A 228,484-nucleotide genomic window follows, 5' to 3' on the forward strand; every position below is an offset into this window, starting at 1 on the left:
CCCCTCGCCGCCCTGGTCGGGAAAGATGCCGAACTGGATTTCGCGCGCCTTCTCGGGCAACCGCGCGAACATGCCGGCCAGTGTGCGCAAAGCAGCCGCCGTGTGCGCGTCCAGGATGCGGCGCAGCGCGTCTTGATAGTCGTGTTTCGTCATCGCGCCAGGATAGCGCATCGCGGCACGGCATCACGCGTCGAACGGCATCTGCGCCAACAGCTTGTCCAGCGTCACCGGATAATCCCGCACACGCACGCCGGTCGCGTTGTAGACGGCATTGGCAATCGCCGCCGCCACGCCGCACAGGCCGAGTTCACCGACGCCCTTGGCTTTCATGGGCGACGACACAGGATCGTCTTCGTCAAGAAAGATCACCTCCTGACGCGGAATGTCGGCATGGACGGGGACCTCGTAGCTCGCCAGGTCGTGATTGACGAAGAACCCCGCGCGATGGTCAACCGCCAACTCCTCCATCAACGCCGCGCCCACGCCCATGGTCATGGCGCCGATGACCTGGCTGCGCGCCGTCTTGGGGTTGAGGATGCGGCCCGCGGCGCAGACGGCCAGCATGCGGCGCACGCGGGTCTCGCCGGTGGCGGCGTCCACGGCCACTTCCACGAAGTGCGCGCCGAACGTCGACTGCTGGAATTTCTTATCCAGGTCGCCGAACTCGATCGCATCCTCACCGATGAGCTCGCCGCCCGACACCGCACGTGTCAGCGGCGCGCTACGTCCGCTGGCGTCCGACACCGAGCCATTGGCAAACACCGCGCCCTGCGCGTCGAATCCCAATCGCTCCACGACCAGCGCCCGGAGCTTTTCACAGGCGGCATACACGCCCGCCGTGGAACTGTTCGCGCCCCACTGCCCCCCCGAGCCCGCGGACACGGGAAAGGCCGAGTCGCCCAGGCGCACCACCACGCGGGACAGCGGCACGCCCAGCATCTCGGCGGCCGTCTGCGCAATGACCGTGTAGGTGCCCGTGCCGATGTCGGTCATGTCGGTCTCGACAATGACGCGCCCCGCCGCGTCCAGCCGCACGCGTGCGGCAGACTTCATCACCAGGTTGTTGCGAAACGCGCTGGCCACGCCCAGCCCAATAAGCCAACGCCCATCGCGCCGAGCGCCGGGCTTGGAATCGCGCTGGTCCCAGTTGAAATGCCGGGCGCCCGTCTGCAGGCATTCGACGAAACGCCGCTGGGAGAACGGCCGCGACGGATCGGTGGGATCGACCTGCGTATCGTTGAGCACGCGAAACTGCACGGGATCCATGTCCAGCGCCTGCGCCATCTCGTCAATTGCGATCTCCAGCGCCATCATCCCGGGCGCCTCGCCAGGCGCGCGCATCGCATTGCCTTCGGGCAGATCCAGCGTCATCAGGTTCAGCGCGGTGCGCTGGTTGGCGCCCGCGTACAGCAGCTTGGTCTGCTGCACGGCCTCTTCGGGCTGGCCATCCGGCAGGTCGCCGGACCAGCTCTCGTGCGAAATCGCCGTCAGCTTGCCGTCGCGCGCCGCGCCCAGCCGGATGCGCTGGATGGTGGCCGGCCGGTGCGTCGTGTTGTTGATGATCAGCGGGCGCGGCAACGCCACCTTGACTGGCCTGCCGGCCGCGCGAGCGCCCAGCGCCGCCAGCAAGGCGTCCGCCCGCACGAACAGCTTGCCGCCAAAGCCGCCGCCGATGTAGGGCGAAATCAGCCTAACGTTCTCCTTCGGAATGCCCAACGTCCGGGCCACGTCGGACCGCCCCCACGCGATCATCTGATTGGAGGTCCACAGCGTGAGCTTGTCCCCCTTCCAGACCGCAAGCGATGCGTGCGGCTCCATCATGGCGTGCGATTGGTCGGGCGTGGTGTAGATGTGATCGACCGTAACCGGTGCCGCCGCAAACGCAGCGTCGAAATCGCCCGCATCCGTCTTCGGGATGTGCTTGCCGGACTCGCCGTGGTCCCGCTTCTGCGCTGCCAGATCGAACGCGCCGTGCTTGCGGGCATATTGCACGCGAATCAGCTTGGCGGCCGCGCGCGCCTGCTCGAACGTATTCGCCACCACCAGCGCAATCGCCTGGTGATAGTGCTGGATTTCCGGGCCGCCAAGCAGCGTGGCCGTGTTCATCTTGCCCTTGCCCAGCTTGCCGGCATTCTGCGCGGTGACGATGGCCAGGACGCCCGGGGCGATGCGCGCCGTTTCCGTATCAATGGCCGTGATGGCGCCCTTGGCAATCGCCGCGCCCACGATGTAGCCCACGGCGGGATTCGGCGCGACATCGTGGTGTTCATAGGCGTAGGCGGCCTGCCCGCTGGTCTTGAGCGGACCGTCGATGCGATCGACGGGCTGGCCGACGACCTTGAGCTGGTCGATGGGGTTCTGTGTCGCGGGAGTATCGAATTTCATGGGTTCACGTCCTCGCTTCCGTCAAGACGGAGCCCAGCGCGCGCCGGGCCAGCGTCAGCTTGAAGCCGTTGTCCGGCGTGGGCTTGGCGTCGGCCAGCAGCGCGTCGGTCACGCGCGCCGCGCCGTCCGGCAGATGCGCTTCCGCCGCCTCCACGCGCCACGGCTTTGGCGCCACGCCGCCCAGCGCCACGCGGCCGGTGCCGTCGTCCTGCACCACGGCGGCCACCGCCACCAGCGCAAAAGCGAACGACGCGCGGTCCCGCACCTTGCGGTAGATATGCTTGCCGCCCAGGGGTTTGGGCAACACCACCCCGGTGATCAACTCTCCGGCTTCCAGATTGGTCTCGATGTGCGGCGTATTGCCAGGCAACCGGTGGAAGTCGGCAATGGGAATCACGCGCCGAGTGGCATCGGGACGTACGGTCTCGACCTTGGCGTCCAGCAGACGCATGGCCACGGCCATGTCGCTGGGGTGCGTGGCGATGCAGGCGTCGCTGGCGCCGATCACCGCCAGTTGGCGCGACACCCCGCCGATCGCGGAACAGCCGCTGCCGGGCACGCGCTTGTTGCAGGGCTGATTGGTGTCGTAGAAATACGGGCAGCGCGTGCGTTGCAGCAGATTGCCCGCCGTCGTCGCGCGATTGCGGATCTGCGCCGATGCCCCGGCCAGCAGGGCGCGCGCCAGCACCTCGTAATCGCGGCGCACGGCTTCGTTGGCGGCAAGGTCCGCATTGCGCACCAGCGCGCCGATGCGCAGGCCGCCGTCGCCGGACGGTTCGATCCGATCCAATTCCAGGCCGTTGACGTCAACCAGATGGGCGGGCGTTTCGACCTCGATCTTCATCAGGTCCAGCAGGTTGGTGCCGCCCGCGATGAACCGCGTGCGCGGCTCGCGCGCGGCGCTGGCGGCCGCCTCGGCGTCGGTGCGGGGACGCTCGTAGGTGAAGGGTCTCATGCCTTGCCCTCCGCAACGTCTTCGATGGCATCGAGGATGTTGGAATACGCCCCGCAGCGGCAGATGTTGCCGCTCATGCGTTCGCGGATTTCCTCGGGGGTCAGCAGCGGGCGTTCGTTCAGTGACGCGGTGACATGGCTGGGCATCCCGCTTGCAGCCTCGTCCAGCATGCCGACGGCCGAGCAGATCTGCCCCGGCGTGCAGTAGCCGCACTGATAACCGTCATGTTTGACGAACGCGGCCTGCAGCGGATGCAGCGCGCCCGGCGTGCCCAGCCCCTCGATCGTGGTGATCTGCTGGCCATCGTGCATGATGGCCAGCGTCAGACAGGCGTTGATCCGTCTGCCGTCCAGCAGCACCGTACAGGCGCCGCATTGGCCATGATCGCAACCCTTCTTGGTGCCGGTCATGTGCAGGTGCTCGCGCAGCGCATCCAGCAGGCTGGTGCGCGGGTCCACGGACATCTCGTGGGACTTGCCGTTCACATTCAGCGTGAACGATGCGGTCATGCCTTGCGCCGGAGTGGCGTTCTGGGTGGCGGACATGGCGGTTGTCCCGATGGCGGTGGCGGAAGCGGCGCCCGCCTTCAGCAGATTGCGCCGGGATATCTTGATGTCGATGGAATTTTCCAAGGGTGGAACTCCTTTGAACGTCTGGCGGGCCGCGGCCTGCCATTCAGCGCCCGTTGCCAGCAAATGGTGTGCCTGGCCAGCGTGGCCCGAGGGCAAGGTTTCCCGATAAGATCGTCTTCGTCATCCGATGATAGTCACCCGGCTCGCCCGGCCGCCATGTCTTCCTGACAAGAAAATGTTCGATCTCGAAACCAATCCGGACAACGCCGCCCGCGCGCGCTGCATGGGCATCCTGCTTGCTGCCGGACGCGGCCGGCGCTATGCGGGCGCAGCCGCGGGGCAGGACAAGCTGCTTGCCCCGCTGCCTGACGGCACGCCCGTGGTGGTGGCCGCCGTGGCATCGCTGCGGGCCGTTGTGTCGCGCATCGTGGCGGTCACCCGCCCCGGCAACGAACGCGTCGCGGCGCTGCTGGCGCAGGCAGGGTGCGACGTGGTGGTGGCCGATCCCGATGCCGACGGCATGGGCGACAGCCTGGCCGCCGCCATGCGCCACGTCATGCAGACGGCGGATCACGGCATCGAAGCTTGCCTGGTGGCGTTGGGAGACATGCCCTGGATTCGCCCGGACACGTGCCTTCGGGTAGCCGCGGCGTCGCGCCAGCATGCAATTGTGGCGCCATTATGGAATGGCCAGCGCGGCCATCCGGTGGCCTTTCAGCGGACGATCTGGCCGGCGCTGGCGGTGCTGGCGGGCGATGTGGGCGCGCGGGCCGTGGTGGCCCGATACGGTGCGACCGAGCTCGCGGTTGATGACGCCGGGGTGTGCGCCGATGTGGATACGCCCGAAGACCTGATGACCGCCGGGCGTCGCGGCGAACCGGACTGAGCGCCCGGCCGAGCGCAAAGGGCGCCCGGCGTCAGCGGGGCGCCTGCTATGCGGGCGAGGCGTTGCCGATGGAGCGTCCGATCACCGGCGCGTCAGCCGCCGCCGTCTGCCGCGGCAAGACCACGCGGAAACGCGTCACGTCGTCGCGCGAGTCCGCGCTGATGCAGCCGCCATGCGACGCCACGATCTGCTGCGCAATGAAAAGTCCCAGGCCCAGCCCGTGATGCCCGCCGGGCCGCCGGGCGCCACTGCGGAACGGGTTGAACAGGTGGGGCAGCAGCTCTGGCGGGATCGAGCCGCCATTGGAAACGGTGACGACCACCTCGCCGGCGTCTTCGCCATTGACCTCGACCCGAACCGGGGCGGTCTTGCTGCCATGATGCAAGGCGTTGCCGACCAGATTGGCGATCACCTGCGAAATGCGCTGGCCGTCCCATGAACCGGCCGCGTCGCCACGGCAGTCCGATTCCACCTGGCGCTCGGGAAAGCCGGTGCGCACCTCGTCAAGCGTCCGCTCGACCAGCGCCCCCATGTCCAGTTCGGTGGGGGCCAGCGTCAGACCGCCCGCCTGGCGGATGCGCGTCACATCCAGCAGGTCTTCGATCAGGCACGACATGCGCTCACTGCTTTGCAGCATTCGCCGCGCCAGGTTCGACACGCGTTCGTCGTCGCCCTGGCGCTGCAACACGGTAGCGCCCATGATGATGGCCTGCAGGGGCGTGCGCAGATCGTGGCTCAGCACCGCCATGAACATCTCGTTGACCCGCAGCGCTTCGGTGCGCTCTTCCAGCTGCTGCGCCAGCGCGCGCTTGCGCTCGTGCAGCTCGAAGAACACGTTTGCCTTCGTGCGCAGCATGTACGGGTCGACGGGCTTGTACAGAAAATCCACCGCGCCGGTTTCGTAGCCGCGAAACTGCCAGTTCTGTTCCCGCGAGCCGGCGGTGATGAAGATCAGCGGAATGTGGCGCGTGCGCTCACTGCCGCGGATCAGTTCGGCCAGTTCAAAGCCGTTCATGTCGGGCATCTGCACGTCCAACAGCGCCAGCGCGACGTCGCCGTGGCGCAGCAGCAGTTCCAGCGCCTGCGGGCCGGATTGGGCCTTCAGCACCTCGACACGGTCGCTGGCCAGCAGCGCCTCGAGCGCAATCAGATTTTCCGGAACGTCGTCAACCAGCAGGCACTTGATGCGGTCGTCGTGGGAAGGGGCTGATGTCGAAATCATGGTGTCAATGCGTTTGGGTTTCAGGGCAGCCGCCTTGTGGGCAACTGCGCGAAGACGGCGGCAATTTCGTCGGGCGTCAGCGCCCTTGCCGCCGGAACCAGGGCCAGGGCGGCGTCGGGCATCGCGGGTACCGCGGCCGACGCCGGCGCCTGCACCAGCGCGTGGCCGCCGGCGGCATGGATGGCGGCCAGGCCTTCGGCCCCATCCTCGTTCGCCCCGGACAGCAGCACGCCAAGCAGCCGCTCGCCATAGCAATCGGCGGCGGACTGGAACAGCACATCAATGGATGGCCGCGAAAAATGCACTGGTGGGTCGATCGACAACGCCAGGCGCGGCCCCCGGTCCACCAGCAGGTGGTAGCCGGGCGGCCCGAAATACACGTGTCCCGGCTGTATCGTTTGCTGGTCCTGCGCTTCCTGCACCGGCAATGCGCAGCGATAGCTGAAGATGTCGCTCAGCAGGCTGCGGCGGTCGGCGGGCAAATGCAGCACCACGATCACGCTGGCCCGCAGGCCTGCGGGAAGCGCGGGCAGCAGAATGCTCAAGGCGTCGATGGCGCCCGACGAACCGCCGATGACGATCGCGTCCCAGGCGCAGTCCACGGCGGCGGCCCCCAGTGCTTCGGCCCCCGGCACATCACCCGGCAGATCTGGCCCGCGCGGCGTCACAGGTCGGCCTTTTTACGGTAGATGCGATCGGCCATCACGAATTCGTCGAAGCCGTCGGCCTGCGCCGTGAATCGCACCGATTCCTTGGACCCCAGGCCCAGAAATCCGCGATGGACCAGTGCCTCGTGAAAGAGGCCCAGCGCCCGGTCTTGCAGAGCGCGCTCGAAGTAGATGAGCACGTTGCGGCACGACACCAGATGCACTTCCGCAAACACGCTGTCGGTCGACAGGCTGTGGTCGGAGAACACCATGTGCTCGCGCAGCGTCTTGTCGAAAACCACGCGGCCATACCGCGCCGTGTAATAGTGCGACAGCGAATTGCGGCCCCCGGCCTGCGCATGATTGGCCGTGAAGGCCGCCGCGCGGTCCAGGTCGAAAACGCCCTGCTCGGCCGCGCGCAGCGCATGCGGATTGATGTCGGTGGCGTAGATCAGCGCGCGGTCCAGCAGCCCTTCCTCGTGCAGCAGGATCGCCATTGAATAGACTTCCTCGCCCGTGCTGCACCCGGCCACCCACACCTTGATCGAGGGATAGGTGCGCAGGATCGGCACCACCTCGTTGCGCAGCGCCAGGAAGTAGCTGGGATCGCGGAACATGTCGCTGACCTGCACCGTCAGGTACTGCAACAGGCCCGTGAACACGGCGGGTTCGTGCAGCACGCGGTCCTGAAGCTGCGACAGCGTCTTGCAGTGGAATTCGCCCAGCGCGGTGCGCAGGCGGCGTTTCAGCGAGGCCTGCGCATACTCCCGAAAGTCGTAGTGGTACCGGTGATAGATCGCATCGAGCAGCAACCGCTGCTCGATGTCTTCGATGTGCGCCTTGTTCTGAGTGGGCATGGGCGTGATCGCTGTGTCTTGATCCGGTCGGGCCTATTTGCGCATCCAGACGCGCACGAGCGACAGCAGGCGCTCGACGTCCAGCGGCTTGGCGATGTAGTCGTTGGCGCCCGCGGCCAGGCACTTTTCCTGATCGTCCTTCATGGCCTTGGCCGTCAGGGCGATGATGGGCAGGCGGCGCCACTCGGGCCGCGCGCGGATCTCGCGCATGGCCGTGTAGCCATCCATCTCCGGCATCATGATGTCCATCAGCACCAGGTCGACGGCGCGGTTGCCATTGACGCCGGCGCGGCCCAGGGCCTCCAGCGCCTCGCGTCCGTTGCGCGCAATCTCCACGTGCAGGCCGGTGGGCTCCAGGATGCTGGACAGCGCAAACACGTTGCGCACGTCGTCTTCCACCACCAGCACCGTGCGGCCCTCCAGCGTGGTGTCGCGGCTGCGCGCCAGCTCCAGCATCTGGCGCTGCTGAGGCGGCAGCTCGGCTTCCACCTGGTGCAGGAAGAGCGTTACCTCATCCAGCAGGCGCTCCGGCGAGCGTGCGTCCTTGATGATGATCGACTTGGAGAAGCGGCGAAGCTGCTGCTCCTCGTCGCGCGACAGCGCGCGGCCGGTGTACACAATCACGGGCGGGAACGACACGCTGTCCTGATCGGCCATTTCGCGCAAGAGTTCGTAGCCGCTCATGTCGGGCAGGTTCAGGTCCATCACCACGCAGTCATAGGTGGTGTCGCGCAGCAGCGCCAGGGCGTCGCCGGCATTGGCCGCGGGCACGATCTCGACGTCGTCGCGCGCCAGCAGTTCGCGCACGCTGTCGCGTTGGCGGTCGTCGTCCTCGACGACCAGCACGCGCCGCACGTTCTGCGTGAATTTGGCTTCCAGGCGCTGCAGCGCGTGAACCAGTTCCTCGCGCTTGACCGGCTTGAGCGCATAGCCCACCGCCCCCCGCACCAGCGCCTCTTGCGCGTAGTCGGCCACCGACACGATGTGCACCGGGATGTGGCGGGTGTTCGGATTGCGCTTGAGCTGATCGAGCACGCCCAGGCCGGAGAAGTCTGGCAGGTTCACGTCCAGCACGATGGCATCGGGCCGCCGCTGGGCCGCCAGCGCCAGGCCATCGGTCGCGGTGTGCGCGGCCAGGCAGCCAAAGCCCATCTCATGCGCCAGATCGGCCAGGATGGCGGCAAAGCGTTCGTCGTCCTCGATGACGAGGATGGTTCGGGCAAACGTCTCGCCCTGTTCCTGTTCGGCCGGCTCGGCTGGCTTGGACAGCGTGGCCGGTTCTGCACGCGCGACGGGCGGCGCGGCAATCGCGCCGCCCGGGCCCGCCAGCGTGACAGGGACATCGGTGCGCTCGCGCGGAGCCGGCGTGGTGGACACGACCAGCAGGTTCATCGGCAGCAGCAGTGTGAACACGCTGCCCTGCCCCGGCGTGCTGACCAGCGACAGCGTGCCGCCCAGCAGCTTGGCCAGGTCGCGCGAAATCGACAGGCCCAGCCCGGTGCCGCCGTGCTTGCGGTGCGAGCTGCCGTCGGCCTGGCGGAATGCCTCGAAAATCAGTTCGTGCTGGTCGGCGGCCACGCCGATGCCGGTGTCGTGCACCGCAAACGACAGCATGCGGCCCGGCGCGCGCGTCACGCGCAGCGCCACGAAACCCTGCTCGGTGAACTTGATCGCGTTGGACAGCAGGTTCTTGAGCACCTGGCCCAGCCGCTGCGGATCGGTCCGCAGGGAATCGGGCACGTCGCGCGCGATGTCCAGCTCCAGCGCCAGGCCCTTTTCCTGGGCCAGCGGCCGCAGCGGTTCCAGCAGACGCTGCAGCGCCGGGATCACGGCCACGTCGTCGACTTCGACCGTCGTCTGGCCTGCCTCGATCTTGGCCAGGTCCAGGATGTCGTTGATCAGCGCCAGCAGGTCGCGTCCGGCCGCATGAATGGTCTGCGCGTACTTCACCTGCTCGACGGACAGGTTGCCCGGCTTGTTGTCGGACAGCAGCTTGGCCAGGATCAGCGTGGAATTGAGCGGCGTGCGCAGCTCGTGGCTCATGTTGGCCAGGAATTCGCTCTTGTATTGGCTGGCTTGCGTCAGCAGACGCGCCTTGTCGGTCAGCGCGCTTTGCACCCGCAGCAACTGTTCGGTCTGCGATTCCAGATTGACGTTGGTCTGCTCCAGCTCGGTCTGCTGCAGTTCCATGCGCGCCTGCGATTCCTGCAGGATACGGCTCTGCTGCTCCAGTTCCTCGTTGCTGACGCGCAGCTCTTCCTGCTGGGTCTGCAGCTCTTCGGACTGGCGCTGCGTTTCCGCCAGCAGCGACTCCAGCCGCGTGCGGTCCATGCCGGCCCGGATCGCGGACGCAAGCATTTCCGATGCGCCTTCGAGCAGGCTGCGTTCGCCCTCGCTGACCGGATGGTTGAAGCCCAGCTCGATCACGGCGTACACGCGCTCGTATTGCATGGCGGGCGCGACCACCAGTTCGACCGGATTCGAGCGGCCCGTGGCGGACGAGACTTCCAGGTGGCCGGCGGGTACGTTGCGCACGTGCAGCAGCTTGCGCGACACGGCCGCCTGGCCGACGAGGCCTTGCGCCGTGGGAATCTTCTGGGGCAGCCTTTCGGGCGGCACCGCATAGCCGCCGAACAGCTCGAGTTCTTCGCCATTGACCACGTAGCCCGCGCCGACGCTGGCATTCAGGTATTCGGCCAGGTAGTCCAGGGCGCGCCTGCCAATCTCGTCCAAGCGATGGTCGCCCCGCAGCCGCAGGCTCAGGCCCGACAGGCCCGTCGTCACCCAGGCCTGCCGCGCCTTGGCGCGGTACTCGCGGATGTTCATCAGGGCCGACGCAAAGATCAGGACCAGCAACACCAGAGCGCCGCCCCAGGAATAGTAGGTCGAGGTCGTGGCCGCATCGCTCCAGGCGTCGCGCTCCTGCTCGACCCGGCTCATCTGCGACGTATAGAGTTCGCCGACCAGATCGCGCAGGCGGTCCATCGCCTCCTTGCCCGAATCGGTCCTCACCACCGCCAGCGCGCCTTCGACGTCTCCCGCCCGGCGCATCTCGACGGTGTTGTTCAACTCCGTAAGCTTTTGCTTCGTGATGCCCGCAATGTCATTGGCAATCCGGCGTTGCGTGGCGTCCTGCTGCGCGAATTCCTGCACCACGGCCAGGCGCTGCTCGATAAGCGGCACCGAACGCACGTAGGGTTCCAGATAGGCGGTGTCGCCCGTCAGCAGGTAACCCCTTTGCCCGATCTCGGCATCTTTCAGGGCCGAATTGAACAGGCTGAGCTGGCGCAGCGACTCGGTCGCGCGGTCCATGGACTGGACGGCACGCGTGCGCGTGTCCGCGGAGCGAACGTTGACAAAGGCGATGACCAGCGTGGCCACCGCGGCCAGGATGAATCCGGCCATCAGAGTGCGGGGAAAGGCCAGACGACTGGCCGCCTGCGGCGATTTCAGCATGAGATCGTTTACCAATTCAGGGAAAGCGCGCGGATTGCGCTAAGGCAGAGTGCGAAGAATTATAGGGACGGAGAAGCCTGCGGACCATCCTTCGCACGGGCGAACTATACAGGTATGCACGGTCCGGAGTTGCGTCTGGATACAACTACTACACCAACGCGGCGGCGGCATGCCCTAGGATTCGGCTTCCCGATCTGCAGACCGCCTTTCCGCGCGCCGCCCTTGGCCGGCGCGCCCTCCACCCAGCTTGAAGCGGCGGACAGCCGGCGGCGCAGACAACCGAATTCCCGCCGACAGTGGCACCCTATAAAAATGACGAAAATTCTTTTGGTGGACGACCAGCCCACGCTGGTTGCCCTGATGTGCGAGTTCCTGAGCAGCGAAGGCTATGACGTCACGACGCATACCGACGGACTCACCGCGCTGCAGCAGATGATCGACCTGCGCCCCGACCTCGTGATCACCGATCTGTCCATGCCCGGCATGGACGGCGCCGCCCTCCTGACCGCCATGCGGGATAACGCCTATCTGCACGAAACGCCTGTGCTGGTGCTGAGCGGCCGTCCCGAACATGAAATCCTGGAAGCCTGCGCGGGCCGCGCGATGCTGATGCGCAAACCGGCCAGCCCGGACGACGTGCTCAAAGCCGTGCGCGGCCTGATCCACGAACCCCAGCCGCAGTCCCGCCCGCGCACCGGCCCGTTTTCCGGCTCCCTGAGCCGCATCGGCGCCGCACCGCTCGCCCGCGCGGCATGAACGTCGCGCGCCCCCGCCGCAGGGCGGCCGCAAACAGAAAAGGCCGCTGCCATCAGGTAGCGGCCTTTCGTTTTGCGTCAACGGGTGTCTGACACCCCTCGTCTCCTCACCCCACATGCCCCCCCGCCACATACATCACTTGCCCCGTGATGTATGACGCCTCCGGCGCCGCCATAAAGCAGATGGCCGACGCCACCTCTTCCATGCTGCCCATGCGATGCATGGGCGTGCCGGCCAGGCAGTCCGTGTACATCTCGCCTTGCCAGATGCGGTCCTGGTCGGAGGGGGCTTCGGTGTTGCGCGGGATGGCGCGCACGCCGTTGTCCAGGGCGCCCGGCGCCACGCAATTGACGCGCACGCCGGATTCGGCCAGTTCCAGCGCCATGCAGACGGTGGCCGCGTGGACGCCGCCCTTGGAGGCGGAGTACGGCACGCGGTAGATGCCTCGCGTGGCGTTTGAGCCCACGTTGACGATGGCGCCGCGGCCTTGCTTTCTCATCACCGGGATCACCTCGCGGCACGACCACAGCGTCGGCCAGAGCGACCGGTTCACCTCGCGCTGCATCTCGTCCGGCGTGTATTCCCAGAATGGCTTCATCCAGATCGTGCCGCCCACGTTGTGCACGGACACGTCGATACGGCCGTGCGTGTCCAGCGTGTACTGCACCATCCGCTGCGCGCCCGCATGGGTTTCGAGATCGGCGTCGATGAACGACGCCTGCCCGCCCGCCTCGCGAATCTCGCGGGCCACGGCCTCGCCCAGTTCCGCGGCGCGATCGACCAGCACGACCGCAGCGCCTTCGGCGGCCAGGCGTTTGGCGGTGGCGCGGCCGACGCCCTGGGCGGCGCCGGTGACCAGCGCGATCTGATTGTCAAAGCGATTCATGCAACCTCCCGATCAATGTGCGCGCGACAGCTCGCCCGGCGCGGGTTGCGACGACTTGTTGTCCACAGCCAGCACGGCAAGCAGCGCCCCCGCCAGCGGCACGGCCAGCACCATGAAGAAGCCCGACGGGCCGAACCAGCCGAGGAAGCTGCCGCCGATGGCCGAGCCGATGATGGCGCCCGCGCGGCCAACGCCGATGGACCAGCCCGTCGCCGTGGCGCGCAGCGCCGTCGGATACGCGCCGATGACCAGGTAGTTCAGCGCCAGCTGCTGGCCACCGATGCCCAGGCCCGCAGCGCCAATCAGAATGAACACGAGCGTCCAGTCCGTTCCCGCGTACCCCAACCCCAGCGACACCGCGATGCCCAGCGCGAACATCGCGATCAGCAGCGTCCGCGTCGACACGCGCGGCATCAGGTACGACAACGGGAAGGCGCACACGATGAACACGAGATTCACGGTGAACGTGCCCATCGGCGCCTGGTCGGCCGGCAGGCCCGCGGCCTTCAGCACCGTGGGCAGCCACGACAGCAGCATGAACCACGCCACCCAGTTCAGCAGGTACACCGACCAGATCGCCAGCGTCTTGCGCGCATAGCCGTCGGTAAAAAGCGCTTTGACGCTGGCGCGGATGGTCGCGTCTTCCGGCACCGTGAAGCGTATGCCGGCCGGCAGCGGCTGGCGCGAGATCTTCGCGAGGATGCGGGCGACATACCCCTGCCCCGCCGCGTCGCCGCGCATGGCCTTGAACTGCAGCGACTCGGGCAGCAGCACCACCAGCGCCGCCAGCAGCAACAGCGGCGCCACCCCGCCCACGATGAAGATGCCTTGCCATCCGATCACGGGCAGCATTTTCGCGGCCAGCAGGCCACCCAGCATGGCGCCCGCCGGCAGGCCCAGCAGCACGCCGGTGATCACCGCGCCTCGATGGCGCGCCGGCGCGTATTCCGCCGCCAGCGCCAGCACGATCGGCGTGCAGCCGCCCATGCCCAGCCCCGCGATGAACCGCAGCGCCAGGATCTGCCACGTCTCCGTCGCGGCGGCCGTCAACAGCGTCGCCAGCCCGAAGACGGCCACGCCGATCAGCGCGGCGGGACGGCGGCCGATACGGTCGCCAACCAGGCCCAACGACATGGCGCCCACCGTCATGCCGACGATGCCGGCCGTCAAGATCGGCGCAAGGTCGCCGGCCTGCAGCTTGAATGCCGTCAGGATCGCGGGCCCGGTGAACGCCATTGCCTGCGTGTCGAAGCCATCAAACAGCGCGATCAGAAAACACAGGATCAGGACGCGCCATTGAAAGGCGCCCATCCGTTCCTGATCGATCAGGCTCGGGATGGAGATTGTTGAGGCCATGAGAGTCTCCCCGGGCTCGCGCGGAGCCCGTTATCGGTATGGGTATCGGGTGGCGGCATCGCGCGGTGGCGATGCCTGCCGGGTTCAGGCCTGGGCGGAAGCGCGCAGGCGATTGACGACCTGGTTGTCCTTGCCTTGCAGCAGGCCGGTCAGCACGACGTCGAATTCGATTTCCTTGTACGCGTCGGTCTTCAAGCCCAGCTCGGCGCCGCCCGTCTTGTCGGTCACCGGCGGGATCAGCGCTTCGCGGGTGGCGTAAGCGAAATCGTCCCAGATGAGGGGATCGCCCTCGATGTTGAATTGCGTCGTCAGCTTGCGGTGCTGGTCCGCGCTGACAAAAAGGTGCACGTGCGCCGGGCGGTTGCCATGACGGCCCAGCGCGTCCAGCAGCTGCTGCGTGGCGCCCTGCGGCGGACAGCCATAACCGACGGGCATCAGCGTGCGGAACTCATACTTGCCTTCCGAGTCGGTGCGGACCGCGCCGCGCAGGTTGAAGTCGGTCTGCGCGCCCGTCGGGTCGAAGTGCGAATAGAAGCCCTTGGAGTTGGCATGCCAGCACTCCACCACCGCATTGGCCAGCGGCGCGCCGCTCGTATCGCGCACAACGCCGCGGATCACCAGCGGGCCGGCGTCCGCGTCCGGATCGAGATCGATGCGGGCAACGCCGTCCAGGACGGGCGCGCCTGCGACATACAGCGGGCCTTCGATGGTGCGCGGCGTGCCGCCGTCCAGGCCGGCCAGCTTGTCCTCGTGGTCCATGCGCACGTCCAGAAATTTCTCCAGCCCCAACCCGGCGGCCAGCAGCGCGGCCTCGCCGTCGCGGCCAAGCTGGTTGAGGTAGTTGACGCCGGCCCACACCTCGTCGGGCGTGATGTCCAGGTCGTCGATGGCATTGAAAAGATCGCTCAACAGGCGGTTCAGGATCTGCTTGAAGCGCGGGTTGCCCTCGCTGCCTGCAATGTTGGTCGCGGCCTTCAGCAGGTCTTGCACTTCCGGGGTGTTGAATACGTCGAGGCTCATGTCTGTCTCCAGGGGTTGTCTATTTGTATGGGTACGGTGTGTGGGTACGGGCAATGCGGCGTTGCCTGCCGCCGCATCGCCTCTTTTTCAGTGTCTCTTGTCCGTGACCTTGATCAGCCCGTCGCGCGTAAAGCGCTTGACGCGGGCATCGTCGAGCTCGATACCGAGCCCCGGGCCGACGGGCACGGTCAATTCGAAGTCGCTGTAGTCCAGCGGCTGCGCAAGGATTTCCTCGGTGATCAGCAAGGGACCGAACAGCTCCGTGCCCCATTGCAGATGCGCAAAGCTGGCAAACAGGTGAGCCGACGCGACCGTGCTGACCGCGCCCTCCAGCATCGTGCCGCCATAGAGTTCGATGCCCGCCGCATCGGCAATCGCCGCCACGCGCTGCGCGGCAAAAAGGCCGCCATTCTGCTCGATCTTGATGGCAAAGACATCCGCGCCGTGCTGCCGCGCGATCTCGAACGCCGTGTCCGGACCTTGCAACACCTCATCGGCCATCAACGCCACCGAAAACCGGCGCATCAGCCGCGCCAGCGCCGCGGCGCTGGCCACCGGCTGCTCCACCAGCTCGCAACCGGCTTCTGCCAACGCCGGAATCGCCCACGCCGCCTGCGTCTCGCTCCACGCCATGTTCACGTCCACGCGCACCGCCCCGCGGTCGCCCAGCGCGCGCTTGATCGCAGCCACGTGCGCGATATCGACCTTCGGGTCCCGGGCGCCGATCTTCAGCTTGAAGATGCGATGGCGGCGCTCTTGCAGCATCTGCTCGGCCTCGGCAATGTCGCGATCCGTGTCGCCCGACGCCAGTGTCCAGGCCACCGGCACGCGATCCCGGCGCCGGCCGCCCAGCAGTTCGCTGACGGGCACACCCAGACGCTTGCCGTGCGCATCCAGCAGCGCAGTTTCCAGCGCGCTTTTGGCAAAGTGGTTCACCTTGACCAGCTTGCCCAGATGCGCCATCAACGCCTGCACGCGCGTCGCGTCCTGGCCGATCATCGCGGGCGCGAAATAAGCGTCGATAGACAGCTTCATGGCCTCGGGGCTTTCCGGCCCATACGCCATGCCGGCGATGGTGGTGCCCTCGCCGATCCCCACCACGCCGTCGCTGCAATACACCTTCACCAGCATCAGCGTCTGGCCATACATCGTGGCCACCGACAGCTTGTGCGGACGGATGGTGGGAAGGTCGACGAGACAGGTTTCGATGCGTTGGATGGTGGCTGCGGACATGGACGGCGTTGCGTAAAGGATGGTCACGAGGCGTTTATAAGACCCCGCGACTTTTCGCGTCCAATACTTTGGGAATCCGAATTGATACCTTTAAAGCATAAATGTTTTCGCCTTGCCCCAACAAGCGGCGCTCGTTTTTCGATACTTTCCGGGTCTGTCCGCAGGATTAGACGTTGAAAGCGTGCACGCGCGCGCTACCGCAGGTGCGCTTCGTGCAGGTCCAGCAGCCGCAACCGCAAAGCGAAACGCCACCAGGCCACTGGCGTCGTGGAACAGCGCCTCGCCTTCCAGGATGGCCATCATGCGGCGCGGGATGTGGACGCGCCGCGAGATCGCTTCGACCGCCACCGGGTCCGTCGGCGACACGATGGCGGCGATGGCGAACGCCACGAGCAACGGGACGCGAATGCCCGCGGATCGACGTGACCTTGGCTCAAAGGGGCGCGCAATCAATTCGCCGTGATCTTGCCCACTTCGATCACCTTCTTCCAGCGGGCAAATTCCTCGGCCTGGAATTTGGTGAATTCTGCCGGCGTGTTGCCGACGACCTCAAAGCCCAGTTCCAGCAGGCGCGGTTTCACCGACGGGTCATTCAGCGCGTCGGCGATGCCGGCGCGCAGCTTGTCGCGGATGTCGGCAGGCATGCCCTTCGGCCCGGCAAACGCCTGCCACGACGTCACGGTCACGCCCTTCAGACCCAGCTCTTCCATGGTGGGCACGTCGGGCAGCAGGGGCGAACGCTTTGCGCTCGTCACCGCGATGGCGCGCAGCTTGCCCGACTGGATGTGCGTGAGGCACGTGTTGATGTTGCTGAAACTGGCGTCGACCTGGCCGCCCAGCAGATCCACGATGGCCGGTGCGCCGCCCTTGTATGGCACATGAGTGGCCTGCGTGCCGGTCTCCTGCCAGAAGAGTTCCGCGGTCAGGTGATCCGAAGTGCCGTTGCCCGCCGAGGAAAACGTCATGCGGCCCGGGTTGGACTTCAGGTAATCCAGCACGCCCTTCATGTCGCGAAGCTGCGAATTCGCGTTGACCACCAGCACGTTCGGCGCCTGCACGGCCACCGTGATGTATTCGAAGTCCTTGAGCGCGTCGTAGCCCGGCTCTTTGACGAGGTGCGGGCCGATCACGAAGGGGCCCAGCGACGACACCAGCACCGTGTAGCCGTCGGGCGCGGCGCGCTTGGCTTGTCCCGCGCCCAGCGTGCCGCCCGCACCGGGCTTGTTCTCGATCACGAAGGTGCCGCCAAACTTGTCCTGCAGCTTGGGCGCAACCGTCCGGGCGATCAGGTCGGTCGAACCGCCCGGCGGAAACGGCACCAGCATCGTGACGGGTTTGGCGGGCCAGTTCTGCGCCTGGGCCGATGCCGTGACGGCCAGGCCGAGCGCAAGCGTGGTGAACCATTTTTTCATGCGAGTCTCCTTTGGATTGGCGTCTGTCGCGCCGTTGGTGGTGCATGTGGTCCCGCCGCAAGACGGCGGGACCGGAATGGGTCAGTTCCGCTTGCCGACCTCGACCGTGTCGCGCGTCCACGCGCGCGCCTGATCGCTGAGCGAGATGCCCAGGCCCGGGCGGTTCGGCACCAGCATGCGGCCGTCGCGGATCTCGAGCCGCTCATTGAAAAGCGGTTCCAGCCAGTCGAAATGCTCGACCCACGGTTCGGTCGGATAGGCGGCGGCCAAGTGCACGTGCAGTTCCATCGCAAAGTGCGGCGCCAGCATCGCGCCAGCCTGCTCCGCTTGCGAAAGGATCTTCAGGAACGGCGTGATGCCGCCCACGCGCGGCGCGTCGGGCTGCACGTAATCGGCGGCGCGGTGGCGGATCAGCTCGCTGTGCTCGGCCGCGCTGGTCAGCATTTCGCCGGTGGCGATCGGCGTGTCGAACTGGGCGGCAAGCGCGGCGTGGCCTTCGTGGTCGTAGGCGTCCAGCGGCTCCTCGATCCACACCAGATTGAACTGTTCAAAGATGCGGCACATGCGCTGCGCAGTCGGGCGGTCCCACTGCTGATTGGCATCGACCATCAGCGGCACGTCGTCGCCCAGGTGTTTGCGCACGGCTTCGACACGCCGGATGTCCAGTTGCCGGTCGGGCTGGCCGACCTTCAGCTTGATGCCGCCAATGCCGCGTTCGCGCGACGCGCTGGCGTTGACCAGCAGTTGCTCGAGCGGCGTGTGCAAAAAGCCGCCGGACGTGTTGTAGCAAGCGACCGAATCGCGATAGGCGCCCAGCAGCTTGGCAAGCGGCAGGTTGGCGCGGCGGGCCTTCAGGTCGTACAGCGCCACGTCGAAGGCGGCGATGGCCTGGGTCGACAAGCCGCTGCGGCCCACGGACGCGCCGGCCCAGCACAGCTTGGTCCAGAGCCGGCCGATGTCGCTGGGGTCTTCGCCGATCAGGACGGGCGCGATTTCCTTGGCGTGGGCAAATTGCCCCGGGCCGCCGGCGCGCTTGGAGTAGCTAAGGCCGATGCCCTCGTCGCCGTTTTCCGTCTGCACCTCGACAAACAGCATCGCGACCTCGGTCATCGGCTTTTGCCGGCCCGTCAGCACCTTGGCGTCGCTGATCGGGGTGGCCAGCGGCAGATAGCACGACGAGATGCGCAACCAGGCGATGCGGTCGGCGTGGGAAGTGGCGGTCATGGAAGTCTCCGGGTATTTAGGCGGTCCTGCATGGACCAAGCGAAAGAATCGTCACGTCATGAAGGGTCACGCCGACGAATGGACAACGTTGTCATTTGCGACCAAATAAAAAGCGCCGGTTATGCGGAGCCTGGCTGGCGGCGTGAGGAAAACGTTGCAGCTGAGGTTCATGATAACGTTGTCCACAACGCGCGGCAAGCCAGCACGCGATCCGTACAAACCCGCACTTTCCGGTTCCATGAAGCCCAAATCCATCACCTTGCATGACGTCGCCCGCGCGGCCGGCGTGTCGCTCATCACTGCGTCGCGCGCCCTCGGCAACCCGGGCCGCGTTTCCGAGGCCACCATCGCGCGCGTCCAGCAGGCCGTTGCGGAAACGGGGTACATCCCCAATTTGCTGGCGGGCGGTCTGAAGTCGCGGCGCAGCCGCACCGTGGCGGCGCTGGTGCCCATCATCTCGGTCCCGCAGTTCCTGCCCACCATCGAAGCGCTGACTGCCGAACTCGACCGCGAGGGCTACCAGCTCATCCTCGGGCAGATGGGCTATGACCGCGGCCGCGAGGAAGCCTTGCTCAACGCCATGGCGGGACGGCGCGTGGACGGCGTGGTCGTTGCCGGTCTGTTGAGCGACATCCCCGCCGCGCACCGCCTGCGGGAGATCGGCATCCCGGTTGTCGAGACTTGGGACCTGACCGAGCGCCCCCTCGACATGTTGGTCGGCTTCTCGCATCGGCAGGTGGGCAGCGCCGTCGCCGAATTCTTCCTGTCCAAGGGGTGGCGCAACGTGGGCCTGGCCACCGGCGACGACCAGCGCGCCGCGGTGCGCCGGGCGGCCTTCCTGGAAACCCTGGGCCATGACGTGCCCACGGCGGTCGTCCCGGCGCCCAGCAACGTGGCGTCCGGCCGGCGCGCCGCCGCCGAACTGTTCGATAGGTCGCCCGGCCTGCAGGCGATTTTCTGTAGCGCCGACGCGCTGGCCGAAGGCGTGCTGACCGAGGCACGCGTGCGCGGCCTGCGCGTGCCGCAAGACCTGGCGGTCTGTGGATTCGGCGGGGCCGACTTCGCCGCGCACCTGGCGCCGTCGCTGACCACCGTGCAGATCGACGGCGCAGACATCGGCACCCAGGCCGCGCACGTGCTGATGGCGCGTTGCCGCGGCGAGGCTCCACCAGAGCCCGTCATCGACGTGGGATTCCGGATCGTCGAACGCGAATCGACGGGCACGTCCGCTGCAACTTGAAAAGGTGTCTGACACCTGTTGAGACGGTGCGGCACGCTGACGATCCTCCCCAGAGGGTGTCAGACACCTAGCGGCGGATCGTCGAACGCGAACCGACGGGCACGTCCGCTGCAACTTGAAAAGGTGTCTGACACTCGTTGAGACGGTGCGGCACGCTGACGATCCTCTCCGGAGGGTGTCAGACACCTGGCGGCGGATCGTCGAACGCGAACCGACGGGCACGTCCGCTGCAACTTGAAAAGGTGTCTGACACCCGTTGAGACGGTGCCGCAAGCTGACGATCCTCTTCGGAGGGTGTCAGACACCTGGCGGCGGATCGTCGAACGCGAATCGACGGGCACGTCCGCTGCAACTTGAAAAGGTGTCTGACACCCGTTGAGACGGTGCGGCACGCTGACGATCGTCTCCGGAGGGTGTCAGACACCTAGCGGCGGATCGTCGGACGCGAACCGACGGGCACGTCCGCTGCAACTTGAAAAGGTGTCTGACACCCGTTGAGACGGTGCGGCACGCTGACGATCGTCTCCGGAGGGTGTCAGACACCTGGCGNCGACGGGCACGTCCGCTGCAACTTGAAAAGGTGTCTGACACCCGTTGAGACGGTGCGGCACGCTGACGATCGTCTCCGGAGGGTGTCAGACACCTGGCGGCGGATCGTCGAACGCGAACCGACGCACACGTCCGCTGCAACATGAAAAGGTGTCTGACACCCGTTGAGACGGTGCCGCAAGCTGACTATCGTCTCCGGAGGGTGTCAGACACCTGGCTGGCCGCCTATCGCAACAGGCGGTTGTCAGACCGCGCCGCCGGTAGGAAAATCCCGCCGAGCCGCGCGCGTTCGACAGCGCGTCCCGAAGCGCCCTGCCGCCTCAGAAGGAACCGCCCGTGAAGGATGATGTTGGCCAGTACCAGACTCACCCCGTCACCCTGCTCAACCCCAACCCGACGTCGGACTGGCTCTATCACTGCGCGATGAGCCTGCTCAAGCTGCCCGCGGACGATGCGATCTCGGCGCAGCTTGCGTACATGGGCGAAACCTCGGACATCGACCGGGCGTGGATGATCGAATACCGCCCCGACATGCTGCGGCTGCGCAATACCCACGAGTGGTGCCGCGGCCAGACCGAACCGTTCGTCGCCGAACTGCAGGACGTGCCGACCACGCTGATCGCCTGGCTGCACCGGTTCATGGTCAAAGGCCAGGCGGTCGCCATCCACGACGTCAACGACCTGCCGCGCACCGCGCGCGCCATCCAGGCCGAATTCCAGCGCCAGGGCAACAAGAGCGTGCTCAGCGTGCCGGTCTGCCATGACGGCAAGCTGCAAGGCATCATCGGTTTCGACACTACCGCGCGGCACCGGCGCTGGTCCGCCAGCGAGGTCGGCGCGCTGTACCAATGCGCCAACCTGATCGGACAAGCCAAATACGGAAGCGGCCGCACGCGGGCGCCGCTGGGCAACCCCGCTGCATCGGTCGTCTACCTGAGCATGCGCGGCGTGGTCCGGGGCGTTCAGCCGGAAGCCATCGTGGGCGTGCGCTCGGCGGGAAACTATAGCGAAATCTGGCTGGACGACGGCTCGATGGTGCTGGACTCGCGCGCGCTCGGCGTCTGGTCGACGCTATTGCCCGAGAAGACGTTCTTCCGCGTTCACCGCACCGCCATTGCCAACGCGTTGCATGTCATGGACGTGGACCGCAGAAGCGTCGACCGGTGGCAGATCCGGATGCGGGCCGTGGACGACGCGTGGCCGGTGTCCCGCGCGTACCGCAAGCCGCTGCGCGAACGCATGGGAATCTGAGCCCGGACCGCCGGCAGAAACGCCAGCAGAAACGCCAGCCAATATGCCATTCATCACGCCGGGATGTTGTTTCGTCCTGACGCTGGTGGCTACGCACCGGGATTTTGGGATCATCGCGGCATGCGGAGGGACACCCGTTCCTCGCCGTCTTCAGAGAGATCCGCATGCTGACGTCCCGCCTTCTCCCGCGCATCCCCGTTCTTGCCCTGAGCGCCGCCTGCGCACTGGGCGCAGGCCAGGCCCAGGCCGCCGACCTGGCCTTGCAGGATGCCGTGTCCATGGCCGGCATGCAGATGTATCTGAACGGCGGCGCGCCGGGCCTCATCATCGCGGCGGTCCGCGGCAATGAGGTGGTGGTCCAGGGTTACGGCGAAACCGCGCCGGGCAGCGGCATCGAACCCGACGGCCAGTCCATCTTCCGGATTGCGTCGGTGTCCAAGGTGTTCGCGGGCGACGTGCTGGCGTCGCTGGCAGCCAAGGGCAAGCTCAAGCTGACCGATCCCCTGTCGAAGTACGCACCCGACAACGCCAAGGTCGACGCCAACGGCCGCCCGATCACGCTGCTGGACCTGGCGACGCATTCCGCAGGCCTGCCGCGCGAACTGCCCAACCCCGACGCCAAGCCCTCCGACAATCCGTTTGCCGCCTTCGACCGCGCCTATTACTGGAAGTGGATGGGCAGCCACAAGCCCGCCTACGCGCCCGGCACCACGACACTGTATTCCAACCTGGGCTATGGCCTGCTGGGCGACGCGCTGGCCAAGGCCGGCGGCGCGGACTACTCGACCGTGCTTGCCAACGAGGTCTTCAAGCCCGCCGGCATGACCGATGCCACCAACGTGCTGAACGAAGCACAGAAAAAGCGCCTGATGACGGGCCTCGATCCCTTCGACAAGCCCGACCCCAATGCCGTGGCGCCCGACATCATGTATGCCAGCGCCGGCGTGTACGCCACGGCCGACGACATGGTGCACTGGATGCGCTGGCATCTGGATGGCGCCCAGCAGGCCCGCGAGAACGCCCTGCTGGCGCACACGATGTGGCTGCCGTACGACGGGCTTAAATCCGTTGTGGGCACCGAGGTCACGGACGCCGACGGCATGGGACTGGGATGGGTGGTCACCCTGCCGCGCAACGGCACGCCACTGCTGCTGGGCAAGAGCGGCGGCATTGGCGGCTTCATGTCGTACGTGGTGCTGTCACCCAACCGCGACCTGGGCGTGTTCGTCGTCGCCAGCCGCGTGAATTTCGGGATGTTCAACAACATCCATGCGCAGGTGCGCGAACTGGCAGCTGAGCTGGCGCGGTGAGGCGTCTGCATCGTGCGCGGCGCCAGGCCGCGGCGGCGCTGCTTGCCGCGGCCGCGCACGGCGCGTCGGCGCAAGAGGCAAGAGACATCTTCAAGACCGAGATCTTCCTCACGCCCTACAGCGATCTGGCCGACGGCGATGAGTCGTATCCGCGCCTGAACGGCAGGTTTCTGCTGATGACCGGCTACACCGGCTTTTTCGGCGTGCACGACGACAACGGCCAGCTTCCGCGCTCGCACTGGAGCAGCGTGCAGCCCACCGCCGAGGCCGCGCTGGTGCTGCAACTGACGCGCGAGTTCTCGATCCGCACCAAGGCCACGTTCAACTCGTCCACCAACGACACCAAGGACAACGCGTTCTCCGATCTGGGCGTGAACCTGGACAACCTGTTCGCGGCCTACACCGCCGACAACTACGCGCTGTACGGCGGCAAGATGGACCTGGGCTTTGGCGACGCCTGGCACGTGGTGGACGGCCTGTACTCGGGCTTTAACGAGAACTCGGAATTTCGCGGATCGATCGGCGTGGGCGGACGCTACACCCTGGGCACGTCGGGCCGCGGCACGCATTCCGTGGCCGCCCTGCTATTCAAGCGCGACAACACCGCCATGAACCGCAGGTTCAGCCTGGACGGCGGCCTGCTCGGTCCCGACGAGCCGCCAAGATTCAGCGACCAGTTCAAGTCGTTCATCCTTTCGTACGACTTCCGCGACCTGCCCGGCTTGCCCGGCATATCGGGCGGGGTGGACGCGGGCCGGCTGCACCTGGATCCGGATCAGGGCAAAAGCGCCAACACGATGTCGGCCCGCCTCAGTTACGACACGCCGCTGGGCAACGCATGGAACCTGAACTGGTTCAACGAGGCTACGTATTCCAGCGCCTTTCGTGGCGCGCCGGTTTCCAACGGCAATGGCGTAACCTCGGTGTCGTTGTCTCGAGACCGCTGGCAGATCACCGCAACGGCCGCCGTGCGCAAGCTGACCGGCGGCGGCCAGACGCTGGCCCGGCATGGCCTGCTGGACAGTACGGATTGGGGAGTATCGGGCGCAGTCACCTACGTCACGCCCGTGGGGTTGATCGTGCAGGCCGGGATCACGCACCAGCGCGACCAGGCCCTGCGCCTCAACCAGGGCGTCTTTCGCATCGCTTACCAAGCAGGATTCTGAGGCCAACATGCACAGCACAACCACGCGCATCACCGCAACGATCGTTCTTGCCCTGGGCGGCGTCACGTCAGCCTGGTCGCAGCCCGTGCCGATTACCCCCGCCGACTACCCGCCGGCTGACGCGGTCGCCATACCGGCCGGCAGCCGCGAGCGCGCCGTCGCGGAACTGCCCGGCGTCATCAAGGACATCATGGAACGCAGCCAGGTGCCGGGCCTGGCCGTGGCGGTTGTCATCGATGGCAAGACGGTGCTGACGCAAGGCTACGGCACGCGCGAAGTGGGCAAACAGGCGCCGGTGGATGCCAACACCGTGTTCCAGATCGCGTCCATTTCCAAGTCGCTGTCGGCAACGGTCGCCGCCATCGAGATCACCCAGCGCAAGGCCACGTGGGACGACCCCGCATCGCGTCATCTGCCCGGCTTTGCGCTCAGCAACGCCTATGTGTCCGAGCACGCCACCATCGGCGATTTCTTTGCGCACCGCACCGGGCTGCCGCCCACGGCGGGCGACGATCTGGAAGATCTGGGCTTTTCCCGCAATGACGTCATCGCGCGCCTGCGCCTCTTGCCGCTCACCCCCTTCCGCACCTCCTACCACTACGCCAACTTCAGCACCACGATCGGCGCCGAGGCCATCGCCCGTGCAGCAGGACGCCCGTGGGAGCAGCTGGCCGACGAACAGCTCTTCAAGCCGCTGGGCATGGCGTCGACCAGTTACCGCTATGCGGACTTCGAATCGCACGCCAACCGCGCCTTGTTGCACGCCTACCAGAATGGCCACTTCGTGCAGGCGGGCAAGCGCAACGCCGATGCGCAGGCGCCCGCGGGCGGCGTGTCCTCCACGGTGGTGGATCTGGCGCAGTGGCTGAAACTGCTGCTGGCTGATGGCCAACATCAGGGCAAACCGCTGGCCGCGCCCGGCGCGCTGCTGCCCGCGCTGTCGCCGCAGGCCTTCAGCGCCCCCGCGCCCGATCTGAAGTCGCGTTCCGGCTTCTACGGCTATGGCTTCAACGTCAACACCGAAACCGGCGGACGCCCTGCGATGGGGCATTCCGGCGCCTTCCTGGTGGGCACGGGAACCACCTTCCGCATCGTGCCCTCCGCAGGCATCGGCATCGTCGTGCTGACCAATGGCGCCCCGGTCGGCGCGGCGGAAGCCGTGGTGGCCACGTTCACCGACACGGCGTTGTACGGCAAGTCCACGCGCGACTGGTATGCGGCGTACCACGGCGCCATGAAGAAGCTGTTCGAACCGCAGGCGGACCTGACCGGAAAGCCCGATCCCGCCAAGCCCGCGGCACCCAAGGCGTTGTCGCAGTACACCGGCACGTTCGACAACCCTTACTACGGCCCCGCCCGGATCGAAGAAGCCTACGGCGCGCTGACGCTGGTGCTGGGCCCCAGGGACATGCGCTTTCCCGTGCGCCACTGGGACGGCGACACGTTCGCGTTTTCGCCGGCCGGCGAAGCCGAAATGATCGCGTCGCGGGCATCCATCGTCTTCAAGATGGACAAAGGGCAGGCCCAGGGCTTTGACATCAAGTACTACAACGACAGCGGGCTGGGGCACTGGGTCCGGAAATAGCGCCCCCCTGCCCGCGAGGCGCGCCGGACGCATCTACGACTAAAGGCGGATTTGCGGCGATTCGGGGTCCTTGAAGCTGGCGGTGCCGTTCTAGTCAACCTGACCGCAAACTGTCGTCGAGCAGGTTCCCGTCGCCCCCGCTTCGGGCTACAGTGCTCGTTCCTCGGGATCCCGAAAGGATTGAGCATGGCCGACGACAGTACGCTTCTCAACGACAACGCGGTGTACAGGACTTTGCTGGAATCGACCAAGGCGATTCCCTGGAAGATCGACTGGGCCACGATGAAGTTCGCCTATATCGGCCCCCAGATCGAGGCGCTGCTGGGCTGGCGCACGGATAGCTGGGTCACCGTCGAAGACTGGGCCATGCGCATGCACCCCGAGGACCGCGAGTACGTCGTGAACTTCTGCGTCTCGCAATCCCAGGCCGGCGTCGACCACGAAGCGGACTACCGCGCGCTGACCAAGGACAACGGCTACGTGTGGATCCGCGATGTGGTTCACGTCGTGCGCACGGAAAGCGGCGAACCCGAGGCCCTGATCGGCTTCATGTTCGACATCACCGAGCGCAAAAAGACCGAAGAAAAACTGCTCAGCCTACAGAAAGAACTGGAGGTGCTGTCCTTCAAGGACGGCCTGACCAATATCGCCAACCGGCGGCGCTTCGACAGCAGTTTCGAACTGGAATGGGAGCGCGCCCGCAGCGAGCGCCAGCCCTTGTCGGTCTTGCTCTTCGACGTCGACTTCTTCAAGCAATACAACGACCTGTATGGCCACACCCAGGGCGACAAGTGCCTGATCGAGATCGCCGAGACGCTGAGCCTGGCGCTCGATGGCCCGCGCGATCTGGTTGCCCGCTACGGCGGCGAAGAATTCGTCGTGCTCCTGCCCGAGGCCGATGCCGAGGTGGCCCGCAAAGTCGCCGAACGATGCCAGCGACAGCTCCAGAAGAAATCCATCGTGCACGCGCTGTCGCCGCACGGCCGGCGCGTCACGGTCAGTGTGGGTGCGAGCACGGTGGTGCCGGATGACCAGCATGCGCGCGGCAGCCTCATCAAGGCGGCGGATCAGCAGTTGTACCTGGCCAAGAACAACGGGCGCAACCGCGTGGAGCATGTGCAGTTGGGCGCGTAGCGTCCTCCTGGGAACGCGGCCGCGTCCGGTCACCCGCCGCGAAAAATCCCGCATATCGGAACAGGCAGCCGGCCAACACCGCCGACCCGCCTTTTTCGCCCGCAGTTCCCCGTATTGCACCGCAACATAATGTGCTGTAGTGCCCGGGTGGAGGGCGCATTCCGCGCCCCCGTCGCGTGCCCATCATGTCCAAACTCAGAAATCTCTCTCTCCGGAGCAGCCTGACCGCACTGGTACTGTTCTTCATCGTGATGCTGGTGGCCGTTGGCGCCATCGCCATGCAGCAGCTCTGGAGCATCAGCCAGAAGCAGCGCGCCATGTACACGGAAACCGTCATGCCGCTGCGCGTCGTCGTCGACGCCGCCCGCCAAGGCGCCACGCACTTCCGGCGCATGTATGTCTATATCTGGAACACCGACCCGCAAGGCCGCCAGAACGAGCTGCGTCTGAACGAAGAATCCGAAAAATCCGTGTTGCAGGCGCGTGACCGTCTGCAGCAGGAGCAGGACCCCGCCCTGCGCGCGCTCGGCGGCAAGCTGGCCGACACCTGGACCCGCTACAAGGCGGCCGTCAACGACGTGAAGGGTCTGGCCGACCGCAACGATCCGACCGCGATGACCGTGCTGCACAAGGACTCGGCCGAGCTGCATGTCGCCGCGCGCAACATCCTGATGGAAGCGGCCAAGCGCCAGGAAGAACTGGCCCGCCTCGACACCGAAGACGCGGCCGCGGCGGTCGAACGCACGTTCTGGACGCTGACCGCGCTGATCGTGCTGTGCGCGCTGATCGGCAGCATCCTGGGTCTGGGCCTCGTGCGCTCCGTCATGCGCCGCCTGGGTGGCGAACCCGCCTACGCCGCGCAGATCGCCCAGGAAGTCGCAAAGGGCAATCTGGCCGTGCGCGTGCAACGCCGTGAAGGCGATCAGACCAGCGTGCTGGCCAACATGGACGCCATGCGCGCGAACCTGGCGCAACTGGTGAGCCAGGTGCGCCAGTCCAGCGAGTCCATCGCCACGGGCGCCACGCAGATCTCGTCCGGCAACGCCGACCTCAGCCAGCGCACCGAAGAACAGGCCGCCAACGTCGAAGAGACGGCGGCCTCGATGGAAGAGATGAACTCGGCGGTAAAGCAGAACCTGGAATCCGTGCAGATGGCCGGCAGCCTGGCCGGCTCGGCCAGCGAAGCCGCCGCGCGCGGCGGCGAAGTGGTCGGCAACGTGGTCAGCACCATGGATGCCATCTCGGCCAGCTCACGCAAGATCGTCGACATCATCGCCGTCATCGACTCCATCGCGTTCCAGACCAACATCCTCGCCCTGAACGCCGCCGTCGAAGCGGCCCGTGCGGGCGAACAGGGCCGCGGCTTTGCGGTCGTGGCGAGCGAAGTGCGCGCGCTGGCCCAACGCAGCGCCAGCGCCGCCAAGGAAATCAAGCAGCTGATCAGCGACAGCGTGGGCAACGTCGAAGCCGGTTCGAACCTGGTCGGCGAAGCCGGCAGCACCATGAACGACATCGTGACGCAGGTGCGCCGTGTTGCCGACCTGATCGCCGAAATCGGCGCCGCCGCGCACGAGCAGGGACAAGGCATCTCGCAAGTGGGCGACGCCATCAACCAGCTCGACCAGACCACGCAGCAAAACGCCGCGCTGGTGGAGGAATCGGCCGCCGCCGCGCACAGCTTGAATTCGCAGGCTGCCACGCTGGTGAAGCTGGTCAGCGTCTTCCGTCTTGCTGAAGACGACGCGCCGCGTTTCGTGGCGCAGCCGCAGGTTGCTCAGGTGCGCGAGGTGCAGCCGGCAGCGCCACAGCCCGCAAAGCCGCAACGCGCGCTGGCCAAGCCGGCGTCTACCCGGCCGGCAGCCGCCAAGCCGGCGGACACTCGCCGCGCCCAAGCCAAGCCCGCCCCGCAATCCAAGAGCCCGCTGCGCGTGCCCGGCGACCACAAGCCCGCGCAGTCGAATGATGATTGGGAAAGCTTCTGATCGCCGTGGCGCGCCGGGGGTCGAACTGATGGTTGGTACGTCATTGACGCACCCTCAGTAGCGCTTCGCTACCGATTGGCGGCGTGCCGCGCTTAGCGCCCAACCGCGTATCGCCACGTTGCAAATCGAAGCGACCTCGCCCTGCCCGCTCACCTATGCTGGTCCTTCCGGCCCACGCGGCCGCCTTTCCGAGGAGCAGCGTATGTTGGACCACATCGAGATTCACGTCAGTGACTTCGCGCGCAGCCGGGCGTTCTACCTGAGTGCGCTGGCGGCGATGGGTTATGTGCCGCGCAAGGTGCTGGCGACGGGCATGGGCTTTGGCATCGGGGAGCCCGACGACGCGGGCGACCCGGGCGGCGAGTTCTGGATTCATCAGGGCACGCCCAGCACCCCGCGCGTGCATATGGCGTTCCGCGCGCGCAGCCGCGCCGAAGTCGATGCCTTCCACAGTGCGGCGCTGGCGGCCGGCGGCCGCGACAACGGCGCGCCCGGTTTACGCCCGCAATATCATCCGCACTACTACGGCGCCTTCATCCTGGACCCCGACGGCTACAACGTCGAGGCGGTGTACCATCGCCCCGCCTGATGCGCCTGACACGCCATACCCGCGCCGCCCCCGGGTTCAGGGCTGACCGGGCGGGCGCACACCCAGCGCGCGCATCCACGGGTTGTCCGCCATGCCTGGAATGGGCGCCATGCCCGGCATCGGAAAGCCGACGGGATTGAGCGCGGCGTCTTGCAGCACCTTGGCCCACTCGCGCGGATCGATCGGTTCGCCCATGCGCGCGCGGACGTCCAGCAGATCCAGCGCCGCGCGCCGGTGCCCCGCCTCGGCTGCATCGCGGAACAGTCGTTCGGCCACGGCGTAATTCTTGGGCACGCCCCGGCCCATGCCGGTCAGCTCGCCCAGATAGGTTTGCGCGGGCGCGAACCCCTGATCGGCGGCGCGCTGATACCAGCGGGCGGCCACGGGGTAGTTCTGCTGCACGTGCTCGCCATTTTCGGCGATCAGCCCCAAGGTGGTCATGGCGACCACATCGCCCGCCTTGGCGCGCGCCTGCAACGACGCCAGCCGGGGCTCGTCCACATACTGCGCGCCCCGCTCAATCTCGTATTCCCAGGCGCTCATGCGCGCCTTGATCAGATCGCGTCCCAGCGTGGGCGACGGGCCTCGGCCTTGAGCCGTCTGACCGGCGGATGCCCCCGGCGTCGCGGGCGTCTGGGCGTCCGCCAGCGTGGTGAAGGTGACGGTGCCGACCAGGCTGCTGGCGTAGTGCGGTATCTGCCGGTAGGCGGTGGCCACCTGCACGTCGGCGGTCAATTGCTTGAAGAAGGTCTCCACCGGCGCGGAGCCGGGCAGCGCGCGCAGCCCTTGCGCGAAGTAGTACGCGTAGGGGCTGTGGCGGGGGCCGTCGTTGCCGAAACCGTCCTCGGCGGTGGCTCCGGGCTGCGTGGAGAAGGCGATGAGCTCGCCGCCCGCGGGCACCGCGTGCACGAGCCCCGAGGCGGGCGCACCCCGCGTCAGGTTGGTGCGGCAGGCGTCCAGCACCATCAGGCGGGCGCGCACGTTGGCGCGCCGGAGCGCCTGCGACACGCGCTTGAGGCTCAGCGAGCTTTGCTGCGCCGTGCGGATGCGCACTTCACTCAGCGGCAGCGGCAGGTCCACGCCGAACAGATAGTTCACGTCGTCCACCGCGACGGCGTGTCCGGCGAAGTACATCAGCGCCAGGTCCCCGCCCGTGGCGCGAAGGGCAAAGTCGTCGACGGCGGCTTCCATCTGCGCCGTGGTCAGGTCCGTGAGCAGGGTCACGTCGATCTGGCGCTGGCGTAGCGAGTCGGCGATCAGGCGCGCGTCGTTGACCGGGTTGACCAGCGCGTTGGCCGGGACGGCGTAGCGCGCGTTGCCGATCACCAGCGCGTAACGGCGCTTGGCGGGTTCGGCTTGCGGGTCGGCCTTGGATTTGGTGTCCGATGCGGTCTTGGGATCCGACACATTGGCGGAGGGACCGTCCTCGGGCGCGGGCGCCGCCGTGGTCGGCTGGGGAGCCGGCGCGCCCGAGCGGGCTGGCTCCTCATCCATCATGTTCCGGTTGTTCAGCCCCCGCGCATTGGCGCCCGCCGCAAACACGGCGCCAGCATGCCCCCCGCACAGCCCCGCGCCGATCAGCGCGGCCAGCAAGCGCCGCCGCAGGAGGGGTTGCGCGGGCGCGTCCGCCACGTTGGCGTCTGCGAGTTCGTTGATGGGCTTCATAGGAAACTTTGGGTCTGACGTGGTGGTGGGCTTTGCGTTGGGATTGACGGCGGGCTTGCGCCAGCGCCTCACGGCTTGGGACACGCGCCGGCCGGCGCACCGGTGGCAGACAGCGCGCCCAGCGCCGTCGCGGCATCGCGCAGCGACGACTCACGCGCAGCAGCCAGGACGTATCGCCCGTCCGCATCGGGTCCATCGACGATGGACACGGCGTACTGGGACAAGGTATTGCGCAACTGCCGCGCCGTCAGGGCGTCGGGAAGATCCACCACCAGCCGCGGACATGACGCACCGCCGCGCGACAACACATCGTCGGACATGACTACCTCGGGTCCTTCCACCGGCGCCTGCTGCACCACCACGACGGACAGCATGATCGCCAGCGCCCAGCCCAGCGGCATCAAGGGGCTGGCGGGCGTGGGCCACAGCCACTGCCACAAGCGCCGCAGGCGCGACACCGGCGCAGGCACAGGCGCAGGTGCAGGTGCAGGTGCAGGCACAGGTTCGGAAGCAGGCGCGGGTGCCGACTCGTGCGCCGGCGCGGCCTCCACGCGCTGCCCCAGCGCACGCAAGAACGCAGCCTCGCGCTCGCCCCGCCCGATCTCGTTATGCGCAAGCTGCCGCGCCTCGGCCAGGTTGCGCCACGCCTCCAGCTCCTCCCGCAATGCGGGATCGCGCGCGAGATCGGCTTCAAAGGCCCGGCGGGCATCGGCGTCCAGCTCGCCGGACAGATAGGACAGCACTCGGTCTTCAGCCATCATCAGTCCATCCCCTTGCGGGTGCATTCCGTCACCAGCTTGCGCGCGGCATGCAGGCGGCTCTTCACGGTTGGCACGTGCAGGTCCTGCTGCCGGGCGATCTGTTCCATCGGCATGTCGTCCAGATACAGGAACATGGTGGTTTTCAGCGTATCGCTGAGTTTGTTGAGGCAGTCGCGCATGCGCTTGACCACCGACAGGTGCTCGTACGCATGCGCGGGGTCGGCAAAGGGCGAGGCATCCGCCACCTCCCGGGCGTCGTCAAACGCCACGTCGTCCAGATCCCCGCCATCCTCGGAACCCGACCACTGCACCTCATGCCGCGTGCGGCGGTGAAACTGGATCAGCTCGTGCAGCGATCCGCGGTACAGGTAGCCGCCCAGCTTGCTGACGGCCAGTTCATGCGCCGTCCATCCGCCCTCGGGCTGGCCGTGCAGAAAGCCCTCGTCCTTGAACGTGCGCGTCTGCAGAAACTTCATGAGCGCGTTGTTGAACGCGTCCACCACGCCTTCGGGCGGGACATTGAAGAATTTTCTGCGCAGTTTCAGCGTGATGTGCTGCTCGGCCTTGTTCCGAAACTCCAGCGCATAGCGCGGGTCGGTGTGCATGATGCGCAGCAGCGCGTCGACGTTGTTGATGACGTAGCGCTTGGATTCGAGCGTGTTCATGGTTCAGGTTCTTGGGGCTGCGGCACCTTAGCTGCGCAGACGCGGAAAATCAAGCGCGGCGGCGCAACGCGGCGACCCCGCGGACAGTGAAGGCCAGCGCGATGGCGGCAGACAGATAGAAACCGAATCCGAACGACAGACCGCTCCACAGGTTGGATGCCATGTCGCCCGCCAGGCTGCGGCCGGCGCGCGAATTGCCCATGATGCCCGCAAACTGCCGCGTCGCATTCATGAACTCCTGCACCTGCGAGACCACGCCCGCCAACGCAATGACCCACAACACCAGCGGCGCGAAATAACCCAGGCGCGCCGCGCGATGGTCCAGCAGCGAAGGCAGCAGCGGCCCCACGACGGCCAGCAGCCAGAGCAAGGCATAAAAGCCCGCGCCGGACCCCTGCCCTGCCATCGCGCCCTGCACGCTGCCGCCGTTCTGCAGGCGCAAGAGGTCGTAGAAGCTCAGGCTGGCGCTCGATCCCATCATGCGCACGGACACCACCGCGAACAGCGTGGTGCCCAGAAGGAACAGCAACGCGCCCGCCGCGTCGCCCCGGTTGACGCGCTGAACCGCGATGGCCCCCAGCCGTGCCGCGTGGGTCTTGGCCTGCGTCAATACGTCTTGTGCTTTGTCCTGCATGGTGTGTTTCCTTATTTGGGTGAGGCGGGTGCCAATATGGTCGGCCGGTATGGACGCCGATACTGAGCCCTACGCGCAGCGGCGCAAAAGGTTCGATTTTTTTTCTGCCCTTTCTTCGGCCGATTGATTTGCCGGGTTCGGTTTATCCTTCGTCGCTAAATTTTTTCCGAACCTTTTTCAAGACGGCGCGTAGCAAGGAGCAAGGGCTCGCCATTTCAGCCCCGCACGCTGGAATGCCCCCCGCGTCTTCCACGTGCCGATATTTCCCACTTATCAAGAACGGAGCGTTGAATCATGTCCACCCCCACCCCGCTGTCCGCCCTGTACCAGACCGTGGTGCAAGAAGAACTGGGCCTGGTCGCCAGCTTTGACGAGCAAGGCGATGTGGTCTTCAAGCATCCCGACATGGGCATCATGTACTTCAGCCTGAGCGATTCGGACCCGGAATTCCTGCGCCTCGTCTACCCCAGCTTCGTGCAGGCCGACGAACTGGAACTGACCCGCGAGCAATTCCTTGAAGTCATCAACGTCGTGAACAACCGCTGCAAAGCCATCAAGCTGACGCTGCCGCAAGAGGACGCCGGTCGCCCCGCGCGCGTGTCGGCGTCGGTGGAGAGCTTCGTGGCTGCTCCCGACACCCTGCCCGACCTTGCGCTGCTGCGCGCCATCGTGGCCCGCTGCGTGTCCGCCGTCCGTCACGGGGCGCACGAGCTGGTGAAACAGTCGATGGAACTGAAGCAGGGCAATTGAAACAAGTCTGGCCCTGCGTTGTAACTGTGAGATACATTGCAGGGCTTTGACAAAAATGGCGCCCGCGAGGCGCCAGGTTTTTAGCCTTCCCATGATGTCATTGCGCCTGCACGTCTCTCGTTCGTTGATCCTTCGCCTTGGGGCCAGTTTCCTGTTGCTGGCGGGCTTGTCCGCCTGCGCGGTCAAGACCAATTCGAGGGGCAACCTCGTGTACGGCGTGGACACCGCCGCCCTCTTCGGCACCGAGATCGGCCAGTTTCCGCTGCAAGACGGCGGACAGGGCACGCTGCGCCGCGAAGGCAAGAACTTCTCGGTGAAGCTGTCGGGCAACCAGCGCGTGGTGCCCCTGAACAACGTGGAATCCGCGCGCATCGCGCGTACCGAGAACATCGGCCCACGCACCGTGGTCGTCATCGAGACCCAGCGCCGCAACTGCGATTACCGCTATACCGTGCTGGCCATCCAGGGGTCCGACGTGCTGTCGTGGGACGTGGGAAATTGCCGCGACCGGCCAGTCGTGCTGGTCCAAAATGACGGCAGCGCCCTGACTTTCGACTTTCCCAAGGGCTCGGCGATCGAGCGCTTTGTCTACACGCAGGATGGCCGGATGCGCCGCGGCGACGTGAAGAGCGTCGCCGGCTTGAATCCGCGCGCCAAGCCGTTTGCCGACGAGTCGCTGTATCCGCCCGGGTATATGGATTCGATCCGGCTGCATGGCGTCTATCCGCCGCCCTCGGCGCCGGCAGCTCGATCGGGCAAGGCGGCAAAGCCCGCCAACAGCGGCCGCCGTGCCGCCCCCAATGCCCCCGCTGCGGTTCAGACGCAAGCGGCGGGCAGCTCCGCTGGGCGCGTCGCGCCACCACAGCAGCAGCGCGTGCCCGCCGGCGATGCGCCGGCCGCACCACGCTCGGGCGCGGCCTCGCGCGTGCCGGCCAAGCTGGATCTGCCCGACGAGGAAATCACGTCGACCCGTCTGGATCTGAGGGATTGATCGTGCGCCAAGCCCAGATTCGCCAGATTCTCTTCCTGATCGTCCTGACGGTCATCTACCTCAGTTTTGAACTGGGCTTTAACGCCCGGCTGCTCGATGTCATTGGCAGCCGCGCGACGCCCCACGATATCGAGGAACTGGAGTTCTTCGGCCGCACCCTGTCCGGCATCGCCGCCGCGCTGGTGGTGCTGCAGTTCATGCTGGCCCGGCGGCTCGCCACCGGCGGCCGGCCGTCGTACCTGAAGATCGCCGTTGCCTGCGCCGTGACCGCGCTGCTCGTTTTCAGCGCCATCAAGATGATGGTGAACGTGCTGGTCGACTCGCGCGACGGCGAGTTCCGCCGCATTGCCACCAACGCCGGCCTGCTGCAACGCTCGCTGGTGCAGGGCGACCTGCATCTGGATGGACTGGTCGACGACGGCGTCTACGCGCGTCCCGAGGGCAAGGCATTCCTGGCGGTATTCCAGGTGCTGCTGTCCAACATCGACAATCTGGACGACAAGGTCGAACCCAAGAAGCGCCAGGTCATCCGCACCGACCTGCAGCGCCAGATGAAGACCTTCACCTTCGATGACCGCGAAGTGCGCATGACGTCGCCGGGCATCCGTGGCTATCACCAGGTCTACACGAGCGTGATGCAGTCCGTGGCCGAGCGCTGGAAGCAGTACGCCGGCGTGCCGGTCGCGTCGGATATCGGCCTGGCGCGCGAACAGGATCGTGCGTGGGGCGACTACCGCCGCAACCTGTCGCGCCGCGGCTGGACCCCGGAAAGCGTGCCCGCGCGCTATCAAGGCCGCGTGGTGCAGGACGTGCGCAAGCGCATCCCCGTGCCGGCTGGCTGGCAGCCACACGACCGCGCCACCTTCAATGAGGCGGTCGCGCAGCAATACTGGAAGACCATGCGCAGCCGCACCGTGCATGTCGAGGGCGACGCCATCCCGCCCGGCCTGTCGTACGAAGACTTCGTGGCGCGCCCCGGCGTCCAACGGCTGCTGCGCCAGACCTTGATGGTGCCGGCCACCATGAACGTCGCGCCCAACTACACCGACGCCGCCGGCTTCAAGCGCCTGTACGACGGCATGCTGGACCGGGCGGTGGACGAAGCCATGCCGCGCTTTTCCGCCAGCAGCGCGGACTTTGCGCGCGGCGGGCAGCATCACAAGCTGGGAGAGGACGCCGCGCGCGCGGCCATCGTGCCGCCGGTCGCGCTGCTGTTTTCGCTGCTGGGCGCGGTGGGCCACTTCGGCAAGCTGCTTTACCTCATCGTCAAACTTGTCGTCTGGCTGCGCACGCCGGCCGGCCAGCGGCCGGGGCGCACCGCCACGCGCGCGGCGGGCCTGGCGCTGGTGTTGACGCTGGCCTGCGTCTGGACCGCATTCTCTTTCATGCAGAACGGCGTAACGCAAAGCGAACTCTTCCAGCAGATGTCGCGCGTGGAAGCCGGCCGCCATGACGAATCGATAGGCCAGGCGCTGCGCCGCCGCGTGCTGGCCAACGTGGCGCACGTGATCGTGGTGGGCCAGGCCTATACCTACCCCTTCAACGAAGCCGTGCGCACATATTTGCTGGGCGGCTTCCGATTCGGATACCACGGCAATGCGGGCTAGCCGTCAATAGGCGGGCGGCTTCGCCTCGCGTCCGGCAGAAGCGGCGTGCGCCAGCGCGCGGGTGATGATGCTGGTCGACACGTTGGCAAAATAGCGCGCGCCCATTGCCCCGTACTTCTCCTCGTCCTGCGGCGTCAGCGCGATGATCCCTGAGCACTTGCCTGCCCCGGCGATCGCGCGCAGCCCGGCCTCGATGGCGCGTTGCACGGGTTCGGCGTTCCAGTCGCTGCCGTGACCCATTGCGTGCGCCAGGTCGTTGGGGCCGATGAACACCGCATCCACGCCGTCCACCGCCGCAATCTCGCCCGCCGCCGCAATGGCCTCGGGCGTTTCGATCATGGCGATGAAGCCGATGCCGTCGTTGCTGCGCTGCGTATGCCCAGCGCCGCCGAAGGCCCCGTAACCCGCCGCGCGCGTGCTGAACGCGCTGCCGCGTCGGCCCAGCGGCGGATAGTGGATCATGCCGGCGAGGCGCCGCGCCTGCTCGGCGCTTTCGACCATGGGCACCTGCACGGCGCTCGCGCCCATGTCCAGGATGCGCGGCAAGTCCTGCTCGAAACAGCGCACGATGGGCACGATGCCCGTGGCCCGCGCGGCGCGCAGCATGTGTTCGGTCATGCCGAAGTCCGCGCTGCCGTGCTCGTTGTCCAGAATGATGAAATCGAAGCCGGCATACGCGCACATCTCGACGATGGCTGGGCTGGGCAATCCGTTGAACAGGCCGCGCAGCGGCTTGCCGCTGCGCAACATGTCCGGCAGGCGGCCGTCCAGCGGGAGGCGGGGATCGGTCATGAAAGTCTCCTGTGTCGGGGCGGGATCAGTCGGCCTGGATGCCGGCGTCCTTGATCACCTTGCCCCATTTTTCTATTTCACTGCGTTGGAACTTCGAGAATTCTGCCGACCCGCGGCCGTCGGGCGCCACGCCCAGCGTCAACAGCTTGGCGCGCACGTCGGGGGTGTTGACGATGGCCGCAATCTCGCGCTCCAAGCGCTCCACCACCGGCGCGGGCGTGCCCGCCGGCGCAAAGATGCCTTGCCACGATTGCATCGCAAAGCCCGGCAATCCCAGCTCGGCAAGCGGTTTGACGCCCGGCAGGTCCGCCAGCGGCGCACTTGATGTGACGCCCAGCACCTTGACCCGCTTGGCATCGATCATCGGCCGCGCGGCCGCGACCGTTTCAAACACCATGTCGATCTGTCCGCCGATCAAATCCACCATCGACTGGGATCCACCCTTGTAAACGATCTGGCGCAACCGCGTGTCCGAAATCGACTGGAAGAGCTGTCCCGACAAATGCTGCGACGTGCCCGCGCCGGCCGTGCCGTACGTCAGCCCGTCCGGGTCGGCGCGCGCGGCGTCGATCACCTGCTGCACCGTATCGAAGCGGCTGTCGGCGCGCACCACCAACGCGTTGCTGACCATGCCCACCAGCCCGACGGGCGTGAAGTCCTTGACCGGGTCATAGCCCAGCGACTTGATGAAGAACGGGTTGACGGCATGCGTGGTGATGGTGCCGCCCACGATGGTGTAGCCATCGGGCTCGGCGCGCGCCACCTGCTGCGTGCCAACAATGCCGGAAACGCCCGGCTTGTTCTCGACGATGACCGATTGCCCGAGACGAGCGCTCAATTGCTCGGCCATCAACCGTGCCACGCCGTCGGACACGCCGCCCGGCGAAAACGGCACGATGTACCGGATATTTTTGGTCGGCCAGGCGGGCGCGCCGCCTTGGGCGTGGGCCATGCTGGCGGTCAGTCCGATGGCCGCTACGGCGGTCAGGGTGCGTACAAAAATGCTGCGCATGCGTTTGTCTCCTGGTGTCAATGAGCGCGGTCTGCGCGCGCTTTTTTTGGTAATGCCGGAAAAAAAGAAAAGCGTGTCGTCAGGGCCCCGCCCGGACCGTCGCGCGTTCGACGAGACCGCAGGGCACGACGATGTCGCGCGGCCGCAGTTCGGCCTGCATCTGTTCGCGCAACAGCGCGACGGTGGCGTCCACCATGGGCTCGACCTGCTGACGCACGGTGGTCAGGCGATACGCGCCCCAGGCTGCTTGCGGCACGTCGTCAAAGCCCACGACGGCCACGTCCTCGGGCACGCGTACGCCCAGCTCCTGACGCAGCACGTCCAGCGCCGCAATCGCCATGTGATCGTTGCCGGCAAACAGCGCGTCCGGCGGCTCCGTGGCAAACATCTTCCGCACGGCGGCCTGCGCCAGATCGAAGTCGTAGTGGCCCACTTCGCGGCAGGAGACGTCGTGGCCGAGTTCCCGCAAGGCATCGCGGTAACCGCGTTCGCGTTCGATGCTGGTGGAAGAATCCTCCAGCCCCGCCAGGTAGCCAAAGCGCCGGTAGCCGCGTGCCGCCAGCAGGCGCGCCACCAGTTGGCCGCCCGCATAGTTGTCGGACGTGACCGAGCTGCTGGCGTGACGCGCCAGCCCGCCCAGAATGGACACCCGATTGAATTGCACGACCGGTACGCCGACTTCGGCACAACTGCGCGCCACGTTGGACGACAGCATGGCGGACGCCATGACGATGCCATCGACCTGATACTGCAGGATCTCGGCCAGCACGCCGTCGGCCGCCTCGTCCACCTCGGCGATGAACATCAGCACGTGGTATCCCTCTTTCTGCAGCTTCTGTGATAGCTGCTCGATCACCAGCGGGTAGAACTGGTTTTCAAGATAGCTCATCACCAGCGCCACGATGCGGCTGCGTCGAGTGATCAGGCTGCGTGCCAGCGCATTGGGCCGATAGCCCAGCTTTTGCGCGGCCGCCAGCACCTTGCGCCGCGTCTCTTCCGACACGCTGGCGCCGGGGGTGAACGTTCGGCTGACGGCCGACTGCGACACCTGCGCCAGATCCGCCACGTCCTGCGCGCGGGGCGCGGTCCTCATGCCGCGGTCCATCCTGCATCCAGCATCAGGGCGCTGCCCGTCATCAGACTGGACGCGTCACTGGCCAGGAAGACGATGGCGCCCATCACCTCGTCCAGACGGCCGACGCGGCCCAGCGCGTTGCGCGCACAGACCCAGTCCCGGAACCCAGGCTGCGCCAGCATGCCCGCCGTCATGGGCGTTTCGATGAAGGTCGGGCACACGGTGTTCACGCGGATGTTGGCGGCGCCCAGCTCCCACGCCAGCGCGCGCGTCATGCCTTCCAGCGCGTGCTTGCTGGCGCAATACAGCGTGCGCCGGGGACTGCCCACGTGCCCCATCTGCGACGACACATTCACGATGGATCCGGCGCGGCCTTCCATGATCAGACGGCGCGCCACGGCCCGGCAGGTGTAGAAGGCTGCCTTTACATTCAGGTCCAGCACGGCGTCGATGTCCTCGTCGGACTGATCGACGAGCGGCTTGGGGCGATTCATGCCCGCGTTATTGACCAGAATGTCAAAGGGCTCCGCGCGTGCGACCGCCTGGTCCACGGCCGCGGAATCCGTCACGTCCAGCACCAGCGGCACACAGCCGATGCCCTCAAAGCGCAAGGCTTCGCACACTTGCAAAAGCTCAGCCTCGCGCCGGGCCGCCACCGTGACATGCGCGCCCGCACGGCCCAGCGCGGCGGCCGCCGCCAGCCCGATGCCGCCGCTGCCGCCCGTCACCAGGGCGCGGCGACCGTCCAGGCGGAAGTCCGGTCCTTTGGGCAGCGCCATCATGCCTGGGCCTTTACCGGCTGATACCACGGCAGGTCGGGGCGATTGCCATAACGGCGCACGCGGATGTTGGCCTGCTCGCCATGGCCCGCAAAATTCTCCATGTGGCACAGGCGCGAGCAATACTCGCCCATCGCCGCGCTGGCTTCGTCCGTCAGCACGCGCTGATACGTGCAGGTCTTGAGGAATTTGCCCACCCACAGGCCGCCGGTATAGCGGGCGTTGCGGTTCGTCGGCAGCGTGTGATTGGTGCCGATCACCTTGTCCCCAAAGCTGACGTTGGTGCGCGGCCCCAGGAACAGCGCGCCGTAGTTCGTCATCCGGTTCAGGAAGTAGTCGGGATCGCGCGTCATCACCTGCACGTGCTCGAACGCCAGCTCGTCGGCCACCTGCAGCATTTCCTCGTCGCTGTCGCAGACGATAACCTCGCCGCAATCGGCCCAGGCCTTGGCCGCGATGCCGGCCGTCGGCAGGATCGAAAGCTGGCGCTCGACTTCGGCCAGCGTGTCGCGCGCCAGTTGTTCGCTGGTGGTCAGCAGCACTGCGGGGGACGTGGGGCCGTGTTCCGCCTGGCCCAGCAGATCGACGGCGCACAGCTCGCCGTCCACGCTGTCGTCCGCGATCACCAGCGTCTCGGTGGGTCCTGCAAACAGGTCGATGCCCACCCGGCCGTACAACTGCCGCTTCGCTTCGGCCACAAACATGTTGCCCGGGCCGACCAGCATGTCCACGGGCGCAACGCTGGGCGTACCCACCGCCATCGCCACCACGGCCTGCACGCCGCCCAGCACCAGGATCTCGTCCGCGCCCGCCATGTCCATGGCGGTCACGATGGCCGGATGCGGCTTGCCCTGATACGGCGGCGCCGTGGACACGATGCGTTTCACGCCCGCCACCTTGGCGGTCAGGACGCTCATGTGCGCCGAGGCCAGCAGCGGATATTTGCCGCCCGGGATGTAGCAGCCCACCGCATTCATCGGCACGTGCTTGTGGCCCAGGACCACACCCGGATACGTTTCCACTTCGACGTCGCGCATCGAATCGCGCTGGATCTGCGCAAAGTTGCGGACCTGGCTCTGAGCGAATGCGATGTCCTCGATCTCGCGCGCCGACAACTGCTTGCGCGCCGCCTCGATCTCGGCGCGCGACAGGCGGAAATCCGCCGGGTCCCAGTTGTCGAACTTGCGGCTGTAATCGCGCACGGCGTCGTCGCCACGGGTTTCGATGTCGCGGATGATGTCTTCGACGGTGGCGCGCACCTTGGCGTCGTCGTCGGTCTTGACGGCGGCGGTCCGGCCGCGCTTCAGATATCGGATCATGGTCTCGGGTCCTGCAAGCGTTGAAAGTTCTTCGATGGAGGGCACTTTCAAAGCCTTGCATACGTATGCAAATAGGGAGAAACCCGGAGAAACGCCAGCATTGCCGGGATGGCCGTATCGCCTCGATTGGCCAACTGGGCTGTCAGGCTGCCGACAGCCAGGCGCGAAGGGCTTTCGATACACTCTCGGGATCCCGCATCGATGACCGCCGCGCCGTCCGGCGCCCCACGTTCCCCTCATGTCGCATCCCGAATCGTTCAATCTGAAGCAGATCGCCGTGCCGGCGTTCGGCCCGTCGCTGCTTTACGGCATCAGCAACGGCGCCATCCTTCCCGTGATCGCGCTCACTGCGCGGGAACAAGGCGCGTCATTCGCGGCAGCCGGCCTCATCGCGGCCCTCATCGGCGTCGGCTCGCTGCTGTCGAACATTCCGTCCGCACTGATCACCGAGCGCTTCGGCGAGAAGCGCGCCATGGCCGGCGCCGCCTTGTTGAGCGTGGCGGGGCTGCTGCTCGTGATCGGCGTGCCGCATCTCTGGGTGCTCGCACTGGCCATGCTGATGCAGGGCTGCGCGCAATCGGTGTTCCAGCTGGCGCGCCAAAGCTACATGATCGAGGTCGTGCCGCTGACGTACCGCGCGCGCGCCCTGTCGACGCTGGGCGGGACGACGCGGATCGGCACCTTCATCGGCCCCTTCGCGGGCGCGGCACTGATTCATTTCATGGGGCTCGACGGCGCGTACTGGATTGCCGTCTGCGCCATGCTCGGCGCGGGATTCATCGCCATCAAGGCGCCGGACATCGAACCCTCGCACGCCAAGGCCTCAGGCGCGCCGCGCGCACGCATCGGCGAGGTCGCGCGCGACCATCGCGGCGTGTACGCCACGCTGGGCGTCGGCGTGATGCTGATCAGCGCGCTGCGCGCGTCGCGCCAGGTGGTGATTCCGCTGTGGGCAGACCATCTCGGTCTGGACGCCACCACCACGTCCCTCGTCTACGGCCTGGTCGCGGCGGTCGACATGTCGGTGTTCTATCCCGCGGGCAAGGTGATGGACCAGCGCGGCCGGTTGTGGGTGGCGCTGCCGTGCACGCTGCTGATGGGCTTGAGCCTGATGGCGATCCCGCTGACAGGCGGCGTGACGAGCTTCATCCTGGTGTCGCTGCTGCTGGGCTTTGGCAACGGCATCGGGTCGGGCATTGTGATGACGCTGGGCGCGGATGCCGCACCGCCCGGCGCGCGCACGCAGTTTCTGGGCATCTGGCGCTTCATGGCCGATCTGGGTGCAAGCGGCGGGCCGGTGGCGCTATCGGCGCTGACGGCACTGTTGTCGCTGGGCGGGGCATCGTTTGGCGTGGGGACGTTGGGCCTGGTCGCGGCTGGGGTGTTCTGGCGGTGGCTGCCGCGCCGGGCGTAGGCAGAACAGGCCGCGGCGAGCGGCATTGCCGCACTGCGTCATCGCAAAGCGCTGAACCTACCGCGTCGCGGCATCTCTGCTGCGGCACGCGGCACCCCTCAAAGGGTCCAAAATAAGTTCAAAAAATATCAACCAAATCTGTATTGCTTCAAGGATTCGCAAGTTCCAGAATTCTGTTCATGGGCGCAGCATGCCGCTTGAGGACGGAAAATGGATACGACGCATTCCACAAACCAGAGACAGCTAACGGTTCGCATCTCACGCGGCACGGAGGAAGGAAAGTTCTCCACCTACCTGGTCCCGTGGCGCGACAACCAGACCGTTCTGGACGTGGTGACGGAAGTCCAGCGAACGCAAGAGCCCGGCCTGTCGTACCGCTACGCCTGTCGCGTCGGCGTGTGCGGGTCCTGTGCGATGACCGTCAACGGCAAACCGCGTTGGACGTGCCGCACGCACGTGAGCCGCGTCGAAGAAGCGGGCGTGATCGTGATCGAGCCCTTGCGCAACATGCCGCGGATCAAGGATCTGGTCGTCGACATGCGCGAGTTCTTCCAGAAGTGGGCGCGCGCCGGCAATACCTTTGTCGGCACTGCCACGCGCAATGATCCGCCGGCGCTGGTGTCGCCCCAAAGCAAGCAACGCAAGCTCGCTGACGCGGCCATCGAATGCATCAACTGCGGCGTGTGCTACGCCGCCTGTGACGTGGTGTCGTGGGACAAGGACTACCTGGGTCCGGCGGCGCTGAATCGCGCGTGGACGCTCTATAACGACGAGCGGCACGCCGACCCCAAGGATGTTCTGCACAAGGCCACCTCCGGCAGCGGCTGCAATTCCTGTCACACGCAGGGCAGTTGCATGAAGCACTGTCCCGTCAGCCTGAGCCCGACCGGCAGCATCGCAGGCCTGAAACGCAGCGCCATCTTCAGCCTGCTCAAGGGAGGCTGACATGGAGGCCCGTCTGTTTGCACTCCAGCGCCTGACGGCAATGGTGATGGCGCCCTTCGTCCTGGTGCACGTCGGCCTCGTCATCTATGCGGTCCGCGGCGGCCTGACCGCCGGCGAAATCCTCTCGCGCACCGAGGGGAACTGGCTATGGATCGTCTTCTACGGCCTGTTCGTGCTCAGCGTATCGGTCCACGTTCCCATCGGCCTGCGCAACATCCTCATCGAGTGGCTGAAACTCGGCCGCGCGGCGGCGTCCGTCATCGGCCTGATGTTCGGCGCGGCGCTGCTCGTTCTGGGCATCCGCGCGGTCGCCGCGGTAGGCGGACTGGCATGAGAAAGTCCGCACGCAATCACCAGGCGTACTGGGCCTTTCTGGGACATCGGCTTTCCGGCCTGGCGCTGGCGCTGTTCCTTCCCGTCCATTTCTATGTGCTGGCCATGGCGCTGGACCAGGCCAGGCTTGACGCATTCCTGAAGCTGGCGGAGCTGCCGTGGATGAAAGCCGGTGAATGGGGGCTGGTGCTGCTTCTGACGCTGCATATGTTCTTCGGACTGCGCCTGCTTGCGCTTGAACTCCTGCCCTGGCGCACGCCGCGCGACGCGCGCGTCGCGTGGATCGGCTGGGGCTTTGCGATCTCGATGGCCACCGGACTGGCGTTCATCGCCGGAGTGATCTGACATGCGTATTGAAAACCACAAGACGGACATTCTGGTGCTGGGTACTGGCGGCGCGGGCCTCTTCGCGGCGCTGCACGCGAAGAAGGCAAACCCGTCGCTGCAGGTCACGGTGACCGTCAAAGGCCTGCTCGGCAAGTGCGGCTGTACCCGCATGGTCCAGGGCGGCTACAACGTCGCGCTGGCCGCGGGTGACTCGGTCGAGCGCCACTTCATGGACACGATCGAGGGCGGCAAATGGCTGCCGCGCCAGGATCTGGCCTGGCGGCTGGTCGAAGGCGCGGTCGAACGGGTTCGGGAGCTGGAAAACGAGATCGGCTGCTTCTTCGACCGCAATCCCGATGGATCGCTGCATTCCAAGGCGTTTGCCGGCCAAAGCTTTGACCGGACCGTGCACAAGGCGGACCTGACCGGCATCGAGATCATCAATCGGCTGATGGAGCAGGTTCGCGCGCTGGATGTGGAAGAACTTGAGGAGCACCGCGCCATCGAACTCATCCCGGCCGCCGACGGCTCGGGCATCTCGGGCGTACTGTTCATCGACATGCGGGCGGGTACCTATCGGTTCATCCAGGCCAAGGCAGTTCTTTTGGCCACCGGCGCCGGCCCGACGATGTACCGCTACCACACGCCTTCCGGCGACAAGACCTGCGACGGCCTGGCCATGGCATTGCGATACGGCCTGAAGCTCAGAGACATGGAGATGGTCCAGTTTCATCCGACAGGTCTGTTGGGCGGACCGGATACGCGGATGACCGGCACGGTGCTGGAAGAAGGCTTGCGCGGCGCCGGCGGTTACCTGCTCAACGGCGAAGGCGAGCGCTTCATGACGAACTACGACAAGCGCGGCGAACGGGCCACGCGCGACGTGGTCAGCCGCGGGATCTACGCCGAAATGCGCGCGGGGCGCACAGGTCCGATGGGCGGCGTCTACATCCAGATGAGCCATCTTGGTCCGGAGAAAGTGGCCAAGACCTTCCCCGGCATGGTCAACCGATGCAAGGACTGCGGATTCGACCTGGCCGGCGGAAAAGTCGAAGTGGTGCCGACCGCGCATTACCTGATGGGCGGCGTCGAATTCAATGTGGACGGGTCGACCGCCTCGCCCGGCCTGTATGCCGCGGGAGAGGACTGCGGCGGGGTGCACGGCGCGAACCGCCTGGGCGGAAACGGCGTCGCCAACTCCACGGTGTTCGGCGGCATCGCGGGCGACGCGATGGCCGCCTATGTCGCCAAGTCAGGCCAGTGGCGCGATCCGGACCAGCAGGTCATGGCGCGCGGTGTCGAACGCGCCGAGTTTCCGTTTTCGCGGCGTGCCGGACGCATCCACGAGCTGCGCGATGCGCTGTCGCAGACGATGTGGGACGACGTCGGCGTGCTGCGCAATCGGGACGCCATGGAACACGGCCTTGGGGCCATTTCCGGCCATCGCGCGGCCCTGCGCAACATCGGTGTCGCGGACGGCGACCGGCGTTTCAACCTGACCTGGCACGACTGGCTCAACCTTGAAAGCCTGGTCGACATCTCGAAGGTCATCACGGTGTCGGCGCTGGCACGCGAGAACAGCCGCGGCGCGCACTATCGCGAAGACTTCTCCGAACCCGGCGACCTGCACACCAGCTGCTACACCCGCGTCAGCGCGCAGGACGGCGAATTGCAGCTGGAGATGGTTCCGGTTTCCTTTGACATCGTCAAGCCGGGCGAATCGCTGATCGAAGGCGAAGCAGGCATCCCCCAAAGCTGAAGGCAACCCACCATGAGAATTCCCGTCCAGAAAATTGAAGAAGCCGCGCTGGAAATCATGCGCCGCGCTGCCATCGAGATACCCAAGGACTACAAGGAAGGCATTCAGGCCCTGCAGAAAAAGGAAACCGGCAAGCTGCCGCGATTCGTCATCCACGCCATGGTCGACAACTGGGAGGCCGCCGACCAGGACCGGCGCCCGATGTGCGCCGATACCGGATTGCCGCGGTATTACGTCAAGGTGGGCAACGAGGCCTGCGTGGACGCCGGTTTCGTCGCGGTGGAGCGCGCGCTGCGACACGCCACGGCCGAAGCCACCGTGACCATCCCGCTGCGGCCGAACCGCGTGCATCCGCTCTGGCGCACCGACCACAACAACAACGTCGGGATCAACGCGCCGGAAGTCGAATGGTCTTTCGAACCGGACGCCGACTGGATCGAAATCACCACCGTGCACAAGGGCGGCCTGTTCGGCACCGACTACCGGATGCTGTTTCCCGGCGATGGCATCGACGGCATCAAGCGCTTCGTGCTCGACACCCTGATCGCGTTCGGCAAGCGCGGCCTGGCGTGCCAGCCCGCCATCGTCGGCATCGGCCTGGGCGGGTCCAAGGACACGTGCATGCAGCTCGGCAAGCAGGCGGCCTGTCTGCGCACGGTTGGCGACCGGAATCCCGATCCCAAGGTGGCCGAACTGGAGCTTGAACTGATGAAGCTCGGCAACTCGATCGGCATGGGCGCCATGGGCTTCGTCGGCTCCGGCATGGTGGTCGATTGCCATATCGAATGCGGCTACACGCACACCGGCGGCATGCCCATCAGCCTGCATACGTTCTGCCTGTCTTCGCGCCGCGCCACCGCGCGGATCCACGCCAATGGGGAAATCCAGTACCGCACCGATCCTCAATGGTTCACGCCCTACCTGCGCCGGGAGACGGTCGAATGGTGAACAACGACGACGACATCAAGGTCTTTCATCTTGACCTGCCCGCCAAGACGGAAGACATCGCCAAGCTCGAACTCGGTTCGGCCGTGTACCTGAATGGACTGGTGTACACGGCCCGCGAGGGTGTCTACAAGAAGGTGCTGGATGAGGGCCTGCCGCTGCCGGTGGATCTGCGGTCCGTCAGCAACGTCAATTTCCATTGCTCGCCGGCCGCCGCCCCCGACGGCCACGGCGGCTACAACGTGGGCGCCGTCACCGCCACCGCGTCATTCCGGTTCTCCAAATGGATTCCCCGGTGGCTCAGCGAGACGGGCTGCCGCATCCTGATCGGCAAGGGCGGCATGCCCGCCGACGACTACAAGCAGGTGCTGGCGCCGGGCGGCGCCATCTACCTGACCACGGTCGGCTACGGCACGGGCGCCTTGCTGGGACGGGGCATCAAGCAGGTGCGCGAGGTGCATTGGCTGGATGAGCTGGGCATCGCGCAGGCGATGTGGCTGTTCGAGGTCAAGGATTTCGGCCCATTCATCGTCGAGAGCGACCTGGACGGCAACTCGCTTTTCGCGCAGCACGCGGAAGCGATCAACGCCGGCATCGAAAAGCTGTATGCCGGACTGAAGCCGCCCGCGCTGCACCGCTACGGCGAGACGGACGACCGCAAGGACGAAGTGATGTAGGCGCTGCGTCGCCACGCCCCGCAATCGGATTCCATTCAGAGAGACTGCGATGATCATCGACTTTCGGCTTCGGCCGCCCGTTGGCGGCTTCTTGAACACACTGATGTATTCAGCGGGAGAACGGCGCGACGGCTTCACGCGGACGGTGGGATTCGAACCATCCAAAGCGGCGCAGCAGCAGTCGATGGACCTGCTTCTGCAGGAGATGGACGCGGCCCGCATCGACCGCGGCGTGGTGGTGGGCAGACTGGCCGGCGTGCTGGGCAGCGTGTCCAACGACGATGTGCGCGGCATCGTGGCCGGGCACCCGGACCGGTTCATCGGTGCGGCCTCGATCGATCCCACCGACCGCCGCAAGGCATGTCAGACCATCAACCAGGCCATCGAAAACGGCTTCCGGCTGATCAACATCGAACCGGGTTCCTATCCCGTGCCCATGCACGCCGACGACCGGCGTCTCTATCCCATCTATGGCCATTGCGAGGACGTCGGCGTTCCCGTGATCATGATGGTCGGTGGCACGGCGGGGCCCGACCTGAGCTATTCCGATCCGATACGAACCGATCGCGTCCTGACGGATTTTCCCAACCTTAATGTCGTGGTCGCCCACGGCGGTTGGCCGTGGGTCAACGAAATCCTGCACCTGGGGCTCCGGCGGCCGAATCTGTGGCTGTCGCCCGACATGTACTTTTCCCGCATGCCCGGCTGGGAGGAATACGTAAAGGCGGCCGACAGCTTTCTGTCCGACCGGATGCTGTACGCCAGCTCGTTTCCCTTCTGTCCGGTGCAAGGGTACAAAGAATGGTTTGAGCGCTTGCCGATCCGTGAGGAAAACCTGAAGAAGGTCATGGGAGGCAACGCCCGGCGGCTGCTCGGGCTGTAGCGCCCGCATCCCGCGCGTTTCGCGACGCCCACCGACCAGGACGAATACTGCATGGACATCCGGACCCTCTACACGCTGATTGCGATCGCAGACCACGGCAGCTTCGCCGAGGCCGGGAACACCATCGGCCTGTCGTTGTCAGCCGTGAGCATGCAGGTCCGCGCGCTGGAGGATGAGCTGGGCATCACGATCTTCGATCGCAGCCGCCGCCCGCCGATCCTGACGGACACGGGCCTGGCGCTGGTCCACCGGGCGCGCGACCTGATCACGCATTGGGAAAGCATGAGCGCTTCGCTCAAGAAGGGGACGTCGGCCGGCCTGCTCAAACTGGGCAGCGTGCATACCTGTGTGTCGGGCGTGCTGCCGCTGGCCTTGCGCCACCTGCAAAAGCAGGGGCACGGGCTGGAGGTTCACGTCACCACGGGGCTGACGCACGACCTGGAGCGGGCCATCTATCACCGCCAGCTCGATGTCGCCATCGTGACCGAGCCGGACGCGCCGCGCTCGGGGCTGGACTTTCTGCCCTTCGTCGAGGAGGAGCTGGTCGTCATTGCGCACCGGTCGGTGCAAGGCGCCAGCGACCAGGAAATTCTGGAGCAGACACCCTATGTCCGATTCAACCGCTCAGCCCGCGTCGGCCATCTGGTGCAGGAAGAAATGGTGCGCAGGCGCATCACGGTGCGATCGACCATGGAGATCGACAACCTTGAAGGCGTCATCGCGATGGTGGCCAACGGCCTGGGCGCGTCCGTGGTGCCGGCCAGGCGCGGCCGCAACGAGTTCCCGCCGGGCATCCGAGTCATTCCGTTCGGCGCGCCGACGATCACCCGCCGCCTGGGCATCCTGGCGCCGCAGGAGAATCCCAGATCCCATCTTTCGCAGTTGCTGCTCGATGCGTTGAAGTCGGTTTGCGCCAGCCAGACCCGATGACGGCGCAGGCGCGTCCCAATCCCTGATCCGCAGTAAGTAGTCCAGCAGTCCCGCAGTCCGCAGCCCAGTAGTTCAGTAGTCCGCCAACAATCACCGCGACGTCCCAAAAAAATCGAGCCAATCGGCTTGAGGGGCAGTTGCTGCCTGGCGAAACCCGCCCTGCCCGCAGATCGGCGGGTCGCGCCTACCGCGAGCGAAAGGAGACAAACCCGTGAAAGACGACAATCAACTTGTGCATGGACGCCGCCGGCTCATCAAGGCCATGGGATACGGGCTGGCCCTATCACCGTTTCTTGCGACACCTGCCCGCGCGAATTGGCCATCGGACAAGGCCATCCGCATGGTCATCCCATTCTCGGCGGGCGGCGCCACCGACCTGCTCGGGCGCGCGCTGGCCTCCGAAATGGGCAAAGGCCTGAACCAGAGCATCGTCGTCGAAAACCGTGCGGGCGCCGGCGGCAGCGTCGGCGCGCAGGCCGTGGCCGGATCCCCCGCGGACGGCTATACGCTGATGCTCGCATCGGGCAGCATGTTCACCGTCAATCAGTTCATCTACAGCAAGCTGCCCTACTCGCTGAATGACTTCAGCCTCATCGCCAAGGTCGCCAGCGGACCGATGGTCATCACCGTCAATGCCGAACTGCCTGTCAACAACACGCGGGAACTCATCGCCTACGCGAAGGCCCGGCCCGGCAAACTCAGCTTTTCGTCCGCCGGTGTCGGGAGCCAGACACATATGGCTGGCGAAGCCTTTACCGACGCTGCCGGGATCGACCTCATGCATGTCCCGTACAAGGGCGAAGGGCCCGGCTACACGGACCTGATGGCCGGAATCATCCAGGTGGCCGTCGGCAACATCAATGCGATCGCGCCGCTGCTCAAGGGCGGCCGCCTGCGCGCGCTTTCCGTCACGGGCAAGGAGCGCGCGGCCTTGCTGCCCGGCGTGCCGACCACGGCCGAGGACGGCGTGCCCGGATTCGAGTTCACCGGCTGGTTCGCGCTGATGGCGCCTGCCGGCACGCCGCAAGGCGCGATAGACCGGCTGCTCGCCGTTGCCAAACAGGCCGTTGAACAACCGGGCTTGAAGCGCTACCTTCAGGACCAGGGCATGGCCCCCACCATCGTGCCTGCCGCGGCGCTGCAAAAGGAGATCGCCGCGGAGTCCGCCAAATGGCAGGCCCTCGTGCAAAAGAAGGGAATCACCGCCACCTGACCACCCGCCGGGCGCCGGCACGCCCCAGCCCTGTTTCACCCATCGAGGTCCCTTCCCGCCTATGCCCGCCGAATCGCTCGCGCTTGTCATCCCCGTCATATTCCTTGCCTACACGGTCTTCGGGATGACGGGATTCGGCGCGGCCATGGTCGCCGTGCCGGTCCTGGTGCAGTTCATTCCCCTGCAACTGGCCGTGCCGCTGGTGGTGCTGTTTGACCTGACCTGCACCGCCCTTGTCGGCGGACGGAACTGGAGACGCGTCAGCCTGGCCGAATTCAAGCGCCTGCTGCCCTGGATGCTGCTGGGCATCGCGCTGGGCGTCACGCTGTTGCGCGACGCCGGCGCCCGCTGGCCATTGATCCTTCTGGGCGCGTTTGTGCTGGTCGTGTGCATCCAGGGCCTGCGCGGCGCACGGGGTGGCGCCAAGGCGCCGCTCAAGCCCTTCTGGGCGTTTCCGTTCGGCATCGTTGGCGGCGTCTTCAGCGCGCTGTTCGGCACCGGCGGCCCCATCTACACGATCTATCTGTCGCGCCGGTTGGATGCGCTGGAGCAGTTCCGGGCAACCATTTCGGTCGTGATCCTGCTGAGCGGGATCGTGCGGGCGGCAGCCTTCGCGACCGCAGGGCTGTACTCCAACCCGGACATCCTGCGCGCCGCCGCGGTGCTCCTGCCCGTTGCGCTCATCGGCCTGTACGCGGGGTCGCGCGCCCGGACCCGGGTGTCTCCCGAACTGCTGAAGCGGTCCATCTTCGTGCTGCTCGCGATCGCGGGCGCGGGCGCGATCTACCGCGGGTGGATGTCTCCGGCATGAGCGGCATTGCGCCGCCCGCGCCAGTGAAACGCGGCGCGGGCTGGCGGCCGCCTTCCTGCCACCAGCCGCAACGGTCACTTCGCCGTTGGCATCGCAAACTCGGCGCCCTTGCCGATGCTCTCGGGCCAGCGCTGCATGATCGACTTCTGGCGGGTGTAGAAGCGCACGCCTTCTTCGCCGTAGGCGTGCATGTCGCCAAACAGGCTGCGCTTCCAGCCGCCAAAGCCGTGCCAGGCCATCGGGACCGGAATGGGCACATTGATGCCCACCATGCCCACTTCGATGCGCCGGCCAAATTCGCGCGCCACATTGCCATCCCGCGTAAAGCACGCGACGCCATTGCCGAACTCATGCGCGTTGATGAGGTCCACGGCCGCCTTCAGGTCCTTGACCCGCACGCAGCCCAGAACCGGGCCGAATATCTCTTCCTTGTAGATGCGCATGTCGGGCGTGACATGGTCGAACAACGTGCCGCCCATCCAGAAGCCGTCACCGCATCCCTCGCCCGCTTGCGTACCCCGGAATCCCCGGCCGTCGACCAGCAGCGTCGCACCCTCTGCCTCGCCCTGCGCGATGTAGCCGGTGATGCGCTCGTGCGCGGCGCGGGTCACGATCGGTCCCATTTCGGCGGCCGGGTTCTCGCCGTCCAGCACCTTCAATGCCTTCGTGCGCTCGATCAGCTTGGGCAGGAGGCGGTCGGCCACGTCGCCGACCAGCACGGCCACGCTGATCGCCATGCACCGCTCGCCCGCCGAACCGTAGCCGGCCCCGATCAAGGCGTCCACAGCCTGGTCGATATCGGCATCGGGCATCACCACCATATGGTTCTTGGCGCCGCCCAGCGCCTGCACACGCTTGCCAAGGCGGGCGCCCGTCTCATAGATGTAGTTGGCGATCGGCGTGGACCCGACAAAGCTCACCGCCTTCACGCCGGGATGCGTGAGCAGCGCGTCCACGGCGACCTTGTCGCCCTGCACCACGTTGAACACGCCATCCGGCAGCCCCGCCTCGCGCAGCAGTTCGGCGATGCGCAGCGACGGACTGGGATCCGTCGGGCTGGGCTTGAGCACAAAGGTATTGCCCGCGGCGATCGCCACCGGGAACATCCACATGGGCACCATCACCGGAAAATTGAACGGCGTGATGCCGGCCACGACACCCAGCGGCTGGCGCAGCGTCCAGTTGTCGATGCCCGTGGAGACCTGTTCGGTGTGCGCGCCCTTCAGCAGTTGCGGAATGCCGCAGGCGAACTCCACAATGTCGATGCCGCGCGCGACTTCGCCCTGCGCATCGCTGAACACCTTGCCGTGCTCGGCGGTGATCAAATGAGCGAGCTCGTCGCGGTGGCGGTTCAGCAATTCAAGAAACCTGAACAACACACGTGCACGTCGGATCGGCGGCGTGTCGGCCCACGCCGGAAAGGCGGCCTGCGCGCTGGCCACCGCGCGCTGCACCTCGTCGGGCGTGGCCAGCGTGACGTGCCGGGTGACGGCGCCCGTGGCCGGATTGAAGATGGGCTGGCGGGCGCCTGTCCCATCGACACGGGATCCGGCGATAAAGTGTCCGGCGATGGAATCGCTGGCGCTGCGCGTGGTGGCGTTCATGGGTTTCTCCTGTGCTCAAGCGTGATGTGCGGGTGCTGGCACTATGTCGCGCCGCCGGCCGCCCGTCGAGACCAGAAGGCTGGAATCAGTGTTTGCAGTTTTGAACAATGGGAAATGGCATGACAAAGACGAGACGCCTGGAAGACTTGTGGTCGCACATTCACTGCCTGGGCGTGCTGGCCGACACGGGTAGCTTCACGGCGGCCGCCCGCCGGCTGCAGATCAGCAAGGCATCGGTCAGCCAGCGCATCGTGGAACTGGAGCAGGCGGCCGGCGTTCCCCTCGTGCGGCGCACGACTCGCAGCGTCAGCCTGACCGAAGCCGGTGCAAGCCTGGTCGACCAGACGGCGTCGGCCTATCTGCGCATCGAGGAAGGTTTCTCCGCCGTCCGGGATCTTTCCGAAGGCCCGCGCGGCGTACTGTCCGTGACGGCTCCCGTCGCGTTGGGCCGCCAGGTCATTGCGCCGCTGATATCGGGCTTTCTTGCGCGCTTTCCGGACGTTCGGATTCAGCTTGAGCTCAGCGACCACCTGGCCTCGTTGGCGACCGAAGGATTCGACCTGGCGATCCGGCACGTCGCGGGCGTGCCCGACACCCATGTCGCCACGTTGATCTGCGAGACGCGCTCGGTGCTCGTGGCCACCCCGGAATACCTGTCGACACACGGCACGCCGCGAACGCCGGCGGACCTCGAGGGCCACAATTGCCTGCACTATCTGCGGCGCAGCGGCGGCGCCACCTGGTCATTCGAGTCTCAGGCGCGGGATAAACACGTGGCCGTGCCGGTGCGCGGGACCTTCACGGCCAACAACAGCGAAGTCTTGCGGGAAGCGGCCGCGGGCTCTGTCGGCATCGCGCTGCTTCCCGATTTCAGCGCTGGCGAGGCCCTGCGGCGCGGAACGCTGGTCGAGGTCCTGCCAGGGTGGCGCGTTGTCGGCGACTATGCCGAACGCCTCTACGCGGTGCGGCCCTATACGCCGCGCGTACCTCTTACCGTCACATCGTTCGTCCAGTATCTGCGCGACGCCATTCCGGCCGCCGAGGGCCTCGGCGGCCCGTCGGCCCCGCTTGCGAGCGGCTAGTTGACCTGCAACCCCGCCTTGGCCACCAACTCGGCATAGATCCTGGAACCCTGATCGACGTACTTTGCCGTATCGGCGGGCGACAACACGTGGGGGATGCCACCGAAATTGGCGTTCCCCTCGATCCACTTCGGGTCCTTTGATATCTGCTGGAGAGCAGAAGCCCACTTATCAACCGCTTCCGCGCTCATGCCCGGCGGCCCGAAGAGCCCGCTCCAGCCGATCACCGCCTCAAGCTGCGGGAGTTTGGATTCCCGTGCGGTCGGGATATCCGGAAACTGCGCAAGGCGCTCCGGCGTCGTCGTCAGCAATGCGCGCAACTTGCCGCCCGCAAGAATGCCCGTCATCGAACTGAGGTTGTTGCAGGCAAAATCCACATCGCGGCTCAGGACCGCCATCGCCACCTCGCTACCGCCCTTGTACGGAACACTGACGGCCGCATCCGGCTTCAATCCCAGGCTGCTCAGCAACAGTTGCGGCGCCAGATTCTGCACGGTCGCGGGGCCGGAATGGCTGTAGTTCAGTTTCCCGGGCCGGGCCTTCAACGCCTGGGACAGGTCGCCGATGGTCCGGTAGGCGCTGTCCGGATGGACCACACAGACAACGGGATTCAGCTCCAGCAATCCGATGAACGTGAAGTCCTTCGAGGTATACGGCGTCGTCTTGGGCTGCAAGGCGGGCAAGAGGACCTGGGAACCGATGCGGCCCATCAGCAGGGTGTACCCGTCGGGCGCCGCATTCTTGACCGCGGCAGATCCGATCGCGCCGTTCGCGCCCGCCTTGTTGACCACGACGACCGGCTGCCCCAGGACACCCTGCGCGGCGGCAGACAGATTGCGCGCCGCCATGTCGGCGTCGCCGCCCACGCTGAACGGCACGATGAGCTGGATGGGTTTCGCGGGGTAAGCCTGGGCAGCGGCCAGGCCGGGAAAGGTGAGAAGCAGGCAAAACGCGGCGCGAGCGGACCCGCCCGGGCGGATGCCGGTGAGGCTGATCATGGGATGTCTCCTGTTCGTTCTACGGGACGAAACCGGACTGCGGCGACGCTCGATGCCTTGAGGTCAATGACCGGTCGTGGACTGCGTGGATGCTGCGTGGAAAACCGGGGCGGCCTCGCCCGCGAGGGATACATTGATGCAGGCCGGCAGGCCGCTGTCGGCTGCCTGTCTCAACGCGGCGGTCAGCCCCGCGGCGTCGTGCGCCGCAAAACCCGCGCCCCCCAGCGCAGACGCAACGTCGTGATAGCGAGCCGTCGGTGCAAGCTCGCACCCGATCAGCCGCTGCGGTCCATAGGTGCGCATCTGGATCAGATGTTCGGCGTTCCAGCGCAAGTCGTTGCCGATCACCGCCGTCACCGCCGCACCTTCGCGCACCGCCGTATCCAGCTCCATCATGTGGAATCCGGCAGTGCCGTCTCCCATCATGACGACCACCGTCGCGCCGGGCCGCGCGATCTTCGCGGCGATCGCATAGCAGACCCCCGCCCCGATCGCGCCGGACATGCCATTGATGATGCGTACCGGCGCCTGGCAGAACGCCTGCGCCCACTGACCGAACTCGCCGCCGTCGCAGATCAGGATCGGGTCGGGCGCGGACGCCAGGAATGCCTGCACGGTCTCGCACAGCGCGCGCGGACCCATAGCGCCTTGCGCCGGCGCGGACGGCGTCTTCACCGTCCGGCTTTGCAGCGCTTCATCGACCTGGGCGCGCCACGCAAGGCGTTCGGCCGGCGGATGCGCCGCCGCCACCGCCGCCATCGCCGCCACCGCGTCGGCCTGGAACGTCAGGACCAGACGCGCGCCAAGAAGCCGGCCCGCGCGTTCCAGCATCGCGGGGTCCGGGTCGATGACCGCAACACGGGCGTTTTCCCCGAGCGCGCCCGTGCCGCCGAATCCCAGCGTGAAGTCCAGGCACTTTCCCGCCAGCACGATCAGATCGGCGCTTGGCATGATGCTGGCCAACGCGCCCAGCGACGGATCCTTCAGCCCGCGGGGGCTTTCCATCGGAATGATGCGCACCCCCAGCGCTTCTTCGGCTGCCGCGCGCGCGGAACGTCCCTGCGGCCGCGCGCTCGTCGGCCCGGCCAGCACCAGCGGGCGCTGAGCCGAATGCAACAGGTCAGCCAGTTGGCTCAGGCGCGTGGCATCCAGCGCGGCGACCGGCGGGGCCGCGGGCACGTCGGGTAGGTCTGCGATGCCCGATTCGGCTATCAGCAGGTCAAAGGGCAACGCGACGTGGACAGGGCCCCGCCGAGGCGCAAGCGCCTGCGTGATCGCGTTTTCAAGCGCGGGGCAAAGCTCGGCTGCGGATTGCGGACGGACCGACAACTTGGTCAACGGACGGGTGATGGCGACCTGATCCAGCTCCTGGAACGCACCAGTGCCATCTTCCGACACCGAGGAGTCGCCCGAAATCAGCAGAACCGGGCTTTCCGCCTGCGAGGCAGAATACAGCGGCGCGAGTCCATTGGTCAGGCCCGGCGCCGCGGTGATCATCGCCACCCCGAGTTCGCCAGTGATCTGCGACCACGCATCTGCCATGAAGACGGCGGCCGCTTCATGCCGCACGTGGATGATGCGGATGCCTGCGTCGATACAGGCATCGTAAAGCGGCATGATCTGGTTGCCCGAAAGGCTGAAAATGGTCTTGACGCCCCGCCGACGCAGCGAGCGAATGATCAACTCAGAACCAAGCACGTTTGTCTCCCCCAGAGGTTGCGCTTGGCTGTGCCGTGCAACCTTTTATTGATCCGACATGTTTCTTTGACCCATTTGCGGCTCAGTGTATCGGGTAACAGTGGCATTTAGGTTGATGTTTTTTGAACCAAGGATCACGCCCTCCGAGGCGTGGCGGCCTGCCCTCAGACACCGAAAGCGGAGACCTCTATGCAGATCGGCGCGCCTGTAGTTTCATACCGTCTTGGGGGTCCATGACATTGCGCGGCGGTCGCGCGGCCCACCTCGAAGGCGACACCATGGCAAAAAGACACCTTGGCGCGGCAGTTGGCCTCATGACCTGGATGATGACGATGACCCCCAGTTTTGCCGGTTCCATTGGTTACCTGGGGCCCGCGGGCTCCTGGACCCATCAGGCGTGCCTGGACCTGTTCGGGCCCCAGGAGCTTGTCCCGCTCTCGCGCGACGAACTCTTTTCCGGCTACGCATCGGGCAAGCTGACCCAGGCGTGCGTCCCCGTGACGACGTCGGTCGTTGGCGTCACACCGTATCTGGACGCGGTGCTGGATCTGCCCAATGCCGTGGTGGTCGGCGAATACCCAAAGATGCTGGGCTACAGCCTGCTGGCTCGGCCGGGCGCGAAGCTGCAAGACATCAAGGAAGTGTTCGCCCACCCGGTGGCATTTGAGGAAGTGAAACCCTGGCTGGACCGGGAAATGCCCGCCGTGAAGCGCACAGAGTCCGCAAGTGGCGGCGCCGCGGCCAAGACCGTCGCCGAAAGCGCCACCCTCGACAAGGCCTCGTTCGGTCCGAAGGTGGGCGCAAGCGTGTATTCGCTGGGCGCGCTGGTCGATGGGATCGAGGAAGGACCGCACAATGTGACGCGCTGGTGGGTGCTGGGCCGCGACGTGCCGGCGCCCACGGGGCATGACAAGACCTCGCTGGTCCTCTCGACCGCGGACGACAACTTGAATGATTCACTGCGCGCCCTCGTGCAGGCCAACGTTGCCGTGCTGACGATCTATGAGCGTCCCAGCAAAAAGACCCTGGACACGCATCGGTATGTCGTCGAGGTCGCGGGCCATGCCACGCAGGAACCCCTGGCCGGGCTTTTGAAGGCGCGTCCCGAATTCCGGTTGCTGGGTTCCTATCCGCGCAAGTGAGCCGGTGTTGATTCCCCATGCGGTGTTGCGCGCGCGCCGCGCCCCCGCCATCCGACAACTCTAATTAATAGTATTTCTTATTCGCATTCGGTAGACTGCTGGGCATCTTGCAATCTCCCGACTCCCTTTCTCTCCCCGTGGTCGAGCAGCTTTATCGCCATCACCATGGCTGGCTGCAAGGCTGGCTCCATCGCAAGCTGGGCGACAGCGGCGACGCGGCCGATCTGGCGCAGGACACGTTCGTGCGGCTGATGGCCGCGCGCCGGCCGCCCGTGCTGCGCGAAGAGCCGCGCGCGCTGATCACGCATATTGCCAAGGGCCTGCTGGTCGACCATTGGCGACGGCGCGCAGTGCAGCAGGCCTATCTGGATGCGATCGCGCACCTGCCCGAGCCGCAGGTGCCGTCTCCGGAAACAGGCCTCATGATCGTGCAGACGCTGGTCGCGATCGACGCCATGCTGCAGCGCCTGCCCGCCGCCACGCGCGACATGTTCCTGCTGGCGCAATTGGACGGGCTGACGCTCCAGGAAATCTCCCAGCAGACGGGCAAACCCGTGATCACGGTGCGGCGCCATCTGCGCAAGGCCTTGATGGCTTGCATGACGGCCGCCGCATGAGCGCGCCGGGCGACCTGTTGCTGGAGGAAGCGGCCGACTGGGTCATCCGGCTGCGCTACGAGCCCGCCGACGCGGCCACGCAACGGACATTTGAACGTTGGCTGGCGCAGGGCGAGGCCCACGCGCAGGCCTGGGCTCGTGCCGAGCAGGTGCTGGGCGCGTTCGACGGCCTGCCCGCCCCCATCGGACATCGTGTGCTTCGCGACACCCGCAAGCGCCAAGGCCGCCGCGCCGTGCTGCGCGCGGCGCTGGGACTGGGCGTGCTGGCGCCGGCCGGCTGGATGGCCTGGCGCGAGGCGCCGTCCTGGCGCGCCGACCTGCGCTCCGCGGCGGGCGAACAACTGACCCGCCGTCTCGACGATGGCACGCAACTGGTGTTGAACAGCGGCAGCGCCGTCGACCTGCGCTACGGCGCCGGCGAACGCCGTCTGGTGCTGGTGGCCGGCGAGGTGCTGGTCACCACCGGCCAGGAATCGCAGGCCGCGTACCGGCCCTTCGTGGTGCAGACCCCGCAGGGCGAGGTGCAGGCGCTGGGCACGCGCTTCTCGGTGCGTCTGATCGACGACCGCACCGAGGTCATGGTGTTCGAGCATGCGGTGCTGGCGCGCCCCGCCAGTGGCCCGCCCCTGCGCATCGACGCCGGGCAACGTGGCAGCTTCACGCTCGGCCAGACCGGCGCGCTGGCGCCCGTGGACGACAGCGCGGCACTCTGGGAGCAAGGCATGCTGGTCGTGCGCGATCAGCGCCTGGCCGACGTGGTGGCCGAGCTGGCGCGCCATCGCCCGGGTTTTCTGCGCTGCGCACCCGAGGTTGCCGACCTGCGGGTCTCGGGCGCCCTGTCGCTGCGCGACACTGATGCAGCGCTGCAGGCCTTGGCCGAACGCCTGCCGATCGCCGTGCAACGCGTCACTCGCTATTGGGTATCGGTCGGCCCGGCCGGCGCTTGAACCACCGCCCAGATAAATATTTTGCGTCGAGGTGATCACTTTTTCGTTGTCGTGCGGAGTAGGAAGTAAGACCGCATCAAGGGGATGCGGGCGCTTCTTGCTTGACGATGAAAGGATGAAAGAGTGATGGCACGTGTACGCGCAGCGCGGGGCAGAGGATCCCGCAAGGCAATGATCTGGACGGCGCTCTGGTGCACGGCCATGGCAAGCGCCACCGCGGGCGCACAGTCCGCGGCCCAGACCGGCGCGGCGCCGGCCGCCCAGGTGCGCTCCGTCGCAATCGGCGCGGGCTCGCTCGACGCCGTGCTGGCGCGCTACGCGGCCGCCGCCGGCGTACAGATCGTCTACGACCCCGCGTGGCTCGCCGGCCGCCAGAGCCCTGGCATCTCGGGCGAGATGAACGTGCAGCAAGGCTTTGACCGCCTGCTCGCGGGCACCGGTTACCGCGCCGTGCCAAGCGCGGCCGGCACCTACGCGCTGCAGGCCATGCCGCAAGGCGGCATCACGCAACTGGCGCCCGTCACCGTCACCGGCGCGGCCGAGCGCGCCACCAGCGAAGGCACGGGCTCGTACACCAGCAATGCCGTCACCATCGGCAAGGGCACGCAGACGCTCAAGGAAATTCCGCAATCGGTGTCCGTCGTCACGCGCCAGCAGCTCGACGACCAGAACCTGAACAGCCTGTCGGACGCGATGCGCAACGTCACCGGCATGACCGTCGAAACGCTGTCCAGCGGCGGCAATATTTCCGGGTTCATCTCCCGCGGCTATTCTCTCGATTCGATCCAGGTGGACGGCATGCGCGCCCCGGCCGGCGCGGGCAACCTGTCGGCGGGCTTCGACCTCGCCATCTACGATCGCATTGAAGTGCTGCGCGGGCCGTCCGGGCTTTACCAAGGGACCGGCGAGCCCGGCGGCAGCGTGAATCTGGTGCGCAAGCGCCCCATGCAGGAATTCGCCTTTGGCGCACAGGCCAGCGTCGGGTCGTGGGATTACTACCGCGCCGTGGCCGACCTGAGCACGCCGTTCGATAGCGAAGGCAAGGTCCGCGGCCGCTTCATCGCCGCCTACGAAGACCGCGGGTCCTTCGTCGACCGCGTCAGTTCCGAGCGGCCCACACTCTACGGCATCGTCGAGGCCGACCTGACATCGAGCACGACGCTGGCGGCGGGCATCACGCACCAACGCTCCCGCGTCACGCCGGCATTCGGCCTGCCCGCGTACGCCGACGGCTCGCTGCTCGACGTGCGCCGCGGCACCAATCTCAGCGCCGAATGGAACCGCATCGAAGAAGAAACCACCGAGGTCTTTGCCGACCTGGAACACCGGCTGGATGGCGGCGGCTCCATGAAGGCAAGCGTCTTTCATCGCGACACCGACACGCCGACGCGCGTGACCACCTGGCCCAACCGCGCCGTCGATCCGGTCACCGGCGACACCAACCTCATCGCCTGGTCGTACCGCAACCACTGGAAGACCACCGGCGCGGACGCGCACGTGAACCTGCCGTTCGAGGCCTTTGGCCGCGAGCACAGCGTGCTCGTGGGGGCCGACTACAGCTACACGCGCAAGCAATTCAACTACGGCGGCGGCACGATCTTCCCGACCAACGTGAATGACCCGGTCATCAACATGCCGCAGCCCGAGATGGAACAGGTCAACGGCAACGACGGCCGCACCAGCGAATTCGGTCTGTACACGCGCGCGAACATCCAGGCGACCGATCACTTGAAGGTCATTGCGGGCGCGCGCCTGTCCTGGTGGAAGAACGATGCACGCAACGCCAATCAGTACTTCGGCGACTTCAGCCAGGCGACCACGCGCATCGACGCACGCCCCTCGCCCTATGCCGGACTGGTATACGAACTGACGCCGCAGTTGTCCGCCTATGCCAGCTACACCAGCATCTTCCAGCCGCAAACCGAGATCGATGCGCAAGGCAGCACGCTGTCGCCGCGCGTGGGACGCCAGATCGAAACGGGCCTGAAAGGCGCGTTCATGGATGGCGCGCTCAACGCGCACGCCGCCCTGTTCCAGATCGTGGACCGCAACCGGGCGATGAGCGACCTGAACAATCCGATGTATTCGGTGGCCGCGGGCAAGGTGCGCAGCCAGGGCTTCGAGACCGAGATCAGCGGATCGCCGTTGCCGAACTGGGACATCGTGGCCGGCTACGCCTACACACAGACCAAGTATCTGGAAGCGAGCCAAGCCCAGGAGGGACTTTCGTACAGCACCATCACCCCGCGTCACGCCATCAACCTCTGGACCCGCTACCGCTTCACCCAGCCGGCGCTGGAAGGATTCAGCGTGGGCACGGGCGTTCGCTGGAACAGCGGCAACTATCTGCAAAGCGGCAACGTGCGTTGGGATCAGGGCAGCTACGCGCTCGTCTCGGCCCAGATCGGCTACCGCTACAACCGCCACGTCGAAGGCACGCTCACCGTCGACAACCTGTTTGACCGCAAGTATTACGAAAAGCTTGGCGGCGCCTCGCGGCAGAACTACTACGGCCAGCCGCGCAGCGTGATGCTGACGCTGCGCTATCAGTATTGAGGCAGGGCGGCGGGCGGACGTGCTGAACATCCCCCCTGCCGCACCTCGCTAACCTTCGGCGACCGCCGTCTCCCGCGCCTGTGCTTCGGGCGCGTCGTCGCTGGCGGGCAGCGCCAGGATGCGGTAGCAGACCGACATCGTCGTCACGGAGATCACAGTGGTTACCAGCACCATCAAAGCGCCGTAGAGATAGGAGCCAACACCCGGTTCAAGCGGCATCCGCAGCAAAAAACTCCTGACCGCTTCCATCAGGAGCAGTAGCGGAATGGGCAGCAACGACACAGCCACGAATCGCCACTTGTTGCCGCGGGTCAACGCAGTGATGCGCCGAACGTCCACAGTACCCGTCAACGCAGCTTGCGGCAGAGCCAGAAAGAAATGGCCCACAAAGTACGCCGGCAACAGCACCAGGACCAGCTGCAGCGCGTTGCCCAGCGGGGACACCCCCTCCGGACCAGACATCAACGCGGCGACCACGATGCGCGCGATCGTCAGGACGAAAACAGAGGCTGAAAGGATCACCGCAACGATGAAGTACATCCGTTCAGGTTTGCCCGCGGCAATGCCCGCGCGCGCGTACTCGTTCAGCAGGATGCGGCGATGCCATGCGACTGCCAGCATCACCGGACACGCCGTGGTCACGAGCCACCCCGCCAGTTGCAGCAGCATGCTATGCCGCGCAACCGCCATCTGGTCCAGGTAAACGCCCAGCCAAACGCCGAAGATCAGGATGGCCACCAGTTGCGGCGCCATCGCAAGCGTGCGCCCGCCATGGTCTCCCAAGTAGTCGAAGGTTTCGCGGATGACCCGCCATACCGGTAGTTTCTGCTGCACGCGACGCTCCCGTTTCTATTTGCTGTCCGGCGCGATGCCGGAACCGCCGCGCCGTGGGCGCGCAGCGGTCTGTGGATGTGTATATACCGGCTAAGTAACGGCCATCTTGACCCACATCTAAAATGCCATGCGCCGGGCATGCCCCGGCGAGGCACTAGAATCTCCGCTTCACGTTCCTCTCCTGCCCGGCCTTGGCGCCGGCCGCTGGTATCTCCATGGCCCACGAGCCCGCAACGCCAACGCCGAAGGCAGACAAGCTGCTTTCCCTTTCCCAGGCCATGCATCAGGCCCACGCCCATTGGAATGCCGGCCAGGCAAACCAGGCCGAAATCCTGTGCCGCCGCATACTCGACGCATCGCCCGGACAGGCCGATGCGTCGCACCTTCTGGGCCTGATCGCGCACGCCTACGGCCAGCCGGCGCTCGCGCTGGATCTGCTGCGTCAGGCATGCCGGACCGACGCCGCGCCTGCGGTCTACCTCGGCAACCTGGCCGAGGTCTGCCGGCAGCAGGGCCTGCTCGCTGACGGCGAGGCCGCCGCGCGGCGAGCCACGAAGCAGGACCCCGGGCTGGTCATGGCGTGGAACAACCTGGGGATCATCCTGCAGGAAGCGGGGCGCTCGGCCGAAAGCGTCAATTGTCTTGAACGGGTGGTGGAACTTCAGCCGCACAGCCCGGAAGCGCTCAACAACCTCGGCAACGCGTATGTGGGCGTGAATCGCCTGGAAGAGGCGCGCCGGCTGTATGTCCAGGCGCTCGCATTGCGAAGCGACTACGCCGAAGGACACAGCAACCTCGCCTTCGTGCTGGGAGAGCTGGGTGACTACGATGCGGCGGCAGATGCGGCGCATCGCGCCATCGCGTGCAACCCACGCCTGGCGAACGCGTACATCAATCTCGCGGGCATCGAAGCGGCGCGGTTGCGGCCTCGCGAGGCGCTGCAGTGGACCGAAGCGCTGCTGGCCTTCGCGCCCACCCACCCAGAGGCGCTTGAATTGCGCACGCGATTGCGGACCGCGTGCAGCTCGCAGGCTGCCACAGCCGAAGCGCCAGCGACGTCAACGGACACGGCATCAGTCGGGGCGCACCCGGCCGCAGCAACAGCCCCAGCCGCAGCGCAGGCGCAAGACGTTCACGACTTGGCGCAACGCGTCCGCGCGCTGCTGACTGAGCGACAAAACGCCGAAGCCGAGCGGCTGCTGCGCGATAACATGGACCCACGCGGCGCGCCCGCCGCACTATGGCGGCTTCTCGGCTTGACGATGAAGTTTCAAGGGCGCGTCCAGGAAGCCGCCGACATTCAGACCATGCTCGCCACAGCCATGCCGGGCAACCTGTCCGCCCGATTCGACCTGGCCGAAACGCTCTTGCTGCAAGGGGATTTCGAGCGCGGCTGGCTGGAATACCGTTGGCGCTACAGCCTGTCCCATACCGCGGCGATGGACCGCAAGGTGCAGCGGCCGCGCTGGGACGGCAGCCGCATCACGGGTCAGACGCTGCTCATTCATGACGAACAGGGGTACGGCGACACGCTGCAATTCATGCGCCTGATCGACGCGGCCCGTGCCCGCAGCGGCGCGCGCGTCGTGCTGGAAGTCCATCCCGACCTGCTGCCCTTCGCCCGGCGCCTCCTCGGCCCGGACGCCTTCCCGCGCGGCCAGATCCCCCCGCCGTTCGACCAGCACTGCGAACTGATGTCCCTGCCCATGGCGATCGGCCTGCGCGTGGCCGACCTGCCGGGCCAGGTCGGCTACCTGTCGGCCGATGCTGCCCGCGTCGAGAAATGGCGCAAGCGGCTGGCCGGCTTGCCACGGCCGTGGGTGGCGCTGGCCTGGGCGGGCAGACCCACGCATTCCAACGATGCCAACCGGTCTCTTGCCTTGGCGGACATGGCGCCGCTGGCCTTGACCGGGATCACGTATCTCGCCATTCAGAAAGGGCCGGCCGCCGCTCAGGCCACCGCAGCACCGCACGGCATGAACATCGTGCCGCTGGACGCAGAGATCGCTGATTTCGACGACACGGCTGCCATCCTGTCGCTGGCCGACCTGCTCATCTCCGTGGATTCCTCGCCGGTGCATCTGGCGGGCGGCCTGAATCGCCCCGCCTGGGTGATGCTGCCCTTCCTGCCCGACTGGCGCTGGTTGCTGCACCGGTCCGACACACCCTGGTATCCGTCGCTGCGCCTGTTCCGCCAGCCCGCTCCGGGCGATTGGAAGGCGGTCCTGCACGACGTCGGGCAGGCGCTGGCAAAGCGCTTTCCGGGGTCTCAGGCCTGACCAGCAGGGTTCAGCGGCTGGCCGAGCCGACGCGCCGACCGCGCAAAGCGAAATAAAGGCCTGTATTTCCCCCTTGTTGCACGCTTTGAGGATGCGCCTTCGCCGGTAGTGTTCGGGGTGAGATCGTGCGCCTACCGAACGGCCGCCAGTCCGAATCCATAATCTGGCGCCTACCGCGTGGATTGCCGCTGCTCCCCCGGTTGCCGCCTGATATCCCATGACATCGCCCCTGCCGGGAGCTTGCCTTGAAGCTGAAACACCAAAAAAAGCGTACCAACTTCGTTCCCGTGGCATCCGCGCGGGCCGGCTCGACGGCGGCCTTTGCCCGGTCGACGCAAATTCTGTCGGGTGTTTCTCTCGTGGCCGCAGGCCTGCTTCCCGGCATGGTCCATGCAGCGCCGTGCATCAGCGTTGGGAGCAACACGACGCTCTTCGGCTCCACCGACTGCATCGAATGGACGGGCGGTAACTTTTTGGCCAACGGGACCGGCACGCTCTCCGGCGCCGACATCGGTCTGCACGCCTCCGGCACCGGTCCCGGCCGCACGCTGACGAACCTCGGCACCATCGTTGGCACACTGGCGGGCCTGCAGAACGACGCCATTTTGTATGAAGTGACCAACAACGGCTTGATCTCCTCCACCGGAACGGGTGTCACCGTAGCGGGCATCGTGAACGCCAGCGGCGCAAGCATCACCCGCGTGGTCAACAACGCCGGCGCCACCGTCGCCGGCGCACGTGCCGGGATATTCAATGAAAGCAGCATCGGCACGATCAGCAATGCCGGGATGATCAGCAGCAACAGTTCCTTCGGCGGGACGATTGCAGCCATCTGGAACAATGGCGGAACGATCACCAACCTGACCAACACCGGCACCTTGCAAAGCGCCAACATTGGCGGTGTCCTTGCGGGGTTCGGTGTGGTCACCGAAAACGGCGCCATCGAAACGCTGGAGAACACCGGGGCCATCGTGGGCCAGCTCGGCTTGCTTGCGCAGGGCAACGGGCGGGTGGGCACGCTCACCAATTCCGGGACCATCTCTGGCGACATCGCAGGCATCTTCATGGATGCCAGCACGGCCGGCACCATCACGAACACGGGCCTGATAGTGGGTGCGCCCAGCAGCGCCATGGGCGGATCGTACGATACCGGCATCTACCTGTCCGGCGCCAGCACCGTGGGCCTGCTCGCCAACAGCGGCACCATCACTGGCCGGAATGCGGCGATCCAGCTCGACGGCAACAGCTATATCAGTACGATCACCAACAGCGGTCTCATCGCGGGCGACCTGACCTCCGCCAGCACCATCCCCCTCGCCATCGCAGGCGGCAGCGGCAACGTCGTCGGCACCCTTACCGGCGCGAGCGGCGGCCTGGGCGTGGCCGACAAAGGCCTCATCAAGGTGACGGGCGCAAACCTGGTGTTTTCGCGCGGAAACCTGCTGCTGAACGACGACATCGCTGCGGTGGGCCGTTCCGTCATCAACCACGGGGCGACCCTTCAGATCAACAACCCCATCACTGTCACAGGCAACTACTCGCAGACCGGCGGCGGACTGGCCTTCAATGTCGTCGACCCCAGCAGCTACGGCTACCTGGACGTGAACGGCACGGCGGCCATCAGCGGCGCCGCGATCAGCCTTGCCGGCACCGGTTTGGCGAACGGTCAATCCTATACCGTCGTGCGCCCCACTGGGTTGGGCACGTACGGCAACAACACGGCCTTCGTCTCCGTCAACAATGGCCTGCTCGCACGACTGAGCAATGTGAACGGTGCGCTGACCGTGACACTCGCCCCCGACGCCAGCACCCACTACTGGGACGGCGCCAACACCGTGGCCGACGGCACAATTGCTGGCGGCTCCGGCACCTGGACGGCCAACGGCACAAACTGGACCACGACCAACGGCGCCACCAACTACCAGCTCGACCAGACCGATGTGCGCCCCGTGTTCGGCGGGACGGCGGGTACGGTGACGGTCGATAGCAGCCAAGGCGCAATCGCTGTAAACGGCATGCAGTTCTCCACCGACGGCTACCGCGTCACCGGCGACGACATCGGGCTGGCGGCGGCCTCCTCGGCCATTGAAGTCGATGGCAATGCCACCGCCATCATCGATTCCAGACTGACCGGGACCGGCGCGCTGGCCAAGACCGGCAGCGGCATGCTGATCCTGAACGGCGTGAACACCTACTCGGGCGGCACCTCGGTGTCGGCGGGCACGCTGGAAATCGGCGATGCCGCCCATCCCACCGCCAGCATTCTGGGTGACGTTGCCGTCGGCAGCGCCGGGACGCTGCGCGGACACGGTTCGATCGGTGGCAATGTGACCAACGACGGCGTCGTGCGTCCCGGCGGCTCCATCGGCACGCTGACGATCCTCGGCAACTACACGCAGTCCCCCACCGGCACGCTGTTCATCGACGTCAGCCCCACCGCCGCTTCGCAACTGAAGGTCGGCGGCACCGCCACCCTCGCCGGCACGCTGAACGTGCTGTACGGCCCCGGCACCTACAGCGCGACGTCGTTCCGCATCGTCGACGCAGCAAGTGTCACGGGCCGGTTCGCTTCCGTCACGAGCAACGCGCCGGCCGACCTGGCGCAGAGCGTGCAGAACCTGGCCGACGGCAGCACCCTCACCCTGGCCCCCGGCAGCAGTGCCGGCGCCGGGCCGGTCGTTATCGCCCCCACCAACGCCACGATCTTCGGCGCGGTCGCCTCGGCCGCCATTCGCGAAGGGCAGCGTGTGAACGACACGCTGCTCGCACGGCTGGGCCAGGAGTGCGCCGACGCCGCGACGGACGCCAATTGCGCGCGCCCGGGCCGCCAGGCGTGGGCCCAGATCGTCTCCAATACCGCGAACGTGCGGGGCAACGATGACGCCCCCAGCTACAAGGATCGCCATTACGGCTTTCTGGCCGGCCTGGATCAGCAGGTTGGCGCGTGGACGGTGGGCGTCGCGGGCGGCTACAGCCACGTCGATGTGACCGAAGACGAGGCCACCGGCAAGATCGACACCCTGCGCATCGCGGGCTACGGCAGCCGCCGCGTGGGCGCGGTCACCATCGCCGCGACGGTCGGCGCCGCCTACGACTTCCTCCAGACGCGCCGCTCCTTCCCCGGCCCGGGCAAGGCCCGGGACGACTCGGATGGACAGGAGATCACTGCCGGCCTGCAAGCCAGTCTGCCGCTGGCTGCGGGACCCGTCACGATCACGCCGCGTCTCGGCCTGCGCTATCAGTACCTGCATACCGAACGCTTCAGCGAAACGGGCCCGACCAGCCAGAACCTGGATGTCGGCGCACAGGACTTCAACAGCTTGCAGCCCTATGCGCAACTCGTCGTGGGCCTTCCCTTCAGCATGAAGTCGGACAAGCCTGCCATCGTTGAGGCCCGCGTGGGTTACGCCTACGAAACCCTCGACACCAACCGCCAATACCGCGCAACGGCGGGCGATGGCACCGGCTTCACGCTGCCCGGCGTGGCGCCGTCGCGCGGCATGTTCTCGGCGGGCCTGGGTTTGACGCTGCCCGTCAGCAAGGCGATGGATCTGACCGCCAGCTACGACCGCCTGTTCGACACCGGCAACGTGTCGGGGCAGACGTTCCAGCTGCAAGCGGCGTACCGGTTCTAAAGCGCGGCAGCATTCGCGCTTTCAGCCGCGGTAAGAAACAAGGCCCACGCAATGGCGTGGGCCTTTTCTTTGAACTCAGGCAAACGGCTGCTTCGCCGTCCGCCGCCCCCAGCGGCGATACCACCACGTCAGCCCCGCCCATACCAATACCCACGCGCCCAGCAGCGCGGCATAGAAGGGCCAGAAAATAAACGCGGAAACGTCCTGCCACCCTGGCGCCGTACGCTTCAACCCGATGGGCGCGCTGACTTCCAGTTCGATCTGCTCGCCCTGAAGCGCCGGCCCCGCCTCTTCCACCGTGAAGGTCAGATTCGACGACCCCTTAGCCAGCATCGGAAAGCCCAGCGCGGTCTCCAGCTGCGCGTCGTCGGCAGGGCTTTCAGGCCAGAGCTTGCGATAGAAATGCGTGGCGCTGGCGCCGCTGCGCGGCGCCGCGCTCACCACGACGTCCAGCTCCTTGCCATCGCGCACACGGATTCGCACTGGATCTCCGGGGTTGATGATGCGCGGCTTCGCGTCCGGCGCGTCGATTCGCGTTGCGGAGTCTCCCAGTTCAGGCCGCTCCCGGCCCATCGGACCGCCAAAACGCGCCTCCATCCACAACGGCGCTTCGCGGATGCGGTAAACCTCGGCCCGCGCCGTTTGGCCGGGTGTCAGCGTAATGGGCGTCAGCGTCGCGTCGGCCGACGGTATGTACCGCGCCATGCCCACCGCAAACCACGCCATGGCGGCCAGCCAAAGCACCCAACCCACCGTCAACGACATCTTGAAGAACGTGCGCCACATATCGAGTCTTCCCGGATTTGCGAGCGTCAGAGCGTACCCGATTTACAGGGAACCGTTTGACGCGCAAATCGGACGATGCATGCGCTGCCCCCCCGCCACTTCGCTGGTCACGCCCGGCGTGTACCGCAGCGCCTGCGTCACGGTCTTGGGTTGCTGGGCCTCGATCTGCTCGCTGGTCACGATCGACACCGACGCGGGATCTTCAATCAGTGGCGTGTCCGTTTTGGTCGCCGTCGCGCTGCGATACGGAGGACGGGAAAGGCCGCAATTGTAAATGACAATGATTTCAGTTTCCAAAACTCGCCCATCGAGTCGTTCTGCCGCCACAGACGCCCGCCGATGCACGATCGCGCCCGCCATCCGGTGTCACCGCTCGCAGCGTTGCGGCACCTTGCGCGGCGCTTCCGTATAACCCAACGCGGTCACCCTGCTCAGCAGATCGGCATAGACGGCGTCGTCCAGGCACGGCGTCCTTGCCATGATCCACACGTAATCGCGCTTGGAGCGGCCGATGATGGTGGTCTGGTACGACTCGTCCAGATAAGCGATGACGTACTCGGCCTTGATGGGCCAGATGAACTGCATGCCCCACACCGCGTTGCCGGTGCCTGGCCGCACGGTGGCCACCGGGTGCATGGTGTCGATGGGCGCCTCGAAGCTGCCATCGCGGTAGCGGAAATCGGTCTGCACGCGGCCGTCCGGCAACAGCCGGTAGCCTTCCACTGCGTCATAGGCATTGCGCTCGGGCCAGCTGGGAATATGCGCGATCACAAACCAGTCGCCCATGAAACGGTCCAGGTCCACGTGGGCCACCGGCGGCATGGCCGGCGGCGACGCGCAACCGGCCAGTAGGGCCGTCACGCCGATGCACAGGGTTCGAAACATGATCGTTCTCCTCAGGGCCGCGTGTAGCGGTAGTGCGCCACGCCCCACTGCTGGCCGTCCTCGTAGCCGAAGAGCTCGGCGCATGCCATCCAGAACATGCGCCAGCGCTGGTGCCACAAGCGGGCCAAGGACGGGCCGTAAGCCTCTGCCAACGCCGCGCGCGCCGGTTCCCGGCGGGCGTCCTGGTTGGCGAGCCAATGATTGGCGGTGCGGGCGTAATGCGTGCCGTCGAGAAACCAGCGCTCCTCAAGCCTCAGGTCTCGCTGAAAGTGCAGCAACGTCTGAGCCGACGGCATGATGCCGCCGGTGAAGAAGTGCCGTCCCATCCAGTTGCCGGCACCGTCCGTCTCGAACGGGTAGGCGCGTTCGCGGTGCGCGAAGATGTGCACGAACAGCTTGCCGCCGGGCCGCAGCCACTGCGCGATGCGCGCCATCAGGTCCTGGTAGTTGCGCATGTGCTCGAACATTTCCACCGACACGCAGCGGTCGAAAGCGGCGGCGGGCAACGCCAGCACATTGACGTCGCAGGTCACGACGCGCACGTGCGACCAGCCGCGCTCGCGGCAGCGCGCCTCGATGTGCTGGCGCTGGGTGGCTGAGTTCGACACCGCGGTGATGCGGGCGTTGGGAAAGCGTTCGGCCATCCACAGCGTTAACGACCCCCAGCCGCAACCCAGCTCCAGGATGTCCTGGCCGTCAGCCAGCTCGGCGCGCTCGCCGTACAGGCGCAGCATGGCGGTTTCGGCCTGGTCCAGGGTTTCACCGCCAGTCGGGTAATAGCAGCTTGAATACTTCATGCGCGCGCCCAGGCAAAGCTGGAAGAACGCGGTCGGCAACTCGTAGTGCTGGGTGTTCGCGGCGTCGGTATGGATGGCAACCGCGCTGGTGCGCAGGCCGGCGATAAGCTGGCGGTCGCGCTCGGTCCATGCCTCGATGCCGCCCGCGTATTCCTGCGCCAGACGCTCGGCGCAGAGGCGCCGCATGCCCAGGCGCAGCAACGCATCGGGCAGCAGGCCACGCTCAGCCAGGCCGAGCAGGCCGGGCGCGGGGCGGTCGGCAGGCAACGAAGTGTCGTGCAGAATGGCGGTCGTCATGGCATGCCTCGTCAGGATTTCGGAAACCAGGGAAAGAAGGCCGGTGTGCGGCGTTGGTAGTCGCGATAGTCGTCGCCGCGCGTGCGCAGCGCCTGTTGCTCGGTAAACGGAATGCCGCTGATCCAGCGCAGGAACACATACATCAGCACCGGCCCCAGCCAGGCCATCCACGCCAGTGGTGATCCCCACGCCAGGGCGACGTAGGCGAACCAATGGCACCACTCAAAGAAATAGTTAGGATGCCGCGAATAGCGCCACACGCCGTGCCGGCAGGTCAGGCCACGATGATTGGGGTTGTCGCGGAAGCGGTCGAGCTGGCGGTCGGCAATCACCTCGCCCGACAGGGCGGCCAGCCAGATCAGCAGGCCCAGCGCCACGGGCCAGCCTTGCGCCGGGCTGGCGCCCGCCGCAAGGAAGGGCAGGCAGAACAGCATCACCAGCCCGGCCTGGAGCATGAACAGGCCGAAGAACTTTCCCTGGTGGCCCTGCCAGTGTTCGCGCAGCGCGTGATAACGGCCGTCCTCGCCGGCGCGCACGCGGCGCCACAGATGACATGCAAGCCGCAGCGACCAGACACCCGCCATCACCGCAAGGGCGAGCCTGACGGCCAGGCTGCCCTCGCCGGTGGCGGCGATCAGCCAGGCGGCCCCGCCCATGCCCAGCGCCCACACCACGTCGACAATGCCCGCGTTGGCGTGGCGCCGCTGCCAGCGCCAGGCCAGCGCCATCGCGGCGATCATGACGACCGCGATGCAAACCCATTGCTGCCAGATCGTCATGATCCCTCCCCTACCCAGCGAGCGCCCTCGGCGCGCGCCTGCGGATGCGTCAGCAGCAGGTGCGCGACACCGATGGAGCGCTCACGAAAACCGCCTTCGCAGTACGCCAGGTAGAACTCCCACAAGCGGCAGAAGCGCGCATCGAATCCTTGGGCCCGCACCTCGGGCTGCCGCGCCAGGAAACGCTCACGCCAGACGTGCAGCGTGCGCGCGTACGACAGGCCGAAGTCCTCCAGGTGCACCAGCGCCAGATCGCAGGCGCGGGTCTTGGCGCGCAGCATGGCCTCGATGGACGGAATGAAGCTGCCCGGAAAGATGTGGCGTTTGATGAAATCGACCGATGCCAACGCCTGCGCATAGCGGTGGTCTTCAATGGTGATCGCCTGGATCAGCGCACGGCCATGTGGGCTTAGCAGACTGGCGACCTTGGCGAAATACGCCTCCAGGAAATTCGCGCCGACGGCTTCGATCATTTCCACCGACACCACCTTGTCGTACTGGCCCTGCAGGTCGCGATAGTCGCGCAGCACGACGCTGACGCGGTCCTGCAGGCCGGCGGCGCGCACCCGTTCGACCGCCAGGTCGTGCTGCTCGCGCGACAGCGTCGCGGTTGTGACGTGGCAGCCGTGATGACGCGCCGCGTGGATGGCCAAACCGCCCCAGCCGCTGCCGATCTCCACCACGCGGTCCGCGGGACGCAGTGCCAGCTTGCGGCAGATCGTCTCCAGCTTGCGATGGGACGCCGCCTCCAGCGTGTCATCGCCGTCGGCCCACAGCGCCGACGAATACATCAGGTCGTCCGATAAAAACAGCGCAAAAAAGGGATTGCCGAGGTCGTAGTGGGCGGCGATGTTGCGGCGGCTGCCATCGCGGGTATTGCGGTTGCCGGCATGCCAGCGCCGCAGCGCCCAGCCGGCCAGCCGCGCCAACCCCGACTCCATGGCGTCCAGCGTCTCGCGGTTGCGCACGAGCAGGCGCACCAGCCCGACCAGGTCGTCGCAGCGCCAAAGACCGTCGCCGTAGGCCTCGCCCGCGCCAACGCTGCCTTGCGCGGCCACCAGCCGGTAGAAGCCAAGATCGCTGACGCTCAGGCGCACGCACGGCTCGCCGCGGCCCAGCGTGGCGCTGCCCAGGCAATCCTCGATCAGCAGCCGGCCGTGATCCAGCGCCGCCAGGCTGGCAAACAGGCGCTGGCGCAGCAGCCGGTCTAGCGCCGTAGTGCGGCGGCTGGCCGCGACCGAGGCGTGTTCCGAGGGCGTCATGGGTTTCATCGCGGTTCTCCGTTGGGCGTGCGGGGATGGTCGTAGACGGGATTGCGCTTGAGCCACAGCCGCAGCGCCTGCCAATGAATGGCGCCGATGACTTGCAGCGTCATCAACGGATAGCGCCACAGCAGGCGCGCCAGCGCCGCGCCGTCCAGGGCGCGGCGCTGCAGATCCAGGCGCGCGTCAAACTGCGCCACGCCCTCCCGGCTGACCCGCATATGCACCCGCAGGTCGTCGGCGGGCAGGTTGAAGCGCCAGTCGTACGCGCAGTCCATGGGCATGAAGGGCGATACGTGAAAGCGCTTGTCGAAACGCCACGCCATCGCGTCGCCCTTGCGCTCGGCGGCGGCGGCCGGCAGCACCACGCAATGGCGCTGCTTCCAAGGCGTATTGGTGATCTCCGCCACGATCGCCGCCAGCGTCCGGCCGTCGGCCTCAAAGCAGTAATAGAAGCTCACGGGATTGAAGACATAGCCGGCGTAGCGGGGGTGCGCCAGCAGGCGGATGGGACCGTCCGGCACGTCTCCCAACTGCGCCCGCAGGCGTTGCCGCACCGCCTGCGCCAGCGGCAGCCCTTCACCGGCGTCGAGATAATCCGCGCGACGCCACTGCGCCAGGTTGGGCCGGTCCACCGACCACAGCCAGCGGCCCTGGAATACCGAGTCGATCTCGTCGAGGTCCAGGTAAAGTTGCGCCATGCGGTAGCCGAAGCCATGCGGGTGCGGGTGGTGGCGCCGATGCGTCACTCGGCCCTCGTAGACGGCGCTTTGCACGTTCATGCCGCCTCCCTCGCCCAGACCCGCGGCTGTTCCAGGATGCCGCGCACCACGTCCAGCGCGCTGGCCACGCCGTCTTCATGAAAGCCCCAGCCCCAGTAGGCGCCGGCGAACCAGCTGCGCCGGCGACCGGATATCTCGGTGCGGCGCGCCTGCGCGGCCACGGATTCGTGGGTGTACACGGGGTGGTGATAACGCATGCGCGCCAACACCTTGCCCGGCTCGATGGCATCGCTGCGATTCAGCGTCACGATGAAGGGCTGCGGCGACCTGATGCCCTGCAGCAGGTTCATGCAATAACTGACCGAACACGGCGCGTAGGGATCGGCCGGCACGTAGGCGTTCCAGGCGGCCCAGGCCTTGCGCTGGCGCGGCAACAGGCGTGCGTCGGTATGCAACACCACGTCGTTGTCCTGGTAGGCGATGGCGCCCAGGACCTCCCGTTCCTGCGGCGACGGGTCGGCCAGTAGCGCCAGCGCCTGATCGCTGTGGCAGGCGAAGATCACTTCGTCATGGTGGTCCTGGCCATCGCGCGTCATCACCTGCACGCTGCCCGGCAGGCGCCTGACGGCGCGCACGGCGCAGTTCAGCCGCTCGCGCACCGTCCATTGCCGGCGCATGGCGTCGATGTAGCGGCTCGATCCACCCTGCACCACACGCCACTGCGGCCGACCGCCAAGGCGCAGCATCTGGTGGTTCGCCATGAACCGCACCAGGTATCGCGCAGGAAACTCCAGGATACGCGAGGCCGGCGACGACCACAGCGCCGACGCCATCGGAATCAGGTGGTCGGTGCGGAACGCCTCGCCGTAACGGTGTTGCGCCAGATATTCGCCCAGCGTGGGGCCTGGTTCCGGCGCGCGCAACAGCGCGGGCGCCTCCCGGTAAAAGCGCATCAGGTCGCGCACCATGCCCAGGAATCGCGGCGACAGCAGATTGCGCCGCTGGCAGAACAGCGTGTCCAGCGAGGTGGCGTTATAGGCAAGATCGTCCGCCTGCTTGTGCACCGAAAAGCTCATGGTGGTGGGCTGCGACGACACGCCCAGCTCCGCCAGCAATGCCGTGAAATGCGGGTAATTGAGCGGGTTGTGGACGATGAATCCGCTGTCCACCGTATAGCGCCGGCCACCCTGCTCGACCCTGTGCGTATGGGTATGCCCGCCCAGGTAATCGTTGGCCTCGTACAGCGTGACGTCGTGATCGCGGCTTAGCTTCCAGGCACAGACCAGCCCCGCGATGCCCGAACCGATGATGGCGATGCGCATGTTCACTCCTTGGCAGCGGCCAGCGCCCAGGCCGGCACCGCCTTGAGGTCCCAGATGAGGCCGGTGGCAGCCAGCAGGCGCAGGCCGTACCAGGTGATGTCGATCTCGTGCGCACGAAAACCTTGGCGCGCCGATCCCGGATAGAAGTGATGGTTGTTGTGCCAGCCCTCGCCGAACGTCATCAGCGCCAGCCAGGCGTTGTTGCGGCTATCGTCGGCGGTGTCGTAGCGCCGCTTGCCGTAGCGGTGCGCCAGCGAGTTGATCGTCACAGTGGCGTGGAACAGGGCCACGGTTGAGATGAAGAAGCCCCACACCAGCATCTGCGGCCCGTCGGTGCCCAGGCCGGGCGCCACGCGTGCCAACAGCGCGCCCAGCCCGTAGCACCCCAACGCCAGCGCCAGCGGCACCGCCGCGTCGAAGCGGTCGAGCCACCGCAGTTCGGCGTAGCCGCGCAGGTCCGGCACCCGAGTGAGGTCGGTGGCGAAGGCGCGGCGCGTCAGGAACCAGCCCATGTGGCTCCACCAGAAGCCGTGACGGCGCGGCGAGTGCAGATCAAGCGCATCGTCGGCATGGCGATGGTGGTGACGATGATGGGCTGCCCACCACAGCGGACCGCGCTGCGCGCACGATGCCCCCAGCACGGCAAACACCAACTGCGCGCCGCGCGAGGTGCGGAACGTGCGATGCGAGAAGTAGCGGTGATAGAAGCCGGTCAAAGCGAACATGCGCACCGCGTAGAGCGCCCCCGCCAGCGCCAGTGCAACCGGCGACACGCCGGTCCACAGCACACCCAGGCAGCCGGCGTGCAGCAAGGCGAAAGGCAAGGCGCGAGTCCAGTCGATGTGATCGGAGTCGATGCGATCGGAGTCGAAGCGCGGCGCGTCCTGCGCCTGCGTATCGACCCAGCGCCGAATCGAAGCGGTCCAGCCGGTAAGAACGGAGCGCATCATGCTGTCCTGTGGGAAACGTGTAGGGATATACGGGCGCGGCGTTGCATCGGATGCGTAAGTGAATACCCTTACTTTTCCTATGGGGATGCGCAGGGGCGAGCGACGAACGCGCTGACGTCGTCGAGCACCGGTGCGCGCCAGCGCAGCGGCCGCGACAGCGCTCCCACCAGCAGCTTGTGGCCCAGATCGGGGTACTGCACCAAGTGCGCACACGCGCCCGCATCCTGCAGGGCGTGCGCCAGGCTGACGCTGTTGCGGCGCGGATCGACCGTCGTGTCAGCGGTGCCTGTCAGCAGCAGACCGGGTGGCGCGTGGCTACTGACATGGTGCATGGGTTGGGAGTCGGCCGGCGTGTCCGGATAGCCGAACACCGGCCGCACGCCGCGAGCCACGATGGGAAGGAAGTCATAGGGGCCGGCCAGCCCGATCCATCCGGCCAGGGTCGCGGGGCTGGAACCGGCGCCGCCCAGCCAGCGCCCATCCAGCGCCAGCATGGCCGCGATGTACCCGCCGGCACTGTGGCCTGCGACGAATACGCGCTCAGGATCTCCGCCATAGGCCCCAATATGGCGCTGGGTCCACGCGACCGCCATGGCGGCATCATGCAGGAATGCGGGAAAGCCGGCTTCGGGATAGAGGCGGTAGTCGGCGACCACGGCCACCATGCCGCGTGCCGCCAGCGCGTCGCCCACGAACCGGTAGTCCGCGCGTTCACCGCTGCGCCAGCCACCGCCGTAGAAGAAAACCACCACGGGCGCGCCCGTCGCGCCGGGTGGCCGGTAGACGTCCAGGCGCTGACGCGGCAATGTGCCGTAGGCAATGTCCGCGGTGACGCCGCTGGCGTCCTCAGGTACAGCGCCGTTGAGCAGCGTCAACGGTGAACAGGCGGCCAGCAGGCCCAGGGCCAGCGCTGCCACGGCCATGATGGCGAGCAACCCACGCGGGCTGGCGTCGATCCAGGAAGACATGGGGGGACTCCGCAACGGAACACCCCTCTATACGCGGCCCGCCCCGATTTGGATGCGGCTCAGATCTTGAGCACGTCACCCTTCATGATGACCGGTCCGGTGGGCTTGCCCGTCGGTGACCCTCCCGGCGGTTCGAGCGTGATGGCCAGGGTCTGCCCCCCTTCCAGGCCTTGGGCGCGGGGCGGCAACGCCGTCAAGCCCTCGGGCGCCACCACCCCGACGGATATCGGCGCCTGTCCCGGCGGAATCACCCAGAGCTCCAGCGCTTTGCCGTCGGCGCGCGAGGCCAGATCCTGCAAGGCGTGCACGTGCAGGCCGCCGCGCTCGTCGGCGCGCACCACCAGCATGGCCTGCGCCTCGGGGCTTTGCAGCACCGCCATCAATTGCGAGCGCGCAGCACGGTCAACCTGCATCGGGTAGATCACCACCCCTGCCACCAGCAAGGCCGCCAGCGCGCCGCTCACCACGCGCCAAAATGCCAGGCCCTGCCAGCCGCGGCCGCCGCCTGGCTTCAGGCGCGCCTCGATGGCGCGCCACACGCGGCGCGGCGGCACCCGGGCCGGCAGCGACCACAACAGGGGGTAGATGTCGTTCTCCCACTCGCGCACCTGGCGGCGCAGGTTGGCGTCGGCGGCCATCAAGCCCTCGAAACGGCGGCGTGCGCCCCCGCGCATGGCGCCGGCCACGTAATCCGCGGCAAGCCGCTCGCGCAGTTGAGGATTGGTGTAGTTCATGACAGACACCTCTTGAGCCGGTCCATGCCGCGCCGCACCCAGCTCTTGATCGTGCCCAGCGGGGCCTGCAGGCGGCGGGCGATCTCGCTGTGACTGAGGTCGTCGAAAAAGGACAGCGCGATGGCAGCGCGTTGCTGCCCCTCGAGCTGTTTCAGGCAGTCCGCCAGGCGCTGGCCGTCCTGGTCGCGTTGCAAGCGTTCGAACGGGCCGGGCGCGTCATCGGCCCAGGCCTGCGTCAATGCGCCGTCGGCATCGGGACGTTCCAGGTCCGGCCGGCGGAGCAGGTCGATGCAGCGGTTGCGCACGATGCGCGTCATCCAGGTCATGACTTGGCTCTGCTCCGATGAATAACGGGCGGCGTTGCGCCAGATATTGATGAAGCTGTCCTGGAGGACTTCCTCGGCCCAGTCGCTTCGCCGCAATATACGTACCGCGAGGGCAAACAGATGCGGGGAAGTCTGACGATAGAGTTCCGCCAGCGCGGACTCCTGGCCGCGAGCGCATTCCTGTATCAAAGCCTGCAGACGAAGCGGATCGGGCATGGCGGCTATCCGGGGTCACTGCGATCAGGCCGCGCGACAGAAATAAGCCGCTCGGAGGACGGATGTCTTGCAGCGGATGATACAGGCAAGTCCAAGCCGCGAAATATTTCCCGCGGCCTGCATCCGATCACGGCTCGCGCGTGTAGTACCTGCAACGGCGCACATTCCGTGCGCCGTATCCGCAGCGTTTTACTGCGCAGGAGACCGCTCATGATGATTCGCCACACCCCCGCCAACGGCCTTTTCGCGGCCGCTCTGCTGGCCGCTTGCGGCATGCTGCACACCTCCCCGGCTCTGGCCGCCTCGCAGGACACCCTGCCCGCTTCTGTTCAGGTACCCGCCGGCCACAAAGTGGCCTGGGAAACCGTGGGCACGGGCGACATCACCTATGAATGCCGCGCCAAGGCCGACGCCAAGGACCAGATGGAATGGGTATTCGCCGGTCCGAAGGCGGTGCTGAAAGACCGCCAGGGCAAGCAGGTCGGCACCTATTACGGCCCGCCCGCCACCTGGGAAGCCGCGGACGGCTCCAAGCTGACCGGCACGCAGGTCGCCGTGGCGCCGGCTGGCGCGGGCAACTTGCCCTATCAACTGGTCAAGGCCAATCCCGCCATGGGCGCCGGCGCCCTGACCGGCGTCACGTACATCCAGCGCACGGCGCTCAAGGGCGGCGTGGCGCCGCAGACGCCTTGCACCAAGGCCGGCGAACGCAGCCAGGTGTCGTACCAGGCCGACTACCTCTTCTGGAAGGCGGACTGACACCGGGCGGGCCGCGGCGGCGGGAGTCCGGTAACATGCCTGGATCCGCCGCCGCCCGGGGCTTGTCAGCCCGGTCCGTGCCCACCCCTTCCTGCTCTGCGCGCATGCCGAACCGACCTGATCCGGATTTCGATTACAACGCCGCCCTCGAGCAGTGCGCCGCGGGGCGCCGCTCGGCGCTGGAAGCCCTGTACCGCCACGAAGGCCCCCGCCTGCTGGGCGTCGCGCAGCGCATCGTGCGCGACCGCGCCCGGGCCGAAGACATCGTGCACGACGCCTTCGTCAATATCTGGCACCGTGCCGGCAGCTTCGACGCCACGCGCGGCTCGGCCCGCGGCTGGCTCTACAGCGTCGCGCGCAACCTGGCGCTGAACGCCGTGCGGGACGGCCGCCACGAAACCGCCGTCGACGACGACACCGCCGCCGCGCTCGACGCCCGCGACGCGATCGACGCCTGGCACGACACGCGCGACGCGTTCGACTGGCGCGACAGCGCCGGCCGCATCGGCCCGTGCCTCGAGCAACTGGAACCCGTGCGCCGCAACTGCGTGCTGCATGCCTATGTGGAAGGCCTGTCGCACAGTGAGATTGCGCAGCGCCTGGGCGCACCGCTGGGCACCGTCAAAGCCTGGATCAAGCGCAGCCTGAAAGCGCTGAAGGAATGCCTGGCATGAGCGCCCCATCCCCTTCCCCCGACAACCTGGACGAACTGGCCGGCGAATACGTGCTGGGCACCTTGTCCGCCGCGCGCCGGCGCGACGTCAACGCCCGCCTGCCGCATGATGCCGCCCTGCGCGCCGCCGTCGACCGCTGGGAAGAACGCCTGCTGCCGCTCAGCAGCCTGGCCACTCCCGTGGAGCCGTCGCCCGCCCTGTGGCCTCGCATCGCGGAAACGCTGGATCGCCAGAGCGCGGCCCGCCAAGCCGCGCAGCCGACGCGCCCGGGTTGGTGGGACAGCCTGTTTTTCTGGCGCGGCGCGGCCGCCAGCGGTCTGGCCGCCGCCCTGGTGCTGGCCGGAACGCTTACGCTGCGGCCCACGCCAGCGCCGGGTCCCGTGCAGTACATGGTGGTCCTGGTCGCGCCGCAGTCGCAAACGCCGGGCTGGGTCGTGCAGGCCAGTGCCGGTCAGCGCGAGGTGCAACTGGTGCCCATCGCGGCCATGCAGGTCCCGGCCGATCGTGCGCTGGAATTCTGGACCAAGGCCGACGGCTGGGCCGGCCCGGTCTCGCTGGGTCTGATCAAACCCGGAGAGCCCGTGCGCATCGCGCTGGACAAGCTGCCCCCGTTGGAGCCGAACCAGTTGTTTGAACTGACGCTGGAACCGGCCACCGGCTCGCCCACCGGCAAGCCGACCGGACCGATCCAGTTCATCGGGCGGGCGGTAAAGGTGATGTAGCGCAGATTCAAATACAGCGGAGGTTTTTCATGCGCCATGCAGAAGCCGTTCGTCGTTTCATCCACCCGTTGCGGCACGTCGCCCCGTGGCTGGCGTTGGGACTGTTGGGTTTGACGTTGTATGGCTGTGCCGCGACGACGCCGCCCAAGGGCGTGAGACCCGTTGGCTCCTTCGACGTGCATCGTTATGAAGGACGCTGGTTTGAAATCGCGCGGCTGGACCACAGCTTCGAACGCGGCATGACGGACGTCACCGCCCACTACACGCTGCAGGATGACGGCACCGTCCGTGTCGTCAACCGCGGGTTCGACCCGGCCAAGGGTTCGCAAGGCGATTGGCGTTCGGCGCAGGGGCGAGCCCGCTTCACGGGTGACCCGTCGGTGGCATCGCTGAAAGTGTCGTTCTTCGGCCCCTTCTATGGCGGATACCATGTGGCCGCATTGGACCCGGATTATCGTTGGGCCCTGGTCGTTGGCCCGGATCGCAGCTACGCCTGGATTCTCGCGCGTGACAAGACGCTTGACCGCGATACGCGCGACGACATCCTGCGCCGCGCCAAGGCATTGGGCCTGGACACCGACGCATTCATCTGGGTCAGCCAGGATCGCGAACAGCCGTCACTGGGACCGGCCTCCTGATGCGGGACCGCGCGCCATGACATCCAAGCGCGAGGGCGCACACCCTGCGCCTGATTCTCGGCGATCAGCTGAATCCGCTGCACAGCTGGTTCGCCCGGACCGACCCGGACGTCGTGTATGGGCTGATGGAAGTGCGTCAAGAGACGGACTACGTGCTGCACCACGCACAAAAAATCCTGGCGATATTCGCCGCCTTCGCCTTGAACACCAAGATGCTGCACCCAGACGAGCTGGCGCGGCAGGCGCAGGCCGCCTACGAAACGGGGCGCGCGCACTTGGCAGCGGTCGAGGGCTTCATCCGGCAAATCCTGGGGCGATTACTGCCGTGGATGCTCGTACGACAGGAAACAGAAAACAGGCGAGCACGCGGCGCTGACCTTGACACGCCTGGACGAGCTTGAAGAGACGTTCCACATCAGAAGCGGTCTGCCCGCCCGGCTGGATGTGGCAGGTATCAACCTGCCGCGCCCCCCATAGACTCCCCATTCAAGTCCGGCCTGCGGCCGGGCGCCCCTTGAATGCGGAGTGATTCATGACAGCACCTCGGGCGGATATCCGACTCGCCGACTTCCTATCCCCGACCGTCGCGGCACTGATATCGGTTTTGGTGAACTACGGCGGCACGTTTGTCCTGGTGTTTCAGGCGGCAGAGCTGGCCCGCTTGTCGCCGGCGCAGACCACCTCCTGGGTGTGGGCGGTATCCATCGGGGTGGGCGCCACCGGCGCGCTGCTCAGCTGGCGCTACAAGGCGCCCATCATTACGGCGTGGTCCACGCCCGGCGCCGCGTTCCTGGCCACGGTCATGCCCTTCACGCCTTATCAAGAAGTCATCGGCGCGTACATGTTATCGGCGCTGGGTTTTATCGTGCTGGGGCTGTCGGGTGCTTTCGAAAAGCTTGTGCGCAGGATCCCGGGGGGCATCGCCGCCGGTCTGCTGGCGGGCATCCTGCTGCAGTTTGGCGTCAATGCCTTTGGCGGCGCCAGCGCCGACCCCCTGCTGGTGATCGTTCTGGTGGTGTCCTACGCGCTGCTCAAGCGCTTCTCCTCGCGCTTCGCCGTGATCGGCATCCTGGCCATCGGCCTCGCATTGCTCATCGCGCAGGGCCGGATCGACTTCTCGGCTGTCCATCTGCGCCTGGCGGCGCCCGTGTTCGAAATGCCCGGCTTCTCGCTGCAGGCCGCGCTGGGCGTTGCCTTGCCCCTTTTCATCATCACACTCACGGGTCAGTACATGCCCGGCATGCTGGTGCTGCGCAACGATGGCTACCGGACCAGCGCGAATCCGATCCTGACCGTGACGGGACTGGGCTCGCTCCTCATGGCGCCTTTCGGGGCGCACGCATTCAATGTCGCGGCGATCACCGCCGCCATCTGCACCGGCAAGGACGCCCATGAAGATCCCGCCAAGCGTTACATCGCGGGTCTAGCCTGCGGTGCGTTCTACATCCTGGTCGGCACCTTCGGCGTTACGTTGGCGACACTTTTCATGGTGCTGCCCAAGGCATTCATCACCACGCTGGCCGGCCTTGCCTTGCTTGGCGCGATTGGCGGCAGCCTGGCCAACGCCATGGCCGACGTGCGCACGCGTGAGACGGCGCTCATCACTTTTCTGGCCACCGCCGCGAACGTCACGATGCTGGGCGTGGGCGGCGCATTCTGGGGGCTGGTGGCCGGCCTGACTGCGCATCTGCTGATGCACGGCGGCCCTCAGGCACGGCGCTCCATGCTGCCCCTTCAAGGCAGGTCAGGCCCTTGACAGCGCGTTCTCCAGACGCAGCACGGCGTCCTCGATCTCGTAGGCCGTCAACGACGCATAGCCCAACAGCCAGCCCGGTTGCTTGTACGCGCCGGCATACAGCCGGCTGAGGCCGGGCAGGCGCAGGCCGGCGCGCTCTGCCAAAAGCAGGGTCCTTTCCTCGGACCAGCCTGGCTCGAGCAGGCACGGGATCTGCAGGCCGCCGGGGGGACGCACGGCCTGCGCGACGTGGCCGAGCCGCTTTACCAGCGACGCCAGCAGAACCTCGCGGCGCCCCGCGTACAGCTTGCGCATCGCCCGAACGTGCGAATGGTAATGACCGTCTTCCATGAAGCGGGCCAGTGTCAACTGCAGTATCTGCGGCGTGTGTCCGTCCATGATGCTGCGCGCCCGTGAAAAGGCGTCGACCAGTTCCGGCGGCAGCGCCATGTATCCCATCCTCAGGCCGGGATACAGCGTCTTGCTGAACGTACCCAGGTACAAGGTTCGTTGATGCCGGTCCAGGCCCTGCACGCAGGCGGTCGGCAAATCGTCGTAATGGAATTCGCTATCGTAGTCGTCCTCGATGATCCACTTGCCATGGTCGGCTGCCCAACCGACCAGCTCCAGCCTGCGTTCCAGTGACAACGTCACGCCCGTCGGATACTGGTGCGACGGCGTCACATACACGCAACTGGCGCCGCTGCGGTCCGCGCGCAGGAGGTCCATGCGTATGCCCTGCGCATCGACGTCTATCGGCACGATCCGCGTTTCGGCGGCCTCGAACGACTTGCGGGCGCCGAAGTAACCGGGATTCTCCATCAGGATGGGCGTGTCGGCGTCGGCCAGCAGTTGCGCGCACAGGAAGAGCGCTTGCCGGGTGCTGCTGAGCACCAGGACCTGCTCGGGCACGACCTTGGCGCCACGCTCCAGATTCAGATAGGCAGCGATGGCTCGGCGCAGCGGTTCAGCGCCCTGCGGTTCGCCATGCAGCAGCACGTGGCTGCGGCTGTCCTTCATGACTTGGCGCTGCAGGCGTTCCCAGACGCCGGTGGGAAACGTGCGCGTCTCGGGCAGCCCGGTGGCGAACGCCTTGATGACCTGCTGGTCTGAAACGCCGCCGCTATCCAGGATCGCCCGCCCGCGGCGGCTCAGACCCGCACCCGGTTGCGCCGCGCCGGGCTTGCGCTCCAGCCTTGTCCGCTTGCGCGTCGCGCCCCGCAGTTCGATTCCCACCGTCTCGGACACATAGCTACCCGAGCCCTCGCGACGCACGATGTAGCCATCGCGATGCAGTTGCACGTAGGCGTTTTCGACGGTGTCGCGCGACACGCCCAGCGACTTGGCCAAGCCGCGCGTCGCGGGCAGCTTGACCCGCGCTCCCAGCGCGCCGTCCAAGATCAGCGCGCGGAGCGCCCGCTGGATGCGCTGATGCAGGTCCAACCGCTGGAGCGCCGCCTCGTTCATCTGAATCTTGAGCGTATCCAGCTGGAATGTCGTTGCCATACGGTTGTTGAACGGTCTGCTGATCGGCGCGGAAATAGCCGGTCTTGACCGGCAATTCTAAGTCACTGTCGGGCGATGCCAGTGAAGGTGATGCGTCGGGCCTGCACACGCCGCAGTATGATTTCAACGACTAAGCCATCAGCCATGGCGCCGCATTCTGGGTCAGGCTGGTACAGGATCGAACCGCACTCTGAGTTTTCCGCATGGCACGTACACGTCACCCCTCGCTCGCGCATTGGGGCGCCTTCACGGCAATCACCGAAGCCGGCCGCCTGGTCGGCTGCGAGCCTTTTGGGCCGGATCCGGCGCCCTCGCCCATGCTGGACTCCATTCCCGAGATGGTGCATTCGCCACTGCGCGTGCGCCGTCCGGCGGTGCGGCGCGGCTGGCTGGAAGGCCGCCGCGACCGCGAGGGCGACGACTACATCGAAATTTCCTGGGACCGTGCGCTGGAGCTGGTGTCGGGCGAGCTGGCGCGCGTGCGCGCCAAGCATGGCGCGGCCGGCGTGTTTGGCGGCTCGTATGGCTGGTCCTCGGCCGGGCGGGTCCACCATGCGCGCAGCCTGATCCGGCGGTTCCTGTTTCTGGGCGGCGGCTGCGTCGACCAGATCGGCAACTACAGCTGGGGCGCGGCGCAGTTTCTGCTGCCGTATGTCATTGGCACCACCTCGCCTGTCAGCGGCGACGTGACGGATTGGGATAGCGTGCTGGAGCACACCCGGGTGCTGATTGCCTTTGGCGGCATTCCGGTCAAGAACAGCCAGGTGACTTCAGGCGGCTCGGGCCTGCACAACCTGCCGCGCTGGCTGGGCGAGGCACAGCGGCGCGGCATCAAATTGGTGGTGATCAGCCCGACACGCGCCGACATTCCCGCCGAGATGGCGGCCGAGTGGCTGCCGATACGGCCCAACACCGACACGGCGTTGATGCTGGGCATGGCGCATACCCTGCTGACCGAAAATCTTCACGACGCGGCATTTCTGGCCAGCCATTGCACCGGGTTTGAGCGCTGGGCCGCGTACTTGCGTGGCGAAACCGATGGCCAGCCCAAGGATGCGGCGTGGGCCGCAGCCATTACCGGCATTCCGGCAGAACGCATCGCTGCGCTGGCGCGCGAGGCGGCGCAGCAGCGCAGCCTGTTGACGGCCGCCTGGGCCTTGCAGCGCGCGCAGCATGGCGAGCAGCCGTATTGGGCGGTGATCGGGCTGGCGGCGATGCTGGGCCAGATCGGCATGCCCGGCGGCGGCTTTGCCTTTGGGCATGCCTCGTTGAACGGCATCGGCCAGCCGCGCCGTCAGGTCCCCGGGCCGGAGATTCCGGTGCCCAAGAATCCCTCGGGCCTGGCGATTCCCGTCGCGCGCATCGCCGACATGCTGCTGGCGCCGGGCGCAGAGTACGAGTTCAACGGCGGACGGCATGTCTACCCGGACGTGAAGCTGATCTACTGGGCCGGCGGCAATCCGTTTCATCACCATCAGGACCAGAATCGCTTGCGGCAGGCCTGGAGCAAGCCCGAGACGGTGATCGTGCACGAGTCATTCTGGACACCATTGGCACGACGCGCGGATATCGTGCTGCCCGCCACAACGGCGCTGGAGCGCGAGGACGTGGGCGGATCGTCGCGTGATCCTTATGTGTTCGCCATGCATCGCGCCGTCGAGCCGCAGGGCGAGGCGCGAAACGATTTCGATATCTTCGCGGAACTCGCTCGGCGCGCCGGGTTTGGCGAGGCGTTCACGGCGGGGCGCGATGTGCCCGGCTGGTGCCGGCATGTTTATGACGGCATGCGCGCGGGATGTCAGGCGCGGGGCGTCGAACTGCCTGACTTTGACACCTTCTGGGCGCACTGGCATGCCGAAGTGCCCCCGCCCGAAACGCCTTATGTGCTGTTTGAGCGCTTTCGGCAGGATCCGGCCGCCAACCCGCTGTACACGAAGTCGGGGCGCATCGAGCTGTATTCCGAAGCGGTGGCCGGATATGGGTATGACGATTGCCCCGGTTATCCGGCCTGGCTGGCGCCCACGGAATGGCTGGGCGCGCCCGCGGCAAAACAATGGCCGCTGCATCTGCTGACCAATCAACCGCGCACGCGCTTGCACAGCCAGTTGGATCCCGCCAGCCTGTCGCGCGCCGGCAAAGTGTCCGGCCATGAACCCATTGCGATCAATCCGCTGGATGCCGCCGAGCGAGGCATCAGCAACGGCGATGTGCTGCGGGTTTTCAACGACCGTGGCGCATGTCTGGCTGGCGCGGTGCTGGACGACGGGCTGTCGCGCGGGGTGGTGATCATGGCGACGGGCGCCTGGTCGGATCCCGACGGCAACCTGGACAGGCATGGCAATCCGAACGCACTGACCGCGGACATCGGGACCTCGCGGCTGACGCAGGGGCCCAGCGCGCAGACCGCCTTGGTGCAGGTGGAAAAACATCTGGGCGAGCCGGTGCGGCATCGGGCTTGGGAACTGCCCGTGTTGCTGTCCGGAGCGGCTTAATACCTCAACCCTCCCCGCCTCAGTCAAGTATTTCCGCGACATATCCTTAGAACGGCACGTTTGATTTTCTGGCGGCAAACTTCGTTTTCCTTATTTACGATGGATCCGGAGTGCGCCATGCGCCTTAACCAGTTTTTGGGTTTGCTGCTTTCTGCGTCGGTGCTGAGCGCCGCGCAGGCGGCTGATATCACGTTGGCGCTGGGCACCGAGCCCTCGACGCTGGATCCGCAGACGGCGCAGGATGGCTCTGAGCGCGCCGTCTCGCGCAACATCTTCGAAACCCTGCTGACCCGCACGCCCACGGGCGATCTGGTGCCGCAATTGGCTACGGGCTTGCCGCGTCAGATCGACGCGACAACCTGGGAAGTGACGCTGCGTCCGGACCTCAAGTTCAGCGACGGCAAGCCCCTGGACGCCGCTGCCGTGGCGACCAGCATCAACCGCATCGTCGATCCCAAGACCGCCTCGCGCCAGCGTCCGTTCTTTCTCGGCATCAAGCAGGCCGAGGCCGTGGACGCCGTGACCGTCAAGGTGCACACCAATGGCGCGGATCCGGCGCTGCCGGCGCGCCTGTCCTGGCTGACCATCGTGTCGCCCGCCGCGGCCGCCGATGGCAGCTTGAGCCAGAAGCCGGTGGGCAGCGGCCCCTATGTGCTGACGGAATGGTCCAAGGGCAATCGCATCGTCCTCACCAAGAACCCGAATTACTGGAACCCCAAGGCAGTCGGCAATGTCGACCGCGCCACCTATCGCTTCGTCGCCGAACCCGGCACGCGCCTGTCGGGCCTGCGCGCCGGCGATTTCGACTTCATCACCAATCTGCTGCCGGAAGACACCAAGCGCGTGGCCAAGGCCGTGACTCTCAAGGGCACCGACCTGCCCTTTGTGTCGCTCAACGCCTTGAAAGGCCTGACGGCCGACGTGCGCGTGCGCCAGGCCTTGAACTACGCGGTGGACAAGGAAGCGCTGGCCAACGACCTCTATGGTGGCTACGCTTCGGTGTCGCACGGCCAATTGCTGGCGCCGGGCTGGTTTGGCTATGACGCTTCCATCAAGCCCTATCCCTACGATCCCAAGCGCGCGACCGAGCTGCTGAAGGCCGCTGGCGCCCACGGCAAAAGCATCGATCTCTACGCGCCCTCGGGCCGCTGGCTGAAAGACAAGGAACTGGCGGAAACCATTGCCGCCTACTGGGAGGCCGCGGGCCTGAAGGTCAACTTCCGCGTCCTGGCCTGGGCCGAATATCTGGACGCGCTGAACAAGAATCGCGTGCCGACCGAAGCGCAGATCAGCAGCAGCCATTCGAATCAATTGCTGGACGCGGATCGTACGCTGAGCGCCTATTACGCGGAAGGCGGTGTCGCGGCCGCCAACGACAATGCCGAACTGAAGAAGCTGATCGAAGACGCGCGCCAGGAAGCCGATCCCGCCAAGCGTCAGGCCTTGTATTCCAAGGCCCTGCAGATCGGCCGCGATCAGGCCTATCTGGTCTTCCTGCTCGATGGCGGAGAAATTTTCGGTTTGTCCAAGCGGGTGGAATTCTCGCCGCGCGTTGATGGCCTGATCCCGCTCAAGGACTTCCGTGTCACCGACTAATCAGGGCGGGCGCGGCTTGCCGCGCTTTTTGCTGGGCCGCTTTCTGCAAGGCTTGCTGGTCGTGGTGGGCGTGACGACGATCGTGTTCGTCGTCACGCGTCTTATCGGCGATCCGGTGCAAGCCATGCTGCCGGTCGATGCCTCGGCCGAAGACCGCGCCGTGCTGGCGCGCGCGCTGGGCATGGATGGCCCGATCTGGCTGCAGTACGTGCACTATCTGCGCGATATCGCCAGCTTTCAGTTTGGCGACTCCCTCTGGCAACACCGGCCCGCCGTGGACATCGTGCTCGAACGCCTGTCCGGCACCCTCACCTTGTGTCTGGGCGCGCTGGCAGTCGCCGTGCTGCTGGGCGTGCCGCTGGCCATTGCCGCAGCCCTGAAACCCGGGCAATGGGCGGATCGGATTTCGGTGCTGCTGAGCTTGAGCGGCCTGTCCCTGCCGCAATTCTGGCTGGGCTTGCTGCTGATCCTGCTGTTTGCCGTGACCTTGAACTGGTTGCCCTCATCGGGATCGGACACCGCAGCCAGCGCCGTGCTGCCCATCGTGACGCTGGCTTTACCGGCCTTGGGACGCATCGCCATGATGTTGCGCTCGGCCTTGATCGACGAACTCAATTCGCAATACGTGCGCACGGCGCGCGCCAAGGGATTGCGCTCGCGGCGCATCGTGCTGGTGCATGCCCTGCGCAATGCCGCCGTGCCGACGGTCGCGCTGCTGGGCTGGGAGTTCGCCGCCATGCTGGCCGGCCATACCGTCGTGGTCGAAACCGTGTTCGCCTGGCCGGGGCTGGGCCAGACAGCGGTGCAGGCCATCGAGCGCCAGGACCTGGTGCTCTTGCAAGCCGTGGTCTTCTTCATCGCCTTCCTGATCGTGATTCTGAATTTTTGCCTGGACATCGTGTACCGGCTGCTGGACCGGAGAATCGCGGTATGAGCGCGCCTGTCTGGGAATTGCCGGTGCCCGCACCGGCGGCAAGCGGCTGGCGTGCCCTGTCGGATCGTCAACGCGGCTGGATCCTGGCCCTGGTGCTGCTGCTGGCGCTGGCAGCGGTTGCCATCGTCCTGCCGTGGCTGGCGCCTTATGACCCCGCCACGATCAAGTTGTCCGCGCGCCTGCGTCCGCCGGCCTGGGAGGAACGCGGCAGCCTGGCGAATCTGCTGGGCACGGACAACCTGGGACGCGATGTGCTGAGCCGGGTGCTGCATGGCGCGCGGCTGTCGATATTCATCGGCGCCGCCGTGGTGGCGATCTCGGCCGGTGTAGGCGTGCTGGTGGGTTTGATTGCCGGTTTCGCCGGTGGCCGGGTGGACGCGGTGCTGATGCGCTGGGTCGATATCCATGTGGCCTTCCCCGGCCTGCTGCTGTCCCTGGTGATCCTCGTGATTCTGGGACCGGGCCCCGGCACGGTCATTCTGGCCTTGGCCTTGAATGGCTGGATGGTTTACGCGCGGCAGATCCGCAGCGTGGTGCTGTCGGTGCGTCAGCTGCCTTACATCGAAAGCGCCGAGATGGCCGGCGCGCGGCCGGCTCGCATCCTGCTGCGCCACGTCTTGCCCAATCTGGCGGCGCCGCTTATCACCTTGATGGTGCTGGAGTTTGCCCGCGTCGTGCTGGCCGAGGCGGCGCTGTCGTTTCTGGGCGTCGGCGTGCAACCGCCCGGCGTGTCATGGGGTCTGGACGTGGCCAATGGCCGCAACTATCTGACCAGCGCCTGGTGGCTGGCGACCTTTCCCGGTCTATCCATCGCGCTGACCGTGCTGGGCGTCAATCTGGCTGCCAGCCGCCTGCGCCTGGCGCTGGACCCGCGGGAACGCGAAAAGGACTTCGCGCGCAAATTGCTGGCCAAGGAGGCGCGATGACGACGCAGCCTCTATTGAGCGTTCGTGATCTGAGCGTTGAATTCCTGACCCGCCAGGGCAGCGTCAACGCGGTCGATCGCGTCTCCTTTGATCTGCATGCCGGCGAGACCCTGGCCCTGGTGGGCGAAAGCGGCTCCGGCAAGAGCGCCTGCGCCTTGGCGTTGATGGGTTTGACCACCCTGCCCGGCCGGGTGGCGGGGGGCAGCGTGCTGTTCGACGGCCAAGACCTGCTCAGCCTGCCGGAACGGGCGCTGGAAGACATCCGCGGGCGGCGCATCGCCATGGTGTTTCAAGACCCCATGAGTGCGCTGAATCCGCTCCTGACCATCGGCACGCAGATCGATGAAGTGTTGGAGCGCCATACCGCGCTGAATGCCGCAGCGCGCCGTGCGCGCACCATCAGTCTGCTGGAGCAGGTGGGCATCCCCAAACCGGCCGAACGCCTGGCGCGCCTGCCCCATGAGTTTTCCGGGGGCCAGCGGCAACGCATTCTGATCGCCATGGCGCTGGCCTGCGATCCGCAGATCTTGATAGCCGACGAGCCGACCACCGCATTGGACGTCACAATCCAGGCGCAGATCCTGGCGCTATTGGCCGAACTGAAAACCCGCCTTAAGCTGGCGGTGCTGCTGGTGACGCACGATCTGGGCGTGGTGGCGCAGGTGGCTGATCGCGTCGCGGTGATGTATGCCGGCCGTCTGGTCGAGGTCGGCGATGCCGATGCCTTGTTTGCCCAGCCTGCCCATCCCTATACCGCGGGCTTGCTGCGCGCCACCCCACGGCTGTCGGATAACCAGCACCGCATGACGGCAATCGAAGGCGTGCCGCCCGATCCCCGTGTGCGGCGCAGCTATTGTGATTTTGCGCCGCGTTGCCCCGGCGCCGATGCGGCATGCGCCGCGCGGCCGCCGTTGCAGTCGCTGTCGCCGGGACGCCTGGCTGCCTGTGTGCGGCCGTTTGCACCGGTCTGGAAGGAGGTGGCATGACGCCCCCGTTGTTGCAGGTAGCGGATTTGCGCGTGCATTACCCGGTGCGCTCGGCGGGCTGGTTCAGCCGGCCCATGACCGCGCGCGCGGTCGATGGCGTCTCGCTGGAACTGGCGCGCGGTGAAACCTTGGGCCTGGTGGGCGAGTCCGGTTCGGGCAAGACGACGTTGGGCCGCGCGGTCCTGCGCCGCACGCCATTGACCTCGGGCTCCATCCGGTTTCGGGGTGAAGACATCAGCACCGCAGGCACCGCGCAATTGCGCGAACTGCGGCGGCACATGCAGCTCGTGTTTCAGGACCCGTCCACCAGTTTGAATCCGCGGCACACGGTGTTCGATGCGATTGCCGAGCCCTTGATCGTGCATGGCTGGTCGGCAGGACGGCGTGCGCTGGAAGAACGCGTGGCGCAGTTGATCGCCCAGGTCGGCCTGCCGGCCGACACCGCCAGGCGCTATCCGCATGCCTTCTCCGGCGGTCAGCGCCAGCGGGTCGGCATTGCCCGCGCGCTGGCGATTCAGCCTGAGCTGATCGTGGCCGATGAGCCCGTGTCGGCGCTGGACGTCTCGGTGCGGGCGCAGATCATCAATCTGTTCCAGGACTTGCAGCAGGAACTGGGACTGTCCTTCCTGCTGATCGCGCACGATCTGGCCGTGGTGCGGCATATCTCGCATCGCATCGCCATCATGTATGCCGGCCAGGTTGTCGAGACCGGTCGTCGTGACGATGTCTATGACCGGCCGCTGCATCCGTATACGCGCGGCCTGCTGGCTGCCGTGCCCGAGCCGGAACGCCATCGCGATGGCCGGCGGACGTTTCCGGTGGCGCTGGGTGAACCGCCCAGCCCGATGTCCCCGCCCTCAGGCTGCCGCTATCACCCGCGCTGCCCGCTGGCGGTTGAACGTTGCCGCCAGGAAGCGCCGACGCTGACGGCAATGGCGGGCGAACACAAAGTGGCTTGCTGGTTTCCTGGCGCCGCGCCGATTTCCTCGTAATTTTTCATGGAGAAACCATGTCTGTTAAAGCTCTGACCCCTGTTGCGCCGGCCGATGCCGACGCGGTGCGTGCCTGGTTCAAGGAACTGTCCGACCATGTCCAAGCCGTGGATTACGCGGCGGCACGCCATCTGTTCGCAGAAGACTTTGTCGCGTTTGGCACGTACACCAACTTCGTGCACGGCCGCGATCACACCGAGAAGAACCAGTGGCGCAATGTGTGGTTCAGCATCGATAAGTTCTTGTGGCGTCTGGACGACGTGCAGACCTTTGTGTCGCCGGATCGCCTGTTCGCCGTCGGTGCGGCGGTGTGGGACTCGATCGGCTATCACCCCGACGGCAAGACCTTCGACCGCCTGGGACGCGCCACCGTGTCGTTCGCGCGCGAAAACGTCGGCGATCCGTGGGTGGCGACGCACACGCACATGTCGCTGTTCCGCGATACACCCAGCGTGTCGCACGGGAACAAGCCGGTTCGGAGTTAAGTAAGCGAGGCGCTCAGGCCAGCAGCAGACGCAACTGCTGCACCAGATCCGATCGGGCTTCCCGCGCTTGCGGCAGGATGCGGGTCATGCCGATGAAGCTGTGCGGCACGCCGGGGTAGATTTTCAACCACGGCTGCGCGCCCGCCTCGCGTAGCGCCTGCGCCAGATCCTTGGTGTCGTCCAGCAAGGGATCAAGCTCTGCGGCTTGCAGAATGACAGACGGCAGACCCTGCACGCTGCTCAAGAGCGGCGCAACGCCAGGATCCTGCAATTGCGCCTCATCCGCCACATACTGGCGCCAGAACCAATCCAGCTTGTCGGTCGACAACCCAAAGCGGCCATCGCCCAGCTCCTGCTGCGCCGGCGTATCCCGGCGCGCCGACAGCATGCCGTAAATCAACGCAATCGCGCGGAGCAACGGCTCGCCCGCATCACGCAGCCTTTGCGCCGCCGCCAGCGTCAGATTGCCGCCGGCAGATTCTCCGCCCAAGCTCAAACGCCCCGCATCCAGACCCAGCGTTGCCGCATTGCCATGCAACCAGCGCACCGTTCCCAACACCTGCTCCACGGCGACCGGATAGCGCGCCTCAGGCGACAGCGCATAGTCCAACCCGCCCGTCACCACACCGGCCTCATTGGCGATCTCGCGCTTCCAGCGATCCAGGGTTTCCAGATCCCCGTGCGCAAACCCGCCGCCGTGCAGATGCAGATACAGCGGCAGCGCCTTGCCCTCCGAGCCCGCCGGATAGTAAAGCCGCAAGGTCGCCGGCACCGGCAGATGATCCAACCGATGCTCCACCACCCGCCCGACTTCAGGCACGTCCCCCGCCAACCAGACCTGATAGCCGCGCGCCTGCCGGCGCACTTGATCCAGCGGGGTGGTCAGCACATTGGGCGTGCCTACGCCTGCCTCACGGCCTAGGGCCTGGGCGGCTTGAACTTCGGGTGACAGGGTGCTCATGATGCGTCCGATGCAAGAATGGCAAGCCGATGGCGGCGGCCAAAACCGCTGAGTATGGACACGGGAGGCTCAGGAGACCAAATACGAATGGGGAATATGCTTCTTACCCCTTACTGTTCCTTCAGCCCCAACGATTTCATCAACGGCGCGAACAGTTTCTTTTCTTCCTGCACGCGCGCGGCATAGTCGGCCGCACTCAGCGGTATTGCCTCGGCGCCCGCATCCAGAAAGCGCTTCTGGATCTCCGGCCTCGCAAGCACTTTGTTGATCTCAGCGTTCATACGATCGACCACGTCGTCGCGGGTGCCAGCGGCGGCATACACGCCGAACAGGCTGTCCGCGAAAACACCGTCGATGCCGGCCTCGGTAAAGGTTCGGATGTCGGGGGCCACGGCCGCGCGTTGCCGGCTCGCCACCGCCAGCACCTTCAGTTTGCCCGCTTCCACCATCGGAAATACCGTGGCGGGCCCAAACGCGAAGTCGATCTGGCCCGCTGCCAGGTCTTGTATCGCCGGCGCCACGCCGCGATACGGCGCATGGGTGGCCTGCATGCCCGTCGCCTGCTTGAGCAGCTCGCCGGCCAAGTGCGGCGTCGTGCCGTTGCCGGCGGATCCGTAGTTCAGCGGATCGGCCCGCTTGCGCGCATATTCCACGAACTCCTCAAGCGTATTGACGCCCAGCGAAGACCGGACAAACAGGAACAGTTGGCTGTTGGCCAGCAAGCCAACCGGCCGCAAATCTTGCTGCGGATCGAACGGCATGCTCACGAACATCAGCGGGTTGACCGATTCAGTAGTCGATGGATTGAGCAGGAACGTATGGTTGTCTTTACCGTTGCGCGCCACCTCGGCGCCCGCCACGTTGCCGCCCGCGCCGCCCCGATTCTCCACGATGACGGTCTGCTTCAAGGCCTCTGCCAAGTGCGGCTGCACGGTGCGCGCCAGCACGTCGACCAGCCCGCCGGGCGCCAACCCGACGACCAGACGCACGGGCTTGCCGGGCCAGGCCTGAGACGGCGTCTGCGCATGGCTGCCCGTCGTCCAGCCAACCATCGCCAGCATCATCATGGCCAGACAACGTCTACGCAGCAGCATGCAATTCTCCATATGGGGTCACCCGTCGATCCCGCGAACGGTGCGTCACATGCCGCACCACGGTGAACCGCCTTGATGCCTCATCGGCGGCGGCCCTGCATCCGCCGCTCATTCTTCACAAAAGTTTAAGCATAAAGAATCCCGGAATAACCCTAATCTGCCGACGACACGCGCGGCGCCTAGTCGGTGGTGTGCGACAACTCATGCACCAGGCCCGCCTCGAGCTGACGTGCCACGCGCCCCAGCCCCCGGTTCAGGGGCCACACGATGTCAAGGTCAAGACCGCCTTCCACATCGACGGGCACGACACTCAGTCCATGACGCCGCGCATACAGGCCGCTCATGCTATCCAGGATGGCCACACCCAGGCCGCGTTCCGCGAAGGCGCAGGCGGCCGAGTACTGATTCACCTCGATCACCGGCAGAAACGGCAAGCGCTCCTGTTCGAACTGCCGCGCCGTCAGCGCCCCCACCTGCAAGTGCCGGCTGAGCGAGATGTAGGGGATGTCCGCCAGGTCGGCCAAAGCAAGACGGTGGCGATCTGCCAGCGCGTGGCCCACCGGCATCACGGCCTGCAGGCTCAGCCGCGCCAGCGTCCGCCGGCCCACATTCGGCAGCGCGGCCAAGCCGATCACGATGCCGATATCGATGCGCTGATCGGCCGCCAGCCCCGCCACCCCTAGCGTCATGTCCGTGCGCACGCTGACCCGCACGCCGGGCTCGCGGGCCTGCAACCAGGCCATCGCACCGGGCAGGATGCTCGCGCCCACGGCCGCCACCGCCCCCACGTCCAGCCGCGCGTGCGCCCCGCCCCGCATGCTGGCCGCCATACGTTCGGCGCTGTCCATCGCCGCCAGAGCATGGACGATCTCCGGCAGCAGCATGCGCGCCTCGGCGGTCAGCGCTAGACGGCGCCTTTCGCGACTGAACAGCGCGAAGCCCAGCTTGTCTTCCAACGACTTCAACATCGCGCTCGCCGCGGGCTGCGACATGCCGGTGGCAGCCGCCGCCAATGTGACGGATCCGGTGCGCCCCACGGCTTCGAACAGCGCCATCTCGCGTTTATTCATCTGAACCTCGCTGTTCATACAAATCAATGTATGAAATGACTCAATATATATATTTGACTATATCAATCTGGGTGCCGGACACTGGCTCCACATCACAACAGCCGGCGCGGCTTCGATGCGGCGCACGGCAATATCGCGAGGAGACACCGATGCAAACGAAACCTGGCGCACACCCACGCAGGCTCCTGGCCAGACTGCTCGCACCGCTGCTCGGCAGCGCGTTGCTGGCTTGCGGGGCGCCCGCGCTGTCCGAGACCCCGGCGGGCGGCACGATCCGGATCGTCGTCGGTGCGCCGCCGGGTGGCGCGCCCGACACCGTGGCCCGCATCGTGGCGCAGCACATGCAGGTGGGCGGGCGCGCCGTGATGGTCGAAAACAAGAACGGCGCCGCCTCCATGATCGCGGCGGCCTACGTGGCCCGCGCGCGGCCCGACGGCAACACTCTGCTGCTCGCCAGCCAGACGACTGTCGCCGTCGCGCCCACGCTGCAGAACGTGACAACGTTCGACCCCATGAAGGACTTCACCGGCGTGGCGCTGGTGGGCAGCGCGCCGCAAGTGCTGCTGGCCGGACCGAAGCTGCGCGCCAACTCCGTCCAGGAACTCATCGCCCAGGCCAAGGCCGCGCCGGGCGAGATCGATTTCTGCTCGGGAGGCATCGGCACCTCGCCCTACATGGCGGCCGTGCTGTTTGCGCAGACGGCGGGCATCGAGTTGCACAGCATCCCGTTTGCCGGCGAACAGGCCTGCATCACCGAAATGCTGGCGGGCCGGTTGCCGTTCATGTTTGCCAATGCCTCGACGGCCCTGCCGTACATGAAGGACCGCCGAACAGGTTGCCGACCTGGGCTGGCACGTGCAGATCTACACCACGCTGCCGGTCGTCACTGCGCTGGCGCCCGCGCTGCGCGACTGCCCCGTGCCCGTGGTGATTGATCATTTCGCACTGGCAAGCGCCGTGGCCGGCACGGGCCAGCCCGGCTTCGATGCGCTGCTGGAGATGGTTGCGACAGGCAATGTGTACGTGAAGCTCTCTGCGCCTTATCGCCTCACGGTCTGGCAGGACGGCCGCCCTCCCATCGAGGCGCGCGAGATCGCCCGTGCCCTGATCGATACGCGGCTTGATCGCATGCTGTGGGGCACGGACTGGCCACACTCGGGCGCCTGGCCCGGCGTGGCGCGCACGCGCGATCGCAGCGAACCGCTGCATCCGATTGACGATGGCGAACAATTGTCGGCCTTCTGCGCGTGGGTAAGCGAGACGGAGAAGCAGGCGATCCTGGTCGATAACGCGTCGCGGCTTTATGGCTTCTGAGTGCGGCGCCGAAGTCTCGCATCGACGCTTTGGCCCGGCGCGGCCACCTGCCCGAAGTGCTCGACCCGGTACATCACACCCCCGATGCGATCGTTGTGAGCCAGCGCAGTGACCGGCAACGATCTGCTGGGGCATCCTGACAGCTCGCAAGGGCGATGGGAGCTGTTAATGAGCAACTTCTACTTGCGAGGGCAGGGTTATGACCTCAAGAAAAGCTACGCCGAATTCAGGAGTGAATTCGACCGCCACATCGCTCACGTCAGCGCGGATGACGCGGCATTGCCGTGGGATCGCCTGGGCCATTGGGCGCAGGAGAACGGGGACTGGGCGGAGGCTGAACGCTGTTTCCGCAAGGCCTACGATCTGGAAGGCGGCCACTATGGCTATTGCCTTGGAACAGCGCTGAACTTTTTAGACCGCTTTGACGAAAGTCTACCGATTCTCTTAGAGCAGGCCAAAACGCTCCAGCCGGACGCAATGAGTTGGTTTCAGGTCGGCGTGGCATACGCGCATCTTGGGCAGACGGAACAGGCGATCGACGCCTTACATCGGGCGGTCACTCTAGATCCCGAATATGCTGTGGCAATGTTCGAGCTCGGCGGAGTGCACTGGAACAACGGCGACCATGCAAAGGCGAAGCAGGCTTGGTCGGTGGCCTGTGAACGCTTTCCTAACCACGAGCTCGTCTGTCAAGTGAAGGCACTGTTGCAGTGAGAAAACTCTATCGCTCGCGAAAAACTGGCGAAAAGGGAAGTTTTTTGAAAACGGGAATGCGCAGCGGGATCTGGCGTTATGTCACAGAACACCATGCCTCGGCGTGCGGACTAGTGTCAGAGCATCTGCATAGCGGTCGCTACATCGAATTGGCGTCTTGTATGCCCCTCCCGGCAAGAGCGAGAGCAATACTAGCCTCAGCGCACAGACTCATCCAGCGCTAACATCGACACACCATCATTTGTCAGGTTCACAGGTTCGCTGCCAACCGCCGTTTGACCCCAGAAAGCGGTCATGTCTGCATCCGTGGTGAGGAACCACCTCGGGTCGGAGGCGGCGGTTGCCAACAACGGAGTGGGTCGAGAGCGACCATCGTTGGGCAGCTGTACCAGCCGGCATGGCCAATACCGAATCAGGCGTGCGTCGTGTGCTGGTCAGGCACCTCGCGTCGCCAGCAGCAGGCAACGACTCCATTCGGGGGAGAACGGCGCGTCGCCCTGAACTTGACACAGGAAATCGGACCTCCAGAGGTGAAATCGGGCTGGAGGCCTCGCCACTGCTCGCATATCGAAAATTATCGATTCCCAAACTGGATGACGTAAATCTCAAGTTAGATGAATTTCGACACCCGGGACAAGTAGCGCCCCAATATGTAACAGCGCCCCGCCCCCCCTTGAACCTCAGAACATCATCCCTATAATTAGCACTCGACTCCGGTGAGTGCTAACACCTCCCGGGCAAACCGACCACCCCTTTCATTTAGTTAACAGGAGTTCCTCATGGCCTTGCGTCCCCTGGGCGATCGCGTGATCGTCAAACGCCTCGAAAACGAGCGCAAGACTGCCTCGGGTATCGTCATCCCCGACAGCGCCGCTGAAAAGCCCGACCAGGGTGAAGTCGTGGCCGTCGGCCCCGGCAAGAAGACCGAAGACGGCAAGATCCTGCCGGTCGACCTGAAGGCTGGTGACAAGGTTCTGTTCGGCAAGTACGCCGGCCAGTCCGTGAAGGTTGATGGCGAAGAACTGCTCGTCATCCGCGAGGACGAAATCCTCGCCGTGGTTCAGTAAATCTCCCGCCTCAAACGAATTTTCGAAGGAAGCTAACAAATGGCTGCCAAGCAAGTATTGTTCGGTGATGACGCTCGCGTGCGCATCGTCCGTGGCGTGAACGTTCTCGCCAACGCTGTTAAGACCACCCTGGGCCCCAAGGGTCGCAACGTCGTGCTGGAGCGCTCGTTCGGCGCCCCGACCGTGACCAAGGACGGCGTGTCCGTCGCCAAGGAAATCGAACTGAAGGACAAGTTCGAAAACATCGGCGCCCAACTCGTCAAGGACGTCGCGTCCAAGACCTCCGACAACGCCGGTGACGGCACCACGACCGCCACCGTGCTGGCCCAGGCCATCGTTCAGGAAGGCCTGAAGTACGTTGCCGCCGGTTTCAACCCGATCGACCTGAAGCGCGGCATCGACAAGGCTGTCGCCGCCGCCGTCGCCGAACTGAAGAAGCAATCCAAGCCGGTCACGACCAGCAAGGAAATCGCTCAAGTCGGTTCCATCTCGGCCAACAGCGACACCTCCATCGGCCAGATCATCGCTGACGCGATGGACAAGGTCGGCAAGGAAGGCGTCATCACCGTCGAAGACGGCAAGTCGCTGGAAAACGAGCTGGACGTCGTCGAAGGCATGCAATTCGACCGCGGCTACCTGTCGCCCTACTTCATCAACAACCCGGACAAGCAAGTTGCCGTTCTGGACGACCCGTTCGTCCTGATCTTCGACAAGAAGATCAGCAACATCCGCGACCTGCTGCCCGTGCTGGAACAAGTTGCCAAGTCGAGCCGTCCCCTGCTGATCATCGCGGAAGACGTCGAAGGCGAAGCGCTGGCCACCCTGGTTGTGAACAACATCCGTGGCATCCTGAAGACCACCGCCGTCAAGGCTCCGGGCTTCGGCGACCGCCGCAAGGCCATGCTGGAAGACATCGCCATCCTGACGGGCGGCACGGTGATCTCCGAAGAAACCGGCATGTCGCTGGAAAAGGCCGGTCTGGCTGAACTGGGCCAAGCCAAGCGCATCGAAGTGGGCAAGGAAAACACCACGATCATCGACGGCGCTGGCGACAGCAAGTCCATCGAAGCCCGCGTCAAGCAAGTGCGCGTGCAGATCGAAGAAGCCACGTCCGACTACGACCGTGAAAAGCTGCAAGAACGCGTGGCCAAGCTGGCCGGCGGCGTTGCCGTGATTCGCGTTGGCGCTGCCACCGAAGTCGAAATGAAGGAAAAGAAGGCTCGCGTCGAAGACGCCCTGCACGCCACCCGCGCTGCAGTGGAAGAAGGCGTTGTGGCTGGCGGCGGCGTTGCGCTGCTGCGCGCCAAGCAAGCCATCGCTGACCTGAAGGGCGACACGCCTGACCAGAACGCCGGCATCAAGCTGATCCTGCGCGCTGTGGAAGAGCCCCTGCGCACCATCGTCACGAACGCCGGCGAAGAAGCCAGCGTCGTGGTCAGCAACGTGCTGAACGGCAAGGGCAACTACGGCTACAACGCCGCGACCGGCGAGTACACCGACCTGGTCGAGCAAGGCGTGCTGGATCCCACCAAGGTGACCCGCACCGCCCTGCAAAACGCTGCCTCCGTCGCCAGCCTGCTGCTGACGGCCGAAGCCGCCGTTGTTGAACTGGCTGAAGACAAGCCCGCTGCTCCGGCCATGCCCGGCGGCATGGGCGGCATGGGCGGCATGGACTTCTAAGTCCCGCTGTTCTTGCAAGGCCTCCCCGGCTTCGGCCGGGGAATGCAGTATCCGAAAGACCCCCGGACCTTCGCCCCGGGGGTTTTTCTTTTTGAGGCCCGGAAACGGTGCCCGAAACTTTGCGTGTTGTTTCAGTAGCGGCAAATTTTCCGGCGTTTGAAAACTTTTGCCAACAATCTGGCCGTATCTGGGGCTTGTACGCGTCCCTACAATGAAGGCTCGCCCCACCGAGACATTGCCCCATGCGACTGCCCAGAACCGTCCTGCAAGTACTGCGACCCTCACAGATCGGCGGTTTGCTGATGGACTCCGCCAAGCAATGGTCGAGCCATCGCGCGTCCAGCAAGGGTGCCGCGCTGGCGTTGTACATGGTGTTTTCGCTGGCCCCGATGCTGCTGCTGGTGATCGCGGTGGCGGGCGCGTTCTTTGGCGAAGAGGCCGTGCGGTCCGAGTTGTTTGCGCAGTTGCGCGACTTGATCGGCGAGCGCGGCGCCGAGGTGATCCAGACGGTGCTTGCCAGCGCGCACGAATCTGGCAGCGGCTGGATTGCGGCCATGGTGTCGATCGGCGTGTTGATCTTCAGCGCCACCACCGCCTTTGCGGAATTGCAGGCCAGCCTGGATGAATTGTGGGAAGTGCGGGCCAATCAGAAAAGCGGCATAAAGGGCCTGGTGCGAAGCCGCCTGCTGTCGTTCGGGCTGGTGCTGGTGCTGGCGCTGTTCCTGCTGGTGTCCCTGACCGTGAACGCAGGCTTGGCGGCTGCGCGGGGCATCTATGGCTCGCTCTGGGCCAACTCGACCTTCTCGATTGTGGCGGAGTGGGCGTCCAACCTGTTTTCGTTTTCCGTGGTGGCAGCGCTGTTTGCCGTGATCTTCAAGCTGCTGCCCAGCGCCAGGATCTCGTGGCCGGACGTCATCCCGGGCGCCGTCGTGACGGCCGCCCTGTTCCTGCTGGGCAAGTGGGGCATCGGGCTGTATTTGAGCCGCGGCGCCGCGGTGTCCGCCTACGGGGCGGCGGGTTCGCTGATCGCGTTGCTGCTGTGGATCTGGTATTCCGCGCAGATCTTCTTCTTTGGCGCCGTTTTTACGCGCCAATTTGCGTTGCGCTTTGGAAAGGTGGAACGGCCTTCGCAACCGTCTGCTCAAACGCCCCCGCCTGCGCCAGTACCCAAAAGCGAGAGCTGAACCGCTTCAATACCGGCGGCGGCAGCGTCAAGGCGCGGGCGGGGTTTCCAAACCTGCCATCAGACGCAGGCACTGAAGGAACACAGGCCGCAATTCCTCCGGGATTGGAGCCAGCACCTGCGCCTCGACCTCAGCGTCTCGCGGCAGAATGCGGGCGAGCAGCGCCGCCCCTTCCGGCGTGATTTGCAGCGCATAGGCGCGTCCATCCTCCACCGACCGCGTGCGGCGCACGTACCCCTTCTTCGTCATGCGCGCGATCATTTCCGCAAAGGAATTGCGGTCCAGCGCGATCAACTCGGCGATGCGGTTCTGCGTCGCGCCGGGATTCTGATAGACCGTGACCAGCAACGCCTTCTGGCGCGGGGTCAGATCCTCGTCCGGAAACGCCTGTGTGAACAGCGCCTCGGCCCGGAAATGGGCGCGGCGCAGCAGGTGGGACGCCACGTGCGTCAGGTCGAATTCCTTCAGGGTCCGGGCGGAAGCCGGGCGGGCGGATCGGGAAGCGGCGGTCATCTGGCGTCCATGGAATGTGCCTGGCGATTGTAGGCGCAGCCGTTCTCGCAAATGCGCATTGACTTGGATTCGCCCACTGCCTAATATCCGCCAATATAGTACGTATACGTATTTATCTGAACCGCCCTAACTGACTTCACGGGAACGACGCCGATGCCGACTCGCCAACTGCGCAACTACCTGGACGGCCGCTTCGAAGACGGCGCGTCCACCTTTGACAAACATAGCCCGGTGGATGGGCAACTGATCGCGCAGGTCCATGAAGCCAGCCGCGATCAAGTCGACCGCGCGGTCATCGCGGCGCGGCGCGCCCTGCCCGCCTGGGCGGCGTTGCCCGTTGCGGCGCGCACCGATTACCTGCTGGCGCTGGCAGACGGCATCGAGCGCCGGTTCGACGACTTCCTGCAGGCCGAGATCGGCGACACCGGCAAGCCCATCGGCTGGGCCGGCAAGATCGACATCCCGCGCGGCGCGGCCAATTTCCGCACCTTCGCGGAACTGGCGCGCACGCTGGACATGGAAAGCTACATGACCGACACGCCCGACGGCCGCCAGGCGTTGAACTACGCCTACCGCAAGCCGCTCGGCGTGGTCGGCGTGATTTCGCCCTGGAACCTGCCGCTCTTGCTGCTGACCTGGAAAGTCGCGCCCGCGCTGGCCTTTGGCAATACGGTCATCATGAAGCCGTCCGAAGTCACGCCGTCCACCGCCACCCTGCTGGCGGAAGTCGCGCACGACGCCGGCCTGCCGCCCGGCGTCCTGAACCTGACGCACGGCTTCGGCCCAAATTCGGCCGGCGAATTCATGACCACGCATCCCGACATCGACGGCATCACCTTCACCGGCGAATCCTCCACCGGCGCCGCCATCATGCGCGCCGTGGCGCCCGGCGTGAAACCCGTGTCCTTCGAACTCGGCGGCAAGAACGCCGCGCTGGTCTTCGCCGATGCCGACTTCGACGCGGCGGTCGACGGCGTCACGCGTTCGGTCTTCGCCAACTGCGGGCAGGTCTGCCTGTGCACCGAGCGCGTCTACGTCGAGCGCCCGATCTACGACCGCTTCGTCGCCGCGCTGGCCGAGCGCGCGCGCGCCCTGCGAATCGGCTGGCCGCTGGACCCCGACACCGAGATGGGACCGCTCGTCTCGCGCGAGCACCGCGAAAAAGTGCTGTCGTACTTCGCCCTCGCCCGTGAGGAAGGCGCCACCGTCGTCACCGGCGGCGGCATACCCGTCTTCGGCGACGCGCGCGACGAAGGCGCCTACGTGCAGCCCACCATCTGGACCGGCCTGCCCGAAGACGCCCGCTGCATCAAGGAAGAAGTCTTCGGCCCCGTCTGCCACATCGCCCCCTTCGACACCGAGGACGAAGCTATCCGCCTGGCCAACGACACCCGCTACGGCCTCGCTGCCGCCGTCTGGACCCAGAACCTCACGCGCGGCCACCGCGTCGCCCAGGCCATGCAGGTCGGCCTGGCGTGGGTCAACTGCTGGTTCCTGCGCGACTTGCGCACGCCGTTCGGCGGCAGCGGCCTGTCCGGCATCGGCCGCGAAGGCGGACGCCACTCGCTGCACTTCTACACCGAACCCACCAACGTCTGCATCAAGCTCTGACACCTATACACAAGGACCGCACGATGAACCAGCCCACCGCCAGCGCCACCGTTGTCCCCGGCAAGGCCACGCCCCGCGGCAAGTATCCCCACATCAAACGCGCCGGCGACTTCCTGTACGTCTCCGGCACCAGCTCGCGCCTGCCCGACAACCGCATCGCTGGGGCCGAAGTCGACGCCATGGGCACCACCACGCTCGACATCCGGGAGCAAACCCGCGCCGTAATCGAGAACATCCGCGACATCCTCGCCACCGCCGGCGCCACGCTTGCCGACGTCGTCGAGATCAGCACTTTCCTGGTCAACATGAACGACTTCGGTGGATACAATCAGGTCTACGGCGAGTTCTTCGACGCCGACGGTCCGGCGCGCACCACGGTTGCGGTGCACCAGTTGCCGCACCCGCATTTGCTGATCGAAATAAAGGCCGTCGCCTACAAGCCTGCCGCCCGCTAGCCGATCCCCGGCGATCCGGATAGCGCACCATGGGCGGCGGCATGTCGGACTCACCCAGGGAACAGGACCATCGTCCGCGGCCACGCGCCGGGGCGGCCGCACGGATGTCGAACTTCCGCATAACGCCCAACGCGCTGAGCCACAAGCTCAAGCTGCACCAGCTTCAGATCTTCGAACGCGTCCTGGCGCGCCGCTCGCTATCGCGCGCCGCCAGCGAACTGCACCTGACGCAACCCACCGTCACCAAGGCCATCCACGACCTCGAAGCTTTCTTCGGCTCAACGCTGTTCGAACGCTCCAACCGCGGCGTCACACCCACCGAACTTGCCCTCGTGCTGGGCAGGCGCGTGCACGCCATGATGGCCGAAGTGCGCTACATGGCCGACGACATCGACGCTGTTCTTGGCGGCGCCAGCGGTCACGTCGTCGTCGGCACCTTGATTGCCGCCTCCGCCAAACTCCTGCCCGAAGCCATCGCTCGCCTCATGACCGAACACCCCGGCATCCAGGTCACCGTCCGCGAAGGCCCCTCCGCGCAATTGCTGCCCGCGCTCGCCACCGGCGACGTGGATATCGTCGTCGGCCGCCTGCCCGGCGCCGACATGGCTTCGATCTCCGGCGTCGCTGTCGATCATCACAAGCTCTACCACGAAGACCTGTGTTTGGTCGTCGGCGCCCGTCACCCGATGGCTGGTGCAACCGACGTCGCGTTGGCGGACCTGATGGATCACATCTGGATCCTGCCCGCGCCGACGTCGCCGCTGCGAGCGTCGATAGAACGCACGTTCTTTGACGCCGGATTGCGTTTGCCGGCCCGGCATGTCGAGTCGCTGTCTCTCTTGACCAACATCGGCGTGCTGATGCATAGCGATGCGCTGGCGCTTATTCCCTATGACGCTGCGGCGCAGTTTCTTTCGATGGGCATCCTGGCACGCCTGCCTACGAATGTGTTTGGCGCGTTTGGCGACGTGGGATATTCGATCAGAGCTGATCGTCCACTGACGCCTGCATGTCAGCGGCTGGTGGATTACTTGAAGCAGATTACAGCGCAGCGGCTAGCGCCCGCGGAAGATTCGTCGACCGGCGTCTAAGACTGGAGCCGCGCGATGGCTGATGAAGACCGAGCTTCGTAGGCCGGTGTCAGACACCAGGGAGGCGTCGGCTCAGTGCGGCAGGGCAATGCTGGGGTGTCAGACACCTACGTATGCGACACCGACGCACTCCTAATCGCAGCCACTCGCGAAGCGTCATCACCACGACGCAAGACGCCGCGTAAGCCCCGCCAGGCCGCCCGCGCGGCCGCTGCGGGGCGGGCACCGCAAGCCGCTCCAAACACGCGCTGACCCCAGCAAGAACCTTAAAAACCCAACTCGCCCCACCGGCCGCCAAGCTGAATTCATCGCAGCCGGGTGCGGCGTCGGCCTGGGGTGCGCGGGGCGTGTAGATGCGCCCGAGGGAAACCGAAGGGAGCCGAAGGCGTACGAGGTTGACGAAGGGGAAGTCCGGAGCGAAGGCTCCGGACCGCAATCGTAGCCCCGCGCACCCCAGGCCGACGACGCGCCCGGCGTCTTAAGAACCAACCCCCCAAAAGAAAACAAGGGAAACCCCGCGATAGATAACGCGCATATCCACCCCCACAATTTCTATTGTGCAGCCCCCCGCTCGCCCGCCTAGACTCTCCCTCATCAAGCGACACCCACGGAGTTCCTCATGCCTGCCTACGGCCCGCCGTTGAATTTCCAGCGCTGGATCCAAGACCACGCTCATCTGCTGAAGCCCCCCGTCGGCAACCAGCAAATCTGGCAGGACAGCGACTTCATCGTCACCGTCGTCGGCGGTCCCAATCACCGCACCGACTATCACGACGATCCGCTTGAGGAATTCTTCTATCAAGTCCGCGGCAACGCCTGGCTCTCCCTGTGGATCGACGGCAAACCCGAACGCGTCGACCTGAAGGAAGGCGACATCTTCCTCTTGCCCCCGCACGTCCGCCACTCCCCCCAGCGCCCCGAAACCGACAGCGCCTGTCTCGTCATCGAACGCCAGCGCCCTCAAGGCCTGCTCGACGGATTCGAGTGGTACTGCCCACATTGCGGCCACCTCGTCCATCGCGTCGAAGTCCAGCTCAAAAGCATCGTCACCGACCTGCCTCCCCTCTTCCAGGCCTTCTACGAAAGCCAGGAAAAACGCACCTGCCCCGGCTGCGGCGAAATCCATCCGGGCAAGGGCCAAGCCCCGACCGCGCAACCCACACCCGCCCAGGCATCCACTTAAGATGATCCAGAAAATCGACATGCACGCGCACTTCTTCCCGCCGATCACCCGGCAGGAAGCCGCCGCGCTTGACCCCGTCAACGCGCCCTGGCTGCGTCCTGACGAAAACGGCACGACCGGGCAGATCATGGCTGGCGACCGCCCCTTCCGGCCTGTCAACGCCACCCTCTGGGACCCCGCGCTGCGCATCGAACAGATGGACCGCCACGGCGTCGATGTCCAGATCCTGTGCGCCACGCCCATCATGTTCGGCTACACCTACCCCGCGCAGGCTGCCGCCGATTGGGCCGCGCGCATGAACGATCTTGCGCTCGAACATTGCGCCCACGCGCCCACGCGCCTCAAATCCCTGGCCCAAGTCCCCCTGCAGGACCTCGACCTCGCTTGCCGCGAAGCATCGCGATCACGCGCGGCCGGCCACCTGGGCGTGCAGATCGGCAACCACGTCGGCCCGCGCGACCTTGACGACGACACGCTTGTCCAGTTCCTCGTCCACTGCGCCAACGACGACATTCCCGTCCTCGTCCATCCGTGGGACATGATGACCGACGGCCGCATGAAGAAATGGATGCTGCCGTGGCTCGTCGCCATGCCCGCAGAAACCCAGCTCGGCATTCTGTCCCTGATCCTGTCCGGCGCCTTCGAACGCATTCCCCGCAGCCTAAAGCTGTGCTTTGCTCACGGCGGCGGCAGCTTTGCGTACCTGCTCGGCAGAGTCGACAACGCCTGGCGCCATCGCGACATCGTCCGCGAAGACTGCCCGCATCCGCCCTCCTCGTACACCGACCGCTTCTACACCGACAGCGCCGTCTTCGACCCCCGCTCCCTGCGTCTGCTCATCGACGTCATGGGCGAAGACCGCGTCCTGCTCGGCTCCGACTATCCCTATCCCTTGGGCGAGCAAGAAGTCGGCAAGCTCGTCACGCACGCCGACCTCGTGCCCGGCGTGCAGCAGAAGATTTTGTTCCGCAACACGATGACCTTCTTTGGCTTGCAGGCGCAGCAATGACACGCGCTGCAGTGAACCAACGCGCCAGCGAATCCACGCCACCGCGCGCATCACATCCACGACCGTGACACACGGCATAGCAAGGGGAATCACCATGAAACGCATCCATACGCTGGCCGCCGCCGCGGTGCTCGGGCTGTCGCTGAACGCGGCCGCGCAAGCAGACGTCAAGATCGGCCTGCTGACCACGCTGACCGGCCCCGGCTCCGTGCTCGGCCAGGACCAGCTCGACGGCTTCATGCTCGCCGTCGAACAAGGCGGCGGCAAGCTCGGCGGCGTGGCCGTGCAGGTCATCAAGGAAGACGACCAGTTCAAGCCTGAAGTCGGCGTCCAGGCCGCGCGCAAGCTCGTGCAAAGCGACAAGGTGCCCATCATCACCGGCGTCGTCTACTCCAACGTCATGCTCGCCGTCGTGCGGCCCGTGACCAGCGCCGGCGTCTTCCTGGTTGGCTCCAACGCCGGTCCCACCAATCTCGCCGGCAAGGACTGTTCGCCGTATTTCTTCTCCACGTCCTGGAACAACACCCAGCGCCACGAAGGCAGCGGCGAAATGGCCAACCAGATGGGCTTCAAGAAGGTCTATCTGCTGGCCCCCAACTACCAGGCCGGCAAAGACGCCATGGCCGGCTTCAAGCGCTTCTACAAGGGCGATGTCGTCAACGAAGTATTCACGCAGGTCAACCAGCCCGACTATTCCGTCGAACTGGCCGCGCTGGCCGACGCCAAGCCCGACGCCGCGTACGTATTCTTTCCCGGCGGCATGGGGGTGAACTTCATCAAGCAGTATCGCCAGGCCGGGCTCTTCGGCAAGATCCCGCTGCTGTCGGTGGACACCATCGACGGCGCCACGTTGCCCGCGTTGCAAAAGGACGCGCTGGGAGCCGTCACCAACGTGCCGTATTCGCCCGACCTGGACAACGCCGCCAACAAGGCCTTTGCTGAAGCGTTCCGCCAGAAATACGGCCGCGAGCCGTCCAGCTACGCCGCGCAGTCCTATGACGCCGCCCAGTTGATCGGCTCCGCGCTCAAGAAGACCGGCGGCAAGACCGACGACAAGGACGCGTTGCGCAAGGCCCTGGAAGCCGCCGACTTCCAATCGGTGCGCGGCGAGTTCCGCTATCAGCCCAACCACTTCCCCGTGGCCGGATTCTTCCGGGCAGACGTGGCCGAGAACGCCGACGGCAAGGTCGCGTTTGTCAACAAGGGCCCCATCTTCCCCGACCTGTCCAAGGTCTCCGACCAGTACGCCGCCCAGTGCGTCATGAAGTGAAGCGGGCGGCCCAGCCGGCCGCCAGCAAGGGGGTGTAGCCATGTCCACGACGCTGCTGCTGGTGCAGGCCTTGAACGGCCTGCAACTCGGCATCCTGCTGTTTCTGCTGGCCGCCGGTCTGACACTGGTGTTCGGCATCATGAATTTCATCAACCTGGCGCACGGGTCGCTGTACATGATGGGTGCGTTCATCGCGGCCACCGTGTTCCGGCACACCGGCTCGTTCCTGCTGGCCGCCGCTGCGGTCGTCGCGGGCATGGCCGCGCTGGGGCTGTTGCTGGACCGGATCGCGCTGGCGCGGCTATATCCGCGCGATCACCTGGACCAGGTGCTGGCCACGTTCGGTTTCATCCTGTTCTTCAACGAGCTCACCCGCATTCTGTGGGGACCCGCGCCGATCAGCATGGGGCTGCCGTCCTGGCTGTCCGGCACCATCGACATCCTGGGCGTCACGTATCCGCTGTACCGGTTTCTCATCATCGTGGTCGGGCTGGTGGTCGCGGCGGGGTGTTACCTGCTCATCCATCGCACTCGGCTCGGCATGCTGATCCGCGCCGGGTCCACCGACCGCATGATGGTCGGCGCGCTGGGTGTGAACATCGCGCGCCTGAACACGCTGCTGTTCGTGCTGGGCGCCGTGCTGGCGGGCCTGGCCGGGCTGATGGCCGGCCCCATCCTGTCCGCGCAGACCGGCATGGGCGAACCCATCCTGATCCTGACGCTGGTGGTCATCGTGATCGGCGGCATCGGCTCCGTGCGCGGCGCATTCCTGGCCGCGTTGATGGTCGGGCTGATCGACACGCTGGGACGCGCGCTGCTGCCGACGCTGCTGCGCGCAGCCCTGCCCCCGGCAGCGGCCAATGCCGCAGGCCCCGCCATCGCGTCGATGCTGATCTACATCGTCATGGCGCTGGTGCTGGCGATGCGGCCGCAGGGCCTCTTTCCCGTCAGGCACGGATAAGGACGCCGACGCCATGTTCACGCTATCTCCCCGCACGCTGGCCGCCGCCGCGCTGCTGTTCTTGTTCGCCCTGGTGCCCGTGTATGCGCAGTGGCAGGGCGAACCGTTTCTGCTGGCGCTGTTCGGCCGCGTGCTGGTTTACGGCATCGCGGCGCTGGCGCTGAATCTGCTGCTGGGCTACGGCGGCATGGTGAGCTTCGGCCATGCGCTGTATCTGGGCCTGGGCGCGTATTCCGTCGGCGTGCTGTCGCACTACGGCATCGAAAGCGGCTGGCTGCATTTGGCCGGCGCCATCGGCGCGTGCGCGGCCGTCGGGCTGGTCAGCGGCTATGTGGTCATGCGCACCAACGGCATCGCGTTCATCATGATCACGCTGGCCTTCGCGCAGATGTTCTATTTTCTGGCGACGGGGCTAGAAGGCTTTGGCGGCGACGACGGCATGTCGCTCTTTGCCGGCAGCGACTTTGGCCTCTTCCGGCTGGACACGCCGCTCGCGCTGTATTGCACGGCCTTCGGCGTGCTGCTGCTGGTGCTGTGGCTGATGCACCGGCTGATCCACGCGCCCTTCGGCATGGCCCTGCGCGGCTGCCAGGCCAACGAGCGCCGCATGCGCGCGCTGGGCTTTCCCACGCTGCGCTACCGGCTTGCCGCCTATGTGATTTCCGCCGTCATCTGCGGCGTGGCGGGCGTGCTGCTGGCGAACCTCACCATGTACGTCTCGCCGTCCTACCTGGCGTGGACCACGTCGGGCGAACTGATTGTGATGGTCGCGCTGGGCGGCCTGGGCACGCTGTTCGGTCCGGTGGCCGGCGCGCTGGCGTTTCTGCTGCTGGAAGAAGGCTTGAAGCTCATCACCGATCACTGGATGCTGGTCATGGGCCTGTTGATCGTCGGCGTGGTGCTCGCCTCGCGGCGCGGCGTCTACGGCAGTCTGTCGGCAACACCGTGGTGCATGCCTCGCCGGGCGGCGCGCCATCCCTCCGGAGAGCCGCAATGAGCGCCCTGCGCATCGAAAACCTGGAAAAGCGCTACGGCGGGCTGACGGTCACCGACAAGCTATCGCTGGACGTGGCCAGCGGCGAGCTGCACGCCGTGATCGGCCCCAACGGCGCCGGCAAGACCACGCTGATCGGGCAACTGAGCGGCGAACTGCGGCCCGACGCCGGACGCGTGCTGCTCGACGGCAAGGACGTCACGCGCATGCCGGTGGAAAAGCGCGTGCGCCACGGCCTGGCGCGCTCTTATCAGATCACCTCGGTCTTCAAGCCCTTCACCGCGCTGGAGAACGTGGCGATGGCAGTGCAGGCGCGGCGCGGCCACAGCTTCCGGTTCTGGCGGCCCGTGCTGTCCACACCGGCGTTGACCGGCCCCGCCCGCGAGGCGCTGGCCCTGGCCGGCCTGTCGGCGCGTGAGAACACGCCGGCCAGCGACCTTGCCCACGGCGAACTGCGCCAGCTCGAACTGGCGATGGTGCTGGCATGCCAGCCGTCGCTGCTGCTGCTGGACGAACCCATGGCGGGCATGAGCCAGCACGAGTCCGAGGCCATGACCCGGTTGCTGCTGTCGCTGCGCGGCCGCTACACGATATTGCTGGTGGAGCACGACATGCAGGCCGTCTTTGCCCTGTCCGACCGCATCACGGTGCTGGTGTACGGCCGCGCGCTCGCGTGCGGCACTGCGGACCAGATCCGCGACGATCCGCAGGTCCGTGAATGCTATCTGGGCAGCGAGCGCGGCCGCCCCCGGGAGGCGCGCGCATGACCGCCCTGCTCTCGCTGCGCGGTGTCACCGCGCACTACGGCGCCAGCCAGGCGCTCTTCGGCATCGACCTGGACATCGCGCCCGGCGAATTCGTGACCCTGCTCGGACGCAACGGCATGGGCAAGTCCACCACCGTCAAGGCGGTGATGGGCCTGAACCCCGCCTCGCGCGGCGCCATCAGCTTCGACGGCGCGGACATCAGCCGCCTGCCGTCCTACAAGGTGGCGCAGTGCGGCATCGGGCTGGTGCCTGAAGGCCGCCATGTCTTTCCCAATCTGTCCGTGCGCGAGAACCTGGTGGCCACCGCGCACAACCGGCAAGGCGCGGCGCAGCCCTGGACGCTGGAGCGCGTGTACGCGCTGTTCCCGCGCCTGTCCGAACGCGCCAAGCACCTGGGCAGCCACTTGTCGGGCGGAGAACAGCAGATGCTGGCCATCGGCCGCGCACTGCTCACCAATCCCCGGCTGCTGATTCTGGATGAGGCCACCGAAGGGCTCGCGCCCGTGGTGCGTGAAGAAATCTGGGCCGCGCTGGATACGCTGAAGCAGACCGGTTTGGCCGTGCTGTGCATCGATAAGAACCTGGAGCCGCTGCTGGCCACTGCCGACCGCCACGCCATCGTGGAGAAGGGGCGTGTGGCGTGGACCGGCACGTCGCGGGAGTTCCTGGACGACGAGGCGCGGCTGCTGCAGTACCTGGGGGTGTAGGAGCAGGCCCGAGGATTGCGCAGCTACGCCTGACGAGTCGCCGGCAGCGCCACGCCCAGCCGGCGGCTCCAGTCCGCCATCTCGTCCCACAGCGCGGGCGGCACGGGCAGGCCAAGCCGCTGCCGTTCCCGCTCATGCTCCGCCTCCGGATCGCCAGGCATGCGGGGCGCGCCCGGCGCCTGTGACAGCTCGACCGCCATCCCCGCCACCACCGCGGCCAGCGCCGCCCCTCCGGCAAAGCGCGCCGGGTCGATGACGATGAAGAACGCGCCCAGCTCGCGCGGCTGGTCCAGCGCCTCGTACATCGACGAGATATGCGGGCCGAATGGATTGCCGTTGAGCGGTCCGCACAGCAACTCGACCATCATCGCAAGGCCATACCCCTTGTAGCCGTATTCCTCGCCACCCAGCGGGCGCAAAGCGCGCGCGGCCTGCGCGTCGGTGCAGTCCGCTCCGTTCTCGTCCAGCGCCACGCCCGCCGGCAACGCCAAGCCATCGCGCCGCGCGTTCATGACACGGTTCCAAGGGATGGAGGTCGTGGCCATGTCCAGGCACAACGGCGCCCCGTCCGCGCGCGGAAACGCCAGCGATAGGGGATTGGTGCCGAAGAAGGCTTCGCGCCCGCCAAAGGGCGCGGCGACCGAGTCCGAATGCGTGAAGGCGATGCCGATCAAACCCTGCCCGGCTGCCGCGCGGCTGTAGAGCCCAATCGCCCCGCAATGCGAGGAGTCGCTGACGCCGACCGCCGCCACGCCGGCGTCGCGGGCCAGCTCGATGGCCAGCGCATTGGCCCGATGCGCCACCACGATGCCCTGCCCCCGGCCCCCGTGGACCTGTGCCGTGCCCGGCCCCGAGCGCGCGACGCGGACGTCGGGCCTGGCGAGGATCGAGCCGTGCGCCACACGATTCAGGTAATGCGGCAGCCGCGCGATGCCGTGCGAATCGATGCCCCACAGGCTGGTCTGCGCCAAGCTGTGCGCCAGGCAGCGCGCATCGTCCTCGGGAAAATCCTGCGCAAGCAGGCACGCCTCGGCCCAGCGTTCCCATTCGTCGGCGGTCACGCGGCTGTCGGCGTCCATGCTTGTCTCCTAGGTGGCCGCCTGCACGGCGTGGAGCACGCCGTGTTCGCGCAGCGTTTCAAGATGTTTGGTCAGGCATTCGACGAACGCGGGCGAATCGCCCAGGTCGCCGAACACGGGTTTGAAGCGCGCCAGCACCGTCGCGCGACGCTGCGCCGCCTGCGACGGCTTGGCGGCATGCGCGGCCACCTCGGCGCGCGACAGCAGGCGGTCCAGCCGCGCCGCGATCGGATCCTGGATGGCGTAAGCGCTGCCCTGTTCGTCTTCGCCGCGCAGGTAGTTCAGCCACGCGGCCACCGCCAGACACAGGCGATCGATGCCATGGCCAGCGCGCAGGCGGTCTCGGATCGTGTCCAGCAGGCGTTGCGGCAGCTTCTGCGACCCGTCCATGGCGATCTGCGGCAGCGGATGCGGCAGCGCAGGGTTGGAAATCCGCTCCAGGAACCGCAGGCGGTACTCCACCAGCCCCGCATCGGGAATGCCGCGCAACGTCGGCGCAATTTCCTCGCGCATCATGGCTTCGACGAACGCGCGCAGCGCCGGGGTATTGGCGGCGTCGGCCATCGTATGCAGGCCCAGCGCCGCGCCCAGATACGCCAGAGCCGAATGCGGCCCGCTGACCATTCGCAGCTTCAGGCGTTCGTAGGGCGCCGCGTTGCGCACGAAGGTCGCGCCGCCCTGCGCGTCCCAGGCGGGGCGGCCGGCGGCAAACTTGTCTTCGATCACCCAGTTCAGATAGGGCTCGCCCAGCACCGGCCAGGCGTCCTCGACGCCCAGGCGCTCGGCGATCCGCTGGCGGTCCTGGTCTTCGGTGGCCGGCACGATGCGGTCGACCATGGAGTTCGGGAACGTGCAGTTGCGGTCGATCCAGTCGGCCAGCGTCACGTCCACCCGCAGCGCAAACGCCAGGACCAGGCTGCGCAGCGTATCGCCGTTGCCCCGCAGGTTGTCGCACGACATCAGCGTGATCGGCGGCAGGCCGCGCTCGCGGCGCAGGGCCAAACCATGGACCAGGATGCCGATGGTGCTGCGTGGCCGGATGGGGTTTTCCAGGTCGTGCAGGATGTCCGGATCGTCCCAGCGCAGGTGGCCGGTGGCCGGTTCGTGGCTGTAGCCCTTTTCCGTGACGGTCAGACTGACGATGCGGGTCTGCGGGTACGCGATGCGTTCCAGGACCGCGTTGGGGTCCTCGTCGGCCACCATCACGCGCAGCACGGAACCCACGATGCGCAGTTGTTCCCGGTCCTGGCCGTCCGGGCCGGCGTCGCGCACGGCAAGGGTGTACAGGCCGTCCTGCGGCGTCAGCGCATCGCGCGTGGCCGAGTGACGCAGGGATACGCCCAGGATGCCCCAGCTGAGGTCGCCGCTGGACTGCATGGCCTGGTCCGTGACCACCGCCTGATGCGCCCGGTGAAAGGCGCCCAGTCCCAGGTGGACGATGCCCGGCGTCAACCGGCTGCGGTCGTAGCTGGGCTTTTCCACGTCAGCGGGCAGACGCGGCAATGACTCGGAATTCAGACGTTCAAGCATGGGTGCGCAATGCCTAAAAGGGGCGACGCCAGGGTATAGCACGCCCCGAGCCGTCTTCGCTACATCACCGCGCCAAGTTGCCACGGAACGAATTCGTTTTGCCCGTAGCCGTGCGTCTCGCTGCGGGTGCGCCGGCCCGACGCCGTCTGCAGCATGAGCTGGAAAATGCGTTCGCCCATCTGCGCCACGCTTTGCGCGCCGTCGACCACTTCACCGCAATTGATGTCAATGTCGTCAGCCTGGCGTTGCCACAGCGCCGTGTTGGTGGACAGCTTGAGCGACGGTGCGGGCGCGCAGCCATAGGCGGACCCGCGGCCGGTGGTAAAGCAGATCAGGTTGGCCCCCCCGGCCACCTGCCCGGTGGCCGACACCGGGTCGTAGCCCGGCGTGTCCATGAAGACCAACCCGCGGGTGTGCACGGGTTCGGCGTATTCGTAAACGTCGGTGAGGTTGGTCGTGCCGCTCTTGGCGATGGCGCCAAGCGATTTTTCCAGGATGGTGGTCAGGCCGCCCGCCTTGTTGCCGGCCGAGGGGTTGTTGTCCATCTCGGCGTCGTTGCGGGCGCAATAGTCTTCCCACCAGCGCACGCGCGCCAGCAGCTTTTCGGCCACGGCGGGCGTCTGCGCCCGGCGCGTCAAAAGGTGTTCGCCGCCGTAGATCTCGGGCGTCTCGGACAGGATCGCCGTGCCGCCGTGGCGCACCAGCAGGTCCACCGCCGCGCCCAGCGCCGGGTTGGCGCTGATGCCGGAATAGCCGTCCGACCCGCCGCACTGCAGGCCCACGGTCAGGTGGCTGGCGGGCACGGCCTGGCGTTCGACGCGGTTGGCCTGCTCCAGCATGCGCTCCACAAGTTCGATCCCGCGCGCCACCGTCTTGCGCGTGCCGCCCGTGTCCTGGATGTTGAACGTATGCAGCATGCCGCTTTCGCGCAGATGCTCCTGTTCCATCAGCCCGCCAATCTGGTTGGTCTCGCAGCCCAGCCCCACGACCATCAGCCCGCCAAAGTTGGCATGGCGCGCGTAGCCGCCCAGCGTGCGCCGCAGCACGCGCAGCGGTTCGCCGTCGCTGCCGGTGGCACAGCCCGCGCCGTGGGTCAGCGCCACGACGCCGTCCACATTCGGACAGGCGGCCAACGCCTCGGGCCGGATGTCGCGCCGGAAGTGGTCCGCGATGGCGCGGGCCACCGTGGCCGAACAATTCACGCTGGTCAGGATGCCGATGTAGTTGCGGGTGGCGATGCGGCCGTCGGCGCGCACGATGCCGTCGAACATGGCCGGCGCGTCCACGAAATCGGTCGGCCGCGCGTCCTGCCCAACGGCGTAGTCGCGCTCGAAATCCGAGAACTCCAGATTCTGGCTATGCACGTGCTGGCCGGGCGCGATGTCCTGCCGCGCCACGCCAATGATCTGGTTGTAGCGGCGCACCGGCTCGCCGGCCGCGATGGCGCGCACCGCCACCTTGTGGCCGGGGGGCACCAGCCCCACGACCGTCACGCCCTCGCCTTCCAGCCGCGTGCCGCTGACAAGCTGGCGCCGGGCGATCACCACGTTGTCCGCCGGGTGGATGCGTATGACTGCGGTATCGGTCTGCGACATGAGGACTCCGGAAGGCAAGAAGGCGCAGGGATCAGCCGTCGATCAGCGCGGGATCCCAGGCATGGACGCGCTGACGCTGTTCGCCCAGCCCGGCGATGCCGAGTTTCATTTCGTCGCCCGCCTGCAGGTAGACGGGCGCGGGCTTCTGGCCCATGCCCACGCCGGGCGGCGTACCGGTGCTGATGAGGTCACCCGGATACAGCGTCATGAAGCGGCTGACGTACGACACCAGTTGCGCCACGCCGAACACCATGGTGCGGGTGCTGCCGTTCTGGTAGCGCTTGCCGTTGACCTCAAGCCACATCTCCAGGTCCTGCGGATTCGGCACTTCATCGGCCGTCGCCAGCCACGGGCCGATCGGGCCGAACGTGTCGCAGCCCTTGCCCTTGTCCCAGGTGCCGCCGCGTTCGATCTGGTACTCGCGCTCGGACACATCATTGACCACGCAGTAGCCGGCCACGTGCTTCATGGCGTCGGCTTCGCTGACATAGCGAGCCTTCTCGCCGATCACCACGCCCAGCTCGACCTCCCAGTCGGTCTTGACCGAGTCCTGCGGCAGCACGACCGCATCGTTGCAGCCCACCACGGCCGACGTCGTCTTCATGAAGACGACGGGTTCGGCCGGCACAGGCAGCCCGGACTCGGCGGCGTGATCCGCGTAGTTCAGGCCGATGCAGATGAACTTGCCCATGCCCGACCACGGCGGGGCCACACGGCCCGGTTGCGCCACCAGCGGCAGCGACGCCGGATCCAGCGCGCGCAGTTCCGCCAGCGTGGCGGGCACGAGCGTCTGCGCAGTGATGTCGGCAATGACGGACGACAGGTCGCGGACCTGGCCCTGCGCATCGATCAGCGCGGGCTTTTCTGCGCCCTTGGCGCCATATCGCATCAGTTTCATAGCGGTTTCCTTGTTGCTGGAAAAGAAGATTTCAATTGGACCAGCCGCCGTCGATGACTTGCGCGGTGCCGGTGGTGAAGGCGGATTCGTCGCTGGCAAGATACACCGCCAGCGCGGCGATCTCTTCGGCCCGGCCGATGCGGCCCATCGGCTGGCGCGCGGTGAAGGCGGCCTCGACCGCCGCGACCGGCTGTCCGCTGGCCAGCGCCTGCGCGTCGATGCGCTGGCGAAGAGACGGCGACTCGACCGTGCCCGGGCAGATCGCGTTGCAGCGGATGCCCTGGCCCACGTAGTCGGCGGCGACCGCCTTGGTCAGCCCGATGACGGCTGCCTTGGTGGCGCCGTAAGCGCAGCGGTTGGGCGCGCCCTTGATGCTGCCGGCCACGGACGCCATGTTGACGATCGACCCCGAGCCGCGCGCCAGCATGGCCGGCAGGCACGACCGGATCAGCAGATACATGGATCGCACGTTCAGGTTGAACGAAAAGTCCCAGGCATCTTCGTCGCAATCCAGGATGGTGCCGGCATGCACGAAGCCCGCGCCATTGAACAGCACATCGACCGCGCCCGCGTCCTGCGCCAGCGCGCGCACCGCACGGGCGTCGGTCACGTCCAGCACCTGCGTGCGGCAACCGGACAGGGTTTCCAACGCGGCGCCGTTCAGATCCACGGCCAGCACGTCGGCGCCCTCGTGTACGTAGGCCAGCGCCACGGCGCGGCCGATGCCCTGCCCGGCGGCGGTGACGATGGCGGTCTTGCCTTGCAGTCTTCCTGACATGTTCGCGGTTCCTTATTTGCCGGCCATGCCCATTGCGGTGGGCAGCCACAGGGTGATCTGGGGGATGTAGGTGATGGCGATCAGGGCCACGAACAGCGGCACCAGCCACGGCAGGATGGCCATCGTGGTGCGCTCGACCGACAGCTTGGCCACCCGCGCCAGCACGAACAGCACCATGCCCATGGGCGGATGCAACAGGCCGATCATCAGGTTCAGCGTCATGATCAGCCCGAAGTGGATCGGGTCGATGCCCAGCTTCAGGACGATCGGCAGCAGGATCGGCACCAGGATGGTGATGGCCGCGATGGTGTCGATGAAGCAGCCCACGATCAGGATCAGGATGTTCGCCATCAGCAGGAACACCCACTTGTTCTGCGTCACGCTCAGGATCGCGTCCGTCAGCGCCTGCGCCGCCTGCGTCGTGGTCAGCAGCCACGCAAACACCGAGGCGGCCGTCACGATGAACAGAACCGATGCGGTGGTCTCGATGGTGTCGAACGAGGCCTTGGCCAGCGTCTTGAACGTCATGGACCGATAGCGCACCAGCCCCAGGAACAGCGCCCAGATCACGGCGGCCACTGCGGCTTCCGTGGGCGTGAACCAACCCAGCGTCATGCCGCCGATCAGGATCACGGGCGCCATCAGCGCCATGACGGCCGAGAAGTTGAACTTCCAATCCAGCAGCAGCAAGGCCGCGAACGAAATGCCGGTGGCGACGTTGGGCGACACGCCCGCCAGCGTCATCAGCCAGATCGACAGCGGAAACGCCAGCACGATCAGCACTTCCAGTCCCGCGCCGCCCAGCCGCTTCCAGTTGAACGCCACGTCGCCGCCCCAGTTGTTGCGGCGCGCGTAGTACGCAACGGTGAGCATCATCAGGATGGTCAGCACCAGGCCGGGGATCAGGCCGGCCAGGAACAGCGATCCGATCGACACGTTGGCCATCATGCCGTAGATGACGAACGGCAGCGACGGCGGAATGATGGGACCCAGCGTGGCCGACGCGGCCGTCACCCCGACCGCGAACTCGGTCTGGTAGCCGTGGTCCTTCATGGCCTTGATCTCGATGGTTCCCAGGCCCGCGGCGTCGGCAATGGCGGTGCCGGACATGCCGGCAAACACGACCGAGCCGATGATGTTCACCTGCCCCAGCCCGCCGCGCATCCAGCCCACCAGCGCCACCGCGAAGTTGTAAATGCGGCCCGTGATGCCGGCGATGTTCATCAGATTGCCGGCCAGGATGAAGAACGGCACGGCCAGCAGCGGAAACGACTCGACGCCCGCGATCATGCGCTGCGCGATGACCACGTCCGGCACGCTGCCGGAAATCAGGATGAACAGCAGGGACGCGCCCGCCATCGAGACCGCCACCGGCAGCCCCATGATCATCAACAGCAGAAAGGTTCCTATCAGGGTGCCCATGTATCGCTCCTGGCAAGGCACTGCGGATTCGGGGAAGTTCTGTCCAGCGATTCAGTGCAGCGCTTCAATCCAGCGACTCATAGGCCGCCGGATTCTCCAGGATCGAATAGCCCTGCCGCCAGTTCTGCACAGACACCTGCAGCGACCGCAGGAACATCATCGCGAACCCCGCCAGCGCCACCCAGTACACGTAGGACTTGTTCCAGAACAGCGTGGTCATGGGCTCGTCGCCCACCAGCACGATGTAGCGGTACGTCAGCCACACTGCATAGCCGAAGAAGGCCGTGCGCAGGATGTCGATCAGCGTGGACAGCACGCGGCCGATGGGCTTGGGCAGGTAGCGGTAAAGAAAGTCCACCTGGATATGGCGGCAGGCGCGCACGCACATGGCCGATCCCAGAAACACCACGCCGATCAGGCAGTACACCGCCAGTTCCTCGGTCCAGGCGTACGAGTCGTTCAGCACATAGCGCGAAAAGAACTGCAGGAAGACCAGCAGCGCCATCGCCCAGAACATGGCCAGACAGATCCAGTCTTCCGGCTGGTAGCCGACCAGGCTGACTTCGTGGTGATCGGCTTCCTCGAAGCTCTGGACGATCTCGTCCACCGAGGCGACGTGATGCGGGCCGGGCGGCTCGTCCGGCTGATGGCTGACGGCCGCCATCGTCGCGGCCTTCGCGTTGGTGTGCATGGAGTTCCCCTCGTACGGGATCGGTCAAGCGATCGGGTCAGGCGATTGCCGGAAGCGATGCGGTCAGGCGCTGCATTCAGGCGATGCATTCAGGCGCAGCGGGCCGCGGCGGCGGCCCGCCCGCCGGGGCTCACTTCACCGCCTGGATCTTTTCCCAGTCCGATTGCTCGTAGCCGTACTGCTTGAACGGCACCTTCTCCAGCACGGTGGTGCGGAAGTCGTCGATGTTGACCTCGGCCACCGTCAGGCCGCGCTGCTTGAACACGTCAACCATCTTTTTCTCGGACGCGGCCACCTCGGCCGATGCCTTTTCCGCGGCCTGCTGCGCGACCTCGGCGAAGATCTTCTTGTCCTCGTCCGACAGGCTCTTCCAGAGCTTGCCGGAGATCACGGTGTTCAGGTGATCGACAATGTGGCCCGTGAGGATGATGTTCTTCTGCACCTCGTAGAACTTCTTGGCCTCAATCGTGGTCAGCGGATTCTCCTGCGCCTCGACCGTGCCGTTCTGCAGGGCCAGGTAGACCTCGGCAAACGCGATGGGCGCGGTGTTGGCGCCACAGGCACGCGGCATGGCCAGGTAGGCGGCCACGTCCGGCACGCGGATCTTCAGGCCCTTCATCTCGCTGCACTTGGTGAACGGTTTGTTGGACGTCGTCTGCCGCGTACCGTAGTACGTGGTCGCGACGATGTGATTGCCGCTCTTTTCGTCGTAGCCGCGCGTGAGCTCCTTGTAGATGTCGCTCTTGGTGTAGGCGATCAGGTGCTCGGGGCTGCGGAAGGTGTAGGGATAGTAGGTGACTCCGATGCGCGGAAAACTCTTGGCCGCGAAGCTGGACCCGGAAATGATCATGTCGACCGTGCCGAGCGTCAGGCCCTGGTTGATGTCGTTTTCCTTGCCCAGTTGCGAGGCCGGATAGACATCGATGTGATAGCGCCCGTTGGTGCGCTTCTCGATCTCCTGGGCGGCCCACACCGACGAGGTATGGAACGGCTCGGACGTCTCGTACACGTGCGCCCATTTCAGTTTGGTCTGCGCCAGTGCAGAGCCGCTGACGGCTAGCGCGACGGCGGCAAACAGCACTTTGATAGCGTTGCTCGGCTTCATGTTGTCTCCTCTCTTTGAGGTGGCGGGCTCGGCGGCCTCGCGTCATGTTTTACATATGGAGTTCACCTACTGGAGCTGCACCTTCGTACTGCGACTGCGATTTGCCATCGGCGCCCGTCGCGGGCGCCGGCAGCCATTGCTATTCAGCGCGCAACGCTTCGGCCGCGCCGGGCCAGCTGGCCATCAGGCGGTCGTACGAGCAGGAAAGATGGTCACGCATAGCGGCCCGCGCGCCTTGTTCATCACCGGCCGCGATGGCGTCGATGACGCGGCGGTGTTCCGTGATGGCGACGGCCCAGCTGTCGGAATTTTCGAAGTAATCGCCCAGCTTCACGGAAAGCGGGTTGTGGCGTTCGTCGAAGAGTTCGCCCACGACGCGCACCAGCACGGCGTTGTTGGCCATTTCAGCCACCCGCAGGTGAAACAGGCGGTCGCCGCGGATGGGCACGCTGCCTGCCCGCGCCTCCTCTTCCATGGCGTCGACGGCTTCGCGCAGGCCTTCCACCAGCGCGGGCACCGGATGGAGCGCGGCCTGCGCGGCCAGCTCGCTTTCGATGGTGCGGCGGGCGCGGATGGTTTCAAGAGGGCTTTCGGCGGTCAGGCTGGCGCGCGGCGCGCCGCCCGGGCTTTGCACATACACACCCGAGCCCATGCGCACTTCCACCCAGCCTTCGACCTCAAGGGCGATCAACGCCTCGCGCACCGATGGCCGCGACACGCCCAGCTTCAGCGCAAGGTCGCGCTCGGGCGGCAGGCGCGCACCGGCCGGAAACTCGCCGGCCTCGATCAGCAGGCGAAGCTGATCGGCGATCTGGCGATACAGGCGGCGAGGTTCGATAGTCTGAATCGGCATGAAAGAAGACAGCTCGATGACAGGACGAAACGGTAAAGTGGCCTTACCAATTGACCAGAATCCTGCGCCTGCTGCCGTTGGGTCACAATTAGGGTTTGCCCATAGGCACGCGGTGTGCCACGCGGGCAACCCTTATCTGTTAAAAAGCCGCCACCACGGCTTTCTTCCGATTCCATGACCCACGATCCGCAACACTCGCCCTTCAAGAGCACCGGCGGCGCGCGCCGCATCCTCAATGCGCTGCGCTATTCCTGGCAGGGCCTGAAGGCGGCCGTCAAATATGAGGCGGCCTTCCGGCAGGAACTGGCCCTGGCCGTGCTGATGATTCCGGCGGCGTTCTTTCTGGGCCGCACCACGGTCGAAGTGTTCTTCCTGGTGGGCGTGGTGGTCATGGTGCTGGCGGCGGAACTGCTCAATTCCGCCATCGAAGCGCTAGCCGATGCGCTGTCCGTCGAACGCCACCCCCTTTTGGGGCGGGCCAAGGACCTGGGCAGCGCGGCGGTGATGCTGCTGCTGATATTCGCCGGAACGGTCTGGGTGGGGGTGGCCATCAGCCGTTTCGTCATGCATTGACACGGGTTCGCACCGCGACGGGGATGCGACTCTATTTATACTGGGAGCCATGATGCCTCAATCGACGTCAGCACCCTCCAAGCGCATCGTCATCGTCGGCGGTGGCGCAGGCGGCCTCGAACTGGCCGCCAAACTTGGCCGCACGCACGGCCGTCAACACATCACCCTGGTCGACAGCCGCCCCTTCCATATCTGGAAGCCTTCGCTGCATGAAGCGGCGGCGGGTACGCTGGACATCCACCAGGAAGGCCTTTCCTACCTGATGCTGGCCCACCTGGACGGTTTCTCGTTCACCCAGGGCCGCCTTGAAAGCGTCGACCGCGAACGCCGGTTGATCACGATAGACGCCGTCAACGACGCCCAGGGCCAGGAAGTCCTGCCGCGCCGCGAACTGGCGTACGACACGCTGGTGCTGGCGCTGGGCAGCACGTCCAACTTCTTCAACACGCCGGGCGCGGCCGAACATGCGGTCACGCTGGACACCACCGAAAACGCCGAGCAATTCCGCCTGACCATGCTCAAGGCCATGGCGTTGGTCGATCAGGCCAAGGTACGCAATCCGTCCGCGCGGCTGGACCTCGTGATCGTCGGCGGCGGCGCCACCGGCGTGGAACTGGCGGTGGAACTGACCGAAGCCAGCCACGTCGTCAGCGCCTATGGCCTGCCGAACTTCCGCGCCGACCGCGACCTGGCGATCACGCTGGTCGAGGGCGCGCCGCGCATCCTGTCCGCCCTGCCCGAGAAGATTTCGGTGGCGGCGACCAAGCGCCTGACCGAACTGGGCATCCGCGTCGAGACCGCCTGCCGTGTTTCCGAAGTGACGGGCGACTCCGTGCGCACCGCCGACGGCCGCGAATTTCCTGCTCAGCTGTGCATGTGGGCCGCGGGCATCAAAGGCCCGGCGCTGCTGGCCGACCTGGGGTTGCCGCTGAACAAGCTGGGGCAGCTCGAAGTCAACGAGCGGCTCGAAACGCCCGACCCGCACATCGTGGCGCTGGGCGACTGCTGCGCGGCGCCGTGGCGCGAGGACCGCACCGTGCCGGCCCGCGCCCAGGCCGCGCACCAGCAGGCCGACTACCTGACCAAGAAGCTGACTGCCCGGCTGCGCAACAACCCCGAGCCCACCGACCCCTACGTCTACCAGGACCACGGGTCGCTGGTGTCGCTGGGCCAGGACGCCGGGGTGGGCAGCCTGATGGGCAAGCTCGCCGGACGGGGACTGTTCGTAAGCGGTACACTGGCGCGCCTGATGTACATGAGCCTGCACCTGATGCACCACCGCGCGGTGCTGGGCGCCTCGCGTACCGTCTCCCTCGCCCTGGCTCGCCTCCTCATGCGGCGCACGCGCCCGCGGGTCAAACTGCACTGAATCCCATGAATTTCCTGCAAAAACTCGAACACGCCTGGACCACCAGCAACTCGCTCCTGCAAGTCGGGCTGGATCCCGACCCGCAGCGCTTTCCGCGCGAATTGCAGGACAAGCCGGACGCCATCTTCCAGTTCTGCCGCGACATCGTCGACGCGACCGCGCCATATGCGTGCAGCTTCAAGCCGCAGATCGCGTACTTTGCCGCGCACCGCGCCGAAGATCAGCTCGAAGCGCTGTGCCAGCACATCCGCGACAAGCACCCGGATCTGCCCATCGTGCTGGACGCCAAGCGCGGCGACATCGGCTCCACCGCCGAAAACTACGCCCGCGAAGCCTACGAGCGCTATCAGGCGCACGCGCTCACCGTCAGCCCCTACATGGGCCTGGATTCGGTCGAGCCTTACCTGGCCTGGCGCGACCGCGGCGTGATCGTCCTGTGCCGCACGTCCAATCCCGGCGGCTCGGACCTGCAATTCCTGAAGATGGACAACGGCGAGCCGCTGTACCTGCACGTCGCGGGGCTGGTGGCCGACAAATGGAATGCCAACGGCCAATGCGGTCTGGTGGTGGGCGCCACGTTCCCGAATGAACTGGCCGCCGTGCGCCAGCGCATCGGCGACGCCCTGCCCCTGCTGGTGCCGGGCATCGGCGCACAGGGCGGCGACATCACCGCCACCGTGAATGCCGGCGCCAACGCGGCGCGCAACGGCATGATGATCAATTCGTCGCGCGCCATCATCTACGCCAGCGGCGGCGACGACTGGCGCGAAGCCGCCGCCGAAGCCGCCAAGGGCCTGCGCGACGCGATCAACGCGGTACGCTGATTCGTCAAAAGCGGCAAAAGCCGCTGCACGGTGCGCGAACGCACGGTGCAGCGGCTTTTTTCATTTTGAGCGGTCTTGGTTTGGCACGGTGTCAGACACCCTCGCGGCGCCTGACCAACTTGGTGGTCACTTCGGACGGGTGTCAGACACCTGGAAGTGGCGGCTGGCCAAAGTGGCTGGAGCGCAGGTGTCAGACACTGTCTGCACCGCTGTGACCCAGGTGTCTGACACCCCTGAACGGCGGTCACACGCCGAAGACCCGCTCCCTGGGTGTCTGACACCGGCCAGGATGCGGGCCGTCCTCAGAGGGTCTCAGACAAACGAGCCATCTCCCCAAATATCAGCGCCAGCGTTTCATCGCCGATTGATAGGCACGCCCGCAAACTCCAGCACGGCCCGCAGCGCGAACTCCACCGCGGCCTGGCGCACCTGCCCGCGGTCACCCGAGAACACATGCGTCACTGCGCGGCTGCTGATGCCGTCGCCCACCCGCATGGCAAAGCCAAAGCACACCATGCCCACCGGCTTGCCTGGCGTGGCGCCGCCCGGACCGGCGATGCCGGTGGTCGACATGGCCACGTGCGCGTTGGGCACGGCCAGCAGCACGCCGTTGGCCATTTCCAGCGCGACGGGTTCGCTGACCGCGCCAAAGTGATGCAGCGTTTCAGGCGACACCTCCAGCTCGGTAACTTTGGCGTCGTTGCTGTAAGTGACGAAGCCGCGCTCGAACCATTCGCTGGAACCGGCCACCGCGGTGACGGCCCCGGCCAGCAGGCCGCCGGTGCAGGATTCGGCGGTGCCCAGCATCCACCCCTGCTGCCGCAGCACGTCGCCCAATCGTTCGGACAGGCCGAGTATGGTCGCTTCCGACAACTGCGCGGCAGACAGGTTGGTCCGCGCGCCTTCAAGCTGATCGTTCATCCCAAGACTCCTGTGCGGGCCACCAGCGCCATTACCAGCAAGGCGTAGCCGGCAGCCACGATATCGTCCCACATGACTCCGAAGCCGCCCTTGATATGGGCGTCGAAGAACTTGATGGGTGGCGGCTTGACGATGTCGAACGTGCGAAACAGCACGAACGCCAGCGCCTGCGACAACCAGCCGGCCGGCGTCAGCCACAGCACCAGCCAGAACGCCACCATCTCATCCCAGACCATTCCGACATGATCCGGCTGCTGGAGTTCTCGGCCGACGCGATGGCAGGCCCAGCATCCGTACAAAAACGCCAGGGCCAGGAACACGCCGATGGCCAAATCCGACGCCGCAGGCGCCGCCGCCACCCAGATGCCCCAAGCAAGCAGCGTGCCCCACGTGCCGGAGGCGGGACGGATCAGCCCGCTGCCAAAGCCGAACGCGATCAGCCGGCCGGGATCGCGGCATACCCAGGACACCGCCGGGTACGCGGCCCGGCTGCGATCGCGCATGGAAGTGGAGTGCTTATCAGTGGAAGACATGGGTGTTGGGTCTGCAAACGACAGGAGGCCGCGGATCAGTCCGCGGGAAAGTGATCGAAGCCTGCGGGCAATTCGGCCAGCGGCTGGCCCTGCGCATCAAGGACGGCCACGCCCGGCTGCGGCAGGATCTCGCCCACGCGGGTCACACGGGCGCCCGCAGACGCGGCGGCCGCCAGCACGGCCTCGCGCCGCGCGGGTGGCGCGGTGAAACACAGTTGATAGACATCACCCCCGCCCAGCAGGGCTCGGCGCAGCGGCGAGGCATCCAGACCGGCCAGCGCGGGCGCCATCGGCAGGTCCGCAAACCGCAGGCAGGCGCCCGCGCGGCTGGCGGCCAGAATGTGGCCCAAATCCTGCAACAGGCCGTCGGACAGGTCGATGGCTGAATGTGCGATGCCGCGCAGCGCAAGGCCCAGCGCAACTTGCGGCTCGGGCCACTCCAGCGCGCCGCGTGTGGCGGCCAGCAGCGCGGCGTCGGCCGGGAACTGCCCGTCCAGCAGCCGGTAAGCCACGTCGGCCGCGCCCAGTTCGCCAGACACCCAGATGTCGTCGCCACTTCGCGCGCCATCGCGGCGCAGCGCCTGTCCGGCCGGCACCGAGCCGAACACGGTCACACTGATCGCAAGATCGTGCGCGCTGCGCGTGGTGTCGCCACCAATGAGCGGACATCCATGTGCCGCCGCCAGCGCGTGAAAGCCTTCGGCAAAGGCGGCCAACCAAGGCTCATGGAGGTGGGGCAGCGCCAGCCCCAGCACGCAGCCGATCGGCCGCGCGCCCATGGCGGCGAGATCAGACAGATTCACCGCCAGAGCCTTGTGGCCCAGCGCTTTGGGATCAACGTCGGGAAAGAAATGCCGGCCTTCCAGCAGCAGATCCGTGCTGGTGGCCACCTGTTCACCGGGCGGAACAGGAAACAGCGCGCAGTCGTCGCCAACACCTAACAGGCCGGCCGGCGCGGCACGCGTGAAGTAGCGCGCAATCAGATCAAATTCGGACGCCACCGCGCCTCCACTATGCGGCGTTCAAGAATCGCCGTCGCACTTCTAACGGGTGCCCCACAGCGGGGCCGCGCGGATCCGGGCTCCGCCGGTCCGCAGCGGCGCCCCCTGGGGGGAAGCGCGAAGCGCTGCGGGGGGGGCTCGCTATCGGCGTTGTTGCGCCGCGGATTGGACCTCGTGCGCGCGCACGTCGGCGGCCAGCTTGTCGAGCACGCCGTTGACGAACTTGAAGCCGTCGGTGCCGCCAAACGACTTGGCCAGTTCCACGGCTTCGTTGATGGCGACCTTGTACGGAACTTCGACGTGATGAATCAGTTCGAAGCTGCCGATCAGCAGGATGCCATGCTCAACGGGCGACAACTCGGCCAGCGGGCGGTCAACGTAAGGTGTGAAGCGTTCGCGCAAGGCGGGCGCTTCGCGCAGCACGCCGTGCAGCAAGGTCTTGAACCACTGCGCGTCTGCCTCGGAGAAGTCCTCGGTGTCGCGCAGATGGGCGTCGATCTCGCCGGCGTCCTGCGTGCCTTCGCCGCCGCGCAGCAGCCACGCGTACACGCCCTGCAGCGCGAATTCGCGCGCACGGCGGCGCGCGCTGCGCGCGTTGGCGCGGGCCTGCGCCGCGCTATCAGCGCTGGTCGTCGTCTTCTTCGTCGTCAAAATCTTCGTCCTCGTCGTCTTCGTCTTCGTCTTCTTCCTCGGGTTCCAGCGCTGCCACCAGATTGGCCATTTCGACGGCCACCTGGGCGCAGTCGCGGCCCTTGCCGGCAGCGCGGGCCTGCGCCTGCTCGTCGGTGTCGACGGTCAGAACGCCGTTCGCGACGGGGACGCCGGTTTCGAGGGAGATGCGGGTGATTGCAGTGGCCGTTTCATTGCTGACCACTTCAAAGTGATAGGTTTCGCCGCGGATGACCGCGCCCAGCGCGATCAGGGCGTCGAACTCGAACGTTTCGGCCATGTGGGACAGGGCCACGCCCAGTTCCAGCGCGCCGGGCACGGTGGCGACCATCACGTCGCGCTCGTCCACGCCCAGTTCGGCCAGTTCCTTCAGACACGCTTCGAGTTCGGCCTGGCCGATTTCTTCATTGAAGCGGGCGCGTACGATGCCGATGTGCAGCCCTTCGCCGTTCAGGTCGGGGGTAAGGATGTAAGGGTTCATGTGTCGGCCTTCAGTGTGTTGCGGGAGTGTTCTGCGGGTCGCAATCGTAACCCGTAATGGTGAGCGAGAAGCCCGCCATGCTGGGCATCTTGCGCGGCCGGGCCAGGAGCCTCATTTGCCCCACGTTCAGGTCGCGCAGAATCTGGGCGCCGATCCCGTAGGTGCGCAGACCGAAGCGGTCGGCGTTCGCAGGATTGGCCTGCGCCTTCGGGTCGTTCCAACCTGCAATCTGGCCAAACAGATGTTCCGTGGAAGACTGGCAGTTCATCAGCACCAGCACGCCGGCCGGGGCGGCCGCGATGGCCTCGAGCGCCTGGGCCACGCCCCAGCTATGCGGACTTGCGCCGGTATCCAGCACATCCAGCACGGACGCGGGCTCGTGCACGCGCACCAGCGTCTCGGCGTCGGGAGTCACATTACCATGCACCAGCGCCAAATGGGCGGAGCCGGTGGCGGCGTCTTCGTAGGCCACGGCCTCGAACGTGCCCCAGGCCGTCTGCATGGCGCGCTTGCCCACGCGTTTGACGATGGACTCGTGCTCGCTGCGGTATTGGATCAGGTCGGCGATGGTGCCGATCTTCAGGTCGTGCTGGCGGGCGAATTCCACCAGATCCGGCAGGCGGGCCATCGTGCCGTCAGGCTTGAGGATTTCGCAGATGACGGCGGCGGGCGTCAGGCCCGCCATGGCGGTCAGGTCGCAGCCGGCCTCGGTATGGCCGGCGCGGACCAGCACGCCGCCGGGCACAGCCCGCACCGGGAAGATATGGCCCGGCTGGACCAGATCGGCCGGCTTGGCGTCGCGCGCCACGGCCACCTGGATGGTGCGGGCGCGGTCGGCGGCCGAAATGCCGGTCTCGACGCCTTCGGCAGCTTCGATGGACTGCGTGAAATTAGTACCGTAACGGGTGCCGTTGCGGGCAGCCATCATCGGCAATTCGAGCTGGCGGCAGCGTTCTTCAGTCAACGTCAGGCACACCAGGCCGCGGCCGTGGGTAACCATGAAGTTGATGGCTTCCGGCGTGACGAATTCGGCCGCCATGACGAGGTCACCCTCGTTTTCGCGGTCTTCTTCATCAACCAGAATGACGATGCGGCCGGCGCGCAGCTCGGCAATGATCTCGGCAACCGAAGCGATGCCGAAGGATTCCGGCTCGGAGCCGGACAAGGAGGACAACTGGACGGACATGGCGTGACACGTAAACCAGGCGGGAAAGCCCGGATTTTACCGCTCTCCCGCGCCGAACCCCTATTGGCGTCATGCCGCCCCGTCCGGACGGGGGCATCCGGTTAAACTTTCGCCCGGAGATCCCCCAGAAAAACGAAGGAAAAACCTCATGCAAGCCCTTGCGGCCATGCCTTTGAACGTCGCGGCAGCCGTCCGCGTCGTGCTGACCGATATCGACGACACGCTGACCACCGAAGGCCGCCTGCCGGCCGATGCGTACGCCGCGCTTGAACGCCTGGAACAGGCCGGCATCCAGGTCGTGCCGATCACCGGCCGCCCGGCCGGCTGGTGCGATCACATCGCCCGCATGTGGCCGGTGCGCGCCGTGGTCGGCGAGAACGGCGCTTTCTATTACGCCTACGACCGCCAGGCCCGCCGCATGACCACGCATTACTGGACCGACGCCGCCTCGCGCCAGGAAAGCCGCAAGCGGCTGGACGCCATCCGCGACCGCGTCCTGGCCGAGGTGCCGGGCAGCGCCGTCGCCAGCGACCAGGACTATCGCGTGGCCGACCTGGCCATCGATTTCTGCGAAGACGTGCCCGCCCTGCCCGACGCGGCGATCAGCCGCATCGTCCAGATCTTTCAGGAAGCGGGCGCGCAGGCCAAGGTCAGCTCCATTCACGTCAACGGCTGGTTCGGCGACTACGACAAGCTCACCATGACGCGCACGATGTTCCAGCGCGAGTTCGGCATGGACGTGGCCAGCGCCCTGGACAGCACGCTGTTCATCGGCGATTCGCCCAACGACGAGCCGATGTTCGCCTACTTCCCGATCTCGGTCGGCGTCGCCAACATCCAGGCCCAGCTACACCGCCTGACGCACCGCCCCGCGTTTGTCGCCGCCTTTCATGGCGGCGGCGGTTTCGTTGAAATGGCCGACCGGCTGCTCGCCGCACGTCAGCCCTCCCAAGTCCAGCCGGCCTGAGGTCAGTACACCGTGGCAACTTCCAAGACTGCGGCGCCCGCCGCCAACGACGGCCGCCGCAGCATCCAGTCCATCGAGGTGGGCGTGCCGCTCCTGGCCGCGCTTGTCGACGCGGGCAAGCCCCTGACGCTGCGCGACCTGGCGGCCGGCGCGGGCATGACGTCCGCCAAGGCGCACCCCTACCTGGTCAGCTTCATCCGCGTCGGACTGGTGCAGCAGGACGCTGTCACCGGCCAGTACGAGCTGGGTCCCTTCGCCCTGCAGATGGGGCTGGTCAGTCTGCAGCGCCTGGATCCCGTGCGCGTCGCCATGCCGGAAATCGCCAAGCTGCAGTCCGACATCGGCCACACGCTGGGCATCGCGGTGCTGGGCTCGCACGGCCCCACGATGATCCACATGACCGAAGCCAGCTATCCGGTCCACGTGAACATGCGCAAGGGCACGGTGATGTCGATGCTGCACACCGCCACCGGGCTGGTGTTCGCGGCCTGGCTGCCGCCCAAGGTCAGCGAGCACTACATCGCGCGCGAAGAAGGCGACACCGCCGTCATCGCCAGCGTGCCGCCGCCGCGCAAGGCATCGCGCGCCAACATTGACGCGCAACTGGCCGACATCCGCGTGCACGGCATGGCCCGCGCGCTGGGCAACCCGCTGCCGGGCGTGGATGCGCTGTCGGTGCCGGTGTTCGACAACACGGGCAGCATCGTCCTGGCCCTGACCAGCCTGGGTCCCACCGGCCTGTTCGACGTGTCCTGGGACGGCGCGATCGCGCGTCCGCTCATCGCATGCGCCCAAGAAATCTCCCGCAAGCTGGGCTTTCGCGGCTGAGCGCGTTTTCGCGCAAAAACGAACACAAAGCGAACAAAACGAACAAAAGACGAAAAGAAAGGCAGGGACTTTCCCGAGTGTGCCGTCCCCGGTTGTGTGTTTGAATTCAGCAAAGATTCAATTCATACCTACACGAGGAGACACACGATGCAAGCCTTGCGTCTTATGCAGGCGGCCGCGCTGGCCGCATTCGCTTTTGGAGCTTCCGCCGCCCAGGCCGCCGACACCTGCTCAAACCGCGGCGATCTTGATCAGATGTATTGCGACTCGAACAAGGACCTGGTGGCCGACACGCCCACCGACGCGTCCAAGCTCAAGACGCCTTCCACGCTGGTGTTCACCTACACGCCGGTCGAAGACCCGGCCGTGTACGAAGACATCTTCAAGCCCTTCACCAAGCACTTGTCCGAATGCACGGGCAAGCGCGTCGTGTTCTACCAGGTGCAGAGCAACGCGGCTGAAATCGAAGCCATGCGCTCGGGCCGCCTGCACGTCGGCGGCTTCTCGACCGGCCCCACCGCATTCGCCGTGAACATCGCCGGCGCCGTGCCGTTTGCCGTCAAGGGTTACGCCGACGGCTTCCAGGGCTACAACCTGATCGTCATCGTCAAGAAGGACAGCCCGTACCAGAAGCTGACCGACCTGAAGGGCAAGAAGCTCGCGCACACCGCACCCTCGTCGAACTCCGGCCACATGGCGCCCGTCGCCCTGTTCCCGAAGGAAGGCCTGACGCCCGACAAGGACTACAAGGTCATCTTTTCCGGCAAGCACGACCAATCGGTCATGGGCGTGAATTCCGGCGACTACGACGCCGCCGCCGTGGCATCGGACGTCTTCAAGCGCATGGTCGAACGCGGCCAGGTCAAGGAAGCCGATTTCCGCATCATCTACACCAGCGAAAAATTCCCGACCTCGTCGTTCGCCTACGCGCATGACCTGGAACCGAAGTTCCGCGACCAGATGCTCAAGTGCTTCTACGACTACCGCTTCCCGCCGGAAATGTCCAAGGCCTTCGACAACGCCGACCGCTTCTACCCGGTGACGTACGAGAAGGACTGGGCCATCGTCCGCCAGGTCGCTGAATCCGGCGGCGAGAGCTTCAATCGCGCGGCCTACGACCGCGAATCCGCAAAGAGCAAGAAGTAATCCAGCATGACGACGTCGCTACGCATTTCCGGCCTGGTCAAGGAATACCGGGCCGGCCGGCCGGTACTGAACGGCATTGACCTGCAGATCGCCGGTCAGGGGCTCACCGCCATCATCGGTCCTTCGGGCACCGGTAAAAGCACGCTCCTGCGCTGCATCAACCGGCTGATCGAACCCACGAAGGGCGAGATCGTGCTGCAGTCCGAGGACGGCACCGTGGACTTGGCGCAAGTGCGCGGCGCGTCGCTGCGCCGCGCACGCCGCCGCATCGGCATGGTGTTTCAGGAATACAACCTGGTCGAACGCCTGACCGTGATGGAAAACCTGCTGACCGGCCGGCTGGGGTACACCTCGGCCATGAAGGCCTGGATGCGCCGCTTCGATCCCGAGGACATCGAGCACGCCTACAAGCTGCTCGACACCGTGGGCCTTGCCGGATTCGCCGACCAGCGCGCCGATGCGCTGTCGGGCGGCCAGCGCCAGCGCGTGGGCATTGCCCGCGCGCTGATGCAGCGCCCGCAGGTGCTGCTGGCCGACGAGCCGACGTCGTCGCTTGATCCCAAGACCTCCGTCGAGATCATGGAACTGCTGTCCGCGCAGGGCAGCGCCACGGGCATTCCCGTCATCGTCAACATCCACGACGTCGAACTGGCGCGCCGCTATGCCACGCGCATCGTTGGCATGTCGGGCGGCCACGTGGTCTATGACGGCGACGGCCAGGGCCTGGACGCCACCATGCTCAAGACCATCTACGGAGGCGAGTCTTGGCTGGAATGACGCAACCCCGGGGCGGCATCCGCCCCTTCGCCATGTCAGGGCGCGCCAAGGCCGGCGTGCTGCTGCTGGTGCTCTACACCATCTACGCCGCCGCGCAGCTGGACTTCAGCTGGTCGCGCTTTGAAAGCGGCATGGGCCACGCGTCGACGTTCCTCGCGCGCATGTTCCCGCCCAACTTCGAGAAGCCCGCCACCTTGTGGAAGGGCATCGCCGAAAGCCTGGAGATTGCCGTCCTGGCATCGATGCTGGGCATCATCCTGGCGCTGCCGGTGGGCCTCCTGGGTGCACGCAACCTGATGCCCGCGTGGATCTCGTGGCCCGCGCGGTCGATTGTCGCGCTGTGCCGCGCGCTGCACCCGGTCATCGTCGCCATCCTGTTCGTCAAGGCCGTGGGCTTTGGCGCACTGGCCGGCATTCTGGCACTGACCGTCGCGTCCATCGGCTTCATCGGCAAGCTCTTCACCGAGGCCATCGAGGAAATCTCGCTCAAGCAGGTGGAAGCGGTGCGCGCGACCGGCGCCTCGTTTGCCAACGTCATCGTCTTCGGCGTGCTGCCGCAGGTGTTCGCGCGTTTCATCGGCTTTGCCACCTACCAGTTCGACTCCAACCTGCGCAACTCCACCATGGTGGGGATCGTGGGCGCGGGCGGCGTGGGCGGCACGCTGTTCTCGGCCTTCCAGCGCTTCGATTACGACTTCGTCAGCGCCATCCTGCTGACCCTGATCGCCATCATCATGCTGGGTGAAATCCTGGCCAGCTTCGTGCGGGCGGTGTTCCTGGACAACCTGGGTTTCGACCGCATCCTGCAAAGCCGCTTCGCGGGCGCCCGCGGCATCGGCAGCAGCAAGCCGGCGGCCGCGCGCAAGGCGGAGGTGGAAGAATGAACGCCCACGTCTCCCCCTTGAACCCCGCCGGCCAGCCGCGTGTCTGGCAACGCTACAGCATGGGCCAGCGCCTGCTGCGCTTCGCGCTGTACCTGCTGCTGGTGGCGGCCATCGTGCAGGCGATCCGCGGCGTGGAGGTCATCCCCGAGTTCCTGTACGACGCGCCGGAACAGATGGCCGACCTCTTTCGCCGTATGTGGCCGATCGACTGGGCCTACTACCCGGGCGGCGTGCATGATGCGCTGATCGAAACGCTGCACATTGCCACGCTGGGCACCATTCTTTCGGTGTTCATGGCCGTGCCGGTGGGTCTGCTGGCGGCCAACAACCTCACGCCCAGCAAGACCATCAACATGCTGGCCCGGCTGATTCTGGTGTCCAGCCGGTCGGTCAACTCGCTGGTGTGGGCGCTGCTGTTCATCGCCATCTTCGGACCGGGCGCACTGGCCGGCACGCTGGCCATCGCTTTTCGCTCGATCGGTTTTGTCGGCAAGCTGGTCGGCGAAGCCATCGAGGAAGCACAGCGCGGCCCCATCGAAGCCGTCACCGCCACCGGCGCCAGCAAGGCCTCGGTCATCTGGTACGCCTACTGGCCGCAGATACGCCCGGCGTTCTGGTCCATCGTGCTGCTGCGCTGGGACATCAACGTGCGCGAATCCGCCGTGCTGGGCCTGGTCGGCGCCGGCGGAATCGGCATGGCGCTGGACACCGCGCTGAACCTGTTCCAGTGGGACCGCGTCGCCCTCGTGCTGGCCGCCATCTTCGTGGTTGTCGTGCTGGCCGAAGTCGTCATCACCCAGGCGCGCAAACGCATCCTGTAGCGCCGTCGCCTCGCTTTACGCCTGTCGGTTTCCCCTGACACGCGCTCCCTTCGCCGCCCCATGGGGCGGCGTTTTCTTTGGCGTAGGACTGATTCCGGTGTCTGACACCTCTAATCGTCTTACGCCAATGCCCGGGTGTCTGACACCCTGGAGACATGCCCTACGCCCCTCGCCGCCGCATGCAGGGTGTCAGACACCCAGCGCGATTCATGGGCCGCCTTGTTTTTGCGCCGCGATCGCGTCTATGCTCAATGTGAACAAAATATGAACGGTCATCAAAACGCACCCCCGGCTTGATTAACATCTTGGCTTTTGCCGTTGGACATCCGCTGCCATGTCGGAACAGGAATTGAAACTGCACGTGCCCACGGCTTCGCGCCAGGCCGTGCTGCGTGAAGTCAAGCAACGCGAGGCCACGCGCATTCGCTTGCATGCCATGTATTTCGACACGCCGGAGCGCGAGCTTGCGCGAGCGCGCATCGCGATCCGGCTGCGGCAGGAAGGCCCCGATTGGGTGCAGACGCTGAAGATGCCCGGCGCCGATGCGATCTCGCGCATCGAGATGAACCATCCGCGGCCGGGTCCCGTGCTCGACCTGTCGGTCTATGCCGGTACCGACGTCGAGGGCCCGCTGTCTTCCATCAAGGGCGAACTGGGCCTGCGCTACGAAACCGACGTGCAGCGCCTCTTGCGCAAGATCCGCACGCGCTTCGGCACGGTGGAGCTGGCCTACGACACCGGCATCCTGCGCGCCGGCGCGCTGGAATTGCCGATCTCCGAACTGGAATTCGAACTGGTGTCGGGCCGTCCCGCCGCCATCTTCGCCGCAGCGCGCGGCTGGCAGCAGCGCCATGCCCTGATCCTGGATCCCCGCAGCAAGTCCGAACGCGGCGACGCCCTGGCCCAGCTGGCGCATCGCCTGGCCGAGGTCGACGCCGCTGCCGGCGATGACCTCGAAGCACACCGTGCGCAGGCCATTGCGCAATTCTGGGCGCCGCGCGGCGCATCGTCCGTTAAGCTGCGCGACGGCATGACGCCGCCGCAGGCGATGGGCGCGATCGCCGCCGAATGCCTGGACCAGGTCTGCCGCAATGCGGCGGTGCTGGCCGAGGTCGACACCGAAGGCGTGTACCGCGCCGGCAACTCCGAACACGTGCACCAGTTGCGCGTGGGCGTGCGCCGGCTGCGATCGGCCTGGAAGCTGTTCGATGGCTGGATCGCACCGGTGCCGGCCTCGCTGCTGCAGGGCGTGCGCACGCACTTCGCGGCGTTCGGCGCCAATCGGGACCAGGACGTGCTGAACGAAACCGTCGCGCCCGCCCTGCTGCGCGCCGGGATGCCCGTGATCCCCATGGAAGCCGCGCCCCCAGAAGCAGATGCGCAGACCATCGCGGGCGGCCAGGCGTTTCAAGCATGGCTGCTGGAGCTGCTGGAATGGTCGCTCGACGTGCCGCCCGTGCAGCCCGACGCGGACGGCCAGACCATCGCCAACGGCACGCCCAGCGACGCCGCGCCCGAGCCTGCCATCCGGCTCGAAGGCGGCGTGACCGGTCCCATCGTCAAGCCCACGATCATCCCGATGCTGACGCCGGAGCCCGAACCGCAGCACCTGCACAAGCTCCTTGCCCGCCGCCTGCACCGCTGGCACGGCAAGGTCGCCGATCAGGGCACGCATTTCGCGGCATTGGACATCCCCGCCCGCCACGATCTGCGCAAGCGCGGCAAGCGCCTGCGCTATGGCCTGTCGTTCGCCGAATCGCTGCTGCCCGCCAGCAAGCTGCGCGGCTACCGCAAGCTGCTGTCCCGCGTGCAGGACGTGCTGGGCGAAATCAACGACCTCGCGATGGCCAAGGGCTACTACCAGTCGTGTACGGCCACGCATCCGCAAGCCTGGTTCGCGCTGGGCTGGATCAGCGCGCGCCTGGAAGAACTGGTCGTCGAGGCACAGCAGGCCTTTGACGATCTCGCGCGCAGCAAACCGTTCTGGAAGTAGCGCGCATCGCGCGCGTCTACCTCATGCGAAAGTCCCGCGTTGAATTCGATTTCACCTGGACACGCATCTAGCATGGCGTTTCAAAAAAGGGCCGCCTGACAGCTCCCCGTCAGGCCCCTGTCAATGCATCGACATCCGGCGTGCCAATACTCATTGGCTGTCGTCCGGCCCCACCGCCGGGCGCATTCGTGGCCCGCCAGCATCCGCCCGACACTCGTCCTGTGTGACGGCGCAACGGCCAGCGCGGGCCGTTCGCCCATCCACGCACACAGACTCATGGAAACCACTTCCCCCCTGCTGGTCCTTGCACGACGCGGCCTCGCGGCCTGCTGCGCGCTAACGCTGGCGCTCGCGCTCGGCGCTTGCGGCGGCGACGACGACATCGACGAACCGGCTCCGCCTCCCCCCACCACGACGCCCACCACGCCCGCCCCGCCTACCTGCGCGGCGCATTGTGCGCCATGATGCCGGCAGTGCTGCCCTTTCCTGCAAACTCCAGACAGACCAGCCAATGACGATCGACGCCTCCAAGAGAAAGTTCTTCACGACCACGCTCGGCGCCACCGCGGCCATGAGCGCGTTGTCGATGTTTCCGCCCAGCATCCGCCGCGCCCTCGCGATCGAGGCCGACAGCCCCACCGGCACCATCCAGGACGTCAAGCACGTCGTGATGCTGATGCTGGAGAACCGTTCATTCGACGGCTACTTCGGCACGTTCCCCGGCGTGCGCGGCTTCGGCGACCGCTTCCCGATTCCGCTCGCCAACGGCAAGTCGGTATTCCATCAGACGCGCAGCGACGGCACGCTGGAACTGCCCTATCACCTGGACGCGCGGCTGGGCAACGCGCAGCGCGCGGGCAGCACGCCGCACTCGTGGCCGAACTGCCAGGCCGCCTGGGACCACGGCCGCATGAACCGCTGGCCCAGCGCCAAGCAGCCGTTGTCGATGGGCTACTACGAAACCGCTGAAGTGCCGTTCCACCGCGCACTGGCCGACGCCTTCACGCTGTGCGACAGCTACCACTGTGCGATGCACGCGGGCACCATTCCCAACCGCCTCTTCTTCTGGACCGGCACCAACGGCCCCAGCGGCGACAACGTGTCCGTCGTGATGAATGAAATGAACGAGGGCGCCGACGTCGGGCCGTCCACCGAGGGCTGGACCTGGACCACCTACGCCGACCGCCTGCAACAAGCCGGCGTGAGCTGGAAGGTCTACCAGAACATCCCTGACAACTACGGCTGCAACGAGATGATGAGCTTTCGGCACTGGCGCGCCGAGATCGAAAAAATGCCCGCGGACCGCCAGGTCACGAACCAGGGCGGTCCCGCGTACAACCCGGCCATCGACGACCAGTTCAGCGCCTTTGCCAAGGGCTTCGGCAACACCATGCCGGACGGCGGCCTGCTGCAAAGCCTGCGCGACGACGTGATGAACGGCACGCTGCCCGAGGTGTCGTGGATCATCCCGCCGGCGGCGTACAGCGAGCACCCCGGCCCCTCCAGCCCCGCCAAGGGCGCGTGGTACATCCAGGCCGCGCTGGACGCGCTGACGCAGTCGCCCGAGGTTTGGAGCAAGACCGTGTTCCTGGTCACGTACGACGAGAATGACGGCTTCTTCGACCACATGCCCACGCCCAGCGCACCCTCGCGCAACGACGACGGCACGCTGGCCGGCGGGTCCACGCTGACTGACGCCGACATGGCCTTCGAGTACTACACCTATCCGCCCGCCACGCCCAAGCAGCTGACCGCGGACGGCAAACCCTACGGGCCCGGCATGCGTGTGCCGATGTGGGTGATCTCGCCGTGGAGCCGCGGCGGCTGGGTCAACTCGCAGGTGTTCGACCATACCTCGGCGTTGCGCTTTCTGGAGCAGCGCTTCGGCGTCATGGAGCCCAACATCAGCGCATTCCGCCGCGCCGTGTGCGGCGACCTCACGTCCACGCTGAACTTCGTGTCGCCCAACAGCGCCCCGCTGCCCACGCTGTCCGGCCGCAGCACCAAGACCGACGCCGACGGCCTGACGACCTGGCAGGAAGCGCAGCCGGCCATCGCCATCCCGGCGCAACAGACGCTTGCCGCGCAGGTCAAAGGCACACGGCCCTCGCGCGCACTGCCGTACGAACTGCACGCCAGCGCCCGCGAAGACGCCCGTGAAAGCCGAGTTCGGCTCCTGTTCGCCAACGCCAGCTCGGCCAAGACCGGCGCCGTCTTCCACGTGTACGACAAGCTGCATCTGCACCGCATTCCGCGCCGTTACGTCGTGGAAGCGGGCAAGTCGCTGGACGACGCGTGGGACGTGGGTGGCGACGCGGGCAAGTACGACCTGTGGGTGCTCGGGCCCAACGGCTTTCACCGCGCCTTCGCGGGCGACCTGATGCAGGCGGGCGGCGCCCAGCCGGAGATCCAGGTCTGCTACGTGCCTTGTGATGATCCGCAGGTGCAGGTCAAACTGCACAACACCGGCGCGAAGGCTTGCACGTTCAGCGTCAAAGCGCTGGCGTATCACGGCGACGGCCCGTGGACGGCAACCGTCGAACCCGGACAGACCGGCGAACTTGCCTGGCCGATCAGCGACAGCGGTCATTGGTATGACTTTGCCGTTGCTTGCGAAGGCTATGCGGCGTTTCAGCGGCGCTTTGCCGGACGGATGGAGACGGGCAAGGATCTGATCAGCGATCCGGCGATGGGACAGGCCGGGTAAGGCTGGCGCCAGTTCTACTGCTATTTCCGGCGCGGAAAGGAAAACGGGACGACGCTTGCGCGTCGTCCCGTTTTGTCGGCTATGGGCAGCTGCTCGATGGACGCGTTCAGTCAGCCAGCAACGCCGCCGCGAACTCGTCCGCCACGAAGGGCTGCAGATCCTCCAGGCTTTCGCCGACACCGATCCAGTAGACAGGCACCGGACGCACGCCCTGGCTGCCAGCTGCAACGGCGGCCAGCGTGCCGCCCTTGGCGGTGCCGTCCAGCTTGGTCACGACCAGGCCGGTCAGGTTGATCGCGGCGTCAAACGCGCGGATCTGCGCCAGCGCGTTCTGGCCGGTATTGCCATCCACCACCAGCAGCACCTCGTGCGGCGCCGTGGCATCCGCCTTGCCGATGACGCGGCGGATCTTCTTCAGTTCTTCCATCAGGTGCAGCTGCGTGGGCAGGCGGCCGGCCGTATCCACCATCACCACGCCCATGCCGCGCGCGCGGCCTGCATTTACGGAATCGAACGCCACGGCGGCCGGGTCGCCGCCGTCCTGCGAAATCACGCTGACGTTGTTGCGGCTGCCCCACTCCACCAGTTGCTCGCGCGCGGCCGCCCGGAACGTGTCGCCGGCGGCCAGCAGCACGCTGGCGCCCTGGCGCTGAAACGTATGCGCCAGCTTGCCGATGGACGTGGTCTTGCCCGCGCCGTTCACGCCGGCAATCATGACCACCAGCGGCTTCGTGCGCTTCAGATCGAAGTCGCGTTCCAGCGGACGCAGATGATCGGCCAGAAGTTCACGCAGGGCAGTCTTGACCTTGGCCGGGTCTTCGATGCGTTCCTTCTTGACGCGCGCGCGCAGCGCGGTCAGGAGCTTCTCGGTGGCCTCAAGGCCCGCATCGGCCATAATGAGGGCCGATTCGAGCTCCTCGAACAGGTTCTCGTCGACCTTCACGCCGACGAAGATGCCGCCAATGCTCTGCCCGGTGCGGGACAGGCCTTGCTTCAGGCGCGACAGCCAGGAGGCCTTCTTGGGGGCTTCGGCGGGTGCGGGTTCTGGCACGGCAGGGACGGCCGGCGCGGGTGCCGCGACAGGCGCTGGCGTCGATACTGGCGCAGGTGCCGGGACCACGGGTTCGGGCGCGGCGACGGGCGCGACGACGGGTGCAGGCGCCGGGACGGGCGGCTGCGGTGCGCGGAATGGCTCCACTGCTGGCGCGGCGGCAGCGGCTGCTGCGGGCGCCGCGACCGGTGCGGCAACTGGCGCCGTACGCGTGAGAGACGGCGCGGCGGGTGTCGAGGACGGCGCGGGCTGCGGGGGCGTCGCTACTGGCGTAGGTGCCACCGAGACGGACGGCGCTGGCGTAGGCACCGCCGGGGCCGGCGGGGTCACTGGCGCCGTCACAGGCGCGGCGACCGGCGCAGAAACCGGGGTAGAAACCGGCGCAGCAACCGGCGCAACCGGTTCCTGGCGAAGCTCGGGAGCAGGCGATGAAGGCGCCGTGCTGGACGGAGTCGAAGACGGCTCCGCGGGCGCGACTGGCGCGTCGGCAACCTCCGGCGGCGACGCAGGCTGAGCCGGCGTGGCGGGCGGAGGGGATTTTTTCTTGAAGAAGCGGCTAAACATGGGTAACAAGTATATTCGTATCGTCGGGGGCCAATACAGGCGCACCCCCATCGCCGTGCCCGACGTGGAGACGCTGCGTCCCACGCCCGACCGGGTCCGCGAAACGCTTTTCAACTGGCTTACGCACCTGTGGGGCGGCGAGTTCGCCGACAAGCAGGTGCTGGATCTTTTTGCCGGCAGCGGCGCCCTGGGCTTCGAGGCGGCCTCGCGCGGCGTGGCGCATGTGCAGATGGTCGAGCGGGACAAGACCGCCGCGTCCGCGCTGCGGACACTGCGCGACAAGCTCAAAGCCGACATGATACGCATCCATGTGGGCGATGCGATGCAGGTCGCCGAACGGATGGATGCGTCCCGGTTTGACCTCATTCTGCTGGATCCGCCCTTTGGACAGGGCTGGCTGCCGCGCCTGTGGCCGATCCTGCCAGGCATTCTGACCGATCATGGACTAGTCTATGTCGAGGCGGAATCCGCCATCGAAGCTCCCGAAGGATTCCAGATTCTGAGGCAGGACAAGGCCGGCGCCGTCCACTTCCATCTTCTGGAATTTGCTGCGTTGCGGAAATAGATCAATAATCCGGGCTTCGGAGGATGGTGTACACCACTAATAACGGTACGGAGCTCGCATGATCATCGCTGTTTATCCCGGCACTTTCGACCCGCTGACCAGGGGCCACGAGGACCTGGTTCGCCGTGCAGCCACGCTTTTCGACAAAGTCGTGGTGGGGATCGCCATTAGCCGCAACAAGAAGCCCTTTTTCAGTATCGACGAACGCGTGGACATCGCGCGCGAAGTGCTGGGCCACTACCCCAACGTGGAAGTGCAAAGCTTCGGCGGCCTGCTCAAGGATTTCGTGCGCGAACAGAATGGCCGCGTCATCGTGCGCGGGCTGCGCGCCGTGTCCGACTTTGAATACGAATTCCAGATGGCCGGCATGAACCGCCATCTGCTTCCCGACGTTGAGACGCTGTTCATGACGCCGTCCGACCAGTACCAGTTCATCTCGGGCACCATCGTTCGCGAAATCGCCCAGCTTGGCGGCGACGTCAGCAAGTTCGTGTTCCCTTCCGTGGAGCGCTGGCTCCAGGAAAAGGCCAAGGAACGCCGCGAACAGTCCTGGCCGGGCTGAAGCCCCGTCCGCAACCTCCCCGAAGGGGCGCGCAGGCGCCCTTTTCGCGCTTTTCGGGCCCCGGCCGCCCGGCGCTACAATGGCCGGGCCAATCGCCTTTTCGCAGCCCATCATGGCCCTGACCATCACCGAAGAATGCATCAATTGCGACGTTTGCGAGCCCCAGTGCCCGAACGACGCGATCTCCATGGGCGAGGACTACTACGTCATCGACCCCGACCGGTGCACGGAATGCGTCGGCCATCATGACGAGCCCCAATGCAAGGTCGTCTGTCCGGTGGAATGCATCGAGCTGCACCCGCAATGGAATGAAGGCCAGGAGCAGCTCATGGCCAAGTACCGCCGTCTTACCGGTGCCGCATGAGCGACGCGGCGCCGCCCAGCATCAACCTTTCCCCCTCCCCGCACCACGCCCGACGCGACATCTCCGCGTCCGCGGTCGCTGCCGGGCTGGTGGCCGTTCTGGTCAGTTTTGGCGGCACAGCCGTGCTGATGGTGCAGGCCGGCCACGCCGCGGGCCTGGATGCCGCGCGCATCGGCTCGTGGATCGGCTCGCTGAGCCTGGTGCTGGGTCTGGGCGGCGCGTTCTACAGCCTTCGCACGGGCCTGCCCGTGGTCATGGCCTGGTCCACGCCCGGCGCGGCGCTGCTCGTCACCGCGCTGGCGGGCGTCCCCTTCAATGAAGCCGTCGGCGCCTTTGTACTGGCGGCCGGACTGACGCTGGCCTGCGGGCTGTTCGGCTGGATCGATCCCATCCTGCGCCGCATTCCCGGCGAGGTCGCCGCCGCCATGCTGGCCGGCGTGCTGCTCAATTTCGGCATGGGCATCTTCAGCAACATCAACAAGCAGCCCGCGCTGGTGCTGGCCATGTGCGCCGCGTACCTGCTGTGCCGCCGCTTGGCGCCGCGCTACGCCGTGCTGGTGGTGATGGCCGTGGCGGTGGCCATGGCGGCCGGGATGGGCCTCATGCAGGTCGACCAGCTGGATTGGCGCCTGACCGAATTCGTGTGGACGACGCCCGCCTTCAGCGCGCAGGCAGCGGTCAGCCTGGGCATTCCTCTTTTCGTCGTCGCCATGGCGTCGCAGAACCTGCCCGGCCTGGCCATCCTGCAGGCCGCAGGCTACCGTCCCCCGGCGTCACGCCTGGTCGCGGCCACCGGCCTGCTGGGCCTTGTAGCCGCCCCCTTCGGCGCGCACAGCGTCACCATGGGCGCCATCAGCGCGGCTATCTGCACCGGCCCCGAGGCACATCCTGATCCGGGCAAGCGCTACATCGCCGCTGCCACCTACGGCGTCAGCTACGTCGCGCTCAGCATCGTCGCGGGCGCGGTTGCGGTCTTCTTCCAGGCCCTGCCCGCCGCCCTGCTCGCAGCGCTGGCCGGCCTGGCGCTGCTGGGCACGATCATGGGCGGCATGGCGGCGGCCATGGCCAACCCGCAACGGCGCGAGGCCGCGCTCATCACGCTGCTGGCGACGGCGTCGGGATTCAGTTTCTGGGGAATTGGGTCGGCCTTCTGGGGCCTCACGGCGGGCCTCTTGGCTCACACCGCTTTCGAATACAAGCGCGCCCGCGCCGGCGCTTGAAAACCGGCGCCGGCCGCGTTCAGGCCGGCCAGGCGGACACGGGCGTGTCCGGGTGCACCTTCATGATGCGGCAAGGCACCTGCACAAAATTTGAAATCCAGGCCGCGGCCAGTTCGCCTTCGTCAACGACGTCGATGGTTTGATCACCCACCAACATGCTGTAGCGCACGCTGTCGTCGTCTTCGATCACGTCCAGCGGAATGTCCATGCGCAGCATGCCCGGCGCCTTCAGCACCAGGTACCCGAGGCGCAGCTCTACCGACACCTCAGCCAGCCTGGGGCATAGCTCGCGGTTCAACCACTGCCCCGAATCATTGGCCACCAGCCATTGGCGGTGGTAGCCGGCCGCTTGCGTCTGCGTCGTCACGCCGCATTCGGCGATCGGTTGGAATTGGCCGTCGGTCATTTGCCCAGGAGTCCTTTCAAGGCCTTGTCCACTGCGGCGCCGCTCTTGCCCTTGCCGGTGACCGCTTCCCTGAGCTTGTTCTCCAGGCTGCGCTTCAAAATGCCGCCAATGGCGTCCTTCCAGAGCAACGTGTACGAGGGGTTGTCGAACGGGCCCTTGAAATGGACGGGAATGGTCACGTCCTTCAGGTCGATCAGTTCCTTGCCGTCGGGATTAGCCGCCGGGTTGATGACGCGCGCGCGCGCCACCAGATCCAGCTCACTCTTGACGAAGTCGATGGTGGCCGGATCGCCTTGCGTGACGCGCAGCAGCGGCGACACGAAGTTCAGGCGCTTCACCGTGGCGATGCCCTTGGCGATGGCGAAGTCCGCGTCCAGTTCCGAGAACTGCGTCTGCTTGGCAGTGTCGGCGTGAACCGTTTCGTTCTGCGCATCCGGCGAAAAGCGCGCCTTCAGGTCGCGCAACGTCTGCGTCAGGTCGATGCCCTTGACGGCGCCATCACGCAGCTTCAATTGCAGCGTGCCGCCCAGGCCGCTCTTCATCGCGTAGACGTTGGCGCCGCCAGTCTTCAGGTCCAGCGTCAGGTTGCCCGTGCCGCTCAGGACGTTGCGCTTGGCCAGGTCCACCAGCAGGGGTTCGATCGCGATGCCGGCCAGCGTCATCTTGGTGGCGATCTGATTGCCCTGCGCCGCGTCCACCGACAGCGCCCCCGCCAGCTTGCCGCCGTACAGGCCTGCCGCGAGATCGGAGATGTCGAGCTTGCCCTTGTCCAGCTTGACCGCCGCCGAGACTTCATCGGCCTTCAGGCCGCGCACGACCAGCTTGCCCACCTTCAGCGTGCCGTTGACGCTGGGGCCGACCAGCGCCGACAGGTTGATCGTATCGTCGACGGGCGCGGCGGGCGCCGGAGCCGGCGCGGGCTTGCTGTCGTCCTTCTTGCCGTCCGCGGGCGGCTTGGGCGGCGCGGCCACCACGGGCGGCACCAGCTTGTCCAGATCCAGCGTATCCACGGCCAGCGCAAACTTCATCTGCGGCGCCTCCGACAGCTTCGTGATGTCGGCGCTGAGGTCGAACTTGCCGCCTTCCAGCACGGCGTTGATCTTGCTGGTGGCCTGATCCTTGAGCAGGTCCACCGTCAGGCTGCCGATCACCGGAATCTGCAGGCTGCCCTTGGGCAGGCCGGGATCGGTGATGTTCACGTCGCCACGCAGCGCCGACATGGCGCCGCTGCGCATCAGCAAATTCAGGCTGAGCGGCGAGGCAAAGTTCAGCTTCACCACGCGTTCGCCCTTTTTGGACGTGCTGTCCAGCTTGGCTTCCTTGATGTCCAGTTCGCCGGCGTTGCCGCTGATGCCGTTCAGGCCGAAGCTGGCGTCCAGCCCGCTGATCCGCACCCGGCCGGTCAGGGCCTCGCCGGTGGCCGACGCGGGCGAGATATTGAGCGCCGGCGCATCGACAGCCAGTTCGAAGGGGCCATCGGCCACGCCGCCCTTGGCGCGCACGGCCAATTTTTCGATCTGGAGCTGGCTCTTGTGCGGGTCGATCGCCAGCTTGGGGATCGCCACGCTGGCTTCCACATTGGTCGCCTTGGCCGAGGGTTCGGTCACGTCGCCCTGGAACAGCAGTTCCAGGCCGCCCACGTCCAGCGCGGACTTTTGCCCGTTGAACGCCAGGTTGCCGCGCATCACCAGGCTCTTGGCCTCGGCGCCCGGCAGCTTGCCGTCCATGCGCAGGTCCAGCCGCTGGGCGGCATAGCGCTTGGCCGAAGGATCCAGCGTCAGCAATGCCTGGCCCGTCAGGTTGGCATCCACGCGCGGATAGCCGCCTTCGACGCGCGCGGTCATGCGCACATCGAACGGCTGATTGAACGTGACGCGGCCGGTGTTGGCGTTGATACGGGTAACCGCCACAGCCATGCCCGTTATCGCGTCCTGCATCTGCACTTCGCCGTCCTTCAGGTCCAGCCCGGCGATGTCGATCTGCATGTTGTTGCGCGACGGCGGCATGTTGCCGCTGGTGATCGCCTGCGCGGCGGTCTGGGCCGCGCCCACCAGGGCCTCGGCCGGATTGCTGGGCGCATCGGTGACCGGCTGCGTGCCGCCCACCAGATTGCTGAAATTGAACTGGCCCTGCTTGTCCCGCACCACGCGCGCTTTCAGCCCGCTGATGGCGACGTGGTCCACGACAAAGCTGTTGGACAGCAGCGGCCACACGGCCACGGCAAGCCGCGTGCTCTCGATGGAGGCAAACGTGTCCGTGCTATTGGGTTCGGACAGGGATACGCCCTGCACGTACAGGCCGATCCGCGGGAAGAGCGATAGCTCGATCTCGCCGTCGATCGTCAGCGTGCGCTGATAGCGTTCCTGGACAAGCTCTTCCAGCTTGTACTTGTACGCGTTGGGGTCGAATGTCAGCAAGAAGATGGCCAGGCCGACGACGGCCACGACAACCAACACTACCAGGCCTATCAAAATGCGCTTGAACCACGTTTTCATTGCTGCCCCGTCGGTACCTCGACTGGAAATCCTTGATACCGCCCACCGCGCGACGCGCGGGGAAGGTGCGTTGCCGGCGGAAGACCGCTGGCCTATTGAACTGTCTGCATTGCAGGGCTTGCCTTGCTGGCTTGCCTTTTCGGGCATGCCTTTGGGGCGTGTCCTCGCTCCTGCCGAGCCTGCGGCATTGGCGCCAAAGGAAGGTGCTACCGAGGAAGGCCTGCTGAGGACGCCGGTAATCCAGCGTGCAGATAACCGCTATCGTAACAAATCAGGCCGACAAGCGGGATCGGCCAAGCTGACGGCTTCCTGATCGACGGATTGTAGGGCTAGAATGATTGATCTATCAATTATTGATGCGTCCAACAATGTCCGCCCCCGCCCCCACTCCGCCACACTCGCCCGGCCAGATCCTGCCCTTTCGGCAAACCCTGCTGGCCATGCTGGGCATGTGCTTCGTGATGATGCTGGTCGCCATCGACCAGACCGTGGTGGGCACCGCGCTGCCGACCATCGTGGCGGAACTCCGGGGCTTCGAGCTTTACGCCTGGGTCGCCACGTCCTACCTGCTGACCTCGGTCATCACCGTGCCCATCTTCGGGCGGCTGGGCGATTACTACGGACGCAAACCCTTTGTCGTGGCCGCCATCGTGCTGTTCACCCTGGCCTCGGTCCTGTGCGGCGCGGCCGACACGATGCTCGAACTGGTGCTGGCGCGGGCGCTGCAAGGCATCGGCGGCGGCATGCTCGTCGGCACCGCTTTCGCCTGTATTCCCGATCTTTTCCCGGATCCCCACGTCCGGCTGCGCTGGCAGGTCATGCTCAGCGCCGCCTTCGGCATCGCCAACGCCGTGGGTCCCACCCTGGGCGGCGCCCTGACGGAACACTACGGCTGGCGCTCCGTCTTCTACGTCAACCTGCCCATCGGCATCCTGGGCCTCTGGTTCGTCGCCCGCTACCTGCCCCACCTGCGCAACCAGAGTCCCGGCAAGGTCCGGCTGGATTGGCAAGGCGCGATTTTGATCGCCGTGGCGCTGGGGACCATGCAGCTGCTCGTGGAACTCCTGCCCAAGGACGGTTTCACGCCATCCCTCGTGATGCTTGGCGCCGGCAGCATCGCCGCCTTCGCTGCTCTGATCTGGTGGGAGCGCCGCTGTCCCCATCCGCTGTTGCCGCTGGACATGTTCCGCAACCGCGGCCTGGCCATGCTCTTCACCCTGGCCCTGCTGGTCGGCGTGACGATGTATTCCCTGCTCTTCTACGCGCCCCTGCTCCTGCAAGGCGGCTTCGGGCTGTCGCCTCAGCAGGCGGGCCTGCTCATCACGCCCATGGTCGTCTTCATCACCGTCGGCAGCATCGTCAACGGCCGCATCATCACGCGCATCCGCAATCCCAACCGCATGCTGTACGCCGGCTTCCTCCTCATGGCGTTCTCGTGCCTGGGTATCGTCACTACCCACAGCTACACGTCGCACCTGCTGATCGGCGCCTACATGACGATGGCGGGCCTAGGGATGGGCTTCATCATGCCCAATCTCACCGTGTTCGCCCAACAGACCGCCGGCCGCAGCCACCTGGGCATCGCCACCGCGCTTCTGCAATCCTTGCGCATGATCGGCGGCATGCTGGGCACTGCCATCGTCGGCACCATGGTCAGCCACAGCTACTTCAGCGGCGTCGAGTCCACCCTGCGCGGCGCCTCCGCGCAGTGGCTGCCCAAGCTCAACGACCCGCAGATGCTGGTCAACCCGGCGGCCCAGACCGAGTTCCTGGCACAATTGGCCCATCAAGGCCAGGATGGAACGTCACTCATCGAGATCGCGCGCGTCGCGCTGGTGGGCGCCATTCACGAAGGGCAACTCATCGCCCTCGCCGTCGCCGTCTTCGCACTCTGGTGCGTGCGGCGCGTGCCCCTGGTGCAACTGGTCCGGCCATCCAAACCGGAGCCCGCCGGCGTCGGAGAGTAGCTTTTGCCCAAACAACAACAAGGCCTGCAAGTCATCCAGCACATGGGCCAGACGTATCGCGTGATGCAAAGCGCCTTCAGCAGCAAGGTGGGTCATGCGTTGCCGCGGTGGCGGATATTGCTGGCGCTGCATGAGAACGGGCAGTGCTCGCAGAAGCACCTGGCCGAGCGCTGCCGGCTGGACCCGGCGTCATTGACGCGGCAATTGCAGGCGATGCAGAAGCTGGGGTGGATTTCCCGGGCGGTGGATGCGGACGATAACCGGCTGACAAATGCCACGTTGACGGCTGCCGGACAGGCGGTGGTGAACGAGGCGTTGCCGAAGCGGGCTCAGTTTTTTGAGGAGTCGCTTAAAGGGCTGTCAGCGGCGGACGTGGATACGCTGAATCGGGTGTTGAGCGTGTTGGAGGAGAATTTTGTAAGGGCGGCGGGGGATCGAGGCAATTAGGTGCGGCCTTCGGTCACGAGATCAGCGGCAACCCGCCTCCATCCAAAAACAAAAACCCTCGGCCGGCCGGCGCGAGGGTTTTTGTTTTTGGCATTGCCCATCAGAGCGGGCTACACAGATTCTGTGTCCTGGCGGAATCAGACGAAGAACAGGAAGCCGACATCAAGGTCGAGACAGGCGAGGAAATCGAAGTCCTGCAACGGCTGATTGTCCGGCTGGAGCGGCTGCAAGTCGATCCGAAGATGGAGGCCGTCGTTCACTTTCTCGACAAGGAGAAGTGGCTGGAATTGGGTGTCATCATCTTCAGCCAGTACTACGACACGGCGAAGTGGCTGGCAGATTCGCTGGCGGCGCGCTACCCGGAAGAAGCGGTCGGCCTGTACGCAGGCGCGGGCCGTAGCCGCCTGTACCAGCGTGGCGACAGCGTGAGCGTCGAGCGCGAAACCTTGAAGCGCATGGTGGCCGAGCACCAGATTCGCGTGATGGTGGCGACCGATGCCGCGTGCGAGGGCTTGAATCTGCAAACCCTTGGCACGCTGATCAACGTCGATCTACCGTGGAACCCCACGCGGCTCGAACAGCGCATTGGCCGCATCAAACGCTTCGGCCAGCGGCGCGAAACCGTGGACATGCTGAACCTAGTGTTCGAGCAGACCGTGGACGAAAAAATCTACGAACGCCTGTCCGAGCGTATGAAGAACCGCTACGACCTCTTTGGCTCGCTACCCGACACCATCAAGGACGAGTGGATCGACGACATCGAAACACTCGGCGAGCGACTGGACGAGTACATCAACGCGCAGAAAACCGCGACAGGCTTCGACCTGCGCTACACCGGCACGATGATGCCGCCGGAGAAGGATTGGCGTGAGTTCACCGAAGTGCTATCGCGGCGTGATCTGGTAACGCTCATGAGTGCCGCATGGGGATAGCTCTCATCGCCAAGCATTGAGCTTCAAACGCTTACAGAGATTCGCCTCAGAGGCCCCGGCTGTCTACCGTACTGGGGGAAGTCCACACTGGGAGTCTGTTAGGTACGGGAAAACAGGGTAACCAGCGAACAATTACCCTGTTTATCCCATCATTTACCCCATTTCCAGGTCCAGCCTTCGGCAAAAGGCAAACGGCAAACGGCAAGGGAACGGCACTCAAGGGACAACGGCCCTATCCAGAAAAGGAAAAGGCCGTTCTGCCCACTCGCTGCTGCGATACCCGGCCAAATCGTCCCTATGCCGCGCCACTGCCCTCCGCTGCCTTCAGATAGTCCGCCCAGTCCTGCAACAACGTCCTTCTCTGATCCAGCAGCAGCGCCTTGTTGTACGTCGCCCGCACCTTGTTGCTTTCCACGTGGGCAAGCTGCCGCTCAATCGCATCAGGCCGGTATCCGTTCTCATTGGCCCAGGTTGAAAAGGTCGTCCGCCAGCAATGCGGCGTCGTGCCCCGGCCCAGGTTCATGTCGCGCATCGCGTAGGTGAGCCGGTTGGGCGTAGTGAAGCCCTTTCCGCTTCGGTGTGGAAACAGATAGCGCCCGCCACCCGTGATGTGCTGCAAGTCTTTCAGCACCGCTATGGCCTGCGTGGACAACGGACTGACATGGTCACGCCGCGCCTTCATCTTCGCCGCAGGCCGACGCCACAGTGCATCCTCAAAGTCGAACTCGTCCCATTCGGCATCCGCCGCTTCCCCTGGACGGCAGGCGGTCAGCGCAATCAGCCGCAGACACAACGAGGTTTCCGGATAGCCCCGGTAGCCGCGCAACTCCTGATAGAACTTCTGGATTTGCTCTCGCGTCATCGCTGCCTTGCTCTCGCTGAACGGCACGCGTAGCAGCCCGCGCAGGCTGGGAATTGGATTTGCCTCGACCAGCCCCCGCACCACCGCAAACTCAAAGATCGCCGAAAGATCACCTTTGACATGGATGGCCGCCCACGCGCCATGAGCCTTGCATTCCTCCAGTAACGGGCGAATCTGCTTCACGCCGATATCGCACATCGGCATCCCGTCGAACTTGGGCGACAGGTACTTCCTGAGGCGGGATTCTTTCGTGCGGTAGGAACTGAGCGCAAAGACAGGCTTGATCTCCGCCAGGTAAGCCTGCGCCACCTTGGCGAACGAGCTTTCCTTTGCGCGCTTGCGTTCCTCCAGCACTTCCAAGTTGCGCTGCTTGACCTGCTGCCGATCATGCGCAGGGTGGATACCTTGCTTGACCAAGGCACGCGCTTTCTCGCGGGCAGCGCGAGCCTCCGCAAGGCTTACTTGAGGAAAGCCGCCAATGGCAAAGAGGTTCTCCTTGCCTTGCAGGCGGTACTTCCACCGCCAAAGCTTGCCGCCGGTGGGCTTGACCAGCAGGAACAGGCCCCCGCCGTCTGAAAGTTTCCAGTCTCGATCAGTCGATTTGGCCGACCTGACCTTGAGGTCGGTGAGTAGATTTTCGGGCATCGTTGGACTCCACTGCGGGGAGATGTACCCCCACGGTTGAACACGAGTACCCCCAACGCTACCCCCGGATTTTTCAGACCTCGATGAACAATAGGAACGCTCAGCAGACCGTATTGTTTACGCAACCCATTGATTTCAAATGGGCCAACCTGTCCACCAAGCGCTACTGAGCGCCACCGAGATCCAGCAAAAATCGTCAGACGTTAAACAAGAAATTCATCACATCGCCATCCTGCACGATGTATTCCTTGCCTTCCGCGCGCATCTTCCCGGCTTCCTTTGCGCCCTGCTCGCCCTTGTACGTGATGTAGTCCTCGTACGAGATCGTTTGCGCGCGGATGAAGCCGCGTTCGAAGTCGGTGTGGATGACGCCGGCGGCCTGGGGGCCGGTGGCGCCGATCGGCACGGTCCAGGCGCGGACTTCCTTTACGCCGGCGGTGAAGTAGGTTTGCAGGCCCAGCAGTTTGAAGGCGGCGCGGATCAGGCGGTTCAGGCCCGGTTCTTCCATGCCCATGTCCTTCAGGAAGGCTTCGCGGTCGGCGTCGTCGAGGTCGACGATCTCGGATTCGATCGCGGCGCAGATGGCCACGACGGGCGCGTTGCGGGCGGCGGCGAATTCGGTCAGGCGGTCGAGCAGCGGGTTGTTGGTGAAGCCGTCGTCGGCGACGTTGCCCACGTACATCGCGCGCTTGGCGGTGATGAAGCAGAGCTGGGCGATGTCGGCCTTTTCTTCGGTGGTCAGGTCCAGCGCGCGAATGGGCTTGGCTTCGTTGAGCTGGGCGATGCACTTTTCCAGCACGGCGACGAGGCGTTGCGATTCCTTGTCGCCCGAGCGCGCGGTCTTCTGGTGGCGCTGCAGGGCCTTTTCGGCGGTCTGCAGATCGGCCAGGGCCAGTTCGGTTTCGATGACTTCGATGTCGGCGATCGGGTCGACCTTGCCGGCAACGTGGATCACGTTGGGATCTTCGAAGCAACGCACGACGTTGACGATGGCGTCGGTCTCGCGGATGTGCGAAAGGAACTGGTTGCCCAGGCCTTCGCCCTTGCTCGCGCCGGCGACCAGGCCCGCGATGTCGACGAATTCGACGGTGGCGGACAGGATGCGTTCGGGCTTGACGATTTCAGCCAGCTTCTGCAGGCGCGGATCCGGCACTTCGACAACGCCGACGTTGGGCTCGATGGTGCAGAACGGATAGTTCTCGGCGGCGATGCCGGCGCGGGTCAGAGCGTTGAAGAGTGTCGATTTGCCAACGTTGGGCAGGCCGACGATGCCGCATTGCAGAGCCATGGGAATCCTGTGTAAGTACGGTATTGAGCGTTAACGGCGTAGTTTACCCCGGCAGGGTGAAACGACGCCTGATGGGCGGGGGTGATGCGGCCCCAAAGTGGCCCCGATGTGGCGGCGCCGCGAGACTTAACCAGCCGCCGTCGGCGCGTAGCGCATGACCAGCCAGATCATCAGGATTGGCCCGGCATTGAAGACCGAATGCAGCAGGATCGCGGCCCCGATGCCCCGGCGAATGCGGATCCAGCCCAGCACCAGCCCTGTCAGCCACTGCGGCAGCACCAGCAGCGGCAGCAGCCAGTACGGGGTCTTGCTGTAGACGAAGTTGGTAAGGTGAACCGCTGCAAACGTCAGCGCGATCAGATGGAACACCACGCCGAAGTGCTGCAGGTAATACCTGCGCCAGCTCGTATCCCAGCCTTTCAGCGGCTCGGGACGCCGGCGCAGGCCCCACACCGCCAGCAGGATGAACGCAGCCAGCAGCAGGCCCGTCCAGAGCTTTGGCCCCCACAGCACGACGGGCACCAGCGCGGGAATGAGCCACAGCGCCTGGCGCGGCCGACGCAGGCCGTAGCGGAACAGCATCTCTTCGACCAGCGGCGCCCACAGCACCGCGGTCAGCCACGGAATGTTGTGGGGATCCAGGCGATGCGAGACGCCGCCCAATCCAGCCGCGACAACGGCCACTGGCCCGAGCGCAAAAAGATTGATGGCCCACAGCACCGCGGCCCAGGCCAACAGACGTCCCGGTCCGATGCCAGGCCACCAGTCGGCAAGCAGCCCGCTGCCCCCGGCGCGGTTCGGCAGGCGCGACAGCGGATGCGGACGGCGGAGGAAGCGCCAGAAGTCGGCGATCTCGCTGCGAAAGCGCATCTTTCCGGTGGGCTGGCCTTGTTTCATCAGGACTCGTTGCCGCTATGCAGCTGCCGGGTGGCGAGTGCGAAGTCGCCGGCCAGCATCGACGGCACGACGGCGCGGCAGCGGTCGATGACGGCTTCGATTTCCTTTTGCTCCTCGCGGCGCGGCGGGTGCAGGACGAAGTCGGCGACCTGTTGCGCCAGACCCAGCGTGCGCGGGTGGCCGATGCCGATGCGCAGGCGCCAGAAGTTGGGGCTGCCGAGCGCGGCCTGGATGTCCTTCAGGCCGTTGTGGCCGGCATGGCCGCCGCCTTGCTTGAGCTTGACCTGACCGGGCATGAGGTCCAGTTCGTCATGCAGCACCAGCACTTCCTCGGGCGTCAGCTTGTAGAAGCGCGCCAGCGCGCCGACCGCCTGGCCGGAACGGTTCATGTAGGTGTTGGGCTTGAGCAGCAGGATGTTGTCCGCGCCCAGGCGCGCTTTGGCGACCATGCCGAAAAAGGACTTCTCGAGCGCAAAAGAAGTGCGCAGATCGTCCGCCAGATGGTCGGCCAGCCAGAAGCCAGCGTTGTGCCGGGTGGTTTCGTAGTCGGGACCTGGATTACCCAGTCCCACGATGAGGCGTATGGGAGTAGACATGATGGGGGTGTTTAAACCAAAAAACCCTGCGCATGCAAATGCACACGCAGGGTTTCGGGCGTAAGCCGCGGGAAAGCCGCAAGGGCTTTCCTGCAGGACTTAGGCAGCCGGAGCAGCTTCTTCGGCGTCGTCGGCAGCGGCAGCGCCACCCTTGGTGACCGCGGCGGCCAGCAGGGGGTTGTCTTCACCGCCGTGGGGGACGTACGTCACGCCCATGGGCAGCTTGATGTCGGCCAGGTGGACCGAACCGCCAGCCAGCACGTCAGCCAGGTTGACTTCGATGAACTGGGGCAGAGCCGACGGCAGGCAGGTGATTTCCAGTTCGGTCGTCACGTGGCTGATGATGGCGCCGCTCAGCTTCACAGCCGGCGAGATTTCAGCGTTCACGAAGTGCAGCGGCACCTTGGTACGCAGGGCTTGGTTGGCGTCAACGCGCTGGAAGTCAACGTGCAGGACTTGCGGCTTGTAGGCGTGCCATTGAACCGAACGCAGCAGAACTTGCTCATCCTTGGCGCCTTCGAGCTGCATTTGCAGGATCGATGCGTGGAATTCTTCCTTACGCAGCGCGTGGTAGATCTCGTTGTGGTCGAGTTCGATGTTCAGGGGGGCAGCCGTACCACCATAAACAATGGCGGGAACGCGGCCCGCGCGGCGCAGGCGGCGGCTCGCACTCGAACCCTGGACGCTACGCGCAGTGGCAGTAAATTTCATGGATAACTCCGAAACAATAAAGGTGAAGCAACTTCACCGGTTGAATTCACGGCGCGCAAAGGGCGCGACGTGCTTGCTTGCGCCTTGCCGCGACCAGCGAGGCGCAAAGAACTGCAAATTTGGGCTGTGGCCCGATCAACGCCTACGCGTCAATCGACGAACAGCGAGCTGACCGATTCGGCGTTGGAAATACGCAGGATGGTCTCGCCCAACAGCGCGGCGCACGACAGCTGGCGGATCTTGCTGCTGGCCTGGCCTTGCTCGGAGAGCGGAATGGTGTCGGTGACGACGAGTTCGTCGAGTTCCGACGCTTCAATGCGGTCGATGGCGCCGCCCGAGAGCACGGGGTGCGTGCAATAGGCGTAGACGGCGCCGGCGCCGCGGTCCTTCAGGGCCTGGGCCGCCTTGCACAGCGTGCCGGCGGTGTCGACCATGTCGTCCATGATGATGCAGGTGCGGCCGTCGACTTCACCGATGATGTTCATCACTTCCGACACGTTGGCGCGCGGACGGCGCTTGTCGATGATGGCCAGGTCGGCTTCGAGCTGCTTGGCCAGCGCGCGGGCGCGAACCACGCCGCCGATGTCCGGGGACACCACGACCAGGTTCGAGAAATTGCGGCGCCAGATGTCGCCCAGCAAGATCGGACCGGCGTAGATGTTGTCCACGGGAATGTCGAAGAAACCCTGGATCTGGTCAGCGTGCAGGTCCATGGTCAGGACGCGGTCAACGCCAGCCACTTGCAGCATGTTGGCCACGACCTTGGCCGAGATGGCCACGCGCGCCGAACGCGGGCGGCGGTCCTGGCGGGCATAACCAAAGTAGGGAATCGCGGCGGTGATGCGGCCGGCCGACGCGCGGCGCAGGGCATCGACCATCACCATGATTTCCATCAGGTTGTCATTGGTGGGAGCACAGGTGGGCTGCAGGACGAAGACGTCCTTGCCGCGCACGTTCTCGTTGATCTCGACCATCACCTCGCCGTCCGAAAAACGACCGACGGTCATCTTTCCCAGGGACATGTCGAGGTGGTTGACTACGTCCACGGCCAGCCGAGTGTTGGCGGTGCCCGTGAAAATCATGAAGCTATCGTTTGCCATGATGGATGATGCGATGGTCGTTTGAGACACTAACGATTGATGCGGGTGAGACACCTGCGGGGTGATACCTGGTGCAGCGCGTTCAACTTGCACCAGCGAATCCGGAAAATAAAAAAGCTGCTGAACCCGGGCCAGTGTCTTACAGGCGTGTTCAACAGCTTTTTTATGTATTCGGTTGGCTGGGGAGGAAGGATTCGAACCTTCGCATGCCGGAATCAAAATCCGGTGCCTTAACCAGCTTGGCGACTCCCCAACTATCTTGCAATCCAATTCCGCAACGGATGTTCAGCTAACCCAGTACATGCCTGCACTAACCGAAACCGTGGATGCGTTTGGCTGAATGTTTTATCAGCGCCGCGCATTATAGCGGTAATTTCTTGTTCTGCCAAAAGAGCCTGCGATGTTTCGGAAAATTCGGCGAATAAACATGCGCCCGATCCCGACATGCGAACAGGAAAACCCCGTTCACCAAGCCACCGCGATGCCCCAAGCACTTCAGGATAAAGACGGTAGACCACCGGCTCCAAATCATTTTTTCCGTAAAGCGCGCATCCTTTGGCAAACTCACCGCTGGATTCGCTTGGCAAAAATGTTTGCGAAGCAAGAAAGTCCGCTATTGTGATGTAAGAAGAATCCCTTGTCAAATCGGGTGCGGAAAATATTCCAACAGTCGGCACGCTGGCATCAGGTTGCGCCACCAGATAGGCGCGTTCGGGCAGCGTCACGGCGGTGAGATCTTCGCCGATGCCTTGCGCAAATGCCGACTGGCCGAAGACAAAGACAGGCACATCCGCGCCCAGCGGCAGGGCCAGCGCCATCAGCTCCTGACGCGAGAGTCCCGTGTTCCACAACTTGTTCAAGGCGATCAGCACGGATGCCGCATCGCTGGACCCGCCGCCCAATCCGCCGCCTTGCGGAATGCGCTTTTCAAGGCTGATCTGCGCGCCCTGGCGCGTGCCAGTGGCCTTCTGCAGGGCGCGCGCGGCGCGCACGGTGAGGTCCTGGTCTTCGGGAACGCCCGGCAGGTCGGTGGCGCGGCTGATGACGCCATCGGACCGCACATCGAAGTGCAGCGTGTCGCACAGGTCGATGAAGCGAAACACTGTCTGCAGCAGGTGATAGCCGTCAGCGCGGCGGCCCACGACGTGCAGAAAGAGATTCAGCTTGGCGGGAGCGGGAACGTCGTAGAGGGTCACGAAAGACAACCGGAGCGGATCAATCCGTCATTCTAGCGAGACGGGCCGGCGCGCCGTGAAAAGCGGCGGGCCGGCCCGTGAGAGAACACGCGTGAGGACGCGTGTGAGGACGCGTCGGATTGGCGCGCCCGCGGCGGACCGAGGCGCTATGCGATGCGTGGCATTACGCGAGCGGTAGCGCCACGCACCGGCGGCATTACGCCAATTGCGGCGTCACACTGCCGCCAAGGCGGGCAGCGGGCGCGTCGATGACCTGTCCGTCCGGCAGCTTGAACACCGAAACGGCGCCGGCCAGTTGGCGCGCCTGCTCTTCCAGTGCGCCAGCCGCGGCGGCGGCCTCTTCGACGAGGGCGGCGTTCTGCTGCGTCACGCTGTCCATCTGCGAGACGGCGCGATTGACCTGGTCGATGCCGGTGGCCTGCTCTTCCGAGGCTGCCGAGATCTCGGCCATCAGGCTGGTCACGCGCTGCACGGATTCGACGATCTCGCGCATCGTGGCGCCGGCGTTTTCAACCTGCTCCGAGCCCACGCCGACCTTCTGCGCGGAGTCTTCGATGAGCTGCTTGATTTCCTTGGCGGCGGCGGCGCTGCGCTGCGCGAGCGTGCGCACTTCGCTGGCCACGACCGCAAAGCCCTTGCCCTGCTCGCCGGCGCGCGCGGCTTCGACCGCGGCGTTGAGCGCCAGGATGTTGGTCTGGAACGCAATGCCATCGATCACGCCCACGATGTCGGCGATACGCGACGAGCTGCCCGAAATCGCGTGCATGGTTTCCACCACGCTGGACACGGCCTCACCGCCGCGCTGTGCAACCGCCTGCGACGCGGCCACCATGCGGTTGGCTTCGCGTGCGGTGTCGGCGTTCTGCTTCACGGTCGTGGCCAGCTCTTCCATGCTGGCCGCGGTTTCTTCGAGCGAAGCGGCCTGCTCTTCGGTGCGGCTGGACAGATCGGCGTTGCCGGACGAGATTTCGCGTGCGCCGACGTTGATCTCGTCAACGCCGCGGCGCACGGCCGACACGGTACGCACCAGGCTGTCCTGCATGGCCTTGAGGGCTCCGATCAGCGCACCGATTTCGTTCTTGCCCAGATCCGCCACACGGCGCGTCAGGTCCCCTTCGGCGATGCGGCGGAAGACCTCGCCCGCTTCCAGCAGCGGACGCACGATCATGCGGCGGATGAGGACGTGCGCACCCACGGCCATCAAGAGGCCCAACGCAAGCAACCCGGCCAGCAGCGAGCTGAACAGGGTGTGGAACATGGAGATTTCGTCCATGACCGTCTGTCCGGCGCCCTCGGCGCGCAGGACGAACGCGTCGCGTTCGCTCATCAGGCGCTCTTGCACGGACTGGGTGCCCTGCTTGAAGTAGGCGTCCATGTCGCCGGCCTCAAGCACGCGGCCCACGTTCTGCAGGTTGGTGCTGAGCTTGGTGTAGGCGTCGATGATGGCGGCGGATTCGGCCTTTTCTTCAGCGGACAGGCTGCCGGAGAAGCCCTGGAAGGCGCGGTCGGCCGACACGATGCGCTGGCGCGCGGCTTGAAGCGAGCTCTTGTCGTCGGTGTTGCCCTGCGCGACGCGCGTGGCGTAGCGGCTCAGGTCCGTACGGGCCGCGACGAGCGACAGCGACGCGGCATTTACCGCGTTGACCTGCTGCGCCGACAGGCGATAGAGCTGCTCGACATCGTGGTTGGTCTGCCGCAGGGCAACGAAGCCCATGCCGCCAATCACCAACTGGAAGGTGAAAAAGATCGCGATGATTCCCAACAGCACCGTCGCGATGCGTGTGTTCCTGAACATTGGCCATTCTCCAAAAGGGTGGCGGCAGACGAGCGTCGACCCCGAATTGCTGCGCCGCGCGCGAACTGGGCGCGGCGCAGGGAGAATTATTCAGTCAAGTCAATATATTTCAAGCGGTAACACGGCCCAATTTGCGGCGGTTGTTTGCTTGATTGAAATTGCATGGATGTGATAGGGGTTTACCCTTAAGCACAACGCGCGGCGCTTGGCGGCGCGCGGCGTCACGACTGGTTGACGACAAGCCGCACCAGGATGCGGCGTCCCGGCTCCTGGCGTTCCAGCACCAGCAGTTGCGGGCCCTTCGCGTCGTAACGGGAGAGCTTGGCGCGCCAGCCGCCCTGTTCGAATGCCACGGGACGGCCCAGTTCGTCGCGGGTCACGTCGGTGGCTTCGGGATCTGCGGGCAGTTTGCCGCGCAGCCAGTCGCGCAGCCCGGAGACCGGCATGCTGCTGCCCAGCGCGTCTTCAGCCAGCGCATCGGGGTTGTCGGCGACCAGCCGGGTGCCGTCCGCCTTGGTCAGGCTGGCGGCGCCGGGCGTGCCTTCCACGCGCGCTTCGGTCGAGCCCAGCGGGTTGGTCAGGTCCAGCACATACCGGCGGCCATCGTCGGACCAGGAAAAACCGCCCTGCACCGCGTTCTGGTTGCCGCTTTCTTCGTTGACGGTGATGGCAAAGCGCCCAATGCGCGAAAACGCGTCGGCGCTGGCGCCTTCGATCGGCTTGGGCAAGGACGTGCACGCCGCCAGCGTAAAGGCCAACAACGCCAGCGCCATCCAGCGCAAGCCGCCCACGGCCCCGCGCAACCCTGCAAATACTGCCGTCACAGACTGACTCCGAGGCGCTTCACGACATCTTGAACCGTCTTGTTCTTGGGATCCTTGCGCAGGGCCGCGCGAAGCAGGTCCGTGGCCTGATCGCGCTTGCCTTGCGCCCATAGCACTTCGGCCAGATGCGCGGCGATGTCGGCTTCGGGACGCACGCTGTAGGCGCGGCGCAGATAATCCGCGGCGGCGGTCGTGTCGCCCATGCGGAATTTGACCCAGCCCATGCTGTCCAGAATGAACGGATCGTTGGGCGACAACTCCAGCGCCTGCGTGATCAGGTCCAGGGCCTCGGGCAGGCGCTGATTGTGGTCCGCCAGCGTGTAGCCCAGCGCGTTGTACGCATGGGCGTGGTCGGGATCCAGCGCGATGACCTGGCGCAGCATGCGCTCCAGGTCGGCCAGGCGGTTCTGGCGTTCGTACAGCATCGCCAGTTCGTATTTGATTTCGACCGTGTCCGGCAGCGCCTGGTCCGCGGCTTCCAGGGCGGTGACCGCCTGGCCGATGCGGTCGGCGTCGCGCAGGATCTGCGCCTTGGTCAGCGCGCCCAGGGCGCGTTCTTCTTCGTCCTGCGGACCGGCCGAGTCGATCATGGCCAGCGCGTCATCCACGCGGCCGCTCTTGGCGCGCAGCGCGGCCTGGCGCATGCGCACGGAATAGCGCAGCGTGGGGTCGTCGATGCGGCCGAGTTCTGCGATGGCTTCGTCGTAATTGCCCTGATCTTCGGCAATGCGCGCCAGCAGCACGTGGGCATCGGCGGCGGCCGCGCCGGCATCGGTGGCGCCCGGGACCGTGGCCCGCTGGCGCTGGTTCTGGACATCCAGGTACTGCTGCAGCAGGGTCTTGGCCTGCGGGAGCTGTCCGGACTTGTAGGCCAGTTGCGCCTGCATGAAGAGCAGGTCGAAATCTTCGGGCGACCGGCGCGACATGGCTTGCAGTTCGGCCAGGGCGGCGTCGTAATCGCCGCTGTCGGCCAGTTGGCCGGCCAGCATCAGGCGCACCTTGCGGGCGCCCGGGTTGCGGTTGATGAATGCGCGGGCCTCGGTTTGGGCGCGCTTGGGGTCGACCTTGGAACCGTACTCCAGCACGCGCTGGGCGGCGCCTTCGGATTTGGGATCGGCGGCCAGCGCGGCGCGGGATTCCTGCGCGGCGCGTTCGTAGTCGCCGGCGGCCGAGGCCACGTCGGCCAACGCCAGGTGCGCCGCGGGCAGCTTGCGCACGCTGTCGCTCAGGGACTCGTCCAGGATGCGGAGCGCGAGGCGGCGGTCGTTAAGGCGGCTGAGCACGGCAAGCGCCTGGCCAATGGCGGCCGGCTTGTCGCGCGAGGAATCGATGCGTTTGCGCAGCGCCTGGGCCAGGCCCTTGGTCTGACCATTGGCGGCCGCCAGCGCCAGCTCGGTGGAGCTGGCTTCGACGTCGTTGGGAGCCAAGCGGGCCCAGACGCGGGCCGCGTCCAGCGCGCCGGGCAGGTTGCCGCCGGCAAGCTGGAACTCAAGGCCGCGGCGGGCCAGGCGGGGATCGCCGGTGTCACGGGCCAGACCGACCATGGTGGTGGCGGCGGTGCCGTACATGCCCCGCTGGGCGGCGATTTCGGAAGCCAGTACGCGGTAGAAGATATCGCCGGTCAGCGATACATAAGGAAGCTGGCCTGGGCGCAGGCGGATGACTTCGGTTTCAGGTTGGCGGCTTTGCGGGGCCATCCGGGGCCCCGTCGCGTCACGCGTCCGGCCGTCGGCGGCCTGGGCCGGCGGGGCCATGATTGCTGCCAGCGCAAGCCCCAACGCGGCGATCCCGATATTCATTTGTTTAAAAGACGACTTCACGCGGCCCGTCCGGTTGATGGCACAATCTTCGTACACGCAATTGATGATCTTACACTGGCTCATGCCGGAACTGCCTGAAGTCGAAACCACGCGCCGAGGAATCGACGCCATCATCACCGGCCAGACGCTGTCGCGACTGGTTGTCCACGAACCCCGCATGCGTTGGCCCATCCCGCCGGAGCTGCCGTCCCTGATCGGCGGACGCACGGTGCTGGAATGCGCGCGGCGCGGCAAGTACCTGCTCCTGCGCTTCGAACATGGCACCCAGATCGTGCATCTGGGCATGTCGGGCTCGCTGCGCAGCGTGTCGCCCGGGGAATTCCTGCGCAAGCACGATCATGTCGAATGGATCTTTGACGGCGCGGTGCTGCGCCTGCACGACCCGCGGCGCTTTGGCGCGGTGCTGTGGCACGACGCCGCCGCCGGCCCCATCGAGGCGCACCCGCTGCTGGCCAAGCTGGGCATCGAACCCTTCGACCCGCGGTTCGACGGGGCCTGGCTGCACCGGCATTTCCAGAACCATTCCGCCGCCATCAAGCAGGTGCTGCTGGCCGGCATGGCGGTGGTCGGCGTGGGCAACATCTATGCGTCGGAAAGCCTGTTTCGCGCCCGCATCAATCCCAAGACACCCGCCAACAAGCTGTCGCTGGCCCGATGCGAGCGGCTGGCCGACATGGTGCGAGCCACGCTGGCCGACGCGCTGACCTCCGGCGGCAGCACGCTGCGCGACTACGTGGGCGCCAGCGGCGAGCCGGGCGCTTACTTTGAGATCCACGCGGCCGTGTACGAGCGCGAAGGACTGCCGTGCCGGGTCTGCGCCACCCCGATCCGCCGATTCGTCCAGGGGCAGCGCGCCACCTACTACTGCCCGAAATGCCAGCGGAATTGACTTCTGCCGGTCCGCCGCGCCTGGGGAAATCACCGTTACAACTCGGGAATTCGTTTATAGCAAACGTATTGCACGAAAACTAACGCAGGGCTATATTTCCTTCCACACACCCTATTCCTATAAAAGTGGAAGGAGCCTCCATGAGCAAGCAATTCGCCTCGCACGCGGACATGGACGACAAGGTCGTCTCGTTCGAAAAACTGTCCGACAACGCCTATGCCTACACGGCCGAAGGCGACCCCAACACGGGCGTGATCATTGGCGACGAGGCCGTCATGGTGATCGACACCCAGGCCACGCCGGTCATGGCCCAGGACGTGATCCGCCGCATCCGCGAAGTCACGGACAAGCCCATCAAGTACATCCTGCTGTCGCACTACCACGCCGTGCGCGTGTTCGGCGCGTCGGCCTACAACGCCCAGGAAATCCTGGCCAGCCGCGACACCTATGACCTGATCGCCGAGCGTGGCGAACAGGACAAGGCCAGCGAGATCGGCCGCTTCCCCCGCCTGTTCCGCAACGCCGAATCGATTCCCCCGGGTCTCGTCTGGCCGACCATGACATTCAAGGGCGAAATGACGGTCAACCTGGGCAACCTGGAAGTCAAGCTGCTGCAGGTCGGCCGCGGCCACACCAAGGGCGACACCATCGCCTGGCTGCCCGAACAGAAGATCCTGTTCGCGGGCGACTTGGTCGAATACCAGTCCACGCCCTACTGCGGCGACGCCTACTTCCGCGATTGGCCCACCACGCTGGACGCGCTGTCGGGCTTTGAAGCCGAAAAGATGGTGCCCGGCCGAGGCCCGGCACTGAAGAACGCCACCGAAGTTCGCCAGGGTCTGGCCGGCACGCGCGCCTTCCTGACGGACCTGTACGGCGCGGTGAACCGCGGCGTGGCCGAGGGCAAGGACCTGAAGACGATCTACCGCGAGGTCTACGACTTCATGAAGCCGCGCTACAGCGACTGGGTCATCTTCGACCACTGCATGCCGTTCGACGTGTCGCGCGCCTTTGACGAGGCCTCGGGCCACACGCATCCGCGCATCTGGACGGATAAGCGCGACCTGGAGATGTGGGCCCAGCTGGAAGGCTGACCCCCTCCCTGACCTGACAAGCAGGAACCGGACACGCGCGCCCCTTGCGGCGCAGCGTGTCCGCATAACTAGAAAATGACCCACACAGGAGACAACCGTGGGAGACATCGACTTTCAGGCGATGGAGTTCGCCTATGAAAAGCACGCGGACCAGACGGCAGCCGACCCGGCCCGCCATCAGGTCGTGGTGGTGGGCGCCGGCCCTGTCGGCCTGACCACGGCGCTGGACCTGGCGCGCCAGGGCGTGCGTGTGGTGGTGCTGGACGACGACTACCGCTTGTCCACAGGATCACGCGCCATCTGCTTTTCGAAGCGCACGCTCGAGATCTGGGATCGCCTGGGCGTCGGCCAGCGCATGATCGACAAGGGCGTGTCGTGGAACGTGGGCAAGATTTTTTTCCGCGAACAGGAAGTCTGGCGTTTCGACCTGCTGCCTGAACCCGGCCACCGCCGACCGGCCTTCATCAATCTTCAGCAGTATTACGCCGAAGGCTATCTCTACGAGCAGGCCCGCCAGCAGCCCAACATCGAGCTGCGCTGGAAGAACAAGGTTGCCGGCGTCATGCAGGGCGATGACGGCGTAACGCTGACCGTCGAAACGCCCGAAGGGCCTTACACGCTGCATGCCGATTGGCTGATCGCCTGCGACGGTGCGCGCTCGCCGGTGCGCAAGCTGATCGGCCAGGAAAGCCACGGCCGCATCTTCCGCGACCGCTTCCTGATCGCCGACGTCAAGATGACGGCGGATTTTCCGTCCGAACGCTGGTTCTGGTTCGATCCGCCCTTTCATCCGAACCAGTCCGTGCTCCTGCACCGCCAGCCCGACAACGTCTGGCGCATCGACTTCCAGCTTGGCTGGAACGCCGACCCCGTCGAAGCCGTAAAGCCTGAAAACGTGCTGCCTCGCATCCGCGCGCTGCTGGGTCCGGACGCGCAATTCGAACTGGAATGGGTCAGCGTGTACACGTTTGCGTGCGAACGCATGGACAAGTTCCGCCATGGCCGCATCGTGTTCGCGGGGGATTCCGCGCACCGCGTGTCGCCGTTCGGTGCGCGCGGCGCCAATAGCGGCGTGCAGGATGCCGAGAACCTGGCCTGGAAGCTCAAGCTCGTCGTGGCCGGCCTGGCGCCCGACACGCTGATCGACAGCTACAGCGCCGAACGTGAATTCGCGGCCGACGAGAACATTCTGAACTCGTCGCGCGCCACTGACTTCATCACGCCCAAGAGCGACATCAGCCGCAGCTTCCGTAACGCGGTGCTCAACCTGGCCAAGGACCACCCGTTTGCGCGGTCGCTCGTAAACAGTGGCCGGCTTTCGCTGCCGGCCACGTATGCCGCATCGCCGCTGAACACGCCGGATGCCGACGCCTTTACCGGCCGCATGGCGCCGGGCGCGGTGGCGCTGGATGCGCCGATGCAGATTCGGGGCGAAGCGGGCTGGTGGCTGTCGCAACTGGATGGCGAGTTCGTGCTGGCGGTGTTCTGCGGCGGCGAGCTGCCGGGCCGCGACACGCTGCTGGCGTTGCAGGCGCTGCGGATGGCGCCGGTGCCTGTCAAGGCCGTGCTGGTGGCCGATACCCAGTGCGACCTGTCCGCCGTGGCCGCGGACGTGGCCGTGGTGCGCGACAGCGAGGGGTGCCTGGCCAAGCGCTACGACGCGCAGGACGGCACCGCCTACCTGATCCGCCCCGACCAGCACATCGCCGCGCGCTGGCGCGCCTTCAATGCCGACGCCGTTGCCGCCGCTGTACAGCGCGCGACGGGCCGCACGTGATTCCAAAGGTTGTCACCATGCTTATCACCGAAACCAACCTGAGCGCGCCGGACGACTTCTATGAAGCGCTGATCGACGCCCATCGCGACCTGACGAACGAGCAGAGCCAGGAGCTGAACGCGGCGCTGATTTTGCTGCTGGCGAACCACCTGGGCGACCTGCCTCTGCTGAAGGAAGCGTTGCAGCATGCCCGCGCGTCCGTGACGCAGACCGCTTAAGGACCGCGGCCGCGATCGAGGCAGCGCGGCTCCGGCCGCCTCGGCGTCAACGCGCCGCGCGGGCCCTCATGAACCGACCGCGAAGGTATTGACGATCAATGCGCGCAGCCACTGGTTGCCGCCGTCGCGATCCACCCTGCGCTGCCAGTACATATTGGTCTGCAGTGCGGGCACCTTGAGCGGCGGCGTCATGAAGCGCAGGCCGAACGGCGCGGCGGCGCTGGCCGCCAGCTTCTCCGGCACGGTGGCCAGCAGGTCGGTCGCGCTGACGATGTAGGGCACCGCCGAAAAATGCGGCACGCTGAAGTGCTCGGCCAGGTCCACGCCCGCGCGCTCCATCGACTGATTGACCTGTCCATAAGGCGCCGCGCGCGACACGATCAGGTGACGCTCGGCGCGAAACGCCTTGATCCCCATGCCCGCATGCGCGGTGGGATGCGCCTGGCGGAACAGCGTGGCGTAGCCTTGCCGAAACAGCATCCGCTGCAGCGTGCCGGCCCCCATTTCATCGAACGCGCCGATCGCCAGATCCACCCTGCCCGACTCCATCTCGCGCGGCAGATCCGGCCCCAGCACCCGCACCGAGTCGATGCGCACCTGCGGCGCCTTCTGCACGCAGACTTCCATGAGGCGCGGCATGAAGTGGATTTCACCGACGTCCGTCATGGCGACGCGAAAACGCCGGCTGCTGGTTGCGGCATCGAACACGTCCTGGTCCTGCAACGCCTGCGACAGCAGACCCAGCGCCTCGCTGACGGGCCCGGCCAGGCGCTGGGCGCGCGGCGTCGGCAGCATGCCCTGCGCCGTGCGCACGAAGAGCTCGTCGCCGAACGCGACGCGCAGACGCCGCAGCGCATTGCTGACGGCGGGCTGCGACAGGTCCATGCGCCGGGCCACCGCGGACAGGTTGCGGTCTTCCAGCAGGTGTTGAAACAGCAGCAGCAGGTTCAGATCCACGTCGCGCAGTTCGGCCATCGGCGCCCCTTACTATTCACGAAATTTATAGTCGCTATTTTTGCATTCCCGTAGCCGCAACAGGAATTTTTTCCGACAATGGCACATCGGCTCGGGCGGCGCCCGTCCCGCCACCACATCAAGCTGCGCGGCCAAGCACCGCGCCCGCCACCCAGGAGGATTCCATGGAACTGCAATATCAGACCGGCTTCGGCAACGAATGTGCCACCGAGGCCTTGCCCGGTGCCCTGCCCGCCGGTCGCAATTCGCCGCAGCAATGTCCGTACGGCCTGTACGCCGAGCAATTGTCCGGCACCGCCTTCACGGCGCCGCGCGTGGAAAACCGCCGTTCGTGGCTGTACCGCATCCGTCCGGGCGCGCAGCACAAGCCCTTTGAAGCGTTCGACGGCGCAACGGGTTGGCTGAGCACCTTCGGCCACGGTCCGGTCACGCCGAACCAGCTGCGCTGGAGCCCGATGCCGATTCCCGACGCCCCCACCGACTTCCTGGAAGGCGTGAAGACGTGGGGCGGCAATGGCGGCCCCGACGAACAGGGCGGCGTGGGCATCCATCTGTATGCCGCCAACCGCTCGATGCAGGGCCGCTATTTCTACAACGCCGACGGCGAACTGCTGCTGGTGCCGCAAGAGGGCCGGCTGCGTCTGGCCACCGAACTGGGCCTCATCGACCTGGAACCGCTGGAGATCGCCGTCATCCCCCGCGGTGTGCGATTCCGCGTGGAGCTGCTGGACGGCACGGCGCGCGGCTACATGCTCGAGAACTTCGGCGCGGCGCTGCGCCTGCCGGAACTGGGTCCCATCGGCTCGAACTGTCTGGCCAACGCGCGCGACTTCAAGACGCCGGTGGCCTGGTATGAAGACGTGGACGGCGATTTTGAATTGATCGCGAAGTTCACGGGCGGCTTCTGGCGCGCGTCGATCGACCATTCGCCGCTGAACGTGGTGGCCTGGCACGGCACGCATGCGCCCTACAAGTACGACCTGCGCCACTTCAACACCATCGGATCGATCAGCTTCGACCACCCCGATCCCTCGATCTTCACGGTGCTGACCGCGCCGTCGGACACCCCGGGCACGGCCAACATGGACTTCGCGATCTTCCCGCCGCGCGTCCTGGCCATGGAAAACACGTTCCGTCCGCCCTGGTTCCACCGCAATATCGCCAGCGAATTCATGGGCCTGATCCAGGGCGTGTACGACGCCAAGGCCGACGGGTTCGCGCCCGGCGGCGCCAGTCTGCACAACTGCATGAGCGGCCACGGCCCCGATGCAGAGACCTTCGAAAAGGCGTCGCACGCGGATACCAGCAAGGCGCATTACATCCGCGACACGATGGCGTTCATGTTCGAGACCCGCCGCGTTATCCGCCCGACGGAGCAGGCGCTGGCGTCGGTAGAATTGCAGGGCGATTACTACCGGTGCTGGCAGGGCATCGCAAAGCACTTTGATCCCACGAAGGCGTGACGCAACCGCGTCAGCCTTTGTTGCCGGCGGCGATGCGCGATAAGCGCATCGCCGTTTGGCGTTTGATTCATCCGGCGCATGCAGGCGCATGCGCCGGGCCGGCCCCTCATAAACACACCGAAAGAGACACGCAGCCATGACCACCACGATCAACGAAACCCACGACCCGTCCTTGAAGAGCTGGGTCGCCAGCGCCAATTCGGACACGTCGGATTTCCCCGTGCAGAACCTGCCGTACGGCGCATTCCGCCGCCAGGGCACGCAGGAATCCTTCCGGCCCGGCGTGGCCATCGGCGACCAGATCCTGGACCTGTCCGCGCTGGCCGCCAAGCAGCCGTTCGAAGGACTGGCCGCGGACGCGTTGGCCGCCTGCGCCACCGACAGCCTGAATGCGCTGATGGCCCTGGGCCAATCGCACTGGAGCGCGCTGCGCCTGGCCCTGTCGCGCGCGCTGCGCGAAGGCGCCGCCCTACGCGCCACCGTGGAACCGCTGCTGGTCGCGCAGGCCGACGCCGAATACACCACGCCCGCCCGCATCGGCGACTACACCGACTTCTATATCTCGGTGCACCACGCCACCGCCGTGGGCAAGCAGTTCCGTCCCGACAATCCCCTGCTGCCCAACTACAAGTGGGTGCCGATCGGCTATCACGGTCGCGCCTCCAGCATCGGCGTGGACCAGAAATTCCCGCGCCCCGTGGGCCAGACGCGCCCCGCCAACGAAGGCGAAGCGCCGCAATTCGGCCCGTGCGCACGTCTGGACTACGAACTGGAACTGGGCATCTTCGTGGGCACCGGCAACGCCCAGGGCGAACGCATCACGCTGGCTGAAGCGGACTCGCACGTGTTTGGCCTGTGCATCCTGAACGATTGGTCGGCTCGCGACATCCAGGCCTGGGAATACCAGCCGCTTGGCCCCTTCCTGTCCAAGAACTTCGCGTCCACGATATCACCGTGGATCGTCACGATGGAGGCGCTGGAACCGTTCCGCACGCAGTGGAACCGTGGCGCGGGCGAGCCGCAGCCCATGCCTTACCTGGCTTCGGATGCCAACCGGGCCAAGGGCGCGTACGACGTGCAAATGCAGGTGCTGATGACCACCGAGCAATCGCGCGCCGCCAGCAAGCCGCCGGTGAAGCTGTCCAGCAGCAATTTCCGCGACGCCTACTGGAACATCGCGCAGCTCATCACGCATCACACGGTCAATGGTTGCAACCTGCAGCCGGGCGACATGCTGGGCACCGGCACGCTGTCCGGCCCGCAGCCTTCGGAAGCGGGGTCGCTGCTGGAACTGAGCAATGGCGGCAAAACCGCGTTCGATCTGCCGTGGGGCGAAAAGCGCACCTTCCTGCAGGACGGCGACCAGATCATCATCCGCGCCGAATGCGTGAAGGCGGGCTATCCACGTATTGGCTTCGGCGAGTGCTCGGGCGTGGTGCTGCCCGCGCGCGTCTGAGGCGTAGACGGCATAGACAAAGCCACGCAGCGGCGCGCCCGCTGCGTGGCTTTTTTAGTTGACGGGCGGGTTTGTGGAGGCGGGCGAACCCGCGGCGGGCGCCCCCGGACGCGCAACCAGCGCCTCGATCTCGTCGTCCTTGGCCTGCCATTGCTGGCCGAGCCATTGGTGGAATGTGGTGCGGAACGCCTTGTCGCGCGAGTAATCGGCCTCGCAGAAGGCGGGCGGCACGGGCAATTGCCGCATGCGCACCACCACCTGCCCTGCGCGCCCGCAGGCAAAATCCCAGAAGCTCGGCGCACCATCCGGATAAGCGATGGTGACGTCGATCATCGAGCGGAACCGCGCGCCCATCGCATTCAGCGACACCGCCAGCCCGCCCGCCTTGGGCTTGAGCAGATGGCGGTAAGGCGAGTTCTGCGCCGCGCGCTTGGCTTCGCTGAAACGCGTGCCTTCGGCAAACAGCATCACGCTGGTGGGCACCAGTGAAAACTTGGCGCAGGCGCGGCGCGCGGCCTCTTGGTCCTGGCGCCCGAGGTCCGGGTTCTTGCGCAGGGCTGCCTTGCCGTGCCGTTTCATGAAGGGAAAGTCCAGCGCCCACCACGCCAGTCCGATGACCGGCACGTAGAGGAGCTGCTGTTTGAGAAAGAACTTGAGCAGCGGGATGCGCCGGTTCAGCGAGTACTGCAACACGAAGATGTCGACCCACGACTGGTGGTTGCAGTTGACCAGATACCAGTCGGCGTAACGCAGGTCCTTGTTGCCCTGGATGTCCCAGGCCTGCGGCTGGATGCGCACGAACCAGCCCGTGTTGCACGACACCCACGCGGTGGCGATGCCGTTCAGGAAGGGATCGATGCGCCGCCTGACCGCGGCAAAGGGCAACGCCAGTTTCAGCAGCGAGACCGGCAACAGCAGCAGGCACCAGAACAGCGTGTTGGCGGCGAGCCAGACGGAACTGAATACGCCGGTGATCCATGCCAGGCGGCCCCGCGGCACGGGGATCGCCTGACGGGGCCGCTGGCGCGGCGCGGCTTGTGGGGCACTGGAAAGCGCCGGGGATGCGCTGCGGGGAGCTCCCGAGGAAGGGTTGGGCGTTGTCATGGCCGCCAGTGTGCTATTGGCCCGCGGAATGCGGATTGAGCAGGATCAAGGCAGGCGGCCGGGGTAGCCGCTCTGATCGTCATCGGCTTCATGGCAGGCGGTACTTCTCTTCGCGATACGCCCAGCTTGCCCACAACGCGTGCGCCAGCGCCTCCTGCGTCAGCGCCGGATCGGCCGGCTCCACCGGCGCATACGTTTCGTCCTTGCCGACCGGCGCCGCCTGGTATCGGAACTGGCGCGGCGCCTTGGAGGGCTCCAGCACCAGCAGTTGATCACCCCGCAGATAGCCAAAGTTGTCCGCGTACTGCATCATCGCGCGGTTCGGATCGCGTTGCGTCAGGTCCGCGCCCAGCATGGGGTTCACGTTGTCCAGGCCGATCAGCGACAGCAGCGTCGGCGCCATGTCGATCTGGCTGACCAGGCGATCGTCCTGCCGCGGCGCAATGCCAGCACCCAGGATCAGCGCGGGGATCTGGAAATGGCGCACCGGCACAGGAATGGAACCGTAGACGCGCGAGTCATGGTCGGCGATGACCAGGAACACCGTGTTGTCCCAATACGGCGCCTTGCGCGCCTTGTCGAAGAACTGGCCCAACGCCCAATCCGCGTAGCGCACCGTGTTGTCCACCGTGGCCGGATCGCCCACGGGCTGGATGCGCCCGGGCGGGTATTCCCACGGCGAATGGTTGGTCACCGAGAACGCCAGCGTAAACACCGGCTTGTCGCCGTCCGCGCGCAGCAGGCGGTCGACCTGGTTGAACATGTCCTCGTCCGAGGCGCCCCAGGATCCTTCAAACACGGGGTCGACAAACTTGGGACGGTCCACGATCTCGTCAAAGCCGTTGCCCAGGAAGAAGGCGCGCATGTTGTCGAAGTGGGACTCGCCGCCATACACGAAGCGCGAGTGATAGCCGTGCTTGCCCAGCAACTGCGCCAGCGTGAAAAAGCCCGTCTGCGAGCGCGGCAGCTTGACCACGGCATCGGCCACGCTGGGCAAAAAGCCCGCCGTGACGGCTTCGATGCCGCGCACCGAGCGCGTGCCGGTGGCGTAGGCGCGGTGGAACATCCAGCCCTCCTTGCCCAGCCGGTCGATGTTTGGCGTGAGGTCGCGGCCGCCCAGGCTGCCGACGTACTGCGCGCCCAGGCTTTCCTGCAGGATGATCACCACATTCAGCGGCTTGTCCCGCCGCACGGTTGCCTTCTGCTCATGCAGGCTGGGCAGCTTCGAATCCAGGGGCGCGCCGGTCATGCCGGCCTTCTCGCGCACGATGGCGTTCATCTCTTCAACCGCCATCTTCGGATACATCGCCGCCGACGAACGCTCATCGCGCATGCGATACGCCGCATCGAACACGCTATACAGCGAATTGAGCGCCAGCGCGTTCACCATGGCGTCCGAACTGAAGGCCACTTTGGCGGGATTGATGGGGCGGTGTTCCAGCGTGCCGCGCGCACCCAGGAACACCAGCGCAAGAATCACGAAGGACGCGACGGGCCGTTTCCACCAACCCATGAACGGATCGCGCGTGCGCGTCGGGAACAGTTTGACCGCCAGCCAGGCCGCCAGGACAAGCACCACGAAGGCGGCAAGCAGGACTCCCTTGTAGCCCTGCCACAGCATCGAGCCCACTTCCTTCGGATTGAGCAGATAGATGAAGTAAAGGCGGTTGGGCCGGGTGTCGTATTCGGCAATGAACTGCGGGGTCGACACTTCCAGCAGGACATACAGCATCCACCAGACGCGGAACCACCACGCGGTGATGCGCGCGGCAAGCGGACGGTGACCGAACCATGGCGAAAACACCGCCGGCAACGCAATCACCATCGACAGCAGGCACACGTCGATGCGCAGTCCGCCGAAAAGGAGCGGCCCGAGGCCGCCGGCCGCTTCGACACGGTCCCACATCCAGAAGGCCAGGCCCAGCCGCGACAGAGTCAGCAGCGCGAGGATCGCAACGATGAATCGAAGTGTCAGGCGACGCATGCCAGGGCCCTCCGCGCGTGGGGAAATGCCTGTGCCGATGAAGAATGCGTATTGCCTGATGTGCCGCGCTGAACCATGCCGTTTCGATAGCCAAAAAAATAACCGCGCCAAGAGTAACGCGGTTTTCAGGTTTGCCGATGGCGGCGCAAGCGCCTCAAACGTTGTACGACATCACACGTGAACCATTACCCCTGCGAGAGCGCTACTGCGCACGCCGCAGGCGTTCGCGGCTATTGCTCAGGTGCGTGCGCATCGCGGCGCGGGCAGCCTCGGGATCCTGGCGCGTGATCGCGCTGTAAATGTCTTCGTGCTCAAGGTTCACGCGGGCCAGATAGGCTGCGCGGTCTTCGAGCGCGAACTTGGCGGAGTTGATGCGGGTGCGGGGGATGATGGCCGAACCCAGGTGCGCCATCAGGTCCGCGAAGTAACGGTTGTCGGTGGACTGCGCCACCAGCAGATGGAATTGAAAATCCGGCGTGATGGTGTCTCCGCCCGTGTCCAGCGCCTGTTTGAAGGCATCGAGCGCCCGGCGCATCGCCTGCAATTGTTCGTCGCTGCGGCGAATGGCGGCCAGACCTGCGGCCTCGCTTTCCAGACAGATGCGCAGCTCCAGCAGGACCAGCACATCGCGCACGGTGGCAATGTCGGCCGGATCCACGCGGAAATCGCCGCCGCCGCTGGGCTCCAGCGCATAAGTGCCCACGCCGTGATGCGTTTCGACCAGGCCCGAGGCCTGCAAACGCGACAGCGCCTCGCGCACGACGGTGCGGCTGACGCCGAACTGACGCATGATGGCGGATTCGGTGGGGAGCTTGTCGCCGGGGCGGATTTCACCGCTGCGGATGCGTTCGGAAATATTTTCGACCAGGCCTTGCGCCAGGTTGCGGGGACGACGCTGCGGCAAGACAGGGGTATCGGCGGGAGCGTTCATCAGGGATTATCCGAAAGCGGTTGTTCAGCGCTTGACGCTGAAAAATGGCGTTCATTATACTTTGCGACAGTTGTACGATAACGTACCAGACAAGTCCACTCCACCGCGCCAATCACAGAGCGTTGCGTCATGAGCCGAGCTGTCAACAACATGCCTGCATCCTATCGGTGTCATCGTTTGTTATTGACCGGCGCCGCCGGCAACCTGGGCCTGGTACTACGTCCCCGATTGAAAGCCCATGCGGATATCCTGCGCGTCTCCGACGTAGCGGCGATGGCCCCCGCGGAAGACGGCGAAGAGGTCGTCCAATGCAACCTGGCCGACGCGTCTGCGGTATCGGAACTGGTGCGCGGCACGGACGCCATCGTGCATCTTGGCGGCGTGTCGGTCGAGCGCCCCTTCGAGGAAATCCTTCCCGCCAACATCCAGGGCGTCTACAACGTCTACGAGGCGGCTCGCCTGCACGGCGTGCGGCGCGTGGTGTTTGCCAGCTCGAACCACGTCATCGGCTTTTATGAACAGGGACAGACCTTGGACGCCGGCGTGCCGTTGCGGCCGGACGGCTATTACGGGCTGAGCAAGGCCTACGGCGAAAACCTGTCGCGCTTCTATTTCGACCGCTACGGCATCCAGACCGTGTGCCTGCGCATCGGCTCGTCGTTTCCCGAACCCAAGGACCGGCGCATGCTGGTCACGTGGCTCAGCCATGACGACCTGACCGACCTGGTCATCCGCTCGCTCTTCACCCCCGACGTCGGCCACCTCATCGTGTATGGCGCGTCGGCCAACCGCGACAGTTGGTGGGACAACAGCGGCGCAGCCCTGCTGGGCTTTGCGCCCAAGGATTCTTCCGAGCGGTTCCGCGCGCAGGTCGAGGCGCAGCCCCCACTGGCCGCGGACGATCCCGCGGCGCGCTATCAGGGCGGCGCCTTCGTCAAGGCCGGCCCCTTCCCCTTCCCGAACGCCTGAAGCCTTTCATGTCCATCACCGCCGAACGTCTTGGAACCTTGTTGTGCGGCGTCGGAGAAAGCCCCCTCTGGCGGCCCGCGGACAAGGCGTTCTACTGGACCGACATCCCGGGCAAGACGCTGTGGCGCTGGACACCTGAAACCGGCGCGTTTGCGCACTGGGCGCTGCCGCAGATGGCAGGCAGCATTGCGATGCGCGGCGACGGCTGGCTGCTGGCCATGGAAGACGGCCTTTACGCCTGCGACGCCCTGCGCGAGGGCGAGGCCTGCCTACCCCGGCAACTCGCCGCCGTGGCCCACACCGCCCCCGGCATGCGGTTCAACGACGGCCGCTGTGACCGGCAGGGCCGGTTCCTGGCGGGCACCATGGTGATGGACATGAGCCTTGCCCGGCCCGCGGGCGCGCTGTACCGCCACGATGCGCGCGGCACGTCCGTGCTGCTCGACGACCTGATCGTGCCCAACGGCCTGGCCTTCAGTCCCGATGGCCGGACCATGTACCTGTCCGATTCGCACCCGTCGCGCGCGACCGTCTGGGCTTTTGACTACGACACCGATTCCGGCGTGCCATCCAATCGCCGCGTCTTCATCCCCGCCCTGCCCGCCGGCCGCCCCGACGGCGCCGCCGTGGACGCGGCGGGCTGCTACTGGATCTGCGGCAACGACGCCGGCAAGGTGTACCGCTACACCCCCGACGGACGCCTGGACCGCACCCTGGACGTGCCCGCCGCGAAGATTGCCATGTGCGCCTTCGGCGGCGCCGGCATGGACACCCTTTTCGTCACGTCGATCCGCCCCGCGAACGCCGCAATCGGCGCGCTGGATGGCGCGGTATTTGCCCTGCACCCCGGCGTGCAGGGCCTGGAGGAAACCGCCAGCGCCGGTTAGCACCCGACGGGCGGCTTCGCGCGCGCCCACCCCGAGCAGGCAGTGCATATCAAAGAGCTTCGGGGCCATCACGGCCCTCAACGAAACGCCGTACCCCATCCGGAGGTAGACATGCTGCACCCTCACCTGAGCCGCGCCGTTCTGGCCGCGGCCGCCTTGCTGACGCTGATTCCCGCCACCCACGCCGCCGAGCTGCGCTCCGCGGACATTCATCCCGACGATTACCCCACTGTGCAGGCCGTGCGCCACTTCGGCGAACTGGTCAAGCAACGGACCAACGGCCGCATCACCGTGAAGGTGTTTGCCGGCGGTGCGCTCGGCAACGAAGACGACTCGATCGAACAGGTGAAACTGGGCGCGCTGGCCATGTCCCGCGTGTCGAGCGCGGCGATGCACAACATCTGCCAGACCACGCGCGTGCCGTCGCTGCCGTTCCTGTTCCGCTCCAAAGAGCACCTGCACAAGGTGCTGGACAGCGAGATCGGCGACCAGATCCTGCGCTCGTGCGAGGCCGCGGGGTTCGTCGGACTGGCGTGGTACGACAGCGGGTCGCGTTCCATGTACACGACCAAGAAGCCGATCAAGACGCTGGCCGACGCCAAGGGCCTGAAGATCCGCGTGCAGCAGTCGGACCTGTCCGTCGCGATGGTGGAGGCCATGGGCGGCAACGCCACGCCGATGCCCATGGGCGAGGTCTACACGTCGCTCAAGACCGGACTGGTGGACGCGGCCGAGAACAACTTTCCCAGCTACGAGAGCGCGCATCACTACGAGGTCGCCAAGTTCTATTCGCTGACCGAGCACACCATGACGCCCGAGATCCTGATCTTCTCCAAGCGCCAGTGGGACAAGCTGCCGCCGGAGGACCAGAAGATCCTGCGCGAGGCCGCGCGCGAATCGGTGCCGTACATGCGCAAGCTGTGGGACGAACGCGAGCAGAAGTCGCGCGCGGTGGTCGAGAAGGCCGGTTCGCAGATCTCGCAGGTCGACAAGCCGTCCTTCCAGGGTGCGATGAAGCCGGTGTACGAACGCTTCGTCACCACCCCTGAGATGAAGGACCTGGTCTCGAAGATCCAGGCCGTGCAGTGAGGACATCATGTTGGCCACACCCACGAATGAACCAGATGTCGCCGCGGGGGGCCGGGCGCAAGCCCTGGCTGCCCCGCTGGATGCCTACTCCCGCGCCTGCGCCCGGCTGGCGCGGGCTTGCATGTGGACCAGCGTCTTCGGGCTGATCTGCCTGATCATCGCTGTCTCTTTGCAGATCTTCGGCCGCCACGTCCTGAACAGCACGCCGACCTGGGCGGAAAGCCTCGCCCTGCTGCTCGTGCTGTACGTCACCATGCTGGGCGCCGCGGTCGGCGTGCGCGATGCCGGACACATCGGCTTCGAGTCCCTGCTGGACGCCCTGCCCGCCGCCGGGCAGCGGCGGCTGCGCATCTTCATCCATCTGCTCGTGCTGCTGTTCGGCGTGCTGATGGCCTGGAATTGCGGCGTGCTGGCCGAGTCCGTCGCGGCCTACAAGATTCCCAATTTGGGCATCTCCAATGCGTGGAAGTACATCCCTGCAACCCTGTCGGGCACCTTGATCGCGCTCTTTTCCATCGAGCACATCATCGCGATCCTGCGCAACCAGAAGGTGGTCCCGGCATGGCGCTGACATTGCTTTCCTTCACCTTCATGGGGTTCCTCGTGATCGGCGTGCCGGTGGCCTTTGCCATCGGCCTGTCGTCCATCACGGCCATCATGTACGAGGACCTGCCGCTGGCGGTGGCCTTCCAGCAGATGACCTCGGGCATGAACGCGTTTTCGTTCCTGGCCATCCCCTTCTTCATCTTCACCGGCGAGCTGATGCTGTACGGGGGCATCGCCGACCGCATCGTGAACTTCGCCAAATCGCTGGTGGGCCATGTACGGGGCGGCCTGGGCATGTCCAACGTGGTGGCCTGCACGCTGTTCGGCGGCGTGTCCGGATCGCCGGTGGCGGACGTGTCGGCGATGGGCTCGGTGATGATCCCGATGATGAAGCGCGAGGGCTATCACGCCGACTACGCGGTGAACGTCACGACGCACGCGGCGCTGGTGGGCGCGCTGATGCCGACCAGCCACAACATCATCATCTACACGCTGGCCGCGGGCGGCAAGGTGTCCATCGCGGCGCTGATCGCGGCAGGCGTGGTTCCCGCCCTGATCCTGACCGCGTGCAACCTGGCCGCCGCCTACTTCGTGGCGCGCAGCCGCGGCTATCCGGCGGGCACCTTCCCGGGTTGGCACATCGTGTTCCGCTCGCTGGTTGCGGCGGCGCCAGGGCTGTTCGTGGTGGTGCTGATCATCGCGGGCATCCTGAGCGGCGTCTTCACCGCGACGGAATCCGCGGCCGTGGCGGTGCTGTACGCGCTGGCGCTGACGATCTTCGTCTACCGATCGCTGACGTGGGATCAGTTTGTGCGCGCGGCCAGCAAGGCTGTGAAGACCACCGGCGTGGTGCTGCTGCTGATCGGTATCTCGGCGACGTTCGGCTACCTGATCAGCTTCTATGGCGTGGCCGAAAAGACCGGGCAACTGATGGCATCCATATCGACGGAGCCGTGGGCCATCTTCCTGATGGTCAACATCATCCTGTTCGTGCTGGGCACGTTCCTGGACATGGCCGCCACCATCCTGATCTGCACGCCGATCTTCCTGCCGATCTGCATGCAGTACGGCATGGGGCCGGTGCAGTTCGGCATGGTGCTGCTGCTGAATTGCGCCCTGGGGCTGAACACGCCACCGGTGGGCACCACGCAATTCGTGGGGTGCGCCATCGGCGGGGTCTCCGTGGGCACAGTGATGCGCACCATCTGGCCGTTCTACGGCGCGCTGCTGGCCGCGCTGGCGCTGGTGACGTACGTGCCGGCGTTCTCGCTGTGGCTGCCGGGCGTGCTGCTCAACTGATGCGGCACGCGCGGGGTGAGCGGCTGGCCGCCCGCCCCGCGATCAACGGATAGAAGAAGACCGCCGCCAGCAGCCACATCAAGGCGGCGGACCAGATCGTCTGGCTGAGGAAATGCGCGCCCTGCAGGATGCGCACCACGGAAAACCCCACACCGGCCCCCAAGCCGATCGCCAGTCCGCTCCAGCGCCATGCCGGGCGGCCCAGCGCCCATCCGGCGAAGTACAGGCTCAGCAACGCGTAGCCCGCGCCGGCATGGCCGCTGGGCAAAGCGCCTCCGGCGCGCGCACGCGCCCAGGTCCACCAGTGCAACGGATACGGCGTGTAGCCGCCCAGTGTTTCCAGATCGTAGGGACGCGGCAGCATGGTGTGATGCTTGAGCTGCGTGATGAGCAGTTGCCCGGACAGGCACGTGGCCGCGACGGCCAGCGCCACGCCGCGCCAGCGCCGCCAGGCCGCGATACGGTAACTGGCCGCCGCCACGCCGGCCGCGGCAAGGCCCACGCTGACCGGCAAGGCCAGCACCAGGCGGTGGCCCAGCAGTTCAAGCCAGCGGCTGCCATGCAGCGGAAAGTCATCGAGCAGCGGGTCGAACAGGCCTCGCGCAATTCGCATGTCCAGTCCCGATACCTGGATCCACCACGCCAGGCAAGCCAGCAGCAGCGTCACGCCCGCAACGTGGGTGAGCAGATAACCGGCTCGCGTCGGCGCGTGCGGCGCGGGCAGCACTGGAGACAGTGGCAAAGTGGACGGCATGGACGGGATTTCCGGACGATACGGGCCAGCGCACTTTACGGGCCCGGCAGTCGAAAATTCGTCAAATTTGCGCGGCAGGCGCTGGCGACGCAGCCGGCTCGAAACGCAGCAAAAAGCGCGTGCCGCGCGCCGGGCCTTCGGCTTGCGAGGATTCGACGCTGAGCGACCAGCCCTGCATGTCGCAGACGCGCTTGGCGATCGCCAGGCCCAGCCCGCGCGCCGTTTCGTCGCCGCCCGCCACGCCCGAGTCGCGCAGGCGGCCGCTGAAATAGCGGCGGAACAGGAACGGCAGGTCGCTCGCGGCAATGCCCTTGCCGTCATCGCGCAATTCCAGGCCGCCCTGCGCGTCCAGCGCCACGGTCAGCGTGGCTGGCGCGGCGTGTTCGATGGCATTGCGCACGAGATTTCGCAGCACGGTCAGCAAGGCGTAGCGGTCTAGCGTCAGCACCTGCCCGGCGGGAAGCCGGTTGTCTAAGCGCAAGTCGGCCACCCGGGCCTGCGCGGCGTACCCGCGCCACGCATCTTCCATGCACTCGGCGATGTCCACCGCTTCCGGCGCGCGCAATTGGTCGCGCGCCATCGCCCGCGCGCTTTCCAGGCTGACGATGACGTCGTCCACGTTGTCGACCACGCGAGTCAGGCGCTGGTGCTGATCCGGCGTCAACGCCTGCGTCAGCAGCATGAGCTCGCTGTCCGAGCGGATCGCCGCCAGCGGCGTGCGCACCTCGTGGCTCAGGTTGCCCGCGAATTCGCGCTCGCGGGCGATGGACCGGTCCACCTGGTTCTGCACGCGGTTGAAGGCCTCGATAAGGCGACCGGCCTCGTCGTCGCGCGTGACCGCCATGTCCGGCGACCCCGGCGCCCACGTCGACAGCCGGTCCGTCAATTCCAGCAGCGGTCCGACCGCCACCGCCGCCACGCGCCGCGACAGCGCATACGCCAGCACCACGCAGATCGCGCCCACGCCCAGCACGATCAGCCCGAAGTCGTGCACCCGCTCTTCGTTGTCGGTCGCGTCGTACAGCAGGTACACCGTGCCGCGGCCGGTCTCCGCCACCATCACGTGCCAGGTGTAGGAGCCGGGTTCGATGAGGTGCAGGCCGTTTTCCAGCGCCAGCAGTTCGGGCGGCATGCCGGCAGGCGGCTGGCCATCGACGCTCAACCACGCGCGCATGGACCCGCCCAGCTCGCGCGCGCCATGGCGCGGCAGGAACTCGTCGCTGGTGCGCGCGTGCTGGACCAGGCGGTCCATTTCGGTGTTCAGGATGTCGTTGACCAGGTCGTCTTCCATCTGGTCGAACGTCAGGTAGGCCAGGAGGGCAAGCGCCGTGACGAACAGCGCAACCGTGCCCGTCAGCGCCCAGACGACGCGCTGGGTCAGTGTGCCGGCGGCGGCGCGGCTCATGATGCGGCGCCGGGCAGCGCCAGGCGCCAGCCGGTGCCGTGCACGGTCTCGATGCCGTCAAAGCCGGCATCGGCCAGCGCGCGCCTGAGCAGGTGGACCTGGCTGCGCAGGGCATCGGACGAGGGCGGCTCGTTGCCCCACAGCACCGATTCCAGTTCTTCGCGCGTCACCACGCGGCCTGGATCGCGCAGCAGCACTTCGATGATGAGGCTCGCCTTGCGGGTCAGGTGCACCGGCACGCCGCTGACCGACACGACGCGGCTGCGCGCGTCGAACTGAAGCGGGCCGAAGGTGCGAGCGGCGTCCACCGTCGCCCCCTTGGAACGCTGGATCAGCGCCAGCAGGCGCGCTTCCACTTCCAGCAACGCGAAGGGCTTGGTGAGGTAATCGTCGGCGCCGTGCGAGAAGCCCGCCAGCTTGTCTTCGAGGCTGTCGCGCGCGGTCAGCATCAGCACCGGCACATCCAGCCGCCGTTCCGTGCGCATGGCGTGGAGCACGGCGTTGCCGTCCATGCCGGGCAGCCCGATGTCCAGCAGCACGGCGTCAAAGCGCCGTTCTTGCAACCGTTGCAGGGCCGCGGGTCCGCTGTAGGCCACGTCGGGCAGAAAGCCCCGCGCCTCCAGGAAGCTGTACAGGTTGCCGGCGATGATGTGGTCGTCCTCGACGATCAGCACCCGGTGATTCGCGCCCGCTGCGGGAGGGGTTGCCATGGTCTGCGATCCTGCCCGCGTTATGCCTGCAGCACCTTGCCGGGGTTCATGAGTCCCTGGGGATCCAGCGCGTGCTTGATCCGGCGCATCAGCGCAAGTTCGACGGGGTTCTTGTAGCGCGGCAGTTCGTCGCGTTTGAGCTGGCCCACGCCGTGTTCGGCGCTGATGGATCCCTTGTGCGCGTGCACGCTGTCATGCACGACGCCATAGATCTCGCCTTGCAGCGCCAGCAGCTCGGCTTCGGTCTGGCCGGGCGCATGCGCCACGTTGTAGTGCAGGTTGCCGTCGCCCAGATGGCCGAAGATCACGTGGCGCACGCCCGGAAAGCGCGCCTGCAGCAAGGCGTTGGTCTTGTGCACGAATCCGGCGATCGACGAGATGGGAATGGACACGTCATGCTTGACCGACTTGCCCAGCTCGGCCTCGGCCAGCGGAATGCTTTCGCGCAGGTGCCACAGCGCCTTGCTCTGCGAGACATTGGCGGCGATGGCGGCGTCGTTCACCAGGCCGGCCTCGATGGCGTCGCCCAGCACGGCCTCGAAGCGCTCGCGGGCGTGCGTCTCGCTTTCGCTGTCGGACAGCTCCAGCAGCGCGAACCACGGCGAGGCGGCCGACTCGCCCTCGAAGGGCAGGCGCTGCTGCGGGAACAGGCGCACCACGCCTTGCAGGCAGGCGCCGCTCATGAGTTCGAATCCGGTCAGCGAGGCGCCGAAGCCGGAACGGGCGCGGGACAGGACCTCCACGGCGTTGTCGATACTGTCCAGCGTCAGCAGCGCCGTGCAGGATGCCACGGGGCGCGGATACAACTTGAGCGTCGCGGCCGTGATGATGCCCAGGGTGCCTTCGCTGCCGATGTACAGGTCGCGCAGGTCGTAGCCGGTGTTGTCCTTGCGCAGGCCGCGCAGCCCGTCCCAGATCTCGCCTTCGGCGGTCACGACTTCCAGGCCCAGTGTCAGGTCGCGCGTATTGCCATAGCGCAGCACCTGCGTGCCGCCGGCGTTGGTGGCCAGGTTGCCGCCGATGGTGCAGCTGCCCTCGGCCGCCAGGCTCAGCGGGAACAGCCGGTTCGCGGCGGCGGCGGCCTCCTGCACGGCCTGCAGGATGCAGCCGGCCTCGACAGTGATGGTGTCGTTGTCGGTATCCAGCGCGCGCACCGCGGTGAGCCGGGCGGTGGAGAGGACGACGGCGGTGCCGGTGTCGTCCGGCGTGGCGCCGCCGCACAGGCCGGTATTGCCGCCTTGCGGCACCACGGGCACGCCGTGCCGCGCGCACAGTTTGATGGCGTCGGCCACTTCAGCCGTGGAGCCCGGGCGGATCACCGCCAAGGCCGCGCCGCGATAGCGGCGGCGCCAATCCAGCACATAGGAATCCGCATCCGCGCCGGTCAGCACGTGGGAGTCGCCCAAGAGGGCCTGGAGATCGGTCAGCAGAGTCATGGATGCCGCACAGAAAGTCGGCCCGGCCGCCAGGACCGGGCGCTGTTCATGGGATGTGCGGACTATTGTAGGGGCTGGGCGGCGCCTGCCGAAGCCCCCTTGCGGGTGTCTGTTGGGCCTGTCTAGCCGACGGCCTGGTCCAGCCGGGTGCCCGTCATGCCCGAGCAGAAGGCGCGGGAGGCGATGCGCTCCATCAGGAAGGCGCGGTCCACGCCGGCGGGGCCGGGCAATTCGGACAAGGCGCGGTAGGCGCGGCGCAGGACTTCGCCGCGGGTGGCGCCGCAGACCATGAGATGGGTGCACGGCAGGCGGCGATCGCCGCAGCCGTCGATGCGCACTTCCAGCACGTGCGGCGCGATGGGATCGTGTTCGGCGACCGGCATGTCCGGCGTGCGGGCCCGCGCCTGCGCGTCGATGACGCGGAAGACGCCGCTGCGGTCGTCGAGCGAGAAGGACACGGTGCCGGCGGCCGGCCAGCCGCGGTCACGCGCCACACTGGCGGCGACCGTGCGCAATGCGCTTTCGATCGAGGCCGCCAGATGCGGCGCCGGGCACTCGGCGATCAGGACGCGCGCATCGCGCCAGACGCTGCGTTCCCAGGCGCGGCCAGTTGCCAGTTCGCCCGTTGCCGCGGCAAAGACGTGGATATCGAGCCTGCGTTCGCGGCCGGCCGCCGGACCGGCAAAGTCCGTGGGTGGTCCCCGCCTGCTTGTGGCGCCGCCCGATGACATGACTGTGGATACTTTGGCGCCCATGGCCCCTCCTGGTCTTTCTGCTTGCCCGGCAAGCGTATCACCTTCGGATGACGAGCAACTTTTGTGCCATGCGCGGCAGCCCGGGAAGCGGCTGTCTTGAGCGCGGGTGTGCACCGGAAACAGGCGGCGCCGCCCTGTGCGCCGCACCATGGCGGGGCAGGCCGGCACCGGGTAAACGCTCTACTCCGCGCCCTACTCCGCCTGAAGGATGAAGCCCCCCTCGCCGATGGGGGATAATCCAGCTTTGACCCTTGCCATAGCGGTTTGGATGTACGGGTTTACCATTACCCGGCAGCCGCCGCGCTGTCCCCCTCAACAAGGAACCGTCGTGGGCAACCATACACAATTTCCGGCCTCCGTTTTCAAGGCGTATGACATTCGCGGCACGGTGCCGGACCTGATCGACGCCGCCTTCGCGCGTTCGCTCGGTGTGGCGCTTGCCGCCCGCGCCCGCGAGCAAGGCGTGCAGACGCTCGTGGTCGGCCGCGATGGACGCCTCAGCAGCGAAATGCTGTCGCTTGCGCTGCAGGAAGGGATGCTCGAAGGCGGCGTGGACACGCTGGACGTTGGCATGGTCCCGACCCCGCTTGTGTACTTTGCGGCCAACATCATGCAGACCGGGTCGGGGGTAGCCATCACCGGCAGCCACAACCCGCCCAAGTACAACGGATTCAAGATGATGATGGGCGGCCGCGCGCTGTACGGCGACGACGTCCAGCAACTGGCGCAGACCATGAACGGCGACGCGCCGGCGCCCGCTTCCGAGGCCGGCACGCGCCGCCAGCTCGACCTGGCGCAAACCTACATTGCGCGCGTGGCCGCCGGCGTCAAGCTGGCGCGCCCCATGAAGATCGCCATCGACTGCGGCAACGGCGTGGCCGGCGCGGTCGCGCCGCAGCTCTTCCGCGCGCTGGGCTGCGAGGTCGACGAACTGTTCTGCGAGGTCGACGGCAACTTCCCCAACCACCACCCCGATCCCGCCGAACCCAAGAACCTGCAGGACCTGATCAAGCACGTCGCCGAGACCGATTGCGAGCTTGGCCTGGCCTTCGACGGCGACGGCGACCGCCTGGGCGTGGTCACCAAGTCCGGCCAGATCATCTGGCCCGACCGCCAACTCGTCCTGTTTGCGCGCGACGTGCTCGAGCGCAACCCCGGCGCCACCATCATCTATGACGTGAAGTGCAGCCGCCACGTCGGCCTGTCGGTCGAAGCGGCCGGCGGCACCGCCCTGATGTGGAAGACGGGCCACTCCCTGGTCAAGGCCAAGCTGGCCGAAACCGGCGCGCCCCTGGCCGGCGAAATGAGCGGCCACATCTTCTTCAAGGAGCGTTGGTACGGCTTTGACGATGGCCTGTACACCGGCGCCCGCCTGCTCGAAATCGTGTCGCGCTTCGCCGACGCCTGCGCCCCGCTGGAAGCCCTGCCGCAGGACGTGTCCACGCCCGAACTCAAACTGGAAATGGAAGAAGGCCAGCCTTTCTCGCTGGTCAAGGCCTTGCAGGACCAGGGCCAGTTCCCCGGCGCCGAGCGCGTGATCACGATCGACGGCGTGCGCGCCGAATACGCCGACGGCTTTGGCCTGGCGCGGCCGTCGAACACCACGCCGGTCGTCGTGCTGCGTTTTGAAGCGCAAAGCGAAGCGGCGCTTGCGCGCATCCAGGCCGACTTCCGCCGCGAACTCGGCAAGCTCGCCCCGAACGCCACACTGCCTTTCTGATCCGCCCATGTCGTTAGCCAACAGCCCCGCGTGGCAGCAGTTCATCGCCGCAACACGCACGGCATCCCGGGACGGCCAAAAGCTGCGCCTTATCAATGCGCCCGGACTGCGCCTGGATCTAAGCGCCCAGGCGCAGTCGCCCGAACTGCTGGCCGCCTCGCAGGCACTGCTGGAGCAGCAGGACTTCGAGGCCTGCCGCGCGCGGCTCTTTGACGGCGGCCAGGCCAACTGGACGGAAGGACGCGCCGCCTGGCACACCGCCTTGCGCGCGGCCGAGCCGCCCGCCATGGTGGCGAAAGCGGTGCTGGCCGAGCGCGAACGCCTGCGCGACTTCGTGCGCACCGCCGACGCGGCCGGCCGCTACAGCGGCGTGCTGCATCTGGGCATCGGCGGCAGCGACTGGGGACCGCGCCTGGTCACCCGCGCCTTGCGCCACGAGGGCGCGCGCCGCGACGTGCGATTTGCCTCCAATGTGGATTCGCATTCGGTCGCTGAAGCCATGAGCCACCTGGACCCGCACAACACGCTGGTCATCGTCGCCTCCAAATCTTTCACCACGACCGAGCCGCTGGCCAACGCCGAGGTCGCGATGAACTGGCTGCGCGAGGCCGGCGTTGCCGATCCCATCAAACAGGTCGTGGCAATCACCTGCAACGTCGAGGCAGCGCTCAACCTGGGCATCCTGCCCGACCACATCTTCCAGATCTGGGATTGGGTGGGCGGGCGCTATTCGCTGTGGTCCGCCATCGGCCTGCCGATCGCCCTGGCGTTCGGCAACGACACCTTCGACCGGCTCCTGGCCGGCGCGGCGGCCATGGACGACCATTTCCGCACCGCGCCGCCTGCCGAAAACGCGCCCGTGCAGCTGGCGCTGGCCGGCGTGGCCAACCGCAGCGTGCTGGGCTACGACTCGCTGGTCATCGCGCCCTACGATTCCCGGTTGCATCACATCGTGCCTTGGGCCCAGCAGCTTGAAATGGAATCGCTGGGCAAGGTCGCCACGGCCGACGGCAGTCCCGCCGGCGTGCCGACCGGACCGGCGGTGTGGGGAATGCCGGGCACGGATTGCCAGCACACGTTCTTCCAATGGCTGCACCAAGACGCGGCCGGCGCGCCGGTGGACTTCATCCTGTGCGAACAGCCGGACCATGCCTACGCCCGGCATCACGAGCTGCTGGTCGCCAACTGCCTGGCGCAGCGCTCGGCGCTTCTGCGCGGCAAGACCTTCGAAGAAGCCCTGGCCGAGACCTCCGCCACGGAACGCGATCCGGCGCGCGCGCGTTTGCTGGCGCAGCACCGCGTGCATCCGGGCGGACGGCCGTCGTCGCTGATCGTGCTGCCGCGTCTTGAGGCCTACACGCTGGGCGCGCTGCTGGCCTTGTACGAGCACAAGGTGTTCACGCAGGGCGTGATCTGGGGCATCAACCCGTTCGATCAGTGGGGCGTGGAGTTCGGCAAGGTGTTGGCCAAGAACATCATGCGCGAGCTGGACGCGCCCCAGCCCAGCCAGCAGGATCCGTCCACGCGCTTCTGGATCGACGCGATCAGGCGCTGAGCGCGTCGTACAGCGCGACGTGGATGCGCGCGACCTGATTGATGTCGAACTCGCGCTCCGCAAGCACCCTGCCCGCAGTGCCCATCGCCTGACGCAACGTGGCGTCGTCGGCCAGGCGCGCAATGGCGTCAGCCAGCGCTGCGGCGTCGCGCACCGGCACCAGGAGGCCGGTCACGTTGGGTTCGATGGCGTCGCGGCAACCTGGCACGTCGGTCGTGACGACCGCCCGCCCGCAGGCCGCGGCCTCTATCAAGGATTTCGGCAGGCCCTCCCGGTAGGACGGCAGCACCGCAATGTGCGCGGCCGCATACAGCGCCGCCACGTCCGAACGCTCGCCCAGCGCCTGCACGCAGCCGTCCTGCTGCCAGGCATCGACATCGGCCTGCGTGGCGGACGCCGGGTTGCCCGGGTCCAGCCCGCCCACCAGTTGCATCGTCACCGGCACGCCGCGTTCGCGCAGCAGCCTGGCCGCCTGCACGAACTCCTGCACGCCCTTGTCGCGTAGCAGGCGCGCCACCATCGTGACGACGACGGGCGGCGCGGACGGCTCCGGCGCCGGACGGTAAGCGTCCAGGTCCACGCCCGCACCGCGGATGATGACCACCTGATCCTCGCGCACCGCGCCCAGCGACTTGAGCAGGTCGCGGTCGTTGGCGTTCTGGAAGATCACCCGGCTGTTCGGATGGCCGAGCGCAATGCGGTACAGGCGCGCCACCACGGCGCGCACCAGCCGCATCTTCAGCGAGCTGGACAGGAACACGAAGCCCAATCCGGAGATCGCCGCGACCATGCCCGGCACGCGTGCGATGCGCGCAGCGATGCCGCCGTACAGCACGGGCTTGATGGTGACCAGGTGCACCACATCGGGGCGCAGCCGGCGGAAGAGGCGCACCAGCGCCAGCAGCGTGCCCAGCTCCTGCAACGGATGCTTGCCGCTACGCGTCATCGGAATGGGGTGATGGGTCATGCCCAGCGCCTGAATGTCAGCCACGGCGGGCCCCTCCATCGTCGCGACATGGACGTCGTAGCCCGCCTTCTGTGCGGCCAAGGCGACCGGGACGCGGTGCGACATGAAGAACGCCGGGTTGTTGACGACAAACAGCAGGCAGCGTCCGGCGCTCATGCTTGGACTCCAGAAATGCGGCGCCAGACGGCGATATAGCTTTGCACCATGCGTGCAAGATCAAAGTGTTCCAGGACGCGGGCGCGTCCTGCCTCGCCCGCGCGCTCGCGGCCGCGCGCAGCCACGTCGCCCAGCGCGGATTCGATGCCGCGGGCCAGAGCCTCGGCCTGCTCGGGCGGCACCACCACACCCGTGTCGCCGACGATGTAGGCGGCGTCGCCCACGTCGGTCACCACGCAATACACGCCACACGCCATGGCCTCGGCCACCACGTTCGGAAAGCCTTCGGCGCAGCTCGAGAGCACATGCAGGTCCAGCCCGTTCATGACGGCGGGCACGTCGTCGCTGGGGCCGCTGAGCACCACGCGGTCGCGCAAGTCCAGCTTGTCGAGCAAGGCGCCCAGTTGGGCGTTGCCGTCCGTCATGTCGCGGCCGATCAGCACGCAGCGCAGCCCCGCATCGCGCCCATCGCGCACCAGCGCGGCCACGGCGCGCAGCAGGTTGGCGTGGTCCTTGAGCGGATCCCAGCGCGCCACGCATCCGATCACCGGCACGTCTTCGGACAGCCCCCATGCGGCGCGAACGCGCGAGCGCGCCTGCGGATCCGGCGCGTAGCGCGACAGGTCGTAGCCGTTGGGGATCACGACCATGCGGTCGCGGCGGTAGCCTTTTTCGGCGTGGCGCTCGGCGGCATTCTGCGCCGCGCAGACGATCGCGCGCGGCACGCTGCCGGACAGCATCGCGCACGCGCGCAGCACCAGCCGCGCCGAGCGGCTGCTGCGTTCAAGGTGCGCGCCAGAATTACGGATGCCCCAGGCGATGGCGCGAACGCCCGCCAGGCGGGCGGCCAGGCCGCCGATCAGGTCGGCGTGGTACATCCAGGTTTGCACGGCATCCGGGCGGGACGTGGCGATCAGGCGCCGCAGCGCCAGGAAGCCGCCCAGGCTGACGCGGCCGCGCTTCATGCCCAGGGCATGCACCGCGACGCCCGCCGCGCGCAGGCGCTCGCCGTACAGGCCTTCATCGGTCAGCGACACGACGGTGTGCTCGACATCCACCTGCGGCCAGGTCGCCAGGCGCGTCAGCACCGATTCGGCGCCGCCCTGGCCCAGCCCCGTGATGACGTGCAGAATGCGCAGCGGCCGGGTGCTCATCGCCCCTCCCGCACCGCTTCAAACAGTTCATCCCATTCGGTCAGCACGCTGGACAGCGCATAACGCTGGCGCACGGCGGCGGCGGCGCGCGCGCCCAGCTGCTCGCGCAGGGACACGTCGCCCATCAGCCGATGCAGGGCATCGGTCATCGCGACCCGGTCGCCCGCCGGCACCAGCAGCGCATCCTGGCCGTCTCGCGTCATCTCGCGCGGACCGCTGGGGCAATCGAACGCCACGCAGGGCAAGCCCAGCGACATGGCTTCGAGCAACACATTGGGAAAGCCTTCGACCAGCGAACTGAGCACGAAGGCCTGGCCGCGCGCCAGTTCTTCCCAAGGCGCTTCGGTGCGCCCAGGCAAACTGATGCGCGATTGCAGGCGCAGACGCGCCACCTGCTGCTGCAGCGCTTCGCGCTCGGGGCCTTCGCCCCAGATGCGCAGGTTCCAGTCCGGGAATTCCGGCGCAATCTGCGCAAAGATGTCGATCAGGAGGCCGAACTGCTTGTCGGGCACCAGCCGCCCCATCGCGATCAGCTCGCGCGGACCGGCCTCGTGGCGCTGCTGCACCAGCGGCGCATCGAGCAGCGGCGCGGGCAGCGGATTCGGGATGACGGCCAGGCGCCGGATGCCGGGCACCTGGCGCGCAAACGGACCTGCGGTGTCTTCCGCCTGCACCGTCACCATGTCGGCGCGCGGATACAGCACGCGGCGCAGCTTGCGCCAGACGGAGCCCGTGGTGGTTTCGGCGACCGGATTGGTGCGTTCGCAGACGATGAGCGGAACGTTCAGGCCGCGCGTGGCCAGAATGGCGGCCACGTTGACGTTGGTCAGGAACGACACCACCACGTCGGGCCGTGAATCGCGAATGTGCTTGCGCAGGGCCAGCAACCGCTTAAAGGCCGCCATCGCACCCGACGCCCGGGTGCCGGCCAGATCAGCCAGCCACGAAAGCTGGACCTTGTCCGACAGGGGATAAAAGCAGGTGCCCTTGGACGAGTAGGTGGGCGTCAGGATGACGGTGTCTCCGCGCTCGGACCATGCGTTGACCAGGGTCGCCGCGACGCGTTCCGCGCCGCCGGCGTGCATGGAGCTGACCAGCATCAGTATTTTCATTCGTCAACGGTCCTCAATCGGTCCCCCTTGGTCCATGCCCGCGCGGTAGCGGTCCAGCCAGGCCTGCATCATCAGCACGCCCCACAGATGGCTGTCCCAATTGCGATGCCCCGACGTGTGTTCACGCCATTTGCGCAGGATGGGCTCGGGTTCGAACCAGCCCTCCTGGCGCAGGCGCGCCGGATCCAGCAGCGCATCGGCCCATTCGCGCAAGGGACCGCGCAGCCATGCGGCCAGCGGCACGGCAAAGCCGCGCTTGGGGCGGTCGACCAGCGCCTGGGGCACGTGGCGATGCAGCACCTGCCGCAGCAGCCACTTGCCCGTGTTGCCGCGCACCTTGTACTGGTGCGGCAGGCTCCAGGCGAATTCATAGACGCGGTGGTCGATCAGCGGCACGCGGGTTTCCAGGCTGACAGCCATCGCCGCGCGGTCCACCTTGACCAGGATGTCGTCGGGCAGGTAGGTCACCGTGTCGAGCTTCATCATCGACTCGAAGAACGATCCCTGCATGGCGCGTTCGAACACCGACTCGGGTTCGACGCCCCCCTTCACGACGCGGGCGGGGTCCGCCCAGTACGACACGAACAGGCGGTAGAACTCGCCGCGCGTATCGGCGCGCAGCAGTTCGCCCAGCTTGCCGACCTTGCCGCGCCAGGCGCCACGGCCGGGTAGATGTGTGGAGGCGCTGAGCATCGCGCCGGCCGGCTTGCGCAGCAGGCCTGGCACGCGCTCGAACTGGCGCCACCAGTTGTCCACGCGGAAGTAACGCGAATAGCCGCCGAAGAGTTCGTCGCCGCCGTCGCCCGACAAGGCCACGGTCACGTGCTGGCGCGCCATGCGCGTGACCAGCGACGTGGGGATCTGCGACGAGTCGGCAAAGGGTTCGTCGTACATGTCGGCCAGTGACGGCACGACCGCCAGCGCGTCGTCCGCGGTGACGTAGAGTTCGGTGTGATCGGTGCCCAGGTGCGTGGCCACGGCCTTTGCGTGCTGCGCCTCGTCGTAGCCCTTTTCGTGAAAGCCGATGGCAAAGGTGCGCACCGGCTGCGAGCTTTGCGCCTGCATCAGCGCCACGATGGTCGACGAATCGATGCCGCCGGACAGGAAGGCGCCCAGGCTCACGTCGGACAGCATCTGGCCGCCCACGGCCTTGGACAGCACCTTTTCCAGCGCGTCGGTGGCCTGCGCGTCCGAGTCGAACGAGAGGCGCGATTGCCCTGCGGCATCCGCGGCCTCGCGGGCCGACCAGTACACGCGCGGCTCGGGCATGTGGCGGTTGCGCGTGTCGTCGGCCGAGAACTCGACCCACGTGCCGGGCGGCAGCTTGGCGATGCCTTCGTAAATGGATTGCGGCGCGGGAATGTAGTTGTGCCGCATGAACGACGCAAGCGCGTTGCGGTTCAGGTTGCGCCCGAAGCCCGGAATCGGCATCAGGCCCTTGAGTTCCGATGCGAACACCAGCTCGGCGTTGGAGTAGCCGTAGTAGAGCGGCTTTTCGCCCATGCGGTCGCGCGCCAGCACGAGCTTGCGCGAGGCCTTGTCCCACAATGCGATGGCGAACATGCCGACCGAGGCTTGCAGCGTGGCTTCGATGCCCAGCGCGGTAAAGCCGGCAAGCAGGGTTTCGGTGTCCGAATGTCCGCGCCACACCGGCGCCAGCGCCGATTCCTCGAGCTGCTTGCGGATGTCCAGGTGGTTGTAGACCTCGCCGTTGAACACCATGACGTAGCGGCCGCAGGCGGACGTCATGGGCTGGTGGCCCGCTTCAGTCAGGTCCAGGATCGCCAGGCGCACATGCGCCAGCGCGATTCCCGCATCCGCGTCTTCCCAGAAGCCATTGCTGTCCGGCCCGCGGTGGCGGATGCGCCGGCAGCTATCTGCCAGCACCTGCGCCTTATTCCCCAGGGGGCCCCAAATTCCGACTATTCCACACATGATGTTGTTCTCGTGGTCACCGTGGCAACGGCGCGCGGGGGGCCCTAGCGGCCCGTCGCCCGCACGCCGTCAAAAAGTTCCTGCCATTTCTGCAGCACGCGCGCGGCCGAGAATCGGTCGCGCACGTCGGTCGCCGCCTGCGCCATGCGCGCGCGGCCATTGTCATCGCCCATGACCGCGTCCAGCGCCTTGCACAGCGCGGGCACGTCGCCATTGGGCCGCACCAGCACGCCGTCGATGCCTTCGCGCACGATCTCGCGCGGGCCCGTATCGCAATCGAACGACACCGCCGCCAGGCCGCTGGCCATGGATTCGAGCAGGGTATTGGACAAGCCTTCGAAGCGCGAGGTCAGTACATAAAGATCGGCGCTGTCGTACCAGTCGCCCACATTGCCGGCGCGTCCCGGCATCGAGATGCGCGATTCCAGGCCGGCCTCGCGCACCTGCGCTTCGAGCGCCCGGCGTTCGCTGCCTTCGCCCAGAATAACCAAGTCCCAGCCGGGATGCGACGGCGCCAGACGCGCGAAGGCCTGAATCAGCAGATCGAAGCCCTTGTCGCCATGCAGCCGTCCGACCGCCAGCAGCCGCTTGCGGCCATCCCGCGCGGCAGGCGGCACGATGGGCTCGGCGCGCGGCAAGGGAAAGTGGACGGGATTGGGAATGACCGCCAGCCGCGAGCCCGGCACGTGCTGTGCCAGCCAGTCGGCGGTGCCGCGCGTCAAGGCGACCACGCGCGCGGCACGCGGATACGTCAGCCGGCGCAGCCGCTGCCAGAAGCCCGACAGGGTCTGCGACGGTGGATGGGTATGTTCGGTGGCGATGACGCGGCAGTTCAGCCCCGCGCAGGCCAGCACGGACAGCACGGATGCCGTGGTCATCATGCCCAGCACGATGTCTGGCCGGAACGACTTGACGACGCGGCGCAGCGCGCGCACGCGCTGCAGGTTGCTGAGGATGCCGCGCAGCCCGCCGCCCTCGCCCGCCGTGTGCAGGACCTCGCGCCGGACCTTGGGATGCAGCGCGTACACGTCGCCGTCGGCGCTGGCCTGCGTGACCACCATGACCTCGCTGCCCTCAGCGGCCCAATGAGCGCTCAGGTCCGCGGCGACGCGCTCAGCGCCCCCGCCATGCAGAGAATGGATGAACAGCAACACGCGCGCCGGACGGACGGAGTCGGCTACGGACATTCAATCGGTCCCCTTGGGTTCGGCCTTGCGCATCGCCACCACCAGGTAGCACGCGAAGGACAGCACATACATGAGGCTGGTGGCCAGCATGATGCCGGCCGCGCCCATGCGGGGCGCGAGCACGGTGTTCAGCACGGCCTTCAGCGCAAAATTGGCGACCGCGATGGCGGCCATGATGCGGTAGCGGTTCTGGCTGGCCAGAAGCTGCACCAGGATCAGCACGCCAAAGTAGAACGGCAACTGCAACAGGCCCCAGCGCAAGACGTGGGCGACGGCTTCGGTGTTTTCTGCGGTAAACGCGCCGCGCTGGAACAGCACCGACACGCCCCACGGCGCCAGGACCCAGCCCAGCGCCACGGCGGCGGCGCCCGCCCCCACCATCAGCAACGACCACTTGAGCGCCATGCTGCGCGCGCGCGCCGTATCGCCGCGCGCCTGCACGTCGGCCAGCACGGGAAGCGCGGCGCGCCCCACCGACACCGCTCCGATGCCCAGCAGCAGCGACAGCAGCCGGCTGGCGTAGCCCAGCGTGGCGTTGGCATTGGCGCCCAGGTTGGCGGCCGCATATTGGTCCAGCGGACCGACGAAGCTCATGGCGACCTGGCCGATCAGCATCACGCCGGCCGCGCTCATCAGCTCGGGCCAGTGCGGCGACGTCAGCGACAGGCGCGGCGCGCCCCAGAAGCCGCCATCGGCGCGGGCGGCCAGCCAAGCAAGCCAGACGGTCTGGATGGCGTAGCCGACCAGCGTGCCCCACAACAGGGGGCCGACGCTCTCGGCGCTGGCGGCCAGCATGACCCAGGCCAGCGTCGCCACGGCCGGAACACTGTCCAGCAGCGTATTGACGTGGCGCTCCTGCGCGCGCAGCCGCGCGGCGCTGATGCCCGCGATCAGCAGCAAGGCCGACACGGGCGCGAAGGCGACAAGCAGGTCGCCCGTCATGGCGCGCACTTGCGCCGACAGGCCCTGCCCCAGCCAATCCACCACGTACGGCCAGCCAAACCACGTGAGCAAGGCCAGTGCGACGCCGGCGGCGGCGACCCAGCCCTGAAGCTCGCGGATGAAGAGTTCTTTCTCGGCCCCGCCGGTGCGCGCCAGGCGCACCAGCACGGGGATCAGCACCACCGACAGCACGCCCACGATCGTGACCGGCAGCCAGGTGCCCATCGTCATCGTGAACTGGTAGGCGTCCACGGCGTCGCTGACGCCGTAGCGGTACGCCACCGCCATCTCCTTGATGGCGCCGGCTGCCTTGCCCAGCAGCAGAAACACCGCCACCCGGAACGCGCCCTTGAAGATGCGCTGATGATCCGGGTGGATGTTGCCGAGTTTTCGGACGAGTGCTTTCAACGCAGGAATTGCGTGTACCAGGGCATGGCGACTTCCAGGCCTTGCAGCACCGTATGCGTGGGCGCGTAGCCCAGCAGGCGGCTGGCCTTGCCGATGTCGGCCTGCGAGTGGCGCACATCGCCCGCGCGGAAATCACCGTAAACCGGCTGCTTGCCGTAGTCCACGCCCTGGTTGCCCAGGGCCTGCACCAGGAAGCTGTACAGCTGGTTCAGGGTGCTGCGGCCGCTGACGGCCACGTTGTAGACCTGGTTGCGGGCCTCGGGTGCGGCCAGCGCGCCCAGGATGTTGGCCTGCACCGCGTTGTCCACAAAGCAGAAGTCGCGGCTGGTCTCGCCGTCGCCATTGATGGTGACGTCTTCGCCCTGGATCATCGCGGCGGTCCACTTCGGGATCACGGCGGCGTAGGCGCCGTCCGGATCCTGCCGCTTGCCGAACACGTTGAAGTAACGCAGGCCCACGGTCTCAAAGCCATACGAACGCGCGAACACGTCGGCGTACAGCTCGTTGACGTACTTGGTCACGGCGTACGGCGACAGCGGCTTGCCGATGTTTTCCTCGACCTTGGGCAGCGCCGGATGGTCGCCATAGGTGGAGCTGGACGCCGCATAGACGAACGACTTCACCTTGGCGTCGCGCGCCGCCACCAGCATGTTCAGGAAACCGCCGATGTTGACGTCGTTGGTCGTGATGGGGTCGTTGAGCGAACGCGGCACCGAACCCAGCGCGGCCTGGTGCAGCACGTAGTCCATGCCTTCAGCGGCGCGGCGGCACGCATCCAGATCGCGGATGTCGCCTTCGATGAACGTGAAGCGCGACCATTGCTCCGGCGAAACGGAAGCCTGGACTTCGTCCAGGTTGCGTTGGTGGCCGGTGGCGAAGTTGTCAAGGCCGGTCACGGACTGGCCGAGCTTGAGCAGGGTCTCGAGCAGGTTCGAGCCGATGAAGCCGGCGCAGCCGGTCACCAGCCATTTGCGCGGCGCGGCGGCCAGTTCCTGGGTGACAGTCTCGAATCGTGTGGTCATGGCGAAATCCTTTTACAGACGCAGGTCGGATTCAGCGGGCGACAACACGTACTTCAGGTCGTACAGGATATGTTGCGGCTTGCCGAGCTTGCGGATGCCTTCGGCGCCCATGTCCTTGAACTGGTTGTGCGCCACGGCCAGGATCACGGCGTCGTACTTGCCTTCCTCGGGCTTGGACACGGGGGTCAGGCCGTACTCGTGCATGGCTTCGTCGGCGTCGACCCACGGATCGTAAATGTCCACGTCGACGTTGTAGTCGCCCAGTTCACGGACGATGTCCACGATGCGCGTGTTGCGCAGGTCGGGGCAGTTTTCCTTGAAGGCCAGGCCCATCACCAGCACGCGGGCGCCCTGCACGTGGATGCGGCGCTTGGTCATGCACTTAACCAGCTGCGACACCACGTAGCTGCCCATGGAGTCGTTCAGGCGGCGGCCCGCCAGGATGATCTCGGGGTGGTAGCCGATGGATTGCGCCTTGTGCGTCAGGTAGTAGGGGTCCACGCCGATGCAGTGACCGCCGACCAGGCCCGGCCGGAACGGCAGAAAGTTCCACTTGGTGCCGGCAGCCTGCAGCACGGCTTCGGTGTCGATGCCCATCTTGTTGAAGATCAGGGCCAGTTCGTTGATCAGCGCGATGTTCACGTCGCGCTGCGTGTTTTCGATCACCTTGGCGGCCTCGGCCACGCGGATGCTGGACGCCTTGTGCGTGCCGGCGGTGATGATTTCCTTGTACAACTGGTCCACCAGCGTGGCGATTTCGGGCGTGGAACCCGACGTGACCTTCTTGATCGTGCTGACGCGGTGTTCCTTGTCGCCCGGGTTGATGCGCTCGGGGCTGTAGCCGGCAAAGAAGTCCACGTTGTACTTCAGGCCCGACACGCGCTCCAGAACCGGCACGCAGTCTTCTTCGGTGGCGCCAGGGTAGACGGTGGATTCATAGATGACGATGTCGCCGCGCTTGAGCACCGCGCCGATCGTTTCGCTGGCCTTGACCAGCGGGGTCAGGTCCGGCTGCTTGTACTCGTCGATGGGGGTGGGCACGGTCACGATGAACACGTTGGCCTCGCCCAGTTCGGCGCGTTCGGCGGTGTAGCTCAACTGCTTGGCTTCGGCCAGCTCGGCGTCGCTGACTTCCAGCGTATGGTCGTGACCCGCCTTCAGCGCGTCGATGCGGCGCGTGTTGATGTCAAAGCCAATGACGGCGCGCTTCTTGCCGAATTCAACGGCCAGGGGCAGCCCGACGTAGCCTAGGCCGACGACAGCGAGTTTCACATCCTGGATTCGCAACATAACTCTCCCTTCACCGTAGAACGTGTACGGCATTTTAAAGATGAACTGGTGATGGATACCGAGCCCCCGGCGGCGATCGCCGGGGCACTCAAACTAATCGGTGGTTCGCAGCACGGATGGCAACAACAGCCAGCCCGGGCGGCGCCAGGAGACCAGGCGCGCGTACAGCCAGATATAGACGCTGGCAAAGACAACGAGGCTGGCGCTCAGGGCCCAGGCGTTGTCCCACCAGATCGTGGCCGGCACCAGCCCGATCAGCGCCAGGACCCACATGTACGGGGACGCCAGCGCATTGCAAAGCGCGGGAACGGCATGGCGCCGGCCGCGGCTGAAGGTAACGCGGACCAGCCGGCGGAACACAAGCTGGTGCAAGTGCAGCGCATCGGGCTGGTCGACCGGCACGCCACGCTTGAAGCGGCGGCGCCAGATCGAGAAACCGGTTTCGAATACGGGGTAGAACAGGACCGCCAAGGCGTAGAACGGCGACACGGACGGGTTGCGCACGACCAGCAGCACGGCCAGTTCGGCCAGCATGAAGCCCAGGAAGTACGCGCCGCCATCGCCCAGGAATACGCGTCCGAACGGGAAGTTCCACACCAGGAAGCCCAACGTTGCAGACGCCAGCGCCGCAGCCACCAGGAAGATCGGCACGTCGCCGACCTGCAGGGCAACGAGGCTGATCGACACCGCCATCAGGGTGGCGACCATGCCGGCCAGGCCATTCATGCCGTCAACGATATTCAGGGCATGGGTACAGCCGCCCACCGCGAACATGGTGAACAGCAGCGACACCGGCCAGAACGACAGCACGTAATCCACAGGGGCCATGCCAACGCGGCTGACGCCGCCCAGCAGCCACCACGCGATGGCCGCGGAAAGAAAAGCGGCCAGCAAACGCTTGCTGGCGCCGATGTCCTTGGTAATGTCTTCAAGCAGGCCGGCCACGAAAACGGGCAACGCCGCGACGAAGAGCGCGGGCCACAGCCAGGTAAGGGTCATGTTGCTGGGTCCGAGGACCAGCAGGCCAGCCAGCGTTCCGGCAAGCACCGCCAGACCGCCGACGCGAGGCGTCGCGCGGGAATGATTGGCTTGGGGCTTGTTGAGGTCGCTATCGCCGGTAAAGGCGCCATGCCAGCGCTCGGACGCCACGATGAGTCCCCCCACCATGAACGCGACCACGCATATATACAGCCAGGTCACTGGATCACCTCTGGTTGGTCTATCGAGACAGGCCCGCCATTATCGGAGGCAGGTGTAACGCCCATATATGGGAGGGATAAGGAAGTGCAATTCCGAGGCACAGAACGTAACGCGCGCAGGCGGGCTATCCGTCCGCCGCGCATGTGTCTGGAACGCGCTGGCGCGAGAGCGCCTGGCAGTGCTGGTTTCATGTGGGGATTGTAGAGCGTTCCGCCTCTGGGCACGCGAAATATGCAAGGGAAAACACGAAGGCCCGGGGGACCGCGCGGCGTCGCGCTGCGCAGGCTTTTGCCGTCATCGCTTACAAATAGGGACGCAACGATTCGGGGCAAAAAAAAGCCCGAGATCGTGAGATCTCGGGCTAAATCCACCAAAGGAGGAGGGTGGAGGAGACAACCGTGGCATGTTGGGAGCGGGACTTCAGCTCGCTGCGCTTCCGGGGTTTTCACCGCGCCGTCTGCGTTTCAACATCCAATGACTGAATAGTACCTACGTTTTTTGTGCGTTGCAAGATTTTTTTTGATCTATTTTTTGAGCGGCCCGTCGCGTTGCTTTTTCGCTGCAAGAATCCCGCCCGCCCTCTGGAAACCCGCGCCAGTCAATGCCCTGGCCAAAAACGGGGTTTTTGCCGAACGGGTTTTCCCCTTGCGGAATAACCCTGTATGACAGCGGGTAATCCCACCCTGGCCTTCGCACCAAAACAGTGCATCACGCACCACGAGGCGGCCAAATTTGCGCATTGCAACATTTCTTGCAGACGCGGTTTCAGTCCATCGCTCAGATCCAATACGCGGTGGTCGTCATCACCTTGGACATGGCGCGCATGGCCAGTTTCACGGGCGCGGGCAGCGGTACGCCGCCCGCCTGCTCGGCGCTGGCGCGATGCTGGGCCTCGTCGTCTTTCATCTTTTTGACGATCTGGCGCGAGCGTTCGTCCTGCACCGGCAAGGTGCGCAGGTGTTCGTTCAGATGGGCCTCGACCTGTTTTTCGGTTTCAGCCATGAAGCCCAGATTGCGCGGCACGCCGGCCACGCTGGCCATCACGCCCAGGGCGAACGAACCCGCGTACCAGACGGGATTGAGCAGGCTGGGCCGGCTGCCCAGTTCGTTCAGGCGCTCGTGGCACCACACCAAGTGGTCGACTTCTTCGGCGGCGGCATTGAGCAGCAGCGCGCGCGGGGCGGGTTCCTTGCACACCGACGCCTGGCCACGGTAGAGCGCCTGGGCGCAGACCTCGCCGACGTGGTTGACCCGCATGAGGCCGGCCGCATGGCGCTTTTCCTGGGCGGACAGGGCTTGCGGCGATTCCTGTGCGGTGGCGGGGTAGGCCCGGCCAGCGCTGGCGTTGCCCGAGAGCACGCGCAACGCACGGTCGGTCTCGGCCAGCAGGGCATCCAGGGGACCGTGGCGGCGCCGCAGGGAAACGGGGCCGGATTTGGACAACGTGGTGGACATGGCAACTCCTAGGCAAAGCGGACGCGCCGCACCCCTGATGCGGGGTGGGGTTCTCCTGCCCGGGATTGTACGCAACGGGTATCATCAGCCATTGACTGCGCTCAAGCTCAAGGACTCACTGAAATGGAATGCACGATCGACTGGGGCGGCCCCACCGGCATGCTCTTCACCGCCAGCACGGGTAGCGGCCACGTGGCCGTGATGGACGGCGCCGTGGACGGCGGCGGCCACAACCTGGCGCCCCGCCCCATGGAAATGCTGCTGGCCGGCACGGGCGGCTGCACGGCCTATGACGTGGTGCTGATCCTCAAGCGCGGCCGCCATGCGGTCACGGGTTGCAGCGTCAAGCTGCAGGCCGAGCGCGCCGGCACCGATCCCAAGGTCTTCACGAAGATTCACTTCGCGTTCACCGTCACCGGCGCCAATCTGCCACGCGCGGCCGTCGAACGCGCCGTGCAGCTTTCTCACGAGAAATACTGCTCGGCGTCGGCCATGCTGGAAAAAACCGCCGAAATGACGTTCTCGGTCGACATCGTCGACACACAGGAAGCCGCCGCTACCGCCTGAGCCGCCCGCGCGGCCGTGGTGTAATTCGGCATTCACCATATATAGGCGCCGCCGCGGCACGTCCGCGGCGGCGCGCTTGCTTCCCGGACCGGGACCGCAGGCACAAGGATCGTCATGAAACAATACCTGGACCTCGTTCAATCCATCCTCGACACCGGCTCGTGGCAGGAAAACCGGACCGGCATCCGCACCCTCAGCATGCCGGGCGCCTCGCTGCGGTTCGACCTGCAGCAGGGCTTTCCCGCCGTCACCACCAAGAAGCTGGCGTTCAAGTCGGCCATTGGCGAAATGGTGGGATTCCTGCGCGCCTCGCGCAGCGCGGCGGAATTCCGCGAGCTTGGCTGCAAGGTCTGGGACCAGAACGCCAACGAAAACGCGCAGTGGCTGGCCAACCCCTACCGCGAAGGTCCCGACGATCTGGGACCGGTCTACGGCGTGCAGTGGCGCCAATGGCCGGCCTACAAGATGCTGGATGCCAGCCGCCCCGGGCAGATCGAGGACGCGCTGTCGCGCGGCTACGCCAAGGTGGCCGACCTTGAAGAAGGCGGTGAGCCGAAGGTGCTGCTGTACAAGGCGGTCGACCAGTTGCGGCAATGCCTGGACACCATTCACGAACGTCCGGGCGACCGGCGCATCCTGTTCCACGGCTGGAACTGGGCGCAGATCGAGGAAATGGCGCTGCCGCCTTGCCACCTGCTCTATCAGTTCCTGCCCAACGCGACGACGCGCGAGATCTCGCTTTGCCTGTACATCCGCTCCAATGACGTGGGCCTGGGCACGCCGTTCAACCTGACCGAAGGCGCGGCGCTGCTGCATCTGGTCGGGCGCCTGACCGGCTATACCCCGCGCTGGTTCACCTATTTCATCGGCGATGCGCATATCTATGAGAATCACCTGCCGATGCTGCGCGAGCAATTGACGCGAACGCCGTATGAATCGCCCCGTCTCGTGTTGTCGGACCGCATTCCCGATTTCGCCGTGACCGGCCGCTACGAACCCGAGTGGCTCGAGAAGGTCGAGCCCGGCGACTTTTCGTTGTCGGGTTACACGCACCACGCGCCCCTGACGGCCGCGATGGCCGTCTGACCCTTCCGCCGGCCGCGCCGGCGCCCGCTTTTCAGGGCAGATCAGCAACACGCCGGACGCCGTCCGGCGTCCGATTCCTCGCACGCCCCGCCGCAGGTGAAGATTGGTGAGCTTCTGGAAGCGCGATTTCGGTATAACCCATCCCTTAGCCACGGACGCGCGTCCAGCATGCCGCGCGCCCCGTTGCTTTCGACCGGCCCTCTGGACGCGCCACGCCGAGCGCCCGAACCGTGCCGACCGCTGGCGTTGCCGCGCCCAATTCCCCATCCCTATAAATAGAGTGTGAGAAAAGCCAGCGACGAGAGCAGGATCCTCCTTGCGACCGGACTGCAACTGTTGACTACCAATTGAATTGAATATCGTGCCCCGCGCCGCGGCTGTATGCGCTTAGGACAGGACCCCACAAATGCTCGTTGGAACTTATAACCCTTCGCTCGTCCTCGTATCCTTAGGGGTCGCCATCCTGGCGTCGTATACGGCGTTGGGCATGGCCAACCGCGTAAAGGCGTCGAGCGGCCTGCCTGCCGCGAAGTTCTGGCTGGCGGGCGGCGCGTTCGCGATGGGCATCGGGATCTGGTCGATGCACTTCGTGGGCATGCTGGCGTTCAGCCTGCCCATTCCCATGGGCTACGACCTGCCCCTGACCGTGCTGTCCCTGGCCATCGCCATCGGTTGCTCGGCCTTCGCGCTGTGGATGGTCTGCAAGGACGAACTGCCGTGGGGCCGGCTGACCGCGGGCGCGCTGCTGATGGGATCGGGCATCGCGGCGATGCACTACATCGGCATGGCCGCGATGCGCATGTCGCCGGGCATCGACTACGACCCGGCTTGGTTCTCGCTATCCGTGGTGATCGCGATTGCCGCGTCCGGCGCTGCGCTGTGGATCACCTACCGGCTGCGGCAGGACGCGCCGCGTGTGGCGCTGTCGCGCCCGTTGGCCGCTGGGGTCATGGGGCTGGCGATCGTGGGCATGCACTATACGGGCATGGAAGCCGCGAGTTTTCCGGCGGGCAGCATCTGCATGGCGGCCGACGCCGGCATCTCGGCGGGCTGGCTCGCGATCGCCGTGACCGCGGTCACGCTGAGCGTGCTGGCGATCGCGCTGGTGGTGGCCGTGCTGGACAACCGACTTGAGGCGCGCACGTCCGCGCTGGCCTCGTCGCTGGCCGAAGCCAATGAAGAGCTGGTGCAACTGGCGCTGCACGACACGCTGACCAAGTTGCCCAACCGCATCCTGCTGGAAGACCGGATGGAACAGGCCATCGAAAGCGCCAGCCGCCGCCGAGGCTATTTCGCGGTGCTGTTCTTTGACCTGGACGGCTTCAAGGCCGTCAACGACGCGTACGGACACCACACCGGCGACGCGCTCCTGATCGACCTGGCGCAGCGCATCCGCCTGGCGTTGCGCACGCAGGACACCGTCGCCCGCCTGGGCGGTGACGAGTTCATCGTGCTGAGCGAGGTGCTGGAACCCACCGACGCGGCCAACGTGGCGGACCGGCTGATCGACGCCATCGCGCGCCCCGTCACGGTCTACGGCCACGAAGTGCTGGTGACGTCCAGCGTGGGCATTGCCGTCTATCCGAACGACGGCCGTGACACCCACGCCTTGCTGACCAATGCGGACGCGGCGATGTACCACGCCAAGCGGCTGGGCGGCACGGGCTACAGCTTTTTCGAACCGTCCATGAACGCGGACGCGCACGAGCAGATCGAGCTGCTGCACGACCTGCGGCTGGCGCAGGAGCGCGGCCAGTTCGTCCTGCATTACCAGCCGAAGTACGAAGCGCCGGCCGGCCCCATCATGGGCGCCGAGGCGCTGCTGCGCTGGAACCACCCGACGCGCGGCCTGGTCGGCCCGGACCAGTTCATTCCCACCGCGGAAAAGACCGGCCTGATCCTGTCCATCGGCGATTGGGTCATCAACGAGGCCTGCCGCCAGATGCGCGAATGGATCGACGTCGGCCAAGGCCACTGGACCATCGCCGTCAACATCTCGGCGCTGCAGTTTTCGCATGCCAGCCTGGTCGAGACGGTGCGCTCCGCGTTGGCGCGGCATGCCGTCCCGCCCGCCTGCCTGACGATCGAAGTGACCGAGTCGACCGCCATGCGCGACGCGGAAGCCAGCCTGACGGTGCTCAAGCGCCTGTCCGAGCTGGGCGTCACGATTTCCATCGACGACTTCGGCACCGGCTATTCCAGTCTGCTTTATCTCAAGCGGCTGCCCGCGACCGAACTGAAGATCGATCGCGGCTTCGTGAATCAGCTGGACAACGACAACGAGGATGCGGCCATCGTGTCGGCCATCGTGGCGCTCGCGCAGCAGCTCAACCTGCGCATCGTGGCCGAAGGCGTCGAGACCGCCGCGCAGCAGAAATTCCTGACCGGGCTGGGCTGCGACTCGCTGCAGGGCTTTCTGCTGGGCAAGCCCATGCCGGCCACCGAATTCCTGGAACACGCGGCAACCTGACAGGCGGGGCGGTCTCTCGCAATTTGCTACGCTTACGGGGTCGTTCCGGCTCAACCCTTACCCTTGCAAGCACGCATGCCCGCCAGCCTTACCCTGATCGTCGCCTATTCCACCAACCGCGCCATTGGCCGCGACAACGCCCTGCCCTGGAAACTGCCGGGTGACCTGGCGCATTTCAAGCGCAGCACACTGGGCCATCCCATCATCATGGGCCGCAAGACGTGGGACTCGCTGGGCCGTCCCCTGCCCGGCCGCAGCAATATCGTCATCAGCCGCAATCCCGATTTCAGCGCCGCCGGCGCCATCCTGGCGCCCACGCTGGAGGCTGCCGTGGCCGCCTGCGGCGACATCGACGAAGCCTTCGTGATCGGCGGCGCGCAGATCTACGCGCAGGCCCTGCCGCTGGCCCGGCGCGTGCTGGCCACCGAGGTCCATGCGGACGTCGAGGGCGACGCGTTCTTTCCGCTTTTGCCGTCGTTCCAGTGGCAGGAAACGGCGCGCCAGCCGCAGCCTGCCGAGAACGGCTACGACTACGACTTCGTCACGTACGAACGCGCCTGAAGCACTGAGCTGACCTACGCCGCCCCCGCGTTGCGCATGAAGCGCCACAGCGCGGGCGCCGCCGAATACGCCACGTTAAACCGCACCCACGCCGTGTCGGCCTCGTCCGCGTCAAAGTAGGAACCGGGCGCCAGCCAGATGCCGTCCTTGAGCGCCAGCTCCGCCAGCCCATTGGCGCCGCGTTCGCGCCACTGTCCCGCCACCTGCGCCCACAGGAACAGGCCACCCTGCGGCTTTCCATAAATGTCGAATCCGTGCTGGCGCATCTGCTCGGCCACTTCGGTGTGCGCCTGCGCCAGCCGCTCGCGCGTGCGGGCAATGTGGGCGCGGTAGCGGCCCTCGCGGATGACCTGGTGCACGATGCGCTCCATGATCTCTGGCGTTGTCAGCCCCACCGCCATCTTGGTGCGCGCGATGTCGCGCACCAGATCGCGGTGCGCCACCACGTAGCCCACCCGCACCGACGGACTGATGACCTTCGAATAGCCGCCCAGGTAGACGACCCGGCGCGCCCCATCCAGCGCTGCCAGCATCGGCGTCACGCCCGGCGCCAGTTCGCGCGAGATGTCGTCTTCCACCACCCACAGCCCGTGCCGCTCCGCCGCCTGCATGATGCGGAACGCGTTGGCCATGGTGATGCTGGCGCCCGATGGGTTCTGCAAGGCGGTATTGATGAAGAGCGCGCGCGGCCGGTGCTGGGCCGCCACCCGCTCGAGCGCGTCGCAGTCCAGGCCATCGACCGTGCGCGGCACCGCGATGACGCGTAGACCTGCCAGGCGCAGCAACTGCAGAAGGTTGGCGTAGGCCGGCTGCTCGACGACCACCGTGTCGCCCGGCCGCAGCAGCGTGCGGATCACGGTGTCCAGCCCGTGGGTCACGCCCTGCGTCAGCAGCACCTGCGACGCTTCGACCTCCATGCCCTGCGCGCTCAGGCTGGCCGCGATGGTCTCGCGCAGCGGCGCATAGCCGTACGGATGGCCATAGTTGGCGATCCGCATCGCGGGCACGCGCCCCATGTGGCGCAGCGCCATGTGAAGGCCTTCTTCGTTCAGCCATTCGCCGGGCAGCCACCCGCACCCCGATTTGATGGGGATGGAGTGGTCGGCAAATATGTCCGACAGCAGCCATCCGGCGTTCAGCCGCGGCGGCTCCCAGGACAGGGGTTCGGCCCGGCGGGCGGGCGCGTCGGGCGATGCCACCCGGTAGCCCGCGCCGGGCCGCGCCGCCAGCCACCCCTGCGACACCAGCCGGCTATAGGCGCTGGCCACGGTGAAGGTGCTGACGCCGTACTGGCGCGCGAACTCGCGGACCGAGGGTAGGGACATACCCGGACGCAGCGTCTGCGCCTCGACGGCGCGCAGGATGGCCGCGACGAGCTGTTCGACAAGGGTGGGCGCGGCGCCGCGGCCGCGGACGGGTTGGAAGTCGATCACGGACTAACTGTACAGTTGCGACGATCTCAACTATACAGTTAGCGGCAAATGCGCGGATTGTATATTTTCATTCCCTGCGGGACGTTCCAGAATCGTCCGAATCCCGCTGCCCGCGCGCGTTTCGCGGCGGCTGCGGTTGTCCCCCTTCTGGAGTCACCATGAACGCCCCCGCCCAGTTGCCCGACCTGTCCCATCTCTGGATGCCCTTTACGGCCAACAAGCAGTTCAAGGCCCAACCGCGCATGCTGGCCAAGGCCAAAGGCATGTACTACACGTCCACGGACGGCCGCCAGATCCTGGACGGCACGGCGGGCCTGTGGTGCGTCAATGCCGGCCACGGCCGCGAAGAGATTGTCGAGGCCATCGCCCGTCAGGCCGGCGTCATGGATTACGCCCCGGGCTTCCAGCTGGGCCACCCGCTGGCCTTCGAGGCCGCGACCGCCGTCGCGGGCCTGATGCCGCAGGGGATGGACCGCGTGTTCTTCACAAACTCGGGCTCCGAATCGGTCGACACCACGTTGAAGATCGCCCTGGCCTACCACCGCGCGCGCGGCGAAGGCCAGCGCACCCGCCTGATCGGCCGCGAGCGCGGCTATCACGGTGTGGGCTTTGGCGGCATCTCGGTGGGCGGCATCTCGGCCAACCGCAAGACGTTCTCGGGCGCCCTGCTGCCCGCCGTGGACCACCTGCCCCACACCCACAACATTGAACAGAACGCCTACTCGAAGGGCCAGCCCGCGTGGGGCGCGCACCTGGCCGAAGAGCTGGAGCGCATCATCGCCCTGCACGATGCGTCGACCATCGCCGCCGTGATCGTCGAGCCCATGGCCGGCTCCACCGGCGTGCTGATTCCGCCCAAGGGGTATCTGGAAAAACTGCGCGAGATCACCGCCAAGCACGGCATCCTGCTGATTTTCGATGAAGTCATCACCGCCTACGGCCGCCTGGGCGCCGCCACGGCCTCCGAATTCTTTGGCGTGACGCCGGACATCATCGCCATGGCCAAGGGCGTCAGCAATGCCGCCGTTCCCGCCGGCGCCGTGGCCGTCAAGCGCGAAGTGCACGACGCCATCGTCAACGGACCGGCGGGCGGCATCGAGTTCTTCCACGGCTACACGTATTCGGCACACCCGCTGGCCGCCGCCGCCATCCTGGCCACGCTGGACATCTACCGACGCGAAGACCTCTTTGGCCGCGCCCGCAAGCTGTCGGGTGCGTTCCAGGAAGCCGCGCACAGCCTGAAGGGCGCGCCCAACGTCATCGACGTGCGCAACCTGGGACTGGTGTCCGGCATTGAACTGGCGCCGCGCGCGGGCGCCCCCGGCGCACGCGCCGCCGAAGTCTTCCAGCGCTGCTTCGACAGCGGCCTGATGGTGCGGTATACCGGCGACATCATCGCTGTCTCGCCGCCGCTCATCATCGACGAAGCACAGATCGGCCAGATCTTCGAACAGATCGGCAAGATCCTGAAAGAGGTTGCCTGATCCTTCCTTATCCGCGCGCCCGCTCGGCGCGCGGCGCGACAACCGCACATGGGCGGCCCCAGGCCGCCCTGCCGCATTTTTGACGAATCACCGAGCCTTGCATCCATGAAGAAGATTCCCCATTTCATCAACGGCCAACCCTACGAGGGCGGCAACAGCCGCTACACCGACGGCTTCAACCCGGCCACCGGCGAAATCGCCTCGTCGATCCCGCTGGCGTCCAACGACGACGTGGGGCTGGCCGTGGCCGCCGCCAAGGCGGCCTTTCCGGCTTGGTCCGAGACGCCGGCGCTCAAGCGCGCCCGCATCCTCTTCAACTTCAAGGCGCTGCTGGACCAGCACCAGGACGAACTGGCCGAATTGATCACGCGCGAACACGGCAAGGTATTCTCGGACGCCAAGGGCGAAGTGATGCGCGGCATCGAGATCGTCGAGTTCGCTTGCGGCATTCCGCAACTGCTCAAGGGCCAGTATTCCGACCAGATCGGCGGCGGCATCGATAACTGGAGCATGCGTCAGGCGCTGGGCGTCGTGGCCGGCATCACGCCGTTCAACTTCCCGATGATGGTGCCGTGCTGGATGTTCCCCGTCGCCATCGCTTGCGGCAACACCTTCGTGCTCAAGCCGTCGGAACGCGATCCGTCCGCGTCCGTGCGCCTCGCGGAACTGCTCACCGAAGCGGGTCTGCCCCCCGGCGTCTTCAACGTCGTCCACGGCGACAAGCTGGCGGTTGACGCGCTGATCTCGCACCCCGACGTCGAGGCCCTGTCTTTCGTCGGCTCCACGCCGATCGCCGAATACATCTACGCCGAAGGCACCAAGCGCGGCAAGCGCGTGCAGGCGCTGGGCGGCGCCAAGAACCACCTGGTGGTCATGCCCGATGCGGACCTGGATCAGGTGACCGACGCGCTGATGGGCGCGGCCTATGGTTCCGCGGGCGAGCGCTGCATGGCCATCTCGGTGGCCGTTGCGGTGGGCGACGTGGCCGACAAGGTTGTCGAACGCCTGACGCCGCGCGTGAAGGCGCTGGTGGTCAAGGACGGCATGCAATCCGACGCCGAAATGGGTCCGCTGGTGACCGCGCAGCACCGCAAGAAGGTGATGGGCTACATCGAGGACGGCATCGCCAGCGGCGCCGATCTGGTGGTGGACGGCCGCGACCTGAAGGTGCCGGGCAACGAGAAAGGATTTTTCCTGGGCGGCACGCTGTTCGATAACGTGAAGCCCGCCATGAACATCTACCGCGAAGAGATTTTCGGACCGGTACTGTGCATCGTGCGCGTGCCGGATTTCGCCAGCGCGGTGGAACTCATCAATGCGCATGAGTTCGGCAACGGCGTGGCGTGCTTTACGTCCGACGGCGGCGTGGCGCGCGCGTTCGCCCGCCAGATCAAGGTCGGCATGGTGGGCATCAACGTGCCGATCCCCGTGCCCATGGCGTGGCATTCGTTCGGCGGCTGGAAGCGCTCGCTGTTCGGCGACCACCATGCGTACGGCGAGGAAGGCATCCGTTTTTACTCGCGCTACAAGAGCGTGATGCAACGCTGGCCCGACAGCATCGCCAAGGGCGCCGAATTCACGATGCCCGTCGCGAAGTGACGCCCCCCCCGAGGCGCGTAGCGCCTCCCCCGAGGCGCGTAGCGCCTCCCCCCAGGGGGCGTCGCAGCGGACCGGCGGAGCCCGGATCCGCGCGACCCCGCTTGGGGAGGGCGTGCATGAATTGGGGCGCGTCGTTCTTGCCTCGGGATTGAGGGGCGTGGCTTGAAGCATTGACACTGCGCGGCGCCTCGCCGCGCCTTCCGAATATCTGTACGACAAGGGGAAACCTGATGCGCATCGGGATCGGCGGCTTTCAGCATGAGACGAATACGTTCGCGCCATCGCGCGCGGCGTGGGAAGATTTTGCGGACAAGGGTGGGGGGTGGCCGAAGCTGGTCAGTGGCCCCGCAATGTTCGAGGCGGTGGCGGGCGCCAACATTCCGGTGGCGGGATTTATCGAGGCCATGGGGCAGCATGCGTTGATTCCCACGACGTGGGCCGCGGCGAGTCCTTCGGGGCATGTGACCCGGGATGCGTTCGAGCGTATCAGCGCGATGATTTTGCAAGGGTTGTCGCAGGCCATGCCGCTGGATGGCGTGTATCTGGATCTGCACGGCGCCATGGTCACCGAGCATCTGGATGATGGCGAGGGCGAACTGCTCAAGCGTGTGCGCGAACTGGTGGGTCCCAACGTGCCGATCGTTGCCAGCCTGGACCTGCACGCCAACGTGACCCGCGCGATGGTGCGCCATGCCGACGCATTGGTCTGTTATCGCACCTATCCCCACATCGACATGGCCGAGACCGGGCAGCGCGCCGCCGGCCTGCTGGCGCAGCGGCTGGGCGGCATGCCGCGTCATTATGCGGCCCTGCGCAGCCTGCCGTTTTTGATTCCTCTGTGCTGGCAGTCCACCGACATCGAGCCGGCGCGCAGCCTGTATCAGCTGGTGGGCGATCTTGAGGCGCGTGGCGCGGCCAGCGTTTCCTTTGCGACCGGGTTTCCGGCAGCGGACTTTCCCGAATGCGCGCCCACGGTCTGGGCTTACGGCATGACGCAGGCTGAAGCGGACGCCGCCGCAGACGAGATGACGCGCGCGGTCATGAATGCCGAACAGGACTTCGGCGGCAAGCTCTACACGCCGGACGAAGCCGTGCAGGAAGCGTTGCGGCTGGCACGCGATGCATCCAAGCCGGTGGTCATCGCCGATGCGCAGGACAACCCCGGCGCGGGCGGCAGTTCCGACACCACCGGCGTACTGCGCGCCCTGATCCGCCACGATGCGCGCGATACGGCCATTGGTCTGATTGTTGACCCCGCCGCCGCGCTGGCCGCCCATCGAGCCGGTGCAGGCAACACGGTGCGGATTGCACTGGGTGGACACTCGGGTATTCCCCACGACGAACCGCTGGACACCGAGTTCATCGTCGAGAAAACTTCGGAAGGACGCTTCGATACGCATGGCGCGTTCTATCGCGGCTTTCACATGGATCTGGGCCCCAGCGCGTGCCTTCGCATCGGCGGCGTGCGCATCATCCTGGCCTCGAACAAGGTGCAGATGGCCGACCAGGAGATGTTCCGGTTTGCCGGCGTTGAGCCCACGCGCGCCGCGATTCTGGTGGTCAAGAGTTCGGCGCACTTTCGCGCCGATTTCACGCCCATCGCGCACACGATTCTGGTCTGCGCGGCGCCCGGCTCCATGCTGATGGATGCGGCAAAACAACCATGGACACGGTTGCGTCCCGGCATCAGAATGGCGCCTTGCGGGCCGGTGTTTGACGGCCGGACCGCAGCGACAGCCTGACCCTCGCGCGCCGCTTCACCGCGGCGCGTCAACGACGTAGCGGCCCACGCGCCGCTCACTACGCTTCAAGGGGAAATACATGCTCAAGTTTGTCCGAGCGGCCGCGCTCGCCGGCGTCACGCTCGCCATGGCGCATGGCGCCTATGCCGAGACCGTCATCAAGACGGTGATGCACTCGCCGCTGCGCCTCACCGATCCGCACGCCACCACCGCCTACATCACGACGTGGCACGGTTACATGATCTACGACACCTTGCTGGCCACCGATGCCGACAACAAGGTCCAGCCGCAGATGCTTGAGAAGTGGGAAGTCTCGCCCGACGGCAAGACCTACACCATGACGCTGCGCCCGGGCCAGAAATGGCATGACGGCCAGCCGGTGACTGCCGAGGATTGCGTGGCGTCGATCAAGCGCTGGGCCGGCGGCGACGGCATGGGCCGCACCCTGCTGAAGTTCACCGACAAGATCGAAGTCATCGACGACAAGAGCTTTCGCATCGTCATGAAGGAACCCACGGACCTGGCGCTGCGCGCCCTGTCCAAGCCCACTGGCACCGCGCCGTTCATGATGCCCAAGCGCATCGCCGAACAGGCCATTGGCAAGCCCATCACCGACATGACCGGCTCCGGCCCGTTCAAGGTCGCCGAGTTCAAGCCGGGCGTGAAGACCGTGTACGTCAAGAACGCCGACTACGTGCCGCGCAAAGAACCCGTCAGCGGTCTGGCCGGCGGCAAGGTCGTCCATGTCGACAAGGTCGAATGGGACGTGATGCCCGACGCGCTGACCACCGCCAACGCGCTGCTCGGCGGCGAAATCGACTTCGTCGAGCAATTCCCGTACGACCTGCTGCCAATGATCGAAGGCAACCCGGACCTGAAGGAAGAGTCGCTCAGCCCGGTCGGCTACTTCACGATGTACCGCTTCAACTTCAAGTACCCGCCCTTCAACAACAAGAAGATCCGCCAGGCCGCCATGTACGCGATCGGCCAGGAAGACGTGATGAAGGCGCTGGTCGGCAATCCCAAGTACTGGAAGACCTGCGCCTCGCTGTGGGGCTGCGGCACGCCGCTGGAAAGCGATATCGGCAAGGACATGGTCGTGCCGTCGAACATCGAGAAGGCCAAGGCGCTGCTCAAGGAAGCGGGTTACGACAACACGCCCATCCTCGTCATGCACGCCACCGACGTGGGCACGCTGTCCGCGCAACCCGTCGTGATGGCCGCGGCGCTGCGCAAGGCGGGCTTCAACGTCAACCTGGCGGCGATGGACTGGCAAAGCGTGGCCACGCGCCGCGCCTCGAAGGCCGCGCCGGCCGAAGGCGGCTGGAACGTCCACAACACCAACTGGTACGCCACCGACGTGATGGACCCCGTGCGTTCCGCCCCCGCGGCCGCCAACGGCGACAACGCGTGGTTCGGCTGGCCCGAGTTCCCGCAAATCGAGGAACTGCGCACCAAGATGGCGTTGACGTCGGATCCGGCCGAGCAGAAGAAGATCTCCGAGGAAGTGCAGCGCATCGGCATCGACGAGGGCCTGTACGTGCCGCTGGGCCAGATGTCCGTGCCCACCGTCTACTCGACCAAGCTGTCGGGTTTGGTGCACGCGCCGGTCTTCGCGTTCTGGAACGTCAAAAAGGCCCCTTGATGGGCTCCGGGCCTGCGCGCCGCGGCATGCAGTCCGCGCAGGCCTAATTAGTACTGGGGGAATTACATGCTGGCATTTGTCTCACGCCGGCTCCTCGCGACCATCCCGGTTCTGGTGATGGTCGCGGTGGTGGTCTTTGCGATATTGCGTTTCAGTCCCGGGGATCCGGCCATCATCATGGCGGGCGATGGCGCCACGCCCGAACGTATCGTCCAGATACGGCAGACGATGGGCCTGGACCAGCCGGTGGTCAAACAGTTCTTCATCTGGGGCGGCAAGCTCCTGCAGGGCGACCTGGGCACCTCGCTCATGTCCGGCGTGCCGGTCACGAAACTCATCGCGCAGCGCCTTGAGCCTTCGCTCAGCCTGGCAGTGCTCACGCTGGTCTTCACGCTGCTCGTCGCCATTCCGCTGGGCGTGCTGGCCGCATGGCGCCAGGGCAAGCTGCTGGACCGCGCCGTCATGGGCTTTTCGGTGCTGGGGTTCTCGGTGCCGGTGTTCGTCACCGGCTACCTGCTGATCTGGGCCTTCGCCATCAAGCTCGGCTGGTTCAACGTGCAGGGCTATACGCCGCTTGAGAAGGGATTCTGGCTGTTCCTGCATCGGCTCATCCTGCCCTCGCTCGCGCTGTCCACCGTGTACGTGGCGCTCATCGCGCGCATCACGCGCACCAGCGTCATCGAGGTCATGGGTGAGGACTTCATCCGCACCGCCCGCTCCAAGGGCCTGGGCGAAACCGGCGTGCTGCTTGGCCACGCGCTGCGCAATGCCGCCGTACCCATCGCCACCGTCGTGGGCGTGGGCATCGCGCTCTTGATCAGCGGCGTCGTCGTCACCGAATCGGTGTTCAACATCCCGGGCCTCGGCCGGCTGGTGGTGGAAGCCGTGCTGGCGCGCGACTACCCGGTCATCCAGGGCCTGACGCTTTTCTTCGCGTTCGTCTACGTGTTCATCAATCTGGTTGTCGATTGCGCCTACACGGTGTTCGACCCGCGTATCCGGTACTGACGCCATGAGCATGCAAACGCCAACCGATGCCGCCGCACAGGCGGCCGCCGACCTCCCCGGAGGCGGCACGCCCCACATCACCGCCTGGCGGCAGATCCGCCAGGGACTCAAGAGCTGGCCCGTCATGCTGGCGCTTGTGGTGCTGGCGGCGATCGTCTTCATCGCCCTCTTCGCGCCGCTGCTGGGCACGGTCGATCCCACTCTCCTCAACCCGGGCGCACGGCTCAAGCAGCCCTTCACGGACTATTTCCTGGGCACCGACGCGTTCGGCCGCGACGTGTGGTCGCGCGTGGCCTACGGCGCACGCATCTCGCTGATCGCGGGTCTGGGCGCCGCCGTGGTCAGCGTGGCCCTCGGGCTGGTCATTGGCGTCATCGCCGGCTGGTTCCGGTCGCTGGACGGCCCCATCATGCGCACCATGGACGCCATCATGGCGATTCCCGGCATCCTGCTGGCGATCGCGCTGGTGTCGGTCACCGGCGCCAGCATCACGACCGTGCTCGTGGCCATCACCATTCCGGAAATCCCGCGGGTGGTGCGGCTGGTGCGCGGCCAGATCCTGAGCGTGCGGGGCGAACCCTACGTGGAGGCCGCGCTGGCGCTGGGCACGCCGCTGCCGCTGCTGCTGTGGCGGCACATGGTGCCCAGCACCATCGCGCCGCTGACCGTGCAGGGAACCTATGTCTTCGCGTCCGCCATGCTGACCGAGGCCATCCTCAGCTTCCTGGGCGCGGGCATCCCGCCCGAGATCGCGTCCTGGGGCAACATCATGTCCGAAGGCCGCATGTACTTCCGCATGCTGCCCGGCCTGATCCTGTTCCCCGGACTGTTCCTGTCGCTGACCGTGCTCAGCGTGAACATCCTGGGCGACGCCTTGCGCGACGCGCTGGACCCGAAAATGGTGCGCAGGATCTGATGCCGATGAACTATTCCCCCAATCCCCCCGCGGGCGATACCTCGTCCGCCATCCTGGCCATCCGCAACCTGTCGGTCGAAGTCGGCGGCGCGGGCAACCGCGTCGTGCGCAACCTGAGCCTGGACGTACACGCCGGCGAAACGGTGTGCGTGGTGGGCGAGTCCGGTTCGGGCAAGTCCGTCACGTCGCTGGCCGTCATGGGCCTGTTGCCGCAAGGCATCCTGAACATCAGCGCGGGCTCCATCCGCGTCGAGGGCGAAGACGTCGCCACGGCCACGCAGCGGCGCCTGCGCGAGCTGCGGGCCACGCGCATGGCCATGGTCTTTCAAGAACCCATGACCGCGCTGAACCCGGTGCATACGGTGGGCAAGCAGGTCGACGAGGTGCTGCGGCTGCACCGCAAGAACATGTCGGCCGCCGAGCGCCGCACTAAGGTGCTGGACATGTTCCAGTCCGTGCACCTGCCCGACATCGAACGCATCTACGACGCTTATCCGCACCAGCTCTCGGGCGGCCAGCGCCAGCGCATCGTCATCGCGATGGCTCTGATTCTGGAACCCAAGCTGCTGATCGCCGACGAGCCCACCACGGCGCTGGATGTCACCACGCAGAAGCAGATCCTGGCGCTCATCAAGGAGCTGCAGGTCAAGCACCAGACGGCCGTGCTGTTCATCACGCACGACTTTGGCGTGGTGGCCGAGATCGCGGACCGCATCGTCGTCATGAACCGCGGCGACCTGATCGAAAGCGGCACGCGCCACGAGATCCTGGCCGAGCCCAAGCAGTCCTACACTCGCCGCCTGGTGTCGTCGGTGCCCAGCCTCGTGCCGTCGCGCCGCGAACCCCCAACCGGCACGCCGGTGCTGCACGTCAAGGGGCTGGGCCGCACCTACGGCGGCAAGGGCTCGCTGTTTTCGCGCAAGGCGGCGCAGCACGTCGTCGCCGCCACGGACGTCAACCTGACGCTGCGCAAGGGCGAGATCCTGGGCATCGTCGGTGAATCCGGATCGGGAAAATCGACGGTCGCGCGCTGCATCGTGCGGCTCATCGAACCCACCGCTGGCCACATGATGATGGGCGGCGAAGACTTGAGCACGCTGTCCGGCTCGGCGCTGCGCCCGGTGCGCCGCCGCATCCAGATCGTGTTCCAGGATCCGTACCGGTCATTGAACCCGCGCCGCACGGTGGGCGAATCCATCATCGAGGGCCTGCTGAACTTTGGCGTGGGCCGTGAACAGGCGCTCAAACGCGCCAGCGAGACGCTCAGCGTGGTGGGCCTGAGCCCCGATGCCATGCGGCGTTATCCGCACCAGTTTTCGGGCGGCCAGCGCCAGCGCATCTGCATCGCGCGCGCGCTGGTCATGGACCCCGAAATCCTCGTGGCCGACGAGGCCGTCTCGGCGCTGGACGTGTCCGTGCAGGCGCAGGTGCTGGAGCTGCTGGAACAGGTGCGCGAGCGCACGGGCGTAGGCGTGCTGTTCATCACCCACGATCTGCGCGTGGCCGCGCAGATCTGCGACACCATCATGGTGATGCAACGCGGCCAGGTGGTCGAAACTGGGTCCGCCGAAACTGTGCTGACCGAGCCGCGCCACGCCTACACGCGGGCCCTGATCGACGCCGCCCCCGGCCGCGACTGGGACTTCCGCAATTTCCGGCCCATTGCGCCCGGCTTGTTGCCAGCTTCATCCCCGGCCACCTCCCCGGCCGCCTGACGCCTTTTCCGACCCACTGGAACCGAGATGCCGCAACCGCATGAAATGTCCGCCCAGGAACTCCTCGAGGCGTATCGCAGCAAGACCCTGTCGCCCGTCGAGGCGACACGGTCGGTGCTGGACCATATCGAGCGCTGGGAGCCCCGGCTGAAAGCCACCTACGCGCTGGATCCGGAAGGCGCGCTGGCCATGGCCCGCGCATCCGAGGCCCGCTGGATGAAGGGCGAACCGCAAGCCTGCGGCGGGTATACGCTGGATGGCGTGCCCGCCACCATCAAGGAAAACATCGCCACGCGCGGCGTGCCCGTGCCGCTGGGCACTGCGGCCACCGACCTGACTCCAGCGGCAGGCGACGCCCCGCCCGCCGCGCGCATGCGCGAATCCGGCGCCGTGCTGCTGGGCAAGACCACGATGCCCGACTACGGCATGCTGTCGTCCGGGCTGTCGAGCTTTCATGAACTGACGCGCAATCCGTGGGATCTGACCAAGAACCCCGGCGGCTCCAGCGCGGGCGCCGGCGCCGCGGCAGCAGCCGGCTATGGCCCGCTGCACATCGGCACCGACATCGGCGGCTCGGTCCGCCTGCCGGCCGCCTGGTGCGGCATCGCCACGCTCAAGCCCAGCCTGGGCCGCATTCCCATCGATCCGCCCTTCATGGGCCGCTGCGCCGGCCCGATGACGCGCACCATCACCGACACGGCGCTGATGATGGGCGTGCTGTCGCAGCCCGACGCGCGCGACCACATGAGCCTGCCGTTCCAGGAGATCGACTGGCTGAACCTGGAGCACGACGTGCGCGGCCTGCGCATCGGGCTGCTGCTGGACGCGGGCTGCGGTCTGCCGCTGGATCCCGAGACCCGCGATGCGGTGGAAGCCGCCGCGCGCGCCTTCGAGGCGGCAGGCGCCATCGTCACGCCCATGCAACCCTGGATGACGCCCGGCATGCTCGACGGCGTCGATCAGTTCTGGCGCACGCGCTCGGCCATCGACCTTGGCGCGCTGTCCGAGGAACGCCGCGCGAAGATCCTGCCCTTCATCCGCGCCTGGGCCGAGAGCGGCGGCGGGCATAGCGGCGAAGACGTCTTCCGCAGCTACTACGAAACGCTGAACGTGCGGGCGCGCACCGTCGCGGCCTGCGCGCCGTATGACTACGTGCTGTCGCCGGTCGCGCCCGTCGTGGCCTACAACGCCGAATGGCCCTCGCCCACCAACGAGGTCGCCACGACGATGCACCACATCGGGTTCACGCTGCCCTTCAACATGAGCGAGCAGCCGGCGGCCTCGGTCAATTGCGGCTACACGAAGGCGGGCCTGCCCATCGGCCTGCAGATCGCGGGCGCGCGCTTTGACGACCTGGGCGTGCTGCGCGTGGCGCGCGCCTGGGAACGGATGCGCCCCGCACAGCGCCCCTGGCCTCAGCCGCCCGCGGCACACTGAATTTCCACGGCAACCCACAGGAATTCCCCATGCGTTGGCTTCTGGCAATGATCAAGCACGAGACGAATACGTTTTCGCCCGTGCCCACCCCTCTTGAACGTTTCTTTCGCGGCAGTCCCGAGATCCTGGCCGGCGACCGCGCCATCAAGGCCTACGAAAGCACCGACAGCGGCCTGGGTGGCTACATCGAGGTCGCCCGCCGCGAGGGCGCGGAGATCGTGCTGCCGGTGGCGGCCGAGTCGTGGCCCAGCGGCCCCACCAGCGCGCAGACGCACGAACGCCTGTGCACGCTGATCCTGGACGAGGTCAAGCGGGGCGGCTTCGACGCCATCCTGCTGGACCTGCACGGCGCGATGGTGGCCGAGGGCGTGGAGGACGCCGAGGGCGACCTGCTGCGCCGCCTGCGCGAGATCGATCCCACGACGCCCGTTGCCGTGACGCTGGACATGCACGCCAACATCTACGATGACATCGTGCGCAACGCCACCGTCATCAGCGGCTTTCACACCTATCCGCACGTGGATATCCGCGATGCGGGCGTGCGCGCCGCAAACGTCATCGTCCGCACGTTAAAAGGCGAGATCAAGCCGGTGATGACGTGGGCCAACAAGCCCATGCTGCCGCACATCATGTGCCAGGGCACGCACGCCGCGCCCAACAAACCGCTGCAGGAGCGGTGCAAGGAACTTGAGGCCAGCGGTGTGCTGGCGGCGTCCGTCTTCGTGGGATTTCCCCATGCGGACATTCGCGAAGCCGGCCTGAGCGCCGTCGTCTGTACAGACGGCAACCTGGCCGCCGCCGAGCAGCATCGCGACGAATTGCTGGACCGCGCGTGGAACGGCCGCGCCGACTGGGTGTTTCATTCGGAACCGCTGGCGCCCACCATCGCGCGCGCCAAGGCCATCGAACAAGGCCCGGTCGTGCTGCTGGACCATTACGACAACACGGGCTCGGGCGGCACGATGGACACGACGGCCGTGCTGGCCGAAGTGCTGCGCCAGGAATTGGACAACGTGGTCTTCTACGCGATCTGCGACCCGCAGGCCGCAAAGGAAGCCGCCGCCGCGGGCGTGGGCAACACCATCACGCTCAAGCTGGGCGGCAAGCTGCCCATGCCGGCCATCAAGCAGCCCAGCAACCCGCTTGAAGTCACCGGCCGCGTCAAACTGGTGTTCGACGGCGTCTATCTGAACCGCGGCCCGATGTACCGCGGCGTGCGCAACGACACCGGCCTGACTGTGGTGATCGACACCGGCCGCGTGGAGATCGTGGTGGTCTCGCGCCACCAGGAACCCTTCGACATCAACTGCCTGCTGTCGGCCGGCATCGACCCCCTGCAAAAGCGCTACGTGGTCCTGAAGAGCCGCATCCACTGGCGCGCGGGCTTCTCGGACATGGCGACCGAGATCATCGAATGTACCGGCGTGGGCGTCACGACTTCCGACTACAGCCAGGTCGAGTTCAAGCACGTGCGCCGTCCGATCTATCCGCTTGATCCGCTTTGAGGCCAGGCCTTTTGTCGACAAAAGCCGGCGCCTCGAGCGCCGGCTTTCATTTTGAAATCTTCGGTAACTGCGCGCGCGTTCAGCGGGACACGCGTCTCGGTATACTCCGCCGCGGGCCTGACAGGCCGATGAATACGTGTATCCCGGACGGTTCCGCTCGCACGGACGAGCGTGGCGCCATAAGCCGCTGCCGGATATGACTCGACAATCAACGATACAAGCAGAACGATGAAAAAGAGCGTAGCGATCACCCTGGGCGTGGTCATAGTGGGAGCGGGAAGCTGGGTCGGGGCCACGTGGTACACCGGCAAGCGCATCGAAGAGGACGCGCAGCGTCATCTGGCACAGGCCAACGAAAAGCTCGCCAAGATCACGCCGCTGTTCGGCCTGCGCATCGATCAGCTCAAGTACGAGCGCGGCCTGTTCTCGACGCAGGCGCGTTATGGCGTGTCGCTCGTCAAGAACGACAAGGGCCTGGACGATCTGCCCGCCGGCATGATCGAGTTCGACGCGAACATCGAGCACGGCCCCTTCCCCAAGAGCGCCCTGTCGCGCGGCGCCATTGCTCCGAAGCTGGCGTTCATCCACACCGAGATCGCCAAGACGGACAACATCAAGCCCGTCTTCGAACTGACCAAGGACGTCTCCCCGCTGATGGGCGACGCCATCGTCAGCTACAGCGGCAACGCCACGTCCACCGCCGCAATCGCACCGATCGTCGTCACGCATGACGGCAATGCGCTCGACTTCAGCGGCATGCGGATGGAAGGCACCTTCGACCGCGCCACGCAGGCCGTCACCGCGCACGGCGTGATGGACAAGCTGGCCGTCGACGGCACCAAGAGCCGCGACCCCGTCAAGATGACCATCGCGGGCCTGACCATGGACGTCGACAGCCGCATGGGCAAGTTCGGCATCTCGATGGGCAATTCGGACCTGAAGATCAAGCGCGTGGACGTGCTGCGCCCGACGGACAACATGAAGGTTGCGCTGGACAACTTCAGCTACGGCGTGAAGCTGTCCGAGGACGACAAGGCCATCAACGTGCAGGCCGCGTACCAGACGGGCGACCTGACTGTGAACGATGTGGTGCTGGGCAACGGCCAAGCCGTGATCAAGCTGGCCCGGCTGGATGGCCAGGCCGTCAAGCAGCTCTCGGACACGTACAACCAGCTCATGCGCCAGTACATGCTGGGCGCAAGCGACGAAGGCCTGAAGGACGAGCAGTTCGACGTCCTGCTGGATAACGCCGGCAAGCTGCTGGCGGGCAATCCGTCGTTCAGCATCGATCCGCTGAGCTGGAAGACGGCCAAGGGCGAAAGCAAGCTGACCTTCACGCTTGACCTGGCCAACCCGGCCAATGCCAAGGATCTGACCCCGCAGGAAATCGCGGTGCAGGCGATCAAGAAGATCGACGCCTCGCTGGTGATCTCCAAGCCCATGGTGAAGGACCTGATGGTGCAGTACGCCATCAAGACCGAAGGCGTGCCCGCCGAGAAAGCCGCGGCCGACGCCGACGAAAACATCCGCCAGATGGCCGGCATGGCCGAAATGATGAATGTCGGCAAGAACGACGGCGACAACATCGTCGGCAAGTTCACCTTTGCCGACGGCATGGGCGACCTGAACGGCCAGAAGATTCCTGCCGAGGAATTGTTCAGCGGCCTCTTGGGCGCGACCGGCATGGGCGCGATGGACGATGACGACGAGCTGTCCGGCATCGGCATGGATCCGGACGCCGAACCCGCCGCCCCCGCGCCGGTCGCGGGCGTCATGCAGGACTTCAACCTGGACGACGTCGCCAGCATGCTGGACGACATGGGCTACACGGTCACCCGCAGCGACGGCACCGACGGCCCCGTGCTGGTCCTGAACCCGGGCACCACCGGCGCCACCGACCTGCGCCTGGAGTTCCTGTGCAATGACTTCACGGAAAAGTGCCTGGACCTGGTCGCGACCGCCACGTACGCCACCAAGAAGCCGATGACGCTCAAGGCCATCAACGCCTGGAACCAGGAGTACCGCTGGAGCCGCGCCTACCTGGATGACAAGAACCAGGCCGTGCTGCAGATGGACATGAACGCCGAAGGCGGCCTGGGCAAGGACAACCTGCAGATCCTGCTCAACACGTTCATCAGCATCGCCGAAGACTTCAGCGCCGCGGCGAAGGCGCCTGCGAAGTAATGCGCGGCCGGCTTGACACCGGCCCCAAGAAAAAGCCCCCGCCTGTACAGGTCGGGGGCTTTTTTCATGGTGCTGACATGGTGTCAGACACTTTCCACTACCAAGGTGTCTGACACCCGCTGAAACGCTGCGACAAACTGAAGCGCGTCTCCCGAGGGTGTCAGACACCTTCCAACCGTTGCCAAGGTGTCTGACACCCGCTGAGACGCCGCGACAGGCTGAAGCGCATCTCCCTAGGGTGTCAGACACCTTCCAATGCCAAGGTGTCTGACACCCGCTGAAACGCTGCGACAAGCTGAAGCGCATCTCCCTAGGGTGTCAGACACCTTCCAATGCCAAGGTGTCTGACACCCGCTGAGACGCCGCGACAGGCTGAAGCGCATCTCCCTAGGGTGTCAGACACCTTCCAACCGCAACCTTACGCGTACGCCTCGATCGGCAGGCACGCGCAGACCAGGTTGCGGTCGCCGTAGGCGTTGTCCACGCGGGCGACCGGCGGCCAGTACTTGCCGTCGCGCAGGGTCGCCACCGGGTAGGCGGCCTGCTGGCGCGGGTAGTCGTGCAGCCATTCCTCGGCCAGCAGCATCTGCGCGGTATGCGGCGCATTCTTCAGGACGTTGTCGTCACGGTCGCGTTCGCCGCGTTCGACCTGGGCGATCTCTTCGCGGATGGCGATCATCGCGTCGATGAAGCGGTCCAGCTCGGCCACGCCTTCGGATTCCGTGGGTTCGACCATCAGCGTACCCGCGACCGGGAAGCTCATGGTGGGCGCGTGGAAGCCGTAGTCCATCAGGCGCTTGGCGATGTCTTCGGCGCTGATGCCGCTGGTTTCCTTGAGCGGACGCACGTCCAGGATGCACTCGTGCGCCACGCGGCCGTTGCGGCCCGCGTACAGGACCTCGTAGTGGCCGCGCAGGCGGGTGGCAATGTAGTTGGCGTTCAGGATGGCGACTTCGGTGGCGCGGCGCAAGCCGTCCGCGCCCATCAGCGCGATGTACACGAACGGGATCGGCAGGATGCCGGCCGAGCCGAAAGGCGCGGCCGAAACCGGGCCGACCTTGGCGTCGCCGGGCAGCTTGCCCTGCTCGTTCACGACGCCCGGCAGGTAAGGCGCCAGGTGCGAGCGCACCGCCACGGGGCCCACGCCGGGTCCGCCGCCGCCGTGCGGGATGCAGAACGTCTTGTGCAGGTTCAGGTGGGACACGTCCGAGCCGAACTTGCCGGGCTTGGCCACGCCGACCATCGCGTTCATGTTGGCGCCGTCCAGGTACACCTGGCCGCCGGCCTGGTGGACCAGATCGCAGATTTCGGTGACGGCTTCTTCGAACACGCCGTGCGTCGACGGGTACGTGATCATCAGCGCGGCCAGCTTGTCGCCGACCTGTTCGATCTTGGCGCGCAGGTCCGCGAGGTCCACGTTGCCGTTGGCGTCGGACGCCACCACCACCACGTCCATGCCGGCGAGCTGCGCCGAGGCGGGGTTGGTGCCGTGCGCCGAAGACGGGATCAGGCAGATGTTGCGCTGATGCTGGCCGTTGGCCTGGTGGTAACCGCGAATGGCGAGCAGGCCCGCGTATTCGCCCTGCGCGCCCGAGTTGGGCTGCAGGCTGATGTTGTCGTAGCCGGTGATTTCGCACAGCGCGGCGGACAGACGATCGATCAGTTCCACGTAGCCCTGGCTTTGCGAGGCCGGCGCGAACGGGTGGATCAGTGCGAATTCCGGCCAGGTGATGGGGATCATCTCGGCCGTGGCGTTGAGCTTCATGGTGCACGAGCCCAGCGGGATCATCGTGCGGTCCAGCGCCAGATCCTTGTCGGCCAGCTTGCGCAGGTAGCGCAGCATGTCGGTTTCGGACTGGATGCTGGAGAAGATGGGATGCTTCAGGATGGCGCTTTCGCGCGCGACCGCGGCGGGAATGCCGCTGGGGGCCGCGGCGTCGAGCGCGTCGATGTCCAGTTCGACGTCATCGCGTTCAAGGCCCGAGGCGAAGACGTTGACCAGCGCTTGCAGGTCGGCCGCGGTGACGGTTTCGTCCAGCGAGATGGCCAGGCGGGCGCCATCGACGCGGCGCAGGTTGATGTGCGCGCAGTCGGCGGCCGTCAGAATGGCGGGCGTCGCGGCGCCGGTTTCCACCAGCAGCGTGTCGAAGAACGTGTCGCTGGCGACCTTGACGTCCAGCTTGATGAGCTCGGCGCGCAGGATGGCGGTGGCGCGCTGCACGCGCTCGGCGATGCGGCGGATGCCGGCGGGGCCGTGCCACACCGCGTACATGCCGGCCATCACGGCCAGCAGCACCTGCGCGGTGCAGATGTTGGAGGTAGCCTTCTCGCGGCGGATGTGCTGTTCGCGCGTCTGCAGCGCCAGGCGCAGCGCGGGATTGCCTTGCGCGTCCTTGGACACGCCGACCAGGCGGCCGGCCATGTTGCGCTTGAATGCGTCCTTGCAGGCCATGAAGCCGGCGTGCGGGCCGCCGAAGCCGAACGGCACGCCAAAGCGCTGGGCCGAACCGACGGCGATGTCGGCACCCCACTCGCCCGGCGCGGCCAGCACGGCCAGCGCCAGCAGGTCGGTCGCGCATGCGACCACGGCGCCTTGCGCGTGGGCGGCTTCGGCCAGCTTGCGGTAGTCGGACACCGAACCCGTGCTGTGCGGGTACTGCAGCAGCACGCCAAAGCACTCGGGCAGGCCTTCGGCTTCGTCGCCGATGCGGATCTCGATGTCCAGGCCCTCGGCGCGCGTGCGCACGACTTCGATGGTCTGCGGATGCACGTGGCGCGAGATGAAGAACACCGGGCTCTTGGACTTGGCGCTGCGGCGCGCGAGCGTCATCGCTTCGGCGGCGGCGGTGCTTTCGTCAAGCAGCGAGGCGTTGGAGATGTCCAGCCCGGTCAGGTCGGCGACCATGGTCTGGTAATTGAGCAGGGCTTCGAGGCGGCCCTGCGAGATCTCGGGCTGGTAGGGCGTGTAGGCCGTGTACCAGGCGGGATTCTCAAGAATGTTGCGCAACACCACGTTCGGCGTCTGCGTGCCGTAGTACCCCTGCCCGATGTAGCTGCGGTAGACCTTGTTGCGGCCCGCCACCTGCTTCAGTTCGGCCAGCACGTCGGCTTCGCTGCGCGATGCGGGTAGCGCCAGCGGCTCCTTGCTGCGGATCTTGGGAGGCACGACTTCTTCGATCAGGGCGTCCAGGCTATCGCTGCCGATCACGGCAAGCATGGCGGCCTGGTCGGCGTCGGAGGGGCCGATGTGGCGGGGGATGAAGTCGGTATGGGTGTCTAGGGCGCGCGACATGGGGGGATCTCGGGGTAGCGGGTGTCGTCCTGCGAACGGACGGTATTGCGTCTGGCGGAGGAGGCGGCGCCGCGCAGCGGCCCGCCCTCCCCGCGTGCGGCATCAGCCGTTGGCGACGGCTTCGTAGCCGGCGGCGTCCAGCAGCTTGTCGGCGTCGGCGGCGTTGTCCGGCTTGATCTTGAAGATCCAGGCGGTGAAGGCCGATTCGTTGATCAGGTTGGGGTTGCTTTCCAGTTCTTCGTTGAAGGCAACGATTTCGCCGGACACGGGCGCGTAGATGTCCGAGGCGGCCTTGACCGACTCGACCACGCCGGCGGTCTCGCCCGCGCTCAGCTTGGCGCCGACGTTCACGTCGCCAACAAAGACCAGATCGCCCAGTTGTTCCTGGGCGGTGTCGGTGATGCCGACGACGAACACGTCGCCCTCGGCTTTGACCCATTCATGGGACTCGGTGTACTTGCGATCGGTGGGCAGACTCATGGGAACTCCTGAGGGAATGCGGGTAGATGAATGGTGTTGCGCGCCTCGCGCGGGCGGCCGTTGCCCAGAACGGGCCGGCGCACGCGCGAAGCTTCGAGTTTACGAGTGTTCGACGGCTTTGCCGTTACGCACGAAAGGCAGCTTGCACGCCACGGCGGGCACCCACTTGCCGCGGATGTCGACCTCGACCGTATCGCCCGCTGCCACGCCTTGCGGCAGGCGGGCAAAGCCGATCGACACGCCCAGCGTGGGCGACATGGTGCCGCTGGTCAGTTCGCCCACCCCTTGCGCGGTGCGCACGGCCATGTGCGCGCGCATGACGCCGCGTTCCTGCAACTTCAGGCCAATGAAGGTGGCGGGCTTGGCGAACTGCTCGATCGCGTCGCGGCCGATAAAGCGGCGCTCGGCGTTCTTGCCGGACACGGTCCAGGTCAGGCCGGCTTCGCCGGGCTGCGTCAGTTCGTCCATGTCCTGGCCGTACAGGTTCATACCGGCTTCCAGGCGCAGGGTGTCGCGCGCGCCCAGGCCCGCCGGACGCACGCCCTGGGCGATCAGGTCGCGCCACAGTTGCACGACTTCGGAGGCGGGCAGGACGATTTCGAAACCGTCTTCGCCGGTGTAGCCCGTGCGGGCGACCAGCGTGTCGCCGCCCACGCGGGCGGCAACGAAGGGGGTCAGCGGTTCGCTGGCGGCTTGCCAGGCCGGGCGGGCAGCCCAGACCTTGGCGCGGGCGTTGGGGCCCTGCACGGCCACCATGGCCAGATCGCGGCGCGGGGCAATGGTCACGTCGAACGCGCCTGCCTGCTTGACGCGCTGCATCCAGGCCACGTCCTTGTCGGCCGTGCCGGCGTTGACCACCACGCGCCATTCGTCGGCAGCGAAGAAATAGATGATGAGGTCGTCGATGACGCCGCCCTGCGGGTTCAGCATGCAGCTGTAGAGCGCCTTGCCCGGCACCGTCAGCTTGGCGACGTCGTTGGCGACCAGGCGCTGCAGGAAGGCGAAGGCATCGGGGCCCGTCACATCGACGTTGAGCATGTGCGAGACGTCGAACATGCCGGCGTCCTGGCGCACGACATGGTGCTCTTCGAGCTGCGAGCCGTAGGCCAGCGGCATGTCCCAGCCGCCGAAATCGACCATGCGGGCGCCGGCGGCGATGTGTTCTTCGGCGAGCGGGGTGCGTTTGAGGGATGCGGACATGCGGGGGAACTCCGGGACGGCAGCGATGCCAGGGTTACGGAATGCCGCTGGTTGCGGACGGACGGCGCCCGCGCAACGGCTGAATCTTCCGCCCCTCTGTCCTTTTGCCTGAGAGTTGCCCCGCGTGGCGGGTTTGCACCTTCGGCGCCTGGGCTGCTCGCAGTGTCCCTGTTTTGGGTGCGGCGCCAGGTCTCTCCAGAGTGCTGTTTTGCCACGTCCGCATGGCCGGCAATGGCGGCAAATGCGGGACGGGACAAGCCTGCGCGGTATCGGTTACCTGAGCGATTCTGGGCGAATTGCGCCTTCGGCGGCGGCCGGGCTTGACGCCTTCGGCCGCTCTCTCCCGCAGCATGCGTGACAGCGCCGAAAGCATACAACGAAAGCCCGGGGTAAGCCTAGGCCTGTTGCATGCCTGCCGGCGCTATCCCAGCGCGGTATCCAGCAGCATCATCAGCACGAAACCGATCATCAGGCCGCAGGTGGCGTAGACCTCGTGCCCCTTGCGGTGCGATTCCGGAATGATTTCGTGGCTGATGACAAACAGCATGGCGCCCGCGGCAAAGCCCAGGCCCCACGGCAGGAGCGGCGCCGACCAGCCGACGACGGCAGCGCCCAGCACGGCGCCCACGGGCTCGATCAGCCCCGACAGCATGCCCAACGCCACGGCAAACGTGCGCTTGTAGCCGGCCGCCAGCAGGGCCACCGCCACAACCAGCCCCTCGGGAATGTCCTGGATCGCAATGCCGGTGGCCAGCGCCGTGCCGCGCACGGGATCTCCCGCCGCGTAGCCCACGCCGATCGCCAGGCCCTCGGGCAGGTTGTGCAGCATGATCGCGAACACGAACAGCCAAGTGCGGCGCAGGCGGTGCGCCTCCATCCCTTCCCTGCCCTT

At 66.3% G+C, this 228,484-nt stretch carries 202 protein-coding genes, 1 tRNA gene, 2 pseudogenes and 2 riboswitches (2 of these 207 running past the window's edge); of the genes and pseudogenes, 106 read left to right on the plus strand and 99 right to left on the minus strand.

The window, feature by feature from the left end:
• The 4 genes in view from ASD71_RS00715 to paoA are tightly spaced (at most 30 nt apart) and all read right to left on the minus strand, a layout consistent with a single transcriptional unit that may run on beyond the window.
• Positions 1–153: the start of a DUF6389 family protein gene (locus ASD71_RS00715; RefSeq protein ID WP_056566214.1), read on the minus strand. Its footprint begins 297 nt before the window's first position; the window shows 153 of its 450 coding nt (coding positions 1–153); its start codon is at positions 151–153; its stop codon lies beyond the left edge, outside the window.
• Positions 154–183: 30 nt separating this feature from the next.
• A complete protein-coding gene (paoC, locus tag ASD71_RS00720; RefSeq protein ID WP_056558552.1) occupies positions 184–2,385 on the minus strand; it encodes an aldehyde oxidoreductase molybdenum-binding subunit PaoC in 2,202 nt (733 codons plus the stop codon).
• A 4-nt stretch (positions 2,386–2,389) separates the two neighbouring features.
• Positions 2,390–3,340, minus strand: a complete 951-nt coding sequence (locus tag ASD71_RS00725; protein ID WP_056558555.1) for a xanthine dehydrogenase family protein subunit M — start codon at positions 3,338–3,340, stop codon at positions 2,390–2,392.
• Positions 3,337–3,972 carry an aldehyde dehydrogenase iron-sulfur subunit PaoA gene (paoA, locus tag ASD71_RS00730; protein WP_056558557.1) on the minus strand — a complete coding sequence of 212 codons (636 nt, stop codon included), beginning with the start codon at positions 3,970–3,972 and terminating at the stop codon, positions 3,337–3,339. The genes ASD71_RS00725 and paoA overlap by 4 nt, the downstream gene beginning before the upstream one ends.
• Positions 3,973–4,147: 175 nt before the next feature.
• On the opposite strand from paoA, the gene ASD71_RS00735 reads away from it, so the two are divergent.
• Complete coding sequence (locus ASD71_RS00735; RefSeq protein ID WP_235511992.1) at positions 4,148–4,798, plus strand: NTP transferase domain-containing protein; 651 nt, start codon at positions 4,148–4,150, stop codon at positions 4,796–4,798.
• Positions 4,799–4,844: 46 nt separating this feature from the next.
• On the opposite strand, the gene ASD71_RS00740 is transcribed toward ASD71_RS00735, so the two are convergent.
• Genes ASD71_RS00740 through ASD71_RS00755 form a run of 4 tightly spaced genes read right to left on the minus strand, consistent with a single transcriptional unit; the run spans position 4,845 to position 10,980 of the window.
• Entirely contained in the window at positions 4,845–6,020 is a 1,176-nt protein-coding gene (locus ASD71_RS00740; protein ID WP_056558559.1) for a hybrid sensor histidine kinase/response regulator, read from the minus strand.
• 20 nt (positions 6,021–6,040) lie between these two features.
• The gene (locus ASD71_RS00745) at positions 6,041–6,655 is read right to left on the minus strand and encodes a chemotaxis protein CheB (RefSeq protein ID WP_056558562.1); all 615 of its coding nucleotides are present in this window, start codon (positions 6,653–6,655) and stop codon (positions 6,041–6,043) included.
• 29 nt (positions 6,656–6,684) lie between these two features.
• Entirely contained in the window at positions 6,685–7,524 is an 840-nt protein-coding gene (locus tag ASD71_RS00750; RefSeq protein ID WP_056558565.1) for a protein-glutamate O-methyltransferase CheR, read from the minus strand.
• Positions 7,525–7,557: 33 nt separating this feature from the next.
• Entirely contained in the window at positions 7,558–10,980 is a 3,423-nt protein-coding gene (locus tag ASD71_RS00755) for a response regulator (RefSeq protein WP_056558568.1), read from the minus strand.
• Between the two features lie 312 nt (positions 10,981–11,292).
• On the opposite strand from ASD71_RS00755, the gene ASD71_RS00760 reads away from it, so the two are divergent.
• Positions 11,293–11,736 carry a response regulator gene (locus ASD71_RS00760; protein ID WP_235511993.1) on the plus strand — a complete coding sequence of 148 codons (444 nt, stop codon included), beginning with the start codon at positions 11,293–11,295 and terminating at the stop codon, positions 11,734–11,736.
• 106 nt (positions 11,737–11,842) lie between these two features.
• Here ASD71_RS00760 and ASD71_RS00765 read toward each other — a convergent pair whose 3' ends face one another.
• The 7 genes and pseudogenes from ASD71_RS00765 to ASD71_RS00790 all read right to left on the minus strand — a co-directional run bounded on the left by ASD71_RS00765 (position 11,843) and on the right by ASD71_RS00790 (position 18,867).
• Positions 11,843–12,622, minus strand: coding sequence for a 1,6-dihydroxycyclohexa-2,4-diene-1-carboxylate dehydrogenase (locus ASD71_RS00765; protein ID WP_056558573.1), 780 nt, complete (start codon positions 12,620–12,622; stop codon positions 11,843–11,845).
• A gap of 12 nt (positions 12,623–12,634) precedes the next feature.
• Positions 12,635–13,933 (minus strand): MFS transporter, encoded by a 1,299-nt coding sequence (locus ASD71_RS00770; protein ID WP_056558576.1) that lies wholly within the window; start codon positions 13,931–13,933, stop codon positions 12,635–12,637.
• A gap of 129 nt (positions 13,934–14,062) precedes the next feature.
• Positions 14,063–14,998, minus strand: a complete 936-nt coding sequence (gene catA, locus ASD71_RS00775) for a catechol 1,2-dioxygenase (protein ID WP_056558579.1) — start codon at positions 14,996–14,998, stop codon at positions 14,063–14,065.
• An 87-nt stretch (positions 14,999–15,085) separates the two neighbouring features.
• Positions 15,086–16,231 (minus strand): muconate/chloromuconate family cycloisomerase, encoded by a 1,146-nt coding sequence (locus tag ASD71_RS00780; protein ID WP_056558582.1) that lies wholly within the window; start codon positions 16,229–16,231, stop codon positions 15,086–15,088.
• A gap of 222 nt (positions 16,232–16,453) precedes the next feature.
• Positions 16,454–16,633 (minus strand): annotated as a pseudogene (locus ASD71_RS27385) (cation:proton antiporter); the annotation flags it as partial.
• 47 nt (positions 16,634–16,680) lie between these two features.
• Positions 16,681–17,643: a tripartite tricarboxylate transporter substrate binding protein gene (locus tag ASD71_RS00785; RefSeq protein WP_056558584.1), complete on the minus strand. Its 963-nt coding sequence runs from the start codon at positions 17,641–17,643 to the stop codon at positions 16,681–16,683.
• A gap of 81 nt (positions 17,644–17,724) precedes the next feature.
• Positions 17,725–18,867 (minus strand): mandelate racemase/muconate lactonizing enzyme family protein, encoded by a 1,143-nt coding sequence (locus tag ASD71_RS00790; RefSeq protein ID WP_056558587.1) that lies wholly within the window; start codon positions 18,865–18,867, stop codon positions 17,725–17,727.
• Positions 18,868–19,105: 238 nt separating this feature from the next.
• On the opposite strand from ASD71_RS00790, the gene ASD71_RS00795 reads away from it, so the two are divergent.
• The 8 genes from ASD71_RS00795 (at position 19,106) to ASD71_RS00830 (ending at position 29,673) form a co-directional block, all read left to right on the plus strand.
• Positions 19,106–20,107, plus strand: coding sequence for a LacI family DNA-binding transcriptional regulator (locus ASD71_RS00795; protein ID WP_056566223.1), 1,002 nt, complete (start codon positions 19,106–19,108; stop codon positions 20,105–20,107).
• Positions 20,108–20,992: 885 nt separating this feature from the next.
• The gene (locus tag ASD71_RS00800) at positions 20,993–21,907 is read left to right on the plus strand and encodes a GAF domain-containing DNA-binding protein (RefSeq protein ID WP_235511994.1); all 915 of its coding nucleotides are present in this window, start codon (positions 20,993–20,995) and stop codon (positions 21,905–21,907) included.
• A 164-nt stretch (positions 21,908–22,071) separates the two neighbouring features.
• Positions 22,072–23,217 (plus strand): D-alanyl-D-alanine-carboxypeptidase/endopeptidase AmpH, encoded by a 1,146-nt coding sequence (ampH, locus tag ASD71_RS00805; protein WP_056558589.1) that lies wholly within the window; start codon positions 22,072–22,074, stop codon positions 23,215–23,217.
• The gene (locus ASD71_RS00810; RefSeq protein ID WP_235511995.1) at positions 23,214–24,383 is read left to right on the plus strand and encodes a hypothetical protein; all 1,170 of its coding nucleotides are present in this window, start codon (positions 23,214–23,216) and stop codon (positions 24,381–24,383) included. Before ampH ends, ASD71_RS00810 begins: the two co-directional genes overlap by 4 nt.
• A 7-nt stretch (positions 24,384–24,390) precedes the next feature.
• Positions 24,391–25,968 (plus strand): serine hydrolase, encoded by a 1,578-nt coding sequence (locus ASD71_RS00815; RefSeq protein ID WP_056558592.1) that lies wholly within the window; start codon positions 24,391–24,393, stop codon positions 25,966–25,968.
• A gap of 186 nt (positions 25,969–26,154) precedes the next feature.
• Positions 26,155–27,102: a sensor domain-containing diguanylate cyclase gene (locus ASD71_RS00820; RefSeq protein ID WP_056558595.1), complete on the plus strand. Its 948-nt coding sequence runs from the start codon at positions 26,155–26,157 to the stop codon at positions 27,100–27,102.
• A gap of 185 nt (positions 27,103–27,287) precedes the next feature.
• The gene (locus tag ASD71_RS28520) at positions 27,288–29,084 is read left to right on the plus strand and encodes a methyl-accepting chemotaxis protein (RefSeq protein WP_056566231.1); all 1,797 of its coding nucleotides are present in this window, start codon (positions 27,288–27,290) and stop codon (positions 29,082–29,084) included.
• Positions 29,085–29,286: 202 nt separating this feature from the next.
• A complete protein-coding gene (locus ASD71_RS00830; protein WP_056558598.1) occupies positions 29,287–29,673 on the plus strand; it encodes a VOC family protein in 387 nt (128 codons plus the stop codon).
• 36 nt (positions 29,674–29,709) lie between these two features.
• Here the strand turns inward: ASD71_RS00830 and ASD71_RS00835 are convergent, their stop codons facing one another.
• From ASD71_RS00835 to ASD71_RS00850, 4 genes are all read right to left on the minus strand, one after another.
• Complete coding sequence (locus ASD71_RS00835) at positions 29,710–31,338, minus strand: caspase family protein (protein WP_235511996.1); 1,629 nt, start codon at positions 31,336–31,338, stop codon at positions 29,710–29,712.
• Positions 31,339–31,406: 68 nt separating this feature from the next.
• Positions 31,407–32,099: an anti-sigma factor gene (locus tag ASD71_RS00840; protein WP_235511997.1), complete on the minus strand. Its 693-nt coding sequence runs from the start codon at positions 32,097–32,099 to the stop codon at positions 31,407–31,409.
• On the minus strand, positions 32,099–32,764 hold the full coding sequence (locus tag ASD71_RS00845; protein WP_056558603.1) for an RNA polymerase sigma factor: 666 nt from the start codon (positions 32,762–32,764) through the stop codon (positions 32,099–32,101). Before ASD71_RS00845 ends, ASD71_RS00840 begins: the two co-directional genes overlap by 1 nt.
• Before the next feature lie 49 nt (positions 32,765–32,813).
• Positions 32,814–33,398, minus strand: a complete 585-nt coding sequence (locus ASD71_RS00850) for a hypothetical protein (protein ID WP_056558606.1) — start codon at positions 33,396–33,398, stop codon at positions 32,814–32,816.
• 294 nt (positions 33,399–33,692) lie between these two features.
• Here ASD71_RS00850 and ASD71_RS00855 point away from each other — a divergent pair, with 294 nt between their 5' ends.
• The 3 genes from ASD71_RS00855 to ASD71_RS00865 all read left to right on the plus strand — a co-directional run bounded on the left by ASD71_RS00855 (position 33,693) and on the right by ASD71_RS00865 (position 36,746).
• Positions 33,693–34,148, plus strand: coding sequence for a hypothetical protein (locus ASD71_RS00855; RefSeq protein WP_056558609.1), 456 nt, complete (start codon positions 33,693–33,695; stop codon positions 34,146–34,148).
• A 91-nt stretch (positions 34,149–34,239) separates the two neighbouring features.
• Positions 34,240–35,139, plus strand: coding sequence for a hypothetical protein (locus ASD71_RS00860; protein WP_235511998.1), 900 nt, complete (start codon positions 34,240–34,242; stop codon positions 35,137–35,139).
• A 2-nt stretch (positions 35,140–35,141) separates the two neighbouring features.
• Positions 35,142–36,746, plus strand: coding sequence for a hypothetical protein (locus tag ASD71_RS00865; protein ID WP_056566241.1), 1,605 nt, complete (start codon positions 35,142–35,144; stop codon positions 36,744–36,746).
• A gap of 3 nt (positions 36,747–36,749) precedes the next feature.
• Here ASD71_RS00865 and ASD71_RS00870 read toward each other — a convergent pair whose 3' ends face one another.
• From ASD71_RS00870 to hisD, 5 genes are all read right to left on the minus strand, one after another.
• Positions 36,750–37,538 carry an HpcH/HpaI aldolase/citrate lyase family protein gene (locus ASD71_RS00870; RefSeq protein ID WP_056558612.1) on the minus strand — a complete coding sequence of 263 codons (789 nt, stop codon included), beginning with the start codon at positions 37,536–37,538 and terminating at the stop codon, positions 36,750–36,752.
• A gap of 25 nt (positions 37,539–37,563) precedes the next feature.
• The gene (locus ASD71_RS00875) at positions 37,564–38,550 is read right to left on the minus strand and encodes a tripartite tricarboxylate transporter substrate binding protein (RefSeq protein WP_056558614.1); all 987 of its coding nucleotides are present in this window, start codon (positions 38,548–38,550) and stop codon (positions 37,564–37,566) included.
• 79 nt (positions 38,551–38,629) lie between these two features.
• Positions 38,630–39,643, minus strand: a complete 1,014-nt coding sequence (locus tag ASD71_RS00880; RefSeq protein WP_056566244.1) for a LacI family DNA-binding transcriptional regulator — start codon at positions 39,641–39,643, stop codon at positions 38,630–38,632.
• A complete protein-coding gene (locus ASD71_RS00885) occupies positions 39,640–40,407 on the minus strand; it encodes an SDR family NAD(P)-dependent oxidoreductase (protein ID WP_056558616.1) in 768 nt (255 codons plus the stop codon). The genes ASD71_RS00880 and ASD71_RS00885 overlap by 4 nt, the downstream gene beginning before the upstream one ends.
• Complete coding sequence (hisD, locus tag ASD71_RS00890) at positions 40,404–41,723, minus strand: histidinol dehydrogenase (RefSeq protein WP_056566247.1); 1,320 nt, start codon at positions 41,721–41,723, stop codon at positions 40,404–40,406. Before hisD ends, ASD71_RS00885 begins: the two co-directional genes overlap by 4 nt.
• Positions 41,724–41,961: 238 nt before the next feature.
• Here hisD and ASD71_RS00895 point away from each other — a divergent pair, with 238 nt between their 5' ends.
• The 11 genes from ASD71_RS00895 (at position 41,962) to ASD71_RS00945 (ending at position 51,960) form a co-directional block, all read left to right on the plus strand.
• The gene (locus ASD71_RS00895; protein WP_056558619.1) at positions 41,962–43,137 is read left to right on the plus strand and encodes an MFS transporter; all 1,176 of its coding nucleotides are present in this window, start codon (positions 41,962–41,964) and stop codon (positions 43,135–43,137) included.
• Between the two features lie 210 nt (positions 43,138–43,347).
• Positions 43,348–44,082 carry a succinate dehydrogenase/fumarate reductase iron-sulfur subunit gene (locus tag ASD71_RS00900; RefSeq protein WP_056558621.1) on the plus strand — a complete coding sequence of 245 codons (735 nt, stop codon included), beginning with the start codon at positions 43,348–43,350 and terminating at the stop codon, positions 44,080–44,082.
• A 1-nt stretch (position 44,083) separates the two neighbouring features.
• Positions 44,084–44,416 carry a succinate dehydrogenase gene (locus ASD71_RS00905; RefSeq protein WP_056558624.1) on the plus strand — a complete coding sequence of 111 codons (333 nt, stop codon included), beginning with the start codon at positions 44,084–44,086 and terminating at the stop codon, positions 44,414–44,416.
• Positions 44,413–44,760, plus strand: a complete 348-nt coding sequence (locus tag ASD71_RS00910; RefSeq protein ID WP_056558628.1) for a succinate dehydrogenase — start codon at positions 44,413–44,415, stop codon at positions 44,758–44,760. Before ASD71_RS00905 ends, ASD71_RS00910 begins: the two co-directional genes overlap by 4 nt.
• Before the next feature lies 1 nt (position 44,761).
• Complete coding sequence (locus ASD71_RS00915; protein WP_056558631.1) at positions 44,762–46,501, plus strand: L-aspartate oxidase; 1,740 nt, start codon at positions 44,762–44,764, stop codon at positions 46,499–46,501.
• 12 nt (positions 46,502–46,513) lie between these two features.
• Complete coding sequence (locus ASD71_RS00920; protein WP_056558634.1) at positions 46,514–47,449, plus strand: fumarate hydratase; 936 nt, start codon at positions 46,514–46,516, stop codon at positions 47,447–47,449.
• A complete protein-coding gene (locus ASD71_RS00925; protein WP_056558638.1) occupies positions 47,443–48,123 on the plus strand; it encodes a fumarate hydratase C-terminal domain-containing protein in 681 nt (226 codons plus the stop codon). Before ASD71_RS00920 ends, ASD71_RS00925 begins: the two co-directional genes overlap by 7 nt.
• 49 nt (positions 48,124–48,172) lie before the next feature.
• Entirely contained in the window at positions 48,173–49,006 is an 834-nt protein-coding gene (locus tag ASD71_RS00930) for an amidohydrolase family protein (protein ID WP_056558642.1), read from the plus strand.
• A gap of 51 nt (positions 49,007–49,057) precedes the next feature.
• A complete protein-coding gene (locus ASD71_RS00935; RefSeq protein WP_056558646.1) occupies positions 49,058–49,936 on the plus strand; it encodes a LysR substrate-binding domain-containing protein in 879 nt (292 codons plus the stop codon).
• 262 nt (positions 49,937–50,198) lie between these two features.
• The gene (locus ASD71_RS00940) at positions 50,199–51,149 is read left to right on the plus strand and encodes a tripartite tricarboxylate transporter substrate binding protein (protein WP_056566250.1); all 951 of its coding nucleotides are present in this window, start codon (positions 50,199–50,201) and stop codon (positions 51,147–51,149) included.
• A gap of 61 nt (positions 51,150–51,210) precedes the next feature.
• Entirely contained in the window at positions 51,211–51,960 is a 750-nt protein-coding gene (locus ASD71_RS00945; RefSeq protein ID WP_056558650.1) for a sulfite exporter TauE/SafE family protein, read from the plus strand.
• Between the two features lie 74 nt (positions 51,961–52,034).
• Here the strand turns inward: ASD71_RS00945 and ASD71_RS00950 are convergent, their stop codons facing one another.
• The gene (locus ASD71_RS00950) at positions 52,035–53,564 is read right to left on the minus strand and encodes a CoA-acylating methylmalonate-semialdehyde dehydrogenase (protein WP_056558652.1); all 1,530 of its coding nucleotides are present in this window, start codon (positions 53,562–53,564) and stop codon (positions 52,035–52,037) included.
• Positions 53,565–53,683: 119 nt separating this feature from the next.
• Between ASD71_RS00950 and ASD71_RS00955 the strand changes: the two genes are divergently transcribed.
• On the plus strand, positions 53,684–54,646 hold the full coding sequence (locus tag ASD71_RS00955; RefSeq protein WP_082578738.1) for a LysR family transcriptional regulator: 963 nt from the start codon (positions 53,684–53,686) through the stop codon (positions 54,644–54,646).
• Here the strand turns inward: ASD71_RS00955 and ASD71_RS00960 are convergent.
• The gene (locus tag ASD71_RS00960; RefSeq protein ID WP_056558657.1) at positions 54,643–55,644 is read right to left on the minus strand and encodes a tripartite tricarboxylate transporter substrate binding protein; all 1,002 of its coding nucleotides are present in this window, start codon (positions 55,642–55,644) and stop codon (positions 54,643–54,645) included. The genes ASD71_RS00955 and ASD71_RS00960 overlap by 4 nt on opposite strands.
• A gap of 63 nt (positions 55,645–55,707) precedes the next feature.
• Positions 55,708–57,342, minus strand: coding sequence for a thiamine pyrophosphate-binding protein (locus ASD71_RS00965; RefSeq protein ID WP_056558659.1), 1,635 nt, complete (start codon positions 57,340–57,342; stop codon positions 55,708–55,710).
• A 314-nt stretch (positions 57,343–57,656) separates the two neighbouring features.
• Between ASD71_RS00965 and ASD71_RS00970 the strand changes: the two genes are divergently transcribed.
• The 4 genes from ASD71_RS00970 to ASD71_RS00985 all read left to right on the plus strand — a co-directional run bounded on the left by ASD71_RS00970 (position 57,657) and on the right by ASD71_RS00985 (position 62,604).
• Positions 57,657–58,484 (plus strand): prephenate dehydratase, encoded by an 828-nt coding sequence (locus ASD71_RS00970; protein ID WP_235512153.1) that lies wholly within the window; start codon positions 57,657–57,659, stop codon positions 58,482–58,484.
• 107 nt (positions 58,485–58,591) lie between these two features.
• The gene (locus tag ASD71_RS00975) at positions 58,592–59,101 is read left to right on the plus strand and encodes a sigma-70 family RNA polymerase sigma factor (RefSeq protein ID WP_056558664.1); all 510 of its coding nucleotides are present in this window, start codon (positions 58,592–58,594) and stop codon (positions 59,099–59,101) included.
• Positions 59,098–60,048 (plus strand): FecR domain-containing protein, encoded by a 951-nt coding sequence (locus tag ASD71_RS00980; RefSeq protein WP_056558667.1) that lies wholly within the window; start codon positions 59,098–59,100, stop codon positions 60,046–60,048. Before ASD71_RS00975 ends, ASD71_RS00980 begins: the two co-directional genes overlap by 4 nt.
• 201 nt (positions 60,049–60,249) lie before the next feature.
• Positions 60,250–62,604: a TonB-dependent receptor gene (locus ASD71_RS00985; protein WP_156395050.1), complete on the plus strand. Its 2,355-nt coding sequence runs from the start codon at positions 60,250–60,252 to the stop codon at positions 62,602–62,604.
• Between the two features lie 48 nt (positions 62,605–62,652).
• Here the strand turns inward: ASD71_RS00985 and ASD71_RS00990 are convergent, their stop codons facing one another.
• Entirely contained in the window at positions 62,653–63,438 is a 786-nt protein-coding gene (locus tag ASD71_RS00990) for a hypothetical protein (RefSeq protein ID WP_056558675.1), read from the minus strand.
• A gap of 215 nt (positions 63,439–63,653) precedes the next feature.
• Here ASD71_RS00990 and ASD71_RS27390 point away from each other — a divergent pair, with 215 nt between their 5' ends.
• Both ASD71_RS27390 and ASD71_RS01000 read left to right on the plus strand, forming a co-directional pair.
• Positions 63,654–65,717 carry a tetratricopeptide repeat protein gene (locus ASD71_RS27390; protein WP_082578739.1) on the plus strand — a complete coding sequence of 688 codons (2,064 nt, stop codon included), beginning with the start codon at positions 63,654–63,656 and terminating at the stop codon, positions 65,715–65,717.
• A 245-nt stretch (positions 65,718–65,962) separates the two neighbouring features.
• The gene (locus tag ASD71_RS01000; RefSeq protein ID WP_056558677.1) at positions 65,963–69,352 is read left to right on the plus strand and encodes an autotransporter domain-containing protein; all 3,390 of its coding nucleotides are present in this window, start codon (positions 65,963–65,965) and stop codon (positions 69,350–69,352) included.
• Between the two features lie 75 nt (positions 69,353–69,427).
• Here the strand turns inward: ASD71_RS01000 and ASD71_RS01005 are convergent, their stop codons facing one another.
• The 12 genes from ASD71_RS01005 to ASD71_RS01060 form a co-directional block, all read right to left on the minus strand.
• On the minus strand, positions 69,428–70,138 hold the full coding sequence (locus tag ASD71_RS01005) for a hypothetical protein (protein WP_056558680.1): 711 nt from the start codon (positions 70,136–70,138) through the stop codon (positions 69,428–69,430).
• Positions 70,139–70,180: 42 nt separating this feature from the next.
• A complete protein-coding gene (locus ASD71_RS28550; protein WP_082578740.1) occupies positions 70,181–70,498 on the minus strand; it encodes a TonB-dependent receptor plug domain-containing protein in 318 nt (105 codons plus the stop codon).
• 6 nt (positions 70,499–70,504) lie between these two features.
• On the minus strand, positions 70,505–71,023 hold the full coding sequence (locus ASD71_RS01015) for a lipocalin family protein (protein WP_056558685.1): 519 nt from the start codon (positions 71,021–71,023) through the stop codon (positions 70,505–70,507).
• An 11-nt stretch (positions 71,024–71,034) separates the two neighbouring features.
• Entirely contained in the window at positions 71,035–72,117 is a 1,083-nt protein-coding gene (locus ASD71_RS01020; RefSeq protein ID WP_056558688.1) for a cyclopropane-fatty-acyl-phospholipid synthase family protein, read from the minus strand.
• A gap of 11 nt (positions 72,118–72,128) precedes the next feature.
• Positions 72,129–72,896 carry a DUF1295 domain-containing protein gene (locus tag ASD71_RS01025; protein ID WP_056558691.1) on the minus strand — a complete coding sequence of 256 codons (768 nt, stop codon included), beginning with the start codon at positions 72,894–72,896 and terminating at the stop codon, positions 72,129–72,131.
• Positions 72,893–74,167: a cyclopropane-fatty-acyl-phospholipid synthase family protein gene (locus ASD71_RS01030; protein WP_056558693.1), complete on the minus strand. Its 1,275-nt coding sequence runs from the start codon at positions 74,165–74,167 to the stop codon at positions 72,893–72,895. The genes ASD71_RS01025 and ASD71_RS01030 overlap by 4 nt, the downstream gene beginning before the upstream one ends.
• On the minus strand, positions 74,164–74,940 hold the full coding sequence (locus ASD71_RS01035) for a DUF1365 domain-containing protein (protein WP_056558696.1): 777 nt from the start codon (positions 74,938–74,940) through the stop codon (positions 74,164–74,166). The genes ASD71_RS01030 and ASD71_RS01035 overlap by 4 nt, the downstream gene beginning before the upstream one ends.
• Positions 74,937–76,202: an NAD(P)/FAD-dependent oxidoreductase gene (locus tag ASD71_RS01040; RefSeq protein WP_056558699.1), complete on the minus strand. Its 1,266-nt coding sequence runs from the start codon at positions 76,200–76,202 to the stop codon at positions 74,937–74,939. The genes ASD71_RS01035 and ASD71_RS01040 overlap by 4 nt, the downstream gene beginning before the upstream one ends.
• 2 nt (positions 76,203–76,204) lie before the next feature.
• Positions 76,205–77,152, minus strand: coding sequence for an acyl-CoA desaturase (locus ASD71_RS01045; protein WP_056558702.1), 948 nt, complete (start codon positions 77,150–77,152; stop codon positions 76,205–76,207).
• Positions 77,153–77,229: 77 nt separating this feature from the next.
• On the minus strand, positions 77,230–78,120 hold the full coding sequence (locus tag ASD71_RS01050) for an alpha/beta hydrolase (RefSeq protein WP_082578741.1): 891 nt from the start codon (positions 78,118–78,120) through the stop codon (positions 77,230–77,232).
• A gap of 59 nt (positions 78,121–78,179) precedes the next feature.
• A complete protein-coding gene (locus ASD71_RS01055) occupies positions 78,180–78,854 on the minus strand; it encodes an anti-sigma factor domain-containing protein (protein WP_056558705.1) in 675 nt (224 codons plus the stop codon).
• Positions 78,851–79,396, minus strand: a complete 546-nt coding sequence (locus tag ASD71_RS01060; protein WP_056558708.1) for an RNA polymerase sigma factor — start codon at positions 79,394–79,396, stop codon at positions 78,851–78,853. Before ASD71_RS01060 ends, ASD71_RS01055 begins: the two co-directional genes overlap by 4 nt.
• Before the next feature lie 210 nt (positions 79,397–79,606).
• On the opposite strand from ASD71_RS01060, the gene ASD71_RS01065 reads away from it, so the two are divergent.
• From ASD71_RS01065 to ASD71_RS01090, 6 genes and pseudogenes are all read left to right on the plus strand, one after another.
• Positions 79,607–80,155 (plus strand): DUF3455 domain-containing protein, encoded by a 549-nt coding sequence (locus tag ASD71_RS01065; RefSeq protein ID WP_056558711.1) that lies wholly within the window; start codon positions 79,607–79,609, stop codon positions 80,153–80,155.
• A 104-nt stretch (positions 80,156–80,259) separates the two neighbouring features.
• Positions 80,260–80,829 carry a sigma-70 family RNA polymerase sigma factor gene (locus ASD71_RS01070; protein ID WP_056558716.1) on the plus strand — a complete coding sequence of 190 codons (570 nt, stop codon included), beginning with the start codon at positions 80,260–80,262 and terminating at the stop codon, positions 80,827–80,829.
• Positions 80,826–81,551 carry an anti-sigma factor domain-containing protein gene (locus ASD71_RS01075; RefSeq protein ID WP_056558718.1) on the plus strand — a complete coding sequence of 242 codons (726 nt, stop codon included), beginning with the start codon at positions 80,826–80,828 and terminating at the stop codon, positions 81,549–81,551. The genes ASD71_RS01070 and ASD71_RS01075 overlap by 4 nt, the downstream gene beginning before the upstream one ends.
• A gap of 29 nt (positions 81,552–81,580) precedes the next feature.
• Complete coding sequence (locus tag ASD71_RS01080) at positions 81,581–82,189, plus strand: lipocalin family protein (RefSeq protein ID WP_056558721.1); 609 nt, start codon at positions 81,581–81,583, stop codon at positions 82,187–82,189.
• 44 nt (positions 82,190–82,233) lie between these two features.
• A pseudogene (locus ASD71_RS28555) lies at positions 82,234–82,383 on the plus strand (cryptochrome/photolyase family protein); the annotation flags it as partial.
• A 338-nt stretch (positions 82,384–82,721) separates the two neighbouring features.
• Positions 82,722–83,945: a benzoate/H(+) symporter BenE family transporter gene (locus ASD71_RS01090; protein ID WP_056558728.1), complete on the plus strand. Its 1,224-nt coding sequence runs from the start codon at positions 82,722–82,724 to the stop codon at positions 83,943–83,945.
• Here the strand turns inward: ASD71_RS01090 and ASD71_RS01095 are convergent.
• Positions 83,934–85,430 carry a PLP-dependent aminotransferase family protein gene (locus ASD71_RS01095; protein WP_056558731.1) on the minus strand — a complete coding sequence of 499 codons (1,497 nt, stop codon included), beginning with the start codon at positions 85,428–85,430 and terminating at the stop codon, positions 83,934–83,936. The genes ASD71_RS01090 and ASD71_RS01095 overlap by 12 nt on opposite strands.
• A gap of 203 nt (positions 85,431–85,633) precedes the next feature.
• Between ASD71_RS01095 and ASD71_RS01100 the strand changes: the two genes are divergently transcribed.
• From ASD71_RS01100 to ASD71_RS01130, 7 genes are all read left to right on the plus strand, one after another.
• A complete protein-coding gene (locus ASD71_RS01100) occupies positions 85,634–87,922 on the plus strand; it encodes a molybdopterin-dependent oxidoreductase (RefSeq protein WP_056558735.1) in 2,289 nt (762 codons plus the stop codon).
• A 117-nt stretch (positions 87,923–88,039) separates the two neighbouring features.
• Positions 88,040–89,518, plus strand: a complete 1,479-nt coding sequence (locus ASD71_RS01105; RefSeq protein WP_056558737.1) for an ABC transporter substrate-binding protein — start codon at positions 88,040–88,042, stop codon at positions 89,516–89,518.
• Positions 89,505–90,452: an ABC transporter permease gene (locus ASD71_RS01110; protein ID WP_234015729.1), complete on the plus strand. Its 948-nt coding sequence runs from the start codon at positions 89,505–89,507 to the stop codon at positions 90,450–90,452. Before ASD71_RS01105 ends, ASD71_RS01110 begins: the two co-directional genes overlap by 14 nt.
• On the plus strand, positions 90,449–91,378 hold the full coding sequence (locus tag ASD71_RS01115; RefSeq protein ID WP_056558743.1) for an ABC transporter permease: 930 nt from the start codon (positions 90,449–90,451) through the stop codon (positions 91,376–91,378). The genes ASD71_RS01110 and ASD71_RS01115 overlap by 4 nt, the downstream gene beginning before the upstream one ends.
• Positions 91,375–92,364, plus strand: coding sequence for an ABC transporter ATP-binding protein (locus tag ASD71_RS01120; protein WP_056558746.1), 990 nt, complete (start codon positions 91,375–91,377; stop codon positions 92,362–92,364). The genes ASD71_RS01115 and ASD71_RS01120 overlap by 4 nt, the downstream gene beginning before the upstream one ends.
• Positions 92,361–93,356: an ABC transporter ATP-binding protein gene (locus ASD71_RS01125; RefSeq protein WP_056558748.1), complete on the plus strand. Its 996-nt coding sequence runs from the start codon at positions 92,361–92,363 to the stop codon at positions 93,354–93,356. Before ASD71_RS01120 ends, ASD71_RS01125 begins: the two co-directional genes overlap by 4 nt.
• A gap of 17 nt (positions 93,357–93,373) precedes the next feature.
• Positions 93,374–93,841 carry a ketosteroid isomerase gene (locus tag ASD71_RS01130; RefSeq protein ID WP_056558750.1) on the plus strand — a complete coding sequence of 156 codons (468 nt, stop codon included), beginning with the start codon at positions 93,374–93,376 and terminating at the stop codon, positions 93,839–93,841.
• A 13-nt stretch (positions 93,842–93,854) separates the two neighbouring features.
• Here ASD71_RS01130 and ASD71_RS01135 read toward each other — a convergent pair whose 3' ends face one another.
• The 3 genes from ASD71_RS01135 to ASD71_RS01145 form a co-directional block, all read right to left on the minus strand.
• Entirely contained in the window at positions 93,855–94,802 is a 948-nt protein-coding gene (locus ASD71_RS01135; protein WP_056558754.1) for an alpha/beta hydrolase, read from the minus strand.
• Between the two features lie 110 nt (positions 94,803–94,912).
• Positions 94,913–95,896, minus strand: coding sequence for a tripartite tricarboxylate transporter substrate binding protein (locus ASD71_RS01140; protein ID WP_056558757.1), 984 nt, complete (start codon positions 95,894–95,896; stop codon positions 94,913–94,915).
• Positions 95,897–96,075: 179 nt separating this feature from the next.
• On the minus strand, positions 96,076–96,966 hold the full coding sequence (locus ASD71_RS01145) for a LysR family transcriptional regulator (RefSeq protein WP_056566260.1): 891 nt from the start codon (positions 96,964–96,966) through the stop codon (positions 96,076–96,078).
• Positions 96,967–97,115: 149 nt separating this feature from the next.
• Between ASD71_RS01145 and ASD71_RS01150 the strand changes: the two genes are divergently transcribed.
• From ASD71_RS01150 to ASD71_RS01175, 6 genes are all read left to right on the plus strand, one after another.
• Positions 97,116–97,901, plus strand: a complete 786-nt coding sequence (locus ASD71_RS01150) for a tripartite tricarboxylate transporter substrate binding protein (protein ID WP_056558760.1) — start codon at positions 97,116–97,118, stop codon at positions 97,899–97,901.
• Positions 97,822–98,280, plus strand: a complete 459-nt coding sequence (locus ASD71_RS01155) for an amidohydrolase (RefSeq protein ID WP_162253540.1) — start codon at positions 97,822–97,824, stop codon at positions 98,278–98,280. Before ASD71_RS01150 ends, ASD71_RS01155 begins: the two co-directional genes overlap by 80 nt.
• A gap of 168 nt (positions 98,281–98,448) precedes the next feature.
• Entirely contained in the window at positions 98,449–98,994 is a 546-nt protein-coding gene (locus ASD71_RS01160) for a tetratricopeptide repeat protein (protein WP_056558765.1), read from the plus strand.
• Positions 98,995–99,773: 779 nt separating this feature from the next.
• Positions 99,774–100,061: a co-chaperone GroES gene (gene groES / locus ASD71_RS01165; protein ID WP_006221616.1), complete on the plus strand. Its 288-nt coding sequence runs from the start codon at positions 99,774–99,776 to the stop codon at positions 100,059–100,061.
• A 39-nt stretch (positions 100,062–100,100) separates the two neighbouring features.
• Entirely contained in the window at positions 100,101–101,741 is a 1,641-nt protein-coding gene (groL, locus tag ASD71_RS01170) for a chaperonin GroEL (RefSeq protein ID WP_056558767.1), read from the plus strand.
• A gap of 242 nt (positions 101,742–101,983) precedes the next feature.
• Positions 101,984–102,925 (plus strand): YihY/virulence factor BrkB family protein, encoded by a 942-nt coding sequence (locus ASD71_RS01175; RefSeq protein ID WP_056558770.1) that lies wholly within the window; start codon positions 101,984–101,986, stop codon positions 102,923–102,925.
• A gap of 27 nt (positions 102,926–102,952) precedes the next feature.
• Here ASD71_RS01175 and ASD71_RS01180 read toward each other — a convergent pair whose 3' ends face one another.
• On the minus strand, positions 102,953–103,438 hold the full coding sequence (locus tag ASD71_RS01180) for a MarR family winged helix-turn-helix transcriptional regulator (RefSeq protein WP_056558773.1): 486 nt from the start codon (positions 103,436–103,438) through the stop codon (positions 102,953–102,955).
• A 153-nt stretch (positions 103,439–103,591) separates the two neighbouring features.
• Here ASD71_RS01180 and ASD71_RS01185 point away from each other — a divergent pair, with 153 nt between their 5' ends.
• The 10 genes from ASD71_RS01185 (at position 103,592) to ASD71_RS01230 (ending at position 113,486) form a co-directional block, all read left to right on the plus strand.
• Positions 103,592–105,049 (plus strand): 2-hydroxymuconic semialdehyde dehydrogenase, encoded by a 1,458-nt coding sequence (locus ASD71_RS01185; RefSeq protein ID WP_056558776.1) that lies wholly within the window; start codon positions 103,592–103,594, stop codon positions 105,047–105,049.
• A gap of 23 nt (positions 105,050–105,072) precedes the next feature.
• Positions 105,073–105,504: a RidA family protein gene (locus ASD71_RS01190; protein ID WP_056558779.1), complete on the plus strand. Its 432-nt coding sequence runs from the start codon at positions 105,073–105,075 to the stop codon at positions 105,502–105,504.
• Positions 105,505–105,533: 29 nt separating this feature from the next.
• Positions 105,534–106,595 (plus strand): LysR substrate-binding domain-containing protein, encoded by a 1,062-nt coding sequence (locus tag ASD71_RS01195; RefSeq protein WP_056558782.1) that lies wholly within the window; start codon positions 105,534–105,536, stop codon positions 106,593–106,595.
• Positions 106,596–107,214: 619 nt separating this feature from the next.
• Positions 107,215–107,778, plus strand: coding sequence for a 3-hydroxyanthranilate 3,4-dioxygenase (locus ASD71_RS01200; protein WP_056558785.1), 564 nt, complete (start codon positions 107,215–107,217; stop codon positions 107,776–107,778).
• Between the two features lies 1 nt (position 107,779).
• On the plus strand, positions 107,780–108,787 hold the full coding sequence (locus tag ASD71_RS01205; RefSeq protein WP_082578745.1) for an amidohydrolase family protein: 1,008 nt from the start codon (positions 107,780–107,782) through the stop codon (positions 108,785–108,787).
• Between the two features lie 94 nt (positions 108,788–108,881).
• Positions 108,882–110,057, plus strand: a complete 1,176-nt coding sequence (locus ASD71_RS01210) for an ABC transporter substrate-binding protein (RefSeq protein WP_056558788.1) — start codon at positions 108,882–108,884, stop codon at positions 110,055–110,057.
• Positions 110,058–110,097: 40 nt separating this feature from the next.
• Positions 110,098–111,018 (plus strand): branched-chain amino acid ABC transporter permease, encoded by a 921-nt coding sequence (locus tag ASD71_RS01215; protein WP_056558791.1) that lies wholly within the window; start codon positions 110,098–110,100, stop codon positions 111,016–111,018.
• Positions 111,019–111,031: 13 nt separating this feature from the next.
• The gene (locus ASD71_RS01220) at positions 111,032–112,015 is read left to right on the plus strand and encodes a branched-chain amino acid ABC transporter permease (protein WP_056558793.1); all 984 of its coding nucleotides are present in this window, start codon (positions 111,032–111,034) and stop codon (positions 112,013–112,015) included.
• A complete protein-coding gene (locus ASD71_RS01225) occupies positions 112,012–112,779 on the plus strand; it encodes an ABC transporter ATP-binding protein (protein ID WP_056558796.1) in 768 nt (255 codons plus the stop codon). The genes ASD71_RS01220 and ASD71_RS01225 overlap by 4 nt, the downstream gene beginning before the upstream one ends.
• Positions 112,776–113,486 (plus strand): ABC transporter ATP-binding protein, encoded by a 711-nt coding sequence (locus ASD71_RS01230; RefSeq protein WP_056558800.1) that lies wholly within the window; start codon positions 112,776–112,778, stop codon positions 113,484–113,486. The genes ASD71_RS01225 and ASD71_RS01230 overlap by 4 nt, the downstream gene beginning before the upstream one ends.
• A 23-nt stretch (positions 113,487–113,509) precedes the next feature.
• Here the strand turns inward: ASD71_RS01230 and ASD71_RS01235 are convergent, their stop codons facing one another.
• The 9 genes from ASD71_RS01235 to ASD71_RS01275 form a co-directional block, all read right to left on the minus strand.
• Positions 113,510–114,565 (minus strand): Ldh family oxidoreductase, encoded by a 1,056-nt coding sequence (locus ASD71_RS01235; protein WP_056558803.1) that lies wholly within the window; start codon positions 114,563–114,565, stop codon positions 113,510–113,512.
• 9 nt (positions 114,566–114,574) lie between these two features.
• Complete coding sequence (locus tag ASD71_RS01240; protein WP_056558805.1) at positions 114,575–116,095, minus strand: mannitol dehydrogenase family protein; 1,521 nt, start codon at positions 116,093–116,095, stop codon at positions 114,575–114,577.
• Positions 116,096–116,154: 59 nt separating this feature from the next.
• Positions 116,155–117,690, minus strand: a complete 1,536-nt coding sequence (locus ASD71_RS01245; RefSeq protein ID WP_056558808.1) for a UxaA family hydrolase — start codon at positions 117,688–117,690, stop codon at positions 116,155–116,157.
• Between the two features lie 31 nt (positions 117,691–117,721).
• Positions 117,722–118,588: a fumarylacetoacetate hydrolase family protein gene (locus tag ASD71_RS01250; RefSeq protein WP_056558810.1), complete on the minus strand. Its 867-nt coding sequence runs from the start codon at positions 118,586–118,588 to the stop codon at positions 117,722–117,724.
• Between the two features lie 31 nt (positions 118,589–118,619).
• Positions 118,620–119,366, minus strand: coding sequence for an SDR family oxidoreductase (locus tag ASD71_RS01255; RefSeq protein ID WP_056558813.1), 747 nt, complete (start codon positions 119,364–119,366; stop codon positions 118,620–118,622).
• A gap of 12 nt (positions 119,367–119,378) precedes the next feature.
• Entirely contained in the window at positions 119,379–120,788 is a 1,410-nt protein-coding gene (locus ASD71_RS01260) for a TRAP transporter large permease (RefSeq protein WP_056558815.1), read from the minus strand.
• Between the two features lie 64 nt (positions 120,789–120,852).
• Complete coding sequence (locus tag ASD71_RS01265) at positions 120,853–121,479, minus strand: TRAP transporter small permease (protein WP_156395051.1); 627 nt, start codon at positions 121,477–121,479, stop codon at positions 120,853–120,855.
• A 130-nt stretch (positions 121,480–121,609) separates the two neighbouring features.
• Positions 121,610–122,584, minus strand: coding sequence for a sialic acid TRAP transporter substrate-binding protein SiaP (locus ASD71_RS01270; RefSeq protein WP_056558818.1), 975 nt, complete (start codon positions 122,582–122,584; stop codon positions 121,610–121,612).
• A 139-nt stretch (positions 122,585–122,723) separates the two neighbouring features.
• The gene (locus tag ASD71_RS01275) at positions 122,724–123,437 is read right to left on the minus strand and encodes a FadR/GntR family transcriptional regulator (protein WP_056558820.1); all 714 of its coding nucleotides are present in this window, start codon (positions 123,435–123,437) and stop codon (positions 122,724–122,726) included.
• A gap of 174 nt (positions 123,438–123,611) precedes the next feature.
• Between ASD71_RS01275 and ASD71_RS01280 the strand changes: the two genes are divergently transcribed.
• From ASD71_RS01280 to pyrF, 3 genes are read left to right on the plus strand one after another with little or no spacing between them, the layout of a single operon-like run.
• On the plus strand, positions 123,612–124,010 hold the full coding sequence (locus ASD71_RS01280) for a diacylglycerol kinase (RefSeq protein WP_056325453.1): 399 nt from the start codon (positions 123,612–123,614) through the stop codon (positions 124,008–124,010).
• A 49-nt stretch (positions 124,011–124,059) separates the two neighbouring features.
• Positions 124,060–125,379 carry an NAD(P)/FAD-dependent oxidoreductase gene (locus ASD71_RS01285; protein WP_056558824.1) on the plus strand — a complete coding sequence of 440 codons (1,320 nt, stop codon included), beginning with the start codon at positions 124,060–124,062 and terminating at the stop codon, positions 125,377–125,379.
• Between the two features lie 5 nt (positions 125,380–125,384).
• Positions 125,385–126,203 carry an orotidine-5'-phosphate decarboxylase gene (gene pyrF / locus ASD71_RS01290; RefSeq protein ID WP_056558827.1) on the plus strand — a complete coding sequence of 273 codons (819 nt, stop codon included), beginning with the start codon at positions 125,385–125,387 and terminating at the stop codon, positions 126,201–126,203.
• A 354-nt stretch (positions 126,204–126,557) separates the two neighbouring features.
• Here the strand turns inward: pyrF and ASD71_RS01295 are convergent, their stop codons facing one another.
• The 6 genes from ASD71_RS01295 to ribBA form a co-directional block, all read right to left on the minus strand.
• Positions 126,558–127,124 (minus strand): CinA family protein, encoded by a 567-nt coding sequence (locus ASD71_RS01295; protein ID WP_056558830.1) that lies wholly within the window; start codon positions 127,122–127,124, stop codon positions 126,558–126,560.
• Positions 127,121–127,627, minus strand: coding sequence for a phosphatidylglycerophosphatase A (locus ASD71_RS01300; protein ID WP_056558833.1), 507 nt, complete (start codon positions 127,625–127,627; stop codon positions 127,121–127,123). The genes ASD71_RS01295 and ASD71_RS01300 overlap by 4 nt, the downstream gene beginning before the upstream one ends.
• A 65-nt stretch (positions 127,628–127,692) precedes the next feature.
• Positions 127,693–128,658: a thiamine-phosphate kinase gene (gene thiL, locus ASD71_RS01305; RefSeq protein ID WP_056558837.1), complete on the minus strand. Its 966-nt coding sequence runs from the start codon at positions 128,656–128,658 to the stop codon at positions 127,693–127,695.
• Between the two features lie 141 nt (positions 128,659–128,799).
• Positions 128,800–129,309 (minus strand): transcription antitermination factor NusB, encoded by a 510-nt coding sequence (gene nusB, locus ASD71_RS01310; protein ID WP_056558840.1) that lies wholly within the window; start codon positions 129,307–129,309, stop codon positions 128,800–128,802.
• Positions 129,278–129,808, minus strand: coding sequence for a 6,7-dimethyl-8-ribityllumazine synthase (gene ribH / locus ASD71_RS01315; protein ID WP_056558843.1), 531 nt, complete (start codon positions 129,806–129,808; stop codon positions 129,278–129,280). The genes nusB and ribH overlap by 32 nt, the downstream gene beginning before the upstream one ends.
• Positions 129,809–129,818: 10 nt before the next feature.
• Positions 129,819–130,994 carry a bifunctional 3,4-dihydroxy-2-butanone-4-phosphate synthase/GTP cyclohydrolase II gene (ribBA, locus tag ASD71_RS01320; RefSeq protein WP_056558846.1) on the minus strand — a complete coding sequence of 392 codons (1,176 nt, stop codon included), beginning with the start codon at positions 130,992–130,994 and terminating at the stop codon, positions 129,819–129,821.
• Positions 130,995–131,142: 148 nt separating this feature from the next.
• Here ribBA and ASD71_RS01325 point away from each other — a divergent pair, with 148 nt between their 5' ends.
• The 8 genes from ASD71_RS01325 to ASD71_RS01360 all read left to right on the plus strand — a co-directional run bounded on the left by ASD71_RS01325 (position 131,143) and on the right by ASD71_RS01360 (position 141,117).
• Positions 131,143–131,961, plus strand: coding sequence for an HAD-IIB family hydrolase (locus ASD71_RS01325; RefSeq protein ID WP_056558850.1), 819 nt, complete (start codon positions 131,143–131,145; stop codon positions 131,959–131,961).
• Between the two features lie 12 nt (positions 131,962–131,973).
• On the plus strand, positions 131,974–132,789 hold the full coding sequence (locus tag ASD71_RS01330) for an IclR family transcriptional regulator (protein WP_056558853.1): 816 nt from the start codon (positions 131,974–131,976) through the stop codon (positions 132,787–132,789).
• Between the two features lie 147 nt (positions 132,790–132,936).
• Positions 132,937–133,935 carry a phosphate/phosphite/phosphonate ABC transporter substrate-binding protein gene (gene phnD, locus ASD71_RS01335; RefSeq protein WP_056558855.1) on the plus strand — a complete coding sequence of 333 codons (999 nt, stop codon included), beginning with the start codon at positions 132,937–132,939 and terminating at the stop codon, positions 133,933–133,935.
• Positions 133,936–133,941: 6 nt separating this feature from the next.
• Positions 133,942–134,712, plus strand: coding sequence for a phosphonate ABC transporter ATP-binding protein (gene phnC, locus ASD71_RS01340; RefSeq protein ID WP_056558858.1), 771 nt, complete (start codon positions 133,942–133,944; stop codon positions 134,710–134,712).
• Complete coding sequence (gene phnE / locus ASD71_RS01345; RefSeq protein ID WP_056558861.1) at positions 134,709–135,596, plus strand: phosphonate ABC transporter, permease protein PhnE; 888 nt, start codon at positions 134,709–134,711, stop codon at positions 135,594–135,596. The genes phnC and phnE (ASD71_RS01345) overlap by 4 nt, the downstream gene beginning before the upstream one ends.
• Entirely contained in the window at positions 135,593–136,417 is an 825-nt protein-coding gene (gene phnE, locus ASD71_RS01350) for a phosphonate ABC transporter, permease protein PhnE (protein ID WP_056558864.1), read from the plus strand. The genes phnE (ASD71_RS01345) and phnE (ASD71_RS01350) overlap by 4 nt, the downstream gene beginning before the upstream one ends.
• Before the next feature lie 334 nt (positions 136,418–136,751).
• Positions 136,752–138,410 carry a CYTH and CHAD domain-containing protein gene (locus ASD71_RS01355; protein ID WP_056558867.1) on the plus strand — a complete coding sequence of 553 codons (1,659 nt, stop codon included), beginning with the start codon at positions 136,752–136,754 and terminating at the stop codon, positions 138,408–138,410.
• Between the two features lie 511 nt (positions 138,411–138,921).
• Positions 138,922–141,117: a phosphocholine-specific phospholipase C gene (locus ASD71_RS01360; protein ID WP_056558870.1), complete on the plus strand. Its 2,196-nt coding sequence runs from the start codon at positions 138,922–138,924 to the stop codon at positions 141,115–141,117.
• 106 nt (positions 141,118–141,223) lie between these two features.
• Here ASD71_RS01360 and ftsY read toward each other — a convergent pair whose 3' ends face one another.
• A complete protein-coding gene (ftsY, locus tag ASD71_RS01365) occupies positions 141,224–142,315 on the minus strand; it encodes a signal recognition particle-docking protein FtsY (protein WP_156395163.1) in 1,092 nt (363 codons plus the stop codon).
• A 415-nt stretch (positions 142,316–142,730) separates the two neighbouring features.
• Between ftsY and rsmD the strand changes: the two genes are divergently transcribed.
• The 4 genes from rsmD (at position 142,731) to ASD71_RS01385 (ending at position 145,443) form a co-directional block, all read left to right on the plus strand.
• A complete protein-coding gene (gene rsmD / locus ASD71_RS01370; RefSeq protein ID WP_056558875.1) occupies positions 142,731–143,297 on the plus strand; it encodes a 16S rRNA (guanine(966)-N(2))-methyltransferase RsmD in 567 nt (188 codons plus the stop codon).
• A gap of 58 nt (positions 143,298–143,355) precedes the next feature.
• A complete protein-coding gene (gene coaD / locus ASD71_RS01375) occupies positions 143,356–143,859 on the plus strand; it encodes a pantetheine-phosphate adenylyltransferase (RefSeq protein ID WP_056558877.1) in 504 nt (167 codons plus the stop codon).
• A gap of 112 nt (positions 143,860–143,971) precedes the next feature.
• The gene (locus tag ASD71_RS01380; protein WP_006391351.1) at positions 143,972–144,223 is read left to right on the plus strand and encodes a YfhL family 4Fe-4S dicluster ferredoxin; all 252 of its coding nucleotides are present in this window, start codon (positions 143,972–143,974) and stop codon (positions 144,221–144,223) included.
• Entirely contained in the window at positions 144,220–145,443 is a 1,224-nt protein-coding gene (locus ASD71_RS01385; RefSeq protein ID WP_056558880.1) for a benzoate/H(+) symporter BenE family transporter, read from the plus strand. The genes ASD71_RS01380 and ASD71_RS01385 overlap by 4 nt, the downstream gene beginning before the upstream one ends.
• A gap of 19 nt (positions 145,444–145,462) precedes the next feature.
• On the opposite strand, the gene ASD71_RS01390 is transcribed toward ASD71_RS01385, so the two are convergent.
• Complete coding sequence (locus tag ASD71_RS01390; protein WP_056558883.1) at positions 145,463–145,849, minus strand: MOSC N-terminal beta barrel domain-containing protein; 387 nt, start codon at positions 145,847–145,849, stop codon at positions 145,463–145,465.
• A complete protein-coding gene (locus ASD71_RS01395) occupies positions 145,846–148,344 on the minus strand; it encodes an AsmA family protein (protein ID WP_056558886.1) in 2,499 nt (832 codons plus the stop codon). Before ASD71_RS01395 ends, ASD71_RS01390 begins: the two co-directional genes overlap by 4 nt.
• Here ASD71_RS01395 and ASD71_RS27865 point away from each other — a divergent pair.
• The 4 genes from ASD71_RS27865 to ASD71_RS01410 all read left to right on the plus strand — a co-directional run bounded on the left by ASD71_RS27865 (position 148,328) and on the right by ASD71_RS01410 (position 151,690).
• Complete coding sequence (locus ASD71_RS27865; RefSeq protein ID WP_156395052.1) at positions 148,328–148,657, plus strand: hypothetical protein; 330 nt, start codon at positions 148,328–148,330, stop codon at positions 148,655–148,657. The genes ASD71_RS01395 and ASD71_RS27865 overlap by 17 nt on opposite strands.
• A 55-nt stretch (positions 148,658–148,712) precedes the next feature.
• Entirely contained in the window at positions 148,713–150,311 is a 1,599-nt protein-coding gene (locus ASD71_RS01400) for an MDR family MFS transporter (RefSeq protein ID WP_056558889.1), read from the plus strand.
• A 3-nt stretch (positions 150,312–150,314) separates the two neighbouring features.
• Positions 150,315–150,758, plus strand: a complete 444-nt coding sequence (locus ASD71_RS01405) for a MarR family winged helix-turn-helix transcriptional regulator (protein WP_056558892.1) — start codon at positions 150,315–150,317, stop codon at positions 150,756–150,758.
• A 242-nt stretch (positions 150,759–151,000) separates the two neighbouring features.
• Positions 151,001–151,690: a C-terminal helicase domain-containing protein gene (locus ASD71_RS01410; protein ID WP_056558894.1), complete on the plus strand. Its 690-nt coding sequence runs from the start codon at positions 151,001–151,003 to the stop codon at positions 151,688–151,690.
• A 295-nt stretch (positions 151,691–151,985) separates the two neighbouring features.
• On the opposite strand, the gene ASD71_RS01415 is transcribed toward ASD71_RS01410, so the two are convergent.
• The 11 genes from ASD71_RS01415 to ASD71_RS01465 form a co-directional block, all read right to left on the minus strand.
• Positions 151,986–153,197: a site-specific integrase gene (locus ASD71_RS01415; protein WP_056558897.1), complete on the minus strand. Its 1,212-nt coding sequence runs from the start codon at positions 153,195–153,197 to the stop codon at positions 151,986–151,988.
• 196 nt (positions 153,198–153,393) lie between these two features.
• Positions 153,394–154,485, minus strand: a complete 1,092-nt coding sequence (ychF, locus tag ASD71_RS01420; RefSeq protein ID WP_056558900.1) for a redox-regulated ATPase YchF — start codon at positions 154,483–154,485, stop codon at positions 153,394–153,396.
• A 126-nt stretch (positions 154,486–154,611) separates the two neighbouring features.
• Complete coding sequence (locus ASD71_RS01425) at positions 154,612–155,382, minus strand: type II CAAX prenyl endopeptidase Rce1 family protein (RefSeq protein WP_056558903.1); 771 nt, start codon at positions 155,380–155,382, stop codon at positions 154,612–154,614.
• A complete protein-coding gene (gene pth / locus ASD71_RS01430; RefSeq protein ID WP_056558906.1) occupies positions 155,382–155,978 on the minus strand; it encodes an aminoacyl-tRNA hydrolase in 597 nt (198 codons plus the stop codon). The genes ASD71_RS01425 and pth overlap by 1 nt, the downstream gene beginning before the upstream one ends.
• A 99-nt stretch (positions 155,979–156,077) precedes the next feature.
• Entirely contained in the window at positions 156,078–156,689 is a 612-nt protein-coding gene (locus ASD71_RS01435; protein ID WP_056558908.1) for a 50S ribosomal protein L25/general stress protein Ctc, read from the minus strand.
• 149 nt (positions 156,690–156,838) lie between these two features.
• On the minus strand, positions 156,839–157,789 hold the full coding sequence (locus ASD71_RS01440; protein WP_056325372.1) for a ribose-phosphate pyrophosphokinase: 951 nt from the start codon (positions 157,787–157,789) through the stop codon (positions 156,839–156,841).
• Between the two features lie 176 nt (positions 157,790–157,965).
• Positions 157,966–158,042: transfer RNA gene (locus tag ASD71_RS01445), tRNA-Gln, on the minus strand.
• A gap of 1 nt (position 158,043) precedes the next feature.
• Positions 158,044–158,985 (minus strand): 4-(cytidine 5'-diphospho)-2-C-methyl-D-erythritol kinase, encoded by a 942-nt coding sequence (gene ispE / locus ASD71_RS01450; RefSeq protein WP_056566269.1) that lies wholly within the window; start codon positions 158,983–158,985, stop codon positions 158,044–158,046.
• A gap of 196 nt (positions 158,986–159,181) precedes the next feature.
• Positions 159,182–160,780, minus strand: a complete 1,599-nt coding sequence (locus tag ASD71_RS01455) for a methyl-accepting chemotaxis protein (protein WP_056558911.1) — start codon at positions 160,778–160,780, stop codon at positions 159,182–159,184.
• Between the two features lie 221 nt (positions 160,781–161,001).
• Positions 161,002–161,553 (minus strand): lipoprotein insertase outer membrane protein LolB, encoded by a 552-nt coding sequence (gene lolB, locus ASD71_RS01460; RefSeq protein ID WP_056566272.1) that lies wholly within the window; start codon positions 161,551–161,553, stop codon positions 161,002–161,004.
• Between the two features lie 47 nt (positions 161,554–161,600).
• Positions 161,601–163,487, minus strand: a complete 1,887-nt coding sequence (locus ASD71_RS01465) for a lipopolysaccharide assembly protein LapB (protein WP_056558912.1) — start codon at positions 163,485–163,487, stop codon at positions 161,601–161,603.
• Between ASD71_RS01465 and mutM the strand changes: the two genes are divergently transcribed.
• From mutM to ASD71_RS01485, 4 genes are all read left to right on the plus strand, one after another.
• Positions 163,486–164,313, plus strand: coding sequence for a bifunctional DNA-formamidopyrimidine glycosylase/DNA-(apurinic or apyrimidinic site) lyase (mutM, locus tag ASD71_RS01470; RefSeq protein WP_056558915.1), 828 nt, complete (start codon positions 163,486–163,488; stop codon positions 164,311–164,313). The two genes, ASD71_RS01465 and mutM, sit on opposite strands and share 2 nt — an antisense overlap.
• 140 nt (positions 164,314–164,453) lie before the next feature.
• On the plus strand, positions 164,454–165,407 hold the full coding sequence (locus tag ASD71_RS01475; RefSeq protein WP_056558918.1) for an MBL fold metallo-hydrolase: 954 nt from the start codon (positions 164,454–164,456) through the stop codon (positions 165,405–165,407).
• Positions 165,408–165,504: 97 nt separating this feature from the next.
• Positions 165,505–167,184, plus strand: a complete 1,680-nt coding sequence (locus ASD71_RS01480) for an FAD-dependent oxidoreductase (RefSeq protein ID WP_056558922.1) — start codon at positions 165,505–165,507, stop codon at positions 167,182–167,184.
• A gap of 17 nt (positions 167,185–167,201) precedes the next feature.
• Positions 167,202–167,402: a DUF2783 domain-containing protein gene (locus ASD71_RS01485; RefSeq protein ID WP_056558925.1), complete on the plus strand. Its 201-nt coding sequence runs from the start codon at positions 167,202–167,204 to the stop codon at positions 167,400–167,402.
• A 66-nt stretch (positions 167,403–167,468) separates the two neighbouring features.
• On the opposite strand, the gene ASD71_RS01490 is transcribed toward ASD71_RS01485, so the two are convergent.
• On the minus strand, positions 167,469–168,377 hold the full coding sequence (locus ASD71_RS01490; RefSeq protein WP_056558928.1) for a LysR family transcriptional regulator: 909 nt from the start codon (positions 168,375–168,377) through the stop codon (positions 167,469–167,471).
• A gap of 164 nt (positions 168,378–168,541) precedes the next feature.
• On the opposite strand from ASD71_RS01490, the gene hmgA reads away from it, so the two are divergent.
• Both hmgA and fahA read left to right on the plus strand, forming a co-directional pair.
• Positions 168,542–169,840: a homogentisate 1,2-dioxygenase gene (gene hmgA, locus ASD71_RS01495; RefSeq protein ID WP_056558931.1), complete on the plus strand. Its 1,299-nt coding sequence runs from the start codon at positions 168,542–168,544 to the stop codon at positions 169,838–169,840.
• Positions 169,841–169,976: 136 nt separating this feature from the next.
• Entirely contained in the window at positions 169,977–171,296 is a 1,320-nt protein-coding gene (gene fahA / locus ASD71_RS01500; RefSeq protein WP_056558936.1) for a fumarylacetoacetase, read from the plus strand.
• 54 nt (positions 171,297–171,350) lie between these two features.
• Here the strand turns inward: fahA and ASD71_RS01505 are convergent, their stop codons facing one another.
• The 3 genes from ASD71_RS01505 to ASD71_RS01515 all read right to left on the minus strand — a co-directional run bounded on the left by ASD71_RS01505 (position 171,351) and on the right by ASD71_RS01515 (position 175,315).
• The gene (locus tag ASD71_RS01505) at positions 171,351–172,295 is read right to left on the minus strand and encodes an acyltransferase (protein ID WP_056558940.1); all 945 of its coding nucleotides are present in this window, start codon (positions 172,293–172,295) and stop codon (positions 171,351–171,353) included.
• 193 nt (positions 172,296–172,488) lie between these two features.
• On the minus strand, positions 172,489–174,384 hold the full coding sequence (locus ASD71_RS01510; protein WP_056558943.1) for an LTA synthase family protein: 1,896 nt from the start codon (positions 174,382–174,384) through the stop codon (positions 172,489–172,491).
• 202 nt (positions 174,385–174,586) lie between these two features.
• A complete protein-coding gene (locus ASD71_RS01515; protein ID WP_056558946.1) occupies positions 174,587–175,315 on the minus strand; it encodes a FadR/GntR family transcriptional regulator in 729 nt (242 codons plus the stop codon).
• Between the two features lie 150 nt (positions 175,316–175,465).
• On the opposite strand from ASD71_RS01515, the gene ASD71_RS01520 reads away from it, so the two are divergent.
• From ASD71_RS01520 to ASD71_RS01540, 5 genes are all read left to right on the plus strand, one after another.
• Positions 175,466–176,284 carry an NAD(P)-dependent oxidoreductase gene (locus tag ASD71_RS01520; RefSeq protein ID WP_056558950.1) on the plus strand — a complete coding sequence of 273 codons (819 nt, stop codon included), beginning with the start codon at positions 175,466–175,468 and terminating at the stop codon, positions 176,282–176,284.
• Between the two features lie 8 nt (positions 176,285–176,292).
• Positions 176,293–177,171 carry an SMP-30/gluconolactonase/LRE family protein gene (locus tag ASD71_RS01525; RefSeq protein ID WP_056558954.1) on the plus strand — a complete coding sequence of 293 codons (879 nt, stop codon included), beginning with the start codon at positions 176,293–176,295 and terminating at the stop codon, positions 177,169–177,171.
• A 111-nt stretch (positions 177,172–177,282) separates the two neighbouring features.
• Positions 177,283–178,260, plus strand: coding sequence for a TRAP transporter substrate-binding protein (locus tag ASD71_RS01530; protein ID WP_056558957.1), 978 nt, complete (start codon positions 177,283–177,285; stop codon positions 178,258–178,260).
• 7 nt (positions 178,261–178,267) lie between these two features.
• Positions 178,268–178,831, plus strand: a complete 564-nt coding sequence (locus ASD71_RS01535) for a TRAP transporter small permease (RefSeq protein ID WP_082578748.1) — start codon at positions 178,268–178,270, stop codon at positions 178,829–178,831.
• Positions 178,822–180,105 (plus strand): TRAP transporter large permease, encoded by a 1,284-nt coding sequence (locus tag ASD71_RS01540; protein ID WP_056558959.1) that lies wholly within the window; start codon positions 178,822–178,824, stop codon positions 180,103–180,105. The genes ASD71_RS01535 and ASD71_RS01540 overlap by 10 nt, the downstream gene beginning before the upstream one ends.
• On the opposite strand, the gene ASD71_RS01545 is transcribed toward ASD71_RS01540, so the two are convergent.
• From ASD71_RS01545 to ASD71_RS01565, 5 genes are all read right to left on the minus strand, one after another.
• Complete coding sequence (locus ASD71_RS01545; RefSeq protein WP_156395053.1) at positions 180,098–180,859, minus strand: phosphatase PAP2 family protein; 762 nt, start codon at positions 180,857–180,859, stop codon at positions 180,098–180,100. The two genes, ASD71_RS01540 and ASD71_RS01545, sit on opposite strands and share 8 nt — an antisense overlap.
• Positions 180,860–180,920: 61 nt before the next feature.
• Entirely contained in the window at positions 180,921–182,264 is a 1,344-nt protein-coding gene (locus ASD71_RS01550; protein WP_056558962.1) for a HAMP domain-containing sensor histidine kinase, read from the minus strand.
• On the minus strand, positions 182,261–182,974 hold the full coding sequence (locus tag ASD71_RS01555) for a response regulator transcription factor (protein WP_056558965.1): 714 nt from the start codon (positions 182,972–182,974) through the stop codon (positions 182,261–182,263). Before ASD71_RS01555 ends, ASD71_RS01550 begins: the two co-directional genes overlap by 4 nt.
• Positions 182,975–182,994: 20 nt before the next feature.
• Positions 182,995–184,410 (minus strand): FAD-binding oxidoreductase, encoded by a 1,416-nt coding sequence (locus ASD71_RS01560; protein ID WP_056558968.1) that lies wholly within the window; start codon positions 184,408–184,410, stop codon positions 182,995–182,997.
• A gap of 122 nt (positions 184,411–184,532) precedes the next feature.
• Positions 184,533–185,165, minus strand: coding sequence for a BPTD_3102 family carboxylase-like protein (locus tag ASD71_RS01565; protein ID WP_056558971.1), 633 nt, complete (start codon positions 185,163–185,165; stop codon positions 184,533–184,535).
• 328 nt (positions 185,166–185,493) lie between these two features.
• Between ASD71_RS01565 and ASD71_RS01570 the strand changes: the two genes are divergently transcribed.
• Together ASD71_RS01570 and pgi are read left to right on the plus strand one after the other, a co-directional pair.
• Positions 185,494–186,885 (plus strand): phosphomannomutase/phosphoglucomutase, encoded by a 1,392-nt coding sequence (locus tag ASD71_RS01570; protein ID WP_056558975.1) that lies wholly within the window; start codon positions 185,494–185,496, stop codon positions 186,883–186,885.
• A 7-nt stretch (positions 186,886–186,892) separates the two neighbouring features.
• Positions 186,893–188,440 (plus strand): glucose-6-phosphate isomerase, encoded by a 1,548-nt coding sequence (pgi, locus tag ASD71_RS01575; RefSeq protein WP_056558977.1) that lies wholly within the window; start codon positions 186,893–186,895, stop codon positions 188,438–188,440.
• Here pgi and ASD71_RS01580 read toward each other — a convergent pair.
• From ASD71_RS01580 to coq7, 11 genes are all read right to left on the minus strand, one after another.
• On the minus strand, positions 188,430–189,563 hold the full coding sequence (locus ASD71_RS01580) for a glycosyltransferase family 4 protein (protein ID WP_056558980.1): 1,134 nt from the start codon (positions 189,561–189,563) through the stop codon (positions 188,430–188,432). The two genes, pgi and ASD71_RS01580, sit on opposite strands and share 11 nt — an antisense overlap.
• Complete coding sequence (locus ASD71_RS01585) at positions 189,560–190,717, minus strand: glycosyltransferase (RefSeq protein ID WP_056558984.1); 1,158 nt, start codon at positions 190,715–190,717, stop codon at positions 189,560–189,562. Before ASD71_RS01585 ends, ASD71_RS01580 begins: the two co-directional genes overlap by 4 nt.
• Complete coding sequence (locus ASD71_RS01590) at positions 190,714–191,829, minus strand: glycosyltransferase family 4 protein (RefSeq protein ID WP_056558987.1); 1,116 nt, start codon at positions 191,827–191,829, stop codon at positions 190,714–190,716. Before ASD71_RS01590 ends, ASD71_RS01585 begins: the two co-directional genes overlap by 4 nt.
• Positions 191,830–191,832: 3 nt before the next feature.
• Positions 191,833–193,764 (minus strand): asparagine synthase (glutamine-hydrolyzing), encoded by a 1,932-nt coding sequence (asnB, locus tag ASD71_RS01595; protein ID WP_056558990.1) that lies wholly within the window; start codon positions 193,762–193,764, stop codon positions 191,833–191,835.
• Between the two features lie 44 nt (positions 193,765–193,808).
• Complete coding sequence (locus ASD71_RS01600; protein ID WP_056558993.1) at positions 193,809–194,951, minus strand: glycosyltransferase family 4 protein; 1,143 nt, start codon at positions 194,949–194,951, stop codon at positions 193,809–193,811.
• Positions 194,952–196,301 (minus strand): murein biosynthesis integral membrane protein MurJ, encoded by a 1,350-nt coding sequence (murJ, locus tag ASD71_RS01605; protein WP_056558996.1) that lies wholly within the window; start codon positions 196,299–196,301, stop codon positions 194,952–194,954.
• Positions 196,298–197,323 (minus strand): SDR family oxidoreductase, encoded by a 1,026-nt coding sequence (locus ASD71_RS01610; protein ID WP_056558999.1) that lies wholly within the window; start codon positions 197,321–197,323, stop codon positions 196,298–196,300. The genes murJ and ASD71_RS01610 overlap by 4 nt, the downstream gene beginning before the upstream one ends.
• A gap of 12 nt (positions 197,324–197,335) precedes the next feature.
• Entirely contained in the window at positions 197,336–198,613 is a 1,278-nt protein-coding gene (gene tviB / locus ASD71_RS01615) for a Vi polysaccharide biosynthesis UDP-N-acetylglucosamine C-6 dehydrogenase TviB (RefSeq protein ID WP_156395054.1), read from the minus strand.
• Positions 198,614–198,706: 93 nt separating this feature from the next.
• Positions 198,707–199,813 (minus strand): glycosyltransferase, encoded by a 1,107-nt coding sequence (locus ASD71_RS01620; protein ID WP_056325286.1) that lies wholly within the window; start codon positions 199,811–199,813, stop codon positions 198,707–198,709.
• A 524-nt stretch (positions 199,814–200,337) separates the two neighbouring features.
• Complete coding sequence (locus tag ASD71_RS27870; RefSeq protein WP_156395055.1) at positions 200,338–200,553, minus strand: hypothetical protein; 216 nt, start codon at positions 200,551–200,553, stop codon at positions 200,338–200,340.
• A 37-nt stretch (positions 200,554–200,590) separates the two neighbouring features.
• On the minus strand, positions 200,591–201,268 hold the full coding sequence (coq7, locus tag ASD71_RS01625) for a 2-polyprenyl-3-methyl-6-methoxy-1,4-benzoquinone monooxygenase (protein ID WP_056559003.1): 678 nt from the start codon (positions 201,266–201,268) through the stop codon (positions 200,591–200,593).
• A 123-nt stretch (positions 201,269–201,391) separates the two neighbouring features.
• Here coq7 and ASD71_RS01630 point away from each other — a divergent pair, with 123 nt between their 5' ends.
• The 4 genes from ASD71_RS01630 (at position 201,392) to ASD71_RS01645 (ending at position 205,952) form a co-directional block, all read left to right on the plus strand.
• Positions 201,392–201,835: an OsmC family protein gene (locus tag ASD71_RS01630; protein WP_056559005.1), complete on the plus strand. Its 444-nt coding sequence runs from the start codon at positions 201,392–201,394 to the stop codon at positions 201,833–201,835.
• Positions 201,836–201,949: 114 nt separating this feature from the next.
• Positions 201,950–202,921 (plus strand): thymidylate synthase, encoded by a 972-nt coding sequence (locus ASD71_RS01635; RefSeq protein WP_056559009.1) that lies wholly within the window; start codon positions 201,950–201,952, stop codon positions 202,919–202,921.
• Between the two features lie 406 nt (positions 202,922–203,327).
• A complete protein-coding gene (locus tag ASD71_RS01640; RefSeq protein WP_056559015.1) occupies positions 203,328–205,391 on the plus strand; it encodes a bifunctional diguanylate cyclase/phosphodiesterase in 2,064 nt (687 codons plus the stop codon).
• 75 nt (positions 205,392–205,466) lie between these two features.
• Positions 205,467–205,952 (plus strand): dihydrofolate reductase, encoded by a 486-nt coding sequence (locus ASD71_RS01645; RefSeq protein ID WP_056559017.1) that lies wholly within the window; start codon positions 205,467–205,469, stop codon positions 205,950–205,952.
• A gap of 14 nt (positions 205,953–205,966) precedes the next feature.
• Here ASD71_RS01645 and ASD71_RS01650 read toward each other — a convergent pair whose 3' ends face one another.
• The gene (locus ASD71_RS01650) at positions 205,967–207,385 is read right to left on the minus strand and encodes a PLP-dependent aminotransferase family protein (protein ID WP_056559020.1); all 1,419 of its coding nucleotides are present in this window, start codon (positions 207,383–207,385) and stop codon (positions 205,967–205,969) included.
• A 158-nt stretch (positions 207,386–207,543) separates the two neighbouring features.
• Between ASD71_RS01650 and ASD71_RS01655 the strand changes: the two genes are divergently transcribed.
• From ASD71_RS01655 to ASD71_RS01700, 10 genes are all read left to right on the plus strand, one after another.
• Positions 207,544–208,869 (plus strand): aspartate aminotransferase family protein, encoded by a 1,326-nt coding sequence (locus ASD71_RS01655; protein ID WP_056559025.1) that lies wholly within the window; start codon positions 207,544–207,546, stop codon positions 208,867–208,869.
• 105 nt (positions 208,870–208,974) lie between these two features.
• Positions 208,975–210,468 carry a CoA-acylating methylmalonate-semialdehyde dehydrogenase gene (locus tag ASD71_RS01660; RefSeq protein WP_056559028.1) on the plus strand — a complete coding sequence of 498 codons (1,494 nt, stop codon included), beginning with the start codon at positions 208,975–208,977 and terminating at the stop codon, positions 210,466–210,468.
• A 230-nt stretch (positions 210,469–210,698) separates the two neighbouring features.
• Positions 210,699–212,210 carry a M81 family metallopeptidase gene (locus ASD71_RS01665; protein WP_056559031.1) on the plus strand — a complete coding sequence of 504 codons (1,512 nt, stop codon included), beginning with the start codon at positions 210,699–210,701 and terminating at the stop codon, positions 212,208–212,210.
• A gap of 79 nt (positions 212,211–212,289) precedes the next feature.
• Complete coding sequence (locus ASD71_RS01670) at positions 212,290–213,855, plus strand: ABC transporter substrate-binding protein (protein ID WP_056559034.1); 1,566 nt, start codon at positions 212,290–212,292, stop codon at positions 213,853–213,855.
• A gap of 66 nt (positions 213,856–213,921) precedes the next feature.
• On the plus strand, positions 213,922–214,863 hold the full coding sequence (locus ASD71_RS01675; RefSeq protein WP_056559037.1) for an ABC transporter permease: 942 nt from the start codon (positions 213,922–213,924) through the stop codon (positions 214,861–214,863).
• A gap of 10 nt (positions 214,864–214,873) precedes the next feature.
• Positions 214,874–215,779 carry an ABC transporter permease gene (locus ASD71_RS01680; RefSeq protein ID WP_056559039.1) on the plus strand — a complete coding sequence of 302 codons (906 nt, stop codon included), beginning with the start codon at positions 214,874–214,876 and terminating at the stop codon, positions 215,777–215,779.
• Between the two features lie 5 nt (positions 215,780–215,784).
• A complete protein-coding gene (locus ASD71_RS01685; protein ID WP_056559042.1) occupies positions 215,785–217,494 on the plus strand; it encodes an ABC transporter ATP-binding protein in 1,710 nt (569 codons plus the stop codon).
• A gap of 27 nt (positions 217,495–217,521) precedes the next feature.
• Entirely contained in the window at positions 217,522–218,931 is a 1,410-nt protein-coding gene (locus tag ASD71_RS01690) for an amidase (RefSeq protein WP_056559044.1), read from the plus strand.
• A 29-nt stretch (positions 218,932–218,960) separates the two neighbouring features.
• Positions 218,961–220,436, plus strand: a complete 1,476-nt coding sequence (locus ASD71_RS01695) for a M81 family metallopeptidase (RefSeq protein WP_056559048.1) — start codon at positions 218,961–218,963, stop codon at positions 220,434–220,436.
• A gap of 228 nt (positions 220,437–220,664) precedes the next feature.
• Positions 220,665–222,620 (plus strand): DUF945 family protein, encoded by a 1,956-nt coding sequence (locus ASD71_RS01700; RefSeq protein ID WP_056559051.1) that lies wholly within the window; start codon positions 220,665–220,667, stop codon positions 222,618–222,620.
• A 418-nt stretch (positions 222,621–223,038) separates the two neighbouring features.
• Here ASD71_RS01700 and gcvP read toward each other — a convergent pair whose 3' ends face one another.
• From gcvP to ASD71_RS01720, 4 genes are all read right to left on the minus strand, one after another.
• Positions 223,039–225,912, minus strand: a complete 2,874-nt coding sequence (gene gcvP / locus ASD71_RS01705) for an aminomethyl-transferring glycine dehydrogenase (protein ID WP_056559054.1) — start codon at positions 225,910–225,912, stop codon at positions 223,039–223,041.
• Between the two features lie 102 nt (positions 225,913–226,014).
• Complete coding sequence (gene gcvH / locus ASD71_RS01710) at positions 226,015–226,392, minus strand: glycine cleavage system protein GcvH (protein WP_056559057.1); 378 nt, start codon at positions 226,390–226,392, stop codon at positions 226,015–226,017.
• A gap of 99 nt (positions 226,393–226,491) precedes the next feature.
• Positions 226,492–227,592 carry a glycine cleavage system aminomethyltransferase GcvT gene (gene gcvT, locus ASD71_RS01715; protein WP_056559060.1) on the minus strand — a complete coding sequence of 367 codons (1,101 nt, stop codon included), beginning with the start codon at positions 227,590–227,592 and terminating at the stop codon, positions 226,492–226,494.
• A gap of 86 nt (positions 227,593–227,678) precedes the next feature.
• Positions 227,679–227,801: riboswitch (glycine riboswitch) on the minus strand.
• A gap of 45 nt (positions 227,802–227,846) precedes the next feature.
• A riboswitch (glycine riboswitch) is annotated at positions 227,847–227,948 on the minus strand.
• 65 nt (positions 227,949–228,013) lie between these two features.
• Positions 228,014–228,484: the 3' portion of a ZIP family metal transporter gene (locus ASD71_RS01720; protein ID WP_056559064.1), read on the minus strand. 423 nt of this gene lie beyond the right edge of the window; only the last 471 of its 894 coding nucleotides appear in the window; its start codon lies beyond the right edge, outside the window; its stop codon occupies positions 228,014–228,016.

This window comes from Achromobacter sp. Root565 (assembly GCF_001427425.1).
In the GTDB taxonomy this organism is placed as follows: domain Bacteria; phylum Pseudomonadota; class Gammaproteobacteria; order Burkholderiales; family Burkholderiaceae_B; genus Achromobacter; species Achromobacter spanius_D.

Excerpts from the sequence above, each read along its gene's own strand:
- paoC (WP_056558552.1), bottom strand. The coding sequence starts at position 2,385 with ATGAAATTCGATACTCCCGCGACACAGAACCCCATCGACCAGCTCAAG.
- ASD71_RS00725 (WP_056558555.1), bottom strand. The coding sequence starts at position 3,340 with ATGAGACCCTTCACCTACGAGCGTCCCCGCACCGACGCCGAGGCGGCC.
- ASD71_RS00735 (WP_235511992.1), top strand. The coding sequence starts at position 4,148 with ATGTTCGATCTCGAAACCAATCCGGACAACGCCGCCCGCGCGCGCTGC.
- ASD71_RS00740 (WP_056558559.1), bottom strand. The coding sequence starts at position 6,020 with ATGATTTCGACATCAGCCCCTTCCCACGACGACCGCATCAAGTGCCTG.
- ASD71_RS00750 (WP_056558565.1), bottom strand. The coding sequence starts at position 7,524 with ATGCCCACTCAGAACAAGGCGCACATCGAAGACATCGAGCAGCGGTTG.
- ASD71_RS00755 (WP_056558568.1), bottom strand. The coding sequence starts at position 10,980 with ATGCTGAAATCGCCGCAGGCGGCCAGTCGTCTGGCCTTTCCCCGCACT.
- ASD71_RS00760 (WP_235511993.1), top strand. The coding sequence starts at position 11,293 with ATGACGAAAATTCTTTTGGTGGACGACCAGCCCACGCTGGTTGCCCTG.
- ASD71_RS00765 (WP_056558573.1), bottom strand. The coding sequence starts at position 12,622 with ATGAATCGCTTTGACAATCAGATCGCGCTGGTCACCGGCGCCGCCCAG.
- ASD71_RS00770 (WP_056558576.1), bottom strand. The coding sequence starts at position 13,933 with ATGGGCGCCTTTCAATGGCGCGTCCTGATCCTGTGTTTTCTGATCGCG.
- catA (WP_056558579.1), bottom strand. The coding sequence starts at position 14,998 with ATGAGCCTCGACGTATTCAACACCCCGGAAGTGCAAGACCTGCTGAAG.
- ASD71_RS00780 (WP_056558582.1), bottom strand. The coding sequence starts at position 16,231 with ATGTCCGCAGCCACCATCCAACGCATCGAAACCTGTCTCGTCGACCTT.
- ASD71_RS00785 (WP_056558584.1), bottom strand. The coding sequence starts at position 17,643 with ATGAAAAAATGGTTCACCACGCTTGCGCTCGGCCTGGCCGTCACGGCA.
- ASD71_RS00790 (WP_056558587.1), bottom strand. The coding sequence starts at position 18,867 with ATGACCGCCACTTCCCACGCCGACCGCATCGCCTGGTTGCGCATCTCG.
- ASD71_RS00795 (WP_056566223.1), top strand. The coding sequence starts at position 19,106 with ATGAAGCCCAAATCCATCACCTTGCATGACGTCGCCCGCGCGGCCGGC.
- ampH (WP_056558589.1), top strand. The coding sequence starts at position 22,072 with ATGCTGACGTCCCGCCTTCTCCCGCGCATCCCCGTTCTTGCCCTGAGC.
- ASD71_RS00815 (WP_056558592.1), top strand. The coding sequence starts at position 24,391 with ATGCACAGCACAACCACGCGCATCACCGCAACGATCGTTCTTGCCCTG.
- ASD71_RS00820 (WP_056558595.1), top strand. The coding sequence starts at position 26,155 with ATGGCCGACGACAGTACGCTTCTCAACGACAACGCGGTGTACAGGACT.
- ASD71_RS28520 (WP_056566231.1), top strand. The coding sequence starts at position 27,288 with ATGTCCAAACTCAGAAATCTCTCTCTCCGGAGCAGCCTGACCGCACTG.
- ASD71_RS00830 (WP_056558598.1), top strand. The coding sequence starts at position 29,287 with ATGTTGGACCACATCGAGATTCACGTCAGTGACTTCGCGCGCAGCCGG.
- ASD71_RS00835 (WP_235511996.1), bottom strand. The coding sequence starts at position 31,338 with ATGAAGCCCATCAACGAACTCGCAGACGCCAACGTGGCGGACGCGCCC.
- ASD71_RS00840 (WP_235511997.1), bottom strand. The coding sequence starts at position 32,099 with ATGATGGCTGAAGACCGAGTGCTGTCCTATCTGTCCGGCGAGCTGGAC.
- ASD71_RS00845 (WP_056558603.1), bottom strand. The coding sequence starts at position 32,764 with ATGAACACGCTCGAATCCAAGCGCTACGTCATCAACAACGTCGACGCG.
- ASD71_RS00850 (WP_056558606.1), bottom strand. The coding sequence starts at position 33,398 with ATGCAGGACAAAGCACAAGACGTATTGACGCAGGCCAAGACCCACGCG.
- ASD71_RS00855 (WP_056558609.1), top strand. The coding sequence starts at position 33,693 with ATGTCCACCCCCACCCCGCTGTCCGCCCTGTACCAGACCGTGGTGCAA.
- ASD71_RS00860 (WP_235511998.1), top strand. The coding sequence starts at position 34,240 with ATGATGTCATTGCGCCTGCACGTCTCTCGTTCGTTGATCCTTCGCCTT.
- ASD71_RS00870 (WP_056558612.1), bottom strand. The coding sequence starts at position 37,538 with ATGACCGATCCCCGCCTCCCGCTGGACGGCCGCCTGCCGGACATGTTG.
- ASD71_RS00875 (WP_056558614.1), bottom strand. The coding sequence starts at position 38,550 with ATGCGCAGCATTTTTGTACGCACCCTGACCGCCGTAGCGGCCATCGGA.
- ASD71_RS00880 (WP_056566244.1), bottom strand. The coding sequence starts at position 39,643 with ATGAGGACCGCGCCCCGCGCGCAGGACGTGGCGGATCTGGCGCAGGTG.
- ASD71_RS00885 (WP_056558616.1), bottom strand. The coding sequence starts at position 40,407 with ATGATGGCGCTGCCCAAAGGACCGGACTTCCGCCTGGACGGTCGCCGC.
- hisD (WP_056566247.1), bottom strand. The coding sequence starts at position 41,723 with ATGATCCGATATCTGAAGCGCGGCCGGACCGCCGCCGTCAAGACCGAC.
- ASD71_RS00895 (WP_056558619.1), top strand. The coding sequence starts at position 41,962 with ATGTCGCATCCCGAATCGTTCAATCTGAAGCAGATCGCCGTGCCGGCG.
- ASD71_RS00900 (WP_056558621.1), top strand. The coding sequence starts at position 43,348 with ATGGATACGACGCATTCCACAAACCAGAGACAGCTAACGGTTCGCATC.
- ASD71_RS00905 (WP_056558624.1), top strand. The coding sequence starts at position 44,084 with ATGGAGGCCCGTCTGTTTGCACTCCAGCGCCTGACGGCAATGGTGATG.
- ASD71_RS00910 (WP_056558628.1), top strand. The coding sequence starts at position 44,413 with ATGAGAAAGTCCGCACGCAATCACCAGGCGTACTGGGCCTTTCTGGGA.
- ASD71_RS00915 (WP_056558631.1), top strand. The coding sequence starts at position 44,762 with ATGCGTATTGAAAACCACAAGACGGACATTCTGGTGCTGGGTACTGGC.
- ASD71_RS00920 (WP_056558634.1), top strand. The coding sequence starts at position 46,514 with ATGAGAATTCCCGTCCAGAAAATTGAAGAAGCCGCGCTGGAAATCATG.
- ASD71_RS00925 (WP_056558638.1), top strand. The coding sequence starts at position 47,443 with ATGGTGAACAACGACGACGACATCAAGGTCTTTCATCTTGACCTGCCC.
- ASD71_RS00930 (WP_056558642.1), top strand. The coding sequence starts at position 48,173 with ATGATCATCGACTTTCGGCTTCGGCCGCCCGTTGGCGGCTTCTTGAAC.
- ASD71_RS00935 (WP_056558646.1), top strand. The coding sequence starts at position 49,058 with ATGGACATCCGGACCCTCTACACGCTGATTGCGATCGCAGACCACGGC.
- ASD71_RS00940 (WP_056566250.1), top strand. The coding sequence starts at position 50,199 with ATGGGATACGGGCTGGCCCTATCACCGTTTCTTGCGACACCTGCCCGC.
- ASD71_RS00945 (WP_056558650.1), top strand. The coding sequence starts at position 51,211 with ATGCCCGCCGAATCGCTCGCGCTTGTCATCCCCGTCATATTCCTTGCC.
- ASD71_RS00950 (WP_056558652.1), bottom strand. The coding sequence starts at position 53,564 with ATGAACGCCACCACGCGCAGCGCCAGCGATTCCATCGCCGGACACTTT.
- ASD71_RS00955 (WP_082578738.1), top strand. The coding sequence starts at position 53,684 with ATGACAAAGACGAGACGCCTGGAAGACTTGTGGTCGCACATTCACTGC.
- ASD71_RS00960 (WP_056558657.1), bottom strand. The coding sequence starts at position 55,644 with ATGATCAGCCTCACCGGCATCCGCCCGGGCGGGTCCGCTCGCGCCGCG.
- ASD71_RS00970 (WP_235512153.1), top strand. The coding sequence starts at position 57,657 with ATGACCTGGATGATGACGATGACCCCCAGTTTTGCCGGTTCCATTGGT.
- ASD71_RS00980 (WP_056558667.1), top strand. The coding sequence starts at position 59,098 with ATGAGCGCGCCGGGCGACCTGTTGCTGGAGGAAGCGGCCGACTGGGTC.
- ASD71_RS00985 (WP_156395050.1), top strand. The coding sequence starts at position 60,250 with ATGGCAAGCGCCACCGCGGGCGCACAGTCCGCGGCCCAGACCGGCGCG.
- ASD71_RS27390 (WP_082578739.1), top strand. The coding sequence starts at position 63,654 with ATGGCCCACGAGCCCGCAACGCCAACGCCGAAGGCAGACAAGCTGCTT.
- ASD71_RS01005 (WP_056558680.1), bottom strand. The coding sequence starts at position 70,138 with ATGTGGCGCACGTTCTTCAAGATGTCGTTGACGGTGGGTTGGGTGCTT.
- ASD71_RS28550 (WP_082578740.1), bottom strand. The coding sequence starts at position 70,498 with ATGGCGGGCGCGATCGTGCATCGGCGGGCGTCTGTGGCGGCAGAACGA.
- ASD71_RS01015 (WP_056558685.1), bottom strand. The coding sequence starts at position 71,023 with ATGTTTCGAACCCTGTGCATCGGCGTGACGGCCCTACTGGCCGGTTGC.
- ASD71_RS01020 (WP_056558688.1), bottom strand. The coding sequence starts at position 72,117 with ATGACGACCGCCATTCTGCACGACACTTCGTTGCCTGCCGACCGCCCC.
- ASD71_RS01025 (WP_056558691.1), bottom strand. The coding sequence starts at position 72,896 with ATGACGATCTGGCAGCAATGGGTTTGCATCGCGGTCGTCATGATCGCC.
- ASD71_RS01030 (WP_056558693.1), bottom strand. The coding sequence starts at position 74,167 with ATGAAACCCATGACGCCCTCGGAACACGCCTCGGTCGCGGCCAGCCGC.
- ASD71_RS01035 (WP_056558696.1), bottom strand. The coding sequence starts at position 74,940 with ATGAACGTGCAAAGCGCCGTCTACGAGGGCCGAGTGACGCATCGGCGC.
- ASD71_RS01040 (WP_056558699.1), bottom strand. The coding sequence starts at position 76,202 with ATGCGCATCGCCATCATCGGTTCGGGCATCGCGGGGCTGGTCTGTGCC.
- ASD71_RS01045 (WP_056558702.1), bottom strand. The coding sequence starts at position 77,152 with ATGATGCGCTCCGTTCTTACCGGCTGGACCGCTTCGATTCGGCGCTGG.
- ASD71_RS01050 (WP_082578741.1), bottom strand. The coding sequence starts at position 78,120 with ATGTCTTCCTGGATCGACGCCAGCCCGCGTGGGTTGCTCGCCATCATG.
- ASD71_RS01055 (WP_056558705.1), bottom strand. The coding sequence starts at position 78,854 with ATGAACTACACCAATCCTCAACTGCGCGAGCGGCTTGCCGCGGATTAC.
- ASD71_RS01060 (WP_056558708.1), bottom strand. The coding sequence starts at position 79,396 with ATGCCCGATCCGCTTCGTCTGCAGGCTTTGATACAGGAATGCGCTCGC.
- ASD71_RS01065 (WP_056558711.1), top strand. The coding sequence starts at position 79,607 with ATGATGATTCGCCACACCCCCGCCAACGGCCTTTTCGCGGCCGCTCTG.
- ASD71_RS01070 (WP_056558716.1), top strand. The coding sequence starts at position 80,260 with ATGCCGAACCGACCTGATCCGGATTTCGATTACAACGCCGCCCTCGAG.
- ASD71_RS01075 (WP_056558718.1), top strand. The coding sequence starts at position 80,826 with ATGAGCGCCCCATCCCCTTCCCCCGACAACCTGGACGAACTGGCCGGC.
- ASD71_RS01080 (WP_056558721.1), top strand. The coding sequence starts at position 81,581 with ATGCGCCATGCAGAAGCCGTTCGTCGTTTCATCCACCCGTTGCGGCAC.
- ASD71_RS01090 (WP_056558728.1), top strand. The coding sequence starts at position 82,722 with ATGACAGCACCTCGGGCGGATATCCGACTCGCCGACTTCCTATCCCCG.
- ASD71_RS01095 (WP_056558731.1), bottom strand. The coding sequence starts at position 85,430 with ATGGCAACGACATTCCAGCTGGATACGCTCAAGATTCAGATGAACGAG.
- ASD71_RS01100 (WP_056558735.1), top strand. The coding sequence starts at position 85,634 with ATGGCACGTACACGTCACCCCTCGCTCGCGCATTGGGGCGCCTTCACG.
- ASD71_RS01105 (WP_056558737.1), top strand. The coding sequence starts at position 88,040 with ATGCGCCTTAACCAGTTTTTGGGTTTGCTGCTTTCTGCGTCGGTGCTG.
- ASD71_RS01115 (WP_056558743.1), top strand. The coding sequence starts at position 90,449 with ATGAGCGCGCCTGTCTGGGAATTGCCGGTGCCCGCACCGGCGGCAAGC.
- ASD71_RS01120 (WP_056558746.1), top strand. The coding sequence starts at position 91,375 with ATGACGACGCAGCCTCTATTGAGCGTTCGTGATCTGAGCGTTGAATTC.
- ASD71_RS01125 (WP_056558748.1), top strand. The coding sequence starts at position 92,361 with ATGACGCCCCCGTTGTTGCAGGTAGCGGATTTGCGCGTGCATTACCCG.
- ASD71_RS01130 (WP_056558750.1), top strand. The coding sequence starts at position 93,374 with ATGTCTGTTAAAGCTCTGACCCCTGTTGCGCCGGCCGATGCCGACGCG.
- ASD71_RS01135 (WP_056558754.1), bottom strand. The coding sequence starts at position 94,802 with ATGAGCACCCTGTCACCCGAAGTTCAAGCCGCCCAGGCCCTAGGCCGT.
- ASD71_RS01140 (WP_056558757.1), bottom strand. The coding sequence starts at position 95,896 with ATGCTGCTGCGTAGACGTTGTCTGGCCATGATGATGCTGGCGATGGTT.
- ASD71_RS01145 (WP_056566260.1), bottom strand. The coding sequence starts at position 96,966 with ATGAATAAACGCGAGATGGCGCTGTTCGAAGCCGTGGGGCGCACCGGA.
- ASD71_RS01150 (WP_056558760.1), top strand. The coding sequence starts at position 97,116 with ATGCAAACGAAACCTGGCGCACACCCACGCAGGCTCCTGGCCAGACTG.
- ASD71_RS01160 (WP_056558765.1), top strand. The coding sequence starts at position 98,449 with ATGAGCAACTTCTACTTGCGAGGGCAGGGTTATGACCTCAAGAAAAGC.
- groES (WP_006221616.1), top strand. The coding sequence starts at position 99,774 with ATGGCCTTGCGTCCCCTGGGCGATCGCGTGATCGTCAAACGCCTCGAA.
- groL (WP_056558767.1), top strand. The coding sequence starts at position 100,101 with ATGGCTGCCAAGCAAGTATTGTTCGGTGATGACGCTCGCGTGCGCATC.
- ASD71_RS01175 (WP_056558770.1), top strand. The coding sequence starts at position 101,984 with ATGCGACTGCCCAGAACCGTCCTGCAAGTACTGCGACCCTCACAGATC.
- ASD71_RS01180 (WP_056558773.1), bottom strand. The coding sequence starts at position 103,438 with ATGACCGCCGCTTCCCGATCCGCCCGCCCGGCTTCCGCCCGGACCCTG.
- ASD71_RS01185 (WP_056558776.1), top strand. The coding sequence starts at position 103,592 with ATGCCGACTCGCCAACTGCGCAACTACCTGGACGGCCGCTTCGAAGAC.
- ASD71_RS01190 (WP_056558779.1), top strand. The coding sequence starts at position 105,073 with ATGAACCAGCCCACCGCCAGCGCCACCGTTGTCCCCGGCAAGGCCACG.
- ASD71_RS01195 (WP_056558782.1), top strand. The coding sequence starts at position 105,534 with ATGGGCGGCGGCATGTCGGACTCACCCAGGGAACAGGACCATCGTCCG.
- ASD71_RS01200 (WP_056558785.1), top strand. The coding sequence starts at position 107,215 with ATGCCTGCCTACGGCCCGCCGTTGAATTTCCAGCGCTGGATCCAAGAC.
- ASD71_RS01205 (WP_082578745.1), top strand. The coding sequence starts at position 107,780 with ATGATCCAGAAAATCGACATGCACGCGCACTTCTTCCCGCCGATCACC.
- ASD71_RS01210 (WP_056558788.1), top strand. The coding sequence starts at position 108,882 with ATGAAACGCATCCATACGCTGGCCGCCGCCGCGGTGCTCGGGCTGTCG.
- ASD71_RS01215 (WP_056558791.1), top strand. The coding sequence starts at position 110,098 with ATGTCCACGACGCTGCTGCTGGTGCAGGCCTTGAACGGCCTGCAACTC.
- ASD71_RS01220 (WP_056558793.1), top strand. The coding sequence starts at position 111,032 with ATGTTCACGCTATCTCCCCGCACGCTGGCCGCCGCCGCGCTGCTGTTC.
- ASD71_RS01225 (WP_056558796.1), top strand. The coding sequence starts at position 112,012 with ATGAGCGCCCTGCGCATCGAAAACCTGGAAAAGCGCTACGGCGGGCTG.
- ASD71_RS01230 (WP_056558800.1), top strand. The coding sequence starts at position 112,776 with ATGACCGCCCTGCTCTCGCTGCGCGGTGTCACCGCGCACTACGGCGCC.
- ASD71_RS01235 (WP_056558803.1), bottom strand. The coding sequence starts at position 114,565 with ATGGACGCCGACAGCCGCGTGACCGCCGACGAATGGGAACGCTGGGCC.
- ASD71_RS01240 (WP_056558805.1), bottom strand. The coding sequence starts at position 116,095 with ATGCTTGAACGTCTGAATTCCGAGTCATTGCCGCGTCTGCCCGCTGAC.
- ASD71_RS01245 (WP_056558808.1), bottom strand. The coding sequence starts at position 117,690 with ATGTCGCAGACCGATACCGCAGTCATACGCATCCACCCGGCGGACAAC.
- ASD71_RS01250 (WP_056558810.1), bottom strand. The coding sequence starts at position 118,588 with ATGAAACTGATGCGATATGGCGCCAAGGGCGCAGAAAAGCCCGCGCTG.
- ASD71_RS01255 (WP_056558813.1), bottom strand. The coding sequence starts at position 119,366 with ATGTCAGGAAGACTGCAAGGCAAGACCGCCATCGTCACCGCCGCCGGG.
- ASD71_RS01260 (WP_056558815.1), bottom strand. The coding sequence starts at position 120,788 with ATGGGCACCCTGATAGGAACCTTTCTGCTGTTGATGATCATGGGGCTG.
- ASD71_RS01265 (WP_156395051.1), bottom strand. The coding sequence starts at position 121,479 with ATGCACACCAACGCGAAGGCCGCGACGATGGCGGCCGTCAGCCATCAG.
- ASD71_RS01270 (WP_056558818.1), bottom strand. The coding sequence starts at position 122,584 with ATGAAGCCGAGCAACGCTATCAAAGTGCTGTTTGCCGCCGTCGCGCTA.
- ASD71_RS01275 (WP_056558820.1), bottom strand. The coding sequence starts at position 123,437 with ATGCCGATTCAGACTATCGAACCTCGCCGCCTGTATCGCCAGATCGCC.
- ASD71_RS01280 (WP_056325453.1), top strand. The coding sequence starts at position 123,612 with ATGACCCACGATCCGCAACACTCGCCCTTCAAGAGCACCGGCGGCGCG.
- ASD71_RS01285 (WP_056558824.1), top strand. The coding sequence starts at position 124,060 with ATGATGCCTCAATCGACGTCAGCACCCTCCAAGCGCATCGTCATCGTC.
- pyrF (WP_056558827.1), top strand. The coding sequence starts at position 125,385 with ATGAATTTCCTGCAAAAACTCGAACACGCCTGGACCACCAGCAACTCG.
- ASD71_RS01295 (WP_056558830.1), bottom strand. The coding sequence starts at position 127,124 with ATGAACGATCAGCTTGAAGGCGCGCGGACCAACCTGTCTGCCGCGCAG.
- ASD71_RS01300 (WP_056558833.1), bottom strand. The coding sequence starts at position 127,627 with ATGCGCGATCGCAGCCGGGCCGCGTACCCGGCGGTGTCCTGGGTATGC.
- ribH (WP_056558843.1), bottom strand. The coding sequence starts at position 129,808 with ATGAACCCTTACATCCTTACCCCCGACCTGAACGGCGAAGGGCTGCAC.
- ribBA (WP_056558846.1), bottom strand. The coding sequence starts at position 130,994 with ATGTCCGTCCAGTTGTCCTCCTTGTCCGGCTCCGAGCCGGAATCCTTC.
- ASD71_RS01325 (WP_056558850.1), top strand. The coding sequence starts at position 131,143 with ATGCAAGCCCTTGCGGCCATGCCTTTGAACGTCGCGGCAGCCGTCCGC.
- phnD (WP_056558855.1), top strand. The coding sequence starts at position 132,937 with ATGCAAGCCTTGCGTCTTATGCAGGCGGCCGCGCTGGCCGCATTCGCT.
- phnC (WP_056558858.1), top strand. The coding sequence starts at position 133,942 with ATGACGACGTCGCTACGCATTTCCGGCCTGGTCAAGGAATACCGGGCC.
- phnE (WP_056558861.1), top strand. The coding sequence starts at position 134,709 with ATGACGCAACCCCGGGGCGGCATCCGCCCCTTCGCCATGTCAGGGCGC.
- phnE (WP_056558864.1), top strand. The coding sequence starts at position 135,593 with ATGAACGCCCACGTCTCCCCCTTGAACCCCGCCGGCCAGCCGCGTGTC.
- ASD71_RS01355 (WP_056558867.1), top strand. The coding sequence starts at position 136,752 with ATGTCGGAACAGGAATTGAAACTGCACGTGCCCACGGCTTCGCGCCAG.
- ASD71_RS01360 (WP_056558870.1), top strand. The coding sequence starts at position 138,922 with ATGACGATCGACGCCTCCAAGAGAAAGTTCTTCACGACCACGCTCGGC.
- rsmD (WP_056558875.1), top strand. The coding sequence starts at position 142,731 with ATGGGTAACAAGTATATTCGTATCGTCGGGGGCCAATACAGGCGCACC.
- coaD (WP_056558877.1), top strand. The coding sequence starts at position 143,356 with ATGATCATCGCTGTTTATCCCGGCACTTTCGACCCGCTGACCAGGGGC.
- ASD71_RS01380 (WP_006391351.1), top strand. The coding sequence starts at position 143,972 with ATGGCCCTGACCATCACCGAAGAATGCATCAATTGCGACGTTTGCGAG.
- ASD71_RS01385 (WP_056558880.1), top strand. The coding sequence starts at position 144,220 with ATGAGCGACGCGGCGCCGCCCAGCATCAACCTTTCCCCCTCCCCGCAC.
- ASD71_RS01390 (WP_056558883.1), bottom strand. The coding sequence starts at position 145,849 with ATGACCGACGGCCAATTCCAACCGATCGCCGAATGCGGCGTGACGACG.
- ASD71_RS01395 (WP_056558886.1), bottom strand. The coding sequence starts at position 148,344 with ATGAAAACGTGGTTCAAGCGCATTTTGATAGGCCTGGTAGTGTTGGTT.
- ASD71_RS01400 (WP_056558889.1), top strand. The coding sequence starts at position 148,713 with ATGTCCGCCCCCGCCCCCACTCCGCCACACTCGCCCGGCCAGATCCTG.
- ASD71_RS01410 (WP_056558894.1), top strand. The coding sequence starts at position 151,001 with ATGGAGGCCGTCGTTCACTTTCTCGACAAGGAGAAGTGGCTGGAATTG.
- ASD71_RS01415 (WP_056558897.1), bottom strand. The coding sequence starts at position 153,197 with ATGCCCGAAAATCTACTCACCGACCTCAAGGTCAGGTCGGCCAAATCG.
- ychF (WP_056558900.1), bottom strand. The coding sequence starts at position 154,485 with ATGGCTCTGCAATGCGGCATCGTCGGCCTGCCCAACGTTGGCAAATCG.
- ASD71_RS01425 (WP_056558903.1), bottom strand. The coding sequence starts at position 155,382 with ATGAAACAAGGCCAGCCCACCGGAAAGATGCGCTTTCGCAGCGAGATC.
- pth (WP_056558906.1), bottom strand. The coding sequence starts at position 155,978 with ATGTCTACTCCCATACGCCTCATCGTGGGACTGGGTAATCCAGGTCCC.
- ASD71_RS01435 (WP_056558908.1), bottom strand. The coding sequence starts at position 156,689 with ATGAAATTTACTGCCACTGCGCGTAGCGTCCAGGGTTCGAGTGCGAGC.
- ASD71_RS01440 (WP_056325372.1), bottom strand. The coding sequence starts at position 157,789 with ATGGCAAACGATAGCTTCATGATTTTCACGGGCACCGCCAACACTCGG.
- ASD71_RS01455 (WP_056558911.1), bottom strand. The coding sequence starts at position 160,780 with ATGTTCAGGAACACACGCATCGCGACGGTGCTGTTGGGAATCATCGCG.
- lolB (WP_056566272.1), bottom strand. The coding sequence starts at position 161,553 with ATGGCGCTGGCGTTGTTGGCCTTTACGCTGGCGGCGTGCACGTCCTTG.
- mutM (WP_056558915.1), top strand. The coding sequence starts at position 163,486 with ATGCCGGAACTGCCTGAAGTCGAAACCACGCGCCGAGGAATCGACGCC.
- ASD71_RS01465 (WP_056558912.1), bottom strand. The coding sequence starts at position 163,487 with ATGAGCCAGTGTAAGATCATCAATTGCGTGTACGAAGATTGTGCCATC.
- ASD71_RS01475 (WP_056558918.1), top strand. The coding sequence starts at position 164,454 with ATGAGCAAGCAATTCGCCTCGCACGCGGACATGGACGACAAGGTCGTC.
- ASD71_RS01485 (WP_056558925.1), top strand. The coding sequence starts at position 167,202 with ATGCTTATCACCGAAACCAACCTGAGCGCGCCGGACGACTTCTATGAA.
- ASD71_RS01490 (WP_056558928.1), bottom strand. The coding sequence starts at position 168,377 with ATGGCCGAACTGCGCGACGTGGATCTGAACCTGCTGCTGCTGTTTCAA.
- hmgA (WP_056558931.1), top strand. The coding sequence starts at position 168,542 with ATGGAACTGCAATATCAGACCGGCTTCGGCAACGAATGTGCCACCGAG.
- fahA (WP_056558936.1), top strand. The coding sequence starts at position 169,977 with ATGACCACCACGATCAACGAAACCCACGACCCGTCCTTGAAGAGCTGG.
- ASD71_RS01510 (WP_056558943.1), bottom strand. The coding sequence starts at position 174,384 with ATGCGTCGCCTGACACTTCGATTCATCGTTGCGATCCTCGCGCTGCTG.
- ASD71_RS01515 (WP_056558946.1), bottom strand. The coding sequence starts at position 175,315 with ATGAACGCTCCCGCCGATACCCCTGTCTTGCCGCAGCGTCGTCCCCGC.
- ASD71_RS01520 (WP_056558950.1), top strand. The coding sequence starts at position 175,466 with ATGCCTGCATCCTATCGGTGTCATCGTTTGTTATTGACCGGCGCCGCC.
- ASD71_RS01525 (WP_056558954.1), top strand. The coding sequence starts at position 176,293 with ATGTCCATCACCGCCGAACGTCTTGGAACCTTGTTGTGCGGCGTCGGA.
- ASD71_RS01530 (WP_056558957.1), top strand. The coding sequence starts at position 177,283 with ATGCTGCACCCTCACCTGAGCCGCGCCGTTCTGGCCGCGGCCGCCTTG.
- ASD71_RS01535 (WP_082578748.1), top strand. The coding sequence starts at position 178,268 with ATGTTGGCCACACCCACGAATGAACCAGATGTCGCCGCGGGGGGCCGG.
- ASD71_RS01540 (WP_056558959.1), top strand. The coding sequence starts at position 178,822 with ATGGCGCTGACATTGCTTTCCTTCACCTTCATGGGGTTCCTCGTGATC.
- ASD71_RS01545 (WP_156395053.1), bottom strand. The coding sequence starts at position 180,859 with ATGCCGTCCACTTTGCCACTGTCTCCAGTGCTGCCCGCGCCGCACGCG.
- ASD71_RS01550 (WP_056558962.1), bottom strand. The coding sequence starts at position 182,264 with ATGAGCCGCGCCGCCGCCGGCACACTGACCCAGCGCGTCGTCTGGGCG.
- ASD71_RS01555 (WP_056558965.1), bottom strand. The coding sequence starts at position 182,974 with ATGGCAACCCCTCCCGCAGCGGGCGCGAATCACCGGGTGCTGATCGTC.
- ASD71_RS01560 (WP_056558968.1), bottom strand. The coding sequence starts at position 184,410 with ATGACTCTGCTGACCGATCTCCAGGCCCTCTTGGGCGACTCCCACGTG.
- ASD71_RS01565 (WP_056558971.1), bottom strand. The coding sequence starts at position 185,165 with ATGGGCGCCAAAGTATCCACAGTCATGTCATCGGGCGGCGCCACAAGC.
- pgi (WP_056558977.1), top strand. The coding sequence starts at position 186,893 with ATGTCGTTAGCCAACAGCCCCGCGTGGCAGCAGTTCATCGCCGCAACA.
- ASD71_RS01580 (WP_056558980.1), bottom strand. The coding sequence starts at position 189,563 with ATGAGCGCCGGACGCTGCCTGCTGTTTGTCGTCAACAACCCGGCGTTC.
- ASD71_RS01585 (WP_056558984.1), bottom strand. The coding sequence starts at position 190,717 with ATGAGCACCCGGCCGCTGCGCATTCTGCACGTCATCACGGGGCTGGGC.
- ASD71_RS01590 (WP_056558987.1), bottom strand. The coding sequence starts at position 191,829 with ATGAAAATACTGATGCTGGTCAGCTCCATGCACGCCGGCGGCGCGGAA.
- asnB (WP_056558990.1), bottom strand. The coding sequence starts at position 193,764 with ATGTGTGGAATAGTCGGAATTTGGGGCCCCCTGGGGAATAAGGCGCAG.
- ASD71_RS01600 (WP_056558993.1), bottom strand. The coding sequence starts at position 194,951 with ATGTCCGTAGCCGACTCCGTCCGTCCGGCGCGCGTGTTGCTGTTCATC.
- ASD71_RS01610 (WP_056558999.1), bottom strand. The coding sequence starts at position 197,323 with ATGACCACACGATTCGAGACTGTCACCCAGGAACTGGCCGCCGCGCCG.
- tviB (WP_156395054.1), bottom strand. The coding sequence starts at position 198,613 with ATGTTGCGAATCCAGGATGTGAAACTCGCTGTCGTCGGCCTAGGCTAC.
- ASD71_RS27870 (WP_156395055.1), bottom strand. The coding sequence starts at position 200,553 with ATGCGCAAATTTGGCCGCCTCGTGGTGCGTGATGCACTGTTTTGGTGC.
- coq7 (WP_056559003.1), bottom strand. The coding sequence starts at position 201,268 with ATGTCCACCACGTTGTCCAAATCCGGCCCCGTTTCCCTGCGGCGCCGC.
- ASD71_RS01630 (WP_056559005.1), top strand. The coding sequence starts at position 201,392 with ATGGAATGCACGATCGACTGGGGCGGCCCCACCGGCATGCTCTTCACC.
- ASD71_RS01635 (WP_056559009.1), top strand. The coding sequence starts at position 201,950 with ATGAAACAATACCTGGACCTCGTTCAATCCATCCTCGACACCGGCTCG.
- ASD71_RS01640 (WP_056559015.1), top strand. The coding sequence starts at position 203,328 with ATGCTCGTTGGAACTTATAACCCTTCGCTCGTCCTCGTATCCTTAGGG.
- ASD71_RS01645 (WP_056559017.1), top strand. The coding sequence starts at position 205,467 with ATGCCCGCCAGCCTTACCCTGATCGTCGCCTATTCCACCAACCGCGCC.
- ASD71_RS01655 (WP_056559025.1), top strand. The coding sequence starts at position 207,544 with ATGAACGCCCCCGCCCAGTTGCCCGACCTGTCCCATCTCTGGATGCCC.
- ASD71_RS01660 (WP_056559028.1), top strand. The coding sequence starts at position 208,975 with ATGAAGAAGATTCCCCATTTCATCAACGGCCAACCCTACGAGGGCGGC.
- ASD71_RS01665 (WP_056559031.1), top strand. The coding sequence starts at position 210,699 with ATGCGCATCGGGATCGGCGGCTTTCAGCATGAGACGAATACGTTCGCG.
- ASD71_RS01670 (WP_056559034.1), top strand. The coding sequence starts at position 212,290 with ATGCTCAAGTTTGTCCGAGCGGCCGCGCTCGCCGGCGTCACGCTCGCC.
- ASD71_RS01675 (WP_056559037.1), top strand. The coding sequence starts at position 213,922 with ATGCTGGCATTTGTCTCACGCCGGCTCCTCGCGACCATCCCGGTTCTG.
- ASD71_RS01680 (WP_056559039.1), top strand. The coding sequence starts at position 214,874 with ATGCAAACGCCAACCGATGCCGCCGCACAGGCGGCCGCCGACCTCCCC.
- ASD71_RS01685 (WP_056559042.1), top strand. The coding sequence starts at position 215,785 with ATGAACTATTCCCCCAATCCCCCCGCGGGCGATACCTCGTCCGCCATC.
- ASD71_RS01690 (WP_056559044.1), top strand. The coding sequence starts at position 217,522 with ATGCCGCAACCGCATGAAATGTCCGCCCAGGAACTCCTCGAGGCGTAT.
- ASD71_RS01695 (WP_056559048.1), top strand. The coding sequence starts at position 218,961 with ATGCGTTGGCTTCTGGCAATGATCAAGCACGAGACGAATACGTTTTCG.
- ASD71_RS01700 (WP_056559051.1), top strand. The coding sequence starts at position 220,665 with ATGAAAAAGAGCGTAGCGATCACCCTGGGCGTGGTCATAGTGGGAGCG.
- gcvP (WP_056559054.1), bottom strand. The coding sequence starts at position 225,912 with ATGTCGCGCGCCCTAGACACCCATACCGACTTCATCCCCCGCCACATC.
- gcvH (WP_056559057.1), bottom strand. The coding sequence starts at position 226,392 with ATGAGTCTGCCCACCGATCGCAAGTACACCGAGTCCCATGAATGGGTC.
- gcvT (WP_056559060.1), bottom strand. The coding sequence starts at position 227,592 with ATGTCCGCATCCCTCAAACGCACCCCGCTCGCCGAAGAACACATCGCC.